207 protein-coding genes, 2 tRNA genes, 1 pseudogene and 1 riboswitch (1 of these 211 only partly in view) are annotated in these 229,827 nt (G+C 70.2%); of the genes and pseudogenes, 94 read left to right on the top strand and 116 right to left on the bottom strand.

The genetic code is table 11. The features are described 5' to 3' along the window. The 17 genes from HJC40_RS18065 to HJC40_RS17985 form a co-directional block, all read left to right on the top strand. Nucleotides 1–100, top strand: the 3' portion of a protein-coding gene (locus HJC40_RS18065) for a phage tail protein (RefSeq protein ID WP_250002276.1). It extends 362 nt beyond the left edge of the window; 100 of the gene's 462 nt are visible here — the last part of the coding sequence; its start codon lies off the left edge, out of view; it ends in the stop codon at nt 98–100. Further along, entirely contained in the window at nt 73–2,100 is a 2,028-nt protein-coding gene (locus HJC40_RS18060) for a phage tail sheath subtilisin-like domain-containing protein (protein WP_250002275.1), read from the top strand. The genes HJC40_RS18065 and HJC40_RS18060 overlap by 28 nt, the downstream gene beginning before the upstream one ends. A 1-nt stretch (nt 2,101) precedes the next feature. Next, nucleotides 2,102–3,574, top strand: a complete 1,473-nt coding sequence (locus tag HJC40_RS18055) for a DUF4157 domain-containing protein (RefSeq protein ID WP_250002274.1) — start codon at nt 2,102–2,104, stop codon at nt 3,572–3,574. Next, nucleotides 3,571–4,140, top strand: a complete 570-nt coding sequence (locus HJC40_RS18050) for a HEAT repeat domain-containing protein (RefSeq protein WP_250002273.1) — start codon at nt 3,571–3,573, stop codon at nt 4,138–4,140. Before HJC40_RS18055 ends, HJC40_RS18050 begins: the two co-directional genes overlap by 4 nt. Nucleotides 4,141–4,175: 35 nt before the next feature. Next, nucleotides 4,176–4,658: a phage tail protein gene (locus tag HJC40_RS18045; RefSeq protein WP_250002272.1), complete on the top strand. Its 483-nt coding sequence runs from the start codon at nt 4,176–4,178 to the stop codon at nt 4,656–4,658. Further along, complete coding sequence (locus HJC40_RS18040) at nt 4,655–5,917, top strand: hypothetical protein (RefSeq protein ID WP_250002271.1); 1,263 nt, start codon at nt 4,655–4,657, stop codon at nt 5,915–5,917. The genes HJC40_RS18045 and HJC40_RS18040 overlap by 4 nt, the downstream gene beginning before the upstream one ends. Next, the gene (locus HJC40_RS18035; protein ID WP_250002270.1) at nt 5,914–6,081 is read left to right on the top strand and encodes a hypothetical protein; all 168 of its coding nucleotides are present in this window, start codon (nt 5,914–5,916) and stop codon (nt 6,079–6,081) included. The genes HJC40_RS18040 and HJC40_RS18035 overlap by 4 nt, the downstream gene beginning before the upstream one ends. Continuing rightward, nucleotides 6,074–7,162, top strand: coding sequence for a phage late control D family protein (locus HJC40_RS18030; RefSeq protein WP_250002269.1), 1,089 nt, complete (start codon nt 6,074–6,076; stop codon nt 7,160–7,162). The genes HJC40_RS18035 and HJC40_RS18030 overlap by 8 nt, the downstream gene beginning before the upstream one ends. A gap of 28 nt (nt 7,163–7,190) precedes the next feature. Next, the gene (locus HJC40_RS18025; protein WP_250002268.1) at nt 7,191–7,892 is read left to right on the top strand and encodes a phage baseplate assembly protein V; all 702 of its coding nucleotides are present in this window, start codon (nt 7,191–7,193) and stop codon (nt 7,890–7,892) included. Further along, complete coding sequence (locus HJC40_RS18020) at nt 7,889–9,565, top strand: hypothetical protein (protein ID WP_250002267.1); 1,677 nt, start codon at nt 7,889–7,891, stop codon at nt 9,563–9,565. Before HJC40_RS18025 ends, HJC40_RS18020 begins: the two co-directional genes overlap by 4 nt. Beyond that, nucleotides 9,562–9,966, top strand: a complete 405-nt coding sequence (locus HJC40_RS18015) for a GPW/gp25 family protein (RefSeq protein WP_250002266.1) — start codon at nt 9,562–9,564, stop codon at nt 9,964–9,966. Before HJC40_RS18020 ends, HJC40_RS18015 begins: the two co-directional genes overlap by 4 nt. Before the next feature lie 4 nt (nt 9,967–9,970). Next, on the top strand, nt 9,971–12,163 hold the full coding sequence (locus tag HJC40_RS18010; RefSeq protein ID WP_250002265.1) for a putative baseplate assembly protein: 2,193 nt from the start codon (nt 9,971–9,973) through the stop codon (nt 12,161–12,163). Further along, nucleotides 12,163–14,394 carry a phage tail protein gene (locus HJC40_RS18005; RefSeq protein ID WP_250002264.1) on the top strand — a complete coding sequence of 744 codons (2,232 nt, stop codon included), beginning with the start codon at nt 12,163–12,165 and terminating at the stop codon, nt 14,392–14,394. The genes HJC40_RS18010 and HJC40_RS18005 overlap by 1 nt, the downstream gene beginning before the upstream one ends. 11 nt (nt 14,395–14,405) lie before the next feature. Further along, the gene (locus HJC40_RS18000) at nt 14,406–15,965 is read left to right on the top strand and encodes a hypothetical protein (protein ID WP_250002263.1); all 1,560 of its coding nucleotides are present in this window, start codon (nt 14,406–14,408) and stop codon (nt 15,963–15,965) included. Nucleotides 15,966–15,981: 16 nt separating this feature from the next. Beyond that, nucleotides 15,982–17,418, top strand: a complete 1,437-nt coding sequence (locus HJC40_RS17995) for a hypothetical protein (RefSeq protein ID WP_250002262.1) — start codon at nt 15,982–15,984, stop codon at nt 17,416–17,418. Nucleotides 17,419–17,494: 76 nt separating this feature from the next. Then, nucleotides 17,495–18,766, top strand: coding sequence for a hypothetical protein (locus HJC40_RS17990; protein WP_250002261.1), 1,272 nt, complete (start codon nt 17,495–17,497; stop codon nt 18,764–18,766). A 4-nt stretch (nt 18,767–18,770) separates the two neighbouring features. Further along, nucleotides 18,771–21,962 carry a hypothetical protein gene (locus HJC40_RS17985; protein WP_250002260.1) on the top strand — a complete coding sequence of 1,064 codons (3,192 nt, stop codon included), beginning with the start codon at nt 18,771–18,773 and terminating at the stop codon, nt 21,960–21,962. Here HJC40_RS17985 and HJC40_RS17980 read toward each other — a convergent pair whose 3' ends face one another. Together HJC40_RS17980 and HJC40_RS17975 are read right to left on the bottom strand one after the other, a co-directional pair. Beyond that, nucleotides 21,963–22,892 carry a hypothetical protein gene (locus tag HJC40_RS17980; protein ID WP_250002259.1) on the bottom strand — a complete coding sequence of 310 codons (930 nt, stop codon included), beginning with the start codon at nt 22,890–22,892 and terminating at the stop codon, nt 21,963–21,965. Then, entirely contained in the window at nt 22,889–25,636 is a 2,748-nt protein-coding gene (locus HJC40_RS17975; protein WP_250002258.1) for a DUF4157 domain-containing protein, read from the bottom strand. Before HJC40_RS17975 ends, HJC40_RS17980 begins: the two co-directional genes overlap by 4 nt. 114 nt (nt 25,637–25,750) lie before the next feature. Between HJC40_RS17975 and HJC40_RS17970 the strand changes: the two genes are divergently transcribed. After that, nucleotides 25,751–26,953, top strand: a complete 1,203-nt coding sequence (locus HJC40_RS17970) for a prolipoprotein diacylglyceryl transferase family protein (RefSeq protein ID WP_250002257.1) — start codon at nt 25,751–25,753, stop codon at nt 26,951–26,953. On the opposite strand, the gene HJC40_RS17965 is transcribed toward HJC40_RS17970, so the two are convergent. The 3 genes from HJC40_RS17965 to HJC40_RS17955 form a co-directional block, all read right to left on the bottom strand. Then, on the bottom strand, nt 26,934–28,850 hold the full coding sequence (locus tag HJC40_RS17965) for an ATP-binding protein (protein WP_250002256.1): 1,917 nt from the start codon (nt 28,848–28,850) through the stop codon (nt 26,934–26,936). The two genes, HJC40_RS17970 and HJC40_RS17965, sit on opposite strands and share 20 nt — an antisense overlap. After that, complete coding sequence (locus tag HJC40_RS17960; protein ID WP_250002255.1) at nt 28,843–29,073, bottom strand: hypothetical protein; 231 nt, start codon at nt 29,071–29,073, stop codon at nt 28,843–28,845. Before HJC40_RS17960 ends, HJC40_RS17965 begins: the two co-directional genes overlap by 8 nt. 303 nt (nt 29,074–29,376) lie before the next feature. Beyond that, nucleotides 29,377–29,453, bottom strand: a tRNA-Thr gene (locus tag HJC40_RS17955). 172 nt (nt 29,454–29,625) lie between these two features. Here HJC40_RS17955 and HJC40_RS17950 point away from each other — a divergent pair. Together HJC40_RS17950 and HJC40_RS17945 are read left to right on the top strand one after the other, a co-directional pair. Next, nucleotides 29,626–31,287 carry a metallophosphoesterase gene (locus HJC40_RS17950; protein WP_250002498.1) on the top strand — a complete coding sequence of 554 codons (1,662 nt, stop codon included), beginning with the start codon at nt 29,626–29,628 and terminating at the stop codon, nt 31,285–31,287. 279 nt (nt 31,288–31,566) lie between these two features. Continuing rightward, complete coding sequence (locus HJC40_RS17945; protein WP_250002254.1) at nt 31,567–33,153, top strand: recombinase family protein; 1,587 nt, start codon at nt 31,567–31,569, stop codon at nt 33,151–33,153. Here the strand turns inward: HJC40_RS17945 and HJC40_RS17940 are convergent. Beyond that, the gene (locus HJC40_RS17940; protein ID WP_250002253.1) at nt 33,105–33,968 is read right to left on the bottom strand and encodes a regulatory iron-sulfur-containing complex subunit RicT; all 864 of its coding nucleotides are present in this window, start codon (nt 33,966–33,968) and stop codon (nt 33,105–33,107) included. The genes HJC40_RS17945 and HJC40_RS17940 overlap by 49 nt on opposite strands. Before the next feature lie 158 nt (nt 33,969–34,126). On the opposite strand from HJC40_RS17940, the gene HJC40_RS17935 reads away from it, so the two are divergent. Continuing rightward, complete coding sequence (locus HJC40_RS17935; protein WP_250002252.1) at nt 34,127–35,959, top strand: hypothetical protein; 1,833 nt, start codon at nt 34,127–34,129, stop codon at nt 35,957–35,959. Nucleotides 35,960–36,623: 664 nt separating this feature from the next. On the opposite strand, the gene HJC40_RS17930 is transcribed toward HJC40_RS17935, so the two are convergent. The 3 genes from HJC40_RS17930 to HJC40_RS17920 are packed head-to-tail and all read right to left on the bottom strand — an operon-like array spanning nt 36,624 to nt 37,910. Further along, entirely contained in the window at nt 36,624–37,235 is a 612-nt protein-coding gene (locus HJC40_RS17930) for a hypothetical protein (RefSeq protein WP_250002251.1), read from the bottom strand. Beyond that, nucleotides 37,235–37,582 (bottom strand): hypothetical protein, encoded by a 348-nt coding sequence (locus tag HJC40_RS17925; RefSeq protein ID WP_250002250.1) that lies wholly within the window; start codon nt 37,580–37,582, stop codon nt 37,235–37,237. The genes HJC40_RS17930 and HJC40_RS17925 overlap by 1 nt, the downstream gene beginning before the upstream one ends. A 1-nt stretch (nt 37,583) precedes the next feature. Further along, nucleotides 37,584–37,910, bottom strand: a complete 327-nt coding sequence (locus tag HJC40_RS17920; RefSeq protein WP_250002249.1) for a YbaB/EbfC family nucleoid-associated protein — start codon at nt 37,908–37,910, stop codon at nt 37,584–37,586. 164 nt (nt 37,911–38,074) lie between these two features. Between HJC40_RS17920 and HJC40_RS17915 the strand changes: the two genes are divergently transcribed. Beyond that, nucleotides 38,075–39,268 (top strand): DNA polymerase III subunit delta', encoded by a 1,194-nt coding sequence (locus HJC40_RS17915; RefSeq protein WP_250002248.1) that lies wholly within the window; start codon nt 38,075–38,077, stop codon nt 39,266–39,268. Nucleotides 39,269–39,846: 578 nt separating this feature from the next. Here HJC40_RS17915 and tmk read toward each other — a convergent pair. Then, nucleotides 39,847–41,931, bottom strand: a pseudogene (gene tmk / locus HJC40_RS17910) (dTMP kinase); the annotation flags it as partial. 229 nt (nt 41,932–42,160) lie between these two features. Here tmk and HJC40_RS17905 point away from each other — a divergent pair. Continuing rightward, entirely contained in the window at nt 42,161–43,375 is a 1,215-nt protein-coding gene (locus tag HJC40_RS17905) for an amino acid deaminase/aldolase (protein ID WP_250002496.1), read from the top strand. Between the two features lie 22 nt (nt 43,376–43,397). On the opposite strand, the gene HJC40_RS17900 is transcribed toward HJC40_RS17905, so the two are convergent. Further along, nucleotides 43,398–44,027: a TetR/AcrR family transcriptional regulator gene (locus tag HJC40_RS17900; RefSeq protein ID WP_250002247.1), complete on the bottom strand. Its 630-nt coding sequence runs from the start codon at nt 44,025–44,027 to the stop codon at nt 43,398–43,400. A gap of 137 nt (nt 44,028–44,164) precedes the next feature. On the opposite strand from HJC40_RS17900, the gene HJC40_RS17895 reads away from it, so the two are divergent. After that, a complete protein-coding gene (locus tag HJC40_RS17895; RefSeq protein WP_250002246.1) occupies nt 44,165–45,466 on the top strand; it encodes a D-arabinono-1,4-lactone oxidase in 1,302 nt (433 codons plus the stop codon). Between the two features lies 1 nt (nt 45,467). Here the strand turns inward: HJC40_RS17895 and topA are convergent, their stop codons facing one another. The 6 genes from topA to HJC40_RS17860 all read right to left on the bottom strand — a co-directional run bounded on the left by topA (nt 45,468) and on the right by HJC40_RS17860 (nt 53,559). Further along, nucleotides 45,468–48,293 (bottom strand): type I DNA topoisomerase, encoded by a 2,826-nt coding sequence (topA, locus tag HJC40_RS17890; RefSeq protein WP_250002245.1) that lies wholly within the window; start codon nt 48,291–48,293, stop codon nt 45,468–45,470. Nucleotides 48,294–48,492: 199 nt separating this feature from the next. Then, complete coding sequence (locus HJC40_RS17885) at nt 48,493–49,497, bottom strand: hypothetical protein (RefSeq protein WP_374272071.1); 1,005 nt, start codon at nt 49,495–49,497, stop codon at nt 48,493–48,495. Nucleotide 49,498: 1 nt separating this feature from the next. Next, on the bottom strand, nt 49,499–50,029 hold the full coding sequence (locus HJC40_RS17875) for a hypothetical protein (RefSeq protein WP_250002244.1): 531 nt from the start codon (nt 50,027–50,029) through the stop codon (nt 49,499–49,501). 93 nt (nt 50,030–50,122) lie between these two features. After that, nucleotides 50,123–52,456 carry a sodium-translocating pyrophosphatase gene (locus HJC40_RS17870; protein ID WP_250002243.1) on the bottom strand — a complete coding sequence of 778 codons (2,334 nt, stop codon included), beginning with the start codon at nt 52,454–52,456 and terminating at the stop codon, nt 50,123–50,125. Nucleotides 52,457–52,765: 309 nt separating this feature from the next. Continuing rightward, on the bottom strand, nt 52,766–53,206 hold the full coding sequence (locus HJC40_RS17865) for an ATP-binding protein (RefSeq protein WP_250002242.1): 441 nt from the start codon (nt 53,204–53,206) through the stop codon (nt 52,766–52,768). Next, nucleotides 53,203–53,559 carry an STAS domain-containing protein gene (locus tag HJC40_RS17860; protein ID WP_250002241.1) on the bottom strand — a complete coding sequence of 119 codons (357 nt, stop codon included), beginning with the start codon at nt 53,557–53,559 and terminating at the stop codon, nt 53,203–53,205. Before HJC40_RS17860 ends, HJC40_RS17865 begins: the two co-directional genes overlap by 4 nt. Before the next feature lie 177 nt (nt 53,560–53,736). Here HJC40_RS17860 and HJC40_RS17855 point away from each other — a divergent pair, with 177 nt between their 5' ends. Continuing rightward, a complete protein-coding gene (locus HJC40_RS17855) occupies nt 53,737–56,088 on the top strand; it encodes a DEAD/DEAH box helicase (protein WP_374272069.1) in 2,352 nt (783 codons plus the stop codon). Between the two features lie 139 nt (nt 56,089–56,227). Here HJC40_RS17855 and HJC40_RS17850 read toward each other — a convergent pair whose 3' ends face one another. The 8 genes from HJC40_RS17850 to ssd form a co-directional block, all read right to left on the bottom strand. Next, on the bottom strand, nt 56,228–56,581 hold the full coding sequence (locus tag HJC40_RS17850; protein WP_250002239.1) for an Rv3654c family TadE-like protein: 354 nt from the start codon (nt 56,579–56,581) through the stop codon (nt 56,228–56,230). Beyond that, complete coding sequence (locus HJC40_RS17845) at nt 56,578–56,937, bottom strand: TadE family type IV pilus minor pilin (RefSeq protein ID WP_374272067.1); 360 nt, start codon at nt 56,935–56,937, stop codon at nt 56,578–56,580. The genes HJC40_RS17850 and HJC40_RS17845 overlap by 4 nt, the downstream gene beginning before the upstream one ends. Beyond that, nucleotides 56,934–57,062, bottom strand: coding sequence for a DUF4244 domain-containing protein (locus tag HJC40_RS17840; RefSeq protein ID WP_250002493.1), 129 nt, complete (start codon nt 57,060–57,062; stop codon nt 56,934–56,936). Before HJC40_RS17840 ends, HJC40_RS17845 begins: the two co-directional genes overlap by 4 nt. A 187-nt stretch (nt 57,063–57,249) precedes the next feature. Beyond that, nucleotides 57,250–57,981, bottom strand: a complete 732-nt coding sequence (locus tag HJC40_RS17835; RefSeq protein WP_374272065.1) for a type II secretion system F family protein — start codon at nt 57,979–57,981, stop codon at nt 57,250–57,252. Further along, nucleotides 57,978–58,157: a hypothetical protein gene (locus HJC40_RS17830; RefSeq protein ID WP_250002238.1), complete on the bottom strand. Its 180-nt coding sequence runs from the start codon at nt 58,155–58,157 to the stop codon at nt 57,978–57,980. The genes HJC40_RS17835 and HJC40_RS17830 overlap by 4 nt, the downstream gene beginning before the upstream one ends. Continuing rightward, nucleotides 58,154–58,864, bottom strand: a complete 711-nt coding sequence (locus HJC40_RS17825; RefSeq protein ID WP_250002237.1) for a hypothetical protein — start codon at nt 58,862–58,864, stop codon at nt 58,154–58,156. Before HJC40_RS17825 ends, HJC40_RS17830 begins: the two co-directional genes overlap by 4 nt. Continuing rightward, entirely contained in the window at nt 58,861–60,084 is a 1,224-nt protein-coding gene (locus HJC40_RS17820; protein WP_250002236.1) for a TadA family conjugal transfer-associated ATPase, read from the bottom strand. The genes HJC40_RS17825 and HJC40_RS17820 overlap by 4 nt, the downstream gene beginning before the upstream one ends. Next, nucleotides 60,081–61,154: a septum site-determining protein Ssd gene (gene ssd / locus HJC40_RS17815; protein ID WP_250002235.1), complete on the bottom strand. Its 1,074-nt coding sequence runs from the start codon at nt 61,152–61,154 to the stop codon at nt 60,081–60,083. Before ssd ends, HJC40_RS17820 begins: the two co-directional genes overlap by 4 nt. A gap of 216 nt (nt 61,155–61,370) precedes the next feature. Between ssd and HJC40_RS17810 the strand changes: the two genes are divergently transcribed. After that, complete coding sequence (locus tag HJC40_RS17810) at nt 61,371–61,733, top strand: STAS domain-containing protein (RefSeq protein ID WP_250002234.1); 363 nt, start codon at nt 61,371–61,373, stop codon at nt 61,731–61,733. 340 nt (nt 61,734–62,073) lie between these two features. Beyond that, complete coding sequence (locus HJC40_RS17805) at nt 62,074–62,871, top strand: HAD-IB family hydrolase (protein WP_250002233.1); 798 nt, start codon at nt 62,074–62,076, stop codon at nt 62,869–62,871. A 443-nt stretch (nt 62,872–63,314) separates the two neighbouring features. Here the strand turns inward: HJC40_RS17805 and HJC40_RS17800 are convergent, their stop codons facing one another. Both HJC40_RS17800 and HJC40_RS17795 read right to left on the bottom strand, forming a co-directional pair. Next, on the bottom strand, nt 63,315–63,794 hold the full coding sequence (locus tag HJC40_RS17800) for a PH domain-containing protein (RefSeq protein WP_250002232.1): 480 nt from the start codon (nt 63,792–63,794) through the stop codon (nt 63,315–63,317). 67 nt (nt 63,795–63,861) lie between these two features. After that, complete coding sequence (locus HJC40_RS17795; RefSeq protein ID WP_250002231.1) at nt 63,862–64,593, bottom strand: oxidoreductase; 732 nt, start codon at nt 64,591–64,593, stop codon at nt 63,862–63,864. Between the two features lie 214 nt (nt 64,594–64,807). Here HJC40_RS17795 and acs point away from each other — a divergent pair, with 214 nt between their 5' ends. From acs to HJC40_RS17780, 3 genes are all read left to right on the top strand, one after another. Then, the gene (gene acs / locus HJC40_RS17790) at nt 64,808–66,793 is read left to right on the top strand and encodes an acetate--CoA ligase (protein ID WP_250002230.1); all 1,986 of its coding nucleotides are present in this window, start codon (nt 64,808–64,810) and stop codon (nt 66,791–66,793) included. 125 nt (nt 66,794–66,918) lie between these two features. Beyond that, nucleotides 66,919–67,425, top strand: coding sequence for a hypothetical protein (locus HJC40_RS17785; protein WP_250002229.1), 507 nt, complete (start codon nt 66,919–66,921; stop codon nt 67,423–67,425). A 57-nt stretch (nt 67,426–67,482) separates the two neighbouring features. After that, entirely contained in the window at nt 67,483–68,406 is a 924-nt protein-coding gene (locus HJC40_RS17780) for an alpha/beta fold hydrolase (RefSeq protein ID WP_250002228.1), read from the top strand. Here the strand turns inward: HJC40_RS17780 and HJC40_RS17775 are convergent. The 4 genes from HJC40_RS17775 to HJC40_RS17760 form a co-directional block, all read right to left on the bottom strand. After that, the gene (locus HJC40_RS17775; protein WP_250002227.1) at nt 68,403–68,768 is read right to left on the bottom strand and encodes a hypothetical protein; all 366 of its coding nucleotides are present in this window, start codon (nt 68,766–68,768) and stop codon (nt 68,403–68,405) included. The two genes, HJC40_RS17780 and HJC40_RS17775, sit on opposite strands and share 4 nt — an antisense overlap. Then, a complete protein-coding gene (locus HJC40_RS17770; RefSeq protein ID WP_250002226.1) occupies nt 68,765–72,061 on the bottom strand; it encodes an SseB family protein in 3,297 nt (1,098 codons plus the stop codon). The genes HJC40_RS17775 and HJC40_RS17770 overlap by 4 nt, the downstream gene beginning before the upstream one ends. 349 nt (nt 72,062–72,410) lie before the next feature. Further along, nucleotides 72,411–72,707, bottom strand: coding sequence for a WXG100 family type VII secretion target (locus tag HJC40_RS17765; RefSeq protein ID WP_250002225.1), 297 nt, complete (start codon nt 72,705–72,707; stop codon nt 72,411–72,413). Between the two features lie 17 nt (nt 72,708–72,724). Continuing rightward, nucleotides 72,725–73,042: a WXG100 family type VII secretion target gene (locus HJC40_RS17760; RefSeq protein ID WP_308200917.1), complete on the bottom strand. Its 318-nt coding sequence runs from the start codon at nt 73,040–73,042 to the stop codon at nt 72,725–72,727. A 319-nt stretch (nt 73,043–73,361) separates the two neighbouring features. Between HJC40_RS17760 and HJC40_RS17755 the strand changes: the two genes are divergently transcribed. From HJC40_RS17755 to rarD, 4 genes are all read left to right on the top strand, one after another. Continuing rightward, nucleotides 73,362–75,218 (top strand): type VII secretion protein EccE, encoded by a 1,857-nt coding sequence (locus HJC40_RS17755; RefSeq protein WP_250002223.1) that lies wholly within the window; start codon nt 73,362–73,364, stop codon nt 75,216–75,218. Nucleotides 75,219–75,343: 125 nt separating this feature from the next. After that, on the top strand, nt 75,344–75,724 hold the full coding sequence (locus HJC40_RS17750) for a phage holin family protein (protein ID WP_250002222.1): 381 nt from the start codon (nt 75,344–75,346) through the stop codon (nt 75,722–75,724). A gap of 86 nt (nt 75,725–75,810) precedes the next feature. Next, nucleotides 75,811–76,272 carry a GNAT family N-acetyltransferase gene (locus tag HJC40_RS17745; protein WP_250002221.1) on the top strand — a complete coding sequence of 154 codons (462 nt, stop codon included), beginning with the start codon at nt 75,811–75,813 and terminating at the stop codon, nt 76,270–76,272. A 129-nt stretch (nt 76,273–76,401) separates the two neighbouring features. Then, complete coding sequence (rarD, locus tag HJC40_RS17740) at nt 76,402–77,343, top strand: EamA family transporter RarD (RefSeq protein WP_250002220.1); 942 nt, start codon at nt 76,402–76,404, stop codon at nt 77,341–77,343. A 15-nt stretch (nt 77,344–77,358) separates the two neighbouring features. Here rarD and HJC40_RS17735 read toward each other — a convergent pair whose 3' ends face one another. Both HJC40_RS17735 and HJC40_RS17730 read right to left on the bottom strand, forming a co-directional pair. After that, nucleotides 77,359–78,072, bottom strand: a complete 714-nt coding sequence (locus tag HJC40_RS17735; protein WP_250002219.1) for a zf-HC2 domain-containing protein — start codon at nt 78,070–78,072, stop codon at nt 77,359–77,361. Between the two features lie 88 nt (nt 78,073–78,160). Next, nucleotides 78,161–78,955, bottom strand: a complete 795-nt coding sequence (locus HJC40_RS17730; RefSeq protein WP_250002218.1) for an IclR family transcriptional regulator C-terminal domain-containing protein — start codon at nt 78,953–78,955, stop codon at nt 78,161–78,163. Between the two features lie 152 nt (nt 78,956–79,107). On the opposite strand from HJC40_RS17730, the gene HJC40_RS17725 reads away from it, so the two are divergent. Beyond that, nucleotides 79,108–80,292 (top strand): MFS transporter, encoded by a 1,185-nt coding sequence (locus tag HJC40_RS17725; RefSeq protein WP_250002217.1) that lies wholly within the window; start codon nt 79,108–79,110, stop codon nt 80,290–80,292. A gap of 273 nt (nt 80,293–80,565) precedes the next feature. Then, the gene (locus HJC40_RS17720) at nt 80,566–81,600 is read left to right on the top strand and encodes a polyprenyl synthetase family protein (protein ID WP_374272056.1); all 1,035 of its coding nucleotides are present in this window, start codon (nt 80,566–80,568) and stop codon (nt 81,598–81,600) included. Nucleotides 81,601–81,850: 250 nt separating this feature from the next. On the opposite strand, the gene nuoN is transcribed toward HJC40_RS17720, so the two are convergent. The 18 genes from nuoN to mqnC form a co-directional block, all read right to left on the bottom strand. Next, on the bottom strand, nt 81,851–83,383 hold the full coding sequence (gene nuoN, locus HJC40_RS17715; protein WP_250002216.1) for an NADH-quinone oxidoreductase subunit NuoN: 1,533 nt from the start codon (nt 83,381–83,383) through the stop codon (nt 81,851–81,853). A 2-nt stretch (nt 83,384–83,385) separates the two neighbouring features. Continuing rightward, nucleotides 83,386–84,927 carry an NADH-quinone oxidoreductase subunit M gene (locus tag HJC40_RS17710; protein ID WP_250002215.1) on the bottom strand — a complete coding sequence of 514 codons (1,542 nt, stop codon included), beginning with the start codon at nt 84,925–84,927 and terminating at the stop codon, nt 83,386–83,388. Continuing rightward, entirely contained in the window at nt 84,924–86,849 is a 1,926-nt protein-coding gene (gene nuoL / locus HJC40_RS17705; RefSeq protein ID WP_250002214.1) for an NADH-quinone oxidoreductase subunit L, read from the bottom strand. Before nuoL ends, HJC40_RS17710 begins: the two co-directional genes overlap by 4 nt. Before the next feature lie 12 nt (nt 86,850–86,861). Continuing rightward, on the bottom strand, nt 86,862–87,161 hold the full coding sequence (nuoK, locus tag HJC40_RS17700) for an NADH-quinone oxidoreductase subunit NuoK (RefSeq protein WP_023357573.1): 300 nt from the start codon (nt 87,159–87,161) through the stop codon (nt 86,862–86,864). After that, complete coding sequence (locus HJC40_RS17695) at nt 87,158–87,901, bottom strand: NADH-quinone oxidoreductase subunit J (protein WP_250002490.1); 744 nt, start codon at nt 87,899–87,901, stop codon at nt 87,158–87,160. The genes nuoK and HJC40_RS17695 overlap by 4 nt, the downstream gene beginning before the upstream one ends. Beyond that, the gene (nuoI, locus tag HJC40_RS17690; RefSeq protein ID WP_250002213.1) at nt 87,901–88,548 is read right to left on the bottom strand and encodes an NADH-quinone oxidoreductase subunit NuoI; all 648 of its coding nucleotides are present in this window, start codon (nt 88,546–88,548) and stop codon (nt 87,901–87,903) included. The genes HJC40_RS17695 and nuoI overlap by 1 nt, the downstream gene beginning before the upstream one ends. Before the next feature lies 1 nt (nt 88,549). After that, a complete protein-coding gene (gene nuoH, locus HJC40_RS17685; protein WP_250002212.1) occupies nt 88,550–89,929 on the bottom strand; it encodes an NADH-quinone oxidoreductase subunit NuoH in 1,380 nt (459 codons plus the stop codon). Then, a complete protein-coding gene (locus HJC40_RS17680; RefSeq protein WP_250002211.1) occupies nt 89,926–92,403 on the bottom strand; it encodes an NADH-quinone oxidoreductase subunit G in 2,478 nt (825 codons plus the stop codon). Before HJC40_RS17680 ends, nuoH begins: the two co-directional genes overlap by 4 nt. Continuing rightward, a complete protein-coding gene (nuoF, locus tag HJC40_RS17675; protein WP_250002210.1) occupies nt 92,404–93,720 on the bottom strand; it encodes an NADH-quinone oxidoreductase subunit NuoF in 1,317 nt (438 codons plus the stop codon). Next, nucleotides 93,717–94,892: an NADH-quinone oxidoreductase subunit NuoE gene (nuoE, locus tag HJC40_RS17670; RefSeq protein ID WP_250002209.1), complete on the bottom strand. Its 1,176-nt coding sequence runs from the start codon at nt 94,890–94,892 to the stop codon at nt 93,717–93,719. The genes nuoF and nuoE overlap by 4 nt, the downstream gene beginning before the upstream one ends. After that, nucleotides 94,893–96,218, bottom strand: a complete 1,326-nt coding sequence (locus HJC40_RS17665) for an NADH-quinone oxidoreductase subunit D (protein ID WP_250002208.1) — start codon at nt 96,216–96,218, stop codon at nt 94,893–94,895. Continuing rightward, complete coding sequence (locus HJC40_RS17660) at nt 96,215–96,940, bottom strand: NADH-quinone oxidoreductase subunit C (protein ID WP_250002207.1); 726 nt, start codon at nt 96,938–96,940, stop codon at nt 96,215–96,217. The genes HJC40_RS17665 and HJC40_RS17660 overlap by 4 nt, the downstream gene beginning before the upstream one ends. Then, the gene (locus HJC40_RS17655) at nt 96,937–97,605 is read right to left on the bottom strand and encodes an NADH-quinone oxidoreductase subunit B family protein (RefSeq protein ID WP_250002206.1); all 669 of its coding nucleotides are present in this window, start codon (nt 97,603–97,605) and stop codon (nt 96,937–96,939) included. Before HJC40_RS17655 ends, HJC40_RS17660 begins: the two co-directional genes overlap by 4 nt. Nucleotides 97,606–97,611: 6 nt before the next feature. Further along, the gene (locus HJC40_RS17650) at nt 97,612–97,977 is read right to left on the bottom strand and encodes an NADH-quinone oxidoreductase subunit A (RefSeq protein ID WP_250002205.1); all 366 of its coding nucleotides are present in this window, start codon (nt 97,975–97,977) and stop codon (nt 97,612–97,614) included. 106 nt (nt 97,978–98,083) lie between these two features. After that, nucleotides 98,084–99,379 carry a geranylgeranyl reductase family protein gene (locus HJC40_RS17645; RefSeq protein ID WP_250002204.1) on the bottom strand — a complete coding sequence of 432 codons (1,296 nt, stop codon included), beginning with the start codon at nt 99,377–99,379 and terminating at the stop codon, nt 98,084–98,086. A 97-nt stretch (nt 99,380–99,476) separates the two neighbouring features. Further along, the gene (locus HJC40_RS17640; RefSeq protein WP_250002203.1) at nt 99,477–99,746 is read right to left on the bottom strand and encodes a hypothetical protein; all 270 of its coding nucleotides are present in this window, start codon (nt 99,744–99,746) and stop codon (nt 99,477–99,479) included. A 75-nt stretch (nt 99,747–99,821) separates the two neighbouring features. Beyond that, a complete protein-coding gene (locus HJC40_RS17635) occupies nt 99,822–100,523 on the bottom strand; it encodes a demethylmenaquinone methyltransferase (protein ID WP_308200912.1) in 702 nt (233 codons plus the stop codon). Nucleotides 100,524–100,799: 276 nt separating this feature from the next. Continuing rightward, a complete protein-coding gene (mqnC, locus tag HJC40_RS17630) occupies nt 100,800–102,041 on the bottom strand; it encodes a cyclic dehypoxanthinyl futalosine synthase (RefSeq protein WP_250002202.1) in 1,242 nt (413 codons plus the stop codon). Nucleotides 102,042–102,183: 142 nt separating this feature from the next. Between mqnC and HJC40_RS17625 the strand changes: the two genes are divergently transcribed. Continuing rightward, nucleotides 102,184–105,300 carry a DEAD/DEAH box helicase gene (locus HJC40_RS17625; protein ID WP_250002201.1) on the top strand — a complete coding sequence of 1,039 codons (3,117 nt, stop codon included), beginning with the start codon at nt 102,184–102,186 and terminating at the stop codon, nt 105,298–105,300. A gap of 1 nt (nt 105,301) precedes the next feature. Continuing rightward, nucleotides 105,302–106,132 carry an SWIM zinc finger family protein gene (locus HJC40_RS17620; RefSeq protein WP_250002200.1) on the top strand — a complete coding sequence of 277 codons (831 nt, stop codon included), beginning with the start codon at nt 105,302–105,304 and terminating at the stop codon, nt 106,130–106,132. Here HJC40_RS17620 and HJC40_RS17615 read toward each other — a convergent pair. From HJC40_RS17615 to HJC40_RS17610, 3 genes are all read right to left on the bottom strand, one after another. Beyond that, nucleotides 106,099–106,395 carry a hypothetical protein gene (locus tag HJC40_RS17615; RefSeq protein ID WP_250002199.1) on the bottom strand — a complete coding sequence of 99 codons (297 nt, stop codon included), beginning with the start codon at nt 106,393–106,395 and terminating at the stop codon, nt 106,099–106,101. The genes HJC40_RS17620 and HJC40_RS17615 overlap by 34 nt on opposite strands. After that, the gene (locus HJC40_RS45300) at nt 106,374–106,508 is read right to left on the bottom strand and encodes a hypothetical protein (protein WP_284043324.1); all 135 of its coding nucleotides are present in this window, start codon (nt 106,506–106,508) and stop codon (nt 106,374–106,376) included. The genes HJC40_RS17615 and HJC40_RS45300 overlap by 22 nt, the downstream gene beginning before the upstream one ends. A 61-nt stretch (nt 106,509–106,569) precedes the next feature. Continuing rightward, on the bottom strand, nt 106,570–108,159 hold the full coding sequence (locus HJC40_RS17610) for a beta-1,3-glucanase family protein (RefSeq protein WP_250002198.1): 1,590 nt from the start codon (nt 108,157–108,159) through the stop codon (nt 106,570–106,572). A 164-nt stretch (nt 108,160–108,323) separates the two neighbouring features. Between HJC40_RS17610 and HJC40_RS17605 the strand changes: the two genes are divergently transcribed. Beyond that, on the top strand, nt 108,324–109,271 hold the full coding sequence (locus HJC40_RS17605; RefSeq protein ID WP_250002488.1) for an aldo/keto reductase: 948 nt from the start codon (nt 108,324–108,326) through the stop codon (nt 109,269–109,271). Here the strand turns inward: HJC40_RS17605 and HJC40_RS17600 are convergent. Then, on the bottom strand, nt 109,268–110,041 hold the full coding sequence (locus tag HJC40_RS17600; protein ID WP_250002197.1) for an SDR family NAD(P)-dependent oxidoreductase: 774 nt from the start codon (nt 110,039–110,041) through the stop codon (nt 109,268–109,270). The two genes, HJC40_RS17605 and HJC40_RS17600, sit on opposite strands and share 4 nt — an antisense overlap. A 110-nt stretch (nt 110,042–110,151) precedes the next feature. Here HJC40_RS17600 and HJC40_RS17595 point away from each other — a divergent pair, with 110 nt between their 5' ends. Beyond that, nucleotides 110,152–111,042, top strand: coding sequence for an AraC family transcriptional regulator (locus HJC40_RS17595; protein ID WP_250002196.1), 891 nt, complete (start codon nt 110,152–110,154; stop codon nt 111,040–111,042). Here the strand turns inward: HJC40_RS17595 and HJC40_RS17590 are convergent. The 6 genes from HJC40_RS17590 to HJC40_RS17565 form a co-directional block, all read right to left on the bottom strand. Beyond that, on the bottom strand, nt 111,031–111,846 hold the full coding sequence (locus HJC40_RS17590; protein WP_250002195.1) for a class I SAM-dependent methyltransferase: 816 nt from the start codon (nt 111,844–111,846) through the stop codon (nt 111,031–111,033). The two genes, HJC40_RS17595 and HJC40_RS17590, sit on opposite strands and share 12 nt — an antisense overlap. A 95-nt stretch (nt 111,847–111,941) precedes the next feature. Further along, nucleotides 111,942–113,426 carry an LPXTG cell wall anchor domain-containing protein gene (locus HJC40_RS17585; RefSeq protein ID WP_250002194.1) on the bottom strand — a complete coding sequence of 495 codons (1,485 nt, stop codon included), beginning with the start codon at nt 113,424–113,426 and terminating at the stop codon, nt 111,942–111,944. A 65-nt stretch (nt 113,427–113,491) separates the two neighbouring features. Beyond that, nucleotides 113,492–114,343 (bottom strand): menaquinone biosynthetic enzyme MqnA/MqnD family protein, encoded by an 852-nt coding sequence (locus HJC40_RS17580; RefSeq protein WP_250002193.1) that lies wholly within the window; start codon nt 114,341–114,343, stop codon nt 113,492–113,494. After that, nucleotides 114,340–115,131 (bottom strand): MFS transporter, encoded by a 792-nt coding sequence (locus tag HJC40_RS17575; RefSeq protein WP_250002192.1) that lies wholly within the window; start codon nt 115,129–115,131, stop codon nt 114,340–114,342. The genes HJC40_RS17580 and HJC40_RS17575 overlap by 4 nt, the downstream gene beginning before the upstream one ends. A gap of 155 nt (nt 115,132–115,286) precedes the next feature. Continuing rightward, nucleotides 115,287–115,610: a helix-turn-helix domain-containing protein gene (locus HJC40_RS17570; protein ID WP_374272043.1), complete on the bottom strand. Its 324-nt coding sequence runs from the start codon at nt 115,608–115,610 to the stop codon at nt 115,287–115,289. Next, nucleotides 115,594–115,839, bottom strand: coding sequence for a type II toxin-antitoxin system RelE/ParE family toxin (locus HJC40_RS17565; RefSeq protein ID WP_374272041.1), 246 nt, complete (start codon nt 115,837–115,839; stop codon nt 115,594–115,596). Before HJC40_RS17565 ends, HJC40_RS17570 begins: the two co-directional genes overlap by 17 nt. A 182-nt stretch (nt 115,840–116,021) precedes the next feature. Between HJC40_RS17565 and HJC40_RS17560 the strand changes: the two genes are divergently transcribed. The 6 genes from HJC40_RS17560 to HJC40_RS17535 are packed head-to-tail and all read left to right on the top strand — an operon-like array spanning nt 116,022 to nt 121,449. Next, nucleotides 116,022–118,016 (top strand): AAA family ATPase, encoded by a 1,995-nt coding sequence (locus tag HJC40_RS17560; protein WP_250002191.1) that lies wholly within the window; start codon nt 116,022–116,024, stop codon nt 118,014–118,016. Nucleotides 118,017–118,067: 51 nt separating this feature from the next. Next, entirely contained in the window at nt 118,068–118,700 is a 633-nt protein-coding gene (locus HJC40_RS17555; protein ID WP_250002190.1) for a transporter, read from the top strand. Next, nucleotides 118,697–119,020 carry a transcriptional regulator gene (locus HJC40_RS17550; protein WP_250002189.1) on the top strand — a complete coding sequence of 108 codons (324 nt, stop codon included), beginning with the start codon at nt 118,697–118,699 and terminating at the stop codon, nt 119,018–119,020. The genes HJC40_RS17555 and HJC40_RS17550 overlap by 4 nt, the downstream gene beginning before the upstream one ends. Then, complete coding sequence (locus HJC40_RS17545; RefSeq protein ID WP_250002188.1) at nt 119,017–119,895, top strand: ABC transporter ATP-binding protein; 879 nt, start codon at nt 119,017–119,019, stop codon at nt 119,893–119,895. Before HJC40_RS17550 ends, HJC40_RS17545 begins: the two co-directional genes overlap by 4 nt. A gap of 13 nt (nt 119,896–119,908) precedes the next feature. Continuing rightward, nucleotides 119,909–120,649, top strand: coding sequence for an ABC transporter permease (locus HJC40_RS17540; RefSeq protein WP_250002187.1), 741 nt, complete (start codon nt 119,909–119,911; stop codon nt 120,647–120,649). Between the two features lie 50 nt (nt 120,650–120,699). Beyond that, entirely contained in the window at nt 120,700–121,449 is a 750-nt protein-coding gene (locus tag HJC40_RS17535; RefSeq protein WP_250002186.1) for a VOC family protein, read from the top strand. 44 nt (nt 121,450–121,493) lie between these two features. On the opposite strand, the gene HJC40_RS17530 is transcribed toward HJC40_RS17535, so the two are convergent. From HJC40_RS17530 to HJC40_RS17505, 6 genes are all read right to left on the bottom strand, one after another. After that, the gene (locus tag HJC40_RS17530) at nt 121,494–122,270 is read right to left on the bottom strand and encodes an ABC transporter ATP-binding protein (protein WP_250002185.1); all 777 of its coding nucleotides are present in this window, start codon (nt 122,268–122,270) and stop codon (nt 121,494–121,496) included. Further along, entirely contained in the window at nt 122,267–123,331 is a 1,065-nt protein-coding gene (locus HJC40_RS17525) for an iron ABC transporter permease (protein ID WP_250002184.1), read from the bottom strand. The genes HJC40_RS17530 and HJC40_RS17525 overlap by 4 nt, the downstream gene beginning before the upstream one ends. Nucleotides 123,332–123,365: 34 nt before the next feature. After that, entirely contained in the window at nt 123,366–124,301 is a 936-nt protein-coding gene (locus tag HJC40_RS17520) for an ABC transporter substrate-binding protein (RefSeq protein WP_250002183.1), read from the bottom strand. Nucleotides 124,302–124,433: 132 nt separating this feature from the next. Then, nucleotides 124,434–124,499: riboswitch (cobalamin riboswitch) on the bottom strand. Nucleotides 124,500–124,545: 46 nt separating this feature from the next. Beyond that, nucleotides 124,546–124,845 carry a DUF4229 domain-containing protein gene (locus HJC40_RS17515; protein ID WP_250002182.1) on the bottom strand — a complete coding sequence of 100 codons (300 nt, stop codon included), beginning with the start codon at nt 124,843–124,845 and terminating at the stop codon, nt 124,546–124,548. A 12-nt stretch (nt 124,846–124,857) separates the two neighbouring features. Beyond that, entirely contained in the window at nt 124,858–125,286 is a 429-nt protein-coding gene (locus tag HJC40_RS17510; protein WP_250002181.1) for a hypothetical protein, read from the bottom strand. A 26-nt stretch (nt 125,287–125,312) separates the two neighbouring features. After that, nucleotides 125,313–125,966 (bottom strand): hypothetical protein, encoded by a 654-nt coding sequence (locus HJC40_RS17505; RefSeq protein ID WP_250002180.1) that lies wholly within the window; start codon nt 125,964–125,966, stop codon nt 125,313–125,315. A 287-nt stretch (nt 125,967–126,253) separates the two neighbouring features. On the opposite strand from HJC40_RS17505, the gene HJC40_RS17500 reads away from it, so the two are divergent. From HJC40_RS17500 to HJC40_RS17485, 4 genes are all read left to right on the top strand, one after another. After that, a complete protein-coding gene (locus HJC40_RS17500) occupies nt 126,254–128,089 on the top strand; it encodes a C40 family peptidase (protein ID WP_250002179.1) in 1,836 nt (611 codons plus the stop codon). Between the two features lie 210 nt (nt 128,090–128,299). Next, complete coding sequence (locus HJC40_RS17495; protein ID WP_250002513.1) at nt 128,300–130,483, top strand: hypothetical protein; 2,184 nt, start codon at nt 128,300–128,302, stop codon at nt 130,481–130,483. A gap of 582 nt (nt 130,484–131,065) precedes the next feature. Further along, the gene (locus HJC40_RS17490) at nt 131,066–132,877 is read left to right on the top strand and encodes a DEAD/DEAH box helicase (protein WP_250002486.1); all 1,812 of its coding nucleotides are present in this window, start codon (nt 131,066–131,068) and stop codon (nt 132,875–132,877) included. 182 nt (nt 132,878–133,059) lie between these two features. Beyond that, complete coding sequence (locus HJC40_RS17485; RefSeq protein ID WP_250002178.1) at nt 133,060–133,716, top strand: putative glycolipid-binding domain-containing protein; 657 nt, start codon at nt 133,060–133,062, stop codon at nt 133,714–133,716. 294 nt (nt 133,717–134,010) lie between these two features. Here HJC40_RS17485 and HJC40_RS17480 read toward each other — a convergent pair whose 3' ends face one another. Then, nucleotides 134,011–134,460 carry an Lrp/AsnC family transcriptional regulator gene (locus HJC40_RS17480; protein ID WP_250002177.1) on the bottom strand — a complete coding sequence of 150 codons (450 nt, stop codon included), beginning with the start codon at nt 134,458–134,460 and terminating at the stop codon, nt 134,011–134,013. Between the two features lie 213 nt (nt 134,461–134,673). Between HJC40_RS17480 and HJC40_RS17475 the strand changes: the two genes are divergently transcribed. After that, nucleotides 134,674–134,949: a BldC family transcriptional regulator gene (locus HJC40_RS17475; protein WP_026206443.1), complete on the top strand. Its 276-nt coding sequence runs from the start codon at nt 134,674–134,676 to the stop codon at nt 134,947–134,949. Here HJC40_RS17475 and HJC40_RS17470 read toward each other — a convergent pair. From HJC40_RS17470 to HJC40_RS17450, 5 genes are all read right to left on the bottom strand, one after another. Further along, nucleotides 134,922–135,560, bottom strand: a complete 639-nt coding sequence (locus HJC40_RS17470; RefSeq protein ID WP_250002176.1) for a UbiX family flavin prenyltransferase — start codon at nt 135,558–135,560, stop codon at nt 134,922–134,924. The genes HJC40_RS17475 and HJC40_RS17470 overlap by 28 nt on opposite strands. Before the next feature lie 16 nt (nt 135,561–135,576). Beyond that, complete coding sequence (locus HJC40_RS17465; RefSeq protein ID WP_250002175.1) at nt 135,577–136,584, bottom strand: hypothetical protein; 1,008 nt, start codon at nt 136,582–136,584, stop codon at nt 135,577–135,579. 106 nt (nt 136,585–136,690) lie between these two features. Beyond that, entirely contained in the window at nt 136,691–137,215 is a 525-nt protein-coding gene (locus tag HJC40_RS17460) for a SigE family RNA polymerase sigma factor (RefSeq protein WP_250002174.1), read from the bottom strand. A 31-nt stretch (nt 137,216–137,246) separates the two neighbouring features. Then, nucleotides 137,247–138,143: a menaquinone biosynthesis prenyltransferase MqnP gene (gene mqnP, locus HJC40_RS17455; protein WP_250002173.1), complete on the bottom strand. Its 897-nt coding sequence runs from the start codon at nt 138,141–138,143 to the stop codon at nt 137,247–137,249. Beyond that, nucleotides 138,140–139,600, bottom strand: a complete 1,461-nt coding sequence (locus HJC40_RS17450) for a menaquinone biosynthesis decarboxylase (RefSeq protein ID WP_250002172.1) — start codon at nt 139,598–139,600, stop codon at nt 138,140–138,142. Before HJC40_RS17450 ends, mqnP begins: the two co-directional genes overlap by 4 nt. Before the next feature lie 113 nt (nt 139,601–139,713). Here HJC40_RS17450 and HJC40_RS17445 point away from each other — a divergent pair, with 113 nt between their 5' ends. Beyond that, complete coding sequence (locus HJC40_RS17445) at nt 139,714–140,622, top strand: hypothetical protein (RefSeq protein ID WP_250002171.1); 909 nt, start codon at nt 139,714–139,716, stop codon at nt 140,620–140,622. 12 nt (nt 140,623–140,634) lie between these two features. Here the strand turns inward: HJC40_RS17445 and ccsB are convergent, their stop codons facing one another. Genes ccsB through hemL form a run of 6 tightly spaced genes read right to left on the bottom strand, consistent with a single transcriptional unit; the run spans nt 140,635 to nt 146,623 of the window. Next, a complete protein-coding gene (gene ccsB, locus HJC40_RS17440) occupies nt 140,635–141,636 on the bottom strand; it encodes a c-type cytochrome biogenesis protein CcsB (protein ID WP_250002170.1) in 1,002 nt (333 codons plus the stop codon). After that, complete coding sequence (locus HJC40_RS17435; RefSeq protein WP_250002169.1) at nt 141,636–143,258, bottom strand: cytochrome c biogenesis protein ResB; 1,623 nt, start codon at nt 143,256–143,258, stop codon at nt 141,636–141,638. The genes ccsB and HJC40_RS17435 overlap by 1 nt, the downstream gene beginning before the upstream one ends. Continuing rightward, the gene (locus HJC40_RS17430; protein WP_250002168.1) at nt 143,255–144,067 is read right to left on the bottom strand and encodes a cytochrome c biogenesis CcdA family protein; all 813 of its coding nucleotides are present in this window, start codon (nt 144,065–144,067) and stop codon (nt 143,255–143,257) included. The genes HJC40_RS17435 and HJC40_RS17430 overlap by 4 nt, the downstream gene beginning before the upstream one ends. Then, nucleotides 144,067–144,630, bottom strand: a complete 564-nt coding sequence (locus tag HJC40_RS17425; protein WP_374272029.1) for a TlpA disulfide reductase family protein — start codon at nt 144,628–144,630, stop codon at nt 144,067–144,069. Before HJC40_RS17425 ends, HJC40_RS17430 begins: the two co-directional genes overlap by 1 nt. Beyond that, nucleotides 144,627–145,250, bottom strand: coding sequence for a histidine phosphatase family protein (locus tag HJC40_RS17420; protein ID WP_250002485.1), 624 nt, complete (start codon nt 145,248–145,250; stop codon nt 144,627–144,629). Before HJC40_RS17420 ends, HJC40_RS17425 begins: the two co-directional genes overlap by 4 nt. Nucleotides 145,251–145,279: 29 nt before the next feature. Further along, nucleotides 145,280–146,623 (bottom strand): glutamate-1-semialdehyde 2,1-aminomutase, encoded by a 1,344-nt coding sequence (gene hemL, locus HJC40_RS17415; protein ID WP_250002166.1) that lies wholly within the window; start codon nt 146,621–146,623, stop codon nt 145,280–145,282. Nucleotides 146,624–146,769: 146 nt separating this feature from the next. Here hemL and HJC40_RS17410 point away from each other — a divergent pair, with 146 nt between their 5' ends. The 3 genes from HJC40_RS17410 to HJC40_RS17400 all read left to right on the top strand — a co-directional run bounded on the left by HJC40_RS17410 (nt 146,770) and on the right by HJC40_RS17400 (nt 147,892). Further along, on the top strand, nt 146,770–147,096 hold the full coding sequence (locus HJC40_RS17410; protein WP_250002165.1) for an STAS domain-containing protein: 327 nt from the start codon (nt 146,770–146,772) through the stop codon (nt 147,094–147,096). A gap of 86 nt (nt 147,097–147,182) precedes the next feature. Beyond that, nucleotides 147,183–147,572 carry a MerR family transcriptional regulator gene (locus tag HJC40_RS17405; RefSeq protein ID WP_250002164.1) on the top strand — a complete coding sequence of 130 codons (390 nt, stop codon included), beginning with the start codon at nt 147,183–147,185 and terminating at the stop codon, nt 147,570–147,572. Then, nucleotides 147,545–147,892 carry a co-chaperone YbbN gene (locus HJC40_RS17400; RefSeq protein WP_250002163.1) on the top strand — a complete coding sequence of 116 codons (348 nt, stop codon included), beginning with the start codon at nt 147,545–147,547 and terminating at the stop codon, nt 147,890–147,892. The genes HJC40_RS17405 and HJC40_RS17400 overlap by 28 nt, the downstream gene beginning before the upstream one ends. A gap of 3 nt (nt 147,893–147,895) precedes the next feature. On the opposite strand, the gene HJC40_RS17395 is transcribed toward HJC40_RS17400, so the two are convergent. Together HJC40_RS17395 and HJC40_RS17390 are read right to left on the bottom strand one after the other, a co-directional pair. After that, nucleotides 147,896–148,444: a two-component system response regulator gene (locus HJC40_RS17395; protein WP_250002162.1), complete on the bottom strand. Its 549-nt coding sequence runs from the start codon at nt 148,442–148,444 to the stop codon at nt 147,896–147,898. A 58-nt stretch (nt 148,445–148,502) separates the two neighbouring features. Continuing rightward, nucleotides 148,503–152,909 carry a HAMP domain-containing protein gene (locus HJC40_RS17390; protein ID WP_250002161.1) on the bottom strand — a complete coding sequence of 1,469 codons (4,407 nt, stop codon included), beginning with the start codon at nt 152,907–152,909 and terminating at the stop codon, nt 148,503–148,505. 113 nt (nt 152,910–153,022) lie between these two features. Here HJC40_RS17390 and HJC40_RS17385 point away from each other — a divergent pair, with 113 nt between their 5' ends. Both HJC40_RS17385 and HJC40_RS17380 read left to right on the top strand, forming a co-directional pair. Further along, nucleotides 153,023–155,062, top strand: a complete 2,040-nt coding sequence (locus HJC40_RS17385; protein WP_250002160.1) for a SpoIIE family protein phosphatase — start codon at nt 153,023–153,025, stop codon at nt 155,060–155,062. Between the two features lie 50 nt (nt 155,063–155,112). Beyond that, nucleotides 155,113–155,721 carry a dihydrofolate reductase family protein gene (locus HJC40_RS17380; RefSeq protein ID WP_250002159.1) on the top strand — a complete coding sequence of 203 codons (609 nt, stop codon included), beginning with the start codon at nt 155,113–155,115 and terminating at the stop codon, nt 155,719–155,721. Between the two features lie 89 nt (nt 155,722–155,810). On the opposite strand, the gene HJC40_RS17375 is transcribed toward HJC40_RS17380, so the two are convergent. Beyond that, complete coding sequence (locus HJC40_RS17375; protein WP_250002158.1) at nt 155,811–156,977, bottom strand: FAD-binding oxidoreductase; 1,167 nt, start codon at nt 156,975–156,977, stop codon at nt 155,811–155,813. A gap of 153 nt (nt 156,978–157,130) precedes the next feature. Here HJC40_RS17375 and HJC40_RS17370 point away from each other — a divergent pair, with 153 nt between their 5' ends. Next, nucleotides 157,131–159,206, top strand: coding sequence for a S9 family peptidase (locus HJC40_RS17370; RefSeq protein WP_374272173.1), 2,076 nt, complete (start codon nt 157,131–157,133; stop codon nt 159,204–159,206). A gap of 4 nt (nt 159,207–159,210) precedes the next feature. Here the strand turns inward: HJC40_RS17370 and HJC40_RS17365 are convergent, their stop codons facing one another. The 6 genes from HJC40_RS17365 to HJC40_RS17340 are packed head-to-tail and all read right to left on the bottom strand — an operon-like array spanning nt 159,211 to nt 164,808. Beyond that, a complete protein-coding gene (locus HJC40_RS17365; RefSeq protein ID WP_250002156.1) occupies nt 159,211–160,746 on the bottom strand; it encodes a SpoIIE family protein phosphatase in 1,536 nt (511 codons plus the stop codon). Continuing rightward, nucleotides 160,743–162,062 (bottom strand): sensor histidine kinase, encoded by a 1,320-nt coding sequence (locus HJC40_RS17360; protein ID WP_250002484.1) that lies wholly within the window; start codon nt 162,060–162,062, stop codon nt 160,743–160,745. The genes HJC40_RS17365 and HJC40_RS17360 overlap by 4 nt, the downstream gene beginning before the upstream one ends. Nucleotides 162,063–162,100: 38 nt before the next feature. Further along, nucleotides 162,101–163,132, bottom strand: coding sequence for a SpoIIE family protein phosphatase (locus tag HJC40_RS17355; RefSeq protein WP_250002155.1), 1,032 nt, complete (start codon nt 163,130–163,132; stop codon nt 162,101–162,103). Continuing rightward, on the bottom strand, nt 163,129–163,533 hold the full coding sequence (locus HJC40_RS17350) for an anti-sigma regulatory factor (RefSeq protein ID WP_250002154.1): 405 nt from the start codon (nt 163,531–163,533) through the stop codon (nt 163,129–163,131). Before HJC40_RS17350 ends, HJC40_RS17355 begins: the two co-directional genes overlap by 4 nt. After that, nucleotides 163,530–163,955, bottom strand: a complete 426-nt coding sequence (locus HJC40_RS17345) for an STAS domain-containing protein (RefSeq protein WP_250002153.1) — start codon at nt 163,953–163,955, stop codon at nt 163,530–163,532. Before HJC40_RS17345 ends, HJC40_RS17350 begins: the two co-directional genes overlap by 4 nt. Nucleotide 163,956: 1 nt before the next feature. Next, nucleotides 163,957–164,808 (bottom strand): STAS domain-containing protein, encoded by an 852-nt coding sequence (locus HJC40_RS17340; RefSeq protein ID WP_250002152.1) that lies wholly within the window; start codon nt 164,806–164,808, stop codon nt 163,957–163,959. Nucleotides 164,809–164,988: 180 nt separating this feature from the next. Between HJC40_RS17340 and HJC40_RS17335 the strand changes: the two genes are divergently transcribed. From HJC40_RS17335 to HJC40_RS17325, 3 genes are all read left to right on the top strand, one after another. Further along, nucleotides 164,989–165,342: an STAS domain-containing protein gene (locus HJC40_RS17335; protein WP_127500198.1), complete on the top strand. Its 354-nt coding sequence runs from the start codon at nt 164,989–164,991 to the stop codon at nt 165,340–165,342. 108 nt (nt 165,343–165,450) lie between these two features. Beyond that, on the top strand, nt 165,451–165,882 hold the full coding sequence (gene mscL / locus HJC40_RS17330; RefSeq protein WP_250002483.1) for a large conductance mechanosensitive channel protein MscL: 432 nt from the start codon (nt 165,451–165,453) through the stop codon (nt 165,880–165,882). 62 nt (nt 165,883–165,944) lie between these two features. After that, the gene (locus tag HJC40_RS17325) at nt 165,945–166,178 is read left to right on the top strand and encodes a hypothetical protein (protein WP_250002151.1); all 234 of its coding nucleotides are present in this window, start codon (nt 165,945–165,947) and stop codon (nt 166,176–166,178) included. 271 nt (nt 166,179–166,449) lie between these two features. Here HJC40_RS17325 and HJC40_RS17320 read toward each other — a convergent pair whose 3' ends face one another. The 3 genes from HJC40_RS17320 to sthA form a co-directional block, all read right to left on the bottom strand. Then, entirely contained in the window at nt 166,450–167,352 is a 903-nt protein-coding gene (locus HJC40_RS17320; RefSeq protein WP_250002150.1) for a zf-HC2 domain-containing protein, read from the bottom strand. 325 nt (nt 167,353–167,677) lie between these two features. Continuing rightward, nucleotides 167,678–168,316 (bottom strand): CGNR zinc finger domain-containing protein, encoded by a 639-nt coding sequence (locus HJC40_RS17315; RefSeq protein ID WP_250002149.1) that lies wholly within the window; start codon nt 168,314–168,316, stop codon nt 167,678–167,680. A gap of 175 nt (nt 168,317–168,491) precedes the next feature. Then, a complete protein-coding gene (gene sthA / locus HJC40_RS17310; RefSeq protein WP_250002148.1) occupies nt 168,492–169,898 on the bottom strand; it encodes a Si-specific NAD(P)(+) transhydrogenase in 1,407 nt (468 codons plus the stop codon). Nucleotides 169,899–170,101: 203 nt separating this feature from the next. Here sthA and HJC40_RS17305 point away from each other — a divergent pair, with 203 nt between their 5' ends. From HJC40_RS17305 to HJC40_RS17290, 4 genes are all read left to right on the top strand, one after another. Then, nucleotides 170,102–170,926: a helix-turn-helix transcriptional regulator gene (locus tag HJC40_RS17305; protein WP_250002147.1), complete on the top strand. Its 825-nt coding sequence runs from the start codon at nt 170,102–170,104 to the stop codon at nt 170,924–170,926. Between the two features lie 91 nt (nt 170,927–171,017). After that, nucleotides 171,018–171,479 (top strand): nuclear transport factor 2 family protein, encoded by a 462-nt coding sequence (locus HJC40_RS17300; RefSeq protein ID WP_250002146.1) that lies wholly within the window; start codon nt 171,018–171,020, stop codon nt 171,477–171,479. A 65-nt stretch (nt 171,480–171,544) separates the two neighbouring features. Further along, on the top strand, nt 171,545–172,093 hold the full coding sequence (locus tag HJC40_RS17295; RefSeq protein ID WP_250002145.1) for a SigE family RNA polymerase sigma factor: 549 nt from the start codon (nt 171,545–171,547) through the stop codon (nt 172,091–172,093). Then, on the top strand, nt 172,090–172,827 hold the full coding sequence (locus tag HJC40_RS17290) for a hypothetical protein (RefSeq protein ID WP_250002144.1): 738 nt from the start codon (nt 172,090–172,092) through the stop codon (nt 172,825–172,827). The genes HJC40_RS17295 and HJC40_RS17290 overlap by 4 nt, the downstream gene beginning before the upstream one ends. Before the next feature lie 91 nt (nt 172,828–172,918). Here HJC40_RS17290 and HJC40_RS17285 read toward each other — a convergent pair whose 3' ends face one another. Continuing rightward, nucleotides 172,919–173,773 (bottom strand): alpha/beta fold hydrolase, encoded by an 855-nt coding sequence (locus HJC40_RS17285; RefSeq protein ID WP_250002143.1) that lies wholly within the window; start codon nt 173,771–173,773, stop codon nt 172,919–172,921. A gap of 169 nt (nt 173,774–173,942) precedes the next feature. On the opposite strand from HJC40_RS17285, the gene HJC40_RS17280 reads away from it, so the two are divergent. The 3 genes from HJC40_RS17280 (at nt 173,943) to HJC40_RS17270 (ending at nt 175,791) form a co-directional block, all read left to right on the top strand. Next, nucleotides 173,943–174,251, top strand: a complete 309-nt coding sequence (locus tag HJC40_RS17280; RefSeq protein WP_250002142.1) for a hypothetical protein — start codon at nt 173,943–173,945, stop codon at nt 174,249–174,251. A 105-nt stretch (nt 174,252–174,356) separates the two neighbouring features. Beyond that, on the top strand, nt 174,357–175,109 hold the full coding sequence (locus HJC40_RS17275; RefSeq protein WP_250002141.1) for a hypothetical protein: 753 nt from the start codon (nt 174,357–174,359) through the stop codon (nt 175,107–175,109). 412 nt (nt 175,110–175,521) lie between these two features. Continuing rightward, nucleotides 175,522–175,791, top strand: a complete 270-nt coding sequence (locus tag HJC40_RS17270) for a hypothetical protein (RefSeq protein ID WP_250002140.1) — start codon at nt 175,522–175,524, stop codon at nt 175,789–175,791. Between the two features lie 102 nt (nt 175,792–175,893). Here the strand turns inward: HJC40_RS17270 and HJC40_RS17265 are convergent, their stop codons facing one another. Further along, nucleotides 175,894–176,226 (bottom strand): CU044_2847 family protein, encoded by a 333-nt coding sequence (locus HJC40_RS17265; RefSeq protein WP_250002139.1) that lies wholly within the window; start codon nt 176,224–176,226, stop codon nt 175,894–175,896. A gap of 161 nt (nt 176,227–176,387) precedes the next feature. Here HJC40_RS17265 and HJC40_RS17260 point away from each other — a divergent pair, with 161 nt between their 5' ends. Next, entirely contained in the window at nt 176,388–179,405 is a 3,018-nt protein-coding gene (locus tag HJC40_RS17260) for a tetratricopeptide repeat protein (protein WP_250002138.1), read from the top strand. A 4-nt stretch (nt 179,406–179,409) separates the two neighbouring features. Here HJC40_RS17260 and HJC40_RS17255 read toward each other — a convergent pair whose 3' ends face one another. Next, on the bottom strand, nt 179,410–180,765 hold the full coding sequence (locus HJC40_RS17255; protein ID WP_250002137.1) for a hypothetical protein: 1,356 nt from the start codon (nt 180,763–180,765) through the stop codon (nt 179,410–179,412). A 141-nt stretch (nt 180,766–180,906) separates the two neighbouring features. On the opposite strand from HJC40_RS17255, the gene HJC40_RS17250 reads away from it, so the two are divergent. Further along, on the top strand, nt 180,907–181,587 hold the full coding sequence (locus HJC40_RS17250; protein WP_250002136.1) for a hypothetical protein: 681 nt from the start codon (nt 180,907–180,909) through the stop codon (nt 181,585–181,587). A 686-nt stretch (nt 181,588–182,273) separates the two neighbouring features. After that, complete coding sequence (locus HJC40_RS17245; RefSeq protein ID WP_250002135.1) at nt 182,274–182,468, top strand: hypothetical protein; 195 nt, start codon at nt 182,274–182,276, stop codon at nt 182,466–182,468. A gap of 399 nt (nt 182,469–182,867) precedes the next feature. On the opposite strand, the gene HJC40_RS17240 is transcribed toward HJC40_RS17245, so the two are convergent. After that, nucleotides 182,868–184,160, bottom strand: a complete 1,293-nt coding sequence (locus HJC40_RS17240; protein WP_250002134.1) for a hypothetical protein — start codon at nt 184,158–184,160, stop codon at nt 182,868–182,870. 432 nt (nt 184,161–184,592) lie between these two features. On the opposite strand from HJC40_RS17240, the gene HJC40_RS17235 reads away from it, so the two are divergent. Beyond that, nucleotides 184,593–185,135: a hypothetical protein gene (locus HJC40_RS17235; protein ID WP_250002133.1), complete on the top strand. Its 543-nt coding sequence runs from the start codon at nt 184,593–184,595 to the stop codon at nt 185,133–185,135. 790 nt (nt 185,136–185,925) lie between these two features. On the opposite strand, the gene HJC40_RS17230 is transcribed toward HJC40_RS17235, so the two are convergent. Beyond that, the gene (locus HJC40_RS17230; RefSeq protein WP_250002132.1) at nt 185,926–187,896 is read right to left on the bottom strand and encodes a DUF6183 family protein; all 1,971 of its coding nucleotides are present in this window, start codon (nt 187,894–187,896) and stop codon (nt 185,926–185,928) included. Between the two features lie 468 nt (nt 187,897–188,364). Between HJC40_RS17230 and HJC40_RS17225 the strand changes: the two genes are divergently transcribed. Next, nucleotides 188,365–188,559, top strand: coding sequence for a hypothetical protein (locus HJC40_RS17225; protein ID WP_250002131.1), 195 nt, complete (start codon nt 188,365–188,367; stop codon nt 188,557–188,559). 203 nt (nt 188,560–188,762) lie between these two features. On the opposite strand, the gene HJC40_RS17220 is transcribed toward HJC40_RS17225, so the two are convergent. Continuing rightward, nucleotides 188,763–189,365 (bottom strand): DUF1877 family protein, encoded by a 603-nt coding sequence (locus HJC40_RS17220; protein ID WP_250002130.1) that lies wholly within the window; start codon nt 189,363–189,365, stop codon nt 188,763–188,765. 495 nt (nt 189,366–189,860) lie between these two features. Between HJC40_RS17220 and HJC40_RS17215 the strand changes: the two genes are divergently transcribed. Further along, nucleotides 189,861–190,361, top strand: coding sequence for a hypothetical protein (locus tag HJC40_RS17215; protein ID WP_250002129.1), 501 nt, complete (start codon nt 189,861–189,863; stop codon nt 190,359–190,361). A 304-nt stretch (nt 190,362–190,665) separates the two neighbouring features. Here HJC40_RS17215 and HJC40_RS17205 read toward each other — a convergent pair whose 3' ends face one another. The 7 genes from HJC40_RS17205 to HJC40_RS17175 form a co-directional block, all read right to left on the bottom strand. Beyond that, nucleotides 190,666–190,932 (bottom strand): hypothetical protein, encoded by a 267-nt coding sequence (locus tag HJC40_RS17205; RefSeq protein WP_250002512.1) that lies wholly within the window; start codon nt 190,930–190,932, stop codon nt 190,666–190,668. Nucleotides 190,933–191,132: 200 nt separating this feature from the next. Then, complete coding sequence (locus HJC40_RS17200) at nt 191,133–191,357, bottom strand: hypothetical protein (protein WP_250002127.1); 225 nt, start codon at nt 191,355–191,357, stop codon at nt 191,133–191,135. A 596-nt stretch (nt 191,358–191,953) separates the two neighbouring features. Continuing rightward, nucleotides 191,954–192,583, bottom strand: a complete 630-nt coding sequence (locus HJC40_RS17195; protein ID WP_250002126.1) for a hypothetical protein — start codon at nt 192,581–192,583, stop codon at nt 191,954–191,956. Nucleotides 192,584–193,105: 522 nt separating this feature from the next. After that, nucleotides 193,106–194,599: an APC family permease gene (locus HJC40_RS17190; RefSeq protein ID WP_250002125.1), complete on the bottom strand. Its 1,494-nt coding sequence runs from the start codon at nt 194,597–194,599 to the stop codon at nt 193,106–193,108. Between the two features lie 116 nt (nt 194,600–194,715). After that, nucleotides 194,716–195,486, bottom strand: coding sequence for a hypothetical protein (locus tag HJC40_RS17185; protein ID WP_250002124.1), 771 nt, complete (start codon nt 195,484–195,486; stop codon nt 194,716–194,718). A gap of 72 nt (nt 195,487–195,558) precedes the next feature. Next, nucleotides 195,559–196,335: an SAM-dependent methyltransferase gene (locus tag HJC40_RS17180; RefSeq protein ID WP_250002123.1), complete on the bottom strand. Its 777-nt coding sequence runs from the start codon at nt 196,333–196,335 to the stop codon at nt 195,559–195,561. Between the two features lie 466 nt (nt 196,336–196,801). Then, on the bottom strand, nt 196,802–197,611 hold the full coding sequence (locus tag HJC40_RS17175; RefSeq protein WP_250002122.1) for a hypothetical protein: 810 nt from the start codon (nt 197,609–197,611) through the stop codon (nt 196,802–196,804). Between the two features lie 601 nt (nt 197,612–198,212). Between HJC40_RS17175 and HJC40_RS17170 the strand changes: the two genes are divergently transcribed. From HJC40_RS17170 to HJC40_RS17160, 3 genes are all read left to right on the top strand, one after another. After that, nucleotides 198,213–199,406 (top strand): helix-turn-helix domain-containing protein, encoded by a 1,194-nt coding sequence (locus tag HJC40_RS17170; protein ID WP_374272171.1) that lies wholly within the window; start codon nt 198,213–198,215, stop codon nt 199,404–199,406. Nucleotides 199,407–199,415: 9 nt separating this feature from the next. Further along, nucleotides 199,416–199,958: a GNAT family N-acetyltransferase gene (locus HJC40_RS17165; RefSeq protein WP_250002120.1), complete on the top strand. Its 543-nt coding sequence runs from the start codon at nt 199,416–199,418 to the stop codon at nt 199,956–199,958. 454 nt (nt 199,959–200,412) lie between these two features. Then, on the top strand, nt 200,413–201,096 hold the full coding sequence (locus HJC40_RS17160; protein ID WP_250002119.1) for a hypothetical protein: 684 nt from the start codon (nt 200,413–200,415) through the stop codon (nt 201,094–201,096). Between the two features lie 284 nt (nt 201,097–201,380). On the opposite strand, the gene HJC40_RS17155 is transcribed toward HJC40_RS17160, so the two are convergent. Then, a complete protein-coding gene (locus tag HJC40_RS17155; protein WP_250002118.1) occupies nt 201,381–202,232 on the bottom strand; it encodes an ATP-grasp domain-containing protein in 852 nt (283 codons plus the stop codon). A gap of 1,258 nt (nt 202,233–203,490) precedes the next feature. Here HJC40_RS17155 and HJC40_RS17150 point away from each other — a divergent pair. Continuing rightward, the gene (locus HJC40_RS17150; RefSeq protein WP_250002117.1) at nt 203,491–205,488 is read left to right on the top strand and encodes a lipopolysaccharide assembly protein LapB; all 1,998 of its coding nucleotides are present in this window, start codon (nt 203,491–203,493) and stop codon (nt 205,486–205,488) included. Between the two features lie 842 nt (nt 205,489–206,330). Next, complete coding sequence (locus HJC40_RS17145; RefSeq protein WP_250002116.1) at nt 206,331–206,843, top strand: hypothetical protein; 513 nt, start codon at nt 206,331–206,333, stop codon at nt 206,841–206,843. An 893-nt stretch (nt 206,844–207,736) separates the two neighbouring features. Here the strand turns inward: HJC40_RS17145 and HJC40_RS17140 are convergent. Together HJC40_RS17140 and HJC40_RS17135 are read right to left on the bottom strand one after the other, a co-directional pair. Beyond that, the gene (locus HJC40_RS17140) at nt 207,737–208,309 is read right to left on the bottom strand and encodes a hypothetical protein (RefSeq protein ID WP_250002115.1); all 573 of its coding nucleotides are present in this window, start codon (nt 208,307–208,309) and stop codon (nt 207,737–207,739) included. Nucleotides 208,310–208,470: 161 nt separating this feature from the next. Then, entirely contained in the window at nt 208,471–209,211 is a 741-nt protein-coding gene (locus HJC40_RS17135) for an HD domain-containing protein (protein WP_250002114.1), read from the bottom strand. Nucleotides 209,212–209,280: 69 nt separating this feature from the next. Here HJC40_RS17135 and HJC40_RS17130 point away from each other — a divergent pair, with 69 nt between their 5' ends. The 7 genes from HJC40_RS17130 to HJC40_RS17100 all read left to right on the top strand — a co-directional run bounded on the left by HJC40_RS17130 (nt 209,281) and on the right by HJC40_RS17100 (nt 214,286). Continuing rightward, the gene (locus tag HJC40_RS17130) at nt 209,281–210,189 is read left to right on the top strand and encodes a LysR family transcriptional regulator (protein WP_250002113.1); all 909 of its coding nucleotides are present in this window, start codon (nt 209,281–209,283) and stop codon (nt 210,187–210,189) included. Nucleotides 210,190–210,522: 333 nt separating this feature from the next. Next, the gene (locus tag HJC40_RS17125) at nt 210,523–211,476 is read left to right on the top strand and encodes a hypothetical protein (protein WP_250002112.1); all 954 of its coding nucleotides are present in this window, start codon (nt 210,523–210,525) and stop codon (nt 211,474–211,476) included. Between the two features lie 221 nt (nt 211,477–211,697). After that, nucleotides 211,698–211,940: a hypothetical protein gene (locus tag HJC40_RS17120; protein WP_250002111.1), complete on the top strand. Its 243-nt coding sequence runs from the start codon at nt 211,698–211,700 to the stop codon at nt 211,938–211,940. A gap of 204 nt (nt 211,941–212,144) precedes the next feature. Beyond that, a complete protein-coding gene (locus tag HJC40_RS17115; protein ID WP_250002110.1) occupies nt 212,145–212,711 on the top strand; it encodes a hypothetical protein in 567 nt (188 codons plus the stop codon). 61 nt (nt 212,712–212,772) lie between these two features. Next, on the top strand, nt 212,773–213,207 hold the full coding sequence (locus HJC40_RS17110; protein WP_250002109.1) for a hypothetical protein: 435 nt from the start codon (nt 212,773–212,775) through the stop codon (nt 213,205–213,207). Then, nucleotides 213,200–213,631, top strand: a complete 432-nt coding sequence (locus HJC40_RS17105; RefSeq protein ID WP_250002108.1) for a hypothetical protein — start codon at nt 213,200–213,202, stop codon at nt 213,629–213,631. The genes HJC40_RS17110 and HJC40_RS17105 overlap by 8 nt, the downstream gene beginning before the upstream one ends. Then, nucleotides 213,624–214,286, top strand: coding sequence for a hypothetical protein (locus HJC40_RS17100; RefSeq protein ID WP_250002107.1), 663 nt, complete (start codon nt 213,624–213,626; stop codon nt 214,284–214,286). The genes HJC40_RS17105 and HJC40_RS17100 overlap by 8 nt, the downstream gene beginning before the upstream one ends. 320 nt (nt 214,287–214,606) lie before the next feature. Here the strand turns inward: HJC40_RS17100 and HJC40_RS17095 are convergent, their stop codons facing one another. The 6 genes from HJC40_RS17095 to HJC40_RS17080 all read right to left on the bottom strand — a co-directional run bounded on the left by HJC40_RS17095 (nt 214,607) and on the right by HJC40_RS17080 (nt 220,654). Continuing rightward, the gene (locus tag HJC40_RS17095; protein WP_250002106.1) at nt 214,607–214,951 is read right to left on the bottom strand and encodes an Lsr2 family protein; all 345 of its coding nucleotides are present in this window, start codon (nt 214,949–214,951) and stop codon (nt 214,607–214,609) included. A gap of 281 nt (nt 214,952–215,232) precedes the next feature. Continuing rightward, entirely contained in the window at nt 215,233–215,355 is a 123-nt protein-coding gene (locus HJC40_RS45295) for a hypothetical protein (RefSeq protein WP_284043321.1), read from the bottom strand. 27 nt (nt 215,356–215,382) lie between these two features. Then, nucleotides 215,383–215,754, bottom strand: a complete 372-nt coding sequence (locus HJC40_RS17090) for a hypothetical protein (protein ID WP_250002105.1) — start codon at nt 215,752–215,754, stop codon at nt 215,383–215,385. Nucleotides 215,755–215,852: 98 nt separating this feature from the next. Continuing rightward, nucleotides 215,853–215,981: a CPCC family cysteine-rich protein gene (locus HJC40_RS46615; protein WP_374272169.1), complete on the bottom strand. Its 129-nt coding sequence runs from the start codon at nt 215,979–215,981 to the stop codon at nt 215,853–215,855. A 30-nt stretch (nt 215,982–216,011) separates the two neighbouring features. Further along, the gene (locus tag HJC40_RS17085; RefSeq protein WP_250002104.1) at nt 216,012–218,630 is read right to left on the bottom strand and encodes a calcium-binding protein; all 2,619 of its coding nucleotides are present in this window, start codon (nt 218,628–218,630) and stop codon (nt 216,012–216,014) included. 407 nt (nt 218,631–219,037) lie between these two features. Further along, nucleotides 219,038–220,654 carry a hypothetical protein gene (locus tag HJC40_RS17080; protein WP_250002103.1) on the bottom strand — a complete coding sequence of 539 codons (1,617 nt, stop codon included), beginning with the start codon at nt 220,652–220,654 and terminating at the stop codon, nt 219,038–219,040. A 957-nt stretch (nt 220,655–221,611) separates the two neighbouring features. On the opposite strand from HJC40_RS17080, the gene HJC40_RS17075 reads away from it, so the two are divergent. Next, entirely contained in the window at nt 221,612–221,830 is a 219-nt protein-coding gene (locus HJC40_RS17075) for a hypothetical protein (RefSeq protein WP_250002102.1), read from the top strand. A gap of 444 nt (nt 221,831–222,274) precedes the next feature. On the opposite strand, the gene HJC40_RS17070 is transcribed toward HJC40_RS17075, so the two are convergent. Next, the gene (locus HJC40_RS17070; protein ID WP_250002101.1) at nt 222,275–222,583 is read right to left on the bottom strand and encodes a hypothetical protein; all 309 of its coding nucleotides are present in this window, start codon (nt 222,581–222,583) and stop codon (nt 222,275–222,277) included. A gap of 478 nt (nt 222,584–223,061) precedes the next feature. Between HJC40_RS17070 and HJC40_RS17065 the strand changes: the two genes are divergently transcribed. The 6 genes from HJC40_RS17065 to HJC40_RS17040 all read left to right on the top strand — a co-directional run bounded on the left by HJC40_RS17065 (nt 223,062) and on the right by HJC40_RS17040 (nt 226,328). Next, nucleotides 223,062–223,292, top strand: coding sequence for a hypothetical protein (locus HJC40_RS17065; RefSeq protein WP_250002100.1), 231 nt, complete (start codon nt 223,062–223,064; stop codon nt 223,290–223,292). Nucleotides 223,293–223,404: 112 nt separating this feature from the next. After that, nucleotides 223,405–223,476, top strand: a tRNA-Lys gene (locus HJC40_RS17060). Between the two features lie 251 nt (nt 223,477–223,727). Then, a complete protein-coding gene (locus tag HJC40_RS17055; protein ID WP_250002099.1) occupies nt 223,728–224,063 on the top strand; it encodes an SAV_915 family protein in 336 nt (111 codons plus the stop codon). Beyond that, a complete protein-coding gene (locus HJC40_RS17050) occupies nt 224,063–224,344 on the top strand; it encodes a hypothetical protein (protein WP_250002098.1) in 282 nt (93 codons plus the stop codon). Before HJC40_RS17055 ends, HJC40_RS17050 begins: the two co-directional genes overlap by 1 nt. Further along, nucleotides 224,344–225,501: a WXG100 family type VII secretion target gene (locus HJC40_RS17045; RefSeq protein ID WP_250002097.1), complete on the top strand. Its 1,158-nt coding sequence runs from the start codon at nt 224,344–224,346 to the stop codon at nt 225,499–225,501. Before HJC40_RS17050 ends, HJC40_RS17045 begins: the two co-directional genes overlap by 1 nt. Nucleotides 225,502–225,524: 23 nt before the next feature. After that, nucleotides 225,525–226,328: a hypothetical protein gene (locus HJC40_RS17040; protein WP_250002096.1), complete on the top strand. Its 804-nt coding sequence runs from the start codon at nt 225,525–225,527 to the stop codon at nt 226,326–226,328. Between the two features lie 861 nt (nt 226,329–227,189). Here the strand turns inward: HJC40_RS17040 and HJC40_RS17035 are convergent. After that, nucleotides 227,190–228,662: a site-specific integrase gene (locus HJC40_RS17035; RefSeq protein WP_250002095.1), complete on the bottom strand. Its 1,473-nt coding sequence runs from the start codon at nt 228,660–228,662 to the stop codon at nt 227,190–227,192. A 13-nt stretch (nt 228,663–228,675) separates the two neighbouring features. Then, entirely contained in the window at nt 228,676–229,047 is a 372-nt protein-coding gene (locus HJC40_RS17030; protein WP_250002094.1) for an AlpA family transcriptional regulator, read from the bottom strand. Between the two features lie 302 nt (nt 229,048–229,349). Between HJC40_RS17030 and HJC40_RS17025 the strand changes: the two genes are divergently transcribed. Further along, entirely contained in the window at nt 229,350–229,748 is a 399-nt protein-coding gene (locus HJC40_RS17025; RefSeq protein WP_250002093.1) for a hypothetical protein, read from the top strand. The last annotated feature ends 79 nt before the right edge of the window (nt 229,749–229,827 follow it).

Below are 229,827 nucleotides of genomic sequence, written 5' to 3'. Positions count from 1 at the left end.
GCCCAAGAAATGGACCGGCCCGACGCTGTCCGGCAAGGGCGGCACCGAGGTCGCTATGGAAGAGCTCGTGCTGTGCTGTCAGCAGATCCAGTTCGTCTGAGCAGCGGCTTCGTTCCCGGCGCGCCGGGTGTCTTCGCGGTCGTGCCGAGCGCGCCCGACGACCTTCGCGCCGTGCGGCGGGACGTGGCCGCGTTCGCCGGGATCAGCCCGCGCGGGCCCGCGCGGCTGCCGCCGGGCCGGCCGGACGACGACGTGGACGTCGCCACCTGGCTGGCGGTCACCGCGGCGGCCCGATCGGTCCCGCTCGCGGTGGGCAGCTGGGACGAGTACCGGGTGGCCTTCGGCGGGTTCGAGGGACCGGGGCGGCTGCCGTACGCGGTGCGCACGTTCTTCGCCCAGGGCGGCGCCCGGGCGTACGTTGTCCGGATCGTGCACGACGAGCCCGAACCCGCCGACGTACGGCAGGGCCGGGCCTCGGGCCCGCTCGGGCTCGCCACGGGCGGTGGCCCGGCGTACCTGTTCGCCCGGTCCGAAGGCAGCTGGGGCAACCGGCTGCGGGTGGTGCTGAACGCCGTCGCCCGGCCGCTCGCGACCGACGGGACGACCACCGCGGAGGTGATCCTGCGCGGCCCCGGCAGCGCCGCGCTGACCGCCGGCGCGCTGCTGCGCCTGACCCTTCCCGGCGGCGCCCAGGTGCTCCGGTTCGCCGAGCGGGCCGAGCTGAGGCCGGACCCGGCCGGTCCCGGGCAACGCCTGCACCTGTTGTTCCAGACGGCCGTGGCGCAGGCGCCGAGCCAGGTGGAGCTGGTCGACGTCGGCCTCGACGTGGTGGACGCCGACCCGGCGCTGCCGCGCCTGGAGACGTTCGCCGGCCTCGGCCTGCGCCCGGACCACCCCCGCTGGCTGGCCCGCGTGCTGATCGCCGAGTCGGCGCTGCTGTGGCCGGATCCGGCCTGGGCCGCTCAGACGTTGTCCCTGCCCGACGCCGCGCTGCCGCCGATCCGGTCGGCGTCCTTCACCGGCGGCGCCGACCGCTGGGCCGACGTCGTCCCCGAGGATTTCTGGGATCCGTCCTGGATTCCGGGCGACGAACGGATCGGCGCCGGAGTGCACTGCCTGGCCGAGGTCGACGACGTGGGACTGCTGATGGCGCCCGACCTGTACGACCCCGCGCCGCTCACCGCGGATCCGGACGTCCTCGACCAGGTCTCGACGGCCGGGCCCGAGTTCCAGCCCTGCCTGCGGCCGGATCCGCCCGATCCGGCCACGCCGCGGATACCGGGCCTGGACGGGCTGCGGCTCGATCCGCTGATGCCGGACGAGCTCGACCGGATCGTCGCCGCCCAGCGGGAACTCGTCGCGTTCGCCGATCGGCGGCGTGAGTTCACCGTGCTGCTCGACGCGCCGCTCGGCCTGCCGCCGGCCCGGATCCTGCGGTGGCGCACCGCATTCGCCTCGCCGTACGCCGCCGCGTACCACCCGTGGCTGGACGTCGCCGCGCCGGACGACGACCGGGAGGCTCTGATCCGGCTCAACCCGGCGGCCTTCGCGGCCGGCATCATCGCCGCCCGTGAGCAGCGGCTGGGGATCCCGCGGGGGCCGGCGAACGAGATCGCCGTCGGCGCGGTCCGGGCGGCCACCGACGTGCCCGGCGCCGTGCACGACGAGCTGCATCTGGCCGGGATCAACGTTTTCCGCGGCGAGCGGGACGGCATCCGGCTCACCGCCGCCCGCACACTGAGCCTCGATCCGCGGCTGCGCCAGCTCTCCGTCGCCCGGCTGATGACCGTGTTGCGCCTTACCCTGGAGCGTCAGCTCGCGTGGGTGGTGTTCGAGCCCAACGGCCCGGATCTCTGGGCCCGGATCCGTCGGGTGCTCACCGGCCTGCTCACCCGGTTCTTCGAGGCCGGCGCCTTCGCCGGGGCCGGCACCCGGGAGGCGTTCTTCGTGCGCTGCGACCGTGGCACGATGACCGGCGCCGACCTGGACAGCGGCCGCCTGCTGTGCCTGGTCGGGGTGGCGCCGGCCGAGCCGCTGGAGTACATCGTGGTCCGGATCGCCCGCGAGCCCGACGCGTCGCTGCGGATCGAGACCCGCTGACATGGGCTTCGACCGCAGGCGCTGGGAGGCCGGCTTCGGGCAGGACCTGTCCCGGGTCGTCGTGCACGACGACCAGCACTCGGCCGCCCTGGCCGCGTCCCACGACGCGCACGCGGTCGCCCGGGAGGGCGAGCTCTTCCTCGGCCGGGCGCACGTCGCCGGTGAGCTCGCCGAGGACATGGTGACCGCGCACGAGCTGGCGCACGCCCTCGGCGCGCGGGACGAGCGGGCCGCGGACCAGGCCGGCGCCACCGCACGGGCCCGGATGCGCGGCTGGCCCGGCCCGGCGCCTCAGGTCCGGGGCCAGGGCTCCGGCGGAGCGGGCCTGCGGTCGTGCGCCCGCGGGCCCTCGGCCGCTCAGAAGGCGCTGGACGGCAAGCTCGCCTTCACCCCGGCGCTGGCCCGCGACGCCCTGATCGAGTACCGCGCGCTCTCCGGCGCCGACCGGCAGAGCGCGGTGGACAAGTACTACCCGAGCGGCGGCCTGCAGCGTCTGCTCGCCGCCCTGCCACCGGCCGACGCGTCCGGGCCGTTCAACGACGTCGTCCAGGACGTCCTGCAGCGGGTGCAGCGCTCGGCCACGCTCACCTCCGCGGCCGGCTCGGGCATGGCGAACGAGAACGCCATGGTGGTCGCCCAGTCCGCACACATGCAGGCCGAGAACCTCGCGCTGGCCCAGGCGACCACCGGCGTGGCCGCTCCGACACCGGTACAGGTGCAGGCCGAGCAGCGCAATCAGGTCGCCGCCACCTCGGTCCCACCGTCCGTGCCGGTCATGACACCCGCCCAGGAGGCGGCATACACCACCGCCGCCACCACGGCCGTGGCTGCGTTCGTGGCCTGGGCCACCGCGAACAATCCCGGCCTGGGCCTGGCCGTTGCCGACTTCTCGGTGCAGGTCCGGGCCGTGGAGGCGCGTGGCCTCAACGTGATCGCGAAGGGCGGAACGGTCGGGGGCCGCCGGGTGGCCGTGGTCGGCCGGACCTTCACGCGGTACGTCCAGGCCGACCCCGCGTACGCTCTCAGCGTGGTGATGCACGAGCTGCACGGCCACCCGGAGTACGGGCCGTACGGCACGCCCGGCAGCGAGTACGGCCTGACCCTGTACGACAAGGCGGCCGCGATGGCGCCGGGCTACGTGCAGCCGGTCGGCACCGACCGGACCAGCGAGATGGACGCGTACGGCTACCAGGAGACCGAGATCTACTCCTTGCTCCGGTCGTTGCCCTTCCACAAGCCGCTGGCCCCCGCGCACGCCGCGCTGCAGCCCTACTACCTCGAACCGGAGCCCAACGTGGTCCGCCGCCTGCAGCTCATGCGCGATCAGTGGGCGGCGGGCGTCGCCAAGGCGCTGGTCCGCGGCATGTATGAGCGATTTCGGCTGGATCCGCGCCTGACACCGGCGGCGATGAGCGCCTTCCGCCGTTCCGTGAACACCGTCTTCGCCGCCGACGCCAAGGACATCCTGAAATGAGCGGGCCGGAGCCGGACTACGCGGCGTTGCTCGCCGCCCTCCTCACCCCGTACGGGCATCCCGTGGCCCGGCGCGAACGCGAGCGGGCGCTGACCCTGTTGATGAGGGACCACGCCGGCCGGGCCCGGTCCGAGCTGCTGGAGGCGGTGCGGTCGCGGCCGGCCTCGCCGCAGGTCCCCGGCATCCTGGAGGTGCTGCCGTTCTTCGGCGGCGACGAGCAGGTGCCGGTGCTGGAATCGTTGCTCGCCGGCGAGGACCCGGACATCGCCGGCTACGCGGGAACAGCGCTCGGCCGTCTGCCGGGGCCGGCCGCCGAGACGGCGCTGCGGCAGGCCCTCGCCTCGCCGTCGGCGCGGGTCGCCGCAGCGGCCGCCGACGGGGCTGGGGTACGCGCCGACACCGGGCTGTGCGAGCCGTTGCGGGCCCGACTGGCCGACTCCGACCCGGAACTGCGCTACCACGTGGTGCACGCCCTGCTCGCCCTCGGCTGCCTGGACCGGGCGCAGCGCGAGAGCCTCGCCGCCACCGAGCCCGATCCCGGTGTCCGCGACCTGCTCGGGTGGTGACGCTCGTGTGACGACGGCCGGGAACGCTGGCCGCCATGACCGACCTGCTGCTCACCACGTTCCGGTTCGAGCTGGAGTTCACGCGGGTCAGCGGCGACGGCCCGCAGAGCCTGGGTGACGGCGGCTTTCAGGAGATCAGCGGCCTCGAGGTCGAGATGGACGTCAAGGATCTCGACGTCGGCGGCCGCAACGCCGGCACGGTCCGGCGGATCGGCCGGGCCAAGTACTCCCGGCTGGTGTGCAAGCGGGGCATGTTCGGGCCGGCCGGTGGCAACGCCGAGCCCGAGCTGTGGCAATGGTTCCAGGACGTGGTGAGCGGCGTGCGCCCGGTGCGGCGCTACGACGGCAGCGTCACCGTGCAGGATCAGCTCCGGCGGCCGATGGCCGTGTGGCAGTTCGTCCGGGCCGTCCCGGTCAAGTTGGTCGGACCGCAGCTGAACGCCCGGACCGGTGAGGTCGCGATCGAGGAGCTGCATCTCGCGCACGAGGGCCTGCTGCTGGAAGGCACCGCCCCGTGACCGCCCCGGCCGAGAACGTCGGCGCGAAGGGCGCGGTCCTGGAGGTGCTCAGCACCAAGGGCAAGGTCACCGACACCATCCCGGTGCAGTTCAACCCGGCCACGTTGCGGCTGACCATGGCGAACAACGTGGACGGCGGTGTCGCCCGCGGGCGGCCGGCGCAGCAGTACAACGGCGGCTCCAGCACGTCGTTGCACGTCGAGCTGGAGTTCGACACCGCCGACGAGGGCACCACGGAGAATCCGGTCGACGTACGCACCCACACCGCGCGGATCGCCCAGTTCGTGCTGCCCGGCGGGGAGGGCTCGAAGCAGGCGCCGCCGCGGGTGCAGTTCCGCTGGGGCTCGATCGCCGTGCCCGGCGTGATGACCGGACTGGTGGAGGAGCTCGACTTCTTCTCGGCCGAGGGCGTGCCGCTGCACGCCAAGGCGACGATCGACATCAAGGAGCAGGATCCCCGGTTCGCCGCGCTGGAGAGCGGGGCGGGCGCCAACCCGGACACCGGGGCCGCACCGGCCGGCGAGTCGCCCGCGGGCGGCGCCAACGGGCCGGGCACCTCGGCCGGCCCACCGCCCGACGGGCCTGACGCGCGTACGGCGGAGGCCCTGGACGGCGAGAGCGCCGCCGACTTCCTGGCCCGCAACGACCAGCCGCCGGAGGCGTGGCGAGCGGTCGCCGGTCTGGTCGGCGACGCCCTGGCCCTGGCGGCCGGCACGTCGATCGACTTCTCGGCGTCGCTCTCGGCGAGCATCGGCGCCGGCATCGGCGTGTCGGCGGGGTTCGAGGCCGGTCTCGACGTGTCGCTGGGCGCACGGCTCGGCCTGGCCGAGCCGGCGGGGGCGGCGGGCGCGGTGGCGGGGACGGCCACGACGGCGACCACCACGGCGACCACCACGGCGACCCGGCCGGCCGGCTTCGCGCTGGCGGCCGCCGGTGGCCTGAGCGCCGCCATCGAACAGACCGCGATCGCCGAGGCCGCCGTGGGCGCGAACGCCGGCCGGGCCGGCTTCGGCGTGCCCACCGCCCCGATCCTGCTCCAGCAGGCCGGTCCGGCCGGGGCGCCGCGGCCCCTGCCCCCGCGCTCCGATCCACGGGCCACCGGATACGGCCGCGGGGTGCCGCTGCGGGACCGGGTGACGCCCGGCTCCGGCCTGCCCGGCGGCGCCGGGTGGGTGCTGATCGCGCCGTTGCACCTTCCGGCCCCGGCGTATCCGGCCGTCGCCGGCCGTGGCTGTGGCTGCGGGGGTGGGTGCCGATGAGCGTGCACATCGGCGAGGTGACCTCCGAGGTCACCGCGACCACCGCGGAACCGTACCCGTCCCCCGAGCCGGCGCCGAGCGTCTGGCACGAGCGGGCGCGGACGGAGGCCATGCTGGAGCGCATCGCCCGGGACCGCCTGCGGACGGCGACCGGCGATGACTGACCTGGCCAACCTGTACTCCTCGCCGGCCCCGGTGTTCAGCGTCGCCGGCCGCGCCGAGGGACGGCTCGGCCGCGACCTGCTGCGGCTCGACATCGCCGAGGGTGTCCTGGGCCTGCGCACGATGGTGGCGCACTTCGGCGCCGTCGCCGCGGACACCGACGGATCCGACCGGTACCTGTCGTACCTCGACGGAAGGATCCTGGACCTGGGCACCGGGATCGGGGTGACGATCGGGCCGCCGGACGGCGAACGCAAGATCTTCACCGGGGTCGTCTCCGCGCTCGAGGTGTGCTTCGAGGAGGGCCAGGTGCCGTACGTGTCGGTGTTCGCCGAGGACGCGCTGATGCGCCTGCGGATGACCACCCGGACGGCGACCTGGACCGATCACAGCGACGCCGACGTGGTCACCGCGATCGCCGGTGAGCACGGTCTCGGCGCGCAGACCGACGTGGACGGGCCGTCCTACCCGGTCATCCAGCAGTGGGAGCAGTCCGATCTGGCCTTCCTGCGCGACCGGGCCCAGCGGCTGGACGCGGAGCTCTGGGTGGACGCGGACGACGTGGTGCACCTGGCCGGCCGCGAGCGTCGGCCCGGACCGGAGATCCGGCTGGTGCAGGGCGGCGAGCTGATCGGGCTGACCGCCCGGGCCGACGTCGCGCACCAGCGGGCCACGGTCGAGCTGCGGGGCTGGGACCACCGCTCGGTCGAGGCGGTCAGCCACGTCGCCGGCGACGCGGTGGTGGCGGCCGAGGTCGGCTCCGGCCGCACCGGCGTGCAGGTGGCCGCCCAGCTCTTCCCGGGCAGCGGGATCCGCCGTTCCCGGCGCGACGTGCTGGACCGGGCCACCGCCGAGGCGTACGCGAACGCCGAGATGCTGCGCCGGGCCCGCGGGTTCGTGACGGTGGACGGCGTCACCTCCGGCACCCCCGACCTCATTCCGGGCGCGAAGCTGGACCTGCGCCGGGCGGGCCGCCCCTTCGAGGGCGCCGGATACCGGGTCGTGCACGCCCACCACAGCTACGACCTGACGATCGGCTACCGCACCCGCTTCCGGGCCGAGCGGCCGTCGGTGTCGGCATGAGCACCCGGATCCCCGAAGGAGAACGGCCATGACGCTGCCCGGTGAGCACAGCGGTGTCCGGCCGGACGGACCGCTGCTGCCCGGCCTCTATCCGGCGACGGTCACCGCGCTGGAAGGAGACCCGCTCGGTCTCCAGCGGGTCCAGGTCGCCCTCGACTGGCTGCTCCTCGACGACGACAGCGGGCCGCCACTGGCGTGGGCCGTCCCGGTCAGCCCGTACGCGGACTCCGGCCAGGGCGTGCAGTTGCTCCCGGAGATCGGCTCGACCGTGGTGGTCGGCTTCCTGGCCGGGCGCGCGGACTTTCCGTACCTGCTCGGGGGTGTCTGGAACGGCAAGGCCGGCATGCCGGAGAAGCCCACCGACGCGAACGACCTGCGGATCGTGCAGAGCCGCTCAGGCAGCCGGCTGGAGTTCGACGACACACCGGGCGCGGCCGCCGTCCGGCTCTCCGCGGCGGGTCCGCCCGGCCAGGCGGTGCACAGTCTCGTGCTGGACGACGCGGCGCGAACCGTGACCGTCCACTCGGCCAGTGGCGCCACGGTGACGCTGACCGCGACGGGCGGGGTGACCATCGAGGCCGCCGCCACGGTCGAGATCACCGCCGCCTCGGTGACGGTGAACGCCGCGACGAGCCAGTTCAACGGCGTGGTGACGTGCCAGACCCTGATCGCCACCGGTGGCGGCGTGGTCTCGCCCGCCTACACGCCCGGCGCGGGGAACGTCTGGTGAGCCCGGCGGCGTGCTGCTCGCACTCGCACAACTGGCGGCTGGTCGCGCCCTGGTACCGGTGGGCCCGGGTGGGTGAGACCGGATCGGGCCCGTCCGGTCGCGGCCTCCGGCCCGCCCTGCACAAGTACGGTGACACCGACTTCGTCGGCCGCTTCCTGGCCGATCCGCAGGTGTCGCTGGCCTTCGACGACGACACCGACCGGGTGCAGCAGCTCGAATCGCTGACCAGCACACCGCTTCCGGGAGACCTCCGCAAGCGCTTCCTGTCCACCCGGAGCTCGGTGCCCGGGCCCACCCGCAAGCTGTTCCAGCCGGCGCATCAGCGCTTCTACCTGGTCGCGGTGGGACTCAACTGCGATGTGCCGGGCTTTCCCCGGGTGGACCCGGCCGCGGTGCACGCGACCGGATTCGTGATCCGCCGGCACCGGGTCACCCTGCCCGAGGGGGAGAAGGCGACCGCCGCGAAGCTGCTGCGCGAGCTGGCCGAGGCGCGCGCGGTGGCACAGACCCAGCAGACGTACGACGTGGCCCGGGAACAACGCCGGCGGATGCACACGTTCCGGCCGGCCGGGGTCCGGGCCGGCGACGCCGCGATGGCCGCGACCCGCCGCCTCGAGGTGCTGCGGCGGGTCGAGACCGCCCGCCGCCGGCTGCGGGTCTGGGCCGGGCAGGCGGGCGTGGAACGGCGTACCGAGGGGTGGATCCCGAGCGGCGAGGGCCGCTTCGGGGCCTGGGTGCCGATCGAGGAGACACCGGAGGAGCTGGTGGAACGGAGCTATCCGCTGCGGCTGCTGTCGGCGCCGCCCGGCGACAGCGAGCATGCGGCCGCGCTCGGCACCCTCTACTGGGGACTGGTGCCGACGGCCGGCGACGAGGTCGCGGCCGACGGCGCGGCCCGGTTCGCCCCCGGCTACGAGTACGAGATCCGCGCCTGGACCCGCGAGGAGTGCGGCGGATGCCCGGGCCCGCTGGTCTGGTCCGAGCCCTCCGAGTCGTACGGCCTCGCGTCCTTCCACGACCCGGCCGGCTGCGCCCAGCGCCCGATCGAGATCACCCTGCCGGACCTCCGGGAGCTGGAGGGCTCGACGGCGACCCCGTCGGTCCGGGTCTCGTCCCCGCCGGGATCGGCCCTGTCGGTGCCACAAAGCTCCGATCTGCCCGAGGAGGGCAGCGGCACCGTCAATCCGAACGAGCAGATCTGCTACTTCTCCATCTCGCTCTTCACCATCGTGGCGTTCTTCCTGTTCAACCTGTTCCTGCCGATCCTGCTGCTCGCGTTCGGCCTGTGGTGGATGCTCAAGCTGAAGTTCTGCCTGCCGCCGAGCATCGAGCTGGAGGGCAAGCTCTCGGCCGAGCTCGACGTCGTCGAGGGTGGCATCTCCGCCTCGGCCGGCATCGACATCGACATCCTCCCCGGCCTCGACCAGAAGAAGATCACCGATTTCCTCCGGGCCGGTCTGAACGGCACCCTGGTCGTACCGCCGGCCCCGCCCGGCGGGCTGCCCGACGGCATGGACCTCGGGACCATCCTGACCACGCTCTACACCAACGACCCGATCCTCGAGCTGCTCGCCGAGCAGGGGTACGCCGAGCCGGTAGGCGCCGGACCGATCTTCAAGCCGTCGGCGGTCTACACCGTTCCGGTGGCCCGGGACCAGGTGATCCACCCATGACTGTCGTCTCCGTCGCCGCCGACCGGCTCGGCACCGGCTGGAAACTGCCACTGGCCCCGGATCCGGTCCGGGGCGCGCTCGGCTACCGCTCCGGTCCGGAGAAGGTGCAGCAGGCGATCCTGGTCATCCTGCTGACCGAGCCGGGCGAGCGGGTGATGCGCCCGGACTTCGGCTGCGGGCTGCGCCGGTTCCTGATGGAGCCGAACACGGTCGCCGTCCGCGCCTCGATCCAGCGCGCGGTGGCGGCGGCCATCGACGCCTGGGAGCCCCGGGTCCGCCTGCGGGAGGTCACCGTGACGCCCGGCGACGACCCCGCCCTGGCGATCATCACGATCCGCTACGAGCACCGCCGGGACGCCGCCCCGGGGACGGTCGTCCGCGCGCTGAGCCTGAGGGGGTGACGGGATGCCGCTGCGTACCCCGATCCTCGACGACCGATCGTTCGCCCAGTTGCGCGACGAGCTCATCGCCCGGATCCCGGTCTACACGCCGGAATGGACCGACCACAACGCCAGCGACCCCGGCATCACCCTGATCGAGCTGTTCGCCTTCCTCGGCGAGAACCTGCTGTTCCGGTTCAACCAGATCCCGGACACGACTCGGCTCGCGTTCCTCGACCTGCTGCAGATCCCGTTGCGCCCGGCCGCGGCGGCCGGCGCCCTGGTCACCTTCGGCACCGCCGAGGCGGACGGCGTGCCCGCACCGATCGGCAGCGGCCTGACCGCCGGGGACGTCGCGTTCACCACCCGCGACGAGGTCCGGGTCTGGCCGCTCACCGCACGGGCCGCCATCCGGGCCCGGACCGAGGAGCAGCTGGACGCCGACACCTTGGAGTACCTCGCCCGGTCCAGCGTGGCGCTCGGCTCGTCGGTGGACGACGCCCTGCGCTACCGCACGGCTTTCGGGGCCGGTGACCCGATGCGACCCGGCGGCGACCGTCTCGACCCGGCCGGGTCGGTGGACGGCCGCGTCTATCTGGCCCTGCTGGCCGGCGACACCACCATGGACCTCACCGCGTACGCCGGGCGCGAGCTCAGCATCGGAGTCGTCCCGTCCCAGGAACCCGCCGAGCTCGAGGACGCCGAGCCCTGCCCGGGGGAGGGCAGCGCGCCGCCGGGGCCGCCGATGCGCTGGCAGGTGTGCACGGTGGACCCGGTTCCCGGCGCCGACCACCCGGAGAGCGCCGACCCGGTCTGGATCGACCTCGCGGTCGCCGGCGACACCACCTCCGGCCTGCTCGCCACCGGCGTGGTGCGGCTGCGCTTCCCGGCCGATCCGGGCCGGATGGCCCGCATCGGCGACTACGTCCCGGCCGATCCGGACGCGCTCGGCGGTGGCGACCAGCCGCCTCTCGTCGAGGACGACGAGACGGCCGGGCGTCTGGTCGCCTGGCTGCGGGTGTTCCGCCCGGACGGCGGCGGCATCGGCGCGCTGGACTGGATCGGCGTCAATGCCGCGAGGGCGGAGCAGAGCCGGGCGGCCCGGGCCGAGTACCTCGGCAGCGGCACCGCGGAACCCGGGCAGACCCTGCGGCTGGTGCACGCGCAGGTGCTCGGCGAGGTCGGCCTCGACGTCGAGGAGCAGGGCGCCGGGCGGTGGGTGCCGTGGACCCAGGTGGAGGACTTCCGGGCCGCCGGGCCGGACGACCGGGTCTTCGTGGTCGACCGGGAGGCCGGCCAGGTCCGGTTCGGCGAGGTCCACCATGGCCGGGCGCCGCAGCTCGGCGAGCGGATCCGGGCCCGCGGCTACCGCTACGGCGGCGGCGCGGCCGGGAACGTGGGCGCGGGTGCCGTCAACAAGGCCACCGACGTGGTCAAGGTGACGGTCACCAACCCGATGCCGGCCACCGGCGGCGCGGTCGCGCAGAGCCTGACCGACGCGGTCGACCAGATCCCGGCCGAGCTGGCCCGCCGGGACCGGGCGGTGACCGTCTCCGACTTCCGCGAACTGGCCCGGATCACCCCGGGGGCGGGCATCGTCCGGGCCGAGACGCTGCGCCTGTTCAACCCGCATCAGCCCGGCCAGGAGTCACCGGGAGCGGTGAGCGTGGTCGTCTGGCCCGGCACGGACCGTCTGCACCCGGACGCGCCCCGGCCCACCCGCGACGTGGTCGCGCAGGTCTGCCGCTATCTCGACACCCGCCGCCTGATCACCACCGAGGTCTACGTCATCCCGCCCACCTACCGGCGGGTCGCGGTGTCGGTGGGCATCTCGGTGCGTCCCGGGTACGGCACCGAGGCGGTGCGGACCTGGGTGGAGACCGTGCTGCGCCAGTACCTCGCACCGATCCCGCCGTACGGGCCGGAGGGCAGTGGCTGGCCGCTCGGGCGACCGGTCTTCGGTCCCGAGCTCGAAGCGGCCGCGTTGCAGGTGGAAGGCCTGGAGTTCCTGACCGGCCTGCGGATCTCGGAGGAGGTCGAGGGCGAGTGGGTGGAGCGGGTCACCCCGGTGCGGGTCGCGCTCGAGGCCTGGGAGGTCCCGGAACTCGCCGCGGTCACGGTGGTGGCCGGCGAGCCGCCCGGGCCGGGCACGGTCGAGGCGCCGGCGCCGCCGTCCGGCCCGCCGGTCCCGGTGCGCACACCCCGCGAGGTGTGCTGATGCCCGAGCGCCCGGTCAGCGCCGTCCTCACCTGCGATCAGTGGGTGCGGGGCCGGCACGAGGACACCGCGGTCGAGGCGGTGCCGCCCGGTACGCCGTACCCCGTGGCCCTGACTTTGACCTGGCAGGACGCCGACCCGGCCCCCTGGTCCGAGGCGGGCGGCCCGGTCCCGCGCGGATCGGCCGTCGACCGGCTCTGCCGCGTGTACCGGCTGGACCGCCGGTCGGTCGCCCGCCTGGCCGTCGGCGACGTGCGCGACGGCCTGGACTACGCGCGGATGCCGGCCGAGGTCACGGTGATCGGCGCGGACCCCGGGCCGGCGCTCCCCGGCGCCGAGTTCTCGCCCCGCCCCGGCGTGCCGGTCATGGAGGGCGCCGGCATCGCGGTCGACGCCGACGACCGGTTGTTCCTGGCCGACGGGGGCCGGCGGGAGATCACCGTGCTGGACCTGTGGAGCCGGCGACTGCTGCGCCGGATCCCGGTCGCCTCGAGCGGCCACCCGGCCCGCACGCCGATCGGGCTCGCCGCCCGGAACCGCGACGTGGTCGCGGTGGTGGCCGGCCCGCCCGGCCTGCTGTCGGTGAGCGCCCGGCGCGAGCTCGCCGAGCTGCCGGCGCCGGACGGCGCGGCGGCACTGCCGGCCGGGGCCGCGCCGCGCCGGGTGGCGATCACTGTCTCCGGAGAGGTGGTCACCCTCTGGGCCGGCGCCGGAGGACAGGCGTGGCTGGTCGCGGGCGGACGAGCGCCGCTCGCCGTCGACGGCGCCCGCGATCTGGTCGTGAGCGACGACGAGGACCTCGTCGTGCTCGCCCCGGGCCGGGCCGACGACGGCGGGCAGGCGCCGCTGCACCGGGTGCTGGTCACCGCGACCGGCTGGGTGCGGACCCAGCCGCTGGACGCCCGCGGATACGACGGCCGTGGCCTCGTCGCCCTGGCCGGTGGCCGGATCGGTTACTGGAGCGCCTCCGGATTCCGTCTCGCGGTGGCCGGCCGGGTCCGCTACGCGCCGGCCGGAACCTGGCTCAGCTACCGCTTCGACAGCGGGGTGGCCGGGAACCGCTGGGGTCGCGTCTTCGTCGATGCCTGCGTCCCGGCCGGCACCGACCTCCGGGTCGCCACGATCACCACGGACGACGAGTACGAGACCGGGCTCGCGCCGCGGCCGCCCGATCCGGCGCACTGCCGGCCGGACCCCGCCACCGCCGGTCCGGCGCTGCCGCCGGCCGCCCTGACCGCGACCGGCCCGCTCCACCGCCGCGGTGACGAGCCCGCGCCGTGGTGGCGGCTGCCGCCCGGCACCGGAGTCCTGGAGGCGCCGGTCGCCGCGCCGCCGGGCCGGTATCTCTGGCTCGCGCTGAGGCTCACCGGAGACCACCGCCGCACCCCGTCGGTGCGCGCGCTGCGGATCGAACGGCAGGCGCACACCCTGTCCCGCCGGTTGCCGGCCGTAGTGGTCGGCGACGGTGAGCAGGCCGCATTCCTCGACCGCTTCCTGGGGCTGTTCGACGGGCTGCTGCAGGACCTGCAGGTGCGCTCCGAACGCCGCGATCTGCTGGTCGACCCGGCCGTCACCCCGGTCGAGGCGTTGCCGTGGCTGGCGTCCTTCCTCGGCCTGGTGCTGGACGACCGCTGGGCCGAGCCGGCCCGGCGGCGGCTCATCGCCGAGGTCAACGGTCTGTACCGGCGCCGCGGCACCCTCGGCGCGATCCGCCGGTACCTGGAGATCTACCTTGCCGGCGACCGGGCCCTGGACGATCGCGCCCGGACACCGGCGCCGGTGCTGGTCGAGCACTACCGGCTGCGGGGGCTGGGGCCGGACCTCGGCGCGGATCCGGTCGGCAGCGGGCGGTCCGTGCTCGGGGCCGGGCTGCGGGTCGGCGCGCCGTACCCGGACGGCGAGGTCGCGCGGCCGGGGCTGGACTCCAGCGCTCACCGGTTCACCGTGGTCGTCCCACGGCCGCTCAGCGCCGAGCAGACCGCCGTCGTCCGCCAGATCCTGGACACCGAGCGGCCCGCGCACACCGCGTACGAACTCTGCACCGTCGACTCCGGCATCCGGGTCGGGCGGGGTTTCCACCTCGATCTGACGAGCGTGATCGGGCCGACCGGCGGGCTGCGCCCGGCCGTTCTCGGCGCCGGCAACGCCGACCGGGACCTGCTGCTGGGCGGGCCGGCCACCGGGATCGCGGTCGAGGGCGCGCGGCTCGGCGCCGGCGCGCGGATCGGTTGAGGGGGGCGGCCGTGCGGCAGGAGGAGGTATCGGCGCTGCGGTGGCGGGTGTACGCGGACCGCGGGCCGACGGCACGGCGGGTGGCGAACGCCCTGAGCGACGGCCGGACCGCGGCGGATCTGCTGGGGAAGGGGCTGGAGGATCTGGCGCCGGACGTCGCGCACCTCTGTGTGCGCCGACTGCGGATCGACGTGCGGATGCGGGTGTCGCCGGACGAGGGCGATGGCCAGATTCGCCGCTTGTGGACGGAAGCGGCCCGGCCGGCGCTGCGGGAACAGCTGGCGGCGATGGCCGACGGTGACGTGGCTGTCTATCGGCGGCCGCAGGATGCTGCCGCCGATCTGGTGCGCAGCTTGGCGAAGGGGGACACACGCCGGGCGTGGGCGTGGCGGCAGTGCGGGCTGCTGCCCGGTCCGGCGCCGTCCACCGGGGCCGGGCGGAGCCGGGCGGTCGCGGCCGCGCTGCTCGTGCAGCCGGAGCTGGCGCCGGCCGTGCTCGCGGCGGTCGAGGCGCCGGTGGTCGTTCCGCTGGAACTTGCGGCGTGGCTTCGGGTCGCGCGGGTCTGGGCGGCGAGCGTCGCGTCTCCCGGCGAGCCCGTGCGGACGGTCGCCGGAGAGACGCCGGTCCGGCCGGGCACTGCGCCGGTCCCGCCCGGTGTGGCGCCGGTCCCGCCGGGCGTGGTGGCCGCGGCGCTGCGATCCGCGGCCGGTCGTGGTCTGATGCCGCATCGGGAAGGCGTTCGCCGGCTGGACGAGGACGCCCGCCTGGCGCTGGCCCGGCTGGTGATCGCCGGCAGTGTCCCGGAGCGCCTTCGTGATCCGCGGATCTGCGCGGCGGTCGTGGAGGCGCTGTGCGGCGATGGCCCGGCGCCGCCGCCGGCAACCGCAACTGCTCGGCCGGCGACGCCATCGCGGGCGGCTGCCGGGCGCGCGCCCGACTCCGAGCCCGAGTCCGCGCCCTTGTCCGAGCGCGACTCCGAGCCTTTCCCCGGGCCCTTCGCACCGCCGGAGTACGGCCGAGGGCAGGTCAGGAACGAGACGACCTCGACGGCTCCGGCCGACGATGACAGCGCCGCCCTTGCCGGCGCCGAGGCGGCGGAGCGCCTGTTCACCCGCAACGGCGGCCTGCTCTTCCTGGCCGGCCCGATCGGTCGGCTGATCGCCCCGGATCTCCGGCCGGAGGATCTGCCCGGGGCCGTCATCCGGCTCTGCCAGGGGCTGACCGACGTCGGCCCCGACGACCCCGTGCTGACCGCCCTGGCCGGCCCACCGCCGGGCCTCCCCCCGGCCGGCCTACCGCCGGACCCCGCCCGGGCCGGCCCGGACGACCACGAGCGCGTACGGCTGATCCGGTCCTGGCTGCTCGACCGGCTTCGGACCCCCGGCGACGGCGACGACGACAACCTCGACTGGCTGTGGCGGCGGCCGGCGCTGATCGAGGTGACCCCCGGCTGGATCGACGCCGAGTTCTCCCTGGACGACGTGGACCTGCGCATCCGCCGGGCCCAGCTCGACCTGGACCCGGGCTGGCTGTGGTGGCGCGGCGCGGTGATGCGGTTCCGCTATGTGTGAGCGATGAGGAGCTGAGATGGCACAGGATCTGAAAACCAGGGCCGAACGTCAGCTGGCCCTCAACGAGACGGCCGCGGGCGACGCCGTCGACGAGCTGATCGCGGCCCGCATGGAGCTGGACCGCCGGGTCGCGGATCCGTCGGCGATCACCCCCGAGCAGTGGGCGACCGGCGTCGGCGCCCGCCAGCACGGCGAGCTCGCCCGCGCCGCGGTGGCGGCCGAGCTGGCCGTCCAGGCCGGTGTCCGGCAGAAGCTGGCCCAGGTGAACAGCCCGGCCGACACCGCCACCTACCAGGCGCTGCTGCGTGCCTCGCTGATCGCGCTGGCCCGGCTGCGGGTGCTGCTGCGGCAGGGCCGGGAACGCGAGCAGATCGCGGCCGCCCGGGTCCGGGTGCTCAACGCGCTGGTGGACACCGCCACCGCCCGGGTCGGTGCCTCGCGGGCCGGGGTGGTGCAGGCGACCGCGGACCAGGCCGCCGTGACGGCGGCCCGGGACGCGCTCACCGAGCCGCCGTTGAAGACGCTGGTCGCCGACGCCACTGCGGCCCGGTCCGGCGCCACCTTCACCGCGGCCCGGGACCGGCTGTCCGAGGTGCTGCCGGACGCGCTGCGCGAGCGGGCACACCAGCGGTACGCGGAGTCGGCGAAGCTGGCCGACGACGCCCTGGAGCATCATGGCGTCGCGCTCGCCGGTGAGGACCGGCTGGGCGCCGAGGTGAGCCCGGCGAGCGCCGCGGTCGCCGCCGAGCGGGACTTCCGGGTGGCCCTCGCCGAGCTGTCCGGGTACGCCGCCGCGGCCGCCGCCGAGCTTGCCGCCACCACCTCGATGCTCCAGGCGGTGGCAGCGTTCCCGGATCTGTCGCCGGAGCAGGCCAAGGCTCTGGACCCGGCCGACCGGGCCGACGCGGTGGCCGCGGCCACCGCCGAGCAGACCCTGGCCGACGCCGTCGCCGAGGTGGCCATTCTGCAGCAGGCGGTGGACGACGCCCGGCTGTCGGCCCGGCTCGACGACCCGGACTCGGATCCGGAGACGAACGCCGACGTCATCGCCGCCCAGGAGGCGCTGAACGACGCGGCCGTCCAGGACGCGCTGACCACCGCGCGGGCCGGGTACGACCAGGACGCCCGGGATGCGCTGGACGCCTGGGAGGTCGAGGTGCCGCCGGAGCTGTGGGACGCGCTCACCCGGTTCGAGGCAGCCGCGGCCACCCTCGACCGGTTGGCGTCGGCTCCGGCCAGGGACGCCCTGACCACCGGTCTCGACACCGCGCAGGACCGCTGGGCCGACGCCCTCGACGAGGCCGACGTCCAGCTTCGGCGGCTGGTAGTGGCCCGGTTCGAGGCGGCCGCCCGCGGCGCTCGGGCGCACGCGCTGGCCGAGCTGTCCGCGGATCGCACCGCGCAGTATGCCCGCGGCGACGGGCCGGCCGGGCGCACCGCCGACCAGCTTTGATCACCGACGCTTTGATCACCGACGTTTTCGATCACCGACGCTTCGCTCATCCGAGAAAGGCACCGAGGAGCTCACCGTGGCCAGTCCCGACCTGATCGTCACCGCCCCGGCCTGCGACGGCGTGGCGCTGCCGGTCAACCCGTTCGTCTCCAACCGGTACCACTTCGGGATGCTGCTCGGCGTCGCCGATCTCGACACCGACCAGGGCTACCACCGCGGCAAGACGTGGCTGCACACCGCCTGGCTGCACGGCCACGGCACGGTGTGGGGCCTGCGGGCGGAGCTCCGGGCGAGCAGCAACGAGCTGGCGGTCGCGGCCGGGCTGGCGATCGACCGTCGCGGCCGGGAGCTGAGCGTGGCCGAGATCCTCTGCGTCGACCTCGGGCTCTGGTACGCGCAGAAGCGGCCGGACGACCTCGAGGTGACCGACGACGGGGCCGGCGGCGTGCTCTTCGATCTGGATCTGGTGCTGTGTGCCCGGCAGTGCCTGGACCGTCCGGTGCCCTCGATCGCCGACGGCTGCGAGGGGTCGGGCTCGGACACCGCCTATTCCCGCGCGGTCGAGCAGGGGCTGCCGGTCCTACAGCCGCGTCCCGCAGCGGCCGCCGTGGCCGATCCGTACGACCGGGTCCGGCAGTTGATGGGCCTGGCCGATCCGGTCGATCCGCTGGTCATCCAGGCGCTGGACGACATCGCGGCCGCGGATTCGGGTGATCGGCTCGCGCTGGCCCGGGAGCGACTGGCCCGGGTGCTCGCAGCCGACGCCATGGCCCGCGGGCCGGCCGACCTCTTTCCCGAGCCCGAGCCCGGATGCGTCCTGCTGGCCGCCGTGCGGGTGCACCTGGCGCCCCAGGGGGAGGGCTGGCGCGTCGTGCAGGACGGCGCCGATCCGACCACGGTGGACAACCTGGCCCGCCCGGCGCTGGCCCCCACCGGGTTGCTGCAGGATCTGCTGGTGCCGCCGGCCGGCCTTGCCGACGGCGGGGCCCGGCAGGCCGCGCCCGGCAGGGGCGGGAGCGGCAGTGGTGGGGCCGGGCCGGTGGCCGAGGCCGCCTCGCTGGAGGGCGCCACCCTGACCCTGCGTTTCAGCGCTCCGCTCAACCCGGCCACCGTGCAGCCCGACGCCTTCACCGCGACCGCCCTGCGGCCCGGCGGCTGGCAGTCGCTGAAGATCAACCGCGCCCGGCTGGCCGACCCGACCACCGTGTCGCTCACCCTCGCCTCCGCGGTCCGCAGCCGGCCGGTCCGGGTGCTCGCACACGGGGCCGGGCCGAGGCCGTTGCTCGGCGAGGACGACAGCCTGCTCGAAGGTGGCCGCGACGCCGCCCTGATGATCCGCGAGGAGTGACCCGATGACCGTGCAGAGTTCCGTGTCCCTGGACCCGGCCGCCACCGTCCAGGACGGCCTGAGCGTCGTGGATCCGGGCGGGCCGCTGGCTCGTACCTGGTACTTCGACGGCCGGTTCCTGCGGGCCGACGGGTTCCGGGCGGATCAGGCGTACGAGCGTGCCCTGGCCGGTTTCGTCGCCCGCGGCGCCGGACCCGGGGTGGTGCACGGCTTCGAGGTCGGCCCGGCCTCCGGTGACGCCCTGAACGTCAACGCCGGTCTGGCGTTCGCCCCGTCCGGGCGGGTGGTCCTGCTGACCGGCCCGGTCGACCTGCCCACCGCGACGCTGATCGCCCGGGCGCGGGGCACCCTCGACCCGGGCGAGCCCCCGTCCACCGGCCACAACGACTTCGCGCCCTGCGCCCCGGCGTCGCCGGCCGGCGACGTGCCGGTGCTGCCGGACCCGACCCTCTGGGTGCTGACCGCGGCGGCCACCGAGACGTTGTGCGGTGAAGAAGAGCGCTTCGGGCAGCTGTGCGCCGACGCGTGCGCGACCGAGACCGACCGGTCCCAGGCGGTCGAGGGCGTGTTGTTCCGGCTGCGCCCGGTGACGTTGGCGCTGCCGGCGCCGGCCGGCGCCACGATGGCCGCGGCGCATCTGCGCTCCCGGGTGGCGGCCGCGTGGTTCGCGGCCGAACGGCAGGCGACCGGGCCGCTGATCTCGGCCGCGGGGCAGCGGAGTCCCCTGTGGTGCCGGGGCGCGCAGGCCGCCAACGGCGAGGAGGTGCCGATCGCCGTCCTGCACCGCGACGGAAGCACCACCACCTGGGTAGACGCGTGGACGGCGCGCCGCGAGGTCGTCGAGTCGATTCCGGGCCGGTACTGGGAGGCGCGTACCGCCCGCCGCCCGCGCAGTGTGGCCGCCGCCCAGCTGTCGCAGTTCCAGTGCCAGCTGGCGGATCTCGAGCTACCCGCGGTGTCGAAGGTGTCCGGCAGCACCCTGCTCGACGCGGGCCTGGTGGAACTGCCGTCCGCCGGCTACCTGGCGGTCGATCCGGGTGGTGACGTCGAGGCCCAGTTGCGGGCGAAGTTCGGGCCGGGCGTCGACCTGCGCCTGTGCGTCGGCCGGGCGGACATCGTCCCGGAACTGCTGGACGCCGCCCGGCACCGGGACCGGATCAGCCTCACCGCCGGCCTGGGCGATCCGGGCGCGACCGAGCACGTCGACGTCCTGGTGCCCGACGGCCGTCTCCAGCAGACGACGGTGGCCGCCGATGCCCTGGTCGGCGTGGCGAAGCTGCTGCCCGCGGTCCGCGACGGCGAGACCGGCTCAGCGTCGTCGATCAGGACGATGGCCCGTGACGGCGGCGGCACCGGATGGTCCTGGGCGGCGGTCGGCACCGGCCCGCTCGCCGCCCCCAACCTCCCCGAACCGGTGGTCCGGCTGCTCCGGGGGCAGAAGTTGCGGCGGCGGCGCTCGGTGGCCGTCGACGCCGCCCTGCAGCGCCTGATCCGCCCCGACCGGGCGGGCGCACCCGGCGACGGCACGATCACGGTGTGGGCGCAGATCGTCACCTCGGCCCGGATCGAGGACATGCGGGTGGGCGACGTCGCCGACGTCCGCTGCCGGACCTCGCTCGTCGCCACCGTCGACGACGTCTCCCTGCTCGACTCCCGGCTGACCGGTGAGGTGCGTGTCGTCGAACGCATCGTCTCCGGGACCTCCGCGCAGCCGGCTGTGCAGATCAACACGGTTCTGGACGGGTTCGTCGACAAGTTCACCGTCGATGACGGCGCCCAGCAATCCAAGGTCATCCCGATCCAGGCGATGACGCTGCGGTGGCTGTTCGCCACCGACGCGGACGGCGTCGAGCGGATGGCCGTCGTCCTGCTGACCCCCGACTCGGATCTCAACGGCGTAGCGCTGGTAGGCACCCGCACCGGTGGCCCCGAGACGATCAGCGTCGTGCTGGGCCGGATCGGACTGCGGCGCGACGCTCTCGACCTGGTCACCGGTCCGGCCGAGAACGCGGGCTGGACCTCCGGACTGACCGGCCGGTTCGCCCGGCTCCTGCAGCGCGCCGGCGCCTCCGGTCTCGCCGCGTTGATCGGGCCGATCGGCCCGATCGGGCCGTTGCCCGGCCTGACGCCGGTCGCGACCGCGGAGTTCACCATGACGACGGGGGCCGCCTCGCCGGGATCGCCGGCCCGCACCGAGGCGGACACCGGCATCGAGGTGATCGCGGCGTCGCTCGCGGCACAGGGCCGTGACCCGGCCTTCGCCGTCGGCGCCCGGAACCTGCTCTACGGCAAGCCGGTGACGGCCACCTCGGCCGTGCAGGCCACCCGCGACTGGGTCCTGTTCCACCGTCGCCGCGAGATCATCTGCCCGGGCGACGCGGTCGCCGAGCCGGGCACCAGCACCATCCGGCTGTCGCACCGCACCGTCGACAGCGCCGAGGAGCTGAAGCAGCTGATCACTGCGCTGCAGAACCGGCAGCCGTTGGGCGACCACGTGTTCACCCCGGTCATCGACCTCGAGTTCCGTGCGAACACCGCACAGATCGCCTCGTCCACCGCCGCCCTGCGCCAGGCCTGGCAGTCGGCCGCCCGCCCCGGCAAGCTCGCGCTGCTGGCCGCGGCGGGCGGCAACGAGGGGTCCACGGTGGCGCTCGCCCGGATCGAGTCGCTGCGCGCGGCGCTGGCCGGCGTGGTCGACACGGGTGGGGCGGAAACCGGGTTCCTGCCGGACATCCCGCCCGAGCTCACCGCCCTGGGTGTCGACGGCGTCCTGCTCAGCGCGGGTCTGCGGCCGGTGGAGCCGGAGGTCACGACCTGCGTGCGGCTGCTGCGGCTGAGCCGGACGAACGCGGCGACCCTGATGAACGCGCTGCAGGCCCTGGACGGGGATCCGGGCCTGTCGCTGGAGGAGTTCATGGCCGGGCTGCCGGTCCCGGTGGACGCCGTCAGCGCGACCTTCGCCGACGACGTCCTCAAGAACCGGGATCAGCTCACGGCGTGGTGGCAAAATCCCCGGGTCCTTCAGGTCCGGGCGCTGACGCCGCTCGACCTCGGTGACGGCAGCGACCCGCTGGACGCCCGCCTGGCCCGCGCCAAGGAGGCCGCGGGCGCCGTCGGCATGGAGATCTCGGCTCAGGTGGAGGTGCGGACCCCGATGCCGCCGTGCGGGGTCGTGGTGCTGCTGACGGTCGTGTGATCAGGCCGGGCTCGGCCGGCCGTCGTCGTCGACGTACCAGACCCGTACGCCGAGAGCGCCGAAGGCGGCGGCATGGGCCCGCGCCGCCTCGGGCGTGCTGAACAGGACGTGCACCTTGGAGACGGGCGGATCGCCGCGCCCGGCCAGCGCGGCGATGCCGGCCACCCGGGCGGCCGGGAGACGCTTGCCCTCCGGCACGTGCAGGTTCACCCAGAAGGACAGGTCGCCCGGATCGCGGATGCCGTTCACGCCGTCGATGCGTGCCGGCTCGGGCTCCAGCGACGGCTCGGCGGGTGGCGGGACCGGCGGCAGGGCGGCGGTGGCGTCGAGCAGTTGCTGCCGGCCGGCGGCCGTCTTGTCGTCGCCGGGGCCGCCCACCCGGACGAAGAGCGCGTCGTCGTACGCCCGGGTCTCGGCGTACGGGTTGGCGCGCAGCGCCGTCATCCCGCCCTGCCGGGCCAGCTCGCCCGGGCCGAACCAGTTCAGCCAGTAGAGGCCGTCGGCGCGGAAGGTCCGCCCGGCCTGGGAATAGTGGTCGTCGTGCAGGCTCGTGCCCTCGGCGACCAGATGGGCCCGCCCGTAGTCGGCGTCCAGCGCTCGGCACAGGTCGGTGAAGAGATCGGCGATCTCGCCGGCCGGGATGCCGGCCTCGGGCCGCCAGTAGAGCGACCAGATCAGCTCGTCACCGGCCAGCCGGTCGGCGCGCAGCCCGGGACCGGTCATGATGGTGTCGGGCGTGCCCAGCCGGAGCGCCGCGGCCAGCCGCGGATCGGACCACCCGCTCACCTTGCGGGTGCGACCGGCCGGCTCGACGGTCACCGGGCCGGGCAGCGGGGACCGCGCCAGCCGGGCGAGAACGGCCTCGTCGGGCCCGGACGGCTCGGCGCCCGTGTCGCGGACGATCCGGATCCAGAGCACGTCCTCGCTCATGGGAGGGCGCCGATGTATCGCACCTTGGCCCCGGCGTCGTCGAGGAAGAAGACCGCGGCCCTGTCGCCCAGCTTCGCGAGCACGGCTGGGCCGTTTTTCTCCGCCCCGGCTCTCGTGCCGAACAGGTACTCCACCTTCGTGAAGGTATCACCGCCGCGGCTCGCGGCCTTGATCCTGATCAGCTCGGCGTAATTGTGGAGCTGGGCGAGCTCTTCCTCGCTGAAGGCGTGCCCGGTCTGCGAGCTCTTGCAGTCGACGAGGGTGGCCTCGCCCGCCTCGTGCAGCGTGTGGTCGGACTCGATCTCGGCCTTCGTGCCCTTGAAGGCCGGTTTCCGGTCGGCGAACTGCCTCTCCAGGACGGCCTTTTCCGCGCCGAAGCGTTCTGCGACCGGCGCCTTGTAGACGTTCTTGGTGGCCCATTTCTCGAAGATGATGCCGCTCTGGTTCGGGTGCAGCCCGGCGGCGATCGCGCGGTACTTCTTGATGCCTTCGGCCCCGGCCGGCAGCCGCTGAGCGATGCGGTCGATGGCCCCGGTCGCGAAACGCCGGCCGATCTGGACGGTGGACCGCGACTTGCCCAGACCGGCGGCGATGATCTTGATGTCGTCGGCGTCGAGGCCGACCTGGGCCATCGCGCGCAGGATGTTGGGCGCCCCCTCGCTGCGGGTGATCATGTACTTCCCGATGACGGCGGTGAACTGAGGGTCGCTCAGGCCCTCGCTCATCAGTTTGATGAGCCCGGCGGTCTCGGGAGCCTCGTCGAGGAGCGTGCCCAGCCGGGCCAGCACCTCCGGCCGCTTGGCGAAGGCGGTCAGCAACTTCGCCCGGGAGGCGGCCTCGACGCGCAGCAGACCGGACGTCGCCTCGTCGGTCGCGACCACCGCGCTCAGGGACTTGACCGCGCCCGGCTCGGCCTTCTTGGCGGCCGCGATCACCTCACGGCGGCTGAGCTGCTTTTCGATCGCGTGCTCGGCGACCGCGCCGATCTTCTCCGCGTCGGCGGCCAGCTCCGGCTCCGACTTCGCGAAGGTGACCGCCTCGGCCTTGAACGTCTCGACCGTCTTCGTGCCGACCTGGACCGCCGTGGCACCGGACTTCAGCTCCGCGAACACCTTCGCCGCCATGCCGAGGTCGAGGATCGCCGCCGCGATGTCGACGGCCAGCCAGAACCAGCTCGGTTCCTGCGACGACAACGCCTTGGCCCGGTCGAGGGCGGAGCCGGCCGCGGCCGATTCGCGCAGGTACTTCTGGACGTGCACGTACGCGGAGCCGGTGCTGAGCGCGGCGCCACCGACCGCGCCGAGCACCGCCACCGTCCCGCCGCCGAAGCTGAGCAGACCCAGGCCGATCGCCAGGGCGCCGACCAGCAGGTTGGTGAAAAGCTCCTCCCGCTGCCGTTCGGCGATCCGGTCCTTGATGATCAGGTCGAAGACGGAGCCGTCCGGAATCTGCAGCGACCGCCGCGCCGCGGCGACGGCGTTGTCGAAGTCCCAGATCCGGCTGTGGTCGTCCTTGAGCGCTCCACGGGTCTTGCGGACGTCGTCGAGACGGTTGGACGTGACCCGCAGCAGGGCGGTCTGCAGCTCGGCCGGTGAGGTGGTCAGGTCTCCGGCCCGGACCTGCGGATCGGCCAGGACCGGGAAGCGGGCGACCAGGGCGGTGCGCACCCGGTCCTCGACCGCCGCCGCCCCGGCCAGCTTCTGCGCGGCGTCCGGCGGCGTCTTGGTGATCGTGACACCGCGTCCACCGCCGTAGTTCGTGGTGGTGCCGGCGGCGTACTTCTGGTCGGCCGCGGCCTGGCGGAGAGCGGCCTGGTGCGGGGCCAGCGCGGCGGCCAGATCGGCCGTGCCGCCCGTGGCCGGATCACCGGCGTACCGGTCGGCCTCGCCCTGGATGAGTTCCTCGTTGGTCTGCAGGATCGAGTACGCCAGGTTGACCGCGTGGTCCTCGAAGAGCTGGGCGAAGCCGGCCGCCTTCTGCGACACCTCCATCACGGAGGTGTCCTCGACCTTGGCCGCGGCCTCGGCCTGCTCGTAGAAGGTTTCCTGAGCCGAGCTGCCCAGCACGGCCACGCCGAGGTCGCCGCCGAGCGCGACAGCCGTTCCGGCCGCGTCGCGGACCTTCCGCCACTCCTGAATGGCCTCGTACGGCGTCTCGAGCCCTTCCAGGCTGTCCATCAACTCCTGCTGCTCGGCGGTGATGCCGGTGTCCACGGTGACGTCGCTCATCCGCGCCGGCTCGGTGCAGCTGACGCAGGCCTGCACCCGGGGCGGCCCGGCGGTGGTCCGCGGACGGACGGCGGCGCCGAGGGCGTCGGCCGCCGCCTCGTGACCACGGGACCGCAGCAGGAGACCGGCGGCGGCGCGGTCGGCGCCGTGTTCCTCGGCCGCCGGGCCGGACGGGAGGTCCACCTCGCCGGTCGCGGTGGTCCCGCGCTGCTGCACCACGTGGGCCAGCTCGTGGGCCAGCACGGCATCGCCGCGCAGGGTTCCGGGCCGGTAACTGCCGTCGGCGAACGCGATCCGCGTGCCGACCGTGGCTGCGACACCGCCCTGCCGGCGGGCGAATCCGGCGGCGTCGGCTCCGGTGTGCACGGTGACGTCGCCCAGGCCGGCGCCGTAGGACCGCTCGGCGGCCAGGCGCAGCGCCGGGTCGACCGAACGGGCGGGACCGAGGTCGACGCCGGCGGGCTTCTTCTCCGGCGTGTCCGGCCGCCCTGCGGGCTCCGGGCTCAGGTCGTGCATGCGGAAGCCTTCCGTGACAGCGCCCATCCGACCCCAGCGCCGTCACCGGGCCGTCAATCCGCAGATGGCAGCGGCGTTGACGCTGCGGTGACAGCGCGGCCGGACACTGCCGGGATGCCGGTGCTGCAGCAGGCCTGGGACCTGATTCCCCGCACCACGATCGGCCGTCACGGCCGATCGCCGTACGCGGTCGCGGCCGCTTACGGCGCGGCGGTCGCGATGGTGGCCGGCCTGGTGCTGGGGGCCGTCACCGGTGTGCCGGCGCTGACCGTGCTGGCCATGGGCGGCGCGGCGTCGGCCGGCGTCGCCGGCGCGTCCGGGCTGCGCCGGCTGCTGACCGGCCGCCACGAGCAGGTGGCGCTGGAGCAGCTGGCCGGCGGCCTCGTGCTGACGGCCGCGCTGCTGGCGCTGACCGGGCAGCCGGTCCTGGCCGGGCTCGACGTGGCCGCGGTGTGCTGTGCCCTGGCCCAGGCGGTGGGACGGCTCGGCTGCGCGGCCTCCGGATGCTGTTTCGGCCGCCCGGCGCGGGCCGGGATCGTCTATCCGGCCGGGCATGCGGCGCTCGGCGTGCCCTCGGTGGTGCTCGGCGTGCCCACGGTGCCGGTGGCTCTGATCGAGGCGGTGGGCCTGGCCGGCGTGGGCGCGGTGTCCGCGGTCTGCGCCGTGGCCGGCCGGGCGGGGGCCGGGCTGATCGCGTACCTGCTTCTGGCCGGTCCGCTGCGAGCCGTGGCCGAGGGATGGCGTGGTGATCCCCGCCCCGAGCTGCGGGGAGTGAGCCTGCCCCGGCTGATGGCCGGGGCCGAGGTCCTGCTCGGGCTCGGGCTCGCGCTGTGGCTGCCCGGCCGCCCGGCCGCGCAGCCGGCCGTGCTGGCGTGCGTCGCGATATCCGGCGGGCTGATCGCGGTGGTGACGGCGCGCCTGCTGATCGGCGACGCGCGCCCGCTGCGGCCCCGCGACATCCGGGAAGCCATCGCCGCGGTGCGGGATCTGGTTCCCGCGGCCGGCGACGAGCCGCAGGCGGCCCGTTTGAGCAGCGGCCTGGCCGTGGTCGTCAGCCGGGAGCAGATCGACGTGCACCTGTCGTACTCGTATCCGGGCGCGCCGCCCGGCGTCCTCGCCGAATGCGCGGCCCGCACCATGGGCGGACTGCTCGTCGTCGACGCCCGGATCTCGGCCGCCGGCATCCTGCACGTCCTCGCCCGGTCCGGCCCGCCCCGGCCGCGGCCGGTGGGATGGCGCCGACTGGAGCTGGACGTGGCGCTGGCCAGACCCGCGCCCGTCCGCGATCCGGGCTATTTCACGGCCGGGCGCCGTTGACGCCCGACTGCTGACCGGCCGGCCGGCGGCGCGGCGGGCCGGGGAACGACCGGCCGGCCTTGTCGTACTCCCGGCGGACGGCGAGGACGAGATGGCCCTGGGTGACCCGGCCGCCGTCGGCCGCGGCCAGGAACGCGGCCGCCACCGCGGCGTTGCGGATGACCGCGCCGGTGATCGGATACAGCCGGGCCAGCTCGCCCAGCTCGACGTCTGGCGCCAGCGGCAGCGTGGCCGGCAGATGGGCGCGCCAGATCCGTTCCCGCTCCGGGGACTCGGGCTCGTTGAACTCCACCACGAACTCGAGCCGGCGCACCACCGCGTCGTCGATGTTGGCGCGCAGGTTGGTCGCCAGGATCGCGACGCCCTCCAGCCGCTCCAGCCGGTCGAGCAGATAGGCGGTCTCCAGGTTCGCCCACCGGTCGTGGGCGTCCCCCACGCTCGTCCGCCGGGCGAACAGCGCGTCCGCCTCGTCGAAGAAGAGCACGGCCTGGGCCCGTTCGGCGGCGTCGAACACCGCGGCGATGTGCTTCTCGGTCTCCCCGAGCCACCGGCTCACGAGCGCGGACAGGTCGACGACCAGAAGCTCCAGGCCGAGCTCGGCGGCGATCAGCTCGGCGGCCAGCGTCTTGCCGGTGCCGGGCGCCCCGGCGAACAGCAGCCGTACGCCGCAGACCCCGCTGCGCCCGCCCGCGAGACCCCACTCGTTGAGCACCCGGGCCTGCCCGTGGGCACGCCCGACCGCCGCCGACAGCAGCTCGCGCTGCGGCCGCGGAAGCACGACGTCGGCCCAGCCGGCGCTCGGGTGGACCAGCCGGGCCGCGGCGGGCAGCGCGACCACGGCCCGCCGGCGCAGGCTGTGGGCGATCCCCGCCCGGTCCGGTGACCGGCCGGCGACGGCGGCGGCCGCGGCGGCATCGGCATGCGCGCGCCCGGCCAGGACCGGGCCCACCCGATGCTGCACGGCCAGCTCCCAGGCGGCGGCCTCCTGCCCGGGCAGCAGCGCCTGCCACGTCGCGTGCCGCTCGGCCAGGGCCGGTGCGGAGAGCGGGACGGTGAACAGGATCCGCGCGCCGGCGTCCACCGCCGCGGTGGCCGGGGCGACGATCACGGCCGGCCCGCGCAACCCGGCCAGCCAGCCCAGATCGACGGCGCCGGCCGGGACCGTGACCCGGGGCACCTCGCCGCGGACGGTGCACAGCAGGGCGGATACCGGCGACGCCTCCCGGACCGGGTACGGCGTGCGGCCGCTCGACCTGATCAGCGCGTCGGCGTCGGCCTCGACCTCGACCGGGTCGTCGGACGTGAGCAGGATCGTGACGTCGTCGCGATCGAGAAGGGCCTTGGCCAGCTCGAGCTCGGGGGTCCGCAGCACCGCCGGCGCCGGAGGCGCGGCGGCGGCCGGGGAATCGCCGCCGAAGCCGCGCAGCGTCTCCCACAAGCCCGCGGGCAGCGTGAAGCCGCGCTGGGCGTACGGCGCCTCGTCGGCCTGCAGCACGCCGCCGCTCATGAGGGGCCCGTCCAGCAACGCCTCGTCGAGATGGACGCGACCGGCCGCGCCGTCCAGTAAGGACCGTGCCGCCAGGCCGGCCGACAGCACGGGAAGCCGGCGCGGATGCAGCCGGGCGAACAGCGGCCCGAACACCTCGTGGGCGCTGGGCAGCGCGGCGAGCGCGAACAGATCCATCTCGAAATCGGACAGCCGGTAGCGTTCCTGCAACCGAACCCAGCGGCGGCGGGCCGCCCGGTCGTGGACCGGAAGGGCCGGCGTGCCCCGGCGCAGATCGAGAAGCGCGACCGACGGATCGTCGGCCGGATCGAGCGCGACGCCGGTCAGCGCCGCGGCCAGCCGCGCAGCGACCGACAGGCACGCCGACGAGACGTCGGCGTACTCAGACACGGCAGGCCTTCACGCCCCCAGCCGACGCCACCGTCGTCACGACCGCGTCACCGGTGGTGCGGGCCTCGGCCTGAGCGGCGGCCGGGGAGACCTGGTGGTCGCCGACCGTGCCCCGCACTTGACGGGCGATACGGGCGTCCTGCTCGGAGGTGTGATCGGTGACCTGGGTGACCGCGAACGCCGGCGCCCGGCGGCCGAGGGCGGCGAACGCGTCGTCGCGCATGCGCAGGACGCGGCCGGTCAGGCTCTGCTCGCTCGCGACGGTGAACTCCCACGGGCGGGGCGAGCTGATCGGCGCCCCGGTGCGGTCACGCAGGTCGCGGAGGACGACAACCTTAGACAGCGGCCCGCCTGGTTCGGAACCGGCGCAAGCGGCGCGTAGAGGGCCGCCGGTGCCGGTGTCAGGCCGTCGGGCGAATCTAATCGCCCCAGGACGTTACCGGGGGATTTTCGGGGGGCGGTTCACGTTTGCATCGATAAACGTAAGGCCCTGGTCAGCGTTTCCGCTGGTCAGGGCCTTACGCCATGGAGCCGCCTGACGGAATCGAACCGTCGACCTACGCATTACGAGTGCGTCGCTCTAGCCGACTGAGCTAAGGCGGCAACGAGTAATCAGTGTACGGCACGCGACCCAGGCGCCTCAGCGGGGTTCCCCCCACCGCCGCGGGAATCGGACACCTTTCTGTCGGAGGGCGGTACTACTGTGCCTGGCGTGACCGTCGATCACCCCCCACCTCCCCCCACGAACCCGGACGTTCCCCGCCGGCCCGCGAGCATGGACCCGCACGAGCTGGGTTTCACGCCGCAGCGCCCGGTCGGCTGGCTCGCCCCGCTCCTGCTGCTGAGCACCGGCTTGCGGGCGCTGCTGGCCGTCCTCTTCGGGGCATACCTCGACAAGCGCGAGCTGCAGAACGCGCTGGACGGCGACTGGTTCGACCACTCCCGCACCGAGGACGGCGAGCTCTGGCTCGACTACGTCGCCGACCTGGGCGACGGCTTCGACGCCACCTACTCGGTGGCATACCTGCTGGCCCAGCCCAGCCTCCAGGTCGGGGACACCACGCTCCCGCGGGGACGGCTGCTGCTCATGGGCGGCGACCAGGTCTACCCCCTGGCCAGCGGCGACGGTTACGAGAGCCGGATGAAGGGCCCCTACCGGGCTGCCCTGCCCGAGCCGCCGCTCGACTCGCCACAGCCCACGCTGTTCGCGCTGCCCGGCAACCACGACTGGTACGACGGCCTGACCGCCTTCCTCCGGCTGTTCGCCCGGCGTCAGGACGGCCACATCGGCGGCTGGCGCACCGACCAGCGGCGTTCCTACTTCGCGGTCAAACTCCCGGCCGACTGGTGGCTGTTCGCGGTCGACGAGCAGTTCGGGGCCTACATCGACGACCCCCAGCTCGGCTATTTCGAGCAGGCCGCCCGGCACGTCGGCCCCCAGGATCGCGTCATCCTCATGACCCCCTCGCCGAAATGGGTCAAGTCCGTCGACAAGCCGGAGGAGTACGACGCGATCGACTACTTCATCCGCAAGACGCTCGAGCCGACCGGGGCCTCGACACGGCTGCTCGTCTCCGGCGACCTGCACCACTACGCGCGCTACAGCGACCCGGAACGCGAGCTCATCACGTGCGGCGGCGGTGGCGCCTACCTGGTGGGCACCCAGCAGTTGCCCCCCGAGCTGGTCGTGCCCCAGCCCGGCACCCTGACCCGCAGCCGCAGCGTCAGCAAGCCGTACGAGTTCCGCGCGTCCTATCCCGACGCGGCGGCCTCCAAGCGCATGGCCTGGGGCGTGTTCCGCCGGGTGCCGACGCGCAACCCCGGCTTCGTCACCATGCTCGGCATCCTCCACGTGCTGACCATGCTGGCGATGGCCGGCGCGGCCTCCGGCAACGCGAACATCGTGCAGCGCCTGTTCAGCATCCCCCTCACCGTCATGATCGTGCTCATCCTCGCGGGCTCGGTGGCGTTCGCCCAGCCCCCCAAGGCCGACAGACCCAAACACGCGCGCCACTGGACAGCCGGTCTGCTGCACGCCTTCGCCCACATCGCACTCGCCGCCGGCGGCACCTGGCTGTGGCTGAGACTGCCCTTCCACGATTGGGACTGGCCCAGCCCGCTGGTCGTGGCCGCCGTCGTCTACGGCCCCGTCATCGGAGTCCTGGCCACCCAGCTGACGGCGCTCTATCTGCTGATCGCCTCCACGGTCGGTGTCAACATCAACGAGCTCTACGCGGGCCAGGGCATCGAGGACGCCAAGAGCTTCCTGCGCCTGCACATAGCCGCCGACGGCTCCCTCACGATCCACCCCATCGGCATAGACAAGATCTGCCACAACTGGTCCCCCGACCCAGCCGGCCCCACCGACGCCTCCTGGCTACGCCCCCGCGACCCCCTGATCCCGCACCGCATCGAGGCCCCCATCACGATCCGCTGACCTCGATCTCCGGCGGGCGGCGGGCGGCGGGCGGCCCGGTTGTGACGTGGACGGGCGTCAGTTGAATTGCTCATCGTGGGCCTGGGCGGGGCGCAGACGCGGGCTTGGCTGCCGAGCAGTGAGAACAGGCGGCGTATATGCGGACATGTCCTCGGAATGCTGTGAGTCACCACCCGGCCGCCGCCTTCGGAAGTCGTCGCACGACTGTCGGTTGTAAAGGTTGGAACATTGGCACATTGAGCGCGCCCGTAGCCGCACCACTTCTTCTACTCTAGTCGCATGACAGGACTGTCGCGCGTCAAGAGTGCGGCCAGGCGCCGCGCCATTGAGGCCGCCACCCCAAGAGCATCAGCGTTGCGAGCCGTGCTGTACCTGCGCATGAGCATGGACCGGACCGGAGCAAGTGCCGGCCTGGAGCGTCAGGAACAGGCCTGCAGAGGGCTCGCGTTGGCCCGCGGCTGGGAGGTAGTCGAAGTCGTCGACGACACAATTTCAGCCACTAGCAGCCGCCTTACGGACCGCCCTGGCTGGCAGCGCGTGGTTCGGATGGTCGAGACCGACCAGGCTGACCTTATCGTCGCCTGGCATTTGGATCGGGTGACCCGATCGATCAAGGATCTGGAGTTTCTGATCGATCTGGCGCTGGAACGGGGCATCGGTCTCGCCACCGCTACTGGTGATATCGACCTGACCACCGACGTAGGCCGTATGGTTGCCCGAATTCTGGCAGCTGTCGCATCTGCGGAGGTCGAGCGAAAGGCCGAGCGGCAGATCTTGGCGAACGATCTGCGAGTAGCGAACGGTACACCCCAGTGGATTCGCCGCCCGTTCGGCTACGAAATGGACGGCACACTGCGGGAAGCAGAGGCGGCGGCCGTGCTGAGGGCGTACCACGACGTGCTCGCCGGCAAGGCGCTGACAACGGTAGCCCGGGAGTGGAACGAGGCTGGCTTCAGAACGTCCGCGCCGGAGGCAGCAACCGTCAGACCACGGGCGCCACGTAAAAACAACTATGCCCCCTCGGGTCGATGGAACAACGTCGCAGTCCGGTTTGTCCTCCGGGCTCCCCGCAATATCGCGAAGGCAACCCTGTATGGGGAAATCATGGGAGACGGAGACTGGACGCCCATTGTGGACGAGCCCACCTGGCGTGCGGTGAGTCGTTTTCTAGCCGACCGCGAACGGCCGGACAGTACGGTCGGCAAGCTGGCCAACCTGCTGTCCCGGATCGCCACCTGCACGGTATGCGGCGGGAAGATGGGGGCCAGCAAGCGCGGCAATGCACCGATCTACGTGTGCCAAGGCCCGGAAGACGAAAGCACCGGTCGTGGGCATTGCCAGCTTCCGCTCGGCTTTGCTGACGAAGTGGTGGTTTCCCGACTGATTCAGCAGATGGAACCCACAGGTCGGGCAACGTTTCGACCGCAGCCCTCACCGGTCGACACGGACCTGCTCGAGGGGCGGGTGGCGGAGATCGAAATGCTGATGGCCGAACTGGTGGAAGATCGGACCGCAGGCCTGATCGACCGGGCCGCTCTACTCGCAGGCACGGCAACACTTCGCCAAGAACTAGCCGATATTCGGGACTCCCTTACCGAAGCCGGGGGGCATGTCGCCGACAGAATGATCAACGTCAAGGCGGAACTTGAGGAGTTCAATCGACTGAGCCTGGGAGAACAACGTGCCGTTCTCCGTGAAGCATTCGCCTTCATCCGGGTGGTCCCGCGCGGCAAAGGGAGGCCTCGGGCGGGGGAGCCGATCTGGCGGCCGGAACTCATCAAAACCGAATTCACGCCTGCCTGGTCGAGAAAACCCACCTACGCGGGACCAGCGCCGTCGCCTACTTCCGATCCTCGACCTTCGTAAGCCTGTCTCGGACCACATACCGAAGCACGCGAGCAAGAGCAACGGGATCCGTCCGAATCCATGCGAACGACGACTGAGTCTTTAGGAACGCTGTGGGCCACCACCCGCCCGTCGCCCTGAGGTGTTGTCACACGACTGCCAACAGATGGCGCGGACTCCGCAAAACGGGCGTAAAGAGGATGTTCGTATTTGAGACAGCACATCAGGCGGCCGCACGCGCCGGAGATGCGCAGGGGGTTCAGGGGCAGGTCCTGGTCTTTGGCCATGCGGATGGTGACCGGCTCGAAGTCGGTCAGGAACGTGGCGCAGCACAGGTCGCGGCCGCAGGAGCCGATGCCGCCCTGGACGCGGGCGGAGTCGCGCGCCGAGAGCTGACGCAGCTCGACCCGGCAGTGCAGGGTGGCCCCGAGATCGCGTACGAGGGATCGGAAATCGACCCGGTGCGGGGCGGTGAAGTAGATCGTGGTGCGGGCGCTGCCGGTGCCGGTCTGGTCGAGTACGTGGTCGACGGCGACGACCTTCATGGGCAGCTCGTGGGTCTTGATCAGCTTTTTCGCGGCGACCTTGGCCTCGGCCTTGCGTTTGCGCAGCAACTCGTCGCGCCGCAGATCGTCGTCGCCGGCCAGTCCGGCGACCTTGGGGAAGCCGGAAGTCTCCTCGCTCACCCACTGCGCCGCCCAGACGCACTCCGCCACCTCGGGGCCGTCGTCCGTGGGCACCAGCACACGGTCGCCGACCTGGGGCGAGAACTCGCCCGGGTCGAGGTAGTAGAGGCGGCCGTACCGGTTGAAGCTGACCGCGCACAGCATGCCCATGCCCACCACCCTACGACGCCGGATAGCCCGCACCAAATGCCTGTTTTGGGTTACCCGCCGGGGTTGTCGCATAGATGTTCCGCAACCACCCAGATCGACTTTCGTTGGCAGACCCGTAGACGCCGCCCCGGGTGGCAATCCATCGGAAGGGAACTGCCATGACGCCCGCCAGGTCGCTGGCCGCAAGTGTCGTCGCGCTGGGTTTCGCCGGCGCACTCACCGCACCGCAACCAGCCCTCGCGGCACCGGCATCCTGTGAGCAGGCCGAGAACTTCGCCGCGCAGTCCGGCGCCGAGCTGCTGCGGATCGACAAGCTCGAACTGCGCGCGCCGGCCGTCGACCGGCCGCGGGTAAAGCCCGACCGGACCGAGAGAGGCACCGTCGGGGACGCGACCCGCCGGGTGCTGAGCAGCGACGACGGCGTCATCCCGGACCCGGCGGACAGCGACACCATCAGCGAGGGCCTCGGCATGACCGCGACCGGGGCGCTCGGCTACCTGGGGCTCTTCCCGCAGCCGGAGCCTCCGCCGGCGCCGAAAGCCGGCGGGCGCGCGACTCCGGCGGGCCGGGGTGGCCTGCTCGACCGGACTGCCGAGCGGGGCGGTGCGGCGGCGGACGACCCATCCGACGGCCCGGCCGGGGCCACGAGTTCGGCGGGAGCGGGCGGCGGGGAGCCGGTCGACGGCGAGCAGTCGCCGGCTCCCGACACGGAGCCGGACCGGACGGGCGAGGGCGACGACTCGGCGGGGCAGACCGGACGGCGGACAGCTCCCGGCGGCCAGGCGACCGACGATGACACCGACTCGGCGGTCGAGCCGGATTCGGGTACCGGGAAAGAGCGGACGTCGACCGCGTCGCTGGGCGAGGTCCGGCTGGGCGAGGCCCGTACGGCAATGGTCGCCGAGGCCGGCATCGCGAGCGCCGCCTATGCCCGGATGCTCGACGGCTACCCGGGGGACAAGGGTTCCGGGGCGTACGCGGCGATGGTGAAGCCGCTGCTCCAGGAGGCGCCGCCCACCCAGGCCAAGGCGTCCCGGCGATCGACCCCGGCAGGGGAGGCGGGTCCGCTGCGCCTGGGCCGCGGTGAGTTGAGCACGCGCGCCCGGTGGGAGCCCGGCATGGCGTGCGGCCAGGTCGTGGGCGAGACCGGCCGGGCCGACACCTCGGTGACCAGCATGAGCCTGCTGAAGAGCGAACGGGGCGCGCTGGTCCGCGTTCCCGGCTCGATGACCAGCCGGGGGACGACCGCGCTGGAGCAGGACGGCGATGTGCCACGGACGGTCGCGCGGTCGACCGTCACCGCTGGTCGCATCGAGCTGGCCGGCGGCCGGGTGCACCTGCGCGTACTGCAGGCGCCGGTCCTGGAGGCAACCATGTCCACCGGGTCGGGCGGCAAGGTCAGCTACCGCCCCGCGATCGTCGAAGTCTCGGGTGACGACATCGCGACCAAGCGCCTCACCGTGGCCGGCGACCACGTCGACGTCGCGTTGACCCCGCAGTACCGCGAGATGGAGTCGGCCACGCTGCGCAGCCTCACCGAGCTGGGCGGCCTGCGGAAGGCCGAGCCGCTGCCCGTGCCCGCGGTGCCCGGTCTGCCTCCGGTGGCCGCTCCGCCGGTCGAGTCGGCTCCCGCCGCCGACAATGGGCTCAAGCTCCGGGTCGCCCTGGGCGACGTCCGTCACGCCATCCGGGACCAGGCCATCGCGGCCCGGGTCTCGGCGATCAAGGTCTCGCTGATCGAATCGACCAGCTCCCAGGGGCGGGGCAAGAACGGCTACGAAACCAGGACCGGTGTCTCGCTGTCCATGTCCTTGGGGGTGCTGGAGGCCGCCGCGGTCTCTCCGGGAGCGCGCGAGATCACCCCGTCGGGCGCGGGTGGCGGGCTGCCGGTGACCGGCGCCAACGTGACCCGGGTGGCTCTCGCCGGCGGCGTGCTTTTGCTGGTGGGAACCGCGGCCATCCTCCTGACGCGGCTCCGCCGCCGCTCCTAGTCCTGATACGAGTTCATAGTTCACCGGGCGGTCTTCCAAGGAGGACCGCCCGGCCCCTTCGGCGCTTGGGTCACTGATACCGGAACCGGTCACCCGGATGGAGACATGTCGATCTCCTGACGGATGAATCGGATCGGACGGTCGTTCCTTCCTGCTCCACCGAGCGGTCCGAAGCCGGCGCAACTCGGAGACAAGCATCGATTCGTAGCGTTGAGTGATCCCTACACCTGCGGGGGGTGCAGGAGGTCGCGGCGTCGCACTCGGGAGCTTTCGGTCCGGTTGTGGCGCCGCGCCCATGCCTCCCACTCCGGCCCGGCGGCCGTTTCAACGGTTCGAGCGGCGCTCACACATCAGGGCGTCCCCGGCGCGAGGTGACTTCCGCTGCGGTGAGTCTCGGTGGTCTGCCGCATGCGCGAGACAACGCCGCGTGCAGATCGACCAGGTCGTCGGCATCACCAGCGCCAGCGCGTCGGCCCTGGCCAGCCCGGCGTCGCGGAAGGTCAGCTGTGGTGGAGACGTGGCCGTGCCACTGGGCCCGCTGGGCGAGCGGCGCGAGTGCCGGTCCGCGCCTGATGCTGCCTGGCGTGGTTCCGTCGAACGGCCCGCGCCGTCACTGCCCGGTCGCACGGCGGTGAACTGCCGGCCGGCGGCACTCACGCACCTTTCAGAGCGGGACAGGGATGGCGAGCTCCTGGGAGCCGCGGAGGAGATCCTCGGCTTCGGCGTAGCCGGTGGCCACGACGCCGAGGATGTGGGCCGCGAGGTCGGCCGCCGCCCTTGCCTCGGCAACCGACGGCAGGTGACTCGCGGGCGCGGCGAGAGTGATCGCTTCGGCCGAGGTCAGAGCCTCAGCCAGCGCCGAGGCAAGTTCGTCCCGAGTACGGGTCATCCAGTCCCCCAGGGCTGCGGCCAGATCGGCGGTCGCCTCGAAGCGCTCGTCCAGACTCTCCCCGGTGCCCGACAAGTGGCCGCCGACCCGGCGGCGCTGATCGTCGTAGGCGTCGGCGGCATCGCCCTCCCAGTCGCCCGGCGCGGGGAGAGAAGCCGCGACCTCGGCGCAGACGCGGGCACCGGCCCGAAGCTCGACGTCCGCCCCTGCCAGCGCCGTGGGTCGCAGACCGGCGACGGCTTGAGCAGCGTCGGCGGGCATCAGACCCACCTGCCGGAGGTGACCCCACAGCGGGTGATCGACCGGCGCCCCGGCCGCGCCGATGATCGCCTCCGCTCGTCGCAGGAGGGGTGTTGCAGTGTCGAGCACGTGGTCGAGCCGATCCATCACAACTCCTGCTTGAAGCGGCGCTCGGCCGTCTCGTCGGTTGCGGCATAGTGCTGCCGGGTCACCCGCACCGACCGCGCGATCTCCCCCAGGCGGACGGCGGTGACGGACGCCTCACGGGCTCGCGCCTCGAGCACCGCGTCCCAGTGATCGTGCAGGGCACGGCCGACAAGATCCGGCAGCGCGGAACCCGCAGGGACGGCGCCGGGCCCGGGCCGGGCGGCGGCCGGGATCAGAGCAGGGCGGGCGGCGAACGCGCCGGGGACCACGGCCAGCGTCGGAACGTCCCGCGACAGGGCGGTCAAGGCGTCGGAGGCCTGGTCGAGACGGTCGGCCACATCGTCCATGTCAGGCCTCGCCCAGGGAACGCAGCTCGCCGAAGATCTCGTCGTGCAGTTTCTCGCGGGCCCAGCGGGCCGCATCGGTCGCGTTGGTGACTGTGGCCTGCAGCTCGCGGGAGAACTCGACCGGCTGGCGATGGTGCAAGCCGCCATGGATCTGGATGTCCGTTATGCGGCCGGAGGCGGTCACGGTGACCTCGATGGAGTCGTCGGGAGAGTGGACGGAAACGTGATGGGACTCGACGGCGCGGTCGTAGTCGCCTCGGAGCTGCTCGACACGTCGATGTCTTTCGATCGCCTCGCTGATCCACGCCTCGTCGATCTCCCGCGCCATACCGAGGCTCCTCACCGTGGGTCAGTGCGCCGTCGCGTACCGGGACCAGACCGTACCCGGAAGAGTGACGCCTTCGCTACGGCAGGTTTTCCACTGTGGATAACGGGGGGCCGGTATCCACAGGGGCGGGCTTTCTGTCGGGGGCGCGCAATACCATCGGTGCCGTGAGTGACGTCTTCGCTGATCTGGTGGGTCAGGACGAGCCGGTCGCCACGCTGCGGCAGGCAGCCGCGGCGGCGAGCCGGGTGGTGGCCGGCGAGCAGGTGGCCGCCGGCGCGATGACCCATGCCTGGATCTTCACGGGCCCACCCGGCAGCGGCCGGTCGGTGGCTGCGCGCGCCTTCGCGGCCGCGCTCGAGTGCCGGCGTGACGGGGTGGGCTGCGGCGAGTGCCACGGCTGCCACACCACGCTGGGGAAAACCCATGCCGACGTCCGTTTCGTCGTGCCCGAGGGCTTGTCGATCGGCGTCAACGACATGAGGGCGCTGGTGCTGCGCGCGGCGAGCGCGCCGTCGGGCGGGCGGTGGCAGGTCGTCGTGATCGAGGATGCCGACCGCCTCACCGAGCAGGCCGGCAACGCCCTGCTCAAGGCGATCGAGGAGCCACCGCCGCGCACGGTGTTCCTGCTGTGCACGCCGTCGACCCATCCCGACGACATCTCGGTGACCATCCGGTCCCGCTGTCGGGTGGTGGCGCTGCGGCAGCCGCCGGCCGACGCGGTGGCCGAGGTTCTGGTGCGCCGCGACGGCATCGCTCCTGACGTGGCTGTCTGGGCCGCGGCGGCTGCTCAGGGGCATGTCGGGCGGGCCAAGCGGCTGGCCAACGACTCCGAGGCCCGCGGCCGGCGCGAGGCTGTGCTGTCGGTTCCGCGCCGGCTGACCGGGGTGGGCGCCTGTTTCGAGGCGGCGAGCGCGCTGATCAAGGCGGCCGAGGCCGAGGCGGCGGGCCAGCTCGTCGAGACCGACGCGACCGAGCGCGCCTCGCTGGAGCAGGCCCTCGGCGCCGGCGGCACGGGTCGCGGCGCCGCCGGGGCGATGCGTGGCTCGGCCGGTCAGCTCAAGGAGCTCGAGCGGCGTCAGAAATCCCGGGCGACCCGGTCGAAACGCGATGCGCTCGACCGTGCGCTGGTCGACCTGGCGGGTTTCTACCGCGATGTCCTGATCACCAACTTGCGGGCTCCCGTCGGCGTCGTGCACACCGACGTGGCGGCGCAGTCGGAGGCCGCGGCCGGCAAGTGGTCGCCCGAGAGCGCCCTGCGCCGGCTGGAAGCGGTGCTGTCCTGCCGCCAGGCCATCGACGAGAACGTCAAACCCGAGATCGCCGTCGAAGCAATGATGCTGAATCTCTGGCGCGGCTGATCCCGGCCCGCCGCGCCGGCCGGGCGGCGCTCAACCGCCGCCTCGATCGGCCGAGCTCAACTCGCCGGGCCGATCAACAACGCTCGACCTGCCACGTCGGTCAACCACATCCAACCCGCCAGGCCGTGCCGATCAACAGCGCTTGACCCGCCGTGCCGGTCAACGACGTTCGGCCCGCCGCACGGACTGGGTAGCGGTCAGCGGCGGCTGTAGTGGCTGGGACCGTCCGGTGTTTCGTCGTCGTTGATGCCGAGCAGCTCAGCCATGTCTTCGAGCGGCGGCTGCTCGTCGTGCTCGTTCGCAGACCGGCTCCGCTCGCCGTCGGCCTCGGCCCGACCGTCGCGCCCCAGGGACGAACGACCGCTCTCGACGTCGGCCTCGGCCCGACCGTCGCGCCCGAGCGACGAACGACTGCTCTCAACGTCGACCTCGGCCCGACCGTCGCGCCCGAGCGACGAACGACCGCTCTCGACGTCCGCCTCCGGCCGACCGCCCGGGTCGCCGCCCGCCATCTCGCCGACCGGCTTTCCGGCTGGCTCGGACTGGACCGATCCGGCCGTGCCGTCGGCCCGCTGGGCGGAAGCACCCGAGTGGGCCGCGGTAGCCCCGTCGCCGACGGGTGTGGGGTCGGCCAGCAGGTCGGGGGCTTGCAGGTCGGGGCCCGGTGGGACGGCTGTCGACGCGGGGGCCGGATGGGCCGGGTCGGTTGCGCCGAGCAGGCCGGTGAGGCGGCCGTTGACCGCGGCGGTGATCTCGTCGATGGGGCGGGCCGCGTCGAGCACCAGGTAGCGCTTCGGGTCGGCCGCGGCCAGGTCGAGGAACGCGTACCGGACCCGCTCGTGGAAGGAACGGGACTCGCTCTCCAGACGGTCGGTGCCTTCGCCGCGGGAGTCGACACGGTTGAGGCCGACACCGGGGTCCACGTCGAGCAGGACGACCAGGTCGGGCTTGAGGCCGCCGGTCGCCCAGGAGGACAGCCAGGAGATCTCGGCGACCGGCAGGGTGCGGCCGGCCCCCTGGTAGGCCAGGGACGAGTCGACGTACCTGTCGCTGATCACCACGGCGCCGCGGGCGAGGGCGGGGCGGACGACGGTGGCGACGTGGTGGGCGCGGTCGGCCGCGTACAGGAGGGCCTCGGCCCGGGCTGACGGGGTCTCGCTCTTGTCGAGCACCAGGTGGCGGATGCGGGCGCCCACGTCGGTCGCACCGGGCTCGCGGGTCACCACCACGTCGCGGCCCTGGGCGCGCAGGGCGTCGGCCAGGCGGGTGACCTGGGTCGACTTGCCGGCGCCCTCGCCACCCTCGAAGACCACGAAGACGCCGCTGCGGACGAACTGCTCGGCGGGGGACAGCGGACGGCCGCGGATGGAGCCCCACAGGTCGGCCAGCACCGGTACGCCGCGCTTGTCGTCCATCTGGCGGAACGAGCTGATCCCGACGAAGACGCCGAGCGCGCCCGCCACCAGCAGCAGGACGCGGGTGAAGGAGAGGTCGAAGCTGAGCGCGCCCAGGTCGACGCGGCGGGAGCTGCCCAGGCCGACGAGGAAGCCGGAGAGCGTGATGGCGAGCAGCAGCACCATCCGCACGCCGATCTGGACGACGGCGAAGACCCGGCCGCGTACGGCGTCGTCGACCTCGCCGTAGAGCAGGGTCGTGCCGGCCAGGAAGGCCATGCCCGCTCCCGCGCCGACCAGCAGCGCGCCGACCAGCGCCATGGAGAGGTGGAACGCGAGACCCAGGAACATCACCGAGCCGCTGGCCAGGACGATGCTCATGCCGAACCAGCGCCGCCGGGACAGCTCACGGATGATCATCGGGCCGAGGCCGATGCCGAGCGCCAGGCCCATGAAGATGGTGCCGAAGAGCAGGTAGAACGCGGCTTCACCGGCGCCCAGCGACGTGGCGAACGTCTTGGCCGCGCCGATGACCACGCCGCCGGCTGCGAACGCGCCGAAGATGCCGAGCACGAGACCGCGGACCAGCGGGGTGGTGCCGATGTACTTCCAGCCGTCGAGGAACTGCCGGGTCATGCTCTGCTGCTGGGCGTCCTGCTGCCGCTGCTGGCTCTTGCCGCCGATCTCCTTGATGCCGAAGAAGACGGTGATCGCGGTGACGAGCCGGGAGATCGCGTTGAGGTAGAGCGCGATCTGCACCGGTTGAGCCCAGTCGGGCAGCGACGCGCCGGACTGCTGGATGCCCGCGGTGAGGGCGGAGAGGGCCAGCGCGGCCAGGATCGGCGTGATGCCGTACGTGGTGACGAGCGTCAGCTGGTTGGAGACCTCGATCCGCGATTTCGGGATGAGGTTGGGCACCGCGGCTTCCTTGGCCGGGATCCAGATCAGCGTGATCGTCTCGCCGATGAACGTGGCGATGGTCGCCCAGGCCACGGTGACCCCGGGCGACCCGCCGAACAGCGGGACGAGCGGGATGGAGCCGTAGAAGACGAACCGGAGGAGGTCGGTGATGACCATCGTGTAGCGGCGGTCGAACCGGTCGGCGAAGACACCGGCGATCGGGCCGAGCAGCAGGGCCGGCAGCAGGCGGACGGCGATGGTGCCGCCGAACGCCGCGCCCTGGCCGGCGCTGCTCTGGAACTGGGCCGCGGCGAAGATGCCGGTGGCGAGCAGGCCGATCCAGTCGCCGAAGGAGGCGAGGCCGAGCACGAGCCAGAGACGGCGGAACGGCCGGATGCGCAGCACCGAGCGCAGCGCCGCCGCGCCGGACAGGTCCACCGGTCCGGAGTCCCGCTTTTCGCTGTCGATGGCCGTACCTCCCGTGATTGTGCAGGTGCACTCTATCGGGCGGTCTCCCGTGGCCAGGGGACCCTCGTTCGGGTATCGAAGAAGTGAACCGGTTTCGCATTGCCGGTAACGGCGATACCGTGCTGACGTGATCGCCGACCGCACAGCCGACCGCACTGCCCTGAAGGAGCGGCTCGACCGGGCCACCGGACACCTCGAGACGCCCGTCGCCGCCGTCGACCTGGCGGCCTTCGACGACAACGCCGATCAGTTGGCCGCGCGGTCGCAGGGCAAGCCGCTGCGGGTCGCCAGCAAGTCGGTGCGCTGCCGCACGCTGCTGGAACGTGTGCTGGCCAAGCCCGGCTGGCGCGGCGTCATGGCGTACACGGTGCCCGAGGCGATCTGGCTGGTGCGCTCCGGCGTCAGCGATGACGTCCTGGTGGCGTACCCGTCGGCCGATCGCACCGGCCTGCGCGAGCTGACCGCCGATGCCGGGCTGGCCGCGGCGATCACGATCATGGTGGATCACCCGTCGCACCTCGATCTGGTCGATCAGGTGACCCCTCCGGGTGACCGTCCGGCGGTGCGTCTCTGTCTGGATCTCGACTCGTCGTGGCGTCCCGCCGGTCCGCTGCATCTGGGCGTACGCCGCTCCCCCGTGCACTCGGCCGGCCAGGCCGCCTCGCTGGCTCGCCGGCTGGTCGCGCGGCCCGGCTTCACGCTGGTCGGGATGATGTCGTACGAGGCCCAGATCGCCGGACTGGGTGACCTGCCGCCCGGCCGGGCGCTGCGCGGCCGCGCGATCCGCCTCATGCAGTCGCGTTCGTTCCCGGAGATCCTGCGCCGGCGCGCCGAAGCCGTGGCCGCCGTCCGCGAGGTGGCCGACCTCGAGTTCGTCAACGCCGGGGGCACCGGGAGCGTGGCCGTGAGCGGCGCGGACCCGGTGGTCACCGAGGTCACCGCCGGTTCCGGCCTGTACGGCCCGACGTTGTTCGACGCCTACTCGGCGTGGCGCCCGACCCCGGCCGCGTTCTTCGCGCTCAGTGTCGTACGCCGCCCGGCGCCGCGGATCGCCACCGTGCTCGGCGGCGGCTGGATCGCCTCGGGACCGGCCGAGACGTCCCGGCAACCGACGCCCTACCTGCCCGCGGGCCTGAGGTTCAAGCCGGACGAGGGCCCCGGCGAGGTGCAGACGCCGCTGGTCGGCGCGGTGGCCGACACGCTGCGCCCGGGCGACCGGGTCTGGTTCCGTCACGCCAAGGCCGGCGAGCTGTGCGAGCACGTCAACCAGGTGCACCTGATCGACGGCGAGTCAGCGACGCCGGCCCCGACGTACCGGGGGGAAGGACATGCTTTCCTCGGTTGACCGCTCCGACTGTCCGAAGGGGTCAGGCAGTCACGTGGCGGTGCAGGTATTCCCGGATCAGCGCCTTGGCCTCGGTCAGCACGGCCTCGTCACCGCGCTGGTCGCGCCGGAACGCCAGCTTGATCAGCGCGTCCGCCGCCTCGACCGAGATCTCCAGCGAGAAGCGCAGCTGGGCCCGGTCGATCAGTTGGAACTGGTCGACCAGCAGCTCGGCCAGGCGCTCGGCGATGACCGCGTTGTTGTCGCGTTCGACGTCGAGCAGGTGCACGTCGACCACGTCGCCGAAGTGCAGCGTGCGGAAGCCGGCCACCGTACGGTGCATCTGGATGAAGATGTCGATCGCCGCGTCGACGCCGTCCCACCAGTGGGTGAACGTCTCCCGGCCGAACCGGTCGGACAGCCCCTGCAGGTAAGCGTCCATGTTGCGCATCGCGAGCGCCTGGACGATCGCCCGCTTGTCGGGGAAGAACTGGTAGACCGAGCCGATGGCGACCTCGGCTCGCTCGGCGAGAAGCGTAGTGGTCAGCCCCTCATAGCCGACCTCGTCGACGAGCTCGGCGCAGGCGTCGAGCATGCGCTGGACCCGGGCAACGCTTCTGCCCTGCACCGGGACTCGCCGCAGCGGCCCGGTGGTGACGGTTGGTGTCGACACGCGTCGCCACTCCCTCTCAGCAGTGATAATCGGAACGTTACTCGGATCAACGAGCGAGACGCATCGACGGGACGCGCGGGATGCTGCGCATTACCGGTTTTGTGCGACTGTCCGCTCGTACGGAGGACAAGGCTCAGATGACGATCCCCCGGAACGCTCGTCGCTGGATCAACTGGGGCGGCAACCAGCAGTCACTGGCCGCCGACGTTCTGACCCCTGGCACTGTCGACGAGGTCGTGGCCCACGTCAAGGAGGCGTCGGGAACCGGACGCCGCGTCAAGGCCCTGGGCAGCGGCCACTCGTTCACGGCGATCGCCGTCGCCGACGACCAGCGCCTGCTGCTCGACCGGATGACCGACCTGGTGGCCGTCGACGGTTCCCTGGTCACGGTGCAGGCGGGGATGCCACTGTGGAAGCTCAACGAGACGCTCGCCCGGTATGGCTTGGCGATGCCCAACCTGGGTGACATCGACGCGCAGACGGTCGCCGGCGCGGTCTCCACCGGCACGCACGGCACCGGCATCACGCACACCACGCTGGCCGCCTGCGTCGAGGGCGTCACCATCGTCACGGGCAGTGGCGAGGTGCTGTCCGCGGTCAAGGGCGACGATCTCTTCCCGGCCGTTCAGCTGGGGCTCGGCGCGCTCGGCATCCTGGTCGAGGTGACGCTGCGCTGTGTTCCGGCGTTCACGCTGCTGGCCGACGAACGGCCGATGGCACTGGCCGACGTCCTGGCCGGACTCGACGAGTGGATCCCCGGCAACGAGCACGTCGAGTTCTACTGGTACCCGTACACCGATCGGGCGCAGCTCAAGCGCAACAACAAGGTCGCCGACAACGACCGTCCGCTGTCACCGTTCCGCGGCTGGCTGGATGACGACTTCCTCTCCAACACCGTCTGGGAGCGCGTCTGCCGTTTCGGCCGCGCCGTGCCGGCCGTCGTGCCGACCATCCAGTCGGTCGCCGCGCGGGCGCTCACGGCGCGCACGTACACCGAGCGCTCGGACCGGGTCTTCTGCACGCCGCGGCGGGTCCGGTTCACCGAGATGGAGTACGAGATCCCGCGCGAGGCTCTGCCCGAGGCGCTCGGCGCGCTACCGAAGATCATCGACGGGCTGCCGTTCAAGGTGCAGTTCCCGGTCGAGGTGCGGTTCACCGGCCCGGACGACGTCTGGCTGAGCCACGGGTACGGGCGTGAGTCGGCGTATGTCGCCGTGCACCAGTTCGCCGGGGCGCGCTACGAGCCCTATTTTCGGGCCTTCGAGGCGGTCTGCCGGCCCCTGGGCGGGCGGCCGCATTGGGGTAAATTGCACTACCGTACGGCGGACGACCTGCGCCCGGTCTACCCGAAGTTCGACGACTTCGTGGCCGTGCGCGACCGCCTCGACCCGGCCCGGGTCTTCACCAATGCCTACCTGGACCGGGTTCTCGGCGTCTGAGCTACTCGGCGCCGGCGGTCGCCTTGGCCGGGGCCGCCTTCTTCGCCGCGGCCTTCTTGGCCGGGGCCGCCTTCTTCGCCGCGGCCTTCTTGGCCGGCGTGGCCTTCTTGGTCGCCGCCTTCTTGGCCGGCGTGGCCTTCTTCGCCGGGGTGTCGGCCGACTTGGCCGGAGCCTTCTTGGCCGCGCGCTTCTTGGGCGCCGGACCCTTGGCCCGCTTCTCGGCCAGCATCTCGGACGCCTGCTCGATCGTCAGGTTCTCCGGGGTCTGATCGCCGCGCAGCGAGGCGTTGTATTCGCCGTCGGTCACGTACGGCCCGAACCGGCCGTCCTTGATGACCATCGGCTTCTCGGTCACCGGGTCGGGACCCATCTCGCGCAGCGGCGGCTTGGCCGCTCCCCGCCCGCGGGTCTTGGGCGCGGCCAGCAGCGCCAGCGCCTCGTCCAGCGTGACGGTGAAGAGCTGCTCCTCGTTGGCCAGCGAGCGCGAGTCGGTGCCGCGCTGCACGTACGGGCCGTACCGGCCGTTCTTGGCCACGATCTCGTTGCCCTCGGGGTCGTTGCCGATCACCCGGGGCAGCGAGAGCAGCTGGATCGCCTGCTCGAGCGTGAGCGTGTTGGGCGTCTGCGAGCGGAACAGCGAGCCCCGCCGTTCGCCGCTCTCGACGTACGGCCCGAACCGCCCGGACTTGAGCACGACCGCCTCGCCCGTCCGCGGGTCGTCACCGAGGCTGCGCTCGCCGCTGCCCCCGAGGAAGAGCTCCTCGACCTTTTCCGGCGTCAGCTCGTCCGGCGCGACCCCTTCGGGGATCGAGACCCGGTTGCTCGGGTCGTTCGTCTGCTCCTCGGGCGCGTCGGGAACCTGACGCTGCAGGTAGGGCCCGTAGCGGCCGACCCGCACGACGATGTGCCGGCCCTCGTCGTCGTCGAAGAGGGGGATCGAGTTGATCAGCCGGGCGTCGATCGCGGTGAGGTTCTCGGTGACCATCTTGCGCAGGCCGCCGGCCTTGGCGATCTCGTCGTCCTCGCCGGCCTTCTGGCTGCCGAAATAGAACGCGGTGAGGAAGTCGAGCGAGGCGTGGTCGCCGCCGGCGATGCCGTCGAGGTCGTTCTCCATCGCGGCGGTGAAGCCGTAGTCGACCAGGCGCGGATAGTGCGTCTCCATCAGGTTCACCACGGCGAACGCGATGAACGTGGGGATCAGCGCCTGGCCGCGCTTCTCCACGTAGCCACGGTCCTGGATCGTCTGCATGATCGACGAGTACGTCGAGGGGCGGCCGATGCCCAGCTCTTCCATGGCCTTGACCAGCGACGCCTCGGTGTAGCGGGCCGGCGGGCTGGTGTGGTGGCCGGCCGCGTTCAGCTCGTCGGCGGTCAGCGGCTGGTCCTTGACCAGGTTGGGCAGGCGGCGCTCGGCATCCTCGGCGTCGGCGTTCTCGTCGTCGGACGACTCCACGTAAGCCCGGAGGAAACCGGGATCCGTGATGGTCTTGCCGGTGGCGCCGAAGTCCACCTCTTCCTGCGCGGTGGAGATGGCCCGGATGCGCACGGAGATCGAGTTACCGACCGCGTCGGTCATCTGCGAGGCCACCGTACGCCGCCAGATGAGCTCGTAGAGGCGGAACTCGTCACCGGACAGCTCACCGGCCAGCTCACCGGGCGCCCGGAACGAGTCACCGGCGGGCCGGATCGCCTCGTGCGCCTCCTGAGCGTTCTTGACCTTGCCGGTGTAGCGGCGCGGCTCCGGCGGGACGGACCGCTCGCCGTACAGCTCGGCGATCTGCCGGCGGGCGGCCGTGATGGCCGTCTCCGACAGGTTCACCGAGTCGGTACGCATATAAGTAATGTGGCCGTTCTCGTACAGGCGCTGCGCGGTGCGCATCGTCTGGGCCGACGACATGCGCAGCTTGCGCGCGGCCTCCTGCTGCAGCGTCGAGGTGATGAAGGGCGCGTACGGCCGGCGACGGTACGGCTTCTCCTCGACCCGGGTGACGGCGAACGACTGGCCTTCGAGCCGGGCGGCCAGACCGCGGGCGCCGGCCTCGTCGAGCTGCACGACGGCCGCGCCCGGCTTGAGACGGCCGGTGGTCGCCTCGAAGTCCTTGCCGGTGGCGATGCGGTCGCCGTTGAGCGCGATCAGGGTCGCGCCGAACTGACGCGGGCCCTCGACCTGGCCCTGGACGGCCAGCAGAGCGCTGATGTCCCAGTACTCGGCGGTGCGGAAGGCCATGCGCTGCCGCTCGCGCTCGACCACGATGCGGGTGGCCACGGACTGGACCCGGCCGGCCGAGAGCTTCGGCATGACCTTTTTCCACAGGACCGGGCTGACCTCGTAGCCGTAGAGACGGTCGAGGATGCGGCGGGCCTCCTGCGCGTCGACCAGGTTCTTGTCGATCTGACGCGGGTTGGCCACGGCGGCCTGGATCGCGGGCCGGGTGATCTCGTGGAAGACCATCCGGTGGACCGGGACCTTGGGCTTGATCGTCTCGAGCAGGTGCCAGGCGATGGCCTCGCCCTCGCGGTCCTCATCGGTGGCGAGGAAGATCTCGTCGACTTCCTTGGCCAGCTTCTTGAGCTTGGCGATCTGCTGCTTGCGGTCGGCCGAGATCACATAGAGCGGGTGGAAGCCGTTGTCGACGTCGACACCCAGCCGCGCCCACGACTCGCCCTTGTACTGCTCGGGCACCTCGTCGGCGTTCTTGGGCAGGTCACGGACATGGCCGATGGAGGCCTCGACCAGATAGTCAGGGCCCAGATAACCGGCGATCGTCTTGGCCTTCGACGGGGACTCGACGATGACCAAACGGGTCGTCCTGGCGTCACTCGGCACGGCACTCCCAAACTTCGCTCACAACTCGGCGTTCCGCCATCGGACCGGCGGTACACAGACTTTCAACGTAACGCGCCGGACGAGAACACATTCCCCGGCCACCCCGGAGCCGGATGGTAACGGTCCGGCCACCGTATGCCTCCAACGGCGACACCGTACACCGGGAGCATGCTGTCGTGTCGCACACAATCCAGGAAGATCATGCAGCCGCGCCGCCGGGCCACAGCTCGGCGGGCGCCGCGTCGGGCCGCTCGCCGACCAGCTCAGCGAGTCGCGCGACCCGCCGCTTGCCCATGATCGAATACTGTCGTCCGTCGCTCGACAGCCGGCCCGCGAGACCGGCCCGCACCAGCGCCGCGTCGATCTCTGCCGGGTCCTTGGCCGGATCCAGGCCGAGCGCGTAACCACCGGGCAGCGGCTCGCCGGCCGCGGCCACCCAGAGGCGCAGCCGGGGGCCGCTGAGAAAAAGCTGGGCGGCGGCCCGTGGCCAGGCTTGAGCTAGACCGTTCAATCTCCGGGAGTACGCCGTCGAGACCTCGAAGCGGGGCGGCCCTGGGGGCTTCTCCGCGTCGGGAGCCCTCAACTCCGACGATTCGGACGAGTCGGTTGCCGATTCCGACTCCGACTCCGACTCCGACTCCGACTCCGACTCCGACTCCGATCCGGGCTCCGGCGGCTGCGGCCGGGGGCGCGGCGTCTCGGCGGCTGAACGCCGCTGAGAAAGCGGCGTGTCGTCGTCTCCCGAGGTCTCGTCCGGGTCGATCGGCGTGGGCTCCTCGTCGGGTACCTCTTCTTCTTGGTAGTCGCCCGGGGCTTCGTCCTGAGGGCTGCTCGAGGCTTCTTCCTGGTCGCTGCTCGAGGCTTCCTGATGGTCGCTCGGGGCTTCCTCCGGCTCGTCGGCCGGGCGCCAATGCACCACCAGGCCGCGGACGACGAGCTCGGCGACCAGGACGTGGACGCGCCACGCGCCGTCGACGACGACCGAGACCCGGGCCGTGCCGCCCATGCGTCCGAGCCGGCCGGGGCCGGCCAGCAGGCCGGCGAGGTCGGCGGGGGACGGCTCGGTGGTCTCGGCGCCGAAGAAGGGAAGCTGGCGACCGGCGTCGGGCGGCTGCGCCGGACGCGGGTGGGTGGCTCGTTTGGCCGCCGGAACCGGCGCGGGCAGGACCTCGCGCGGGATCAGCGGCCACCCCGTCTCGGTCATCTCACCGGCACTCGGACACTTCGTCGAACGCCGACTTGAGCTCGACGGAATGGAGATTGCCGGTGTCGAGACTGCTCGCCTGGTAGTCGGTCTGCAGCTGCTCGACGACCTTGGCGACCTGCTGGTAGAAGGTCTCGGCGGGGGCGGTCGCGAGGCCCTCGACGCCGCTCCTGGCCCGGGCGTAGGCGTCGCGCGTGGCGGCCAGCGAATTGGTGAAGCCCTCGGCGATCTGAGCGCCGTCGTCCACGTCGGGCACGCCGGCCTTGACGACCCCCGCACGGGCCCGCTCACTCGCGTCCTCGGCCCCGCCGAACAGCCGCATCAGGTTTTCCTTGGCCTGACGGGGAGTGGTCGCCGTCTCCATCTGCTGCTGGGTGCGTTTGGTCAGCGAGCCGATCTCGGTGCGCCAGGGCGCGAGAGTGGTGCACACCGAGGAGGCCCACGCCCGGGCGTTGGGCGCGCCGGAGCAACCGGTGAGTGACGTCACGAGAGCGAGCAGAACCAGCAATGCGAGGGGGCGGGCCGGGCGCATGGCATGCAGCGTACGGGCAAGGTCCGACAACCTCATCTATGGTGCGGGGCACCCGGCAATTGCCGGGTGCCCCCGCGGGGTTCACTGCGGTTGTCAGGCGGTGACCTTGGTGGTCGGCGTGGACGAGCTCGACGGAGCGTCGTCGCCCATGGAGATCGGCTTGCGCTTGCTCCACACGACCGCGCCCGCGATGATCAGCGCGGCCGCGACCGCGATGGTGATCCGCAACGCGTCGTTCTGGTTGTTGCCGATGCTCCAGGCCACGACGGCCGGGGCGATCAGCAGCGACACCAGGTTCATCACCTTGATCAGCGGGTTGATGGCCGGGCCCGCGGTGTCCTTGAACGGGTCGCCGACGGTGTCGCCGATGATCGTCGCCTCGTGCGCGTCGGAGCCCTTGCCGCCGAAGTTGCCGTCCTCGACCAGCTTCTTGGCGTTGTCCCAGGCTCCACCGGAGTTGGACAGGAAGACCGCCATCAGCGTGCCGGTGCCGATCGCACCGGCCAGGTAGGACGCCAGCGCGCCGGCGCCCAGGCCGAAGCCGACCGCGATCGGCGCCAGGATGGCCAGCAGACCGGGGGTGAGCAGCTCGCGCTGCGCGTCCCGGGTGCAGATGTCGACCACCCGGCCGTACTCGGGCCGCTGGGTGCCGTCCATGATGCCGGGGAACTCGCGGAACTGCCGGCGGACCTCCATGACGACCGCGCCCGCCGAGCGGGACACGGCGTTGATGGCCAGGCCGGAGAAGAGGAACACCACGGCCGCGCCGATCAGCAGGCCGACCAGGTTGCGGGGGTTCGCGATGTTCAGCAGGCCGAGGATCTCGTTGCCGACCTGGCCGGCGTCGATGCCGGCGTCGGCCAGCGAGGTGGCCAGGCTGTTGGTGTAGGAGCCGAACAGCGCGGTCGCCGCGAGCACGGCCGTCGCGATCGCGATGCCCTTGGTGATCGCCTTGGTGGTGTTGCCGACGGCGTCGAGCTCGGTGAGGATCTGCGCGCCCTTCTCGTCGACGTCACCGGACATCTCGGCGATGCCCTGCGCGTTGTCCGAGATCGGGCCGAAGGTGTCCATGGCGACGATGACGCCGACGGTGGTCAGCAGGCCGGTGCCGGCGAGCGCCACCGCGAACAGCGACAGGGTGAGCGACGATCCACCCAGCAGGAACGCGCCGTAGACACCGGCGCCGAGCAGCAGCGCCGAGTAGACCGCGGACTCCAGGCCGACGCTGATGCCGGCCAGCACGACGGTGGCCGCGCCGGTCTGCGACGACTTGCCGATGTCCTGCACCGGGCGCCGGTTGGTCTCGGTGAAGTAGCCGGTCAGCGCCTGGATGGCGGCGGCCAGCACGATGCCGATGACGACCGCGCCGACGGCGAGCCAGCGCGGGTCGCGGCCGCTGGCCAGGACGCCCGCGTCGATGTTCTCGTCGTTGAAGCCGGCGAACGTGGACGGCAAGTAGATGAAGCTGACCACGGCGACGACGATCGCCGAGATGACGGCGGAGATGTAGAACGCCCGGTTGATGGCGGTCAGACCGTTGCGGTCGCTCGGCCGCAGCCGGGTGATGAACACACCGATGATGGCGATCACGACACCGACCGTGGAGACGATCAGCGGGAAGATCAGACCGTCCTGACCGAACGCGACCTGACCCAGGATCAGGGCGGCCACCAGGGTCACCGCGTACGACTCGAAGAGGTCGGCCGCCATGCCGGCGCAGTCGCCGACGTTGTCGCCCACGTTGTCGGCGATCGTCGCGGCGTTACGCGGGTCGTCCTCGGGGATGCCCTGCTCGACCTTGCCGACCAGGTCGGCGCCGACGTCGGCGGCCTTGGTGAAGATGCCGCCGCCGACCCGCATGAACATGGCGAGCAGCGCGGCGCCGAAGCCGAAGCCCTCGAGCACGGTGGGAGCGTCGCTGCGGAACAGCAGCACGACGAGCGCGCCACCGAACAGGCCGAGACCGACGGTGAGGAAGCCGACCACACCACCGGTGCGGAAGGCGATGCCCATCGCGGTCTCCCGGCCGCCGTTCTCGCTCGCCGCCGCGGCCACCCGCAGGTTGGCCCGGGTGGCCAGCGCCATGCCCGCGCCACCGATGAACGAGCTGAACACGGCACCGACGATGAAGAACAGCGAGCGGCCGATCTTGACCCAAACCTCGTTGTCGGTGTCGTGCACCGGCAGGAGGAAGAGCAGGATGACCGCGATCACTACAAAGATGGCAAGCGTCTTGAACTGGCGGAACAGGTAAGCCGACGCGCCTTCTTGGACGGCTCCGGCGATCTCCTGCATTTTCTTGGTGCCCCGGCCGGCCTTGAGAACCGACTGGACGAACATCGCCGCGAAGCCCAGCGCGATGAGCGCGAAGACCAGGGCGACGATGACAAACGTGACGTTAGAACCACTTAATGAGGTCCCGGACATCAATGTCCTCCTGTACACCGACCGCGCCCGGAGCAAACTGGACGAGAACGTCCGGGCGCATCCCCGTCCAAGGGGAGACGACAACTGGGCCCCGCGGCCGCGGGACCAGGGAGCAGTAGCTGATAACTCGCGTACTGTATCGGCCGACCGTGGTCCTGGTCACACCTGACTGCAGCCGTGTCGTGGTGATGTTTGCCGCTGTGTTAGCAGGCGGATGACGGGGTATGGACGCAGGTTGATATCGTCCGGGATTTGTCCAGTTTGTTGATGACTGCTCAGCGTTGAAGACTGCTCAGCGTTGAAAACTGCTCAGCGACGCTGGACCGGCCAGACCATCCGGACCTCGGTGCCCGGACCGTCCTCCACCGGGCGTACCTGCAGGTCATCGACAAAACCGGCGAGCAGGGCGAAACCTACGCCGGTGGTCAGTGCCTCGTCGGTCAGCGACTCGTCGGCCAGCTCGTCCGGCGGCAGCTTGGTCAGGCCGACGCTCGCCTCGATCGGGGCGTGATCGATGACCCGGACGGCATATGCCTCCGAATCAGACATCTCGACCGTCACCAGGTCGGCCAGGCCGTACTGGTTGTGCAGGGCGACCGCTCGGGTGCACGCCTCACCGATCGCCAGCCGGACCTCGTCCAGCAGTTCCTCGGCCACACCGGCCCGCCGGGCCACCGCGACGCCGACCAGCCGGGCCGTGCGGACGTGCACGGGTGCCGGGGAAAAGGACAGCCGAACCGTCGCCATCACGAAGTCGCGCTGCCGTCGCTGTCCCGGGTCGCCGCCTCGATCGTGGGGAAGATCGGGAACACCTGGTCGAGCGCCGTGATCCGGAAGATCTTGAGAAGGGCCTCCTTGGAGCAGACCAGGCTGAACCGCCCGTTCGCCACCCGCAGCCGCTTCATCGCGCCGACCAGCACACCCAGGCCCGTGGAGTCGAGGAACTCGACGCCGCCGAGGTCGACGACGACGTTGCGCACCCCCGAGTCGACCAGCTCGACGAGGCGCTCGCGCAACCTCGGAGCCGTATAGACGTCGACCTCGCCGCCGACCTCGAGCACCGTGTGCTCGTCGACGGTGCGGGTCGCAAGGGACAGCTCCATCGCTCCTCCTCCCTGCCGGGGGCACACTCATGCGCGTAACCGACCTGTGCACGTAGCGGCACTGCCGGCAGCCGATCTCCCCTGCGAATCTAACCACCGCCCGGTAATGGCCCGCCGTCCGGCTCCACCGTCGTACCCGTTTGAGGTTCGCGCCATTCCGGTGTCACAGTGCTGGACGTGACGTCGACCGCCCAGAGCCCCGCCGAGCTGCTCCACCGGCTGAGGGCGCGCACGTCGGCTTCCCCGGTCACCCACGTCGAGCAGATCCCGGCCCGTGCGGGCCGCACGGCCCCGTGGCCCGAGTGGGCGGCTCCCGACGTGATCGCCGCGCTCGGCGCGCACGGGATCGCCCAGCCCTGGGAACACCAGGCCGTCGCCGCATCGCTCGCCGCCGGCGGAACGCACGTCGTGGTCGCCACCGGCACGGCCTCGGGCAAGTCGCTGGCGTACCAGCTGCCGGTGCTGTCCCGGCTGACCGACGACCCGCGGGCGACGGCGCTCTACCTCTCGCCGACCAAGGCGCTGGCCGCCGACCAGTTACGGGCGGTGGCCAAGCTCGGGCTCGACAGCGTCCGGCCGGCCACATACGACGGTGACACCTCGCGGGAGGAGCGGGAGTGGATCCGGCAGCACTCCCGGCTGGTGCTGACCAACCCCGACATGCTCCACCACGGCCTGTTGCCGGGCCACTCACGCTGGGGCGCCTTCCTGCGCCGGCTCTCGTACGTGGTGGTCGACGAGTGCCACGCCTACCGCGGGGTGTTCGGCTCGCACGTCTCGCACGTGCTGCGCCGGCTGCGGCGGTTGTCCGCCCGGTATGGCGGTTCGCCCACGTTCGTCCTGGCCTCGGCGACGTCGGGCGACCCGGCCGACGCCGCGTCCCGCCTGACCGGGCTGCCCGTGACCGCCGTGACCACGGACACGTCCCCACGGGGAGCGACGACGTTCGCCCTGTGGGAGCCGCCGCTGCTGCCCCCGTCGCCGGACAACCCGGACGTCCCGCCGGAGCGCCGGTCCGCGCTCAGCGAGACGGCCGACCTGCTCGCCGACGCGGTGGTGGCCGGCACCCGGACACTCGCGTTCGTCCGCTCGCGGCGCGGGGCCGAGGTGGTCGCCACGATGACCCGGCGGTCGCTGGACGAGGCGGTGCCCGGCCTCGGCGACCGGGTGGCGGCGTACCGGGCCGGGTATCTCAAGGAGGACCGCCGCCGGATCGAGCGCGCGCTGATGTCGGGCGAGCTGCTCGCGCTGGCCTCGACCAACGCGCTCGAGCTGGGCGTCGACCTGGTCGGGCTCGACGCGGTGCTGATCTGCGGCTACCCGGGCACGCGGGCGTCGCTGTGGCAGCAGGCCGGCCGGGCGGGCCGGGCCGGCGGCGAGGCCCTGGCGGTGCTGATCGCCCGGGACGATCCGCTGGACACCTACCTGGTGCATCACCCGTCGGCGCTGTTCGGGCGGCCGGTCGAGGCGACCGTGCTCGACCCGGCCAATCCGTACGTGCTGGGCCCGCAACTGTGCTGCGCGGCCTCCGAGGCGCCGCTCAAGGCCGAGGATCTCGAGCTCTTCGGCGGCGACGCGGCCCGGACGGCGGTCGACGGGCTGACCGCGTCCGGGGCGCTGCGCAAGAGGCCGTCGGGCTGGTACTGGACCCATCCCGGCCGGCCCGACGTCGACCTGCGCGGGGCCGGCGGCGCCCCCGTCTCAGTGGTGGAGTCGTCGACCGGCCGGCTGCTCGGCACGGTCGACCAGACGTCGTCGCACGTCATGCTCCACACCGGAGCGGCCTACCTGCATCAGGGCGTGACCTACCTGGTGGACGAGCTGGATCTGGACGACGCGGTGGCGCTGGTGCACCACGAGGAACCGGACTGGTCGACCCACGCCCGGGACGTCACGGACGTGTCGGTGCTCGGCGTCCGTTCGTCGGTGAACGCCGGCCCCGTCGGCCTCCATCTGGGCGAGGTCGAGGTGACCAGCCAGGTCGTCTCGTACCAGCGCCGCCGGCTCGGCTCGGGCGAGGTGATCGACACCAGGCCGCTGGATCTGCCGGTGCGCGAGCTGCGCACGGTCGCCGTCTGGTTCACCATCTCGCCCCGGGCGCTGGACATCGCCGGGGTGGAACCGCCGGACGTTCCCGGCGCGCTGCACGCTGCCGAACACGCCGCGATCGGCCTGCTGCCCCTGATGGCGACGTGCGACCGCTGGGACATCGGTGGCCTGTCCACGGCCAACCACGTCGACACCGAAGCGCCCACGGTCTTCGTCTACGACGGCCATCCCGGCGGCGCGGGCTTCGCCGAACGCGCCTACGCCACCGCCGCCGCCTGGCTCTCCGCGACCCGCGAGGCGATCGCCGCCTGCGCCTGTGAGGCCGGCTGCCCCTCTTGCGTCCAGTCCCCCAAGTGCGGCAACGGCAACAACCCGCTGCACAAGCCGGGCGCCGTCCAGGTGCTCGACATCGTGCTCACCGCCCTGGCGACCGCCGACAACCCGACCCCAACGCCTGCGCCCCGCCGGCCCGAAGGCTGACAGCCGCGGTCGCCCCCGTTCCGACTTCCCGGGCCCGCCCCCGCGCATCGCGCCTGTCACGGCGGCGGATCAGGCCCCGACCCCCATCGCATCGCCCCCATCGCATCGCGCGGGCCCGATATCCAGCGCCTCGTGGCTGTCAAGGCGGCGGCGCGGAGACCGGACCGGCCCGGGCCGTGGCGACGGCCCGGCGATCCAGACCGGGGACGGCCCGGACGACGACCTCGGCGCGCACGGTGATCTCGAGGCCGTCGACCGCGCACGCCGTCATGCGCCCGGCGTTGGCGGTGACCAACTGCTCCGCCCGGGCACAGGCGAGCTCCGGACCGAAGACCGCTTGCGCCGCCCCGGCCAGTGCGCCCAGGTCGGCCGCCGTGCGGGCGGCGTGCCGCCCCACACGAGCCGCTCCCACGGCGGCCGCGGCCACCCCGGCCATCGTCAGGAACAGCCCGAAGGCCAGGACGAGGATCGTCGCCGCGCCCCGGTCCCTCAAGGCACGGGCTCCGGTTCTCGCGCGGCCGTCGCCGTGCCTTCGACGGTGATCGCCGGGAGGTTGGCCCCGAGCACCCGCAGACGAGCCCGGACCCGGGCCGTCACGAGGTCGGCGTCGCCGCCGATGTCGACCTCGGCGCCGGTCTGGGCGACCCGGGCGCCGGCGGCCGCGCCCGAGTCGCCGCGGGCTTCGGCCAGGGCCGCCTCGCGGGCAGCGTCCAGGCACTGGCCCTTGGCCGCCACCGCCGAGACCGCGGTGAGACCGGCCAGGAGCAGCAGCATGAGCGCCGGCAGCCCGGCCGCGAGCTCGGCGGTGAACGCTCCCCGGTCGCGACCGGGCCACCGGCGCCCGATCACTTCAGGGCCCGATCGATGACCGCGTCCAGCGCGCCCGCGACGCCCGTGCTGGTCACGACCTTGTAGAGCACTCCGGCGAAGGCGACGGCCGCGAGAGTGCCGACGGCGTACTCGGCTGTGTTCATGCCGGCGTCGGCCGCCTCGGCCCGCAGCCGGGCGAAGTTCGCGATGAGATTGCGCACGTGGTTCTCCTTCAGTTGCGGTGACGACTTCAGTTGCGGTGACGACTTCAGTTGCGGTGACGACTTCAGTTGCCGTGACGACTTCAGTTGCGGTGACGACCGGCTCGAGGCCGGCCCTCGATGGCGTCGGTCAGAGGACGTCGCCGAGGACGGCGATCAGCACCGGGACAAGGCCGGCCAGCAGGAAGGCGGGCAGGAAACACAGGCCGAGTGGCAGCACGATCAGCACGCCGGCCCGCTGCGCCGCCGCCTCGATCGCGACCCCGCGGTCGGCCCGCAGGTCGTCCGCGAGCCGGCCGAGGGCGCCGGCCAGCGCGCCGCCGCTCGCGCTGGTGCGCACGGCCGCGGCGATCAGCCGGTCGGCTCCCGGAATGCCGGCGAGGTGAGCCCACGCCTCGGCCGGTGCGGCGCCGAGCGCCAGCGACCGGGCGGTGCGGCGCAAGCGCGTGCCGAGCGGGCCGTCGAGCGCGTCGGCGACCGCGGCCGCCGCGCCGTCGACCGGGACGCCGGCCCGCAACGCCGCCGCCAGCAGGTCGGCACCGAGGGGCAGATCGGCCGCGGCGGCGCGGCGCTCCTGCCGTACCGAGGTGGGTTCGCGCCGCCTCAGAAAACGCTCGGCCCCGAGCCCGCCGGCCGCGCCGAGCACGACGCCCCACCAGGTGCCGAAGAACCCGGCCACCGCCAGCCCGGCCGCGACCGCCAGCACGATCCGTGTCCGGCGCGGGTCCGCTGCTCCGGACGCGGCCGAGCGGGACGACAGGACGCCCCGCAGCCGGGCCAGCCGGCGTCGCACCGCTCGGCCGCCGACCACCGGCGCGACGACCAGCGCGAGAGCCGCCGCCCCGATCAGCAGGGCCGTCACGAGGCCACCGGCTGGTCGGCGACAGCCACCCGCTCCTCGACCGTCGGCCTCCCGGCCGGCCGTGACGGGCACCCGCGACCGCCGGCCACCAGCGCCGCCACGCAGCACGACCGCAGCGGCATCCGCCCGGGCCGCCCGGCTCGGAGATATTCGGCCAGCACGCACCGGGCGCTCACCGCGTCACCCCGCCCACCAGGCGCTCGGACCAGAGCAGCCCGGCCGTCTGAAGGACGACCGCGACGAGCCCGCAGGCGGCGCCCAGCGGCGTCCGCAGCAGCACGTGGAACGGGTCGCCGCCCATGGCCACGCCGAGCCCGAGACCGGCCAACGGCAGCGCCGCCAGCATCATCGACGTGGCCTGGGCGCCCGCGGCCTGGGCGGTGGCCGACGCTGCGGCCCGGTCGGCCGCGCGGGCGTCGGCCTCCACCCGTTCGACCAGGTCGGCGGCGGGTGCGCCGGTGCGCTCGGCCAGTCGCCACACCGACGTCGTGAGCCGCCGCAGGCGATCGCCGGAGTCGGAGTCGGCTCGGGCCTCGGCCGGCGGCAGTCCGGCCCGCAGGTCCGCGGCCAGCGCCGCCAGGGCGTCGAGGGCCGCGGAGCGTTCGACGGCCGCCCGCCGCCGGGCGGCCCGGCGCAGCAACGCCCGGCCGCCGAGCACCGCGTAGGCGCCCGCGATCACCGCCGCCACCGGTCCTCCGGTGAGCAGGCCGAGCAGCGAGGTCACCGCGACCGCACCGGTCATCGCCGACCGAGGCGTCGCCACGGCGACGGCGACGACCCGCTTGCCGAGCACCGCGAACGACATCCGGGGCCGCCGGAGCGAGCCGCCGGGCAGGACGACCGCCAACGCGCCGGCCACGAGGAGCAGGGGTCCCCAGATCACGGCTTCACCACCGGCGGCTCGAGGACCGCGGGCACGGCCACGCCGCGGGCGAGCAGCAGGCGGGCCAGGGCCGTCGCGCCCGGCCCGGCTCCGTGCAGACGCCGCCAGGCCGGGACCACGGTCGCGAGCCTCGCCTCGCCGGACGGCAGCAGCACACTCACCGACTCGAGGACGCGCCCCCGGTCCGTACGCCGCACCTGGAGCACTACCTGCAGCGCCGCGACCACCTGGGCGTGCAGTGCCGCCCGGGGCAACCCGCCGAGCATCCCCAGCGCCTCGAGCCGGGCCGGCACATCGGCCGGGGTGTTGGCATGCAACGTCCCGGCGCCCCCGTCGTGCCCGGTGTTGAGCGCGCCCAGCAGATCGACGACCTCGGCGCCCCGGCACTCCCCCACGACGAGACGGTCGGGTCGCATCCGCAACGCCTGCCGCACCAGGTCGGCCAGTCCGATCGCGCCCGCCCCCTCGACGTTCGCGGTACGGGCCTGGAGCGCGACCACGTGCGGGTGAGCCGGCCGCAGCTCGGCCGCGTCCTCGACCAGGACGATGCGCTCGGTCGGCGGCACCATGCCGAGCAGGGTCGCCAGCAACGTCGTCTTGCCGCTGCCGGTGCCGCCGGTAACGAGGTAGGCCAGCCGGGCTGCGACGATCGCCGCCAGCACCGGGGCGATCGTGGGCGGGACCGTGCCCCGCTCGATCAGCTCGTCGAGCCGGAAGGGCCGGTGCCGAAAGGTGCGCAGCGACAGGTAAGGCCCGTCGGCTGCCACCGGGGGCAGCACGGCGTGCAGCCGGGTGCCGTCGGGCAGCCGGGCATCGGCGTACGGCTGGCCGTCGTCGAGCCGGCGCCCGCACGCCGCCGCCAGACGCTGGGCCAGGCGGCGCACCTCTTCCCGATCGCCGAGCACGACCGGCGCCCGCTGCAGGCCCGCGCCCCGGTCGACCCAGACCGCCAGCCCGTTGACCAGCACATCGGTGACGTCCGGGTCGGCCAGCAGCGGGGCCAGCGGTCCGGCCCCGACCAGTTGGTCGTGGACCCGGTCGGCCAGCCGCAGCACCGTCGTGTCGCCCAGCACCGCGACGTCGGCTTCGCCGCGAACGGCCCGCACCACGGCGGCCGGGGTCGCCGGCACGCCGTCGACCGCGAACCGGTGGCGCACCCGGTCGGCCACGACCGGGGCGGTGGCGGCGAGCCGGCTGCCGAGGCCGGAGTACGCCGTCATGCCGCCACCGCCACGGCCGCGTCCCGCAGGAGGTCGGCGAGCATCCGCCGGCACAGCCGCGCGAGCGGCCCCTTGCCGTCGGCCGCCGGGGGCAGGCCGTGCTCGATCCGCTGGGAAATCGCCGGTTCGGGCCGCAGCGTGCCGATCAGCGGCAGCCCGAGCGCCGAGGCGATGTCGCGGGCCCGCAGCCGTCCCGGCGCCGGCCCGCGGACCACCAGGGACAGGTCACGGCGGTGCGCCCGCACCATCCCGGCGACCCGGGCCGCGGCCGCCGACGCCCGCACCTCGGCCGGCACGATCAGCACGACCTGGTCGGCGCACTCGAGCGCGAGCGCGCCGGCGTCGTCGAGCCGGCGCGGCAGATCGACCACGATCACGTCGCGGGCACGGCGGCCGGCGTCGATGGTGGCCGCCATCGCTTCGGCGGGCAGCGACGGTGAGGCGTCCCGGTCGAACGAGAGCAGCACCAGGTCGCCGTCGCAGGGCAGCGCGCCGAGCAGGCTGGGCGGGTCGACCCGGCCGCCCGCCTCGGCCAGCGCGGACCAGCGCAGGCCGTCCTTGCGCTCCCAGCCGAACATCATGTCGAGGCCGCCACCGAGCGCGTCGGCGTCGAGGAGAAGGGTGCGCCGACGGTCCCGCGTCGCTGTCATCGCCAGACCGGCAGCCAGGGTGCTCGCGCCGGCGCCACCGCGCCCGCCGATGACCGCCAGCACCCGGCCGACCGGCTGATCGAGCTGCTCGGCGAAGCGGTCCACCACCCAGGACTCGGCGGTGGGCAGCTCGGCGATGTGCTCCACGCCATGGGCGTTCGCGGCCTCCCACATCGGCTCGGCGATCTCGCCGTGGCCGACGACGGCGACCCGGGAACGGCGCGGCAGCCGGGCGCGCAGGCAGGCCTCGAGCTGGTCGGCGCCGATGATCACGAGCGAGGCGGCGCCGTATTTCGGGCGGGCGGCGGCCGGGTCGGCCGCCACATCGACCTTGGTGCCGCCGGCGGCGGCGAGGCGCAGCAGGTCGTCGAGCAGGTCGGGGTCGGCGGTGACGACGAGGGGCAGGCGGGCAGCGGGCATCGGTGGTCTCCAGCGCGGGGCGGAAGCGGATGAGGCGCCCACCTTCGCGGGATGCCGATCCGGTAGCCACCGACGATCGTTCGCCTTGTGGACAAGGCGACGGCCTGTGGAAATCGCGTGCCCGCCCGGCCGATCTGCTATGGGAGTCGAGCCCGCCACAGAGTGGAAGCGGCACCCATTGGGTATGTTGTGCCGACACGGACCAGTGGGGTTGGCATGGAAACTTCGATCACCCGTTCGCTCGACGACGACGGTTGCGTCGTCGTGGCCGTCGCCGGCGAGATCGATTTTTCGAACGCGGATGATCTGGCCACCTGTGTCCGTCAGGCCGTCGCCGAGTGGTCCCCCACGGTCGTGCGGGTCGATCTGCGCGCCGCGGCCTTCATCGACTCCACCGGTCTGGGCGCGTTGATCGAGGGCTACCGGGCCACCACCGAGATCGGGTCCCGTTTCCTGGTGGTCGACCCGACTCCGTCGTTCCGTCGTGTACTCGACGTGACCGGCCTCTGCGAATTCTTCGGGCTCGGTGACACCGTGGAGGCCGTCGCGACCGAGCCGAGCCAGGCCGCCGGCGCCTGAGTTGTCCGGCGGGCGCCCGCCGGAAAGGGAACGACCCCCGTCGGGGGAGACGGGGGCCGTCCTGGGATTCGGCTCCGGGGGGGTCGAGCCGAATCGACTCGGTGATCGCGGGGGGCGCAATCACCGAGGGTTCTGAAGTAACAGAACGCGTCGGGTCGCAACATGAATCCCGATCGCAACAGCACAAGCATGCCTCACGGAAGCAGCACAGTCGAGTACCGATTGTCGCCCGGTGCGATGCTGCTGCCCGTCTGCCCGATTTCACAGCCTGTTACGACGGGCCCGAATCGACGCGCCGCGGACAACGGTGATGAACCACTTGCGACTACACTTGCCGCCCGTGGGCCCGAGCGCCGCGTTTTTCGACCTCGACAAGACCGTCATCGCCAAGTCCAGCGCGTTGGCCTTCGGACGGCCGTTCTATCGCGACGGCCTGATCAGCCGTCGCGACATGGTCCAGTCCGCTTACGCACAGCTGATGTTCCGGCTGGGCGGTGGCTCCGACGAGCAGGCCATGGCCCGCACCCGCGACTATCTGGCCGCGCTCTGCAAGGGCTGGCGGGTCGAGCAGGTGCAGCAGATCGTCGCCGAGACCCTGGACGAGCTGATTAACCCGTACGTCTACGCCGAGGCGGCCACGCTGATCGCCGAGCACCAGGCCGCCGGACGCGACGTCGTGCTGGTCTCCGCCTCGGGCGATGAGATGGTCCGGCCGATCGGCGCGCTGCTCGGCATCACCGACATCATCGCGACGCGCATGAGCATCGTCGACGGTCGCTACAGCGGTGAGGTCGAGTTCTACGCGGCCGGCCCGAGCAAGGTCGTCGGGGTGCGTGAGCTGGCCGCCGAGCGGGGCTACAACCTGGCCGACTGCTATGCCTACTCCGACTCCAGCAGCGACCTCCCGCTGCTCGAGTCGGTCGGGCATCCCAGCGCGGTCAACCCGGATCGGGCGCTGCGCCGCGCCGCGGTCGAGAACGGGTGGCCCGTCCTGGAGTTCCGCCACCCGATTCCGCTGGGCCGGCGGCTGCGCGATCGGCCGGCCGTGCCGGTCGCCGCCGCCCTGGGCGTCGGCGTGGGGGCCGCCATCGGCCTGGCCATCTACGCCCGCCACCGTCGCGCCCGCACGCCCGCCTGATTTCACGATCAAGGACTTACGGCGTACGGCGTACGGCTCCGAGGCGCGTTCCAGAAGTGCAGCCCGGCCCGGCCGGCCCAGCCGCCGCCAAGGGCCCCGGAGGGCAGTGAGCAGCACGAATGGCTTTGGTCTGACTAATGTGGAAAGCGAGATTCGGGTAGCCGAAGCCCTGGCGATCATGCCAGGACGGGCGTAGAAAGAAATGGCGAGGATCGCACCGAATCAGCCGGGATTGCCCGGCGAATCGGCCACGAGATTCGTGCACGGCCACCGGGAACCCACGCGCGATCAGCCACGGCAGGCACGTTGCGACGGGACCGCGGCCCCCCAGGCTCCATTTGAGGAGCCGTGAGGCGGCGGACTGCCGACAACGACCCAGGTGCACGCTTGTTAACCCGGTTCGGACGCGCAGCAGCCGGCGCCCCCGTCGAGGGACGCCGGCTCTAAATTTTCCCGCCCGCCGCGGCCAGGTGGCGGGTGCGCAGTTCGTGATAGACAGCGCGGAAGAGCTTGGGCCGGGAGTGGAAGTCGACGCCCTGCGCCCACAGCTCCGTGTTGACCGTCGTGCCGTCGCGGCACTCGATCAGCACGGTGAGACCGCTCGGGACGTGCAGCCGGCCGATCCGGTGCCCCGCCTCGTGCAGGTGCACATGGGCGATCTCTGCCCAGGCCAGCGTGCGCGAGCGCAGCAGGCCGTGGATGCGCAGACCGTCGACACCGACGTAGGCGCCCATCTGCAGGATGCGGTGCGTTCCGAAGACCCAGATGGCGGCGAGCGCACACGCCAGCAGGCGCAGACCGCGGTCGTTCAGCTCGAACGTCTCGATCGACGTCCAGCCCAGCAGGGCCAGCGCGAACGCCTCCCAGCCGATGATCAGCCAGCGTCCGGGGCCGGGTGTGTACGGGCGCTTCCAGGACTCCACCCCTGAAGTCTAGGAACCACCGATCACCGTGGGTGCTGTTCGCACATACGCACAGTCCGACAGCGGATCAGGCCGATGCCAGAACGTTGTCGCCGATCGTGGTGATCTCGTCGGCGGCCACCGTCACCGCGGCGGCGTAGTGGCGCAACCAGGATCGGACTCCGTCGGTCGTGCCGGTGGCGTAGGCGCCCGCCGCACCCACGTACTCGGGCTCCCGGGCCTGATGCCCGACCTCGACCGCGACCAGCCCGCGCGGATCGAAGCCGCGGTTGATCATAGTCAGACGCGCGGCGGCGCGGGCGACGACACCGGCCGGGCCGGCGAACGGGCGCAACGTGAGCAGTTCGGCGTGGACGACCGCGGCGAGCAGCAGCGGAGGCGTCCGGTCGTTGCCCGCCACCAGACCGGCGAGCAGGTCGACGCGGTCGGCCGAACCGGTGAGCCGGCCCAGGTCGGCGGCCGGAACGACTCCCCGGGCGGCGAGGACGTGCAGCTTGGCCAGCACTTGACGGGGCGCGCGGGGCCAGAGGTCGACGAGCCCGCCCAGTCCCTCGGCGACGCGCAGCGCGCCCTGCAGGACGGGATCGGTGACGGTGCCCCCGCGGACGTCGTCGAGGTCGTAGGCGTTGCCCTCCAGCGCGGCGCTGGCCACGGCGGCACGCAGGCTCGCCTCGGCCGCGACCTGACCGCCGTGCCGCCGCAGCGCGCGATGACGGAGGGCAGCGTCGACCCGCTCACGGGCCTCGGCCAGGGCGGGCGCGACGTCGGCAAGGTCGAGAAGCGGGGCTAGCGGATCCACGCCGAATACCGTAGCCGGTAAGCCCGACGAAACATGGGATGCGCAAACAGGCTCACAACTGGCAAGATTCGCGCAGCACCAAGCATCTGATGGTCATCCGGCGCGGCCACGACGCCATCTGGCGCGCTGTTATCCACAGGTGTCGCCGGTACCCACCGGCGCAACTAGTGTGCAACGAAGAAGCCCGGGTCAGCAGTGAAGAGGAGCCGCCCTCATGAGCGAGACATTGGCGAACCTGTCATCGGAGAGCCGACAGTTCCCGCCGCCCGAAGCACTGGCCGCCGCCGCCAATGTGAAGGCGGAGGCGTACGAGGAGGCGGCCGGCGACCGCCTGGCCTTCTGGGCGAAACAGGCCGACCGGCTCACCTGGGCCAAGAAGTGGGACCAGGTCCTCGACTGGTCCAACCCGCCGTTCGCGAAGTGGTTCGTCGGCGGCGAGCTCAACATCGCCTACAACTGCGTCGACCGGCACGTCGAGGCCGGCCGCGGTGACAAGGTCGCCATCCACTGGGAGGGCGAGCCCGGCGACACCCGCACCATCACGTACGCCGAGCTGCTCAAGCTGGTCAGCCAGGCCGCCAACACGCTGACCGACCTGGGTGTCGGCGCGGGCGACCGGGTGGCCATCTATCTGCCGATGATCCCCGAGGCCGCGGTCGCGATGCTGGCCTGCGCCCGCATCGGCGCCACCCACAGCGTCGTCTTCGGCGGCTTCTCGGTCGAGGCGCTGGCCACCCGCATCGCGGACGCCGACGCCAAGCTGGTCATCACCGCCGACGGCGGATACCGGCGCGGCAAGCCGTCGGCGCTCAAGCCCACCGTCGACGAGGCCGTCGCGAAGTCTCCGAGCATCGAGAACGTGCTCGTCGTGCGCCGCACCGGCCAGGAGGTCGCGTGGACCGACAAGGACAAGTGGTGGCACGAGACCGTCGAGCAGGCCAGCCCCGAGCACAAGGCGCAGCCGTTCGACGCCGAGCACCCGCTGTTCATCCTCTACACCTCGGGCACGACCGGTAAGCCCAAGGGCATCCTGCACACCACCGGCGGCTACCTGACCCAGGTGTCGTACACGCATGACGCGGTCTTCGACCTCAAGGCCGACACCGACGTCTACTGGTGCACGGCCGACATCGGCTGGGTCACCGGGCACTCCTACATCGTCTACGGCCCGCTCTCCAACGGCGCCACCCAGGTGATGTACGAGGGAACGCCGGACACCCCGGGCCGCGACCGGTTCTGGCAGCTCGTCGACAAGTACAAGGTGTCGATCCTCTACACCGCCCCGACGCTCATCCGCACGATGATGAAGTGGGGCGACGACATCCCGGCCGGCTACGACCTGTCGTCGCTGCGCATCCTGGGCAGCGTCGGCGAGCCGATCAACCCCGAGGCGTGGATGTGGTACCGGAAGAACATCGGCCGCGACCGGTGCCCCATTGTGGACACCTGGTGGCAGACCGAGACCGGTGGCGTCATGATCTCGCCTCTGCCCGGCGTGACCGCGACCAAGCCCGGCTCGGCGATGACCCCGCTGCCCGGCATCACCGCCGACGTGGTCGACGATCAGGCCCAGTCGGTGCCCAACGGCGGCGGCGGCTTCCTGGTGCTGCGCGACCCGTGGCCCTCGATGCTGCGGACGATCTGGGGTGACGACAAGCGCTTCCTCGACACGTACTGGTCCCGGTTCGGGGCGGGCGCCGGTCAGGGCGACGAGTGGATCTACTTCGCCGGTGACGGCGCCAAGAAGGACGAGGACGGCGCGCTCTGGCTGCTCGGCCGGGTCGACGACGTCATGCTGGTCTCGGGCCACAACATCTCGACCACCGAGGTCGAGTCGGCGCTGGTCTCGCACCCGTCGGTGGCCGAGGCCGCGGTGGTCGGCGCGACCGACCCGACCACCGGCCAGGCGATCGTGGCCTTCGTGATCCCGCGGGGCAACGTGGACATCGAGGGCGACGTGGGCGACCAGCTCAACGCCGAACTGCGCAACCACGTGTCCAAGACCCTCGGCCCCATCGCCAAGCCCCGTCAGATCATGTTGGTGGCCGAACTGCCGAAGACCCGCTCCGGCAAGATCATGCGGCGGTTGCTCAAGGACGTGGCCGAGCGCCGCTCGCTGGGTGACGTGACCACGCTGCAGGATTCCGCGGTGATGGATCTGATCTCGGCCGGGATGAAGACGAGCAAGTCCGAGGACTGACGCGGTCGACGCGGCGTCCGGCGAGGTTGTCCGGACGCCGCACCCCCACGGGAAAGGTGAAACCGCTACGCTTTGGCGCCGCGGTCCCGCACGACCGTGAGGTCCGGTCACGGGGGTGCAGGGTCATGCTCAGATCCATCACGGGTACGGCGGGAACGCTGACACTGGTGCTGCTGCTGACCGCCGGCTGTTCGGGCGACGACGAGCCCGTGGCGGCCGGCGCTCCGGCGCCGGTTGCCGCCGAGGCATCGGCCGCCGCCCCGGCCCCGTCGGAAGCCGCGTCCCCCGCTCCCGCTCCGTCCGGGACGGCCGCTCCGACCGACAGCCGCGGGTTGCCGCTGAGCAGCGACGGCTCGCCTCCGCCACCGCCCAGCCGACCGGCGGGCCACAAGTTTCCCGACGCCGGCTCGCTGCGGGTCGGCTGGGTCGACGCGACCGTCCTCGACGGCGGCGGCAACTGTTACAGCCTGAAGGACGCCGACGGGGACACGTGGGCCGTCTACTCGAAGAAGGACGTACCGGTCGACAAGGGCGACAAAGTGCGCGCCCGGATCACCCCCGGCAAGACGCCGGTCGACTGCGGCAGCGGCAAGCCCGCGACCCTCGTCCGCGTCCTCATCGGCGCCGAGTAGGGCCCGCGCGACCGGCGCGTTCGTCCCGGCTCGCTCCCAGCGCCTACCCTGGTAGTCATGGGCGGTCGGGTTGATGAGTCGTGCGTGCTGGTGGACGGGCCGTGGACTCATCGTTTCGTCGGCGCCAACGGCAGTCGGTTCCACGTCGTCGAGGCCGGCACCGGACCGCTTGTCCTGTTCTTGCACGGCTTCCCCGAGTTCTGGTGGGCGTGGCACGACATGCTGCCCCGCATCGCGGACGCGGGTTTCCGGGCCGTCGCGATCGACCTGCGCGGCTACGGGGCCAGCGACAAACCACCGCGCGGCTACGACGGCTACACCATGGCGGCCGATGTCACCGGGCTGATCCGGGCGCTCGGCGAGCGGAACGCGACGATCGTCGGCGCGGGAGCCGGCGGCATGATCGGCTGGGCGGCCGCCGCCTTCCACCCCAAGCTGGTCAACCGGTTGGTCGTGCTGGGGGCGGCCCACCCGCTGCGGCTGCGGGCGGCCCTCTTCGCCGACCCGCGCGGCCAGTTCGCGGCCTCCTCCAGCGCGCTGCGTTTCCAGGTGCCGCGATACGAACACGTGCTGACCCGGGACGACGCCGCGCTGGTGGGCGAGCTGATGACCCGGTGGACGAGTCCTCAGTGGAGAGAGACTCCCGAGTTCGACGACTATGTGGCCCGCTGCCGTGAGGCCATGCAGATCCCGCAGGCGGCGTTCTGCGCGCTGGAGGCGTACCGCTGGGTGTTCCGCAGTGCCCTCCGGCTGCAGGGATACCGGTTCGTGAAGCTCATGCAGAGCCCGCTCGTGACACCCACCCTGCAACTGCACGGCGAGCTCGACACGGCCACGCTGCCACGCACAGCTCAGGGCTCAGGACGTTACGTGCTCGCGCCGTACGAGTGGCGGCTGATCCCGGAGGTCGGGCACTTCCTGCACCAGGAGGCCACCGACGTGGTGACCGGCGAAGTGCTGCGCTGGCTGAAGACGCCTTAGATCCGCTGCTCGTTGAGGTCGGCGACCTCGTGCAGCGGGGCCCAGCCCTGATAGACGCCGAAGTCGAACTCCTCCAAGCCGAGCTGACGCGCCACCGGGGCGCGGCCGCCCGCATACTCCACCCGGAGCCAGGAATTCGCCTCGGCCAGCACGATGAACGGCGCCCCCCGCCACGTGCAGGTGGTGCGCACGTAGATGAGTTCGTCGTACTCCTGAGGGGTCAGCACCCGGACATAGCGACCCGGACGCACCTCGTCGAAGCCGTCGGCCGGTTCGGCCCGGTAGATGCGCACGTTGTCACCGTCGGGCGAGGCGTCGTACTCACGTCCCTGCCAGGCCACCACGTATCCGTCGCGCATCACTGCTCACCCACCCGGCGCCAGACCGGACCGTCGTTGTCGAAGATCGCGACCATGCGCTCGCTGCCGTCCGTGTCGATGCGCCACAGCTGAGCTCCGTGCGGCAGCCGCACACTGTCCACCTTGAACTCGGCGACCACATCGCGGCCCTCGCCCGGCGCGAACCCGTTGCCCCGGAACGGCGGACGCTCGATGACCCAGCCGTCCATGGCCCGCAGAGCCTGCTCGTTCTGCCCGCCGTAGGGGATGCGGTAGAGGCTCGGACGGTACGCCGGCCAGCGCAGGACGTACGCCTCCTTGACGTCGACCTGGTGCGGCGAGCCCTCATAGCTCAGCCCGAGCGCGCCGAAGAGCTCGGCCGGCGTACGCAGATGTTCCACCTCGGTCGCCCGGTGCACGAAGCCGGCCACCCGGTCGTACCCGCGCTCGAGGTAGTAGTCGACCTGATCCGGCGGGATCGTCTTCTGCATGACCGTGGCGTGCTGGGCGTCGTCGCTCGCGGGCTCCGGCGGCGGCACCGGGGCGGCCTCCTCGGCCGCACCCTCCGGGTCGAGCCCCAGACCGGACTCCGCGGCCCAGCTGGCCAGGGCGATCACCTGAGGACCGGGGTATTTCGCGCCGATCGGCCCGTCCGGGTTCACGGCGAACGACCAGGCCGGGTCGGGCCAGTTGCGAATCAGCTCGTAGAACCGCACGCCGACCGTGCGGGTGGGCTCCGAGTAGTGCTCGACCAGCCTGTCCTTGCTGGTGAAGACAACCAGAAACGTCTCGCCGTCGGCCTGCTCGGTGCGGAAGGCGAAGCCCGACTCGCCGGGCGCGCTGCCGGGACGCGAGTGGTTGGCCACCGGGACGAGCACGTCCGCGAGCAGCAGCGTGGAGAGGAAGGCGTCGGTGCTGTGACCGCCGGCGGCCTCGAAGAGGTCGCGCTCGACGTCATTGGCCGGCACGAACGTCGCGGCGGCCGGGGGCGGCAGGGCGGGCCGGGTCTCCGCCTGCGGCCGCGCCGCCTCGTACCCGGGCTGGGCGCCCAGACGGGCCGGGCGGTCGCTGCCGGGAGCACCGGGGATGACCGGCGGGGACATCGGCTGTTGCGGGGCCTCGGACTTGGTCTGGAAGGCCGGGAACGACGTGATGCCGGGCCGTTCGGACGGCGAGGTCGCCTGCCGGCGTGGCAGCGGGGTGCCGAAGCCGGGGCTCGGCTCGGCCGGCCGGGCCGGCGGGGTGGCCGCGGGCGGAGCCGGGGGCGCCGAGATGGGGGCCATCGCTCCGGGCGGCGTGCGCCGGGATGCGGCGGCCTGCGGCGAAGCAGGTCCCTGCGGGAAGCCGGCCTCCGGACCCTGACGGTCCTGAGCGGGCCGGCGCCCGTCGTTGGGCCGGCCATCCCCGGCGTTGAGCCGGCGATCCTCGGTGGGCTGGCGGCTCTCGGTGGGCTGGCGGCTCTCGGTCGGCTGGCGGCGGGGCAGGGCGCCGAGTGCGCCGGACGGTGCACCGGTCGCGCCCGACCAGTTCGGGTTGAACGGGGTCTCGTCGGGGTTGTGCGGCGCGATGTGGTCGGGCACCGGGGGTGTCTGCGCCATCGGGGTGCGGACGGGTAGCGGGGAAGCCCCGTCCGGCGAAGAGCCACGCGCGTCGCTGCCACGGCCGGTCGCCGGACGGCTGCTCGACGGCGGCGCGGACACCGGCGGCGCGGACATCGGCCGCGCCGACATCGGCGACGCTGACGTCGGCGGCACGGCCGGGGACTGGTAGGCGGAAGGCACCGGCGGCAGGGACGGCGACTGGTAGGCGGACGGCACCGCGGTGGGTGACGCGGCGGGCGTCGGCGACGCGGGGCCGGACACGGGGGCCGCGCTCGGGGTACGAACTGGCAGACCGTTGGGCAGAACGGTGCCCGGCGTACGCAGCGGCAGCCCGCCGGGACCGGTCGGCTCCGGCCTGGGCGTCGCCGTCTCGGGGGTTGCCGGCGCCGCCTGCGGCTGACCGGGACCGCCCGGACGAAGCAGGGCATCGCCCCCGGCCGGGCTGGTCGGCCGACCGTACGCGGGAGGCGCGCTCTCCGGACGCCCCTGAGACACACTCGAAGGCTGCCCGTAAGCAGGCGGAACGCTCGCGGGCTGCCCGTAAGCAGGGGGAACAGTCGCAGGCTGCCCGTAAGCAGGGGGAACAGTCGCAGGCTGCCCGTAAGCAGGGGGAACAGTCGCAGGCTGCCCGTAAGCAGGAGGTCCGCTCGCGGGTCGCCCGTACGCAGCCGGCGCGCTCGGGGAGCGGCCGTACGTCCCCGGCGTCGGGCTCGCGGGCGGCGCACTCACCGGCGGGGCGGCTTGAGGTGCGCCCGTCGCGGCGGACTGGCCGTAGGTGGCCGTCGGCGCGCGGACCGGCAGACCGTTCGGCACCGAGGGCGTACGAGAAGGGGGGTTGCCGGGGGTAGGCGGCGTCCGCGTCGGCAGACCGCCGGCGGCGGACGGCGCAGCAGCCGGCGCGCCCGCTGTGGTCGGCGGTGTGCGCATCGGCAGGCTGTCGGTGGCCGACGGACCACGGGCCGGAAGACTTTCGGCGGTCGACGGACCACGGGCCGGCGGGCTGTCGCCGACCGACGGGGTGCGCGTGGGCAGCGTGTCGGCCGGCGGCTGGCCGGGCTGCTGGGCGTAGGCGCCGCCGTACGTGTTGGCCGCGGACTGCCCGTACGCCGCGGGAGCAGCCGAGGTCTGCTGGCCGTAGGTCCCCGAGGGGTATTGCGGGTAGGCGCCGCTGGCCGCCGTGAGCGGGGCGTCCTCGCGCGTCGGACCGCCGGGGCGACCGGCCTCCTCCTGGCGAGTGTTCTCGGCGTTGGCGGCCACGGCGGCGGCGTGCAGATCCTGGATCTTGCCGCTGCCGGCCTTGGCATCGGCTCGCCCGGGACCGCGGGTGGGGAGCCTCAGGTCGCCGCGGGAAAGCTGAGCCACGAACCAGGCGGGCAGATAACCCTCGATCGGCAGGCCGGGGTTGACCGCCAGCCACCACTCGAGGTTGGGCCAGGTCTCGGCGAGCTCGGCGTAGGGAACACGACGGGCCGAGCCTGCGTAGTCCGCCAGGCAGGTCTGAAGAGCCGCGGTCGACGTGAAGGCCAGCACGTGGGTGCGGCCGCCCGTGCTCCAGGTGCCCCAGCCGAGCGGCGCCAGACCGGCCAGCGCGTCGGCGGAGACCGGTAGGAGCAGGTCAACGCCGGAGAGAATGCGGAAGTAGGATTCCTGGTCGTCGGTGCGCAACGCATCGCGCATCGCCACCTCGGCGTCCGTAGCCGGTTCCCACTCGGACACGTCCACCTCTCCCCACCGCGCGACGAGGCCATCTCAACGCGTACAACCTACAAGGTCAGCCCCCGATCACAATGGGCGGCGGTAGGCAGACAGGTAAGTCGTACGCGAGAGTCTCTCAGAACGCGCCTGGAAGCTCTCCGGAGCGCCACATAATTCGCGTCAAGCGATCGGACAACAACCGATCGTAGCGATACCGGCCATTCGGTCCAGTACGCGTTCGAGCGACAACAAGCTTCGCGATAACGGACCAATCCGCCTAAAGGCCTTTATTCACTCGATCGCGCACAAGCGAAACGGCCGGGACAGTCGCGAGACTGTTCCGGCCGTTCTGGTGCGGCAAGGCCGCGCGTCACTGGAAGCGCGCGGTGGCCTGCTTCTCGGTGCTGACGTAGTCGTCGACCGACTGGTCGACGGCGCCTCGGATGTTCTGCAGGATGGTCGTCAGGTCGCTCGAAGCGGCGCGCCACGTCGCCTGCCGCTGCTGGTAGGCCTGCTGCGCGTCGCCGTCCCAGGTGTCGACCAGCGGGGCGGCGTCGCGCTCGAGCTGGTCGAGCTGCGACTGAAGCGCGCTGACCGCCTTCTGGATGTCGGCGCTCGCCTGCTGCAAGGCGCCGAAGTTGACGAGAAGCACTCCGTCGTTAGGCATGTCTTGTCCTCCCCCGATCAGAGCGGCAGCTTGAAGGTGCCGCCGGTGCCGGCCACCCGGCTGGCGGCCTCGGTGTCGGTCGCGTCGTAACTCGTGCCCGACTGCCGGATGGAGTCGGCCGTCTGCGCGAGAGCCGCGTTGAGGCTTTTCAGGTCCTGCTCGTACTGAACCTTGACCTGCTCGAACGCCGCCGCGCCGAGACCCTTCCACGTGCTGCTCAGCATGGAGAGCTCGGACATGAGCGTGCTCAGCATCGTCTGGAGCTGATCGTTGGCCTGATCGAACTTGGTGGCGGTACTCGCCATGACCTGGGATTCAGCTTGTGTCTGGGCCACCCCGGATGTCACCCCGCTTCCTCGTTTGGGTCGCCGACCATGCCTTGATCCGTTATGGACGGACGGTGATCAACCGTCCTCGACATATCGACGTTGGCCACCAGGCTAACCCCTGTCCACAAGCCACGGGGGGCGTGCCGTGAGCGACCGATTACTCTTTCCTGATGTCGCCGACAGTAGCGAAAGCCGTCAAGCGGCGGTGGCTCGACATCGGAGGCTGTGGATAACTCCGGGTTGTCCACAGGGCGCCCCGGGGAGTGACCGGAGCCCCTACGATGGGCCCCGCACGAGGACGAATGCGGGTGAAGGGCGGTGTGCCGTGACGGTTGACGTGACCGGCGACCGGGATCACCGCGACCTCTCCGGTCCGGCCCGGCCGTCACTCAAGGTCAACTCCGGTCCGCTCCGACGTGGACGGTTGTTCGGTGTGCGGGCCGGCCAACTGGTCGCCACCCAGGTCGCCGCGGTCGCGGTGATTCTGGGCGCCGCCAACGGTCCGATCGGCGTGTTCGCGGGTGGCCTGCTCGCGCTGGCCGTCCTGCTTCTCACCTGGCTGCGGGTTCGCGGCCGCTGGGCGTTCGAGTGGCTGGGCATCGGCCTCCGCTTCGGTGGCCGGCGCCATACCGTTCCGCTCGGCGGCGACCCGGCGGCGCTGCTGCGGTTCGTCTCGCCCGGCGCCCGCGTCGAGCAGACCGACCTGGCCGGCGATCCCGCCGCGATCATCGTCGACGGCCACGGTCTCACCGCGATCCTCGAGCTGGGCGACCCGGCGGGCCTGCTCGCCGAGGACACGCCGGACCTGCCTTCGCCGGCCACCCTGTTGCCGTCGGCCGAGGCCGAGGTGCCCCCGGTGTTGATTCAGCTGCTGTTGACCGGGGCGCCCGCGCCTTCGCTGCGAGCCGGCGCCGGCACCCCGGCCACCTCCTATCGTCAGCTCACGGAGGGCCGCCTGCTCGGTCACAGCCGGGCGCTCCTTTCGGTACGGGTGCTGCGGTCCGAGGGCTGGTCCGAGGAGGAATCGCGGCGCGCGCTGTCCGGTCTGGCGCGCAAGCTGGTACGACGACTGTCGTCGGTGCCGGCCCGGCCGCTGGGTGAAGCGGCCGCCCTGCGGGTCATCGCCGAACTGGCGCACGACGACGGCGCCGCCGGGTCGGCCCAGGAGACGTGGCCCGGCGTACGCGTCGGTGGACTGGCGCAGACCACGTTCCGGCTGTGGCGCCGGCCCGATCTGCGGGTCGAGACGTCCCGGCGACTGGTGACCCGCATGCTCACACTGCCGGCCGCCGCGACGACGGTGTCGCTGACCGCCGGCCCGCAGGCGGCCCACGGCAGCACGCCCATGGACGTCACCGTCCGCCTGGCCGCGCCCGAGGCGGGCACCCTGAGCGTCGCCTCCGAGGCGCTGCGAAAGCTGTTGTCGGCCGAGCAGGCCGGGGCTCGCCGACTCGACGGTGAGCATGTTCAAGGGCTCTTCGAAACGCTGCCCTTCGGCGGCCGGCCCAGCGTGATCCCCGGTCTCGTTCCCGACGGGGTGCAGCCGGCCGAGCATCTCGAGGGTCTGCATCTCCAGATCGGCCCGTCCGGCCTCATGCTCGGGCGCAACCGTCACGGCAGCCCGGTGGTGGCCCGGCTGTTCCGGCCGGAGCAGACCCGGGCCCTCGTGGTCGGCGGCGTCCGGTGCGCCCAGTTGGTCGCCTTGCGCGCCATGGCCCTCGGCGCACGAGTGGTCGTGCAGACGGCGCGGCCACAGGCCTGGGAGCCGTTCGTCCGGGGCGCGGCCATGCCCGGCGAGTCGATCGCGGTGGTGCCACCCGGGCGGCCCATAGAGATTGCTCCCGGTTCGGCCCTGCACCCGCTTCTGATCGTGGTCGACATCGGTCCGGTGGGCGCCGACAACCGTCCCGGCGACGGCTGGCAGGCCACGCTGGTGGTCCGGGACGAGTTCTCCGCGGTCGACGTCGACGTGGCCTCCCGCGCCGACCTGCTCATCCTTCAGCCGCTGCGCCCCGAGGAAGCCACCCTGGTCGGCGGCGCGCTGGGGCTCGGCGAGGTCGCGCAGTGGATGACCAGGATCCGTCCGGACATGGTCGGCGTGGTCAATCGCCGAGCGGTCCGCTGGGCGGTCCTGGCCCACACCCCGATCGAGAAACAGCTGATCGGCCCACCCGGCCGCTGAAGCGCGGCCGCTCACGCGCGGCCGCTGACGGGCGCTGCCGGCGGATAGCTGCGCCATCGACGTCGACAAGATCAGGGAGTGTCGTCGCGGCCTGCGGTTGCCTGGTCGTGGCACCATTCGTGACCATGGGCCTCATCATCCGGCTTCTGATCACTGCGTTCTCGTTGTGGCTGGCCACCGTGCTGATCGACGGGATCGAGCTGACCACCGACGCCGTGTCGGAGCAGATCATCACGCTGCTGATCGTCGCCGTCATCTTCGGCGTGATCAATGCGATCCTGCGACCGATCATCAAGGTCGTGGGATGCGGCTTCTACGTGTTCACACTCGGCCTGATCGCGCTCGTCGTCAACGGCGCGCTCTTCCTGCTCACCAGCTATATCGCTGGTCGGCTCGACCTGCCGTTCCACGTCGACGACTTCTGGCCGAGCGCCGTCCTGGGCGCCCTCCTGGTCGGTGTCGTGAGCTGGCTGCTCAACATGCTCGTCCCCGACGGCGACGACTGACCCGCGATCGACGACCACGGCCGGGGGCTGCCCCGGCCGTGAAAATGTGCTGGCGTCGCAATGATCTCGGGGCTTGACTCGGTGGCGTGCTGAACGATCGTCGGGATGACGGATACACCCTGAGCTCCGAGCGGGAGCGCATCGACCTCGACCGGGTGCACCAGTGGCTGTCCACGGATGCCTACTGGGCTCTGGGCCGGCCACTCGACCAGATGCGGGCCGCCGTCGCCGGGTCAGAGCCCTTCGGGGTCTATGACGGCGACGGTGAGCAGGTGGCGTTCGCGCGGGTCGTCACGGACGGAGCCGTCTTCGCTTATCTCTGCGATGTCTACGTCGATCCGGCGCACCGCGGCCGCGGTCTGGGTGGGTGGCTTGTGCGGCATCTCCGCGACCACTACGCCGCCCGCGGATTGAGCCGCTTCGTTCTGGTCACCCGGGACGCCCACGCCGTCTACGCCCGCCACGGTTTCACCGACGTCGAGCCCGGCCGGTGGATGGAGTGCGACCTGCGCGCCGCCACCCCATCCCGCACAAACGGCGCGACGTGAACTGAACTGCACGCGTCGGCACGTGACGGGCCGTCAAGCCGGCTAGCCGGGCCGTCGAGCCGGCCAGGCGGGCCGTGAAGTGAGCCATAGGCAAGGACCAGATCAGCCACCGGCCCTTACGGTGGGGGCATGAGCGACGAACGGCGCGGATATCTCTACGGCCTCGCGGCGTACGTGATGTGGGGCTTCTTCCCGATCTACTTCAAGCACCTGCAGCCCGCGTCACCGTTCGAGATTCTCGCCCACCGGGTCATCTGGTCGGTCGTCTTCATCAGCCTGCTGCTCGCCGTGATGCGCAACTGGCGGTTCTTGCAGCGCCTGGCCCGCAGCCCCAAGCTGCTCCTCGGCATCTCGCTGGCCGCGGTGCTGATCGCGATCAACTGGGGCACCTACATCTACGGCGTGAACTCGTCGCGGGTCGTCGAGACGGCGCTCGGCTACTTCATCACGCCGCTCGTCCTCGTGCTGCTCGGCGTGACAGTGCAGCGGGAACGCCTTCGTACCCTGCAGTGGGTCGCCGTCGGCGTCGGCACGATCGCCGTGGTGGTCCTGACCATCGACTACGGTCACCTGCCGTACATCGCTCTGATCCTGGCCGCCAGCTTCGGCAGCTACAGCCTGGTGAAGAAGCGCATGTCGCTCCCGCCGGCCGAGGGCCTCTTCGTCGAGTCGGCGGTGCTGGCGCTGCCCGCTCTGGTCTTCGTCGGCTGGCTCACCACGACCGGCGACGCCAAGTTCGGGAACGTCTCGACCACCCACACCGTGCTCATGATCTTTTCCGGGCTGGCCACCGCCCTGCCGCTGCTGCTGTTCGCCGCCGCCGCCAACCGGGTGCCGATGGTGGGCATCGGCATCCTGCAGTACGTCGCGCCGATCCTGCAGCTGGCCGTCGGTCTGCTCATCTACCACGAGCCGATGCCACCGGCCCGCCTGGCCGGCTTCGCCCTCGTCTGGGTGGCGCTGATCATCTTCACGATCGACGCGCTCGGCCGCCGTGCGCGAAGGGATAAGACGGCGGCCGGCCCGACGGCCGCCACCGTCGAACCGGCCACCACCCTGCCACCCCACTGACCCGGAATCAGAGGATCAGGGGACGTCGTAGGCGAGCAGCGCCTTCCCGTCGTACTGCACCAGCTCGAGCCGGGACAGGCTGTCCCGGCCGAAGTGGGTGACGCCGGGCATCGTGAACTCCGCGCCGGGCACCGCCTGCCACGAGCCGAGCTGTTCCTTCTGCTCGTCGGGGCCATAGGCGATCAGGCGGAACGTGTAGGGCCGCGAGGCCGTCTCGCTGTAGGAGCAGACCAGATCGATCTTGGTGCCGCCCGAGGTGCTGGTGAGCCGCACGGACGCCGAGACGGGCGAGCCATCCCGTACGGCGGTCATCGCGATGGCCGGACCGGCCGGCGGGGCCGCCGGCGCGGCGTTGTCGCGCGTCCAGGCGAACACGCCGACGGCGATCAGCGCCACCAGCACGGCCGCGGCGGCGCTGCTCACCACCCGTACGCTGAAGGTCTTGCGACGTCGTTTGGCCTCGGGGGCGAGGGTGGCCCACTCGCTGGTCGCCCAGTCGCGCAACGAGGCGCCGGGGTGGCTCTGACCACCGCTCAGGGTCGGGTCGAGCAGCTTGGCGAACTCTTTGGCATCCAGCCGGGACAGCACGTCGGGAAGGGCCGAGATGTCGGCGACCGCCTCCCGGCAGAACGAACACGTCGCCAGGTGGCTCTCGTAGGCCGTCCGCTCCGCCGGCGACAAGGCGCCCAGCACATAGGCACCGTCCTCGTGCTCGTGCTCGCAGTGCACCCCGTCACCACCCTCCGCTGATCTCCGGCTGCACCCTGTCTTACGGGCGACGGGAACGAGAGGTTCAACGGAGTCTTAGGTGCCCTTGTCAGGCCGTCGCCGACTCCCCCGCCGACAGGGCTTCGGCGACGTTGCGGGCGGCCGCCGTGAGCTTGGCCCGCACGACACGCGCCGAGGTGAGCATCTCGGCGGCGGGCAGGGCACAGGCGAGCACCAGTCGGCGTTCGATGTCGCGATCGGAGATGACGAGCACCGAGGCGCAGGCCAGTCCCTGGCGGAACTGCCCCATCTCGAGCTGCATGCCGCGTCGTTCCCCGGCGGCGAGGTCGGCCTCGAGCGTCTCGGGGGTCGTGAGCGTCGCCGGGGTGAACTGGCGCATGCCGTAGTCACGCAGGTAGCGCGCTCGCTGGTCGGGCGTGAGCGTGGCCAGCAGGGCCTTGCCGAGCGCGGTGGCGTGGCCGCCCTCGTCGAAGCCGGGCGACATGTCGTCGATGAACGGCGAGCGGGCGCCCTCGGCCGAAGCCGTCACCGCTATCCGCCCGCCGACGAAACGGCCCAGGTAGTGGCTGTAACCGCTGTCGAGCGCGGCCCGCCGCAGCGCCTCACCGACCGCCGGCGGCCCGCGGAAGGCGGAGACCAGCTCGCGGTACCGGTCCGCGATCTCCAGACCCACGATGTACGTCCCGTCCTCGCGGCGGATCACATAGCCCTCGTAGGCGAGGGTGCGCACAAGGTGATAGGTCGTCGCGACGGTCAACTCGCACCGTCGCGCTATCTGCTTCACGGTGAGTCCGCGGGGCGCGCGGCCGACCGACTCGAGCACGCGCAACGCGCGTGACACGCTCCGAATCAGGTCGGACGGCTCCGCCAGGGGGTCGCGCACAGCTACCTCCGACGCCAGGGACTTACACCATATGAATAATCTTCCTCGGAGGGAATGCCAAAAGCATGTGGATCACGGTCGATTTACACGACCCGTGTGGTCATTAGCACTCAGCGCGCTCGGATGCATTCTGCTCGCCTAGTCTGCGGATGATGGCGAAGCGCACGATCCTTCTCCGGCCGAGCGGGCCCACCAGCGCGTTCCGGGCGTCGGCGGGCGCATTGACGACCACCATCGCCGTCAGCGTCCCGGTCTTCCTCGTCGGCGGGCTCGCCGTGCAGATCGGCGACGAGCTCCACTTCTCGCCGGCCGGGCTCGGGCTCGCGGTGTCGGCGTACTTCGGCGCCAGCGCGCTCGCCTCCGTCCCGGCCGGCCACCTGGTCGAGCGCTTCGGCGCCACCCGGGTGTCCCGCGCCGGAATCCTGCTCGCGGTGGCCTCGTTGCTGGGCGTGGCCGCCTTCGCCCGGACACTGTGGAGTCTCATCCTCATCCTGGCGCTCGGCGCCGGTGCCAACGCGATGGGACAGCTGGCCAGCAACACGGCCCTGTCCCGGCACGTGCCCCCGAGGCGGCAGGGCCTGTCCTTCGGCATCAAGCAGGCCGCCATCCCGGTGGCGACGCTTCTCTCCGGGGCCGCCGTTCCCGTGGTCGCGCTGACCCTGGGCTGGCGGTGGGCCTTCGTCTTCGTCGCCGGGCTCGCGGCGTCGGCTCTGCTGCTGGTCCCGAACGATCCCGAGGTCGCCACCGTACGCTCGAAGAACCGCGCGAAGCGGGCAACCAGGGCACTCGTCGTGGTCGGTGTGGGCGCCACCCTGGCGGCCGGCTCAGCCAACGCGCTCGGCACGTTCCTGGTCGACTCGGCGGTGGCTCAGGGTATTTCCCCGGGACCGGCCGGCCTGGCCCTCACGCTCGGTGGCGCGGTCTGCGCGACGTCGCGTGTCCTCGGCGGCTGGCTCGCCGACCGGTGGCCGGACCGTTCGATCTCCGTCATCTCGGCCCTCCTGCTGGCCGGGGCTCTCGGGCTGGCGCTGATGGCCGTCCCGGGCGGCCTGCCGCTCATCGCCGGCGTGGTGCTCGGCTTCGGCTTCGGCTGGGCCTGGCCCGGCCTCATGAACTTCGCGGTGGTGCGGCTGCACCCCCAGGCGCCGGCCGCCGCCACGTCGATCACCCAGACCGGCGTGTACGCGGGTGGCTGCCTCGGCCCGCTCGGTCTGGGCACCCTGGCCACCACGACGAGCTACCCGACGATGTGGGTGGTCGCCGCGATCGCGATGCTCGGCGCCGCGGCCGCCATGCTCCTCGGCAGCCACCTCCTGCGCCGGCACACCGCCGCGTAGCGCAGCCCAACTCCTGCGCCACACCACCGCGTAGCGCAGCCCAACTCCTGCGCCACACCACCGCGTAGCGCAGCCCAACTCCTGCGCCAGCACACCGCCGCGCGACCCAGCAACGCTGACGCCGGCACGCCGCCGCGTGAGGCAGCAACCTGGGCGACAGCAGGCCGCCACGTGGGGCAGGAACGCGGGCGACAGCACGCCGCCACGAAAGCGTGTGCTAGATCCTCTTTTGATCTTGCCCCCGACACCCCTGGGGCCATGGTCGCCGGACCCATGTGGCATCGTGAAAGCGTGGTGAGCACCGGTGACCTGACGCTGTCGTCGCTCGGCCTCGACATCGATCCCGCGGTCGATGCGTCGGTGTCGGCGACGCTGGCCGCTGTGGAGGAGTCGCTGCGGGCCAACGTGGCCAGCGCCGACCCGTTGGTCGCGGAAGCCGCGCGGCATCTCGCCGATGCGGGCGGCAAGCGGTTCCGCCCGATTCTGGTCGCTCTCGGGGCCCAGTTCGGCGACCCGACCCGGCCCGAGATCGTCGCGGCGGCCAATGTCGTCGAGCTGACCCACCTCGCGACGCTCTACCACGACGACGTCATGGACGAGGCGCCCGTGCGGCGGGGCGCCCCCAGCGCCAACTCCCGCTGGGGCAACTCGGTGGCGATCCTCGTCGGCGACTACCTGTTCGCCCAGGCGGCCGATCTGGCCGCCTCGCTCGGCCCCGAGGCGGTCCATCTGCAGGCGCGCACGTTCGCGCGGCTGGTGCACGGTCAGATCGCCGAGACGGTGGGCCCGCGCGGCAGCGACCCGATCGAGCACTATCTGCATGTCCTCAAGGAGAAGACGGCGTCGCTGATCGCGACCTCGGCCCGCTTCGGTGGCATGTTCTCCGGCGCGCCGGCCGACATCGTCGAGGCCCTGGCGAGCTACGGCGAGATCATCGGCATCCCGTTCCAGCTGTCCGACGACCTGCTCGACATCTCCTCCGAGTCGGTGCAGTCGGGCAAGACGCCCGGCACCGACCTGCGCGAGGGCGTGCAGACGCTGCCCGTGCTCTACGCGCTGGCCGGCGACGACACCGACGCCTCCGCCGTGCGGCTTCGCGAGTTGCTGGCCGGCGGCCCGATCACCGACGACGAACTGCACGCTGAGGCCCTCGGGTTGCTGCGTGAGTCGGCCGCGATGAAGAAGGCCCGCGAGACCGTCCGCACCTACGCCGAGGAGGCGCGCGCCGCCCTGCGGCCGCTGCCCGAGGGCGACGCCAAGCGCGGTCTCGAGGCGCTCTGCGACTTCATCGCCGACCGCACCAGCTGAGCCCACCGCACCAGCCGAGCCGACCGCCAGCCGAGCCGACCGCGCCAGCTAAGCCGACCGCCAGCCGAGCCGACCGCGCCAGCTAAGCCGACCGCCAGCCGAGCCGACCGCGCCAGCTAAGCCGACCGCCAGCCGAGCCGACCGCGCCAGCCGATCTGGCCGCCAGCTGACCGGGAAGCGCGCCCCCGCAACCAGACGAAGAACGAAAAGAGCCCCGAGCCGAAGCCCGGGGCTCTTTCGCGTCAGGAGATCAGCGGACGAACTGCGCCGCGTCCCGGCTCAGATCGATCAGCGGGGCCGGGACGACGCCGAGGGCGAGCGTCGCGACCACGCCGATGACCAGCGCCGCCGACGTCAGGAAGCCCGGGATCGACACCGTCGGCGTCGACTCGTTGGGCTCCGAGAGCCACAGCAGCACGACCACCCGCAGGTACGGGAAGGCCAGCAGCATGCTGGTGATCACTCCGAACACGACCAGCCAAGTCTGGCCACCCTCGATCGCCGCTCCGAAGACCGCGAACTTGCTGGTGAAGCCGCTGGTCAGCGGGATACCGGCGAAGGCCAGCAAGATGAACGTGAAGGCCGCGGCGAACAGCGGGCTCTTGCGTCCCAGACCGGCCCACCGCGCGAGGTGGGTGGCCTCCCCGTCGGCGTCGCGCACCAGGGTGACGATGCCGAACGCGGCGAGGACCGAGAAGCCGTACGCCACCAGGTAGAACATCGTGCTGCTGAGGCCCTCCTCGTTGAGCGCGAGGACACCGACCAGCAGGTAGCCGGCGTTGGCGATCGACGAGTAGGCCAGCAGGCGCTTCATGTCGGTCTGGGTGATCGCGAGGACCGCGCCGACGAACATGGTGAGCACCGCGATCGTGCCCAGCACCGGCTGGTAGTCCCAGCGCACGCCGTCGAAGGCCACGTAGAGGACCCGCAGCAGCGCGCCGAACGCGGCGACCTTGGTGCAGGCCGCCATCAGCGCGGTGACCGGCGTCGGCGCGCCCTGGTACACGTCCGGCGTCCAGACGTGGAACGGGGCGAGCGCGGCCTTGAACAGCAGGCCCATCGCGATCAGCGCCATGCCGCCGTAGAGCAGCACCTGGCTGCGCTGCGGGTCGGCCACCGCGTCGTGCACCTGGGACAGCGAGATGCCGCCGGCGAAGCCGTAGATGAGGGCCACGCCGAACAGGAAGAACGCCGAGGCGTACGAACCGAGCAGGAAGTACTTCAGCGCGGCCTCCTGGCTGAGCAGGCGACGCCGGCGGGCGAGCGCGCACAGCAGGTACAGCGGCAGCGAGAAGACCTCGAGCGCGATGAACATGGTGAGCAGGTCGTTCGCGGCGACGAAGAGCAGCATGCCGCCGAGCGCGAAGATCGTGAGCGGGTAGACCTCGGTGGCGCCGGGCTGGTCGCCCGCCTGCTTGAGGTCCTTCTGCGAGCCCACGGTGATCGCCGCCTGCGAGACGAACGGGCCGCCCCGCTCGATCGACCGCTCGCCGATCAGCATCAGCGAGACCAGGCCGAGCGCCAGGATCGAGCCCTGCAGGAACAGCGTGGGGCCGTCGACGGCGACCGCGCCGCCGATCGTGATCTTCCGGGTGTTGTGCTGGACGACCACCGCGACGAACGAGGCCACCACGGCCAGGAACGCGAAGCTCAGCTGGATCACGTGGCGCGACCGGCGGGGTACGAACACCTCGATCAGGATGCCGACGCAGGCCGCCCCGAAGAGGATCAACATCGGCATCAGCGCGCCGTAGTCGATGCCGGGCAGTTTCAGGTCTCCCATGGCTAGCGCGCCACCCTTTCGTTAGCGACGACCGCTGTCGGCCCCGGATCCTGGACCCCGACGTCCTGCATGGTCGCCTCCACCGCCGGATTGATCACGTCGATGACCGGCTTGGGATAGAAGCCGAGCAGGACGATGAGCAGAATCAGCGGCGCCACCACGACCTTTTCGCGGAGCGTGATGTCCTTGCGCATCTCCGGCACCTCGGCGAGGGCCGGGTTGAGGTTGCCCTGCGTGGTGCGCTGCACCATCCACAGGACGTAGGCGGCGGCCAGGATGATGCCGACCGTCGCCACCACCGCGTACGCCGGGTGCACGGTGAACGTGCCGATCAGCACGAGGAACTCGCTGATGAACGGCGCCGTGCCGGGCAGCGCGAGCGAGGCCAGACCGGCGAAGAAGAACACCCCGGCCAGGACCGGTACGAGCTTGCCGGCCCCACCGAAGTCGCTGATCAGGTTGGAGCCGCGGCGGGCGACGAACATGCCGACCACGATGAACAGCAGGCCGGTGGCCAGGCCGTGGTTGACCATGTAGAGCACCGAGCCGGTGCCGGCCTGACTGGTGAAGGCGAAGATGCCGATGCCGATGAAGCCGAAGTGGGCGATCGACGTGTACGACACCAGGCGCTTCAGATCGTTCTGCCCGACCGCCAGCAGCGCGGCGTAGATGATGCCGATGACGCCCAGCACCAGCGCGGCCGGAGCGAACCAGCGCGACGCCTCCGGGAACAGCGGGAGGCAGTAGCGCAGGATGCCGAACGTGCCGACCTTGTCCATGACGCCGACGAGCAGCGCCGCGGCGCCGGCCGGGGCCGCACCACCGGCGTCCGGCAGCCAGGTGTGGAACGGGAAGAACGGCGCCTTGATCGCGAACGCCACGAAGAAGCCTAGGAACAGCCAGCGGGCGGTGTTCTGATCGATCGAGCCGGCGATCTCGGTCAGTCGGCCGAAGTCGAAGGTGTTGCCGCCGACCACCCACAGGCCGATCACCGCGGCCAGCATGAACAGACCGCCGACCAGGCTGTAGAGGAAGAACTTGACCGCCGCGTACTGCCGTCGCTGCCCGCCGAACGACCCGATGATGAAGTACATCGGGATGAGCATGATCTCGAAGAACACGTAGAACAGGAAGATGTCGGCGGCCGCGAAGACGCCGATCATCGTGAACTCGAAGACCAGCAGCAGCGAGAAGTAGATCGGCGCCGAGCGGTTGCTCTTCTCGACGTCGTGCCAGGACGCCAGGATCACGACCGGGAACAGGATCGCGATCAGCATGAGCATGACCAGCGCGATGCCGTCGGCCGCGAACGTGAAGCGGGCGTCCCAGGACGGGATCCAGGCGTACGACTCACGGAACTGGAAGCGATCGCCGCCGACCTTGAAGGCGATCCACATGACGATGCTGAGCGCGAGCACGAGCAGCGACCATCCGAGGGCGACGGTCTTGGCCAGTTCGGCCTTCTGCCGCGGGATCAGCGCCACGACGACCGCGCCGACGAGCGGCAGCAACGTCAGGATGGACAGGAACGGAAAGTCGGTCACGCCAACCACCCAAGCTGGATCGCGAGGAAGGCGCCGACGACAAGAACGGCACCGGTGAGCATCGAGAGGGCGTACGAGCGGACGAAGCCGGTCTGCATCCGGCGGAGCCGGCCGGACGTGCCGCCGATGCCGGCCGCGATGCCGTTGACCAGCCCGTCGATGCCCTTGTTGTCGAGGAAGACCAGCGCCCGGGTGAGGTAGATGCCGGGTCGCTCGAACACCGCCTCGTTGATCGCGTCGGTGTAGAGGTTGCGGCGGGCCGCGGTCACCACGACACCGGCCGGCTGCGGCGCGAGGGCCGTGCCGTTGCGGAACAGAGCCCAGGCCAGACCCGCGCCGAGCACGGTGACGACGAGGCTGAGGATGGTGATCAGCGTGTGCGACAGGACCGCCTCGTGCGGCGCCTCCTCCGCGCCGAAGACCGGCTCGAGCCAGCCCGGCACCGAGGTCGACATCAGCCAGCCGGCGCCGATCGAGCCGAGCGCCAGCAGCATCAGCGGCACGGTCATGATGAACGGCGACTCGTGCGGATGCTTGTTGTCGTCGGTGTACCGCTCGGGCCCGTGGAAGGTCAGCACGAACAGCCGCGTCATGTAGAACGCGGTCAGCCCGGCGCCGAGCAGGGCCGCCATGCCGTACAGCCAGGACGTCCAGTCACCGCGCTCGAACGCGGCCGCGATGATCGGCTCCTTGGAGAAGAAGCCGGACAGCGGCGGGATGCCGATGATCGCCAGCCAGCCCATCATGAAGGTGAGCCAGGTCCACTTCATGTATTTGCGCAGGCCGCCGAAGCGCCGGATGTCCACCTGGTCGTGCATGCCGTGCATGACCGAGCCGGCCCCGAGGAACATGTTGGCCTTGAAGAAGCCGTGGGCCAGCAGGTGGATGATCGCCAGGGCGTACGCCCCGCCGCCCAGGCCGACGCCGAGGAACATGTAACCGATCTGGCTCACCGTCGACCAGGCGAGCACCCGCTTGATGTCGTCCTTGGCCGCGCCGATGATGCAGCCCATCAGCAGGGTGAGCGCGCCGACGCTGACCACGACCGTCTGCAGGACCGTGTTCGCGGTGAAGATGGCGTGCGAGCGGGCGATCAGGTAGACGCCCGCGGTGACCATCGTGGCCGCGTGGATGAGGGCGGAGACCGGGGTCGGGCCCTCCATCGCGTCGGGCAACCAGGCGTGCAGCGGGAACTGGCCGGACTTGCCGGCCGCGCCGATCAGGAGCAGCAGGCCGAGGATCAGCACGGTGGTCGAGGTGAGCGCGCTGACGTTGCCGAAGACCTCGTCGTACTGGGTGGTGCCCAGCGTCGCGAACATCACGAAGATGCCGATGGCCAGGCCGGCGTCGCCGACCCGGTTCATCAGGAACGCCTTCTTGCCCGCGGTGGCCGCGGACGGGCGGTTGTACCAGAACGAGATCAGCAGGTAGGACGCGAGACCGACGCCCTCCCAGCCGAAGTAGAGCATCACGTAGTTGTTGCCGAGGACCAGCAGCAACATCGCCGCGACGAAGAGGTTGAAGTAGCCGAAGAACTTACGCCGGCCGGGGTCGTGCTCCATGTAGCCGACCGCGTACAGGTGGATCAGCGAGCCGACGCCCGTGATCAGCAGGACGAAGACGCCGGACAGCGGGTCGAACAACAGCCCGAAGTCGACGTGCAGGTTCCCGACGGCGATGAAATCCCACAGGCTCAGCTCGGCCGACCGCGCCTCCGCGTCGAGGCCGCGCAGGCTGAAGAAGAAGACCAACCCGAGCACGAAGGAGGCAGCCACCGCGACGACACCGAGCCAGTGCCCCCACTTGTCGGCCCGCTTGCCGAGGAGCAGCAGGATCGCGGCGCTGGCGAGCGGAATGGCCACCAACAGCCAGATCCCGCTCAGCGCCCCCGTCGCGTGGGCGTACTCCACTGTCTGTTCCACGTGAAGGCCCCTTTAGTACTTCAGAAGGTTCGCGTCGTCGACGCTCGCCGAGCGTCGCGTACGGAAGATCGACATGATGATCGCCAGTCCCACCACGACTTCGGCGGCCGCGACGACCATCACGAAGAACGAGATGATCTGGCCGTCCAGGGTGCCGTTGATGCGGCTGAAGGTGACCAGCGCGAGGTTCGCGGCGTTCAGCATGAGCTCGATGCACATGAACAGCACGATCGCGTTGCGGCGGACGAGCACCCCGGCGGCGCCGATGGTGAACAGGATCGCCGCGAGCACCAGGTAGTAGTCGGGGGTCATTTGTCCGTTCCCTTCGGAGCCGCCTCATCGGCTGTCAGCTCACGGATGGGCAGGATCGGGGAGATGCTGCGCTCGGCGCTGTTGCCGTCGGGCAGCCGCGCGGGGGCGGCGACCGACATGGTCGTGGCGTAGACGCCGGGGCCGGCCTTGGGACCGGGGTAGTTGCCCGGCCGGAACCGCTCCTTCATCCGGGTCACCTGGTTGTCGACGTCGCCCTTGGCCCGCTCGACGTGGGCCAGGATCATCGCGCCGACCGCCGCGGTGATCAGCAGCGCGGAGGTGACCTCGAAGGCGAACACGTACCGGGTGAACAGCAGCGACGCGAGTCCCTGGACGTTGCCGCCGGCGTTGGCGTCGGTCAGCCCGACGGCGGTGGCGTCGCCGAGCGACCGGGCCACCCCGGTGCCGACCAGCGCGGCGAAGCCGACGCCGAGCAGGATCGCGGCGATCCGCTGACCGCGCAGGGTCTCGATCAGCGAGTCGGAGGCATCCCGGCCGACCAGCATGAGCACGAAGAGGAACAGCATCATGATCGCGCCGGTGTAGACGATGATCTGCACGGCGCCGAGGAACGGCGCCGCGTTGACCACGTACAGGAAGCCCAGGCAGAGCATCGTCACGACGAGCCAGAGCGCGGAGTGGACCGCGTTGCGGGCCAGCACCATGCCCAGCGCGCCGATGACGGCGATCGAGCCGAGGATCCAGAAGGCCACGGCTTCACCGGTGGACACCTGGTCCATCACACCGCCTCCTTCGTGGACTGGCCGGGGCGGCGCAGCGTGCCCGCCGTCTCGGGCCGGGCGTCGGTGTCGGCGGCGGTCGCCGCGTCCTCGGTGCCCGTCTCCGACCAGGGAGCCCGCTCGGCGCCGACCGAGGTGCCCGGGTTGGTGAGCGCGCCGATGTAGTAGTCCTTGTCGGTCTCGCCCAGGCGCATCGGGTGCGGCGGCTGCTCCATGCCCGGCAGCAGCGGGGCCAGCAGTTCCTTCTTGGTGAAGATGAGGTCCTGGCGGCTGTCGCGGGCCAGCTCGTACTCGTTGCTCATGGTGAGCGAGCGGGTCGGGCAGGCCTCGATGCAGAGCCCGCAGAAGATGCAGCGGGCGTAGTTGATCTGGTAGATGCCGGCGTAGCGCTCACCCGGCGAGTACCGCTCTTCGTCGGTGTTGTTGGCGCCCTCGACATAGATCGCGTCCGCCGGGCAGGCCCAGGCGCACAGCTCGCAGCCGATGCACTTCTCCAGGCCGTCCGGGTGCCGGTTGAGGATGTGCCGGCCGTGATAGCGCGGCGCCGGCGTCGGCGGCGTGAACGGGTAGTCGGTGGTGATGACCTTGCGGAACATGTGCGCGAAGGTCACGCCGAAGCCCTTGAACGAGCCCGTGAAAGTCCCCACGTCACACCTCCTTGTCTTCGGGAGCGGGCGAGGAGTCGCCGCCGACCGTGGCCGGGGCGCGTTCGGCCACGGCACGCCGGGCCCGCGGACTGGGAGGAACCTGGAGATCCATCGGTGGCACCGGGAAGCTTCCCGGTGGCCGGGCGGCCAGCTCCTCCTCGATGGAGAGCTGCCGTGGCTTGCGGGCGGCCGGCCAGAGCATGGCGACCAGCAGGATCACCACCACGATGCCGACGATCGAGAACCACTTGGCCTGCTGGGAGAGCTCGTTGTTGGCGACCTTGACGTAGCTCAGGAACAGGATCCACACCAGGTTGACCGGGATGAGGACCTTCCAGCCGAACCGCATGAACTGGTCGTAGCGCATGCGGGGCAGCGTCGCCCGCAGCCAGATGAAGCCGAAGAGCAGGATCAGCACCTTGGCGAAGAACCAGATCACCCCGAAGTAGCCGGAGTTCGCGCCCTCCCAGAACCAGGTGATCGGCCACGGAGCCCGCCAGCCGCCGAGGAACAGCGTGGTCGCGAAGGCCGAGACGGTGATCATGTTGATGTACTCGGCCAGGAAGAACAGCGCGAACTTGAACGACGAGTACTCGGTGTGGAAGCCACCGACCAGCTCGGACTCGGCCTCGGGCAGGTCGAACGGGGCCCGGTTGGTCTCACCGACCGCCGCGATGCAGTAGATGATGAAGCTGGGCAGCAGGAGAACGGCGTACCAGCTCGGGGTCGTCGCCTCCCAGCCGAAGATGGTGACCGGGTTGCCGTGCGCCTGGGCCGCCACGATCTGCGAGGTGCTCATCGAGCCGGCCGTCATGAAGACCGCCACGATCGACAGGCCCATCGCGACCTCGTACGAGATCATCTGCGCACTCGACCGCAGACCACCCAGCAGCGGGTAGGTCGAGCCGGACGCCCAGCCGGCCAGCACCACGCCGTAGACCGCCATCGACGAGCAGGCCAGCAGCACGAGCACCGAGACCGGCACGTCGGTGAGCTGCAGCGCGGTCTGCTGACCGAACATGTTGACCACGCCGCCGAACGGGATCACCGAGAACGCGGTGAAGGCCACCGTCGCCGAGATCACCGGGGCGATGAAGTAGACCACCTTGTCGGCGGTCTTCGGGATGATCTCCTCCTTGAACGGCAGCTTCACACCGTCCGTGAGGCTCTGCAGCCATCCCTTGGGACCGACCTGGTTGGGGCCGGGCCGGACGGCCATCCGGGCCACGACCTTGCGCTCGTAGACGATCGTGAAGAGCGTCAGCAGAAGCAGCAGGACGAAGACGCCGAGCAGCTTGATCAGCGAGATCCACCAGATGTCGTTCTCGAACGTCTGGAGCGTCGGGTCCACGGCGTGGGCCGCGAGAATCGACGTGTTCATGCGGAGACCTCCGACGAGGCGAGGACCGGGCCAGGCCGGCCGGCCGACAGCCGGACGACCGCACCCGCGGTGACACCCAGGCTGCGACGCAGGGTCGAGCCGGGCGAGTTGGTGGGCAGCCACACCACGCGCGGCGCCAGGTCGGTGACCTCGGCCGGCAGGGTGATCGCGCCCCGGTCGGTGCCGACGGTGACCGCGTCGCCGTCGACCACCCCGAGCGCCTCGGCCAGGTCCTTGCCGATCCGCGCGACCGGCGGCCGGGCGGTGCCGGCGAGCACGGCGTCGCCGTCGAGCAGCGAGCCCTGGTCGATCAGGTGGTGCCAGCTGGCCAGCACCGCCTCGTGCGCACCGGTCTCGGACCGGGTCGCCGGGGCGACGGACGGCGCGGACGGCCGGGTCGCCTTGCTGACCGGCATCGCCCCCAGCTCGCGGCGGATCGTCATCACGTCCCCGGTGCCCAGGGTGACGTCCATGAGCGCGGCGACGGCCTCGAGCACCCGGCCGTCGGTCATCGCCGTGGTCGGCAGCACCGTGCCGAAGGACCGCAGCCGGCCCTCCCAGTCGAGGTACGTGCCGGACTTCTCGGCCGCCGGGGCGACCGGGAAGACCACGTCGGCACGGCGGGTGACCGCGCTGTGCCGCAGCTCGAGGCTGACCACGAAGCCGGCCTGGTCGAGCGCCTGCTCGGCCAGTCGCGGGTCGGCCAGGTCGCCCGGGTCCACGCCGGCGACCAGCAGGCCGCCGAGCTGACCGGCGGCGGCCGCCGCGACGATCGCGTCGGTGTCGCGGCCGGTCGTGCCGGGGACCGCGCCGGTCTCGACCTTCCAGGCCAGCGAGATCTCGGCGCGGGCGGCCGGGTCGGTCACCGGGCGGCCGCCGGGCAGCAGGTTGGGCAGGCAGCCGGCGTCGATGGCGCCGCGGTCGCCGGCCCGGCGGGGCACCCACGCGAGGCGGGCGCCCGTGCGGGCGGCCAGCGCGGCGGCGGCCGACAGACCGCCGGGCACGGTGGCCAGGCGCTCGCCGACGAACAGCAGGGCGCCGGGCGTCGCGAGCGCGGCGGCGATCGCCGGGTCGTCGGCCAGCAGCCGGGCCTCGTCGCCGGGCACCGCCTTGACCAGGGCCGCGCCGAGCTTCTCGAAGCCCCGCGAGAGGAACGGAGCCACGGCCGTGACCTGGAGCTTCTTGCGACTGTGTCCCTTGCGCAGGCGCAGGAACAGGATCGGGCACTCCTCCTCGGGCTCGAGGCCGACGATCACGGCCGAGGGCGCGTTCTCGACGTCCTCGTAGGTCACGTCGGTCACCCCGGCGACCGAGGAGGCGAGGAAGTCGGCCTCCTCGGCGCTCAGCGGGCGCGACCGGAAGTCGATGTCGTTGGTGCCGAGAGCGACCCGGGCGAACTTCGCGTACGCGTACGCGTCCTCGACCGTGAGCCGGCCACCGGTCAGCACGCCGACGCCGGCGCCCTTCGCGGCCTTGAGCCCCTCGGCCGCCGCCAGCAGGGCCTCGCTCCAGGACACCTCGCGCAGCTCACCGGTCTTGGCGTCGCGCAGCAGCGGCGCCGTGATCCGGTCGTTGGCCACCTGGTACTGGAAGCCCCACCGGCCCTTGTCGCAGTTCCACTCCTCGTTCACCGCCGGGTCGTCGCCGGCCAGACGGCGCAGGACCTTGCCACGGCGGTGGTCGGCCCGCATCGAGCAGCCGGCCGCGCAGTGCTCACACGCGGTCGGCGTCGAGACGAGGTCGAACGGACGGGCCCGGAACCGGTACTGCTCGCCGGTGAGCGCGCCCACCGGGCAGATCTGGATCGTGTTGCCCGAGAAGTACGAGTTGAAGGGGATGTCCCCCTCGCCCTCGCCGGCCTGGCCGTCGCCCGTGCCGGTGCCACCGAAGAAGTCGTCGCGGTAGACGTTGATCTGCTCGCCGGACGAGCGGTCCATCAGGTCGATGAACTTGTCGCCGGCGATCTCCTCGGAGAACCGGGTGCAGCGCTGGCACAGGATGCAGCGCTCACGGTCGAGCAGCACCTGGCTGGAGATGTGGATCGGCTTCTCGTACTCGCGCTTGTGCTCTTTGAAGCGCGAGTCGGACCGCCCGTTGGTCATCGCCTGGTTCTGCAGCGGGCACTCGCCGCCCTTGTCGCAGGTCGGGCAGTCCAGCGGGTGGTTGGCCAGCAGCAGCTCCATCACGCCGCCCTGCGCCTTGGCGGCGACCGGCGAGGTGAGCTGGGTCTTGACGACCATGCCCTCGGCCACCGTCTGGGTGCACGAGGCGACCGGCTTGCGCTGGCCCTCGATGTCGACCAGGCACTGGCGGCACGCGCCGGCCGGGGCCAGCAGCGGGTGGTCGCAGAACCGGGGGATCGCGATGCCCATCCGCTCGGCCACCCGGATGACGAGCTCGCCCTTCTCGGCGACGACCTCGATACCGTCGATGGTGAGCGTGACGGTGTCGGTCTTCTTGGCGACGTCGGTCATTTAGTGAGCTCCAACCAGAGCCTTGGCGGACAGCCGCGGAGCTGTCCGGCCCTCGATGTAGTCCAGGTAGTCCTGGCGGAAGAACTTGAGCGTGGACATCACCGGGGTCGCGGCGCCGTCGCCGAGACCGCAGAACGACCGGCCGAAGATGTTGTCGGCGGTGTCCTGGAGCGTGTCCAGGTCGGCGTGCGTGCCCTCGCCGGAGAGGATCCGGCGGTAGGTGCGCACCATCCAGTAGTTGCCCTCGCGGCACGGGGTGCACTTGCCGCACGACTCGTGGTGGTAGAACTCGAGCCACCGCCAGGTCGCGTAGACCGGGCAGTCCTGGTCGCTGAAGATCTGCATCGCGGTGGTGCCCAGGATCGAGCCGGCCGCCGCGACGCCCTCGAAGTCCATCGCCGTGTCGATGTGCTCGGCCGTGAGCAGCGGCGTCGACGAGCCGCCGGGCGTCCAGAACTTCAGGGTGTGCCCGGGCTGCATGCCGCCGGCCAGCTCGATGAGCTCCCGCAGCGTGATGCCGAGGCCGCACTCGTACTGGCCGGGGTTGACGACGCGGCCGGAGAGCGAATAGATCATCGGGCCGGACGACTTCTCCGTGCCCATGCTCTTCCACCAGTCGGCCCCGCCGAGCACGATGTACGGCACGCTGGCGATGGTGCCGACGTTGTTGACCACCGTCGGGCTGGCGTACAGACCCGCGATCGCCGGGAACGGCGGGCGCAGCCGGGGCTGGCCACGGAAGCCCTCGAGCGAGTCGAGCAGCGCCGTCTCCTCGCCGCAGATGTAGGCGCCGGCGCCGCTGTGCACGACCAGTTCGAGGTCGAAGCCCGAGCCCAGGATGTTCGTGCCGAGGTAGCCCTTGGCCTTCGCCTCGGCCACGGCGTTGCGCAGCCGGCGGGCCGCGTGGACGGCCTCGCCGCGGATGTAGATGAAGGCCCGGTTGGCCCGGATCGCGTACGCCGCGATGATCGCCCCTTCGACCAGCGAGTGCGGGTCGTAGGTCATCAGCGGCAGGTCCTTGCAGGTGCCCGGCTCGCCCTCGTCGGCGTTGATGACGAGGTAGTGCGGCTTGCCGTCGCCCTGCGGGATGAAGCCCCACTTGAGGCCGGTCGGGAAGCCCGCGCCGCCGCGGCCGCGCAGGCCCGAGTCCTTGATCAGCTGGATCAGGTCGTCGGGGTGGACGTCGAGGGCCTTGCGGAGGGCCGCGTAGCCGTCGAGCCGCTCGTAGACGTCCATGGTCCAGGCGTCCGGCGACAGCCAGCGCTTGGTCAGGACGGGGGTCAGCTTCTGGAGAACCTCACGCCGCGGCTGAGTCACTTCTCCTCCTCAGTGGTGCGCTGGGCACCGGTCCAGCCCGGGTTCGCCTCGGCGGTCGGGTGGTCCGCCGACGTGCGGTCGCTCTCGACGCCGCGAGCGGTGTCCCCGGCGGGCTTGCCGTCGCCGGCCGGAGCGTTCTGGGCGACACCGGCCGCCTCGGCCGGGTTGGTGGGCACGGGCTCGCCGGCCTGCGCGTCACCGGTCTTGTCGGGCGTGCTCATGGTGGGGTTGCGCTGCTCGGCCGTACGGGTCTCGGGGTCCTTGACGTCCTCGGCCCGGACCGTCTTGCCGGCGTTGCTGGTGGCCTGCTTGCCGGCGTTGCTCGTGGCCTGCTTGGCCGAGCGCCGCTCGCCGACCTTCTCCTCGACCTTGTCGGCCACGGCCTTGACCGCGTGGGTCGCCCGGTCGACAACCGTGGCGACCTTGCCGCGGTTCTCCTCGCGGGGCGAGGGCTTGGTCTTGGTGATCGGGGTGTCGGGGTTGAAGTCCGCCACCGCGACGCCGTGCTCCTGAGCCAGCGTCACGCCGCGCAGCGTCGGCGCCCCGGCCTGGCCGTCGGCCACCGCACCGTCGCGGATGTCGGAGAAGCCGGCCAGCTGGATCTGCATCTCCTTGAGCGTGCAGATGCGCGCGCCCCGGCTGGGCGTGGGCCGCTCGCCGTTGCGCAGCCGGTCGACCAGGCCGACCGCCGTGTCCGGCGTGGCCTGGTCGATGGCGAAGTCGTAGTTGACCGTCACGACCGGCGCGTAGTCGCACGCGGCCAGGCACTCGGCGTGCTCCAGCGTGATGCGGCCGTCGGCCGTCGTCTCGTCGTGCCCGACACCCAGGTGCTCGGACAGCTGGTCGTAGACCTCCTGGCCACCGAGCACGTTGCACAGCGTGTTGGTGCAGACGCTGACCAGGTAGTCGCCGGTCGGCCGCCGCTTGTACATCGTGTAGAACGTGGCCACCGCGCCGACCTGGGCCTTGTTGATGCCCAGCACCTCGGCGCAGAAGGCCACGCCGCTCGGGCTGACGAACCCTTCCTCGGTCTGCACGAGGTGCAGCAGGGGCAGCAGCGCGGATCGGCTGCGCCCCTCGGGGTAGCGGGCGATGATCTCGAGAGCCGCGGGCAGCAGTTCCTCGGCCAGCGGGGCGGCGGCGGGGGAGAATTCCACCGTGGAATCGGACATTTAGCGGTCACACCCACCCATCACGGGGTCCAGGGACGCTCCACCGGCGATCACGTCGGCCAGCAGCGCGCCTTCGGCCATCGCGGGGATGGCCTGGAGGTTCACGAAGCTCGGGTCCCGCATGTGGACCCGGTAAGGATGGGTGCCGCCGTCGGAGACGGCGTGCACGCCCAGCTCACCACGCGGGTGCTCGATCGCGACGTAGACCTGGCCCGGGGGCACCCGGAAGCCTTCGGTGACGAGCTTGAAGTGGTGGATGAGCGACTCCATCGACTGGCCCATGATCTTGGCCACGTGCTCGAGGGAGTTGCCCATGCCGTCGAGGCCGACGGCGAGTTGCGCGGGCCAGGCGATCTTCTTGTCGGAGACGAAGATCGGGCCGGGCCGGAGCCGGTCGAGCGCCTGCTCGACGATCTTGAGGGACTCCCGGATCTCGGCCAGCCGGACCTGGTAGCGACCCCAGACGTCGGCCGTCGTCGCGGTCGGGACGTCGAACTCGTAGTTCTCGTAACCGCAGTACGGCATCGTCTTGCGCAGGTCCCAGGCCAGGCCCGCGGAGCGCAGCACCGGGCCGGTGATGCCGAGCGCCACGCAGCCGGTCACGTCGAGGACGCCCACGCCCTGCGTGCGCTCCTGCCAGATCACCTGGCCGGAGAGCATGTCCTCGTATTCCTTGAGCTTCTTGGGCAGGTAGACCAGGAACTCGCGGATCTTCTTGATCGCCGAGTCCGGGACGTCCTGGGCGACCCCGCCGGGGCGGATGTACGCGTGGTTCATCCGCAGGCCGGTGGTCTCCTCGAAGATGTCGAGGATGTACTCACGCTCGCGGAAGCCGTAGAGCATCATCGAGATGGCGCCGAGCTCCATGCCCGTGGTGGCCAGCCAGACCAGGTGCGACGAGATCCGGTTGAGCTCCATGAAGAGCACCCGGATCGTGTTCGCCCGCTCGGTGATCTCGTCGGTGATGCCCAGCAGCTTCTCGACCGCGAGGCAGTACCCGGCCTCGTTGAACAGCGGCGCCAGGTAGTCCGCGCGGGTCACGAACGTCGTGCCCTGCGTCCAGTTGCGGTACTCCAGGTTCTTCTCGATGCCGGTGTGCAGGTAGCCGACCACCGGCCGGACCTCCTGCACCGTCTCGCCCTCGAGCTCGAGCACGAGCCGCAGCACGCCGTGCGTGGACGGGTGCTGCGGACCCATGTTGACGACGATCTTCTCGTTGCTCAGCGGGTCGACACTGCCGGTGACGGTGTCCCAGTCGCCGCCGGTGACCGTGAAGACGCGGCCCTCGGTGGTCTCTCGCTCGCTCGCGTATCCGGACTGTGTCATTGGTAGACCCTCCGCTGGTCAGGAGGCGGAATCTCGGCGCCCTTGTACTCGACGGGCACGCCGCCGAGCGGGTAGTCCTTGCGCTGCGGGTGACCCTCCCAGTCGTCCGGCATGAGCACCCGCGTCAGGTTCGGGTGACCGGTGAAGATCACGCCGAACATGTCGTACGTCTCCCGCTCCTGCCAGTCGGCAGTCGGGTAGACGCTGGTGACGCTCGGGACGGAACCGCCGGCCGGGATCGCGGCCTCGAGGCGCACCCGCCGGCGGTAGGTCATCGACGCCAAGTGGTAGATCACGTGCAGACGGCGCGCATCGCTGTTCAGGTAGTCGACACCCGACACCGACGAGCACAGCTCGAAGCGCAGCGACTCGTCATCGCGCATGATCTGCACGACCTCGAGGATGCGCTCGGGCTTGATGTGCAGGGTCAGCTCGCCCCGGTCGACGACGACCTTCTCGATGGCGTCGGAGAAGCCGGGGTACGCCTCCTCCAGCGCGTCGGTGACCTCGTCGAAGTACCCGCCGTAGGGCTTGGGCGTGCTGGTGATCTCGGGCTGCCGGCGCACCAGCCCACCGAAGCCGGAGACGTCCCCGGAGCCGGTGATGCCGAACATGCCCTTGTTCGGGCTGGGCCGCGTCTGGGCCGGCGCGTCGAAGTCGGCGCCGACCGGATCGGCGCTGACCGGCACGCCACCGGTGGGCTCGTTGGGCTCGATCGTCACTTGCCCTCCCGCATATGCGGCTGGAGCTTCATCCAGTTCTCGATGCGCAGCTGTTCCTCGCGGCCTTCCTTGACCGCCTGGGTCCACTCCGCGCGACGGGTCTTGTCGACCCGGTACGACGACGGCATCGCGCCCGGCGCGACCAGCGGCAGCTTGCCCTCGGCCTTGCGGGCCTCGAGCATCTTGCGGCCGTTCGGGCCGAGCGGCTGGGCCATGACCTTCTCGCGCATCTTGAGGATGGCGTCGATCAGCATCTCGGGCCGCGGCGGGCAGCCGGGCAGGTAGATGTCGACCGGCACGATGTGGTCGACGCCCTGCACGATCGCGTAGTTGTTGAACATGCCGCCGGACGAGGCGCACACGCCCATCGAGATCACCGAGCGGGGCTCGGGCATCTGGTCGTAGATCTGGCGGACGACCGGCGCCATCTTCTGGCTCACCCGGCCGGCGACGATCATCAGGTCGGCCTGGCGGGGCGAGGCCCGGAAGACCTCCATGCCCCAGCGGCCGAGGTCGTAGTGCGGTCCGCCGGCGGCCATCATCTCGATCGCACAGCAGGCCAGACCGAAGGTCGCACCCCAGAACGAGGACTTACGGGCCCAGTTCGAGAGCTTCTCGACGGAGGTCAGCAGAATGCCCGAAGGCAGTTTCTCTTCGATACCCATGACGCATCAGTCCCAGTTGAGTCCGCCGCGTCGCCACACATAGGTGTAGGCGATGAAGACGGTGACGATGAAGAGGACCATCTCGACGAACCCGAAGATGCCGAGCGCCCCGAAGGAGACGGCCCACGGGTACAGGAAGATGGTCTCGATGTCGAAGATGATGAAGAGCATCGCGGTCAGGTAGAACTTCACCGGGAACCGGCCGCCGCCGATCGGCTGCGGCGCCGGCTCGATGCCGCACTCGTACGCTTCGAGCTTGGCGCGGTTGTAGCGATGCGGGCCGACGATCGGCGCGATCGACACGGAGAACAACGCAAACAGCGCGCCAAGGATCAGTAACCCGACGATCGGGACATATGGGTTGACCGTCATGTTCTCTCCTGCTCGAGTTTCCGAACGGTTGTCGGGCGTTCCGCCGCGGGTAATCTCAGGCGTTTCACACTATTAGTCCGTTTTAACCACGAAGCGCGCGGGGTGTTCATACGGCCGGAGCCACCTTGGTCAAGCCGTTGATCACCCGGTCCATCGCGTCGCCGCCGCGCGGGTCGGTGAGGTTGGCCAGCAATTTCAGGACGAACCGCATGAGCGTCGGGTGCGGCATGCCGTGCTTGGTGGCGATCCGCATGATCTGAGGGTTGCCGATCAACTTCACGAACACGCCACCGAGACGGTAATAGCCGCCGAACCTCAGGCTGAGCTCGGCGGGATACGCCCGCAGAGCCCGCTCCCGATCCGGGCCGGCCGGTCGGGCCAGCGCCTGGACGGCGACCTCGGCCGCCAGCTCGCCGCTCTCCATGGCGTACGCGATGCCCTCGCCGTTCATCGGGTTGACCATGCCGCCCGAGTCGCCCACCAGCATCATGCCGCGGGTGTAGTGCGGAACCCGGTTGAAGCCCATCGGAAGGGCGGCGCCCAGGATCGGGCCGTCCGCGTTGGACTCGTCGCGCATTCCCCAGTCGGCCGGCGTCCCGGCCAGCCAGTCGGTGAGCATCGCGCGGTAGTTGGTCTTGCCGAACGCGCTCGAGGAGTTGAGGATCCCGAGGCCCACATTCACCCTGCCATCCCCCAGGCCGAAGATCCAGCCGTATCCGGGAAGCAGGCGGTTGGAGTCCTGGGCGCTGCGCAGCTCGAGCCAGGATTCGAGGTAGTCGTCGTCGGCGCGGACCGGCGAGTGGTAGTAGCGCCGGACGGCCACCCCGAGCGGGCGGTCGTCCCGCTTGGCCAGGCCCATCGCGATCGGGAGCTTGCCCGAGACGCCGTCCGCGGCGATCACCAGCGGAGCGCGGAACTCGACTGGCTCCTTGCCCGGGCCCACCTTGGCCTGGACGCCGATCGCGTGGCCGTCCTCGTCGAGTGCCGGGCCGGTGACGTTCACGCCGGTACGCAGCACGGCGCCCGCCTCCACCGCCCGGCGGGCGAGCAGGTCGTCGAAGTCCAGCCGGGTCCGCACCAGGCCGTAGCTGGGGAAGCTGGCCAGATCGGGCCAGTCGAGCTCGAGGCGGACACCGCCACCGATCACCCGCAGGCCCTTGTTCTGCAGCCAGCCGGCCTTTTCCGAGGTGTCCACACCCATCCGCACGAGCTGGCGGACGGCGCGCGGGGTCAACCCGTCGCCGCAGACCTTCTCGCGCGGGAATTCGGTTTTTTCGAGTAGCAGGACCCGGAGTCCGTGCCGTGCCATGTGATAGGCCGCCGCTGAGCCGCCCGGACCGGCCCCGACGACGATGACATCAGCCTCGTCGGCGATGAGTCCGGATGGTACTTGGTTGCGCACACCACACCTCCGTCTCGCAGCGGCTCGTGAAACAGTTCACAAGCGCGCCAAGTCGGAGTCTAGGACGGCCATCGAAGGTCGTTCCGGTAAGGGAACCCTAACTGTTTCCACTGGGTGACACGGTGTCCGCGAGCACCCGGTCGGCGGCCTCCCGGGCTTCCCCGTCGAGGTATTCGCGGAAGTTTCCCTCCATGGCCTTGTCGAGCGCGATGATCAAGCTGTTGACCAGCTCCTGGGCCAGGCCGGGGTCCTGCGCGGCGACCAGCCGGAGGCGCTCGGCCAGCTCCATGCCGCGGCGCTCGCCGGCGTCGCTCTCGTCGATCGCGATGTCGATGTCGGTGTCTTCGAGGTGCCCGAACGTCGTCATGAATCGAGCCAAACACCACTCGGCGCATTTCGGGCTTAAAGCCCGTTTTTCCCCTCTTTCGGCCTCAACGGCGCGTCAGACCGACGTCTTGGTGGCCCGGTGCAGCGCCACCACGCCGCCGGTGAGGTTGCGCCAGCCGACCCGGCTCCACGGCCCAGCCCCGGTCAGGCGGGCCGCGAGCCCCCGCTGGTCGGGCCAGGCGCGGATGGATTCCGCGAGATAGACGTACGCGTCGGGGTTGCTCGACACGCTGCGGGCCACCGCCGGCAACGAGCGCATGAGGTACTGCATGTAGACGGTGTGGAACGGCCCGTTGGTCGGGTGGCTGAACTCGCAGATGACCAGCCGCCCACCGGGCCGGGTGACCCGGCCGAGCTCCCGCAGGGCCCCGTCGACGTCCACCACGTTGCGCAGGGCGAACGAGATCGTGACCGCGTCGAACGTCTCGTCGGCGAACGGGAGCCGCAGCGCGTCCCCGGCGACCAGCGGCACCTCCGGCCGGGCTCGCCGACCGGCCCGCAGCATGCCGGTGGACAGGTCGGCGCCCACCGCGAACGCGCCCGAGCGGCCCAGCTCCTCGGTCGAGACGCCGGTGCCCGCGCCGACATCCAGCACGCGCTCCCCCGGCCGCAGGCTCAGCGCCGCGCGGGTCGCCCGCCGCCAGCCGCGGTCCTGCCCGAAGGAGAGCACCGTGTTGGTCAGGTCGTACCGCTCGGCCACGCCGTCGAACATCTCGGCGACCTCGTGCGGCTGCTTGTCCAGGTCTGCGCGCGTCACGATCCCACCTTCTCACTCCGGGAAAACAGAACGGGCGGGATGGTCACCCATCCCGCCCGTTCCTTGTGCGTTATATATACGACCGCCATCGGTCGGGTCCGCGACCATCACCGGGCTGATCAGATCCCGGGGATGAAGTTTTCGGTGTTACGCAGGCACGGTAACCAGGCCTGCGACACCGGCAACAGAGGTTCACGGCGCTCGTTACGAAGGAGCAACCCGGCCTCCCCGATTCGGGGAGGGGCACCTGACCGAACGGTCACCCGCGGCTGGACGTCAGGACGCCTCGACCAGCGGAAGCTGCGTGCGGCCGGCCCCGCCACCGGGCATGGCGATCGATGAGAAGTGCGAGACCACGCGCTCGTCGGTCGGGTCGTCGGCCGGCGTGTGGTGCACCGCCAGGTGGCGGTAGAGCGTGTCGCGCTGCGCCGGGATGCGGTCGGCGGTGCGGATCATCCAGATCAGCTCGTGCAGGTTGGACCGGTGCCGGGCGCCGGCCGAGGAGATCACGTTCTCCTCGAGCATGATCGAGCCGAGGTCGTCGACGCCGAGGTGCAGCGAGAGCTGGCCGACGTCCTTCCCGGTGGTCAGCCAGGACGCCTGCAGGTGCGACACGTTGTCGAAGAACAGCCGCGACATCGCCAGGAACCGCAGGTATTCCATCGTCGTGGCCTGGGTGCGGCCCTTCAGGTGGTTGTTCTCCGGCTGGTAGGTCCACGGGATGAAGGCCCGGAACCCGCCGACGTCCTGACCGGTCTCGACGGCGTCGTCGCGGTAGCCGTTGGCCACGGCGAGATCCTGCACGTCGCGGATCATGCGGATGTGCTCGATGCGCTCGGTGTGCGTCTCGCCGGTGCCCATCATCATCGTGGCCGTCGAGGAGAGGCCGTTGCGGTGGGCCACCGCCATCACCTCGAGCCAGCGGGCGCCGCTCTCCTTGAGCGGGGCGATGGCCTTGCGCGGGCGGTCGGGGAGCATCTCGGCCCCGGCCCCGGCGATCGAGTCGAGCCCGGCCGCCTTGATCCGCAGGACGGCGTCCTCGATCGAGACCCCGGAGACCTTGGCCATGTGCAGGATCTCGCTGGGCCCGATCGAGTGGATCACGAGCTGCGGGTAGGCCTGCTTGACCGACGAGAAGAGATTCTCGTAGTACTCCACGCCGAACTCGGGGTGGTGGCCGCCCTGCAGCATCACCTGGGTCGCGCCGAGATCGAGCGCCTCGCCGCAGCGGTGCAGGATCTCCTCCATCGGGTGGGCCCAGCCCTCGTTGTGCTTGGGCGCGCGGAAGAAGGCGCAGAACTTGCAGGCCGTCACACAGACGTTCGTGTAGTTGATGTTGCGGTCGATCAGGTAGGTGACGACACCCTCGGGGTGGCGCCGGCGACGGACGGCGTCGGCGGCCTCGCCCAGCGCGTGGAACGGGGCGTCCGTGTAGATGAGCAGCGCCTCCTCGGGCGTGATCCGCCCGCCGTCGGCGGCTCGCTGCAGGATGCTGTCGATCTCCGGGTTCGCCGTCACGTTGTCGAGGTTACGTCTCCGTACGCCCGGCCGTCAGTCGGCGGGTGGGGTGGCGATCAGCACTCCGGCGGGTCGGCCGCGTCGTGATTCGTCCCGGCGGTCCCGGCTCGTTAGTCTCGATGAGTTCTTTCTGGGGGTGGGTGTGCTCGTCGTGCATGGCGGCTGGGTGCCGGGCGCAGGCCGTCCGGGCCGGCTCGCGCTCTGGGCCGAGGACCCGGCTCTCCCCTTGACCACCGGGTCCCGCGCGCAGCGGCGGCCCCACCCGTTCGCGGTCGCGGCCGACGCGCTGCTCACGATCCTGACCGAGTCGTCCGGTGACGTCGCTGACGCGCTCGCCGGGGCCACGACCGGCTCGCTGACGCTGCGGCTGCCGGGCACCGCCCGCGGGCCGCTGCCCTCCCCCGACTCCGGGGCCGAGCCGGCCGGTCGCGGTGTCCGGCTGGGCGCGTGGGGGGTGCCGGTCGTGCTGGTGCCCGGCCAGGCCGCGCTGCCGGCGCTGAGTGCCCTGGCCGACCCCGGATCGGACGGGTCCTGGCTGGCCGGGTCCTCCCTGCGCTATCTCGGGGTCCTGGCCGGCCACGCCTGCGACCTGGCCCGGCGCGGCCGCCTGCTCCCCCAGCTGGTCACCGAGGACGAGGTGGCCGCCGCCCGCTGGCGTCCCGTGATCACCGGCGCCGACGCCGCCACCTACCGCGACTTCGCCACCGCGATGCCCGCCGTCGTGCGCGCCGCCGTCCCCGCGCCGGCCCTTCCCGCGCCGGCCCTCCGCGCGACCCCGGCCGGCTCACCAACCGCCGGTGGTGGGGTGGCCGGGACGCTGCGCGACGCGCTGGAGTCGCTGGTCGACGGGGCCGCGCGGACGGTCATGCCGGAGCGGATCCTGATCGGGCACCGGGCGGGGCCCAAGGCGCCGCTGCCCGACCGGTGGATCGCCGCGCTCACCGCGGCCGACCCGGCGCTGCCCGGCGCGCGGCCCGCCGAGGAGCGTGACCTGCGGGCGGCGCTCGAGGAGTGGCTGCGGGCGGCGCACGAGGCGAACGGCCCGATCCGGGTCAGCTTCCGGTTGGTCGAGCCGGCGCCCGAGACCGACCTGTGGGGTCTGGAGTTCGCCCTGCAGTCGGCCGAGGACCCCAGCCTCTATCTGCCCGCCGCCGACGTGTGGGCGGGCGGCCGGATCCCCGGGTTGCCGCCCCGGCCCGACGAGACACTGCTGGCCGGGCTCGGCCGGGCGGTGCGGTTGTTCCCGTTGCTGCATGTGGCGCTCCGTGACCAGGAACCCGCCGCCATGGAGCTCGACACCACCGAGGCGCACGAGTTCCTCCAGCACGCGGCTCCCCTGCTCCAGGCGGCCGGTTTCGGCGTGCAGCTGCCGGCCTGGGCCGGGCGCAAGGCCGTCGGTCTCAAGCTGACGACCCGGACGAAGTCGCGCACGAGCAGCGGCTCGCGGGCGGTGGCCGATTCCGGCTTCGGGCTCGACGAGCTGGTCGACTTCCGGATCGACCTGGTCATCGGCGAAGGCGCGGTGACCGCCGAGGAGCTCGCCGAACTGGCCCGCCTCAAGGTGCCGCTCGTGCGGGTGCGCGGTCAGTGGGTCGAGCTCGACGACCGGCAGCTGCGGGCAGCGCTCAAGGCCGTCGGCCGGCGGCGCGAGGGCGAGATCACCGCGGGTGAGGTGCTCCAGCAGGTCGCGGACGGCGGCGACGAGGACCTGCCGCTGGTCGAGGTCGACGCCGACGGCATGCTCGGCGACCTGCTCTCGGGTCAGGCCGCGGAGCGACTGGCGCCGGTGCCGACCCCGGCCACCTTCCAGGGCAGTCTGCGCCCCTACCAGGAGCGGGGTCTCTCCTGGCTGCACTTCCTCTCCCGGCTGGGGCTGGGCGGCATCCTGGCCGACGACATGGGCCTGGGCAAGACCGCCCAGACGCTGTCCCTGCTGCTGGCCGAGCGAGCCGGGGACGGGACCGGCACCCCGGCACCGCTCGTCGCGCCGACCCTGCTCGTCTGTCCTATGTCTCTGGTCAGCAACTGGCAGAAGGAAGCAGCCCGGTTCGCCCCCGGCCTGCGGGTGTACGTGCACCACGGCTCGACGAGGCAGCGCGGGCCCGACTTCGAGGCCGCGGTCGCTGATGCCGATCTGGTGCTGACGACCTACGGCACCGCGGTCCGTGATCTGGAAGCCCTGCGCGGTGTCCACTGGGGACGGCTGGCCTGCGACGAGGCGCAAGCGATCAAGAACAGCGGCACCCGGCAGGCCCAGGCAGTTCGCACCATCCCGGCCCGGACGAGACTGGCCCTCACCGGAACGCCGGTCGAGAACCACCTGGCCGAGCTGTGGTCCATCATGGACTTCTGCAACCCGGGTCTGCTCGGTCCGGCGAAGCGGTTCCGCCGCCGCTTCCAGGAACCGATCGAGGTACGCCAGGACGAGGACGCCGCCGCCGCGCTCAAGCGAGCCACCGGCCCGTTCGTGCTGCGGCGCCTCAAGACCGACAAGTCGATCATCTCGGACCTGCCCGAGAAGAACGAGATGAAGGTCTGGTGCACGCTCACGCCCGAGCAGGCGACGCTCTACCAGGCCGTCGTCGAGGACATGATGGAGGCCATCTCGGGCAGCGAGGGCATCCAGCGCCGGGGCAACGTGCTCGCCGCGATGACCAAGCTCAAGCAGGTCTGCAACCACCCGGCCCACCTGCTCAAGGACGGCTCGCGGCTGCCCGCCCGCTCGGGCAAGCTGGCCCGCCTCGAGGAGCTCGCCGAGGAGATCGTCGAGGACGGCGACAAGGCCCTGATCTTCACGCAGTACGCCGAGTGGGGCTCGCTGCTGCAGCCCTACCTCGCGGCCCACCTCGATCGCCCGGTGCTGTGGCTCCACGGTGGACTTTCGAAGGCCAAGCGGGACGAGCTGGTCGAGCGGTTCCAGACCGACGACGAGCCGATGCTGTTCCTGTTGTCCCTCAAGGCCGCCGGCACCGGCCTCAACCTGACCGCGGCCAACCATGTCGTCCACTTCGACCGGTGGTGGAACCCGGCGGTCGAGAACCAGGCCACCGACCGGGCGTTCCGCATCGGACAGTCGCGCAACGTGCAGGTACGCAAGTTCATCTGCACCGGGACGCTGGAGGAGAAGATCGACGCGATGATCGAGCGGAAGAAGGCGCTCGCGTCGTCGGTCGTCGGCACCGGCGAGGACTGGATCACCGACCTCAACACCGATCAGCTGCGCGAGCTGTTCGCGCTCGACGCCGGGGCGGTGCGCTGACATGCCGGTCGACCAGAATGGACGGTTCTTCGAGGGCGGCAAGCCGATCGAGGTCGAGGGCGGCATCGCCGTCCGAGCTAAACGCGGCAAGATCGGCGAGCAGTGGTGGTCGCGCCGGTTCGTCGACGTGCTCGAGCAGATCTGTGACGGCGGCCGCCTGGCCCGCGGCCGGGCCTACGCCCGCAAGGGTCAGGTGATGGACTTTGCGCTCACCTCGGGCGAGGTCACCGCCCGGGTGCAGGGTTCCCGCCCCCAGCCGTACGAGGTGACCATCGCCATCACGGCCTTCAAAGAAGCACAATGGACGGAGCTGACCGACGCCCTCGGGTCACAGGCCCTCTACCGCGCGGCCCTGCTCGCGGGCGAGATGCCGCACGAGATCGTCGACCTGTTCACCGCGCACGAGGCGCCGCTCTTCCCCGAGCGCCTGGACATCCGTTGCAGTTGTCCTGATTGGAGCGTGCCCTGCAAGCACGGCTCCGCGGTGCTGTACGTCCTGGCCGAAGCGTTCGACGACGACCCGTTCCTGGTCCTGGCCTGGCGTGGCCGCCCGCGCGAGGCTCTGCTCGACGCGCTGCGGGGGACGCCGGAGCCCACCCCGCCGGTCGACCCCCTGGCCGTCGAGGAGTCCTCTCTGGAGGATCATCTCGCCGACTTCTACACGCCCGCCATCAGCCTGAGCCGGCTGCGCGAACGCCCGTCCCGCGTCACCGCCCCACCCGAATTGCTGCTGCGGGCCCTCGACGCCCCGCCCGTCCGCGTGCGCCACATCCCGCTGACCGATCTGCTCCGCCCGGCCTACCGCGATCTGGCCGCCCCGCCGGGCTCCTGACGAAGCGCCCACGTCTCGCCGGCCGCGTGGACACTGCTCCCGGCGGGTGTAAAGACCTCGACGGGGGACGGTCCGGCGTTGCGAGCCCGGTCGCCGTCGACGACCACTCCGGCGGTCTCGGGGATCGCCAGGACGGTCACGTCGTGGTCGCGCGACCACCGGCGGGCGGTGGCTTCCTGGTCCGCGGTGTAGTGCGGGGAGACCACGCAGCCGGCCAGCAGGTCGGCGCCGGTGATGTCGGTCAGCCCGGCGTCGCCGGCCACTGCGAGTGGGGCATGGCGTGCGGCCAGACGGCGAGACGGGCGCCGGGCCGGAAGACCTCGTCCCACAGCCGGGCCTCGTCCTTCTCGCTGCCTCCACCGCCGAGGAAGATCATGCGGACAAGGTAGTGCTTCGTCGCGGACCGGTCGGGGCCGGTCCGCGACGGAGACGCGGGGTCAGCCCTTGCGCCACTTCTGGTTGGCCGCGCCGACGCAGTCCCACAGGTGCAGGCGGGCGCCGTCGTTGGAATTGACCGCGGCGATGTCGACACACCGGTTGGCCTGGGGGTTGACCAGATCGCCGGCGGCGTTCAGCACGAACTGCTGGGCCGCGGTGCCGTTGCAGGTGTAGAGCTGGATGGGCGTGCCGTTGCCGGTGCCCGCCGCCTGCGCGTCCATGCACTTGCCCCCGGCCTGCACGGTGCCGCCGGTGAAGGTCCACTTCTGGGCGTTGCTGTTGTTGCAGGTCCACATCTGCAGCAGCGTGCTGTCGGCGAAGGTGCCGTTGGGCACGTCGATGCACTTGTTGTTCAGCGAGCTGATCACCGGCACCCCGGTCGGCGCCGGGTTGGAGCCGCCGCCCCCGGTGAACGGGGTCAGGTGCAGACCGGCCGAGCGCGGGTCCCCGTCGTGCACCAGCGACTCGAAGGCGCCGACGTCGTCGAAGGCGAAGGCGTACGCCTTGCCGTCCTGCATGTTCTGGTGGATCACCTTGGCGTACACGTTGGTCGGGTTGTTCCGGTAGAAGTCGGCCGCGTTGGTGCTCGGCTGGGTGTCGATGGTCCCCAGCGTGCCGCGGTTGAGCGCGGCGCACAGGGTCCGCGAGATGGGCCCGACGACCTGGTCGTTGGGCGCGGGCAGGTCGCCGTCACAGCCCCACACCGACGCCGACGACGGCCGGTTGAACGACGCCACCTCCGCGCCGGCCGCGTTCGTGAAGCGCATGACGTTGCCCGACGTCCGGCCGAAGTAGCGGGTGTTGGGCTGGTCGCCGAACGGCACCACCGTCAGCGTCTTGCCGGTGTAGGCGTTCCACGCCGACGCGATGTACGGGTCGAGATACGTGCTGCTCATCAGGCCCGCACTGGCGGCCTTGCCGGGGGCGAGCACCCGCAGCACCGTCCCGTCCGAGCGGGCGTAGACCGTGTTGGCCAACCCGGACGTCCCGCGGATGGCATTGATGACGTTGTCCCGCCCGTTGGCGACCGGATCCCCGGTACGCCGGGTGGCCCCGGAGGCTCCGGTGACCGACACCGCGTGCGGCACCGCGAACATGTCGACCTGCGAGCTGTTGAGCCACAGCCCGGAGTCGTTGTAGGTGAACTCGCTCCAGTCGAACAGGATGTCCCGGTTGGCGTCCCCGCCCGCCCACGGAGCCGGCTGCACCAGGCCGTCCGGGGTGAGGAAGAACTTGAGCTTCTCGCCCAGCGAGAAGTACACCCGGCCGGAGAATCCGCGTGGGAACTGGATGGTCGTGGCGCCACCGTTGCCGGCGCCGGGAATGGAGACGTCGGGGGCGGGCGCCGGGGGCAGTGCCCCGCCGGTCCACGGGTTGAACGTCCCGGCCTGGTTGACGTAGCCCAGCCGGCCGGACGACAGCTGGATGCCGATGACGTACAGGTGGACCGCTTCGCCGCGGCCGGTGTTGTTGGTGACGGTGACGGGCAGCAGGTTGGGACCGATGGCTTGCGCCGCGGGCGGGGAGACCGCGGCCACGACCGGGACGGTCAGGGCCAGCGCGGCCAGGGTTCGCAGGAGGGTACGCACGGGGGACACCTTCCGCAGAGCTGTGCGATCAGAGGGGGGATGGAGAGCGCTCTCAGGAAAGAGTCCTTTTTGTTTCGGGCATGTGTCAATAGATGACGGCCGATGTCGCGGCGTCCCGGGCAAACGTCGGCCCGTTCGGGCATAGGGTCTGGTTCATGAGTGAGATGAGCTATCGCCGGCTGGGCACCTCGGGCCTGGTGGTCTCCGTCGTCGGCATCGGGTGCAACAACTTCGGCCGCAAACTGGACGCCGACGGCACCCGCGAGGTCGTCGACGCCGCCCTGGACGCCGGGATCACCCTGTTCGACACCGCCGACGTCTACGGGACCCCGCACGGCGCCTCCGAGGAGTGCCTCGGCGCCGCGCTCAAGGGCCGCCGGGACGAGGTGATCGTGGCGACCAAGTTCGGGCTGGACATGGAGGGGCTCAACGGCAACGACTTCGGCGCCCGCGGCTCCCGGCGATACATCATGCGCGCGGTCGAGGCGTCGCTGCGCCGGCTCGAGACCGACTACCTCGACCTGTACCAGCTGCACACCCCCGACCCGCAGACCCCGATCGAGGAGACGCTGTCCGCCCTCGACGACCTGGTCCGCTCGGGCAAGGTGCGCTACCTGGGCAACTCCAACTTCGCCGGCTGGCAGATCGCCGACGCCGACTGGACGGCGCGGGCCGGCAACCTGACCCCGTTCGTCAGCGCGCAGAACCAGTACAGCCTGCTCCACCGTGACGTGGAGACCGAGGTCGTGCCCGCCTGCGAGCAGTTCGGGCTCGGGCTGCTGCCGTTCTTCCCGCTCGACTCGGGCCTGCTCACCGGCAAGTACAGCCGCGACCAGCAGCCGGCCGCGGGCACCCGGCTCTCCCTCCCCCGCTACCAGCGCTGGGTCGACGGCGCCGACTGGGACACCATCGAGGCGCTCAAGGCGTTCGGCGCCGACCGGGGGCACAGCCTGCTCGAGGTCGCCATCGCCGGTCTCGCCGCGCGGCCGGCCGTGAGCAGCGTGATCGCCGGCGCCACGACCGCCGAGCAGGTGCACGCCAACGCGTCGGCGGCGGCCTGGCAGCTGACCGCCGAGGACGTCACCGCCCTCGACGAGCTGCTCAACCGCTAGAGGTCGAAGCCGCCGGAGACCTCGACGTTCTGCGCGGTGATCCACCGGCTCTCGTCGGAGAGCAGGCTCGCGATCGCCGCGCCGACGTCGTCCGGCTCGCCGAGGCGCCCCAGCGCGGTCTGGGCGGCCAGCATCGGGATGACCTCCGGGTACGCCTCGAAGCCGACCACGCCGGACGGGTCCGCGAGTCGCGTGCGCGTCGGGCCGGGCGAGACCGCGTTGACCCGGATGCCGCGCGGCGCGAGCTCCTTGGCCAGGAACCGGGTGAGCGTGTTCAAGCCGCCCTTCATCGTGGCGTAGGCGGAGTAACCCGCGTCGACCCGGCCGGTGGGCAGGGACGAGGAGCTGCTGACGTTGACGATCGCGCCGCCGTCGGCGAGCAGCGGCAACAGCGTCTGGGTCAGGAAGTACGGCCCCTTGAGCAGCACGTCGAAGAACCGGTCGAACAGCTCCTCGGTGGTGTCGGGGAACAGCGCGCTGCCCCCGAAGCCGGCGTTGTTGACCAGGTAGTCGAAGGTGTCCCGCTGCCAGGTGTCCCGCAGCGTGGCCGCGATCTCGTCCCGGAAACCCGCGAAGCCTTCGGTGCGGCCGATGTCGAGACGGAGGGCGACCGCCGTGCCGCCTTCCTTCTCGACCAGGTCCACAGTGTCCCGCACGCCGGCCGGGTTCCCGCGATAGGTCACGATGACGCCGGCCCCGCGCCGGGCCAGCTCGACGGCCGTGGCCTGCCCGATCCCGGAACTGCCCCCGAGCACGATCCCGACTCGCATCATTGCGCTCCTCATTTCGTACGGTGGAAATCTCTCCTCTCCATGGCACCAGCTCACGAGCCCCGTCAGTAGAACGAGCCTCCTCGATCCTTGCCCATTACTCTTGGGGCGTGTCCCTCGACGAACTGCGTACGCTCCTCGACCGCCACGCCCGGCCCGGCGTCACCACCGCCCTCGACGGCGTCCTGATCGGCAAGGCGACCCGCGCGTACGAGTCGTCGACCTCGATGTCGGGCACCGTCCTCGCCCTCATCGCCCAGGGGGCCAAGACGCTCGCGCTCGGCGACCGCGTCTACGAGTACGGCGCCGGTCAGTACCTGGTGACCTCGGTCGACCTGCCCGTGACCGGCCACTACACCGAGGCGCCGGCGATCGGCTTCGGGCTGGTGCTCGACCCGGCCGAGATCGCCGCGCTGCTGGTGGAGGCGCCGCCCGGATCGCTGCCGCAGCACGGCGGTTCCCCGTCGGCCATCGCGGTGAGTGACGCCCCGGCCGAGCTGATCGATGCCGCCGTACGGATGCTGCGCCTGCTCGAGACCCCGCGGGACCTCCCGGTCCTGGCGCCGCTGATCCGCCGCGAGATCCTGTGGCGCCTGGTCACCGGGGAGCAGGGCGCCGCCGTACGCCAGCTCGGCCTGGCCGGCAGCAGCCTCACCCACATCTCCCGGGCGGTCGGCTGGATCCGCGCCCACTACCGGGAGCCGTTCCGCGTCGAGGAGCTCGCCCGGCTCTCCGGGATGAGCGTCTCCGCGTTCCATCGCCACTTCCAGGCGGTCACCGCGATGAGCCCGATCCAGTTCCAGAAGAGCATCCGCCTGCAGGAGGCGCGCCTGCTGCTCGCCGCCCACCCGAACGACGTCACGGGCGTCAGCCACCGCGTCGGCTACGACAGTCCCTCGCAGTTCAGCCGCGAATACCGTCGTCAGTTCGGCGAGCCGCCCAGCCGCGACGCCGCCCGGCTGCGGGCGGACTCCCCGTCGCCGGCCCTGTCAGTGCTTTAGACCGGCGCCCAGCAGGGCCGACGCGGGCAGGGCGAGCAGTCCGCGGTCGTCCCGGAACGGGGCGGTGACCTCGTCGAACGCGGCCCGGACCTCGGCCACGACCGACGGTGGCTGGTGGTCGAGGATGAGGCCGGCCGTCGAGAGGCCGGCGGCCGGACCGGCCCACCAGTCGTCCGGGTCGACGTGCAGCGTCCACGACACCGTGGTGCAGGTGACCTCGGTCAGGCCGGCGCGGCCGAGCAGATCGGCGACCCCCTCCTCCGTACGCGGGAAGTCGTTGACCGGGTCGAGCCGGGGCAGGCCACGGGGCCGTTCCGCTCCCGCCGCGTCGAAGATGTCGCCCCACAGCCGCTGGGCCAACGGCGGCGGGGACGGCCAGACGGTCAGCGCGACCCGCCCGCCCGGACGGGTCACGCGGGTCATCTCGGCGACGGCCGACGCGGGGTTGCCGACGTGGTTGACCACGAAGTTGCCGACCGTGGCGTCGAAGACCCGCGCCGGGAACGGCAGGACCGGCAGCGTGGCCAGCACGGTGGCGCCCCCGGGGAGGCGGGTCGCGGCGATGTCCAACATGGACGGCTCGGCGTCCACGGCCAGCACCGACGCACCCTGCGAGCAGGCCAGGGCGGCGACCGTGCCGGTGCCGGTGCCGACGTCGAGCAGGCGGTGCCCCTTGTCGACGCCGGCCGCCTCGAGCAGAGCGGCGGCCGGGTGCGCGCAGAGACGGGCGAAGCTGCGGTCGTAGGCGGCGGCACGGCCGGCCCAGCGTGCGCGCTCGTGCCCGTCGAACTCGGGACTCTTCATGATCCGTCGGATGCTAGCCGCCGCGGTCAACGGGTCAGGCGGCACTCACACATCAGGGCCGCCCCCGCTGAGGGACGGCCCTGATGTGAGGTGGCTCAGAGAGTGGTGACGATGCGACGGCGACGGAAGACGTACGCCGCCACGCCCCCCGCGAGCAGCAGCAGCGCACCGCCCAGCGCGACCCAGCCCGTGGGCGCGCCGGTGACCGGCAGGCCGCCGCCGCCCTCGCCGCCCTCGCCGCCCTGACCGGTCAGGGCCACGGTGATCGCGGCCTTGTCGTTCTTGGCGTTGGGGTCCTGGACGCCGCCGTCGACGACGACCGAGCCCGCGGTGGATTCGTCACCGGTCAGCGTGCCGGTGAAGGTGAACGACTCGAGCTTGCCGACACCGAGCCCCATCGGGGCGACGCACAGGTAGTCGCGGCCGTCGATCGAGCCCGGCTTCTTCACGTCCACACCCGAGCCCGGCATGCAGAAGGGGTCCACCTCGGTGAGCTTCAGGCCGGCCGGGATGGTGACCTGGACGCCGGGGAACCAGTCGACGTCGTCGGAGAAGGGGATCACCGTGGTCGGGCCGAGGTTGCGCACGCCCACCTTGATGGTCCTGGTGTCGCCGCCCTTGCCCGAGATGGTGGCGCCCACCGCGGCGCTGTCGGCGACCGACTTGCCCACGCTGACGCCGAACGTGGCGATGTTGTCCTCGATGTTGAGGTCGTCGGGCTCCTCGTCGAGGAGGCCGGAGGCCTTGCTGACCGCGTCCAGCGTCAGCACCTTGCCGGTCTTCTGCCGGGCCAGCAGCGCGGCGTCCTCGTCGTTCAGGCCGACGGCGATCGCGGCTCCGGAGTACGTGTACGGCCCGCCCGCGTCCTTGTTCACGCGGAGCTTGACGGGACTGTCCGCCGGGAGCCGGAAGGTCGCGCCGGGCGCGAACTCCTCGTCGAACAGGCAGACGATGCCGGCGGTGTCGTCGATCTCGTCCTCGACCTCGTCGAGGGGCAGGCAGTTGCGGTAGCTGCCGAGCGGGGTGAGGCCGTTCTCGGCCGCCACCACCAGGCCGACCGTGCTGACGGGCTCGCTGCCGGCGTTGTGCACGGTGATCGGCAGGGCGGCGGACTGACCACGCCCGATCTTCGGGTCGTCGATCGGCTCGAGCTCGAGGTCGATGCCGCCCTCGGAGCGCACCACGGTCACTTCCGAGGTGAGGCCGTCGACCCCGACCTGGAAGTTCGCGGCCAGCTTGTCGCCGGTCGACCCGATCGTGAAGGTGAGCACCTTGCGCCCGTTCGCGGCGATGTCGCCGACCGGGCACGACGTCGCGTCGCAGTTCGCCGGGAGGGTGAGCTTGAGGGACGGGTCGATGTCGGAGAAGTCCGCGACCACGTTCTCGGCCGGCTTCGAGCCGATGTTGAGCACCTCGGCGCGGACGGTCTTGGTCTTGCCGGCGATGACGGCGATCTGCTCCGGCAGGAGCACACCGACGAACTGCCCCTCGTCGTCCGGGGCGGCCTGCGCCGGGGCGGCGAGCGCCCCCAGGGCCACGGCGGCAACCGCCGCGGAGAGTGCGATCGGGCGCAGGCGCATGAGGACCCCGTTTTTCTAAGAACAAGCTGAGAGTGCGGGGAACGTAGCGCCTGATCGCGCGGAGATCAAACTTCGGCGAAAAGGGGTCCTTCTGCGGGCAACGGGGGCACCACGCCGCGAGCCGCCGCACGCCGGGCGAACTCACGGATCCCGGCGATCTGCCGCTCACCCAGCGAGAAGTCCAGAACCCGGAAGTAGTTCGCCAGGGTCGCGGCGTCGAACGGCTCCCACCGGGCGGCCGCGGTGGCGACCTCGTCCAGCTCGGTCAGGCTGAGATCGCGGGACCGCTGGAAGGCCTCGTGGACGTCCTTGACCACGCCGGGGTGGGCGGCGGCGAAGTCCTTGCGGACGGCCCAGACCGCGAAGACCATCGGCAGCCCGGTCCACTCCTTCCATGCCTCGGCCAGGTCGGTGACCTCCAGGCCGAGGCGCGGAGCCTCGTACATCGCCCGCAGCGCCGGGTCGCCGATCAGCACCCCGGCGTCGGCCTCGATCAGCATCTGGGTGAGCTCGGGCGGGCAGCGGAAGTATTCGGGCTCGGCGCCGTAGCGCTCGGCCAGCAGCATCTGGGCGAGCAGCACACCCGTCCGGGAGGTGGAGCCGAGCGCGACCGGCCGCCCGTTCAGCTCGGCCAGCGGCCGGGTGGAGATCAGGTTGACGCTCAGCACGGGGCCGTCGCTGCCGACCGCGAGGTTGGGCAGGAGCAGCAGGTCGTCGGCGTTGCGCAGATATTCGACCAGGGTGATGGGACCGATGTCGAGATGGCCGGCGACCAGGTCGGCGCTCAGCTTGTCCGGCGTGTCCTTGTGCAGGTCGACATCGAGCAGAGCGCCGGACCGCATGAGACCCCAGTAGATCGGGAGGCAGTTGAGGAACTGGATGTGCCCGACCCGGGGCCGACCGGCGCTGTCGCTCATGCTCCGACGCTATCCCGCACCGGCCGGGTAGTGCCCGTGACCGGATGCGAAGGTGGCTCACGTCGCACCACCGGCAGGGCCACCAGGGGCATGACCAGGCCGAACACGCCGACCACGACGACCAGCAGGCGTGGGTCGAACCGGTCGACCAGGGGCCCGGCGGCCAGCAGGCCGATCATCCCGGCGCCCTGGACGGCGGCGCCGAAGGAGGCGAAGGCGCGACCCCGGGCGGCGGGCGGGGTCCGCCCCGCCATGATCACCATGGTGAAGACGTTGATGCCACCGTTGCACACGCCTCCGGCGATCCAGAGCGGGACGATCCACCAGGGCCCTGGGACCGCGGCCGCCACCAGCACGGGGGCACTCGAGCCGGCCACCACCACCAGCAGAGCGGGCACGGTGATGCGGCCCGGCGGCACCCGGCTGAAGATCAGATTGCCGAGCAGCATGCCGGCCGTCCAGGAGGCCGCGACGATGCCGAAGACGGTGGTGGAGGCGCCCAGCGTGTCCCGGAGGAAGAACACCTCGATCACGCTGATCGCGCTGACCCCGGCGATCACCGTGGCCAGGACGGCGACCATGACGGTGAGCGTGCGGTCGTCGCGCAGCCGCCACGGCACGAGTCTCTCGTTCGTGGCGCCCAGACCCTTGCGCCGGGTACGCAGGGCGAGCGCGGCCCCGACCAGGGCCAGATAGCTGACGGCGTCGAGGAGCAGCGGGAGCCGGGCGCCGGTCAGCCCGACGAGCACGCCGGCCAGGGCGGGCGCGACCAGCCCGATGATCGCCACCGGGTGCTCGGTGAACGCCAGGGCCCTGTGGTGTTCAGAGCTCGACGATCAGGATTCGCGTCGGGTGCGCCAAGACCTGCATGAACTGCTGATCCGAAATCCGCACTTCACCCCGCTCACCCCCGTCACCCATGCCCCGTAATCCCCGGGAACGCTCATGCGACCTTGAGCTGCTCATCTCCGAAGTCGGCGATGAGCTTGAGGGTGCCGCCGAGCGCTGCGATGTAGCGCGCGAGCACCTCTTGAGTTGAGACGTCCCCGGCCTCGATCTGCGAGACCCGGGCGACCGAGATTCCCATGCGGGAGGCGACTTGCTCCTGCGTCAGATCTCGTCGCTTCCGCAGCTCGGCCAAGCGCCACCCGCGAGCCTCGTCGAGCATCTTGCCGAGACTCGCGTCGAAGGCTTCGAGACCTCCCGCGGTCTCGATCGCACGATCCAGGTGATTCGTGTCCCGCCAACGCCTAGTTCCGCTCATCATCCATCTCCCCTCGCCGCTCCTTGAGGTAGAGGGCGTAGAACTCCTCGGCCTCCGGGATGGCATTCCGGTACCACCGACTCCACTCCCCCGACTTGTCACCCGCGACCAGAAGAACCGCGGACCGCCACGGGTCGAAGACGAACAGGATCCGGATCTCTGTTCGCCCGCGGGAGGGCGGCCGAAGTTCTTCGAGGTTGGAGAGGTTAAGGATGTTCTCAACCTCGGACAAAGGCGATAGCTGGCGGCATCGTTAATTCGGTGGAGGTGGGGGCGGGCGGGGCGTAACGTGGACGGCCGCTTGACGGCCGTGGTGAACATGCACCGCAGCGGACGTCCCCCGCGCCGCAGGGCGACGACGGATACGCCCTCGGATACGCGAGCAGCCAGGAACACCCTGCCTGAGGATGCACCGTGCCCGCCTTCGATCTGGACACCGAACTCACCTCCGAACGGCGCCACCTCGCCGCGTCGCGGGCCGCGCTGGCCCGCATGCGAGGCCGTGCCGAGGCGCTCTTCTCCACCGGCGACAGAGTCGCCGGTGACGCCTACACCGCCGAGCAGCTCGGCCGGCACATGGCCCGTCGCGTCAAGGAGCTCGCCGACGACCCGGCCACCCCGCTCTTCTTCGGTCGCCTCGACATCGACGAGTCCGCCTACCACGTGGGTCGCCGGCACGTCACCGACGACACCGGCGAGCCGATGGTGCTCGACTGGCGCGCCCCGCTCTCCCGCTCCTTCTACCGGGCCAGCGTGCGCGACCCGCAGGGCGTCGCCACCCGCCGCCGGTTCGGCTTCGTCAAGGGCGACCTGACCAGCTTCGAGGACGAGCACCTCGACCGGGGCGAGGAGCTGGGCACCAGCAGCCGCATCCTGACCGCCGAGATCGAACGCCCGAGGGTCGGCCCGATGCGCGACATCGTGGCGACGATCCAGCCCGAGCAGGACGAGCTCGTCCGCGCCGACATCGGGGACTCGATCTGTGTGCAGGGCGCCCCGGGCACCGGCAAGACCGCCGTCGGGCTGCACCGCGCCGCGTACCTCCTCTATCTGCACCGCGAACGGCTGCGGCGCTCCGGGGTGCTGATCGTCGGTCCCAACACGGCCTTCCTCTCCTACATCTCGGCTGTCCTGCCTGCGCTGGGCGAGGTCGAGGTGCAGCAGGCGACCGTGGAGGAGCTGGCCGGCCGGGCGCCGGCGCGCGCGACCGACACCCCGGAAGCCGCCCTGATCAAGCACGACGCGCGGATGGCCGAGGTTCTGCGCGAGGCCCTCTGGCGCCGGCTGGCCCGGCCGACCGAGCCGATCATGGTGTCGGACGGTTCGTACCGATGGCGCATCGACGCGGAACCGCTGCGCCGGATCGTCGACGAGGCGCGACGCGAGGGTCTGCCCTACGCGGTGGGCCGCGAGCGGGTGCGGGCGCGCGTGGTCGGCCTGCTGCAGCGCCAGTCGGAATACCGCACCGGCAACTCACCGGGTGAGGGCTGGCTGCGCAAGATGAGCAAGGTGGCCCCGGTGACCGCGTTCCTCGAGTCGTCGTGGCCCGCGGTGACCCCGGAGGCCCTGGTGGCCGAGGTGCTCACCGATCCGCCCGCAGGCCTGCTGTCCGATGAGGAGAGAGACGCGATCCGCTGGGCCCGGCCGCCCCGGACGGTCAAGTCGGCGAAGTTCAGCGCGGCCGACCTGCTGCTGGTCGACGAGGCCGCGGGCCTGCTGGAGCGTACGGCGAGCTTCGGGCACGTCGTCGTCGACGAGGCACAGGACCTCTCGCCCATGCAGGCGCGCGCGATCGCCCGGCGCAGCGAGCACGGATCCATCACGGTGCTCGGCGACCTGGCCCAGGGCACGGCGCCGTGGGCCGCCACCGAGTGGCGCGAGACGCTCGGGCATCTGGGCAAGCCGGAAGCCGCAGTCGTGCCCCTGACGATCGGGTTCCGCGTCCCCGCCTCGGTGTTGACCCTGGCCAACCGCCTGCTGCCGGCGCTGGGGGTCGACGTGCCGGAGGCGGTCTCGCTGCGTCGCGACGGCGAGCTGGCGGTGGTGCCGGTGGCCGATCCGTCCGATCTGGACGCGCAGACGATGACCGAGGTGACGGCAGCCCTGGCCCACGAGGGCTCGGTCGCGCTGATCGCGGCCGACGCGGCGGTCGAGCGGCTGCGTGGGCACCTCACGGCGGCGGGCCTCGAAAACGCGGCCGCCGACGACGTCGAGGCCGGGGCGCGCGTCACGGTGGTGCCGGCCACTCTGGTCAAGGGCCTCGAGTACGACCATGTGGTCGTCCACGAGCCGGCCGACATCGTCGCCGCCGAGCCCAAGGGTCTCAACCGGCTGTACGTGGTGCTGACCCGCGCGGTCTCGCGGCTCTCGGTCGTGCACGCCAAGCCGCTGCCCGGCCCCCTGGGCTGAGCCAGCTTTATGGCACAAACCTCTTTGACTTTGTGCGGTAAAGTTCTTTGCATGACCCCGATCGATGACGACGCCCCTCCGCTCGACCCGGCCGAGTCGCTCGCCCTGATCGAGCGCGAGCGGGCCAAGCTCGGCCGCGACCTCGCGCCCGACCCCCGCGTGATGTTCTGGCCCTGGGGCATCGCCTGGCTCGTCGGCTTCACCTTTCTGTTCCTGCGGTTCGGCCCCGACGGCCGGGTCTACGTCGACATGCCCGCGTGGCTGCCGCTGGCCGTCCTCCCGCTGCTCATGATCGCGGCCGGCATCCTCACCGGCATCGCCGGCGGCCGGGCCGGCAGCCGGATCTCCGGGCCCAGCACCCGTCAGGGCGTGATGTACGGCGTGAGCTGGTCGGTCGCGTTCACCGGCTTCTCGATCCTCTTCGCGCAGTTCAGCGACATCCTGTCGGAGGATCGGGCCGGCCTGTTGTGGGCCGGTGGCATGGTCGCGCTGACCGGCGTGCTGCACATGGCCGGCGGCGCGGTGTGGAACGATCGCGACCTGTTCGTCCTCGGCGCCTGGACCAGCCTGATCAACATCGTGGGCATCCTGATCGGCCCCGGCTGGCACTCGCTGATCGTCGCGGTGGCCGGGGGCGGCGGCATGATCGCGGCCGGTCTGATCGGCTGGCTCAAGCTGCGATGAGCGAATCCGACCCGCTGGTCACCGAGCTCGACCCGGTGATCCACGCCCAGGCCCGGCTCCGCGTCGTGTCGGCCCTCTCGGTGCTGCGCGACGACGACCGCCTCGCCTTTCCCCAGCTGCAGCAGTCGCTCAACATGACTGCCGGCAACCTGTCGGTCCACCTGCGCAAGCTCGAGGACGCCAAGTACGTCGAGGTCACCAAGACCCACCACGGGCGCACGCCCACCACCCTGGTCCGCCTCACCCGCCGCGGCCGGCTCGCCTTCGACGACTACACCGCGGCGCTGCGCGCGTTGCTCAAGCCTCAGGAGGGGCAGTGACCTTGGCCCGGGCCATCGACGTGACCCGCCGCTACGGCGACAAGCTCGCACTCGACCGGATCAACTTCGAGGTCGGGGCCGGTGAGCTGGTCGGCCTGCTCGGCCCCAACGGCGCCGGCAAGAGCACGCTGGTCAACCTGCTCATCGGCATCCGGCGGCCGACCTCCGGCCGGGTCGAGCTGTGCGGCGGCGACCCGCTGCAACCGGCCAACCGGCGTGCCCTCGGCGTCACTCCACAGGAGACCGGGCTGCCGGCCTCGCTCCGCGTCGGCGAGGTCGTCGACTTCGTCTCCGCCCACTACGACAAGCCGCTGCCCAGGGCCGAGCTGCTCGACCGCTTCGGGCTGACCGATCTCGTACGCCGGCAGACCGGCGGCCTGTCCGGCGGTGAGAAGCGCCGGGTGGCGGTCGCGCTCGCGTTCGTCGGCCGGCCACGGATCGTCTTCCTGGACGAGCCCACCACCGGTCTCGACGTGCAGGCCCGGCGGCTGCTCTGGGACGGCATCCGCTCCTTCCAGGCCGAGGGCGGCACGGTCGTGCTGACCAGCCACTACCTGGAGGAGATCGAGGCGCTGGCCCGGCGGGTGGTGGTGATCGGGGGAGGTCGCGTCATCGCCGACGACACCGTCACGGCCGTCCGCGGCCTGGTCGCCACCCGCCGGGTCAGCCTCACCGTCGGCGAGCCCCTGCCCGACCTGGCCGGCGTCTCCGGGGTCGAGCGCGACGGCGACCGGCTGCACCTGCTGACCGCCGACGCCGACCGCCTGGTGCGCGACCTGGTGGCGCACGACGTCGCCTTCACGGATCTGGAGGTGCGCCCGACCTCGCTCGAAGAGGCGTTCCTGGCCCTCACCCACGAACCCGCGAACACCTGAGGAGAGCACCCCCATGTCGTCGCTCGCGCTGACCCACGCACGGTTCCAGCTCCTCGAGACCTTTCGCATCCCGATCGCCCTGTTCGGCAGCGCGTTCTTCCCGTCCGCGGCGATGCTGGCCTTCGTCGTGCCGTTCGTCGGCAGCAACGCCGAGTACGCCACCACCGCCACCGCCTCGATGATCACCTTTTCGGTGATGTCGACCAACCTCTTCCAGTACGGCGTGGGGGTCGCGGAGGACCGGTCGCAACCCTGGGACCCGTACGTCCGCACTCTCCCGGCCGGCGCCCTGCCCCGTTTCGCCGGCCGGGTGCTCGCCGGGTTGTGCCTGATGGCGATCTCGCTCGTACCGGTCGTGCTGATCGCGGCCTTCCTGACCGAGGCCACGGTGACCTCGATGCAGTTCCTCGTCACCGCCCTGACGACCGCGGTCATCTCCATCCCGTTCATCCTGATGGGACTGGCGATCGGCTACTCCATGCCGCAGAAGGCGGCGGTCGTGGTGGCCCAGGTGCTGTTCTTCCCGCTGGCCTTCCTGGGCGGGCTGATGACCGGCCCCGGCATGGCGCCCGGCATCGTGGAGGATCTGGCGCCCTATCTGCCCACCGGTGGTGCTGCTCGGCTGATGTGGGCAGCCGTGGGCGATTTCCCCTACGATTTCCGTTCCATCGCCGCCCTCGTCGGCTGGACCGCCACCCTCGGTGGGGTGGCTGTATGGGCCTATCGACGCGATGAGGGTCGGCGGTTCAGCTAGAACAACGACACTTAAGCCTGTCCAAAGGTGCGCGGTGCGACGATGCGGCCATGACCCCATCGACGCCCGGATCCCCCGCCTGGGTCGATCTCGGCACCGCCGACCTCGCCGACGCGGGACGGTTCTACACCGCGCTGTTCGGCTGGTCGGCGGAGGTCGGGGGACAATACGTGACCTTCGGGCTGAACGGCCTTCCGGCAGCGGGCGCCGGTCCCCTCTACGGCGTCGGCCAGCCGACCGCCTGGAGCACCTACATCGGCACCGACGACGCCGACGACATCGCCGCCCGGGTGGCCGCGAACGGCGGCAAGGTGCTGGTCCCGCCGTTCGACGTGGAGGATCAGGGCCGGATGGCCGCCTTCCTCGACCCCGGCGGCGCGCCGTTCAGCGTGTGGCAGCCCGGCACGATGCGCGGCGCCGAGGTCTTCGACGTGCCCGGCGCGCTCACCTGGAACGAGCTCAACACCCGCGACCTGGACGGCTCGATGGCGTTCTACCACGCGGTGTTCGGCTGGCAGTTCCGCAACAGCTCGATGTCCGGCGTCCCGTACGTGGTGGCCAAGGTGCACGAGACTCCGGTCTGCGGGCTCCAGCCGATGGCGCCCGGCAGCTGGCCGGACGACGTCAGTCCGCATTGGATGGTGTATTTCGCGGTCCACGACTGCGACATCGCGGCCGAGCACGCGCGGGCGCTCGGTGGTGGCGTGGTGCAGCCGCCGACGACCCTGCCGATCGGCCGGTACGCCGTTCTCGCCGACCCCCAGGGCGGCCTCTTCTCGGTGCTCGCCGGGGCACGCTGATGGCCTCCGCGCAGACTCAGCCACACAGACTCAGCCGCGCAGACTCAGCCACGCACCGGCACGACCAGCGGCCCGTGTTCGCCCTCGATGACACGCACACGCACCCGGTAGTGCCTGGCCAGGTTCTCCTCGGTCAGCACCTCGCGCGCCGGGCCGGCCGCGACCACCGCGCCCTCGGCCAGCAGCACCAGGCGGTCGGCGTACTCGCCGGCGGTGGTCAGGTCGTGCATCGTCATCAGGACGGTCAGCGACCGCTCGGCCCGCAGCCGGTCGATCAGCTCGAGCACCTCCTGCTGGTGGCCGATGTCGAGCGCGCTGGTCGGCTCGTCGAGCAGCAGGATGCCGGCGCCCTGAGCGAGCGCGCGGGCCAGGAAGACGCGCTGCCGCTCACCGCCCGACAAGGTCTCGAGCCGCCGCGCGGCGAAGCGGGTGACGTCGAGCGAATCCAGCACATCCTCGACAGCGGCCAGGTCGGCGGCGGACTCGCGACCGAGCGGGGGGATGTAGGGGGTACGCCCGAGGAGCGCGTAGTCGAACACGCGCATGCCCGGCGGCACGGCCGGCGACTGGCTCACCGTCGCGACTGTCTTGGCCCGCTCCCGGCGGTGCAGCCGCTCGACGGGGGTGCCGTTGAGCTCGACCGTGCCGGTGTACGGCAGCAGTCCGCCGATCGCGCGCAGGGCGGTGGACTTGCCCGCGCCGTTGGGCCCGATCACCGTGACCCATTCGCCGCGGGCCGCGTCCAGCCCGGCACCGTCGACGATCAAGGTCCCGTCGAGGCGTACGCGCAGGTCTCGGACCCGGATGGCGCGGTCGCTCACGACGCTCCCCGGCTGCGGCGCAGCACCACGATGAAGAACGGCGCGCCGAAGAACGCGGTGACCACGCCGATCGGGATCTCGGCCTGACCCCCGGCCGTCCGGGCGAGGAGGTCGGCCAGGGCCAGGAAGGCGCCGCCGAAGAGCACCGACAGGGGCAGGATCGAGCGGTAGCTCGGGCCGGCCAGCAGCCGCATCGTGTGCGGGATGATGATCCCGACGAACCCGATCAGCCCGGACACCGACACCGCCGCCGCCGTCCCCAGCGAAGCGGCGATGATCAGCAGGTAGCGGCTGCGCTGCGGGTGCAGCCCGAGACCGGTCGCCTCCTCGTCACCGACAGTGAGCACGTCCAGTTCCCGCCGCTGAGCCAGCACGATGACGGCGGTCACCACGGCGTACGGCAGCACGATGAGCACGTCGTGCCAGCCCGCGGTGGCCAGCCGCCCCAGCAGCCACGAATAGATCTCGCGCAGCGTCTCGACGTGCTGCTGCATGAGATAGGTCTGCCCAGCCGCGAGGAACGACGAGACCGCGACCCCGGCCAGGATGAGCGTCGCAGGTGACCGGTCACGCCCCCCGGCCGCACCGAGCAGCCAGGTCAGGGCCACCGCGCCGAGGGCGCCGACGAAGGCGGCCAGCGGCACGCCCACCGGAAGGTTCGCGGTGGCGTCGCCGGTGGCGCCGGCCCGCAGCGAGATCACGGCGGTCACGCCGAGGCCCGCGCCGGCCGCGACCCCGAGCAGGTGCGGGTCGGCCAGGGGATTGCGGAAGACCCCCTGATAGGCGGCCCCGGCCAACGCGAGCAGCCCGCCGACGAGCAGCCCGAGCACCACCCGGGGCAGCCGCAGCTCGGTGAGGATCGCCACCTCACGTGGCGTCAGCCCGCTGTGCAGCCGCACGCCGGGCACGAGATTGAGCAGTTCGAGAGCGACACCGCCCGGTGGCAGCGGGACCGAGCCGAAGGCCAGCCCCGCGATCAGCGCCACCAGCACCGCGACGACGCCACCGGCCAGCCAGCCGGCCCGGAGGCCGGCCGGTCTCACGCCGAGCCGGCCGGGCATGCCCCGGCCTCACGCCGGGGCCCGGCGCGGTCGATCATGCCGGGACCTTGGCCACCGCGTCGGCCACGGCCTTCACGAGATCCACCGTGCGCGGGCCCCAGCGGGAGGCGATGTCGTCGTCGAGCGGGTAGATCTGCTTGGTCTTAACCGCGGTGACCGTGCCCCAGCCCTTGCGAGCCGTGACGGTCTGGGCCGACTGCGCGCAGCAGTTCGTGTCGGCCAGGAAGATCGTGTCCGGGTTGGCCTTGACCAGCGCCTCCGGGGAGAGCTGGGGATAGCCGCCCCGGGCCCCGTCCGCGTCGGCCGGGTCGGCCACATTGGTCATGCCGAAGAGCGAGAAGATCGAGCCCACGAACGTCTTGGACGTGACCGTGTAGAGCGTCGGGTCGAGCTCGTAGTAGTAGCTGAGCGGCTTGTCGCGAGCCGGGACGTCCTTGACGATCTTGTCGATGTCGGCCTTCATCCGGGTGCTCACCGCGTTCGCCTCGGCCTGGTGCCCGGTGAGCGTGCCGAGCTCGCCGATCTGCTGGTACGTGCCGTCGAGGTCGGTGGCCGCCTCGACCAGGAACACCGGGATCTTCAGCTGGTCGAGCTGCGCGACGATCTTGTCGATGTCGTTCGAGATGACCACGAGATCGGGGTCCTTGGCCGCGATCGCCTCGGCGTTCGGCTTGAGGCCGGAGAGGTCGGTCTTGGGCGCGTCGGCCGGGAAGTCCGACTGGTCGTCGACCGCCGTCACCTGCGGCCCGGCTCCGACGGCGAACAGCATCTCGGTGGCGGTCGCGCTCAGCGAGACGATTTTTTCGGGCCGCTTGTCCAGCGTGAGGTCGCCGACGGTCACCGGGTAGGCCGCGGCTCCGGCGCTCGACGGTGTACCGCCCGAGGGCTCGGTGGTGTCGTCGTTGCTACCGCAGGCGCCGGCGAGCAGCAGGGTGGACGCCGCGAGCGCGGCAGTGAGAAGGCGTTTCATAAGGTCCTCCGGTCGGCCGGGTGGTTCGCCGACGGGCGTCGGCCGGGTGCTTCGCCGACAGGGCCTCGGGGGTGGTCTGTCCGCGGGGCGCCCCTCCCCGGGAGCGCTTCTTCGCGACCGGCGTCCAGGCGACCTGGCTCGGCCCACCCCGACCGGGTGGACCACACAGTTGCGGGACAGCGCCGGTTTCCCACCGGCTTCGCTGAACGCGGTCCCTGACGACGCTATCCCACGCGGACCGGGATCAACGGGGCGGTTCGGGGGTCTTCTCCGTGGCGCGGTCGCCCTCGGCCGCGGCCTCCTCGTCGCCGGCCAGCGCGGCCCGCAGCCGCTGCTTCTCGGCCGAGCGCCGGCCCGCGACGCCGACGAGCTGCTCGTTCATCTGGTTGCGCCACTTGGCCAGCAGGAAGAACGACGCGACGGCGGACACCACGATCGCGATCATCCCCGACACGAGGATGTTCAGCGGGAGGGGTGAGAGCAGCGCGAGGACCACCACGAACAGGCCGACGCGACCGAGCGTGTACTTGATGGCGGGGCTCATGTCTCCCTCTCGTCAGCCCACGCGGTGGCTCAGCCACCGAAGGCCGTAGAACCAGATCAGGCAATAGACCACAGTGAAGCTCGCTGCCCCGGCCAGCCCGCTGACCAGCGTGGGGAACTGGCTCGCGGCAAAGCCGGCGATCGTCATGCCGACAGCGACGCCGAACCCGGTGGCCAGCATCGCGACCACCACGCGGGAGGCGCCGTAGCCCTCGGCCCGGAACTCCTCGACGAACAGCCACACCGGCAGGATGATCGCGAGCCAGCCGCTGGTGGCGCCGAACTCCGACACCCGGGTCAGCGACAGGATCGCCTCGAGGATCAGCAGCAGGACAGCGCCGATCACCAGCCCGCCCAGCGCGGTGCCGACAAGGTCACCGATGGTCGCCAGGCGTCCACTGGGGTCACGGCGCGGCCGGCGCGCGCTCTTGGTGTCCGTCATGACAAACCTGAGGGTACGCGCCCGGCTCAGGCCCACACGTTCTGCGGCTCGCTGCGGCGCCCGGCCAGCGACGGCGCCCGGTCGTGCTCGCGCACCACCTGGTGGCCGGCGTCGCGCTCGACCGGCTGGAAACCCGCGTCCCAGATGAGCTCGAGGAGTTCGTCCCGGCCGGGCGCGGTGGCGGAACCGTCCAGGTCGTCGGCCCCGAAGTTCAGAGCGAGCTGGGCGATCGACAGAGTGTGGGCGTCCCAGGAGCAGGTCACGTGGGGCACGTTGTCGAGCAGCAGGCGGGACACGGCGAACACCTTGAGCGACTCGGCCGGCGCGACCACGGTGGCCCGGTCCTCGGGGTCGGCCTGATCGCGCAGCGGGACGAACGACGTGAAACCGCCCGTCTCGTCCTGAACGTCACGGAACCGGAGCACCTGGTCGATACGCCGGCCGGGCTCGTCGTGCGGGCCGTACGTCATCGTGGCCGCTCCCCCGGGGGCGTCACCGCCGGCCGGCGGCTCGGCGGGGAACGTCACCCGATCGCCGTGGAGCCGGGTGCGCCGATGGTGGGCCAGCCGGCCGAGCCACGCCAGGTCGTCGCTCGCGTACAGCGCCTCACCGTCGGCCCGGGTCAGCCGCTCACCGGCGTAGACCTTGGCTTCCAGCTCACGTTTGCGTCCGGCATCCATGTGGTGCGCCCCTCTCGACAACTGCCGTCGAGAGTACGTCCGCCCTCCGACAACCATCCGTCCCCGGTGGCCGCTCGGCTCCCGTGACGTGCCGTTCGTCGGATTCCCAGCCTTCTTTCATCTCCGATCAATCGACAGGCATGCGAGCCGTGATGTAAGTCTTTAGGGGAACGACACGCGGCGCCCCCACGCCGCGACGGGACGGGGAGCAGATGGCGACAGCACGACTTGGTGTCCGGCGATCACGCAACGCACGCCCATGGTGGCGCCCCGTTGCGTTTTCCGCCGTGGCCGCCACCATCGCCGCCCTGTTCCAGCCGGTGCCCGCGCTGGCCGACCCGGCCGCCGCCCCGCAGGACACGTTCAACCTCGCCGTGCCCGACGTCGGCTCCCGCCCGATGGCGCTCGGCTCCCTGACTCTGCCCGGCCAGAAGGCCGCCTCCGCGAGCCCGATCGCGCTGCCCGGCGCCGCCACCAACCCGGCGCTGCAGCAGATCGAAAAGGGCCGCAACGACATCACCGCCCTCGGCGACAAGCTGATCCAGGCCGAGCAGGAACGCGAGCTCGCGAAGAATCAGGCGGAGGCCGCCCGGCTGAAGTACGAGGCCGCCTCGGCCAACCTCCAGCAGGCCCAGTCGGCCGCGGCCGACGCCGCCGCGCAGGCCGTGATCGACGCCGCCGCGATGCCGCCCGGCAGCGTCGCCGGCCTCGGGGGCCTCGGCGACCTGGCCCGTCTGCAGCGCGGCGACGGCACCGCGCAGGCCATCGCCCGCCAGATCGAGCTGGCCCAGATCACGGCGCAGCTCGCGCTCGACGAGCAGGCGCTCAGCACCGAGCGGCACACCACGTTCGCGGCCACCTACAAGACCCTGCAGTCCCAGCTGACCCAGAAGCAGGCCGCGCAGCAGCGCCTCGAGGTGACGCACGCCCCCGAGCTGGCCGCCGCCGAGGCGACCCAGGCCGGCGTCGACAGCGCACTCGGGGCGGGCTTCCTGGGCGGGCCCGAGGTGGGACGCGGCGCCGACGCGCGCGCGATCGGAGCTCTCCAGTTCGCCCTCGCCCAGCGCGGCGACCCGTATGTCTGGTCCGAGGAGGGTCCCGACGAGTACGACTGCTCGGGTCTTATGTGGGCGGCCTACAAGTCGGTGGGCTTCCAGCTCAACCGCGTCTCCCGCGACCAGTACTGGCAGACCCGCAACAAGGTCGTGTCGCGGTATTCGCTGCTCCCCGGCGACCTGCTCTTCTTCAGCCACTCGAACAGCTGGCGCGGCATTCACCACGTCGCCATGTACGCCGGCGACGGCATGATGGTCGAGGCCCCGCGCACCGGTCTCAACGTGCGGCTCGTTCCGGTCCGCTGGTCACGTCTTTTCCAGGCCACCCGCGTGTTCGGCTCGATCGAGGGTGTCGTGCCCGGTCCCGTGCTCGGCGCCCCCGACTCCGAGCCGCCGACCACGCCCGACAACCCGGCGCCGATCACCCGCCCGACGACGCCGATCACGCCGCCGGGCAGCACCAGGCCGCCGGGCAGCCCGTCGACGCCTCCGGGCACCTCCAAGCCGCCGACCAACCCGTCGACGCCTCCGGGCAGCTCCACGCCGCCCAGCAACCCGTCGACGCCCCCGAGCAGCCCGTCGACGCCGCCCAGCAGCCCGTCGACGCCGCCCGACTCGGATCCGCCGTCGTCCAACCCGACGACGCCGCCCACCACTGAGCCGACGACCAACCCGCCTCCGACCACCCCGCCGGCGACCACGGCGCCCCCGACGAGCGGCGGGTCCAGCCCCACCGGCGGCTCCAGCTCCGGCGGCGGCTCCAGCCCCACAGGCGGGTCCAGCTCGGGCGGCGGGTCCAGCTCGGGTACGACCAGCCCGTCGGGTGGCGGCTCGAGTCCGAGCGGCGGGCAGTCCAACTCCGGATCGTCCTCGGCCGCCTCGACTCCGAGCGGCACCTCGAAGGCCACCAGCACCTCGAAGGCCACCAGCACGTCCAAGGCCACCAGCACGTCGAAGGCGACCAGCTCCTCCAAGGCCACGAGCTCGGCCAAGGCCACCGAGTCGAGTTCGGCGAAAGCGACCGAGTCGTCCGCGAGTTCGACCGCAAAGCCCTCTTCGGGGTCGTGACAGCGTCAGGGGCGATGTGTCCGCTTCGGTCTGCCAAGGCCCAGCCGCTCAGCGCCACGACGTGCTTGAATGTCGCCTTTCCGGTGGCCGGTGAACAGTCCGGGACACGGTCCGGTTGATGCCGGGTGTGCTGACGCGCACGGATATGGCACGGTTATGTGGAGCGCCCGACGACCGAACCCCGTCGGCACGTGGCGGTCGGGAGGACCCATGGACGAGCGGCAGGCGAAACCGGACAGCGACGGTGTGAGGCCGCCGGCTGCGCGGACGCCGGTGGTCGACGACCAGGACGGGTACGCTCCCCCACCCCCGCCGGCGGCGGGAGCTCTGTGGGGCAGCGGCAAGCAGCCGGGCGAAAGCTCCGGCAGCGGCTCCGTCCGAGCGACCGCCCAGGTTTCCGCGGCTCCCGCCTCGGACGCCTCCGACGGTCCCGCTTCCGAGCGTCCGGCCTCGGGCAGCTCGGTCTCCACCGGGTCGGCCTCCAACGGCTCGGCCGCCGACAGCTCAGCGCTCAACGGCTCAGCTTCCAACGGTTCGGCCACCGACAGCTCAGCGCTCAACGGCTCAGCTTCCAACGGCTCGGCCGCCGACAGCTCTGCCTCCGGCGGCTCGGCCTCCAACGGCTCAGCTCCCGGCGGCTTGGGCTCCAACGGCTCGGCCTCCGGCGGCTCCGGCTCCAACGGCTCGGCCTCCGGCGGCTCCGGCTCCAACGGCTCGGCTTCCGGCCACTCGGCGTTCGGCAGCTCCGCACGGGAGAGTTCGGTCACCGGCGGCTTGACCTCGGCGAGCTCCGACGGCGGCAGCAAGGCCGTCGGCTCGGCACGGCCGGTCAGTCCGGGCGACCCCGAGTTCGTGCCCGAGCGGATCGACGGCTCCAGCCGGCGACTGCCGACGGCCCTGGGGTCCGGTGCCGCCCGCGCCAGCGTGCCCGGTTCCATCAGCCCCGAGTCGGCCGGCGCAGCGCGCGCGGCCGGCTGGAGCACCGGCGAGTCCAAGGTCTACGGCAAGAGCACCGGCAGCTCAGCAGAGGCCGAGAGCGCGGGCGCCAAGGTCGTCACCCCGACCGTGGTCGCCTCAGCGCCGGTCTCCGCGACCCCTGCCGCGCCGATCGTGGCCTCGGCGCCCCCGGTTGCTTCCGCTCCCACCGAGACCTCCGCAGCCGGGTCGAAGTCGGACGCTTCGGCGTTCGCATCGCCTGACGCGGGCCAGGGAAGCCGGTCGGTGGTGGCGCGGGCCAAGGTCACGCCGCCGCCCGCCAGGGCCGTCGAGCCTTCCGAGCCCCAGCCGGGCGACCCCCAGCCGAACGGCCCCCAGCCGAACGAGCCTCAACCGGGCGACCCGCGGCCCGGTGACCCGGAGCCCGGTGGGCCGCAGCCGGGCGAGCCCCAGCCGGAGCGACCCACCCCGGTGCCCTCGCCGCCGCCGTCACGCCCCGAGCCCACCAAGCCGGAACCCCCCGCGCCCGGCCGCCCGGAGCCGATCCAGCCCGAGCCGTTCCCGTCGCCGACGCCACCCGGCCCGTTCCCGGCGCCTGCCCCGGGTCCGTTCCCCGGCCCTTCGCCGACCCCGCAGCCCACCCCGCAGCCGAGCCCCACGCCGCCCGGTCCCGTTCCGCCCGGTCCAGGTCCGTCGCCCGTGCCGCCCGGTCCGGGACCGTCGCCGGCGCCGCCCGGTCCCGGCCCGTCTCCGGTGCCGCCGGGTCCCTCGCCGAGCCCCGTGCCGCCGTCGCCCGGTCCGAGCCCGGTGCCCGGTCCGCCGCAACCGATCGTTCCGCCACCGCCGATGATCTCGTCGGCGGGCAGTGGCCTGCCGGCGTACACGGTGCCGCCGGCAACTTCGGGGCGGCCCGGACCGATGGGTTCGGCCCGTCCGGCGAGTTCCTTGGATCGGCCCGAGCCGACCGGTTCGGCGCGATCGACATCCGCCGACGCCCCGTTCGGGGTCGGTGAGCCGCACCGGAACCAGTCGCCGTTCGGAGCGACTTACCCTCAGCCGTTCGGCGCTTCGGCACCGGCCGAGCCCACGCAGGTGGTGCCGACCGCCGCCTCCCGGCGGACCGACGTGCCGGCCTACCCGCCGGGCTTCGACCCGGAGCCCACGATCGCCGTTCAGCCACAGCGCCCCGACGCCGGCACCGTCTACGGCACCGGTGGATACGAGACGATCGACACAACGATGCCCGTCTCGATCAACCCGGTGGAGAATTCCGGGTCGTTGACCGGACACATCCTGGCCCAGGGCTGGCGCGACGAGATCACCGATCGCCGGCGCGGAAACGTCAAGGTCGCGGTGGCCATGCTGGTGGTGTTGGGCCTGCTGGTGACGGTGAGCGTCGTCTTCCTGCTGACCGCCGGCAGCTCGTTCAGCGACTGGCTCGGAGGCGTCTTCTCCTGACCCGGCGGCCGGACGGACCGGCGGGTGGATTTGGCGTAACGCCGCCCATGACCCTAAGCTTGCTTGGTTTTGTGTGCTGGGTTTACTGCGCATCGTGCGTGCCGGGCTCGAGTTGACGGGCCGGGGTGAGCCTGCCCACTACCAGCACGGAATGCGGTCGGCGTGTCAAACGTTGAGCCGTACACTTATGACAGTTATAGATCGGCGTGCCCCCCTGGCGCGCCACGGGCGTTCTTGCGGGCATTTCAGCGGTCGGCTCCTAGCAGCCACGGCGGGCCATTCGCGAGCATGCGCCCCCGTAGAGAGGTTCTCTTGACCACTTTCGTTGATCCCAGCACGTTCCCTTCCGTCTTCGAGACCCGTTCCACCGAGTCCGGCGCCATCGAGTCCACTGAGACCACCTCCGTGGAGACCCCGGCCGCCGAGACCGCGTCTGCGGAGACCGCAGCCGTCGAGTCCCCGGCCGCCACCGAGCAGGCCACCCCCGAGACCACCGAGAGTGTGGTCGTCGTGGCGCCGGTCGACACGACTCCCGTCGCGGACGCGATCGCCGACGAGCCGGCCGAGGCCGCCGACGAGCCGATCGAGATCATCGAGGAGCCGGCGGTAGTGCTCCCGACCTTCGCCGAGCTGGGCGTTCCGGCCGAGCTCGTGCGCGTCCTCAGCCGTGAGGGCATCACCACCCCGTTCGAGATCCAGGCCGCCACCATGCCCGACGCGCTGGCCGGCCGGGACGTTCTCGGTCGCGGTCAGACCGGCTCCGGCAAGACGCTGGCGTTCGGCCTGCCGCTGCTGGCCCGGGTCGCCCAGGGTGGCCGGGCCCGGCCTCACCACCCCAAGGCCCTGATCCTGGTGCCCACGCGCGAGCTGGCGATGCAGGTCGCCGACGCGCTGATGCCGCTGGGCCGTTCGGTCGGCGTCTTCCTCAAGACCGCCGTCGGCGGGGTTCCCTACGACCGTCAGATGGACGCGCTGCGCCGCGGCGTCGAGGTCATGGTCGCCACCCCGGGCCGCCTCGGCGACCTGATCGAGCGGGGCGCCTGCAAGCTCGACGACATCGAGATCACGGTGCTCGACGAGGCCGACCAGATGGCCGACATGGGCTTCCTGCCCGAGGTCACCGAGCTGCTGGCCAAGACTCCCGAGCACGCGCAGCGTCTGCTGTTCTCGGCCACGCTCGACGGTGACGTCGACACGCTGGTCAAGCGCTTCATGCACGACCCGGTCACGCACTCGACCGCCCCGGCCGAGGCCAGCGTGTCCACCATGGATCACCACCTGCTGCTGATCCCGCCGCACGACAAGTTCCCGATCGCGGCGTCGATCGCCAACCGGGAGGGCAAGACGATCGTCTTCGCCCGCACCCAGATGGGCGTCGACCGGCTGGTCGAGCAGCTGCGGCAGGTCGGCGTCCGCGCCGGCGGGCTGCACGGCGGCAAGACCCAGCGGGTACGTACGCGTACGCTCGCCGAGTTCAAGGAGGGCCGCAACAACGTCCTCGTGGCGACGGACGTGGCCGCCCGCGGCATCCACGTCGACGGCATCTCGATGGTCATGCACGTGGACCCGCCGAAGGACCCGAAGGACTACCTGCACCGCGCGGGTCGCACCGCCCGGGCCGGCGAGTCCGGCGCCGTGGTCACGCTGGTCCTGCCCAAGCAGCGTCGCAGCACCCAGGCGATGATGAGCAAGGCCGGCGTCGCACCGGACGAGACCCGCGTGCGTCTGGGCGACGAGAAGCTGATCGCGATCACCGGGGCCCGCGAGCCCAGCGGCGTGCCCGTGATCGAGGAGCCGGAGCCCCGCCGTGAGCGTGGCGACCGTCCGCGTGGCCGCTTCGGCGACCGCCCGCGCGGCTCGTTCGGCGACCGCCCCCGTGGTGACCGTCCGCAGCGTTCGTATGGTGACCGTCCGCAACGTTCGTACGACGACCGGCCCGCCGGTGACCGTCCGCAACGTTCCTACGGTGACCGGCCGGCCGGCGAGCGTGGATCGTTCGGCGACCGCCCCCGCGGCGACCGTCCCCAGCGTTCGTACGGCGACCGCCCCGAGCGGAGCAGCTTCGGCGGCGAGCGCTCCGGCGGCGACCGCGGCACCTCCGGCGGCTACAGCGGCGGCGACCGCGGCGGCGACCGCAGCACCTCCGGCGGCGACCGGGGCGGCTACAGCAGCACCTCCGGCGGCGACCGGGGTAGCTACAGCGGTGGCGACCGCGGCACTGCCGGTGGCGACCGCGGAGGCTTCAGCGGCGGTGACCGTCCGCGTGGCGACCGTGGCTTCGGCCGCAACGGCGAGCGCACCGGTGGCTTCCGGCGCGACAGCAACCAGCGCAACGACCGCCGCGAGGGCCCCGCGGACCGTTTCGGCACGCCCCGCCCGGCCCGCAGCTACTGAGCGAGCCGCAGGCAGTTCCAGCACTCGGGCTACCGATCGAGTTCTGAATTGCGCGGTTATTGAGGCTCGCGGCTTTCGAGCGAGCTGAAAACGAACCGAAAAAGCACCATCCGAGACGCCCGGCACGCGACGTGCCGGGCGTCCGGCTTTTCCCGGGCGGCTCGGCCGGGTACACAGAAGACATGTCGCTGCTGCCCGCTTCCCTGTTCTGGCAACGCAAGGACACGGCCGGATCCGAGCACACCGTGCTCGACGCCTCCAACGGGTTGTACGCCCGGGGCACGGCGCTCGCCGTCGATCCCATCCCGTACAGCTGCCGCTACGAGCTCCGTACGGATCCCGGCTGGGTCACGGCGCACTTCGACGTGGCCACCGAGGGCGCCGGCTGGGCCCGCACCCTCCGCCTCGAGCTGGCCGCCGGCACCTGGCGGGCCACCACCGCCGAGCAGGGCAACCTCGACGCGGTGCTGTCGGCCGCCGGGCACGCCGGCGCGGGGCTGCCCGGCCTCGAGGATCCCGATCTGCTGTACGGCGCGTTCGACGTCGATCTGACCGGCTCGCCGCTCACCAACACGCTGCCCATCCGCCGGCTCGATCTGCACCGGCCCGCGGCCGACGGCGTCGGTGTCGCGCACCGGCTCAGCGTGGCCTGGGTGCTGCTGCCCAGTCTCGAGGTCGTGCAGGCCGACCAGATCTACACCGCCCTGGGCGAGGGCCGGGTGCGGTTCGCGAACGAGACGTTCAGCGCCGATCTGACCATCGACGAGGACGGCTTCGTCGTGGACTATCCGGGCCTGGCCGACCGGGCCGGTGACCCGCACCGCAAGCGAGCCTCCTGACGCCGTAGGGGCCGCCTGAGAGGCCGCGGCGGGGTAAGCGGCCGCTCCGACGAAGGCCGCGTAACCGAGGCGGCGCGGTGGGCGGCCGCTCCGACGAAGGCCGCGTAACCGAGGCGGCGCGGTGGGCGGCCGCTCCGGCGAAGGCCGCGTAACCGAGGCGGCGCGGTGGGCGGCCGCTCCGGCGAAGGCCGCGTAACTGAAGCGGCGGGGTGAAGGGCCGCTCCGGCGAAGGCCGCGTAGCCGAAGCGCGAGCGGTGCGGGCCGGCGGGCGGGCAACGGGTCGAGGGCGCGGGGTCAGCCGAGGTGGGGCTGCGGTCTGTTCTCCCACTTGGTGGAGAGCGCGATCGCCGTCCGCGTCGACGCCACGCCGGGCGTGCGGTTGATCCGCACGATGAGCTGCTCGAGCTCGGCGATGGTGCCGACCCGTACGGTGAGCTGATAGGACTCCACCCCGGCCATGAAATAGCAGCTTTCCACCTCGGGCATGGCCCGCAGCGCGGCCAGCACGTCGTCGGTGTCGGCCCCGGAGTCCTCGATGATCCCGATCAGCGCGGCGACGCCCAGGCCCAGCGCCTCGTAGTCGACCTCGGCCCGGTAGCCGCGGATCGTTCCGGCCGCCTCGAGCTTGCCGACCCGTTCGTGCACGGCCGGCGCGGAGAGCCCGACCTTGCGGGCCAGTTCGGCGTACGACGAGCGGGCGTTCTCCCGTAGCAGCTCGATCAGCCGGAGGTCGATGGAGTCCATGGTGAAGACCCTAAACGGGTGGCAGATCGTCACACACGTCCGGTAGCAGCGCAAACGGCGGCAGGATAACGATCACTGTCGCAATTAGGGCTTTTTCCGCATTCCAGGGACTCGGTTCCGGGGCAATGCTCTAATGGCTTTACGTCCCGATCGAGCACGCCGACACTCACCGTGATCACGGCCGCTCCAAAAGACCGACGCGAGGAGGGGGCTGTGGACACTGGAGATCGTCTGCTCACACCAGGCGAGGTGGCCGCGCTGTTCCGCGTCGACCCGAAAACGGTGACCCGTTGGGCCGCCGCAGGGCGCATCGGCAGCATTCGTACTCCCGGCGGCCACCGCCGATTCCGTGAATCCGAGGTCCGCGCGCTGCTCGAAGGCGATGGCGTGGTCGAGGAAATGCGGGAGGACGATGCCGCCAATCGACCCCGTAACGCAGGCCCGAGCAATCCGGGCATGGGTTACGGACCGCCCAACGGGTTGCGCTGAGCGTTCAATTCACCCTTCCACCGGGTCAAGAGCGTGTGGGGTACGCCGAGGGCGTCCAGCGCCTTGCCCGCTACGAAATCGACGAGTTGTTGTGCGGTTGCCTGCGCCCCGGCGCCATAAAAGCCCGGGCTCGCAGGCAGAACGACCGCCCCGGCGTCGTGCAGCGCGATGAGGTGCTCGAGGTGACTGCGCGTCACCGGAGTCTCTCGAGGGACGATCACTGTCCGTCGCCGTTCCTTGAGGTTCACCTCGGCCGCCCGCTGCAGCAGATCCTTGGACAGCCCAATCGCGATGCCCGCGCACGCGGCCGTGCTGGCCGGCACCACGATCATGCCTTTGGCCGGGTAGGACCCGCTGCTCGGACCGGCCGCCAGATTACCGGCGGCCCAGTAGGACAGGTCGCCGAGATCGCGCCCCAGCCACGCGCCGACGTCGTCCTTCCAGTGCGCGTCGCGTACGGTCGCCCCGGTCTCGTCGAGGATCGTCAGCCGCGCGGCCTTCGAGATGACAAGGTCCACGGACTCCCCCGCGTCGAGCAGCGCTGAGAGCACCGCCCGGGCGTAGGGCGTTCCCGAGGCACCTGAAACCCCCACGACCCACGGTTCACGCATGCCTCAAGTGTGCCCGCTAGTCCCGCGACACTTGGGCCGAAGTGGGAAAGGACTCCTGCGTGGTCGGCCACGTGCCGGGATTGTCGACAGCCCCGACGATCCGGCCCGCCGCGGCCACCCTCTGGAGGTCGGCCTCCGGCACGTCATGCCCGGCCCGGGCCACCAGGTTGCTCGTAGCGTCGGGCGCCGCCTGGCATTGCCTAACGTTGCGCTGCCCAGCCCAAGTCGCGCACTTCGGCGTCGGCCCGGTCCCGGGCATGAAGCTCCGCTGCACGCCGATCACGATGCCGCCTCCTGGCACCGGCGCATTTCCCGGCGTGGTTCGCGGAAATGACAAATCGCCCGGTAGCCGCATCGAGTCCGAGACCGGTCGGGACCAGGAACTGACGAACTGCGGCTGCTCGTAAGCCGGGTCGAGTTCGAAACCGATGCGGTCCGGGCCGGGCAGCAGAACGGCCGTCGTGGCTCTCGGCCGGCTGACGTCGATCGCGGCCAGTCGCATGGTGGGTGGCACCCAGGTGATGGCGAACGGCAGGCGGGCCGGACGCGGCGGGGACACGCGGAAGGCGGAGGCCAGTCGCATCATCTCCGTCCGGCTGAGACGGTTCTCGTACGACGCCAGCACGCCCGTCGAACTGTCGGAGTTCTGCCAGGTGAGCAGGCTGTCGGCCGTGCTGACCGCATGGGGGAGCACCTCGATGAACCAGGCCTCGCGACCGTTGATCGCCCCGCCGGACTCCCTCGGGCCATCCATCCTGAACGTGTGCGGGACGGATCCGGTGGGATACAGGGCGAGCCGGCCGACGGACCGGTACACGCCCGGCGACAGCTCCCGGCCGATCGACGCCAGTTGGTTTTCGATGCTCACCCATTCCGGATCGCCGACCCGAAGGTCGCCGCTTCGATAACCCGAAAAGCGCAGGTCGAGAAGTCCGGCCTTCGGTGGGGTGACCGGCGGAACCGAGGGTCGGGCCACGAGCTGCGGCACACCGATCGCGGCGATCACCGCCAGCAGAGCCGCCACCGCCCATCCCGTGTTTCGCCGCCGCTTGCGTCGGCGGCCCGCCGCGACGACGTCGTCGACGGTGATCCGAGCGGCCGGCGCCTCTTCGCGGGCGGCCAGCAGCAGTTCAGACAGCTTCATGACGGGCCTCCACGCGCTCGTCGATGCTCAGGTCGGCGCCGAGGATCCGTCGCAGGGCGTCGAGGCCCCGGGACGTGTACGCCTTCACCGTGCCCTCGGGGCAGCGCAGCGCCGCCGCCGTCTGCGGCACGCTGAGTCCTTCGAGAAAGCGCAGCACCAGCACCGCCCGGTGCTTGACCGGCACCTGCAGCAACGCCTGCCGCAGCTGCACCCGGTCGTCGATGGTCAGGATCTCGTCGGGCGCCACCACCTCGGGCAGGGCGTCGCCGTGCGACTGCTCACGCCGCCACCACGGTCTTCGCGTCTCGTCGATGGCGGCCCGCACGACGGCGGTGCGCGCGTACGCCTGGGGGTTCTCGACCCGCCCCCACTTCACGTAGAGGCGGGCCAGAGCGCCGAGCACCGCGTCCTCGGCCACCTGCCAGTCGCCGCAGGTGAGGTAGGCGAGCCCCCGCAGCGCCTCCATCTGCGCGCCGACGAACTCGCGGAACTCGGCCTCGTGGTCGCTCACGCGTATTGGACGGAGGGCGCCGGGTGAACGGTTACAGCAGGAGCAGGTCGAGGAGGGCGAAGAGGAACAGCGCGATGCCGACGAAGCCGTTGGCCGTGAAGAACGCCCGGTTGACCTTCGACAGGTCGGTCGGCGTGACGACGATGTGCTGGTAGGCGAAGGCGGCCGCGGTCAGGGCCAGGCCGATCCACCAGAGCCAGCCGAGGCCGACGACCTGGCCGAACCAGACGAACAGCGCGAACGTCACGACGTGGGTGACGGTCGAGATGTGCAGCGCCGTGCGCACGCCGAAGCGCGCGGGGGTCGAGTGCACGCCGATCTGGCGGTCGATCTCGACGTCCTGGCAGGCGTAGATGATGTCGAAGCCGCCGATCCACAGGCCCACCGCGAGGCCGAGCAGCCAGGCCGGGCCCGAGCCGTCGAAGGTGCCGGTGATGCCGAGCCAGGCGCCGACCGGGGCGACCGCCTGGGCCAGCGCGAGCACGTAGTGCGGGAAGTTGGTGAACCTCTTGGCGTACGGATAGACGACCAGCGGGATCACGGCGAGCGGGAACAGCAGCAGGCACAGCCAGTTGAGCAGTCCCGCGGCGAGGGCCATGACCACCAGCGAGACGGCGGCGCCGGTCCACGCCGTCCGCGGGCTGACCGCGCCGGTGACCAGTTCGCGGTTCTTGGTGCGGGGGTTGAGGGCGTCGATCCGGCGGTCGAGGATGCGGTTGGCCGCCATGGCGAACGTGCGACCGGACACCATCGCGATGGTGATCAGCAGCAGATCGAGCCAGTGGACGCCGGTGCCGAGGCGGTCGAGGGCGACGGCGGCCGACAGATAGGCGAACGGGAGCGCGAAGACCGAGTGCTCGATCGCGACCAGGCGCAGGAACGCCTTGACCTTGCCGGGCTTTTCCGGGACCGCCGCGACCGCCGTCATATGCCGTACTCCTTCCAGCGCTTGTCCACCAGGCTGGTCACCTCGGCAGGCATCGCCATCTCCTCGGGCCAGCCTCGTGAGTAGCCCTCGGAAGGCAGCTTACGGGTGGCGTCGATGCCCGCCTTGCCGCCCCAGAACTGCTGGTAGGAGGCGTGGTCGAGGTGGTCGACCGGGCCCTCGGTGAGCAGCAGGTCGCGGCTGTAGTCGACGTTGCCGAACGCGCGGAAGGCGACCTCGTTGTAGTCGTGGACGTCGCAGTCCTCGTCGACGATCACGACCAGCTTGGTCATCGCCAGCGAGTGGGCGCCCCAGACCGCGTTCATGATCTTTTGCGCGTGTTTGGGGTACCGCTTGCGGATCGACACGATCGCGCAGTTGTGGAAGACGCCGGCCGACGGCAGGTCGTAGTCGACGATGTCGGGGATCAGCATCTTGAGCAGGGGCAGGAAGATGCGCTCGGTGGCCTTGCCCAGGCCGTGGTCCTCCTGCGGCGGCTTCGACGTGATGATCGAGTGGTAGATCGGCTTTTTGCGCATGGTCATGCACTCGATGTGGAGCACCGGGAACGGCTCGACCGGGGTGTAGAACCCGGTGTGGTCGCCGAACGGGCCCTCGGGCAACCGCTCGCCGGGCTCGAGATAGCCCTCGAGGATGATCTGGGCCTGGGCCGGCACCTGGAGCGGGACGGTGAGGCAGTCGACCATCTCGACCCGCTCGCCCCGGAGGAAGCCCGCGAACAGGTACTCGTCGATGTCGGAGGGCAGCGGGGCGGAGGCGGAGTAGCTGACCACCGGGTCGCAGCCGATCGCGATCGCGACCGGCAGACGCTGCCCGAGCCGCTCGGCCACCGCGTGGTGGGCGGTCGAGTCCTTGTGGATCTGCCAGTGCATGCCGAGCGTGTTCTTGGAGTGCTGCTGCAGGCGGTAGAGGCCCAGGTTGCGTTTGCCGGTCTCGGGGTGCTTGGTGTGGGTGAGCCCGAAGTTGTGGTAGATGCCGCCGTCGCCGGGCCAGATCTGCAGCCCGGGCAGCAGACCGAGATCGACCTCGTCGCCCTTGAGCACGACCTCCTGGCAGGGCGCGGTCTTGACCTTGCGCGGCGGCAGCGACTTGAGCTGCAGCACCTTGCCGATGCCCTCGCGGATGCCGGACCAGCCGACCGGGAGCTCGGGCTTGATCATCGACCCGATCCGGTCGCCCACCTCGTCGAGACTGTCGACGCCGAGCGCCATCGCCATGCGTTTCTCGGTGCCGAACAGGTTGATCGCCAACGGCATCGAGCCGCGGGTGGGCCGCTCGAACAGCAGCGCCGGCCCGCCGGCCCGCACGGTGCGCGTGACCACCTCGCTGATCTCCAGCGTCGGGTCGGCCGGGACGGTCACCCGCCGCAGCTCACCCGCCGCCTCGAGGGCGGTGAGGAAGCTCTGCAGATCTTCATAGGGAAATCCACGAGGCGCCATGACATCCAGTCTCGCGCACGGGTCCGACAGTTCCGCGCGCGGGCGATCACCGTCACTCGTGATGTCCGATTCGCGTTGAGTTAACGATATCCCGATGCGCAGGCGAGGTGCTGGTGAAGGTCCGTGACGTGGCGCTGTGGTGCGCGATGGCGGGCCTGGTCGCCGCGCCGGCAGGTCCGGCTCCGGCTGTTTCTGCAGCTCAGAGCTCCTCTTCCGCGGTCGGCAGCAGGACGGCGCTGCCGGCCTGCCCACCCGCCCGGGCGTCGCAGCGGCCGCCGGCCCAGCCGGCCGGCCCGGCCACTCCCGGGGCCTGTCGTGCCGCGGGTCACATCCGCGAGTCCGGGGTGCGTCTGCCCCGGCCGGGCCAGGCCGGCTTCACGCCGAGCGGCTACCACCACCTGGGCGCCAACACCGGCGGGGAGTGGGCCGGGGTGTCGGGCCGCATGTCGGTGGTCGACGGGGCGATCCGCACCCGCTCGTACGACTTCGTGGCCGCCCGGTTCATGGCCAAGCGCAACCTGGGCCGGGGCACCATCGCCTGGCTGGAGGCCGGCTGGGCCGAAACGGGCTGGGCCGGGGCCGGCAAGCAGCAGGTCTACACCTTCAACACCAACACGAAGACCTGGCAGTTCTACGAGCAGTACACGCTGCGCCCGGGTGACAAGATCTGGATCGACCTGCACGCGGGCAAGAACGGCGTGTGGAGTGCCTGGCTGTGGTGGGGCGAACGGTGGAATCTGCTCACCACCCAGCTCCTACCGATCGGCCCCACCTCGACCGTCGAGCAGTATGTGGAGGTGCACGTCGACGGGAAGAGGCCCGGGCTGATCGACGTGCCGCCCGTGACGGTGGACAACGTCCGGCTGCGGCCCACCGACGGCGAGCCGCGATTCTGGCGCGAGGACGTGCCCACCCGGACCGGCACCGATCCCACCCAGCGCCGGCTCAAGGGCGGCTTCTGCCTGGACTGGCTCACCCGCTACGACACGTGGACGGCCGGCGGCTGCGGCGACCGGCCGTGAGCCACCGGGGCGTCAGCCCGCGTTGGCGTACGAGTGCAGGCCCTCGAAGAACAGGTTGACGCCGAACAGGTTCATCAACATGGTCACGAAGCCCAGCAGCGCGATCCAGGTGGCCACCGTGCGCTTCACGCTGGGCGTGGCCCGGGCGTGCAGGTAGCCGGCGTAGACGACCCAGGAGATGAACGCCCAGACCTCCTTGGGGTCCCAGCCCCAGTAGCGGCCCCAGGACGCCTCGGCCCAGATCGGCCCCGCGATCAGCGCGCCGAAGGTGAACAGCGGGAAGGCGAAGGCGTGCAAGCGGAACGTCAGCCGCTCGAGCGTCACGGCTGCGGGCACGTGCTTACCGAGCGTGTAGGGGAACTTGCGCTTGCCCTCGTCGTACCCGTTCCGGATGAGGAACATCGCGGCCGGCACGGCGCCGATCAGGAAGATGCCCGAGCCGATGATGATCGTCGACACGTGGATGATGAACCAGTACGAGTTGAGCGCGGGCACCAGCGGGCCGACCGGGGTGTACGCGATCATGGTGGCCGCGCCGAGCATGACGACCAGCGCGAGCGAGGCGAACAGGCCCAGGTGACGCACGGCCGGGCGGGCCAGCACGACCCCGATCCAGACCGCCGACGCGATGAACGTGGTCGACAGGATGTACTCGTACATGTTGCCCCACGGCATCCGGTCAGCCGCGACTCCGCGCGTGACCAGACCGCCGAGGTGCAGCAGCACGGCGAGGACGTTGACGCCGACGGCGATGCGGCCGACCAGCTCGCCGCGGTCACGCCCGGCCGGCGTCTCCGACGTCTCGACGACGACGGGCGGAACAGCGTCCGCCGGAACAGTGTCTGCCGGAACAGTGGCCCCCGCGCCGACGAGCTGCTTGGCCTCGACCGGCCGGATCGCCGCGCGGCCGATGCGGCTGCGCTTGCCGAACGCGTACTCGCCCGCGTAGCAGACCATCGCAATCAGATAGGCCAGGACGGCCGCCGCCATCAACTGGTTGGACAACTCCGCCATCAGGGCGTCCCTTCCTCGGCGGCCTTCACCACAGCCTTGAACTCGTCCGGAAAACCGGGATAGTCGGTGCGCGGCAGGCCACCGGCCGCCAACAACGTACCGCCGGAGCTCGCCGACGAACCTGTCAGGTCGGTATTTCTCCGCGCCCGGAACCACACCCGGCGCCGGTGGCCGCCGAGCGAGAGCATCAGCCCGATCAGGCCGAGCACCGCGCCGGCCAGCACCAGCCCCTGGGTCGGGTCGTGCCGGACGGACAGGGTGGCGAACGGCCGGGTGCCGACGAACTCGAGCTTGGTGCCGTCGTCCAGGGTCCAGGTGCCGCCCAGCTTGAGCGCGTGCGGACGTGTCCCGCTGACGTTCTTGAGCTCACCCGAGGCGAGCTGGCCCTGGTCGAGCGAATACACCGAGCCGGGCGTGCCGACGTCGAGGCCGAGGTCACCGCGGTAGGCCGTCAGGTAGAGCATCGGGTTGTCCTCGGCCGGGAACGCCGAGGTGGCCCGGCCGTCGGTGGGCGCGGTCGGCAGGTACCGGCCTTCGAAGCCCATCTGGAGTGTGGAGTCCCGCTTGTCGGTCTTCGGGTCGATGTTGACGTCGGGGAACTGGGCGACGCCCTCGCTGGTCTGCATGGCGTCGATCGGCAGGAACGGCACGACCTTGGTCTGCGAGACGCCGAAGCGGTCGGTGTACTTGAGGACCGGCGCGTAGCCGTGCCCGAGCAGATAGACGTTGGCGTCGCCCAGCCGCAGCGGGTCGTTCACCGTGAACTTCCGGGTCTCGGCCGGGCCGCCGTCCTGGGTCACCTGCACGGTGGCCAGGAAGGTCTTGGGCTGGCCGGTGCTCTGGAAGGTGGCGTCGAAGTCGGTCAGCTTGAGGCAGAAGTTCGGCAGGTCGGCCGGCTGCACCCGGGGGCCGAGCGTGGAGTCGTCGTACTGCGTGAGCGTGTTGCAGAAGCCCGAAGCGTTGCCACCGACCAGCAGCCGGTTGGCGTGCCAGCCGTACCAGTGCCCGAAGCCGACGCCGATCAGCACAGCCAGCAGGGCGAAGTGGAAGAGCAGGTTGCCGGACTCCTTGAGGTGGCCCTTCTCGGCCGAGACGGTCCAGCTGCCGTCCTCGGCCTCGCGCACCTTGGTGCGCCACCGGCGGCGGCGCAGGTCGCGGGCGACGCTCGCGGCGACCTCGGCCGGTTCGCCCGCGCGCGGGAACGGCTCGGCGTGCTCGGGCAGTCGTTCCAGACGCTTGGGCGCCTCGGGCGGCGCCATCCGCAGCGCGCGCACGTGGTCGAGCAGCCGGGGCACGACACAGCCGATCAGCGACGTGAAGAGCAGCAGGTAGATCGAGGCGAACCAGGGCGACGCGTAGACCTCGAAGCCGCCGAGACGCTCCAGCCACGGCGCCAGATCGGGATGCGCCTGGTAGTACTGCGTCACCCGCTCGGCGTTGACCGCGCGTTGCGGGAAGATCGAGCCCGGGATGGCGGCGATCGCCAGCAGGAAGAGCAGCACCAGAGCCGTACGCATGCTGGTGAGCTGCCGCCAGGAGTTGCGCAGCAGGGCCCACAGCCGGTTGGTGCGGCGCGGCGGCGGCGCAGCCGGGGCGGCCGGGCGTTGCTCGACAACGGTCACAGCACGGTCCCCCCGAAGTCGAAGGTGACCTTGAGCCACACCAGGAAGTGGTTCCAGCCACCGGTGACCAGGGCCAGCCCGACCAGGATGAGCAGCACGCCGCCGATCCGGGTGATCCAGCGGCTGTTGCGGCGGACGGCCCGGAAGACCCCGAGCAGCTTGCGGAAGAACAGACCGAAGAGCACGAACGGAATGCCCAGACCCAGGCTGTACGCCACGGCCAGGATCACCGCCCGGTCGGTCTGACCCGAGGTGGTGGCCAGCAGGATGACCGCGCCCAGGGTCGGGCCGACGCACGGGATCCAGGAGAAGGCGAAGATCGCGCCGAACACCGGGGCGCCGAGCAGCCCGGCGGCGGGCAGCCGGGTGATCCGGGCCTCCCGCTGCAGACCGGGGATCCAGCCCAGATAGGCGACCCCGAGCAGGATGATCAGAACGCCCAGGACGAGGTTGAGCGCGTCCTGGTGGCGCAGCAGGAAGCCCAGCTTGGCGGCCGCCGTGGTGAGCAGCGTGAACACGACCATGAAGCCCAGCACGAACAGGCTGGTGCCGGCCAGCACGCGACCGGTGCCCGCGGTCCGTACGGCCGGCTTGGTCAGCGTCCCCACCCCGCCGCCCTCGACCGGCTCCGGGCTCCGGGATCCGGCGTCCAGGTCGGAGCCGGCCAGACCGGTGACGTAGGACAGGTAGCCGGGCACGAGCGGCAGGACGCACGGCGACAGGATGCTGACCAGGCCGGCGATCACGGCGACCCCGATGGCCAGCAGCAGCGGACCGGTGCCGGCGATCGAGGCGAAGCTGTCGCTCATCAGCCGTTCCCCTCCGCGGCCACCTTTTCCACCAGCGGCTGCAGTTGAGTGATCGTGGTGGCCTGGCGCACCGCGGCGGCGATGCGGCCCTGCCGGTCGATGATCAGGGTGGCCGGGGTGCTGACCTGCGTGACATCGAACTGCAGGCCGACCTGGCCGTCGAAGTCGTAGAGGCTCGGATAGGTGACCCGGCCGCGCTCGAACTCACGGGCCGCGTCCCGGTCGTCCCGCGAGTTGACGCCGATGAACGTGACGTTCTTGGCCTTGGTCGCCTGGTACGTCTTTTCCAGGTCGTCGGCCTCGGCCCGGCAGGGCGCGCACCACGAGCCCCAGAAATTGACCACGACGACCTTGCCGAGATCCTGGCTCAGGTCGTACTTGCCGCCGTCGAGCAGCTCGCCGCTGACCGGCTTGACCGCGGTCCGCTGATCGGGTGCGCACTCGACCACGCCGTTGGCCGTCGTGCACTTCTCGGCCCAGTTGTCCTCCCCGCCGCATCCGGCGAGGACACCGGCCGTGAGCACGGCGGCGGCCAGGACAGCGGCGAGGCGGCGCATGGTCAAGCTCCCTTGGCGGTCTTGGCTGTCGCGGAGAGGGCCACCAGGTGGGCGGCGGGCTCGGCGTAGTCGATGCCGACGACCTTGGAGTCCTCGAAGCGGAACGACGTGATGCTGGCCAGCGCGCACTCCCGGCGACGGGGGTCGTGCCACAAACGCTTCTTCTCTATATAGCGCCGCAGCGTCCAGATCGGCAGCTGATGTGACACACAGACGGCCTCGTGACCCTCGGCGGCGACCCGGGCCGCCTGCACCGCGGCGAACATCCGCTGCGCGATGACCAGGTAGGCCTCGCCCCAGGACGGGGTGATCGGGTCGCGCAGCACCCACCAGTGCCGCGGATTGGTGAGCGCGCCGTCGCCGACCGAGACCTTCTTGCCCTCGAAGTAGTTCGAGCTCTCGATCAGCCGGACGTCGCTGGCGATCTTGAGGTCGAATTCCGCGGCGATCGGTACGGCGGTCTCCTGCGCGCGGTCGAGCGGGCTGGCCACCACGTGGGTGACGTCGCGCCCGGCCAGCGACTCGGCCGCCGCCACGGCCATCTGCTTGCCGAGCTCAGACAGGTGGAAGTCGGGCAGGCGCCCGTACAGGACCTGGTCGGGGTTGAAGACCTCGCCGTGCCGCATCACGTGGACGGTGGTTCTCGTCGGCTCGCTCACAGTTCTCCCCCCGCCGCGGCGCGCGCCGCGTAAGGCAACGCCGACGCGATCTGTTCCAGCGCTTCCTCGTCGATCGCGGTCGAGACGAACCACGACTCGAAGGCGCTCGGCGGCAGGTAGACGCCGCGGGCCAGCATCGCGTGGAAGAACGCCTTGAACGCGCCCGCGTCCTGGGTCCGGGCCGACTCGTAGTCGACCACCTCGGACTCCGTGAAGAAGATCGAGAACATGTTGCCGGCGAACGAGAGCCGGTGCGGCACGCCCGCGGTGGTCAGCGCGTCGGCGGCGAGCGCGCCGACGGTCGCGGACAGCTCGTCGAGGCGCTTGTAGACGGCCTCGTCGGCGAGCCGCAGCGAGGCCAGCCCGGCCGCACAGGCCAGCGGGTTGCCCGAGAGAGTGCCGGCCTGATAGACGGGACCGGCCGGGGCCAGCCGCGACATGATCTCGCGACGGCCGCCGAACGCCGCCGCCGGCAGGCCGCCGCCCATCACCTTGCCGAAGGTGAACAGGTCGGCGTCGACCGGGTCGAGCCCGGCCCAGCCGCCCGCCGAGACACGGAAGCCGGTCATCACCTCGTCGACGATGAGCAGGGCGCCGGCCGCGTGGGCGATCTCGGCCAGCCGCTGGTTGAACCCGTCGAGCGGGGCGATCACGCCCATGTTGCCGGCCGCGGCCTCGGTGATGATCGCCGCGATCTCGCCGCCGTCGCGCCGGAAGGCCTCCTCGACCGCGGCGACGTCGTTGTAGGGCAGCACGATCGTCTCGCTCGCGGCGGCGCCGGTGACGCCGGGCGAGTCGGGCAGGCCGAGCGTGGCGACGCCGGAGCCGGCCGCGGCCAGCAGCGCGTCGACGTGCCCGTGGTAGCAACCGGCGAACTTCACGATCTTGGAACGCCCGGTGAAGCCCCGGGCCAGGCGGATCGCCGACATGGTGGCCTCGGTGCCCGAGTTGACCAGGCGGACCTCGTCGACGGGCGTACGCCGGACGATCTCCTCGGCCAGGTCGACCTCGCCCGCCGTCGGGGTGCCGAAGCTGGTGCCCCGGGTCGCGGCCGACTGGATCGCGGCGATGACCTCGAGATGGGCGTGACCGTGGATCAGCGGGCCCCACGAGTTGACGAGGTCGACATAGCGGCGGCCGTCGGCGTCGGTGAGCCACGCGCCGGAGCCGTGGGCCATGAAACGGGGCGTGCCACCGACCGCTCGGAACGCACGCACGGGTGAATTGACCCCGCCGGGCACAACAGCCTGGGCGCGGTCGAAAAGGGCCTGGGATGCCGGGGCGTCCTCCGGGTAGGGGAGGCCCTCGGGGCGGTATGAGGTGGTCACAGCAGCTCCCATTGTGTCAGCGCGGTCCGGCGGGAATCTCAAGAGGGTTCCTCACATCACCCGAGGATGACGCGAGGTGTCATCCGGCGATGTCGGGAACGCCCCGGTACGGTCGCGCCCAACAGGCCGAACAAGCGCACAGGCGATAGGCTGTCCCGGTGGAACGACCCGAGCTGTCGATCACGGTTGAGCAAGCACCCGACGAGGTCATCTTCCACCTCGCCGGGGAGATTGACGTGCTCACGGTCACGAACCTGTCGACGCTGGTCAACGAGACGCTGATCGAGCCGCCGGCCCGCATCGTGCTCGACATGGCCGGTGTCACCTTCTGTGATTCGCAAGGCCTCGGCACGCTCGTCGTACTCAGCCGCAAGGCGCAACATGCCCGTTCTGTCCTGTCGCTGACGAACGTCGGCGACTTCCTGCTGCGAGTGCTCGACATCACCGGTTTGCGCAGCGCGCTGATGATCAGCAGCACTGCCTGAGACCTCCGGCTGCTTCAGATCTGTGGCGGCCTTGCCTTGACGCCGGTGTCAAGGCCTAGCGTCGGCGACGACGAGGGGACACCGGGATGTTGATCGGTGAGCTGGCGACGCGGGCCGGGACGAGCCCGCGGACGCTGCGCTACTACGAGCAGCAGGGGCTCGTGCGGGCCGGCCGGGACGCGAACGGCTACCGGCAGTACGACGACGCCGAACTGCGCGTGGTGCGGGAGATCCGGTCGCTGCTGGCGGCCGGTTTCGGCATCGAGGACATCCGGCCCTTCGTCGCGTGTCTGCGGGCCGGGAACCAGTCGGGTCACGTCTGTCCCGACTCGGTGCTGGTGCTGCGCCGCAAGCTGGCCGAAGTGGACGGCTTTCTGGGGCAGCTCACCGACCTCCGGCAGCAGCTGCGCGCCCAGTTGGACGAGGCCGTCGCACTCCGGGAGTCGCCATGCCGCACACAGATCTGCCCGCCCTGACCGATGCCACCATCGCGTCGTCGCTCAGCGATGCCGGGATGCCGGTCGTCGTCGACGTCTGGGCCGAGTGGTGCCCGCCGTGCGGGCCGATGGCGCGCACGCTGGCCGAGCTGCAGCCCGAGTTCGCCGGACGGCTGCTCATCACCACGCTGAACGCCGACGAGAACCCCGGCACCGCCCGGGAGTACGGGATCATGTCGCTGCCGACACTGCTGATCTTCCAGAACGGCGTGGTGACGCGCCGGCTGGTCGGGGCGCGCCCGAAGTCGGTGCTCCGGCAGCTTCTCTCGGACGCGCTCACGCCGTACGCCAACGTCTGAGCCTCAGCTGCCCCAGCGGGCCTTCTCGAGCAGGGCGAGCGCCTCGGCGCCGGCCTCGTCGCCGCCGGCCCGCAGCACCCGGGCCGCCTCGTCGACCGTCTCGGTGAGCCGCTGCCACTGCGCCTCGCGCTCACGGGTCGCCTCGGCCTGGGCCTTGAGCTGCTGGGTCTTGTTCCAGAGCTCGACAAAGATATTGACCTTGGCCCGCAGCACCCACGGGTCGAACGGCTTGGTCAGGTAGTCCACCGCGCCGACCGCGTAGCCCCGCAGCGCGAGCTGGGCATCGCGGTCGGCGGCGGTGAGGAACAGGATCGGCACGTGCCGGGTGCGTTCGCGCCGCTTGATGTGGCTGGCCGTCTCGAAGCCGTCCATGTTGGGCATCTGCGCGTCGAGCAGGATCACCGCGAAATCGTCGGTGAGCAGCTGCTTGAGCGCGGCCTCGCCGCTCTCGACGGCCACCGCCGTCACCGGCAGGCCCTGCAGGATCGCCTCCAGCGCCAGCAGGTTGTCCCTGCGGTCGTCGACCAGCAGGGCCTTCGCGCGCTCAGCCACACCCCGTCCTTTCCGTCGGCTGTCTCGAACAGATCAGGTCCACCGGACCGGACCCGGCTCAGTCCCGGCCGGGCTCGATCGCCTTGTCCGCGTTCACCCAGCGGGCCATCAGCTCGATCAGCTCGTCCAGGTCGACGGGCTTGGTGATGTAGTCGCTGGCCCCGGCGGCCAGAGCCGATTCCCGGTCGCCGGGCATCGCCTTAGCCGTGAGGAAGACTACCGGCAGATCCTGGAAGCGCTGGTTGCGCCGGATGCCGCGAGTGGTCTCGTAGCCGTCCTGGTCGGGCATCATCGCGTCCATCAGCACGATGTCGACCTCGGGGTGCTCGCCCAGCAGGCGGACGCCGTCGACCCCGTTGTCGGAGTAGAGAACGTTGAGCCCGTGCATCTCGAGCGCGCTGGTCAGCGCGAAGACGTTGCGCACGTCGTCGTCGACGATCAGCACGGTGGCGCCGTCGAGCTGCCGGCTGGCCGGGCTGACCACGTGACCTTCCAGGTCGGCGTGGTGGTGCATGACCGGCAGCTCCATGAGCGGCATGTCGATGGGCGCGGCGGCCGGCTGCACGACCACCGTCGCCGACGGCAGCGTGGGCAGGCTCAGCGGCGAGATCGCCTCGGCACTCAGCGCGTCCGGCATGTAGAGCGTGAACGTCGACCCCTCGCCCGGCCGGGACGAGACCACGATCGTGCCGCCGAGCAGGGCGGCCAGGTCGCGGCTGATCGAGAGGCCCAGGCCGGTGCCCCCGTACTTGCGGGTGGTCGTGCCGTCGGCCTGCTGGAACGGCTCGAAGATGATCGCCAGTTTCTCGTCGCTGATGCCGATGCCCGTGTCGGTCACCGCGAACGCGATCACCTGACGGGCGCCGGCCAGCGCGGGCACGTCGAAGTCGGTCTCGGGCGGGGCGCCGAAGATGCTCAGCGTGACCGAGCCGCTGTCGGTGAACTTGACCGCGTTGGAGAGCAGGTTGCGCAGGATCTGCTGGAGGCGCTGCGGGTCGGTGAGGATCGACTCGGGCAGCCCCGGCTGCAGCCAGACCCGGAACTCCAGGTCCTTCTCGTTGGCCTGGGGCGCGAAGGCCTGCTCGACGTAGCTGCGGACGTCCTCGAACTCGACCTGGTCGGGCTCGACGTCCATCCGGCCCGCCTCGATCTTGGCCAGGTCGAGGATGTCGTCGATCAGCGAGAGCAGGTCGGAGCCGGCACTGTGGATCGTCCGGGCGAACTCGATCTGCTTGCCGGTCAGGTTGCTCTCGGGGTTGTCGGCCAGCAGCCGGGCCAGCAGGAGCAGCGAGTTCAGCGGCGTGCGGAGCTCGTGGCTCATGTTGGCCAGGAACTCCGACTTGTACGCGCTGGCCCGGCTGAGCTGCTGCGCCTTCTCCTCCAGGCCGCGCCGGGCCTGCTCGATCTCGCGGTTCTTGGTCTCGATGTTGGCCTTCTGCTCGCTCAGCAGCTGCGCCTTGTCCTCGAGCTCGGCGTTGGTGCGCTGCAGCTCGGCCGACTGGTCCTGCATCTCGCGGGCCAGCCGCTGCGACTGCGAGAGCAGTTCCTCCGTACGCCGGTTGGCCTGAATGGTGTTGAGGGCGACCCCGATCGTGGACACGAGCCGCTCGAGGAACGTCAGGTGCAGGCCCGAGAACGTGGCCACCGACGCGAACTCGATCACGCCGAGCATCTCGCCCTCGAACAGCACCGGCAGCACGACCAGGTCGTTGGGCGGCATCGACATGAGGCCGGAACGCATGGTCAGGATGCCGTCGTGGGTGGCCCGCACGCGGATCGTGCGGCGCGAGACGGCGGCCTGGCCGACCAGCCCCTCGCCCGGCCCGAAGGTCACCTCGTGGTTGCGGGCGACATAGCCGTACGAGGCGGCCAGGCGCAGCCGCATGACTGCCTGCTCATTGTCGACCAGGAAGAACGCGCCCAGCTGGGCGTCGACCAGCGGGGTCACCTCGGTCATGATCATGCGGCAGACCTCGCCGAGATCCCGCTGGCCCTGCAGCAGGCCGCCGATCCGGGCCAGGTTGGAGTCGAGCCAGCCCTGTTCGGCGTTGGCCTTGGTCGTCTCGCGCAGCGTGACGATCATCTGGTTGATGTTGTCCTTGAGCTCCGCAACCTCGCCCTGCGCCTCGACCGCGATGCTCTGGGTCAGGTCGCCCCGGGTCACAGCGGTGGACACCTCGGCGATCGCGCGCAGCTGGATGGTCAGCGTGGAGGCGAGCTGGTTGACGTTGTCGGTCAGGTCCTGCCACGTACCGGAAACGCCCTTGACCTGGGCCTGACCGCCGAGCTTGCCCTCGACGCCGACCTCGCGGCCGACCCGGGTGACCTCGGTGGCAAAGCTCGAGAGCTGGTCGACCATCGTGTTGACGGTGTCCTTGAGCTCGAGGATCTCGCCCCGGGCGTCGACCGTGATCTTCTGCGACAGGTCGCCCTTGGCCACGGCGGTGGTGACCGAGGCGATGTTGCGCACCTGCGCGGTCAGGTTGGACGCCATGTAGTTCACGTTGTCGGTCAGGTCGCGCCAGGTGCCGGCCACGCCGCGCACCTGGGCCTGACCGCCGAGCTTGCCCTCGGAGCCCACCTCGCGGGCCACCCGGGTCACCTCGTCGGCGAACGACGACAGCTGGTCGACCATCGTGTTCACGGTGTTCTTGAGCTCGAGGATCTCGCCCTGGGCGTCGACCGTGATCTTCTGCGACAGGTCACCCTTGGCCACGGCCGTCGAGACCTGGGCGATGTTGCGCACCTGGCCGGTCAGGTTGGAGGCCATCGAGTTGACGTTGTCGGTCAGGTCGCGCCAGGTGCCGGCCACGCCGCGCACCTGGGCCTGACCGCCGAGCTTGCCCTCGGTGCCCACCTCGCGGGCCACGCGGGTCACCTCGTCGGCGAACGAGGACAGCTGATCGACCATCGTGTTGACGGTCGACTTCAGCTCGAGGATCTCGCCGCGGGCGTCGACCGTGATCTTCTGCGACAGGTCGCCCTTGGCCACGGCCGTGGTGACCGAGGCGATGTTGCGTACCTGGCTGGTCAAGTTGGACGCCATGTAGTTCACGTTGTCGGTCAGGTCGCGCCACGTGCCCGAGACGCCCTGGACCTGGGCCTGACCGCCCAGCTTGCCCTCGGAGCCCACCTCGCGGGCCACCCGGGTCACCTCGTCGGCGAACGACGACAGCTGGTCGACCATCGTGTTCATGGTGCTCTTCAGCTCGAGGATCTCGCCCCGGGCGTCGACCGTGATCTTCTGCGACAGGTCACCCTTGGCCACGGCCGTGGAGACCTGCGAGATGTTCCGCACCTGGTCGGTCAGGTTGGCCGCGAGCTGGTTCACGTTCTCGGTGAGGTCGCGCCACGTGCCCGAGACCCCGCGGACCTGGGCCTGACCGCCCAGCCGGCCCTCGGTGCCCACCTCGCGAGCCACCCGGGTGACCTCGTCGGCGAACGACGACAGCTGGTCGACCATCGTGTTGACGGTGTCCTTGAGCTCCAGGATCTCGCCCTGCGCGGCCACCGTGATCTTCTGCGACAGGTCGCCCTTGGCCACCGCGGTCGAGACCTGGGCGATGTTGCGCACCTGGCTCGTCAGGTTGGACGCCATCGAGTTCACCGAGTCGGTGAGGTCCTTCCAGGTGCCGGCCACGTTGGGCACCTCGGCCTGGCCGCCCAGCTTGCCCTCGGTGCCCACCTCGCGGGCCACCCGGGTCACCTGCTCGGCGAAGAGCCGCAGCGTGTCGGTCACGCCGTTCATGGTGTCGGCCAGCTCGGCCACCTCACCGCGGGCGGAGACCGTGATCTTCTGCGACAGGTCGCCCCGGGCCATGGCCGTCGCCACCTGGGAGATCGAGCGCACCTGGTGGGTCAGGTTCGACGCCATCGTGTTGACCGAGTCGGTCAGGTCCTTCCAGGTGCCGGCCACGCCGCGGACGTCGGCCTGGCCGCCCAGCTCGCCCTCGGTGCCCACCTCACGGGCCACCCGGGTCACCTCGTCGGCGAACGACGACAGCTGGTCGACCATGGTGTTGACGGTGCGGCCGATGCGCAGGAATTCACCCCGCAGGGGTCGCCCGTCCATCTCCAGGGCCATGTGCTGCGACAGGTCACCCTCGGCGACGGCGACGATGACGCGGGAGATCTCCGTCGTCGGGCGGCCCAGGTCGTCGATCAGCGCGTTGACCGATCGCACGCTGTCGGCCCAGGCGCCGTCGAGACCCTCGTCGTCCAGGCGCTCGGTGAGCCGGCCGTCGCGGCCGACGATCCGGCTGATCCGCCTCAAGTCGAGATTCTGCCGCTCCTGCAGCGACACCACCTCGTTGAACGCGTCGGCGACCTCGCCGGGCAACCCGCTGCGGCGGGGCAGCCGCACCTTGAGGTCGCCACGGCGAACGCGCCGCAGGGCCTCGGCGAGCTCGCCGAGCACTGCGGTGTCGTCGGGCATGCCGACGCTGGCTTCTTTGGCCGCGGTCATGCTGTCCTCACTCGCTGTCCATCCTTGGTGGGCCCCCCATCCTCTCTCGCCCGACCGGGTCAATGCGAGAGACGACTTTGTGCACAGGCCCACCGACAGGAGAGGATGCATGCGTGTCAGTGGAGGCCGATGCGATCTCGGACACCCCGGCGGGTGGACTGCTCCGCCGCGTCCGGCTGCCCAACGACCGGCGCACCCCCGCGGCGGCGCGTGCCCTGGTGCGCTCCGTGCTCGAGGAGGCCGGGCTCGATTCCCTGCTCAACGAGGCGCTGCTCCTGACGACGGAGCTGTCGACCAACGCGGTGGTGCACGCGAACACCGAGCTCGACATCGAGGTGCGAGCCGACCCGAGCGGGCTCACCGTGACGGTCACCGACTTCGCGCCCGGCCCGGTCGAGCAGCTCGCCGTCGGCCCGCGCAACGAGAGCGTCGACATCGGCGAGGTCGCCGAGCGCGGGCGTGGCCTGCTGCTGGTCGATCATTTCGCCCGCCGGTGGGGCACGGTTCACGAGGGCACCGGCAAGGGGGTCTGGTTCCGGCTCGAGGGCGAATCCGCCGGGACGTCCTCGGCGGTCGTGCCGGCGGCGGTGAACGCGATCGAGACGGGCACCCCGAGCGTCGGCGCGCTCTCCACGCTGTTGCAGGTCACCCCCGAGCGGCAGTCCGAGGAGGGGGTGGCCGAGTTCGCCGCCGATCTGCTCGCCCAGCTGGCCCGGCTGACCGGCGCCGCCGGCGGGGTGATCCGGCTCGACCGCGGCGACGGCGGCGGCCGCCAGCTGCTGGCCCGCTACGGCCGGGCGCCGCGCGACGACGCCGACACGATCCGGGTGCCGCTGTCGATGCAGCGGCCCTACTCGGGCGAGCTCGAGCTCGACGCCTCCCCCATCGGCTACGCCCAGCCGCTGGCCACGCTGGTCGCCGAACGCTTCTCGCTGTATCTGGAGAACGACCGCCTGCGCCGCACCGATCTGCGCCGCCAGGCCTGGCTGACGTTCCTGGCCGAGGCGAGCGAGCTGCTCGCCCAGTCGCTCGACGTCAACCTCACGATGGCCCTGATCCCGCAGCTCGTGGTGCCGCGACTGGGCCAGTGGTGCGCGGTCCACACCACCGACGCGTGGGGCCGGCTGCAGCTCGCGGCGGCCACCCACGCCGACGAGGCCATGCTGCCCCAGCTGCACGAGACGCTGGCCGAGACCGGCCCCGACGCGATCCTGGCCCGGCTCGAGGAGGCGTCGCGCCTCGGCACCCAGGTGATGCTGGGCGCGCCGACCGAGGGCTTCGCGGTGCCGCTGGTCGCCCGGGGCACCCGGCTGGGCACGCTCGCCGTGGGCCGGCACCACCGCATCCGGCACGACGCCGACGAGGTGGCGGTGCTGGAGGACGTCGCCCGGCGCGCGGCCCTGGCGATCGACAACGCCCGCATCCACGACGAGCGGCACAAGGTCGCCCGGACGCTCCAGGCCTCGCTGCTGCCCCCGGCGCTGCCCAAGGTCGAGGGCATCGGCTTCGCCGCCGAGTACGTGCCGACGGGCTCCGAGGTCGGCGGTGACTTCTACGACGTCGTGCCCTCCGGGCCGGACACGTGGGTGGTCGTCGTCGGCGACGTCTCGGGCAAGGGGGTGCAGGCGGCCACGGTGACCGGTCTCGTACGCGACGTGATCCGCATCCTCGTCGACGACGGCAAGCCGATGACCGAGATCCTCTGCCGGGTCAACAAGACGCTGGTCCAGCGGGGCGGCGGGCGTTACTGCACGCTGGCGATGGCCGAGGTCAGCCGGGCGACGGACGGCGTACTCAAGGTCGGCCTGCACCTGGCCGGTCACGACCGCGCGGTCCTGGTGCACGCGGACGGCAAGACAGCCTTCGTCGGCGAGGGGGGCACGGCCCTCGGCCTGCTCGAGTCGATCACCTCGCCCGACGTCGAGGTGCGGCTGCAACCGGGCGACTCGCTCATCTTCTACACCGACGGCGTGACCGAGCGCCGGCGCGGGCGCGAGCTCTTCGGCACCGGCCGCCTGCGCGACGCGGCCGGGCCACTGGCCGGGTATCCGGCCGAGGTGATGGCCGCCCGGCTGCGCTCGACCACGATCAACTTCTCGGTCGAGGAACCTCGCGACGACATCGCGATCCTGGTGCTCCGCAACGACGCCTGACCCGGCAAATCGCCCCTTTCGCCCGACTATTTCGTGGCATGGTGTTTGTCATGGCGAAAACTCAGTACTACACGGCGACGAGCATCGACGGCTTCATCGCCGACGAGAACAACTCGCTGGAGTGGCTCTTCGACGTCGACGGGGGCAACGAGAACCCCTTCGGCGGCTTCTTCGCGGGGGTCGGCGCGTTCGCCATGGGCGCGAACACCTACGAATGGGTGCTGAAGAACGACAACGTGCTGGCCGAGCCGCAGAACTGGCACGACCTCTACGGCGACGCCCCGTGCTGGGTCTTCGCCAACCGTGAGCTGCCGCTGGTCCCCGACGCCAACATCTTCATGGTCAGCGGTGACGTGAAGCGCGTGCACGAGGCGATGCTGGTGGCCGCCAAGGGCAAGAACGTGTGGCTGGTGGGCGGTGGCGACCTGGTCGGACAGTTCGTCGACCAGGGCCTGCTCGACGAGATCATCCTCGGGATCGCGCCGGTCGTGCTGGGCGGCGGCGCCCCGCTGCTGCCCCGCCATCTGACGGCGCAGCACCTGGCTCTCACCGGCACCGCGCAGATCGGCCGCTTCGCCTACCTGACCTACGCCGTCGGCAACGAGCCCCTGCCCGGCCGGCACCCGGTGGCCGACCACCGCTACGCCGTCCTGCACTGACCCGGGCCGCCGGGCGGCACTGAACCGCCGCCCTGCCGACCGACGCGCCGCGAACCGACGCGCCCACGGACCGACGCCCGGCCGGCCGGTCAGAAGAAGTCGAGCCGGCCCGCCATCTCGATCTCGCGGGCCAGCTCGGGCGGAGCCGACACGACGACGGCACGGCCGCCCCGGGCCAGCAGCACGTGCCGCAAGCTGTCGATGATCGTGGTGACCCGGGCCGGCTCCACCCGGCCGGGAAGCACGGCGTGCACGCTGCCGAGCCCGGCCGACCCGCGCACCGGCACCGGGCCGCCGGCCGCGTCGCCCAGCGCGTAGAGCATCGCGGGCAGATCGGCGGCCGACACCGCGAGCCGCAGCGCCACGTCGTCGCGCCCGAACGGGTAGGTGCCCCACCACGGCGGCGCGATCGGCGTGACCACCGCCCCGGCGCCCCACACCAGGGCCAGCCGCTCGGCCCGCTCGACGGCCGACGCCTCGAGACCCTCGAAGAGCACGGCCAGGGTGCCGCCCCGGCCGCCGGCCGGCAGATCGACCTCGATCGCGCTGGGCTCGAGCTCGCCGGCCGGACCGGTCAGCTCGCCCAGCTGCAGCGGGGTGGGCAGCGTGATGCCGACCCAGCGCCGGGCCTGGGGCAGCGGCTCGAGGCGCAGCGCCGCCGCGGTGATCACGCCGTCGATCTCGGCCAGCCCGGGGCGCCCGTCCTCGCCGTCGGACTCGGCGATCCGACCGTCCCGATCCACGTAGGCCACGCTGGTCACCCACGCGGCCGGCGGGCCGGATCGATGGCGCAGCGGGCCCGACTCGTTCACCGCGAGCACGCCGCCGACGGTGGCCGTGCGGGACGGCGGATCGACCGGCAGCCGCTGCCCTTGCAGTGCCAGCGCGGCCTGCAGCGCCCGGACCGGTGTGCCGGTGGCCACCTCGACCGTGCCCCGGCCGACGTCGTGATTCCACAGACCATTCAGCCGGCCGGTGTCGATCAGCAGGTCGACAGGGTCGCCGGGCTTACCCCAGCCGAGCTTGGAGCCGCTGCCGCGCGTACGGGAACGGAGCCCCCGCTCGGCGGCCAGGCGCAGCGTGTCGGCGACGGCCGGCGGGGTGGCCGGCACCGCGACATGACCCACCCGACGGCCACCGACGGTGTCGATCGACCGGGCGACGCGCGCGTAGTCGGGCCCGCAGATGTCCACAAGCGCGCTGAGCACCTGATCGGTCCCGCCGCGAACACCATCAGTCCCGTCGCGATCACTCACGCCCTGCTCCACGTCGTCGAAGGTCGTGTCCGCCGAAGATCGTCCACTCTGGCATATCGTACACGTGTTCGAATAGCCGAGGTCCGGCCCGCAAGAAGTAAAGAAGTCGGGGAAACCGGACCGCCCGGTAACGTAGGGCCGGTGACAAACCCGATTGCCGACAGCCCACCCACCGCCGAGCAGGGCACCCACGAGCGCACCTTTCACGGCGACACCGTCACCGACGAGTACGCGTGGCTGATCGACAAGGACGACCCCCGGACGGTCGCCTACCTGGAGTCTGAGAACTCTTTCACCGACCGGGCGACGGCGCACCTCAGCGGGCTGCGGGACACGATCTTCAACGAGATCAAGAGCCGGACGCGGGAGACCGACCTCTCGGTGCCCAGCCGCAAGGGCGGGTACTGGTATTACACGCGCACCGAGGAGGGCAAGCAGTACGGCATCTCCTGCCGCGTGCCGGTCCGCCCGGGTGAGACCGACCCGCCCTCGATCGACGCCGGCGAGCCGGCCGGTGAGCAGGTGCTGCTCGACGGCAACGCGCTCGCCGAGGGCAAGGACTTCTTCGCGCTGGGCACCTTCGACCTGAGCGTCGACGGCAACTGGCTGGCCTACTCCACCGACTTCGCCGGCGACGAGCGGTTCACGCTGCGCGTCAAGGATCTGCGCACCGGCGAGGTGCTCGCCGACGAGGTGCCCGGCACGTCCTACGGCAGCGCCTGGTCGGCCGACGGCAGCGCGCTGTTCTACACCACGGTCGACGAGGCCTGGCGCCCCTACCGGGTGTGGCGCCACCGGATCGGCCGCCCGGCCGGCGAGGACGTGATCGTCTTCGAGGAGCCCGACGAGCGCTTCTGGGTCGGCGTGGGGCTCACCCGCAGCGAGAAGTTCCTCGTCATCGAGGCGTCGAGCAAGATCACCTCCGAGGTACGGGTCATTCCGGCCGAGACGCCCGAGGCCGAGCCCGTCGTGATCGCCCCGCGCGAGCACGGCGTCGAATACTCCATCGAGCACCACGGCCACCGCTTCCTCGTGCTGCACAACCGTGACGCCGAGGACTTCGCCCTGGCCTACACGTCGGCCGACGCTCCCGGCGACTGGATCGAGCTGATCCCGCACGAGCCGGGCACGCGCCTGGAGTCGGTCGACGCCTTCACGCGGCACCTGGTGATCTCGCAGCGGCGCGACGGCCTGACCGCGCTGCGGGTGATGGGCGACGGCAGCACCGACTCGTACGAGATGGAGTTCCCCGAGCCGATCTACAACGTCGGCCTGGCGGGCAACCCCGAGTACGACACCGCGACCGTGCGCATCAGCTACGCCTCGATGGTCACCCCCGATTCGGTCTACGACGTCGATCTGGTGACCCGTTCGATGGTGCTTCGCAAGCAGCGGCCGGTGCTGGGCGGCTACGAGCCCGGCGACTACGAGCAGTTCCGCGAGTGGGCGACGGCGCCGGACGGCACGCGGGTGCCGATCTCGGTCGTCGCGCGCAAGGACACGCCCCGCGACGGCACCGCCCCGGCGCTGCTCTACGGCTACGGCTCGTACGAGACCAGCATCGACCCGTACTTCTCGATCGCCCGCCTCTCGCTGCTCGACCGCGGTGTCGTCTATGCCATCGCGCACGTGCGCGGCGGCGGTGAGATGGGCCGGCGGTGGTACGAGGAGGGCAAGCTGCTGGCCAAGCGGAACACGTTCACCGACTTCGTGGCGTGCGCGCAGGCGCTCGTGCGCGAGGGCTGGACGTCGCCGCAGCGGCTGGTCGCCCGGGGCGGCTCGGCCGGTGGCCTGCTGATGGGCGCGGTTGCCAACCTCGCTCCGGAGGAGTTCGCCGGCATCGTCGCCGAGGTGCCGTTCGCCGACCCGCTCAACACCATCCTCGACCCGTCGCTGCCGCTCACGGTCACCGAGTGGGAGGAGTGGGGCAACCCGATCGAATCGGCCGACGTGTACGCGTACATGAAGTCGTACAGCCCGTACGAGAACGTCGCGAAGCTCCCCTACCCGCGCATCCTGGCCATGACCAGCCTGAACGACACCCGGGTGGGCTTCCACGAGCCGGCCAAGTGGGTCGCCCGCCTGCGGGCCGTGGCTCCCGACGGCGACTATCTGCTGAAGACCGAGATGGGCGCCGGCCACGCGGGCCCGAGCGGCCGCTACGACGCCTGGAAGGAAGAGGCCTTCGTCCTGGCCTGGACCCTCGACGTCGTCGGCCTGACGGCTTAGCGGCTCAGCCCGGGCAGCGGCGCAGGGCGACGATGGCGGTGTCGTCCGCCTGGTGCCCGGCGCCGCCGAGCTCGGTCATCAGCCGGCGGGTGAAGGCGTCCAGGTTGGACTCGACCGTCGAGGCCGCCTTGGCCAATGCGGCCAGGCCGACGTCGATGTCGGCGTCCCGGCGCTCGACCAGGCCGTCGGTGTAGAGCACGAGCGTCCCGCCCGGCGGCAGCACGAAGTCGAAGTCGCCGGGGCGGGGCGCGTTGATGCCGAGAAGCGGGCCGTGCGGCTCGATGTAGCGGACACCCTCGTCGGTGTGCAGCAGCGGCGGCAGGTGCCCGGCGCTGGCCATCCGCACCTCGCCGGTCGCCGGCTCCAGGGTGAGCAGGCAGATCGTGGCCGAGTCGGCCGGCAGCACGGTTCGCATGAAGTGGTTGACCAGCTTGAGCACGGTGCCCGGGGGATGGCCCTCCACCGCGTACGCCCGGACGGCGTGCCGCACCTCGGCCATCACCGTGGCGGCGTGCAACGAGTGGCCGGCGACGTCGCCGATCGCCACCAGCAGCCGGCCGTCGAGCATCGTGAGCTCGTAGAAGTCGCCGCCCACCTCGGTCTGCGCGCCCGCCGGCTCGTAGCGCATCGCGAGCTCGACCCCGGGCACCTCGGGCAGTCGCGACTGCAGCAGGCTGCGCTGCAGGGTGACCGCGATGCGGTGCTCCTCGTCGTACGAGCGTTGGGCCTCGACCGCTGCGGCCACCGTCTGGGAGAGCTGGCGCAGCACCGGGAAGCCCGGGTTCTGGCTGCTGGTGGGCACGGCGACATAGACCGGCGGCCGATCCGGGCGGAGCCTCGCGGCGGCGACCGTCACCGACTCGCCCTCGGGCCAGGTGACGACGTCCCAGTTGGCGGCGTCGTCGGTGCGCACCACCGAGCCGACCGCGACGCTTTCCGGCGGGAGGGCCCACGGGCGTACGGCCGGGGGTGAGCCCACCACGGCCACGCCCTCGCCTTCGGCCGTCTCGGTGAGCACCACGGCCGGACCGCCGAAGATCTGGTGCGCACCGGCCGCCGCCGCCTCGAGCAGACCGGTCAGCGTGGTCGAGGTGTTGATCGCGAGGGTCGCCTCGGCCAGCCGGACCATGCGCTCGGCCAGCGACTCGGCCCGCCGCCGGGCCGAGTAGTAGCGCAGCACGGCCTGGGCGGTGGCGATCAGCTCGTCGGGCTCGATCGGCTCCACGAGGTAGGCGTCGGCGCCCCGGTTCAGGCCCTGCGTACGGTCGACGACGTCGACGGCGTGGGCCGACACGTGAATGACGGGCAAGGACCCGTACACGGGATCGGTCTTGATCCTCTCGCAGACGTCGAAACCGCTCATGTCGGGCAGCTTGACGTCGAGGACCACGAGTTCGACGTCGGAGCCCGGCAGCACCCGCAACGCCTCGCCGCCGGTTTCGGCCTGATGCACCGTGAAGCCGGCCCGGGTCAGCCAGCTGACCAGCAGATAGCGCTTGGTCGCACTGTCGTCCACGACGAGGACGGTGGCCGCCTTCATGACGCCGGCAACCGTAAGGTGAAGGTGCTCCCCTCGCCCGGCGTGGAGTCGACCCGCAGGGCGCCACCGAGGATGGTGGCCAGCCGGCGCGCATAGGGCAGACCCAGACCGGTGCCCTTGCCGCTCAGCGACTTGCTGCCCGGCACCTGATAGAACTCCTCGAAGATGCGTTCGTGCAGTTCGGGCGAGATGCCGGTGCCGGTGTCCGAGACGATGAACTCGAGGTCGGTGCCGACCTCGCGCACGGTGAGCCGCACCTCGCCCTCGGCGGTGAATTTGAGCGCGTTGGTGAGCAGGTTGCGCAGCACCCGCGTGATCAGCACCTCGTCGGAGTGGATCGACGCCACGGCGGGCTCGTCGATCCGGAACTCGACCTCGGGCCGGGTGGCCAGCGGCCGCAGGGTGCCCCGCAACTGGCCGAACGTCGCCCGCAGATCGACCTCGGCCAAGGTCGGCTCGATCCGCCCGGCCTCGGCCTTGGCCAGGTCGAGCAGATCGTTGACCAGCGTGAGCAGGTCGCTCGCGGAACCCCGGATCAGCTCGACCTGGCGTTCCTGGTCGGTGGTGAGCGGGTCGGAGCCGTCGTCGGCCAGCAGGCGGCTGAGCCCGATGATCGCCGTGACCGGGGCGCGCAGCTCGTGGCTGACGTTGGCCAGGAACCGGCTTTTCGCCTCGCTGGCCGCGGCGAGCTGCACGGACTTGTCGTCGAGCTCGGCATAGAGCGCCACCACGCCGCGGTTCGTCTCCTCCAGCTCCTCGGAGAGCTGGTGGTAGAGCGCCATGACGCCGCGATTGGTCTCCTCGAGCTCGGCATTGAGCCGGGCCAGTTCGTCGCGCTGCGAGCGCACTTCGTCGAGAGCGGCGATGAGCTGCTGGTTCTGCACATGCAACTCGTCGATGGGGCTGCTGGGGACGTGCCGACTCAGCCCGGCACGGATCTCGTCCATCCGTTCCGGGGTCAGCGGCGGCGCGCCGGCCGGCAAACGTCGAGCCATCCACACGACCGTACCGGTCTCATCGCTCTCGACCTCCATCTTGTCCACTAAGCGGCCAACATGTGCGAGGTCTCCCCGCACCAGCTGCCCGTCCCCGGGGGACGACTGCTGGACTGTCACCCGGAGCGCCATGCGTACCCCTTCGGGGCGCACCGTGAACGTCACATCGGCATCGGAACCATCGGCCAGGACCACCCGGCTCACCTCGCTCAAAGCGGTCGCGAGCCGGGTCTGGTCCTGTTGCTCCAGGCCGACGTCCCGGGCCACTTCGCGACCGAGCTGGCGCGCCACGAAGATGTCCTGCTCCACGCGCAGCCGCATGCGCATCAGCGGCTCCGGTTCCGGTTCCGGTTCCGGGGTCATGGCAGCCGGGCCACGAGCACGCCCGCATCGTCGCGGCGCACCCCGGCGTCGCGCAGCACGGTCGCGGCGATCACCAGCGGCGAGTGGGTGAACAGGCCCGGATAGTCGGCCGGGGTCCACCGGTCGACCACGCCGTCGGAGTGCATGAGCACCACCGCGTCCGGAGTGATCGGATAGTCGTACTCGCGGATCTGGCGACGCTGGTGGCCGGCGATGCCGGGCAGCGAGACCATGCCCCGCCGCGGCCCGACCGGCGGGATCACGGTGCCGCTGATGTTGCCGAGACCGGCGTACCGCACCAGGCCCGCGTCCGGGTCGAGCTCGGCGACGGCCACGGCGGCGCCCCGCGTGTGGCTCATCCGGCGGTGCATCAGGTCGAGCACGGCGGCCGGCGAGCCGGGGGGCGCCTCCTGGAACGCGCGGACCGCCTCGTTCGCGGCCGCCGCGGCCAGTCCGCCGTGGCCCAGACCGTCACACATCATCACCTGGCGACGGCCCTCGGCGTCGCGAACGGCGTAGGCGTCACCGCTGACCGGCTCGCCGGTCAGCGGCCGGGTCACCCCGGCCGCCCAGGGGGCTGCCGGGGGCTCGGAGGGCCAGACCTGAGCAGCCAGGACGGTGCCCTTTCCCGGTACGGAGTACAGGTCGAACCGGGAGGCCTGGCGCACGATCGCACCCAGCCCGATGCCGAGGGTGCCGGCGGTCGAATGCCCGTCCCCCACCGAGTAGGCCGTGTCGGCCATGCCCGGCCCGCTGTCGACCGCGACGAGCTCGACGCCCGCCTGCTCGGCCGTCCGTACCGCCCGCAGCAGCAGAACGCCCTGATCGGCGTGCTTGGCCAGGTTTCCCGCCATCTCGGCCGCGACGATCGAGAGGTCGGCCGTGGGCCGCTCGGGCATGCCCAGCTCGACCGCGAGCCGCTCGGCGGTGCGGCGGACCGCCGAGGCGGTCGGCGCGGCCTCGACCCGGAACCAGACTCCCCCGTCGAGAAGTCCCTCGGGTAACGACGCCACCGCGCCTCCGCTCATCGGCACCACTTGGTCACGGTAATGGTCGTACCCTCGCCGACCGCGGTGACGATGTCGAACTCGTCGACGAGCCGCCGGGCGCCGCTCAGGCCGAGACCCAGCCCTCCGCCGGTGGTGTAGCCGTCGGTGAAGGCCAGGTCGAGATCCGCGATACCCGGGCCCTGGTCGGCGAAAACGATGCGGATGCCCTTGCGCCGGCCGTTGTCGACCGAAGTCGCCTCGACCCACCCGCCACCGCCGTAGACGAGCGTGTTGCGCGCCAGCTCACTGGCCGCCGTGACGATCTTGGTCTGGTCGACGAGCGACAGCTTGACCGCGACGGCGAGCGTACGGACGAGCTGACGGACCCGGACGACATCCTGGTCGGTGACGACCTCGATCCGCTGGCCCTGCTCGCTCACGAGGTGAATACCGCGGGCGTCTCGGCGCCGTCCTCGCCGTCCGCGTCCTCCTCCTCGTCGTCGTAGTCGGCGCGTTCCCGGGCCAGCAGCTCCATGCCGAGCTCGACGTTGAGCGCCGTGCGGATGCCGGGCAGCGACAGGCCCAGCTCGACGAGCGTGATCGCGACCGCGGGGCGCATGCCGACGACAACCGTGTCGGCGTCGAGCACCTTGGAGATCGCGGCGATCGTGGCGAGGGTGCGGCCGACGAAGGAGTCGACGATGTCCAGGGCGCTGATGTCGATGACCACGCCGTGGCAGCCGGTGGCGACGATCCGGTCGGCCAGGTCCTCCTGCAGCTGCAGGGCGACCTGGTCCTCCATGTCGATCTGGATCGAGACGAGGAGAATGTCGCCGATCTTGAGAACCGGAACGCGTTCCACGTCAGGGCTCCCGGCGCTTGGACTGCTTGGACTGCTTGTTCTGGCCCGCCTTGGCGAGCACGTAGCGCAGCGCGTCGGCCAGGGAGGACTTGGTGGCGATGTCGCCGAACTCGATGCCGAGCGCGACGATGGTCTGGGCGATCTGCGGGCGGATGCCGGAGATGATGCAGTCCGCGCCCATCAGCCGGGCGGCCACGACGGTCTTGAGGATGTGCTGCGCCACCTGGGTGTCGACGGCCGGCACACCGGTGATGTCGATGATCGCGTACGGCGAGCCGGTGTCCACCAGTGTCTGCAGCAGCCGCTCCATCACCACCTGGGCGCGGGCCGAGTCGAGCGTGCCCACCAGCGGGACGGCGACGACGCCCTCCCACAGCTTGACCACCGGGGTGGAGAGCTCGAGCAGCTGCTCGGCCTGGTCGGCGATCAGCTCCTCGCGGACCCGGACGTAGCTGTCGAAGGTGAACAGCGCCGCCTCGTCCACGAAAGAAGAGAAGGCCACGTAGTCGCGGACATTCACCCCGTCGAAGGCGTTCAGCACGGCGTCCTTGAAGGCGAAGATGCTGACGGCCGTCTCGGTGGCGCTGAAGCCCTGCCGGGCCCGCGTCGACGAGAGCTCGGCGAGCTGAGCGCGCAGCTCGGCCGCGGGCTCAGCCGCGAGGTCCTGGGCCGAGCCGGCCAGCGCCTGCTGAAAGCCGCGCCGAAGCTCACCGTTCTGCCGCTGGAGCTCCGCATGGCTCAGCCGGCCGCGCAACGTGGAGGCCACACGCTCGGTCCAGGCCGTCACCAGGGCTTCTTGGTGCTCGTCCACCAGAGCGGCGAAGCGGGCCGCCTCATCCGCACTCAGCGTCACCGCTGCCTCCCGACTATGGGTCTCGCTCTGCAACGGGCGGGACTTTACCATCGCCAGGTCGAATGCTTGCTGTGAGCCAAATACTGTGGGCTGTATAAGGACGGGGTCGCGGAGACACGCCCCGTTCTGCGCGCTGCCCGCCTCTTGGAGTACCGTTCTGCACATAACTGGAGGTCCTGAATGTCTCTGACGGTACAAACGGAACAGCGCGCCGACATGGTCGTCGTGTCGGTCGCGGGCGAGCTGGACATGGCCACCGCGCCCCAGCTTCAGGACCAGATCAGCGACCTGCTGGAGAAGGGGCGCACCCGTCTGGTCTTCGACCTGGCCGAGGTGTCTTTCTGCGACTCCACCGGGCTCTCGGTCTTCGTCCGGGCCAAGAACAGCACCGACGACGCCGGCGGCACCGTCCGCCTGGCCGCACCGCAGCGCGGCGTGCTGCGCATCCTCGAGGTGAGCGGTCTCGTCGAGGTGTTGCGCACCTACCCCACGGTCGACGAGGCGGTCACCGCGCAGGAGCCGGCGCTCGACTGATCCGCCCTTCCTGGATCGTCCCGGTCGGCGATAGTTTGTCGCCGACCGGTCGTGGGCACCTGCGGCCGGACTGATATTTCGGCGTGCGCGGGAGAGCTTGTGAACAAGATGTTGCAAGGCTTTAAAGACTTCATCATGCGGGGCAACGTCGTCGACCTCGCCGTCGGCGTCGTGATCGGTGCTGCCTTCACCGGGGTCGTCACCGGCTTCACCAACGGCTTCATCAAGCCGCTCATCCAGCTCCTGGGCGGCGGCACCGGGCTCGACGCCGGCAAGTTCAAGGTTCGCGGCGTCGATTTCGACTACGCCACGTTCCTGAACTCGCTGATCACCTTCCTGATCACCGCGGCGGTGCTCTACTTCTTCGTCGTCCTGCCCCTCAACATCCTGGCCGAGCGTCGCCGCCGCGGCGAGGAGCCGCCGCCGAAGGCCCCGGCCGAGGACATCGTCCTGCTCACCCAGATCCGCGACGCCCTCGTCTCCGGAACGCCCGGTCACCCCGACGCTCCGGGCCGTCACCAGCAGGAACCGCCCCGCTGACACGACCAAAAAGATCATCCCCACTCGGCGCGTCTCGAACAGATGTTCGATACGCTGCCGGGATGGAGCAGCGTAAGCACTGGTGGAACGGCAAGTGGGGCCGCGTCGCCCGCAAGGACGTCTACCTGCGGGTGAGCGGCGACCAGTGGTACGTGGAGCAGCGCGCGGGCGGCGCCGACGGCGTCTCCCACTTCTTCGAGTACGACTCCGAGGAAGCCGCACTCGACACGGTCCGCGCGCTGCTGGCCGCTCCCGGCGACTGGCGTGAGCTCTCCGTCCGCCCGCCGTCCCGCTGACGGGCGGGCTGAGCGCTCCCTACCACGCCGCGCCGCATCACCGGGCTTCGCCTCCATCCCACGCCAGACCGCGCAGGGCTCGAGCCGGCGCTGAGCGCCCGACCCGGTTTCGGGCCCTTCTTCGGTCAGGTCAGTTGCCCGTCCGGGCCGACCGCGGCCCGCGCAGGCCTTTCCCGCCCACCGACCGAGCCGTCGCCGTTGCCGCCAGGCGGGTTGGCGGTCGTTGCCGTCAGGCGGGTTGGCGGCCGTTGCCGCCAGGCGGTCGTTGGGGTCAGGCGGCTTGGCGCTCGTCCAGCTGGGCGGTCATCGGTCCCGGCGGTACCAGCCGCAGCCCCGGCCGGAACGGCTCAACCGGCTGCTCCTCGTCGTCCTCACCGAAACGCGCCCGCCAGGCGTCGCCGGCCGCCGTCCGCTCCCGCATGCCCGGCGGCGTGGTGACGAACCCGCCCGGGATGCGCGAAAGGGCAACGATCAGCAGATAGCCGAGGATCACGAAGCCGTGGCTGATCAGCCGGGCCAGGTCGACCCGGGCGGCGGTGAGGTCGTTGACCGAGAGCAGCAGCAGCATCCCGACGAAGGCCGTGAGCATCGGGATCAGCCCGGACGGCCGGGTCCGCCGCAGCGCGATGAAGAGATAGCCCGCGCCGACCGCCACATTCCAGGCCGCCGACTCGTGCCAGAGATGGCCCGGCGTCGCGTCGAGGCCGGTGTGCACGTGGGCGCCGACGACCCCGCCGCCAATCTGGTTGAGCCCGAGGATCAGCTGGACCGCCCCCACGGCCGCCAGCGCCACGATCAACACGGCGGCGAACGGGAAACGCCCCCAGCGCACCCGCCCGACCAGGGGCAGTTTCGCCAGGGAAAGCCGGCGCCTCCCCCGCTCGGGGACGGCTTCCGGAGCGCCGATGGCGTGGACGGCGGCCAGGCCAGGCGTGGACCCTACGGCTGGGCGATCGTCGCTCCGGCCCGGCAACGCAGCCAGGATGGCCGCGCTCAGGTCCGGTGGCGTGCCCATGCTGGTGCTGGTCAGGCGATTGACCGCCGCGGCCCGGTCGAGCCACTCCCGGCACCCGGCGCAGCCGGCCAGGTGCGCGTCGACCGCGCCCCGGTCGGCCGGATCGTCCTCGCCGTCCAGCTGCGCCGAAAGCATCTCGCGCCACCGCTCACAAGCCATACCCCCATAGTCGCCCCAGCCCGGCCCGAAGTTCCCCGCGAGACCCCTACATCGGGAACTTTCCGTCCCCCCGCCTGCGGCGACCTGGCCGCGACCGCGTCGCATACCGGCGGCACTCATACCGTTCCGCCTGCGGCCCGGCCCGGTTCGTCCTGCTCGGCGCGGTTCGTCCTGCTCGGCGCGGTTCGTCCTGCTCGGCGCGGTTCGTTCTACCCGGCGCGGCTCGGCCCGGCCCGGCTCGGTCTGGTTTGACCCGGCCTGCAACGTCGTCGCAGGAAGCGCCTCGAAGCCGGCCTTATCGCTCAGCAGGACCGGCCGCGCTTGATCAGATCAGGCTCGGCGGGCCCTGGACGGTGGGGCGCGGCGGCAGGGCGCCACTGCCGCCCAGCAGGCGGCGACGCTCGCGGAAGGCCCGCAGGTTGGCCGTGTTTCCGCAGGTGCTGACGTCGTGCCAGACCCCGCTGTTGTTACGGGACGTGTCGAAGAACGCCGCCCGGCACTCCAGGTTGTTGCAGAGCTTGAGCCGGGGCCACAACCCGCCCTGCTGGGAGAGCAGCGCCTCGGCCCACAGCGCGGACGCCAGCCATCGCGTGCCCCGGCCGGTGGGGACGATGCGCACCCAGCCATCGGCGTCGGGGACGAGACTGACCGGCACGTCGGCCGGCGGAAGGGAACCGTCGGGACCCCCGGTGCCGCCGGCCAGGATGACGTTCTCGAACGTGCTGCGGAGGCGGCGCAGGGAGCGCAGATCGGACGACGAGATCAGCAGGGTCGGCGCCGGCAGGCCGGAGACCCGGGACCAGGTGGCGAGCGCCTCGGTCAACCATCGCTGGGCGTCATCGGTCTCCACGAGCAGGTCGGTGCCGTACGACATGGGCGGACGAGTGTTGAGCAGCTCCTGCAGCAGCGCCAAGCCGCCGGGAGCCTCCCGGACCCCGTGCCGGGCGCTGGCCATCCATGACATAGCCGAAGCGTACTTGACTCTTTTTCATGGCCGCCTCTACCACGGTTTTAGTTCCCCTTAAGAGATCGGTTTTTTACCACCGGAGTGGTCCACTTGTACCGATTCGCCACATCGGCGAAGGTCGGCGCGGGGCACGTGACAAAACCTGCTCATAAGGAGAGCCGCGAAAAGGGGCTTATCCGTCGATCCGCGTGATGTTGCGAATCTTGTTCGAGGCGTCGAGAGCGGCGACCTTGTACGCCTCCGACAGCGTCGGGTAGTTGAAGACCGCGTCGACCAGATAGTCGACCGTGCCGCCGCAGCCCATCACCGCCTGGCCGATGTGGACGATGTCGGTGGCGCCGGTGCCGAAGACGTGGACGCCGAGCAGCTTGCCGTCGTCGGGGGCGACCAGGAGCTTGAGCATGCCGTAGGAGTCGCCGACGATCTGGCCGCGAGCCAGCTCGCGGTAGCGGGCGATGCCCACCTCGAACGGCGTGTTGGCGTCGGTCAGCTCGTCCTCGGTCTTCCCGACGAAGCTGATCTCGGGAATCGTGTAGATGCCGATCGGCTGGAGCTGGTGCATCTCGCGGGCCGGTTCGCCGCAGGCGTGGTGCGCGGCCAGGCGGCCCTGCTCCATCGAGGTGGAGGCCAGCGCCGGGAAGCCGATCACATCGCCGACGGCATAGATGTTGTCGGTCGCCGTACGGTAATTGACGTCGACCTCGATGCGGCCACGCCGGTCGGCTTCGAGCCCGGCCGCCTCGAGCGCCAGGTCCTCGGTCTGGCCCTGGCGTCCGGCCGAGTACATCACCGTGTCGGCGACGATCTTCTTACCGCTCTTGAGGATGCAGAGCGCGGCGGTCTGGTGGCGCTCGACCGCGGCCACCTCCTCGCCGAAGCGGAACGTCACGCTGAGGTCGCGCAGGTGGTATTTCAGCGACTCGATGATCTCGTCGTCGCAGAAGTCGAGCATCTTCTCGCGACGTTCGACCACGGTGACCTTGGTGCCGAGCGCGGCGAACATCGAGGCGTACTCCATGCCGATGACGCCGGCGCCGACCACGACCATGCTGCGCGGCACGGCCTGCAGATTGATCACGCCGTCCGAGTCGACGATCGTCCGGTCGTCGAAGTCGACGCTGCCGGGACGGGCGGGCCGGGTGCCCGCGGCGATGATGATCTTGTCGGCGCTGACCTTGCTCTCCCGGCCGCCGCTGCCGCCGTCGACCCAGATCGAGTGCGCGTCGGCGAACCGCCCGATGCCGGTGATCATGGTGATCTTGTTGCGGGCGAGCTGGTTGCGGATGACGTCGGTCTGCCGGGCGATCACGTGCTGGGTGCGGGCGGCGAGGTCACTCACGGTGATCTCGTCCTTGACCCGGTAGTTGCTGCCGTACAGGTCGCGCTGGCTGAGACCGGTCAGATAGAGCACGGCCTCACGCAGTGTCTTCGACGGCACGGTGCCCGTGTTGATGCAGACGCCGCCGATCATGTCCCGCCGGTCGACGATGCCGACCCGGCGGCCGAGCTTGGAGGCGGCGATGGCGGCCTTCTGACCACTGGGCCCGGAGCCCAGCACCAACACGTCGTAGTCATACACCTGCTCAGCGTCGCAGTGCCGGGGCCCCCGGTCCACCGAGTCCGACAGTTTTTCGTGATCTATTTACCGGGCGACACCCTTCGTACGCCGAGGGACCCCAGCCACCGGGCAGTCCGCATGACCCAGCAGCGCCTGCCTGGTGCTTGACGTCCACCGCGACGTTCGAGCCGGGGCCACGGCCGGGCCGCGCGTAGGGTGCTGGGGTGGCGACATTGCCCGGAAACTCGCTCGGCGCCTTCCTCCGGTCCCGGCGCGAGCGTCTCGACACCGCCGGGCTCGACCTGCCGGGATCCGCCCGCCGCCGCACGCCCGGGCTGCGGCGTGAGGAGGTCGCGCAACGGGCCGGTTTGAGCGTCGAGTGGTACACGCGACTGGAGCAGGGCCGCGGCGGGGCGCCGTCGGCCCAGGTGATCGACAGCGTGGCCGACGCGCTCCTGCTCAGCCCGGCCGAACGCGAGCACGTGTTCCTGCTCGCCCACGGCCGGCGACCCGCGGCGCCGGCCACCGCCGAGCCCGGCCTCGACCCCCGCTTCAGCCGGGTGCTCAGCGGGTTCCCGTACGGGCCGGCGTACATCAAGACCCCGGCCTGGGACATCATCGCCTGGAACCGGGCCGCCCAGCTGGTGCTCTCCGACTACGCGACGTTGCCGCCCGGGGAGCGCAATGTTCTGAGACTCCTGTTCTTCGACACCGCCGCGCGGACGTTGCTGACGAGGTGGGAAGACGAGGCCGGCCTGGCCGTGTCGACGTTCCGGCGCGAGCTCACCCGCTGGGGCGCCACCGAGCAGGCGACGAGGCTGGTCGAGGAACTGCGCAACCGCAGCGCGGATTTCGCCCGCATGTGGGAGGCCCACGATGTCGGCACGCTGGGTGAGGGCGTCAAGCACCTGGCTCATCCGGTCGCCGGCCACCTGGCCCTGTGGTATTCGTCGTTCGCGATCGACGACGAGCCCGGGCTCGGGCTGGTGCTCTACACCCCCGACACCGACGCCGACCTGAGCCGGATCCGGCGCCTGCTCGACGGCTGAGGGGTACCGGCCATACCCGGATGATCACGGCGTGGCCGGCCACCGCGCTCCGCGGAAGCATGAGTCCTCCAAGCTTCCGCGGGAGGGAACCATGAACACCACGCAGACCCTGGTCGAGCAGGACGTCCGTCAGCGCATGCAGGACTGGAAGGCGGCCTTCGAGGCCAAGGACGTCGACGGCATGATGTCCTTCTACGCCGACGGCGACGCCTTCAGCGCCTTCGATCTCATGCCGCCCATCGAATTCCGGGGCGGTCCAATGTGGCGTGACGGCTGGGTGGCGTTCTTCACCGCCTTCGAGGGACCGCTCACCCTCGAGTTCTCCGGGCTCGAGGTGTACGGGTCGGACGAGCTGGCCTTCGCCCGCCTCTTCATCCGCTTGGTGGGCGTCATGAACGGCCACGACACCGACATGTGGGTGCGGACGACCAACTGTTTCCGCCTCCTCGACGGTCAGTGGCTGATGATCCACGACCACGTCTCGGTGCCGCTCGACTTCGCCACCGGCCGGTCGCTGACGCACCTCACCCCGGAGAAGCCCTTCGGCGAGTGAGCTCAAGAAGTTCGAGCAATGTCTTCGCGAGGCAACCTGGCCGACGAAAAAGCCGTCTTCGAGTTGTGAGACTGCAAAGAGGCTCGGTCAGATCCGAGCAAGAGGACGACTTCCGGGACTTCGTGGCCGGTCGGCGGCTGGGCCTGCTGCGGACCGCCGCACTCCTGGCTGCCGGCGATACTCACCTGGCGGAGGATCTGGTTCAGGCGACGCTGATCAAGGTGTATGCCAACTGGGCGACGTTCCAGAAGGTCGGCAACCCGGAGTCCTATCTGCGCAGGGCTCTGGTCAACGCGCTGATCGACGAGCGCCGCCGGGTCTGGCGGCGCCGGGAACAGCCGGTGGCGGAGCTGCCCGATCAGGCGGCCACCACGGCGAGCAGCCCGGGCGGGGAGGCCGTCCGCCGCGCGTTGCGGGAATTGCCACCGCGCATGCGGGCGGCCGTGGTGTTCCGCTACTTCCACGGTCTCGACGTCGCCGAGACCGCGCACGCCCTCGAGTGTTCCGAGGGCACCGTCAAGAGCCAGACCGCACGCGGGCTCGAACGCCTTCGTGCAGTTCTCGACCAGCAGCAGCCCACCTTGTCCGTCCAGCCTCAGGGAGCTACGTCATGAACGACCTGCGAGAGTACTTCGACGAGATCGCCGACTCGGTGACCTCGACGGCGACCACCGACGTCGAAGCCGACGTCACGCGAGGCCGTCGCGCGGTGCGGCAGCGACGCACCGTACAGACGGTCGCCGGTTCGGTCTTCGGCATCGCCGCGCTCGTCGCCGCGTTCACCATCCCGTCCGCGGGCGTCGGGTCGGGCCCGTTCGGGCCGACGGCCGCGGCGCCACCCGCCATCAGCTCGGCCCTCGACCTGGTCGCCTATCAGGGCGCGCAGCCGAAGGGCTTCACTGTGGACAAGGTGCCGGCCGGCTGGTTCATCCAGGCCGACAACAACTACAACCTGCTGCTCGCCCCGAAAGGCGCCGGCAGCGCGGCCCCTAACGCCGACCCGAACGCCAACCCGTCCGCTGACCCACGCCTCGACCCGGCCAGCGCCGTCGGCAAGATCGCAATCTTCCTGGAGTCGAAGGATCAGAACGGACCGGCGCGCGACGGCATCGAGGTCAAGGTCGGTGATCGGGACGGCGTCCTGCTCAAGAGCCTGCCCGCGATGATCCCCGGCCAGACCCCGGCGCCCGCCGACAGCGACACCGGCTGGGAGATGTGGGTGGAACAGCCCTCCGGCGTCTACCTGATCGTCCAGTTCTGGGAGGGTCTCGGCCTGAGCCAGAAGCAGATGGTCGAGCTGACGGCCGGCGTGCACGTCGAGAAGGATGCTGTGCAGAGCGTCGGCTGACGCTGACCGGCTCGGCTGCCACCTGGCGGCCGAGCCGGTCGTTCCCGGCAGGCCGATCGCCTGGTCTCTCCCCAAGCCGCGGCAGCGTCGGTCAGGGCTGTCCGATCTCGGCGAGCCACCGGCCGATGGGGGCGGCCACCTCGGCCGGCGCCCGGCGGGCCCAGGAGAAGTGGTCCACCCGTACGTCGCCGGCTGTTCGAACCTGGACTCGTGCGGCATTGGCGGCCCGCTTGGCCAGCAGCGCCACCGCACGGGGATTGATCAAATGGTCGCCGTCGATGCCGAGCATCAACCGGGGCGTCCTCAGTCGCGACAGGGCGGCCTCGTAATCGAACGAGTCACGGTGCAGGCGGAACCGGCCGTGGCTGGCTTCGTACGCCCAGTCGCGCATGACCGTGCTGGGCTGCCGGCCGGCGAACCCGAACAGGTGGCCCGGCCAGTAGCCCACCGTGCGGGTGATCGTCCGGACCACGCGGATGCCGAAATAGCGCTGCACCCGGCGCAGGGCCCCGAATTCGGCACTGCACCAGCTCGTACCGGTGGCGATCGTGACCACAGCGTCCGGCGCGACCGTGCCCGCGGCCGTCGAGAGCAACGCCAACGCACCACCCATGCTGTGCCCGACCAGCACCACCTGCGAGGCGGCACGAACCTCGGGCAGCGCGAAGACAGCCGGCAGATCCTGCCGAATCATGTCGCTGTAGCCGAACCGCCCCCGCCGGATGCTGCGGATCGGGCTCAGCGGCTGCCCCCGGTGCTCCACACCGACCACCTGATGCCCATCGCCGGCCCAGACGTCGAACAACCGCGCGTAATACGACAGCGGCACACCCAGAGCGGGCAGGAAGACGATGGTGGCCGGCGCCGCCACCCCCGCCGGCTGCCGAATCTCGTACCCGATGGCGTGGCCGTCGCCGGCCATGACCGATGCTCGAGTCTGGCTCACGCGCGTGCTCGCCCCCTTGCTCAGGTCGGGGAAGCGTAAGACACCGCGCTGACAGCGGACAACCACCGAACGAACCGAGACACGTGACCGGCCCGGGGCCCGGCCTGGCCGACTCCGTCAGCGGCGTGGCGGTCATGTCCATGATCGACTGATCCTGTACATTTCGGGCATGGCAAACGGGACCCGGCGCGGTGTGGCGCGGGCGTTGCCTGTTCTTGTGGTCATGGTCCTGGCGCTGTTCGGCGTCTCGCAGGGCCTGGCCGTTCCTGGTGTCGCCGGATCCGCCCGCAGCTCCGTGGCCTCGGCCACGCATCACGCCGTAGCGTCGACTGCTACCGCGCCTGCGGACGTCGAGCCGGAACCGACCGCAACCTCCTGCCCTGCCGAGCCCGGTATCGCCGCGTGCTCACTGCCTCTGTCCGACCAGTTCGCCGCGGCCGCCCGCAGTTCTCGCGCCCCGCCCTTCGTCGTCGCCTGACCGCCGCCCGCGTACAGCGCCGCGGCAGTCGCAGCACGCCGTCCGGGCCCCCGCGACGGCGATCGACGACGCGGATGGACTGCTGTTGTGAACGTGGTTGCGGAAATGCTGCTGACCGAACCCACCCCGCTGGTGATCTGGGGAAGCTTGCTGGTCATGACCGTGCCGGCAGTGTTGTTGCTGGGCAGCCCTCATATCCTGCGTGAGCCGGGGCGCGCCCTGCGGCAGCTGTTCGCCGGATTGCGCCGCGGGAGGCCGGCCCGTCCCACGGCGCAGGAAGCCGCCGATGCCGTGCGGTTCGCGGCCGAGGTGCGGGTCGCGGCCGACCGGGCGACCGTCGCCGCCGGCCAGTGGCGGCAGCGGTGGGAGCACGCCGACGAGCAGCAGGCCACACAGTGGCAGGCGTGGATCGACGCCGACGCCAGACTGCGCGACAGCCTGGCCGCCGCCGCGTTCCGGTCGCCGTCGCCGGCGTCGACCTGCGAGGAGTACGCGGCCCGCGAGCGCTTCCTGCACCGGGCCGTGGCCGCCGCTGTGGACCGGGGCGACCTGCCCGCCACGGCGATGGCCGACGCCCTCGCCGGCCACCAAGGCTGGGACGCCCGGCTGCACCCGGTCGAACAGCAACTGGTCGTCAACCGCGCCGCCGCGGCCTACCGGCGCCTCCGCTACGAGCAGTCCGCCCAGGCCGAGCGAAACGCCTGGCGCGACGCGCAATCAGCCGACTGCGCTGCTCAAGCCCTCCGGCGTACGGCCGACGAAGCCGCCATCCGTGCCAACGGGTTCCGCTCCCCGCTCCCCACCGGAGCCACCGAACGTCGCCGTACCGCCCGGCTGGTCCCCGCACCGGCCATGTGACCCATCCGGACGACGGCTCGTCGCAGAAGTTTCGTAGGCGGGACCTGACCTGCACAAACACGGCGGAGCGGATACCCACCCGCGATGCTCTCATCGCACAGGTACTCTATGATCGCGGGCCGCTAGCTCAATGGCAGAGCTGTGGACTTTTAAAACGCAGCTATACGTAGTGATCCGCACACGAACCATCAGCGATATTAGTCCCAGGCTGTGCGGCTGTATCCGATGCGCTCTTGCCGCGTATCAACGGCTCAACCCGCCTACGTCGGCCGAGTAATCACTACGGGAGTCTTGATCAGGGCCCGTAATCCAGTTTTCGCTAGGCGTCTCCATCGGCGTGGTTAACGTCCGAGCACCCGGGGAGCATCCGGCCGGCCAAGCGACCGTGCCCATGTTTCCCGAAAAGTGCTTGATGTGGTTTACCAACTCGATTGGCATTGTCGGCGCCGCCGATTCTCTTCATCTCGGAGCTCGTCTCGACGTACGTCGGCGCGGCGTACAGACATTGCCGCCCGATCCGCATCTCAAGCGTTCTGGCGATCAATGGTTTTGGCTCGATGCGAAACCAGTGTTCACGAGCTTTCCCGGCTTGCTCCTTAGCAGCGCCAAAATTAACTGGGAAATTGGCAAGTCCAGATACATGAAGACGGCATTCGTCATGGCATTCCACCTACGAAAGTGAAGATGCCTGGATGAAATCTCCGGTGCAGCCACTTTACATGCCCGATACAATCCGGTCAGATGAAGCCCGCGAGCGCGGCACGAAAGTGGCTGAAGGGTAACGCTACTTGTTCCCACGCTCGAGTGTGACCGTCACTTCGAGTGACGCCTCGGTGGACGCCTTGGTGAGGATTACGCCTGCCTCGGCGACAAGTGCGATACCGAATGTCGCCTCAAGCGACGACACCCGCCATCCTTCCGCCGTGCCCGCAGCGGCGGCGGCGTTCGATTCTTGGAGCGCCGCTACGGCCTCGGCTACGGCTGCGGCGATATCCGCTCGTCGGTCACTAAGGCGTTCGGTCAGATTGCGCCTGCTGGAGATCTGGCGGCTATCTCGGTCGTCCGGATCCAAGACCCTGATGCGAACGACGGGTTGCGGTGTGGATTCGGAGTCCATCGAGCACTCGTCCTGTCGGTTGAGGTTTTGCGTGATGTTGCCACATGGGATAGTGGACGGCATCGGTTGTGCGGGCAGTCAAGCCGTCTCCATGGCTGGTGTGCGCCGGCTGCCCACCCGGCTAAGGTCTCCTTCATCTGGTGTTGCAGGGGACGGTGCGAATGCTGGAGAGAGATCGCGTCTGCGAGATCCAGTCCGGTCATGGACACGGCAGCGGCTATCGCATCACCGACAAGTTGATTCTTACCGCTGGCCACGTCGTCGAAGGCCAGTCCGATGCCCTGGTCTCCTTCTTGGACGACGGGTGGACGGCTGACAACCACGCAGAAGCGCGGATGGCTCGCACTGCGACGGTGGTGTGGCGGGCCGAAGGTGATCACTGGCGCGGAGCGGACGCGGCTCTTCTAAAACTCGTTGAGGACGACACGGCATCTTGTCTACCACCTCGATGGGGTGCACTGGTGAGTGGACGCCCTGAGGTGGGGTGTACGGCGGTCGGATTTCCGGACATGCAGGTGACGGAGTCGGATGCAGGGAGCGAGGTGCGGGAAGCGGAGCAACTTAGGGGAACGATCAATCCGCTTACCAAGACCAGGGCAGGACTGATCGACATTGATATCGAGTCGGCGACACCTGCGATCTGGGACACGGACCGGCCGCTCTCACGATGGCGAGGCATGTCGGGCGCAGCCGTGTTCTGCGACGATCTCTTGACAGGTGTAGTCATCTGGGATGATATCGAGAGGTTCGCAAGCCGGCGGCTCACCGCGCTGTCCATCGAGCATCTTTTGCAGGATTCGGGATTCTGCGATCATATCCGTGACGCGACTGGCCATGTTCCGTTCGCCGAACCGGTCGAGCTCGACGAAATGCAAGACGTCGTCGCCGACTTACAGTCGCCGGCCGGGCTGCTGCGTGCCGACGCGGAAACGGTGCGTTTCCGAGGCCGGGATGACCTCCTCGCGGAGTTGCGCGCCTGGTGTATGCGACCGGGGCTATTTGCTGTCCGGTTGTTGACTGGGGGCGGCGGGCAGGGAAAATCGCGGCTTGGGCGCGAGCTGGGTCGCCGAATGGCCCAAGGCCGCTGGGCGGTCCTCCATCTGGCTTCGTGGGAGCCAGACACGACCCGCGAGACCTACCGAATTATGCGAGAGCTAAATGTTCCTCTGCTGATCGTTGTTGACTACGCGGAGTCACGCACGGGCCAGCTGACTGCTCTGGCGCGATCGTTGGTGCGACACCGTACAGAAAAGGTGCGACTACTGCTCTTGGCCCGAACTAAGGGTGACTGGTTGGAAATTATTGCTGCGTCGGCACCCCACCTAGAGGTGTTCCAGCTCGCGACGATAGAGCACACCGAGTTGTCTGCGTTGAGTGGCTCGGACGGCGAACTCGGACCGGAGCAGGCATTCACAGACGCACTCCTTGGCCTCGCCGATCGGCTACCTAGGCTAGATGGGCACCGCCATGTCGACTGGTCAGCCGTTGTCCAACGAGTCGAGCGGCCTCGCATGTCCCCAGCTCGATACTCCAACATCCTCGAAGTACAGATGACCGCGCTCGCCCTACTCCTCGGCGCGGCCTATCCGAATATGGCGGCCGCGCGGCCGCACGTGCCCGGAGGAGCGGAGGATGTGCTGCTTCTGCACGAGCGGCGCTATTGGAGCAGCCTTGCCGGTACTCACAAACTCCAGCTGAACCCGTCTGCTTCGGCGGGTCTTGTGGCAATCGCAACACTGTGTACCGCAGCGGGACCCGAGGAGACCGGGCCCGTAAAGGCCGGTCTGCGGATACTTCATAAACGATCCTCCGCCAAGCTCGTAGATAGTGTCGTGCGCTGGCTACGCGACCTCTACCGAGACCGGCACATGTACTGGGGCAGCCTGCAACCCGACCGCCTATCCGAGCGTTTGGTGGGCCGCACCCTCACTGAGCGACCGGGTCACTTCGACGCCCCAGTGAGCGAATTGTCGCCCCGCCAGGCGCATGATGTTTTGACGGTCTTGTCTCGGGTGGCTGTTCGGTACCCCAAAGCCGACGAGGCAATCCGCCTCCTGATACCCACACACCCTGATCTGCTAGCTGTACCCGCCACGCTGGTGGCCATGGCCGCCGAGGACCCCGCGCCGTTAAACGCGGCTCTCGACGTTGTCGTGGAACGCTGCCGTGCCCAGGGCGACGGTACGGAACTGCTCGCTCAAATGGATGCGGTCATCCCGCCCGGCAGTCGCGTCCACCAACAACGGGCGGTCGCGATCACGAAACTCCTCGTCGAGCATCAACGGAATCTGGAGGGGCGCACGAGGGGCAGAACTCCGGGCCTAGCCGGGGCCCTAAACGATTTCGGGGTTCGGCTGTCCGCCGCCGGGGATCACGAGCGGGCGAAGGAGGCCATCGCAGAGGCTGTCGACCGTTACGCGCGACTCGACGATGGTCACTACGAGCGTCGCCGCGCTGCCGCTCTAACTAACTTGGCGGCGGTCTACTCCAAATTGGGCCGCCATGCAGAGGCTTTCCACGCCGGCGCAGAAGCGCTCGATCTGATGGAAGGGTTCGGTGCCAGGAGGGACGGGGTCGTCCTACCGGATATGGCACATGCGCGGAACAACTTGGGGATGATCCTGCGCGGGCTGGGCCGCCCCTCAGATGCCGCCGAGCAGCTGCAACACGCAACCCGCACGTACGAACAACTCGCCGTTCACGATCCGGAGACGTACCGGCCGTACCTGGCCCGGTCACTGCGAAATCTTGGCATGGTGAGGGCAGCGCCTGGCGATCGACTCGACGCAATCAGTCGTGCGGTGGAGTTGTATCGAGAGCTCGCCGAGGCTGTACCCGACAGTTACCTCGAGATCCTGGCCGCCGCGGCGGCAGACCTGCGGTCCGAGCTGACGAAAGAAGATCCGACGATGGCTGCCGCGAAAGCCGCGCGCACCGGGGTCGCTGCCCACGAGGTACTGGCCGAGCGCGATCCGCGGCAACTGCCAGAACTGGCGGTCGCGCTCCGGCTCATGGTCGACCTCATCATCGCCACTGGGGTCGACGACCCATCCGCTCCTGCCTACGCTCTGCGGGCGGTCGGCATTCTTCAACGGCTCACTGGTACGGACAGGCAGCGTTACGTAGAGGAGCTGAAACGCGCGAAGCGGACCGCGGCGCGCGCGTCCTTCGGGTCATGACCAATCAGGAAGTGGGCGCCACAACCGCCTCCCGATGTACCTCAATCGCGACTGGGATCGCGCCAGCGTGCGGTGCGCGGTGGGAACGATACGACGAGGATGCCTCTGGCATCATCGATTCCGGCCCAGGACCACCGGTGTCCTCGTACCCGCCCGGTGTAGTGGCCGTGCCAGCCACAAACATGGTTGACGGCTCCGATCCGCTGCCAGCGATATGAGTGATTGTCATCTGGTCAGGCAGGTGCTCGGGGACATTGCGCGTAAGGGTCTCGACATACGCGTGCTCAATATCGACGAGGCGTTCTGCCTGCTGACTCGATGGTTCACGACGCCATGCCCGCACCGCTGCGAGGTATTCGGCGTGGATGTCTTTCCGAACACCGAGCAGTCGGCGTGGATCCGCTTCCATCAGCGCATCCATGCTAGGAGCTGTCACCGTCCGCTCCAACCGGGGCCGTTCGCTCCGCGGCGTAGACCCAGCGCGGATAGCCTCGTCCGTCAACCGCCCGGCTGTTAAAACGACTTCCGCTGATTGATCGTACGCGGGGAAATCGGCCCGCGTGACCTGCTGCTGCGCCTGGTTGTACAAATAGCAGTTGTTCATGATGGTGCAAATCGTCTTCAGCGCGTTGACATCCTCCTCCGCCAGACCAAACGCTCTGGCCGCCTTATACAGATCACGAACATCGTCAACCGAGCCCTCGATTCCGACTGTTCTACCGATCTCCTTCATCAACGCCCCTCGCCGTAGGCCCGAGCCGCTCGCCGTCACGGCCCGCTGCAGGCAGTCGATGCGCCACTGCACACTTCGCCGCCACACGTCCTCGAGAAACGCCTTAGCCTTCCCACTTTCCACCGGCGGTGGTTCATCACCGGTCAGGCACGACTCAACGATCTCCTGATAATGCTCGGCCACCGAGGTCGGCGACTCGGACGGCCAGAACGCCGGCTGGTAATCGGCGGCGCGTTGAAGTGCTGCATCCAGGCGTCGGGCGATCTGATCCGGCTGATCGCCCGGCAGTAGACCGGCGATACCGGCCCTCCGGACAACCTGGAGGGAATCAACGAAGCTTGCTGTCTCCTGACTTCTGAAGGACGGCTGGACCATACCCATCTCCAACGCCGCCTCCAGCCGCGAAAAGGCGGCAGAATCTAGGTGGCTCTTCAATCGAGCTGAAATAAAGAAATAAATATCAGGGATGATCAGGCCGCCGTCGAGGAAAAGGAGTCCCTCGATCAAACTCGTGTCGAAACGGGCCTGCGTCAACAAACCTTCGATCTGGCGGTCGGCGGCGGAGAACAGAGTGCCACGGAGAGGACTTCGGGAAGTTTCGATATCCGCTGTGCCGGTACCCGCCATCGCAGCTCCTGACATCGGCCTATAGTCTCATTATCATGCCTGAGGTACACATCACCGGCAACTAGGTACCCGCCTCGTTCGATTGACCCGGCAGCTTCGAAACTTTCTGCGCAACGTCCGATTTGACCCACTTGGAGTGTTATGTCACGTGAGCTTGGGCTGGTCGCTCATTATGGAGCCAAGACGCCGACCTTTGAAGCCGCCCTGACGCCGCTTCAAAAATTCCTCTCTGATCGATTCACCGGCTCTTACACGCCGCGGGATTCGTTCCAAGTTCACGCGACGATCTTGTACCTTGGCAAAGCCGACGAGGTCGATCCGGAAGGCGTACGCTGCCTAGCACGAGAATGGCAGGCCTCGTTCATCCACCCTCTGCACATCCAGTTCGGCGGGATCGTCGTCGCGGCCGACCCCGGCATCGACGCGATGCGCACGTTCGACGTCGCCAGGAATTGGTGTCTAGTTCATGGGTGGCCGATCGAGCCTGCCACGAACGGCGTGTGGGCAAAAAACGATCTTGCGGCGTTGCGCCGCTCCGTGGAGCGATTTGGTTTTCGGCACCTATACCGGGATGTCACTCCATTTGGAGACCCAAACTGTTACACGAAGGTCGGCTATATGAACGGCGAGCCGTTGCTGGGAAGCGACTTAGCCGAAGTCCGTGGGTATCTCGCCGCCCGCCCATTCCACCTCGACATCGGTTACCAAGATCTCGTGGTTGTTGGGTACGAAGACGACACCTTGCCGCCGACGCGCACAGTCGCCGTCTCGTTGGCCGAGGTGGCCGCCGATGAACGCGCGTGGGACGCTTTGAGCCGCTGAAGTGCCTTGTAACATCTCATCGGCTGGCAAGGGTAAGATGGGTCTCGAATTAACCTGGCAGTTCGGGGTCCATGGCGTCGAGCCGATCAATGATTAACTTGGACGGCAAGATGAGGGGCGACCAGATTTCCGAACATCTGGCGCCGAAAGGACGCAATGAAGCCAATCCGAGAAGTCCGCCATGGAAGTTAGGACTTCCAACCGCCATCGCGAGATCCCCCGTCGTGGTCCTCCACGCTGGACGACGACGCGTAGAAGGGACTCCTGGCGGCTGGCGGCCACTCACGCCCGCCAAATCCGTTGCCTACAGCCCTACGCGCCGGCCGGGAGCGTGGCCGCCGCAATTGGCCCGGGTCACCGGAATCTCGAGCTCCTCGCCGACCGGGCGTGCAGACACTGGACGGGTACTCGCAGCGGTTGGAGGCCGGCTGCAGGGTTTGCCTCGGCGTAGCCGGTAGTCGGGCCTGCCAGCCGGCGGCGACCGGTGGGACACCACGACCGACGCGACTACCACCTCCGCCGACACCGGCACGACACCCACGCCAACGGCTACCGTCACCCCTTTCCTCATCTAATGTCAGATCTTGGCGAGGGGGTCAGGTGTGAGACGCTACCGAGGTTGAGTGACGGGCAGATGCTCATCGCCATCATCTCGATGATGGCGACCGACTCCAAGGGAGCGCGGCATGGCAAATCGAAAGATCACCATTGAGCTGGATGAGAAGGTCTCGAAGGATGCCTATGCGAAGCTCGCCAACGTCATTTGGGCAGTGGCATCAGTAGAAGATCACTTCGTACAAGTCAGCTTCGATAGCGGGACTACCGCCGGCTACCTCAATAATTGGTACGCCAAGAATGTCACACCAGCAGTCTGGAAGTAGCACGTCGCAGGGCGTGACTGCGCGTGACCACCCGCTACAGGTATGCCGCTGCCCGGCCATGCCGTGCCTTTGTCGGACGGGCGTCGAAGTTAGTGGCCACGTAATTCCATCGGCCATGAAACCGAGCCGGGTGACATATGGGCGGTTATCGGCCCGTAGACACCGGCCGGCCAGCGTTTCATCTCTCAGGCCGTCATGGGCAACCGAGGGACGGCCTGGAAGCACACGCGCTTGGACGCGTACTTCGGCGGTGTCAGGCCGCCGTTACGAGCAAAGACCCGCCCGCCTGGTCAGCCGCAGGTTCGAAGGGCCGGCCTCGAGTCTCTGATTACGGCTGGGTCCCGCCTGGCTGCGAGGACTTGCCCGGGCAACTCTCTCGGCGCTGGATCGGGATGAGCTTTACATCCCGGCACGGCAAGCAGCAAACCCGTTCGACTCAGGGGAAGACCGGTAAAACTGAGTGGTGGTCCGGCATGCCTCGATCGCCACACCGTTACTGTCGATGGCCTCTACCATTCCAAAACTTGGGAATCCTACAAATCGACGAGACTCGGTCGTTTTCGTCTTTTGCCGAGTTACGTATACGGACTCCGGCAGTCGAATTTCTACCGTTGTCGTGGCGCGTGCCGGCAACACCACAACCGCGTCGAACCCTAGAAGGAACTCGGCAGTCCCGCACTTCCGGCCACTGTACGATCCGTGCGCCGGGAGGCGGATACCATCACCAAAGTCGGACTCGGAATCGGCCGTGCCCGCCGCCAGCTCGGTAACTTCGCCGGAGAACGCTGTCCTGTCTCGATCGAGTGCGGTCATCGTCAGTGCCGTGGAAAGCTCGTAGACGAAGAACGGACCCGAGCTCCCGCACGCCGCTGGTGGGAAGATGGCCGAGATCTGAAAGCTTCTGATCGTTCGGTCGGCATCCGTGGTGTTCGCCAGTGCGAGGCGCAGGCGAACTTCGCCGAGCTCGCCGTCCGCAGCCCGCCGAGTGCCTTTGCCCACCACGAGCTGTTCGGCAACGACCGGATCAATCACCCGTCGTGAATGCTCAGGTAAGGCAGCGTTCAAAGCGCCGGCAACGAGCAGAGCAGCCGTGAGGCCGACCAGCCACGGGCGAACCGGAGTCGTCGCCCGGCTCGCGTCGGCCGCGGCCCACCGCCGGCGCCAGCGTTCATCGCCGAGCAACTCGCTGTCGAGGTGCAGATCTCGAGTTTCCGCGACGGCGATCAAAGCGCTGACAACGGCGCGCGTCGTGCGCCAATCGGCGCTGTCCCCTCGTAGAACGGCTTTATAGGTGCGGTTGCCCAGGCGCTCGAGCACTCTATCCACGTCTGCGTACGAGCTACTGACCCGCCGAAAGTCTGGGCGCCCCGCAGCAGAATGCAGGGCGGTCAGGCATCGGACCAAGTCAGCCCGTGCTTCTGATCGGCGGTTCGTGGCTCGCTCCTGCAACTGCAGGCGCAGCCCCACAGCTGTCAGGAGCAGCGCGGTGCACGCGACGACGAGCCCTGCCACGCTGGCGATCTTGTCGTTCGAGTCGAGATCGCCGGTCGCCATCTCACCGACCAACCACAACACGCCAACGAGCGCGGCCGCCGACACGCAGCACACGCCGATCGGGCCCGCGAGGGGGTGGCGGACGGTGTCCTGAAGCCGCTTCCCGTTGCGACTCGGGCGTCGCGCCTGCCTCGTCATCGCTCCATTGTGCGCGTGGAGGGGACGCCGTGCCGCCAGGTGAGGGCTCGATACCGCTGCTGTCGCATCGCCTGTCGGAGTGAAGGGCCGGCCGGCAAGCACGATCCACCGCTTGCCGGCCGGCGCTCGACGTGACTTGCCTACGGCGCGCTACGGGAAGACTCTTCCCCGAGCGCCCACCGGAGGCACGGGTGTTAGCGGGCCGCAGGCCGCCCCCGGCAGGGCCGCCGGAGGCACCGCTATCCAGGCGGCCTCTTGCTAGAGGCGGCTGGTTCCTGTGCCGGTGGTTCCTGTGCCGGGCGCGCCCGGCGGACCAGCAGGGCCCGGGAAAGGCTGTCGTCGCTCGTTCGAGTGAACGCAGTCGGGATCTTGAACCGGATACCGCTCGGGCACGTGTGAGCGTTACTTAGTGCCCAATGTAGGGAGCATGTCATGCGCAGTGTCCAGCGCCTCACGATCGCCACCGCAACGACCTTGGCCGCAGCTATCGGCGTGGTCGCTGCCTCAAGCCCTGCGTCCGCCGCTGACGCCTCCGATGTCGCAAACTGCTTCTACGGCGTCGGGATCTACGACACGAACCTCGGCATTCCGCGAGGAGTCACTGCCAGTGGGCCGGTAGGCCCCGGTCAGACGCTGCCCATCTCTACAGTAGTCGTGAACGGCAATATCGACGTGGCAGGCAACACCTCGTGCTCGGAAGCGAGCGTGCAATTCCGTTTGCAAACGAAGGAGTGCGGCACGTTTCGCTGCACCTGGCGGACCAAGGCGGAGGACGACACGGTACTCCTCCCAGTTGACGGCCGCGCCACAACCGAGCTGCGCACGGACTGCCGAATCGGGACGCACAGCTACCGCCTTCAGGCTGTCGTAACGCACGTCGAGCTGACCTTCGAAGACAATAACCGGAGGTGGTACCCGATGCAGAACACCATCACTAACACACACGAGGGCCTGTCCGACAAGATCTCCTGCTAACTAGCTAGGATCGATGGCTAGGAACTCGCCAATATAGTCCGCGGCTATTCGACCAAGCCCCGGTCGTCTCTCCAGACGATCCGGGGTTTTGTCGTGTCTGGCCTACTCTCGCGGTCTGCGCGGCCGGGTCGGCGCCGTCGCCGCAGGCGTAAGGCGCCCGATCCCGGGCTGCGCCTTGAAGACGTAGAGAAACTTCTCACCAAGAGCGGCACTAGCGGTTTTGATCCTCTTTGATGCGCTCCCGAGGAGAGCTGCTCCGATCGGTTCCGCCCCGGAAAGAATTTTCTACTCACCCGCAGGCATTAACCTGGGCGACGATTGCCCAACGAGAGGCCATTCTCAGGCGACTCAACGCGCTTTTCGCCGATTCATCCAAATGATAAGCAGTGCAAGAAGAAGTGCGACAGGCAAGAATCCGAGTAGCGTCTCGGCGAAGGATCGATCCTTTACTTGGCTGTACACCACAGATACCAATAGCCATGCTCTCAGCACGCCGATTGCTGAGCTGACTGCTTTGCGGCTCATACTAGCGATTTGCTCCACTGGCAGAAGGGGATTTGCTAGACCGTCACATGAAGTTCCCTAGCCCGAACGGTATGGGCGTCTTCGGCAGGCTGGCCACCGAACCACAGCACGTCTGGCTCACCCTGAACTCCGACACCCCGTACGCCCCCGCTCTGCTCGACCTGAGCGACGGCCCATGGTCATCGAGCTGCCGCTGGGCCTGCTCATATGCATCGCAATGAACCTCAACCAGCGATGGGTGCTCGACAGGGTCAGCCCGGACCGGTCAGTCGGCGTCGGTGGCCGCGAGCACGGCTAGGTGTCGGTGATCGGGGGATACCGCGATGACGGCGAGGTCCCATCCGGTCTGGTCGAACCAGCCGGTGGTGGGGTCGAGGGTGTACCAGCGGCACCGGCTGGCGAGTTCTTCCACTTCGGCGGTGTCGGCCTGCTCGGTGGCGCTGGTCAGGGCGGCGAGTGATCGCCACGCGGATATACGGCCCTGGGCGCCGCCTTCGCCGCGGGTGTAGGCGCCGCCGTTCGCGGCTGCGTTGAACAACGCCTGCCAGGCTTCGCCCGGGGAGGTTTCCCGGATGAGCAGGTCAGCGGCTGGTGTCGTACCCAGGCAATGCAGGCCGAGGGCGGCCAGGGTATCGGCCAAGGCGCCGTCGGTGAGCTCGCCGGTGAACTCGAAGGTACGGGCTTCGTAGTGGCCGTTCGACCATTGCGTCCAGGCGGCGACGGCGGTGCTGATCGCTGCCATCGTCACTGGTGTTGTCGTCTCCCGGGACGGCGGGATCTGTGCGCCGGGCAGCCGGTCGACGATGACGCCGGCGCTGTTGCTGCCGGATGTGGGGTAGCTGGTCGAGCGGAGTTGGAAGTGTGGCAGGGCCGGTCGGCCCTCGAGCGCGGTCAGTGTCCTGGGCAGCCGGTCGGACGGCTGGCCGGGACGCTGCGGTGAGGTTGCCCATTCGGCGATCGCCGGTACGTCTTCCACCTTGACGGCGCGCAGGATCAGCTCGTGCAGGACAAGAGCGCGAAGTTCCTCGGTCTGCGCTGCCGCCGGGATCGGGCCGGTGAACAGGCTGGTCAGCGCAGTAATGGGCTGGTAGGCGGTCAGCAGTTGCGCCGCGTATCGGCGTTGCGGGAGATCGCCCGCGGTGACGACTCGTACGGCCTGGTCCACCGACGACGCGCCGGCGGTCATGCACAACAGACGCAGCAGGTGGTCGAACACGCTGGTGTACTGCCAGGGCGGCGGCATGGACGTTCCGTGCTGGTGCCGCAGGGCGATCGCGAGATCGGCCACGAATATGGGCTCGCCGGCGGTCATGCGGGAGGCCGCGAGGTCCCAGATCCCCCGCAGCTCCCCTAGATCCGTGATGATGGTCGCGAGCTCCGTGAGGTAGCCGGTCGCCAGCGGTACGTCGGCGAGGTTGAACGGGGCCGGTTCGCTGTAGTGGTGGGGCCACACCCATTCGTCGTCACCCCAGTCGGTCATGGTGCTGCACCGGTGCCGCAGCAGGCTGATGTCGGTGTTGAACGGTGCTCCGCCGGGATGTTGTTCTGAGGGTTCCAGCGCGGCGTCGACGTTGTAGGCGAGGCGGTCGGGCAGCCAGTAGTCGCGGCGGAACCCGGTCCGCCATTGCGAGTTGGATCCCCAGCCGTGTGACAGGTCCGAGACCGGCCGGTGCCGGCGCCACCACGCCCAGTAGAGCGTCGACCCGGCGGCCACGGCCGCAGTGAGGTGATGGGAGCCGGCGCGGACGGTCACGCCCGCCCGCTGCAGCATCAGAGAGCCGATCATGCAGCCCGGCCACCACAGAGCGGCCAGGGCCGGAGGCGCGTCCGGGTCGTCGTCGGGGTGCACCGCGACGAGCTCATGCAGGAACGGATGAAACGAACCGGTGCGCGGGAACGTGCCGCCGATGGCGTGGATGAACTGCTCGTAGGCGCCGATCGGAAGCGTGTCCTCCTCGTAGTCGGGGCCAGCCGCTGGCGGCTGGTACGGCAGGATCAGCAGTTCGGCGACCCGGCTGAGCGCGTACAAAGTCCACCTGTCCTCGTTGCCGAGCACCGTCGCGGCCGCTTCCCAGCGTCCGGCCCGATGCAGCGCCCGGAGCAGGGGTTGGTGTGCCGCCAGCCACGGCTCGAGGACATCACCGGCCCAGTCGCCGCCGCTGTATCTCGCGGTCGGCTCGAACAACCCGTGCCGCACGTCATTGCTCGCGCCGTCCGGAAAAAGGATCCCCGTCATGGGCACGCAGTCTGCGGGCCTCCCGGGTCTCCCGTCGAGCACGCAACTGCTCACAAGCATGGCCCGGTAGCCGCGACCACGGAGCTCGGGCCGCGCGGGTGGCCACCAGGGACGGCGTCGTCCCGTTCGCCGCTGGGTCGAGCAGCGCTATGCATCTATGACACGTGGCCACACGAATACGACCGCTTTACCATGGTGATCTGTCCTGCTGAAGAAGCTGTGACCGTAGCCAGCTTCGGTTTGGCGATCGCTGTCGGCAACGAACAAAGCACTCGTCGGCGCCGTCCCTGAAATGGTCAACAACGTGCTTCTGCTGCTGGCCGACCTACTGGAAGACTCCTGCCTCCCCTTTGCTGGCCCATGTCAGGTCTTGGAGATGGTCAGGTGTGGGACGCTACCGAGGTTGACTGACGGGCAAATTCTCATCGCCATCATCTCGATGATGGCGATCGACTCCAAGGGAGCGGCATGGCAAATCGTAAGATCACCATTGAGCTGGATGAGAATGTCTCGAAGGATGACTATGCGAAGCTCGCCAACGTCATCTGGGCAGTGGCATCGGTAGAAGATCACTTCGTACAAGTCAGCTTCGACAGTGGGACCACTGCCGGCTACCTCAACAAGTGGTACGCCAAAAACGTCACACCAGCAGTCTGGAAGTAGCACGTCGCAGAGCGTGACTGCGCGTGACCGCCCGCTAGACGTGATGCCGCTACCTGGTCGTGCCATGCCCTCCTCGGACGTCGTCAGCGTTAGTAGCCACGACCTATGAGTCAATAGCGACTTTGGGTCGCCACGCGGCAGTGAAGGGCCACCCCAAAGGACGACGGCGCCTCGGGGCGGCTTGACATCAGCTGCAGTCACCCTCAGACGAGCTTGATGACGAGGTCGAGGCCTTGGTCGGCGACGCGGCGGCAGTGCTCGGCGAACTCGCGCAGGTTCGCGAGGATCTGTGCGAAGCGTTCGTCGTCGTGGCCCACGTCTTCGGGGTGCACCTTATAGACGCCTTGGTCGAGCATCTGCGCTACGGAGAAGTTGCGGCGAGCGGCAGCGACGCCCAAGGTGTCGATCCGCTGGGCTGTCGTGGCCAGCCAGGCCGACCGGGAGCATCGCCAGTTGCAGCGGCCCGGTTGCATGCCCTCGTGCGCGAACGGCTCCTGCCCGAAGATCATCTGGTAGGCGGTCGTGCGTTCGCGCTGTTCCCATGACGTTGTCTCCAGGTAGGTCACCGGGTCGAGCAGGTATTCGGCCTGCCGGAAGGAGCGGTCGCCGAAGTGCTCGATCCAGCCGTCGCCGATCGGCACCTCGTCCAGCAGCCGATAGCTGAACGCGGGAAAGGTCTCGTCGCCGAGCTGCGGCCCGAACGGCGGGTAGTCCTCGACGGCTGACCACAGCTCGACGTCGGCGCGGATCGCCCTAACGGAGTCGGCGTCCAGCGCGAGGATGAAGCTTCCGTAATCGAGGCCCATGTATCACAGCACAGCACAGAGCTGTTCGTGGCAGCTACGTAATACTGTGGTGTCTGACCAGCATCGGGACGTGGCGCCACGCCACTCCCGCTCCGGCCAGTTCGCGATCAGCGGGAGCTGTGCTGAATGGCGCCCGGGGCCGGTCGTGGTCCTCACGACAGGACGGTGAGGCGGGCCAGGCGGCACCTGTCGCTTGGGGAGAAGCCTCGCGATAGATCAGCCACCGCCTGGCACCCTGCGCAGCTTAAAGTAAGGCGAAGCTGCGACGGGCAATGCGGCGTACCGTCTTGACGCCCCGCAAGACGCCCGCCATCAGCGGTTCGTCGGAACACCGCCCGGCCTGGGCTCGGCGGACCCGCCCTGACCGGAGCGAGGATATCCTCGGCGTCCTCGAGGTCGCCGCGGGTCCGACCGCGCAGCGCTTCTGTAGTCGTCGCCGGAGGAACTCCAATGCCCCTACCATGTCGGGCTATCCGGCTGAAGGAGCGTGGCACTGTGGCAAGCTTCGATTGGTCATCGTTGCCCGCGGGGCAGGCGGCTGGCATCGACGCCGTGCCCGAGATGGTCGACCACGCGCTTCTGGTACTGGCCGACGTCCTGGAAGAGAAGTACCTTGCGTGCGAGTTCAGTCTCGACACCGGCCCGCTGATCGACGAGAACATCGAGGCGTCGGTGAACGCGCTGCTACCCGGCCGCTGCCGCGTCGCACGCATGGCGCCTGCGCCGCCCTGGCGGCCGCTGGTGCGCGAGGCGCTGCCCGCGATGTTCCTGCCATCGGGGCAGCCGGGCGTCTGGGATCAGGGCACGGCGCCGCGGTTTCTGGCCGAGTCCCTCGCGGACTGGGCGGTGGCCCTCCTGAGCCGGCTCTGGCCGGAGGATGCGGACTGCTGGACCCTGACCGTCGAGATCCGTGACCCGTATGCGCCGTCGTATTTCGACGTGGTGATCGAGTATCAGGAGCGGGTGTGGCTGCTGCATCTGGGGGTCACCGACTGACGCGCCCAAGGCGCTGGCGGGTCGATAACGCAGGCGTCCGTCAGCTATCAGAGAGCACAAGGAGCGCCGCTAATCATGGGCGTGGCTCGTTCCATAAGTTCCGGCGCCGATGTCTACGGGGTTCGCATCAAGGGCTTCGGCCAGTTCAATGCCGGTCGGGTTGAGCAGCGGTACCGGGTTGATGGGTCCAGCCGGATGCTCCGGTCTGCGGGGTGGGTGAGCAGGACGATGTCGAGGGCGATCACGTAGCCGATCTCGGCGGCGACCAGGGCGCCGAGGATGATGGCGTGGTGCCCAGTTTGAGCTAGGTCAGCGCGGCGATCCAGGCCCAGCCGGTCAGCGCCCACATCGGCCACCAGGTGGTACTACCGCCGGCCGGGTCGACGGCGCAGTCGGCGGCGGGTCCGAGGGCGCCGGACAGGCCGGCCAGGCTGGTGGTGTAGGCGGTCGGCGCGATGAGCACGACGACGGCGGTGGCGGCGGGTCGGCCGAGGCTGGCGGCGTAGTAGGAGTAGAACGCGCCGTTGTGGCGCAGGTGCCGGGCCTGTGGCGTCAGCTGGGTGCGCAACATCGTAAGACCCAGGGGCGCGCCAGGCAGCGCTCGGAGCAACTGACTTTTGTCGCTGGTAGTTCCGCTGGCCGATGTCGGCTTTGCTGACTCCAAGCTGTTGGCGTTGCTGTTCGTGGGTGCGGCGCCCGCCGGGTTTGACGGGCGCCGCTACACAAGCTGTGAGGTTTCCGCTGGGAAGACTCACGAGGCAAGTGGCGTGTCTACTTGGCGATGCCGGCGATCTCTACGATCGCGGTCGCCGCGCGTACGTACTTGTTGCTGGCAAGGTCGCCGATCGTCTTGATGTTGAAGGCCTTCTTCAACGCCTCGGCGTCGGCCTCGCTGACTCCGGCGAGCGCGGACACCGGCGCGTCGACGAGTTCGGCCAGCGTGCTGGACTCGTAGGCCTTGTCGAGGACCTTGTCGAGGTTCGCGGAGATAGCCATAGAGAGTGTGTTCCTTCCGTCGTCGGGATCTGACCTTGGAAGGTCAGCGTGGAGCCGAGGATTGCACATTGGCCGCCGTGGTCGATCATGCCGGTCGACCGCGCCGGGAAACGGTTGTGTACGGCTTCCGGAAACCACCATGGGCCTCCGCCATCGAGTTGGCGACCTCGCCGACAGCGAGCGCGCCGTCACTCATCTGCGACGCTTTCGCCCGGTACGCCTCAATCAGCCTCGGACCACCATCCGGAGATAGTTTGAGCGGACCCGGTCGCAGACGAACACGGCCGCCTCCTTGGTGCGCTCTTGCAGATTGCCTCAGGTCATCGTGTGGCCCTCTATCTCTTGCGGGTCTCCCACCAGCCAATCCAGCAGCGAGCACAGCGTCCGACGCGGTCCTGGCCCGAAGCTTCGGCTCGCACTGCACCGGCTCGCCCGGCCTTGGTATCGCCGCTGCGCTTGGCACGTCTTCTGTGCGCGGCCAACCTTGGAGCCGGCCCGCTGTGGGGCAGACTCATTTCTGTGCTGGGGCAGCATGGAAGACGAAGCGCCGCGCCGGCGGTCAAGCCTCATTTCGTCGGCGCGGCGCCTGTTGCCTGCTATGCGCGTAGCTTCGCCATGGTTGCGCGGACCGTTTCAATCATGGCTTGCTCGATCTTGCTCCCGGGTGTGGCGGCGGTGGTGCGGTCGTAGACCGTTACGGTCATGTAGAGGTTGCCGTCATAGGCAACGAGGTGGGGGCCGGTTGACTCGCCGTAGGAGTACGCGCCTTGTCCGAGTCCTGGCACGTCGGTCAGTTCGGCGGTTTGAGCTTTGACCTTGCGTACCCCGGTGAACATTGACTCCATCGGGATGCCGGCGTCACCGATTTGGAGTTCGATCGCCGTGCCGACCCGGGCACCGCCTCGCCCGAAGGGCCGGTCGCAATGCGTGACCGTCAACGGGCCGGCGTCCGGAGCCAGGCCACCTTTCTCGGTCTTGCCTCCCGGCCCGAGGACGGCGCTGAGCGCGGTGTCGTCGATGGCAGCGCACGGGTCGGCCGGCGTCTTGTAGGTGGTTGCCTCATCGTCGGCGTTCGGCTTTTTCGTTTGGTCGAGGGCGCGTTCCGCGGCCGGGGCGGGAGCCGCTGGATCGTCTGCCGCGGCGCGGGGGTCGCTCGACGTGCAGGCCGAGGTCAGAAACGCAACAGTCAGAGCGGCGGAAGCTACGGGCAATACACGGATCTTCATTGATCTCCATCGAGCAGTGTGGTGTTTGGACATGTAGGAACTGGTCGGCGAATCACCGGACGCCAGCAACTCCGGCCGCGAGCTCGCGCAGGGGCCGGCTGGCCCTTGCTGGGCAGCCAGGCAGGACGTTGCCATGGCATGACGAGCTCAGGACCCGGCTAGATCAGGCACCGTCTCCCGCACATTGGCGCGGAGGGCCGGGATATGACGCGGCCTGCTGGGCGTATCGATTGGCGGAGCCGGTGGAGCGCCGCGGCGTCGGGGGCCGGGCATCGGAACCCGGCCGGTCGTCGAGCTCGCCTCCTCGGGCCGCGCGAATCCGACGGGCGGATTTAACGGCATGCAGCAATGCTGTTTCTGCTACGCAGCCGTGCACACTTTGCGTTTACCGCTCGGTTGGCATGAAAGAACTCATGGTGAGGTGACGGTCTTACAGAACGTGACGCCGAGCCCTGCCAGAGTCGAGTTTCAAGGACCGATCAGTCCCAGTCGCCCCTTGCTGACCCGCCGTCAGCTCGGCGCCTACCTGAAGACCTCTGTTGGCTGGGTACCGGAGGCGGCCTGCGGCTGCGATTGCTGCGGGTCGCCGTTGCCGATGGCGTGCCAGGCCGTCGGATTGCGGGTACGGACTCGGTGGGCCCAGCCGATGCCGATCACAGCGATGAGTAGGTAGCCGGCTGGTGGGGTCCAGGCCTTGACCGGGTCGGTCGTGCCGACGAGATCGCCGAAGACGGCGATGCTGGGCACGGTGACGGCGGCCAGCAGGACGGCCGCCGCCAGCGGTGCCAGCCGGCGACGTGACCATGATTCCGGCTGGTCGCGATGGCGGTGGAAGTAGGTGACGACGGCGATCGCGGTGATGGTCATGCAGATCAGTACGCCGAGGCCGCCGGCGGTGGTGCCGTAGAAGAACAGGTCCATGGTGGGGTCGACGGCGGCCGCGCCGGCGACGGTCAGGGCGGTCAGGGTAATCGCTGATTGGGCGATGCCGGCGGTGACGGGGACTTCGTCGTCGCGGGTGATGGCCAGCCAGCTGGGCAGCAGGCCTTCGCGGGCCAGGGTGAGGGTGTAACGGGCGATGGTGGTGGCGATGGCGAGCATCGCGGCGAACAGGCTGGTCGCGTACAGCACCGTCCCCAGCTGAATCACCCACGCCGGGACCAGGGGCGCAGCGAGGTGGAAGAACAGGTCGGCGGGGTGCTGCTCGGCCACGGCGATGATCCGGTCGGGACCGGCGGTGATGCTCATGATCAGCCCGGTGCTGGCGTAGAGCAGGCCGGTGATGGCCAGGATGGCGCCGATCGCGCGGCGCACCGTGGTGCGCCGGTTGATCGCGACCAGGGCGAACGCGAGGGGGACTTCAAAGCCGATCAGCCCGGTGATCGCCCCGACCAGCGACGCCATCCCGGCCGGGTTCAGCAGTGGTGCCGGGTTGATCGCGTCGAAGCGGATGACCCCGTCGGCGGGGTGGGCGAGCAGGACCAGGTCGATGGCCAGAACGTAGCCGATCTCGGCCGCGACGAGGATGCCGAGGATGATCGCGTTGGTGCGCAGTTTGATCTGGCTCAGTACGGCGATCACCGCCCAGCCGGCCAGGGCCCACAGCGTCCACCACACGGTGCCGGTGCCGGCCGGGTTGACCGTCCGGTGCGCGGCCGGGCCGAACGCGCCGAACAGGCCCACCAGGATGGTCGTGTACGCGGTCAGGGCGATCAGGGCGACGGCGGTGGCGGCGGGTTTACCGAGGCCGGCGGCGACGTAGGAGTAGAAGGCGCCGCTGTTGGCCAGGTGCCGGGCCATGGTGGCCAACCCGGTGGCGAACACGGCCAGGATGGCCGCGGCTATGAGGTAGCCGGCGGGGGTGGCGATCTGGTGGAGCTGGCCGAACCCCAGGGGGATGGCGCCGATGATGATGGTCAGTGGGGTGACGGCGGCGACGCCGTAGAAGGTGAGCCGCAGTGCGCCGAGCCGGTGTTTCGCGGCTTGCTGGCGCAGGCGAGGTGGTCGAGACGGCACAGGTCTCCCATTTTCAGGGGCAGAAGCCAGACGGAAGCAAAAGGGGCAGAGCGAGGGGTTCGTCGGCTGCCGGCGCGCCACGAACGGGGTCGCTCAAGGGCGGCGGACCAGATGGGTCAGCGGGCCAGAGCCATGTGGTGCAGCAGGGTGACCGCGGTGTTCAACAGGGGTTGGTAGGCCGGGTGCAGGTCGGCGGGATCGCCGATGGCGTGGGTGACGGTGGCCGGCGGGAGATGGCCCAGGACCAGGGGGCCGAGGCTGCTCGCGGTGATCAGATGCGCCCAGAACCGTTGGCCGTGAGTCAACGGCCGCCGGTTGTAGATGTTGGCCAGCGGCGGTAACACGATCCACTGCTGACGGTGCGGGGCGACCGCGACGGTCACCGACCGGCGCCACCACAAACCCCGCACCGTGTGGGCCCGAGCGGCGCCGGTACGGATCAGCCGGTCGGTGACGCGGTGCCGGATACCGGCGGCCAGCCCCTCGATCACCTCACCCGGTCCCAGCTCCGGGTCCTGCAAGATCTGGTGCAGGATCTGCGCGCCGAGCGGGTCGACCCCCGGCCACTGTTGCCAGGTGCCGGCGTCGTCCACGGCGGGGCGCAGCGATCCGGGCCACCGGGCAGCGGTGAACCACGGCCGAAGATCACCGGGAATCGTGACGGCCGGGGCGCGCCCGCCGGTGAATCCGACCGGAACCGGCACTTGCTCACCGCAGGGCGGCGACAGCACCGCCGCCCGGGTGGCGGTCACGGCTAAGGCGTCGGCGGTGATCAGGTCAGCGAGGGCGGCCGCAGCAATGACCAGCCCCGCAGCATGCTCCGAGGTCAGCAACGCGCCGTGGCGATGGTCTTGCGTCGCCCACAACGCGCAATCAGCAAGCAGCACCGGTCGTCCTTCTTTCCGTCTGATGAGTCACCCGGGCAGGGCATGCGGCCGGCCGCCGCCGATGGACAGTGGTCAGGGCTTGCGGGCCAGGCCGCCGTAGATGCCGACCTGCGTGTCATCCAGCAGGGTGTCGGCGGGCCGACCGGCCCGCCACCGGTGCACCGCAACCAGACCGGGTGCGACCAGGTCCAGGCCGGGCAGGAACCCGGCGATGTCGTTGAGGGACCGCAACGTCACCGCAATCCCGGACCTTTCGATGGTGACGTGGGCGTGCGCGGCCTGGGCTTCGGTGAGCAGGTCCCCGCTGGCGTGGGTCAGGGCCAGCCAGCTCCCGGCCGGCAAGGCGTCGAGCAGGTGCTGGACGGCTTTGTGCGGGTGATCGCTGTCGTCGAGGTAGTGCAGGACCGCACCGAGCAGCACCCCGACCGGCCGGCCCAGGTCCAGAGTGTCGTGCAGGCCGGGATCGGCCAGCAGCGCCGCCGGGTCCCGCAGGTCCGCCGGCACCACCGCGGTCACCCCCAGCCGGGATAGCGGGACGAACAGGGCCCGGCCGTGGACCAGCACCAGCGGGTCGTTATCGGCGTACACCACCCGGGTGGCCGGGTTGATGCGCTGGGCGATCTGGTGGGTGTTGTGCAGCCCGGGCAGCCCGCACCCGATGTCCAAGAACTGGGTCACGCCGCGGCGGGCCATGAAGGTGACCGCCCGGCGCACGAACAACCGGTTCGCCAGCGCCGCCTGCCGCACCGCCGGGAACACCGCGGCCACCACATCCCCAGACGCCCGGTCAGCGGCGTAGTGATCCTTACCGCCGAGCCAATAGTTATAGCGGCGGGCGGCATTAGGCACGTTCACGTCATACGGCTGCAGGATCACGGCACCGCCCACCCGCCCGCACTCGAGGAAACCCCACGCCCGAGTCGCCGGCGGCAATCCGTAAACCGGGGATGCCGCAGCGCGCGACCGGCCAAGTCGGATGGCCACGGTGTCTCGACCGGGCAGAGGTAGCCGCCGGGGACTGGCGCCCACTCGCACGGAACCCGCCGGTAGCCGGCCGAGATGCACTCATCGGTCATCACCTGCTGAGCGGCGGTCAGCGTCGCCAGCACCGCCCCGCCGCTGCCCCGGCAGTCGGTGGCGAGCTGGCGGAGTTCCTCACAGCCCAACACGCAGCTGGCCTGGCGGTAGACGGCGACCGCAGGCAACGCGCGAGCGTTGAACCAATGGGCACCGTCGCCCAGCTGGTCAGCGAGCTGGCCGTACATGTCACACACGGCTGGTGCGCTCGGCTCCCCTATCCAGCACGGCTCGCCCATCACACGCCGCCCCGCCTGGCGACACCTGCAGTCTGCCCGGCGCCGCGGGGTGTCGCGGTGCAGCGGTCAAGGACAGCCAGCCAGTTGCCGGAATCGCCGCCGCGATCCTGCCCGCCGGGATTGTGGGGCTGGGTGCACCAGCGCGGATGGGTTCGCACCACGCTCGCCAGCCACCTCGCCGCCAACCTGCGGCACCGGGCATCCATCTGGGCGAGATACGCGCCGTCACGGGTCAGCGCCTGCACCGCCTGCCCGGTGCGGCCACACCCGGCATACACCCCGGCCGCGGCCAGCAGCACCATCTCCGCCTGCCCATAGCCCTGCGGGCTGGCATGCCACCGACGCAACACCCCCACAATCTGCTCGTCGGCCAGGTCACACTGCCCGTCACGGTGCAACGCCACCGCGAATCGGCACCGACTCGCCAGCGCCGTCCGCGGATCACCGGACTCCTCATCAGCTGCCAGCCGCTGCTCACAGACCCGCACCGCATCGAAGGTCAACGCCTGCTCGGTCAACACCCGCTGATACACCGACCCCGCCCGCACCGACACCGGATGCAACAGCCCCCACCGCCGCACCGCCGCCCGATACGCGAACCGACCCCACAACAACCTCGACTCCGCATCCGCGCCCGACTGCCGCGCACGGATGATCGCCGCCGCGATCACCTCCGGATCCGCCGGCGCCGTAATCGGATCCAAACCGGCCACCCCGGCCGGCGGACCCGTCGCGGCCCGCACCGACGACGCCACGGCGCGCGGCTCGACCAATCGCATAACCGATCGGAGCCAGCCGAGTGTGCTCATCGCGTTCCCCGACGGGCAGAACTCGAGTTGAAATGGATTCGCTGGGAGGTCCACATCAGCGAGATGTGTGGTGGTGCCGGGTACGCAGGAGCCGGACCTCGTTGTTCGGCACTGCTTACCCGGCTGTCCGGGACCGCACCTTCTGGGGGCCGGCCGATCCCCGACACCTTCTGATCGCCGGCGCCGGCAGGGAGGCTCCCCGTCATGCCTGCGCCGGTCAACGCCCTGCGACCAAACCTTCGAGCCGAGTGATGAGGCACGACGCCCCTGAGGGCCCGCTCCGTCGGATCTACGTGAGTCGACCTGGACACGGCCGAATGCGGGCGGCGGCACGCTACCGAGGTCCCGTCCAGGCACTCGGCGGGACTTGCTTTGGCACTACCCGATGGGTTATTCATCATCGATAAGCAGAGTTGAGAGGCTGCCATAAGAAGCCTCCTTTCAAGACGAGAACATGATCATGGGCTTAGCGCTGCCGACCGCTCGAAGATCGAACGGCACGGGTAGCGTCGCCCACGGTCCGACGAATGTGCGAGACGTACCGTGTCCGCAGACGCGTTTGCGTACACCCCCGGGAGGCGATGTGGACGGATTCGGTCCGATGCTGAGGCGCCATCGCGAGCTGAGCGGCTTTTCGTTACGGCGACTAGGGGCGATGACGCAATTCGGGTTCACGTTCTTGTCCCAAGTGGAACGGGGCGAACGGCGGGCAACGGAAAATCTTGCTCAACGCTGCGATGAGGCACTCAGGGCTGGCGGCGCTCTTATCGATGCCTACCGGAATGAAATCTCCAGTGGAGAGGACATGAAGAGACGCACTATCCTGCGGGCAATGGGCCCGCTTGCTGCAAGCCCGCTGCCCCTGGTCCAGTGGGAAGCCCTGAGGCAGGGCGTGACTGCTTCGCTCGACCTGGACACAGATCAGTGGGATCAGGCCGTCGCCGATTACGGAATCGCCTACTATCGTGTACCCGCAAGCCAGATGATGGACAATCTGCGGGCCGACATAACTGTCCTTCAGGCTTTGATTCCTGACACACTCGGAACGGCCAAGGGGCAACTACTCCGAACTGTCGCCCGGCTATCAGTGATAGTCGCGCTCAACATGGTCGCTGCAGGTCAGACGCTCACTGCTGCACGATGGTGGCGGGATTCCCAGAATTATGCCCGTGCATCAGGCGATGCCGACACGGTGGTGCTGACGAGAGCATGGGATGTGGTGAATGGCTGCTACGACGGTCGTCACCCGGCGTCGGTAGTCGCACTCGCAGATGATGTCCTGCCACTGATCGAGGGACGCGCGTCTGCGTCAGCGTGCGGGCTCTTGGCGGGCCGCGCACAAGCCCTGTCTCTGCTCGGTCGGCACTCCGAGGCCGTGACGACCGTGCGCCGCTTGGCCGACGTGACGGCGCAGTTGCCGCACGGTGTCACTGAAGAGGTCGATTCACTGTGGGGATGGCCCGAGCATCGTTTACGCCATACCGAGGCATGGGTGTATGCCCACGCTGGTGACTTATCCGCGGCGGTCCAGGCCCAGGAACGGGCTGTCGTGCTGTATCCGACTTCCCTTACACGGCTACGAACGCAGGTCCAGTTGCACCACGCGGCAGCTCTCATCCGCAACGGGCACGTGCCAGACGGCTTGAGACTTGCTGCCGACTTGCTGGAACAGCTTCCTCCCGAGCAGCACAACGAGCTCCTGCGGACTGTGGCCCGCCAAGTGATCGACGCGGTGCCTCACAAGGAACGACGCAGACCTATGTTCCGTGAGGTGACAGACCGTGTCGCCACCTAGCATTTCGACATGGTCACCTACCTGAGCCATGACGGCGCCTCCGCTGCGCCGCTGCTACAAGATCTCGTAGACCTCTACGCAGCGGTCTACTCCGAGCCGCCGTATCAAGAGGGCCCCGCCGAAGTGGAAAGATTCCGGACCACCTTGCCGGCCGAGCTCGACCGACCCGGCTTCCGCCTGATCAGCGCACACGACGATCAAGATCTAGTCGGAGCAGCATATGGCTGGACGATGACAGCCGGAACCTGGTGGTCGCGGGCCGACGAGTCCCCACCGGCCTCGCTTCGTGACGTCGACAAGCTAGCGGTCATGGAGTGGATCGTCCGTCCCAGCCATCGAGGGCAGGGCATCGGGAACAACCTCCTCGACCGACTCATAACCCAGCGACCGGAAGATTTCGCAACGCTGAACTCCGATCCCCGTTCCGTCGCGAGGAAAATCTACGAGCGATCCGGTTGGCGACAAGTTGCCCGATCGACATTGCCGTGGGGACCGCCGATGGACATTCTCGTGCTCGACATCGCCGACCGGCAGGGACGATTCCGACGCTGACCTAGATCGGCAGAGGTCCTTGACCACAACGGCGCTGATCTCTTCGCCGTGACGGCGCCGAATCTCTCGCGCCGATCCCCCGGCGTGAAGCGCGTGTTGGCGCTACACCGTGGTCAGCCCAACGTAGAGCTGCAAGGTCTGTCGCAGCCAGTAGCACCTGTCCTCCCGTTCGGGCATGGAGTGGCAGGTAAGCGTCAGCCATGTGCTCGACGGCTGTGGCGCCCACCACGCACCATCCGCAGCACCCGCCTGTTCGACCTGGTCAACCCTCTCGATCCCAAGCTCGTCGCCGCGCACTCGGCTTCGACCCGCAGGCCCCGCTCATCTACCTCGCCGACCGCATCGTCCCCTCCTTGCTAGCCGATTTCAGCGCAAGGCCGGGTGCGCCCGCTCGACCGCAGCAGTAAATACCTCTTCAAACGGCGCCGCGGAAGGAATGAGTAGGGTCCAACCGGTGAAGCTGAACCTCTTTCATCACGTTCCGGATGGGCTGACCCGGCGAGCCCGGTCGCTCGTCGTCGCCCACGGGGTTCAAGCCGACCTCCCAGACCTTGAGCAACACCGCTCCGCTTGGCTGGAATCGGGCATCCCGGCCGCCGAAATCGACCGCGCCGTGGCGTTCCAGCGCCGGTGGGGCGGCCTGGTCCTGCCACCGGCCCCGCAATACGACGGGGGCCCCCGATACTTCCAGGCCGACACCCCCGATAGCTCACCCACCGAAGCGGCCGACGGTTCCCCGGTTCCGGGATGGTGGTTCGAAGCCGGCCAGCAGAGGACAGCCGTTCCCTACTCGTTCATGATCGGACCGACCGGCGAGTTCGGCATCCACGATGGCCGACGGTGGGTGCCACTCCACGCCAGTATCGAAGGCTGGATCGAGTCACTCGCCCTAGCCCATCACGCCGCGAACTGGGCGAAGCAGATCACGAAGGTGACCGGCGAGGCGCTGGATCATCTGGAGTTGCGCGACTTCGAACCAGTGGCCGAAGTTCGAGGACTGGCCGACGTCTGGTGGCGGGGCACCGATTCGCTGATAGCCATCTATTCGGGCGAGTTCCGCTGCCTCGGCGCGCCGGTAAACCGCACCGGCCTGATCTACTCCGGGCTGGATGAATGGGGTCTAAGCGGAGGCGTATAACGGACCACCTCTGAAACTTGTGAGGGGTCCGATCGCCTCCAAACCTTGGCAGCGAAGTCGGCGGCAGGTTCTACGGCCTTTTGTCGTGCCGCCTGTTCAAGACGGCGGGGAACGGACCGTAGTACCGGCCGAACACGGACGTGTCCCATCCGATCTGGTAGGAGGCGAGACGGATCAGCGTGACCCGACTCCTCAGCGCTTCGACCTGGGCGGCATGCGCGAGGAGATGTTCGGGGCTGATCGGTGGCCCGGCTGTGGTCGACATCGTTGATGTACCGGCCGGCTCAGACCTCGCCGGAGTCAAGGACGGCGGCGATGAACGTGTCCGCCGAGGTGCTGCTAGGCCGGTCGCTGACCTGCCCGTCGCCCAGTTCGATCACGCGCCAGGTGCCGTCGTGCCGGCGGGCCAGATCCACGGTCACGAACGGCAACCGGAGCGCGGCGACGGCACGGTCGAGCCGCTCCGGCAGAACGAGATCGGCGGGGGGAAGGTGGTCGGGGGTGTCGGGGTGCGCGGTGATCAGCCGGCAGGTGCCGTCGATCCACCAGGTACGCGCTTCCGGGCCGGTGAAGGTCTCGAAGCGGCGCACCACGAAACCGCCGGTGAAGTCGGTGTCGCGGAGCTCAAGGAACCGTTGCGCCACCTTCCAGGCTGCGCCGGCGTCGCCGAGCTCGGGGATGTAGGCGGCTTCGTGCCAGTGGTGCTTCATCGACTTGGTGTAGTCGCGCAGCACCGCCGGTCCACGGCCAAGCACGGTGCGGGCGGTGTCGAACCCGGCTCGCTCACTGCCGGTCGTCCACGTGGTGGCGGGGGTGAACGGCTCGAGCGCGGCATACCAGCCGGGCAGCTCATGGCCGCGCCGATACTGCTCAGCGGTGGTGCGCAGCACGATGTCCTGCCGCGACAGTGCGGTGGCGAAACCGGTGTAGGCATCGGCGGTGAGCATCCACCCCCGGTAGACGGCCTGCCCGGTGCCAGCCAGACGGGCAATCCGGGTGGTGTCGCCGGCGGCGAGCGCGTCGTGGTCGACCAGCCCAACCTGGTGGCCGGCCGCGCGGGCGGCGTCGGCCTCGGCTCGGAAATGGTCGTCGACACGGCGGGGATTAAGGACGTCGCACGGGACGAGCAGCATCATGGTGAGCGGTAACGCCTTCCTTGTGGCATCGGCACAGTCCTGCGTTGGCGGATGTGACATTCAGCGTGGCGGCACCAGACCCGAACGATCCGGCTGTCCAGCGATGACACTCTGCAAGTCAGCCGCTGCGCTATCGTGGTGGCCGTCATCGATGATCAGCTTCGACGCCCGGCATCGATGATGACGGGTGATAGTGGTGCGCAACCACGAACACTTCTCGCGCCGCGGCCAGGATCACCTCCACGTACGGGCGTGGGGCTGTCCAGCCGACCGGTTGGTGCGACACTGGCCGCCGTGGCGGCTTTCCGGTTCGAGATAACCGCGGTCTTCACCGTCAGCGGACGAGCCAAGCCGATCGTCACCGGCCGGGCACTGCAGGGCGTTGTTCGGCTCGGCGCTGTGCTTCGCGACGAGGCCAGCGGAAAACGTTCGACCTGGACGGCACCGACCTTGCCAGCTCGCGCCCGCGTCGGCCCAACGCTAGATCGGGCTCCTGGTGTCCCGGGCGGCACAGAACCTCGCCGATACTGGATGGAGCTGGACCGCCGCCGACGGGAAACGTAGTAGCCCGCTACTACGTCGGCGGGTCGGCCTTCCGTCTTCACCGCAAGATCAAGCACCGCATGAGTCGGGCTCGATGCTGGCGTCGCACTGCGAGGCACAGACGAGCGTGACCAGTTCAGTCCTCAGGCAGAGGGCTTACCGGTCGGACGCGGCCCCTTCCAGGCGGCCCCAGTTGGCTCAACGTGCGGGACGGGTCGGCAGCTATCGGTCACAGACGGTTGCGACAGGCTCCCTTGCTTTACTCCCGCCAGCGCACTCAACTGCCGACTTGAGTGCGTGTGACCCACTGCTGCCCAAAAACAGGTGGAGAGCCCGGCGCTGCCTCTCAAGACGTCCGGCTCTCCGCCGGAGCTTGCCCGTCTAGCCCCTCTGACTAAGCTCGACATTCGCGAGGGATCGCATCGCGGGTAGCTAGTAGCCGGCGAGACCAGGGTAAAATCTGCCAGCGCTGGACGGCCGTTCGCCCAATGCCTGCACGGGCACCCGTTTCCGGGGTGTCCCTCTTCGCTACTCTGGTCTGGTGGTGCGATTCCGGTGGATCAGGGTTGCCTTAGTTGCAAGCACGGTATTCGCCGCGGGGACGGCACTCGCAGCTGGGCTGCGATTCGGGTGGTGGAGTGAACTAATCGCAACAGTGCCGGCTGCACGGTGGGGTTGGGTCGAGCGGCTGAGCTGGATCACTGGCATAACCAGTTTGCCGATTGCGGTGGTCTCACTGGTGGCCGCACTACGCTCCGTCCCGGCAAACCCTCAGCGTCCGACGCCGAAGCTGACCTTGATATCAGCGCTCGAGCCGAACGACATTGGCATCCATCGCGCTGCTCCCCTGCATGGCTTCATTGAGGAGTCGCTCACCCCTTACGTACCCCGTGACTCTGACGTCCTGCTCTGCTCCGAACTGGATCGTGCTTCGGCCCATGGCGGGATGGTCGTGGTAGTCGGCGACTCGGCCGCAGGAAAGTCGCGCAGCGTGTACGTGGCCCTGCGCGAGAGACTGTCCGGCTGGCGCCTTTTCATTCCTCGAGATGCCAGCGATGTTATGGCCGCGCCATTACCAGCGCGAACGGTTGTGTGGCTTGATGACACTCCGTCGCTGCGCTTCCTGACGCCGAGCGGTTTGACCGCCGCTGACTTGGCGCCGCTAATATCCGACCGAAACCGGCCTATCGTGGTCATTTGTATTCTCTGGCCATCAGCCTACGACGAAATCACCCGGCAACCTCCCGAAGACATCAAATTCAACGATCCAATGGTAGGCGCCAGAGACGCTCTGAAACTCACAGCCGGTTTGCCGGTGATGATCTCGTCCACGTTCAGCGAACCGGAACGGGTCCGAGCAGCCGAGGTTGCTGCCGCGTCGAGCGACCAACGCCTAGTTAGTGCTCTTGCTGATGACCGCTTCGGGGTGACCCAAAACATTGCTGGAGCGCCCCAGCTGGCCGAACATTGGAGACGTGCTGACGTCATACATCCAGCCGGTGCTGCACTACTTACTGCCGCGATCGACATTCGCCGTCTCGGCATCCGCCAGCCGTTGACCAGCAAGATGCTGCAGACCATCATTCCCTTCTATCTCAATTCTGCCCACCATGACGGATCCGCGCGCCAGTCGTTCCGCGACGCCCTTCGGTACGCCCGACGACCTCTTGTGGGCGGCGTCCGTGCGTTAACTCGTCTCCCCGGACCGCGGTCTGGCAAGTCCACGGCGTACGAGGTCCATGATTACCTGCTTCAGACCGGCGTGACCGACCGCCGCAGCGCGCCGGTCCCAAGCGAAGCTCTCGACATCCTCGTCTCCCGGATCACCGATCTGGATGAATTGGCCAGATTTGTGTTAGCGGCTGACTCGGCCGGGCTTGTCCGGCATGCGGAAGCCTTGATTCCCCGTCTCCGGTTGCACGACCCGCGGGCCAACTGGCGCCTCGTTGAGCTGTTGGTCTCCGACAGTGACGAGGCTCAATTACGCAAATATATCGGCGCCGGCATCTGCGAAGCCCGCCTCAGTCTCGCCGAGCTTCTCGTAGATCAGGACCGAATTGATGAGGCGGTTTCCGATTGGGGTCATCCCGACGTCGACGACACGCAATGGTGGGGCCTCGCCCAAAACTTTTATTTCGCTGGACATGACAATTTAATTCGCCGCCTCAACGCGGCCGGCGACGTGAACGGGCGCCTACTTTACCTGGAACTGCTGGAGAGGGACGGATGCGAAGATGAACTAGCCACCCTCGCTTCAGCTGACGATCTCGACGTTGCCGGCTGGGCGCAAACGCATCTCGCCAGGCTATACGTCACGCAAGGCCGCTTCGAAGAAGCCATTGAGGAGTATTTCGACCTCATGCAACGTGAAGACGGCGACTTCGCTGATGAAGCGACACGGGCATGGGCCTCCCTTATGGTTCAGCAAGACAACGAAGATGCCCTACGGGACTGGGCCGCAGATAATCCGGATTACGGATTGCCCAAGATGTTCCTTGCCGACTTGCTGGCGAAACACGAACGCCTCGACGAACTTCGAGAACTTGCCAACGGTCACGAAATCTCCGTCGAATTCCGCTATACCGCACTTCTTCGCAAGATGGGCCGCGTCGAAGAACTCCGCGAACTCGCCGCCACCGAGGACTGGTGGGCTGCGGAAGCAGATCTTGCAGCATTGTTGAAAGACGTGCAAGCTGAAGACGGCCTCCGGTAACTAGCCGTATCTGGCAGCACCTTGGGACGCGCACCTCATCAACTTTCTAGAATTTCTTGGACGAATGGAAGACCTGAATAGACGGGCGTTCTCCGGGCGCCAAAGAGGAAGAACGCGAGCAAGGGCCTCCGTGAATAGCCCTGCCCCTCCTGCCACTAATAGCAAATGACCGTACGAGCAGGCCGGCAAGCAGCTCAGACTTCGAGCGAGTCGGCGCACTCATTTGCCGCAAGGCGCGCGGGAAACGTTGCCTGGGAACTGTCAGGCAGGCGTAGCCAGAGTCATGGGACCCGCAGTTCCCGCACCGGCCTGTCGTCTGCATCGTGCGCGTAGCTGATCTCGATGTGGGCAGCTCGTAAGCGAGCTGCAGCCCGTCTTGCTTCCAGCGCCGCTCTTCCTCCGGGCTGGGGAAACTCGAACTCGGTCAAGGCTGTCCGTGGTACTGCTCGTTCCATGCCGGCAGCCGTTGGAGGAGTTCCGAGCTGACGCTCAGGTCGGCGAGGACGATCGGGCGGTAACGACCTGGGTCAGTGTCCTAAACACCGTCATCGCCAGCGTGCTCAGCCATGACCCGCGACGCGACGGGCCGATACCGTTCACCCACGTAACGAGGCTGCGGGTGGGTGTGCTCATCTCTCGCTCACCCCATTGCGCACGCATAAGAACCGCGTGAGAGTGCCACCGCTGCTTCGCCTCGCCCGACCTGAAGGGTCCGCCGAACGGCCAGCAGATGAAGGCCTGTCCGGCACCTGACGGTGGACCCAAGTTTGGTTACCAATGTGGGTCAAACCGGGTTTTACATGTCGCAAGGTGCTACGTATTTCGATACGAAAGGAATTGCGATGAACAAGCTCACCCGCGCCATCACCCTGGGAGGGTTCGGCGTGCTCACCGCCCTGACGGTCGGTATGGGCCCGGCGCAGGCGGCTCCGGCTGCGCCCGCGAGCATGGAGACCAAGACCACGGCCAGCCAGAACGTCTGGCGGGGCGAAAGTCAGGTTGTCGGATTCTACCGTTCGCTGCGTGCCTGCGAGATGGCCGGCCAGTACGGCGAGCGGGCCGGCGCCTGGGACGACCACGACTGCTCCATCGTGCGCGTCGGCCCACGTCGGGGTGCTTGGGCGCTGCAGGTTGCCGACTACGACAACTCGGGCCGGTTCGGTTTCGGCCGTCCGTTCCAGGTGGTCCGCGGCTTCCCGGTTCAGTTCCGTCCGGTGTGGGCGGGTCAGTTCCGGCCGGGTCACTTCAGCCACTTCCGGCACTTCCGCCCGGGCACGCACCGCAACGACTGGCTCCGTGACCGGGACCGCCGGCACGGCGGCTGGGACCACCACAACCGCGGTCACCGGCACTGATACAACGGCACGCCTGAGCCGTTCGGCCCGGCGAGTCGAGCGTTGGCCGAGCGGCATACAGCCTCACTGTAATAACTGTAGAGGACGTTTTATCGCACCAATCCTGTACTGAACAGTGTCTTACGAGGCCCTGGGCCGCCAGCAATTGTTGCCTGGCGGCCCAGGGCTGTCCGTAGCCATAAGGTGATCAGCCCTATGACGCTGGGCTGCCGAAGAGGGTAGCGACGGGGGTGAGCGCCTGCCCCATGCCGCACCGAGCACGGCACCAACCGCGACCAAGGCATCTCGGCTGAGCACACATAGCCACGGGAGACCGGTGTCCACCAGTGGTCCGAGTGCGCCAGCACCGCGCCGGCCTCCGGCGAAGTGCCACACGCTGTCCTAGCGGTTCCGTTCGCCGCGGCTAACCCGGCAGTGAACACTTCGTCCTCTTCCCCTGGCACCCCCAGTCCGTCGGCGTGGACCATGTGCGCCACAGCAGCATGTTCATCCATAAAGCGCAGTTCCTTATACAGAAAACGCCGCTCATCCAGAAAACGCGTCGCCGTGCGAGGCCTTATCAGAATTGTCTGCCGCAGCCGCTCGGATCGGGCTGACAGGCCCGCAGCCGCCCACCTGTTCGCGGTTGCCTTAGGCGCCCGGGTGGCTCATCGGTCCGCCTCACGCCGGCAAGCCTGCGCCGCCGTGTCAGGGTGCGCCGTAGAGGCGCAGCGTTCGAGGATCGACAGCCAGGACTCGCGGTGACTCTGCACGCTGCCCATCAACGGCGCCTGGGCGCTCGGATTGCTGCACCAGGCCGGGTGGGTCGTCGCGACCATCGGGTCACCTGGCTGAATCCGCAGGCGTACGACCAATGACTAGATTGGTACGAGACCCTCTCGGTCAGGGGCAATCTAGGTGTCCAGGCAGCGGCCGCTCGGAAGCGTCCCGGTGATGTCCGCCGGTCGGGCGCCGTTGCCGAGCTCAACGTCCGCGACGATGCAGATGTCACCGGGAAGGGTGACCGCATACATGACTGCACCCGCCGGTGCTGGGTCATCGGGGCGGGCCAGACGCACGACTGCATCGGGGAAGCCCTCGTCTCGCAATACACGGCGTATCCGTTCTACGTCCTGGTCCGTGGACGGGCGGCGGCTCGGGCAGGAATAGACGTCCGGCGCGCATGCGGCGTCGTTAACGGCACGCCAGACCCTTGAGGCGGTGGGGTCCATCATCGTTCGCGGCGGCAGCGGTCTGCGGGCGGCTTCGTCGCTGTCTCGCCGGCGGCAGAGAGCTTCAGCTTCAGCTTCCTCTTGCTCAGCCGCCTTGTTGATGAGGCAGATGGTTGCTCGGCCCGGGCTTTCCCTTGGTGGTCTGAAGACCCACCAAAGTGTGCCCGCGGCAGCCAAGACAAGCATGGTTAACACGAGGCCGAAGATTTGCCGCCGCCGCGAGGCGGGCGGCACCGGAGCGGCGTACACAGGCACAAGCATTACCTCTGACGGTTGCAAAACGAGCCGCCATGCCGGAACAGAAGATCACCCCCGCCAAGCCGGCAGATCCGGTGCAGGGATGCTCGGAGCCCGGGCCGGGCATCCCTGCTCGAGCCTCAAACGGGCGGCTGCAACGAACCGCATCCTGCGCTGTGTCAAACGGCGAGGATGGCGGTGAAGCGCTGCTGGGCCAGGTTGAGCTGGCGGCGGATGTGGTCTTTCACGTCGGCCTCCAAGGGTGTGTCGGTCCGGTCGAGCAGGTCCCGCAATACGGGCACGGCCGGGTCGTACTTGGCCGCGGACCGGGCGACCAGGGGGCCGACCGCATGGATGAGGCCGACGCCGTTGTCGGTGAAGTCGGACAGCTTGATCACCCGCGCCCACGGCCGGTCCTCGAGTGCCTCCTTGAGGTGGGTGACGTAGTGCCCGATCCGATCCACCCCGTCGGGGCGAGCCGGGGTGGTCACCGCGGCGACCAGGCCGGCCACCTGCAGGTTGTACCGGTCGGCGATCACGTCGAGGGCCTGGGTGCGCGGGGGCGGCCCGTGCTCGCGGATCCCGCAGACCTTCCACGGCTGGTCCTCGACCGTGTCGTGCAGCAGCCCGGCGACCAGCACATCTGGGTCGGTGACCCGGTAGTGGCACAGCATCCGCAACGTCACCCGCAACACGTGGTTGACGTACGGCTCCCGGGTACGGCGCTGCCCAGTGTGCAGAGCATTAGCCCACCGCGCCGCGTCCAGCACCGGCCGGCGGATGTCGTCGGGCAGCCGGTCGGCTTCCACGGTGAGGCGGCACCGTAGCCCGCGCGTGCCGTAGACCTCGGTGACGGCGTGCAACGGCATCACCCGCAGCTGCGCCGCCGATACATTCGCGTGGTTCCTGTTGATTGCCATGTATTGATGATCTCCGTTTCATTGCTGCGCCGGAACTATGGGCTCCCCGGGCGGCTATAGGGTTGTTCTATGACCGAGGTTCGAGTGTCTTCCGATGCACTCGCGGCGTTCGTGGTGTTCGCTGAGCAGCTGAACCTGACCCGGGCCGCGCAGTTGCTGCACATCAGCCAGCCGTCGCTGCACTCGAAACTGGGCACCCTGGCCCGTGAGCTCGGCTGCCCGCTTTACCAGCGGGCCGGTAACCGGCTGGAGTTGACCCCGGACGGGGAACGCGTCGCCCGGTACGCCCGCGACCATCAGCAACGCCTCGAGGGTTTCCTCGCCGAGTTGCGCGGGGTCCCGGCCACCAGTCCGCTGGTCATCGCGTCCGGGCACACCGCCTACCTGTACCTGCTCGGCAACACCATCCGCCGCACACTGGCGCAGCGGCCGGGGAGTCTGCGGCCGCTGCACACCAACCGGCAGCAGATGCAGACCGCCGTCCGGACCGGCCGGGCACACCTCGGCGTGTTCAGCCTCCACGTGCTCCCAGCCGACCTGATCACCACGGCGATCGCGACCTACCCGCAGGTGCTGCTCATGCCCGAACACCACCTCCTCGCCAGGAAGAAGACTCTGCGGCTGGTCGATCTGGCCGGTGCCGAGTTGATCGTGCCGCCCCCGGCGAGGCCGCACCGCATCAACCTCGAGCGGGCCCTGACCGACGCCGACGTCGGATGGACCATTGCGGTGGAAGCCGAAGGGCTACCGATGACCCTCGACTTCGCCGCCCTGGGCGTGGGCCTGGCCGTGGTCGCCGGCTGTGTCCAACCCGCGCCCGGCCTGACCGCCCGCCCGATCACCGACCTGCCCGCGGTCACCTTCCACGCCGTGCACCGCCCCGGCGCCCTCGACGACCCCCGCGTCGCCGGCCTGCTCGACGCGATCCGCGCCGACATCCCCACCACAGCCCGCCCCCACCTGGCCGGCAACCCGTAGCCAGTAGCACCGGCAGCCCCGTAGCCAGCCAAACAACAGCCAGACTCCTGTTGCGGCTGCCAGGACAGACCGCGCGGCGAGCCCTTCGACGTCCTCGCCCCCGTGGCGTTTCGGCGTTTGCTTCGGCTGCAATCCGGGACACGACAGCACCGGCCGCGTCTGCCCTTTCCGCAGCGGGGCTCGGCCTGGCTGGGAAAGTCCGAACGGTTCCGGCGAGGGGTGCGCGCACCGGCAGTGAGTAACTCGATCGGCATTTGCCTCTTTATCTGGAGGGCATCACGAATTTGTTGTGACAGCTGCCCCCTTCGCCGCGGCGTCAAAGGAGATCGACCGATGAGATCAGCCCGTGTGCCGGCACTTGCCACGACTGTGTTCGCCGCGGCCATGGTGACCGGCTGCGCCCAGCCCCCCACCCCGCCACCTGCCGCCCCCGCGGCCACGGCAACCGCCGCCCGCGTGACCGCCGTATCCGCGGGCGAAGGCCAGCAGGTGTACGACTCCCTGCTCGAGCAGATCTACGGCACCACCGGGCAGCGCATGGCAGCGAACGAACGGCAGCACTACGCCTGGCAGGCCGCGATGGGCGGCTGTATGACCGCCAAGGGCGCCACGTTCGAGACCCCCGCCTGGACGCCGGCGACGCCCTTGAAGCCGTCCCCGGGCGAACTGCTGGCGTTCTCGCCGGAACGTGAGACCTTCGGCATCGCCGGTCGTATCGTCGCGTACGCCAAGGAAGGCCAGCTGGACAACGGCGCAGCCCGCAAGCTCACCGGCGAGGCCCGCGCCCAGTGGCTCAAGATCCAGGCCCAGTGCAATCCAGCCACCAGCAAGACCGAAGATTCGCACCTGGCCGAGGGGATGCCCGCCCTCAGCCAGAAGTTCCTCGACCAGCTCTCCACTATTCAGAAAACGGTCGCGCCGACCCTGCCCGGCGACTGGGCCAAATGCATGCAGGCGGCGGGACTTAAGGGCGTGCAGGAATTCGAGGACGCCTACAGCGCGGCCAGCAACTTTCCGTATCAGGCTCTGGCCGGCGGGGTGAAGGACCCGGCAGCTGTCCCGGGCTTCGCCGAGGCAGCCGCAGCGGAGAAGAAGATCGCCGCTACGGACTGGAAGTGCCGCAGCGCCGACGCGAAGCGGGTGGTCGCGACCAGCGGTGAGCCGCTGACCGTATGGGCTGCGGCCAACCGGGCCGAGATCGACACGGTTGCCGCGAACTGGGCGAAGATGCCCGCCGCCCGCGACGCCGCCAAAGCCGCCGCCATGAAGATTTCCACCGCCAGGTAGCGCCCCGCACCACAGCGGCGGCCCGCCGGCGAATCCCGCCCGGCGAGCCCGTCCTGATTTCTGATCCCTCATCTCGCCACCGGTCCGCCACACCCGGCTGCTACGCGGCGCCGCGCCCCGCTGAAAAGAGCCTGTAGTTCACGGTCATACGCCCGGTTCCTGCCAGGGCTGGCCCCTTCACCCGACTTGCTGGGCTCGAACATGCGTACTAATTTTGGTTGATGGTGGATCGCGTCGAGCACTGGTTCAACCGCAAATACCGTGACGGCCGCCGCGACATCTATCTCGACCGCACCCGTACCGGCTGGCAGGTCGTCGGCCGTATCGGCGGCGCCGACGGCACCCACATCATCCACGACTTCGGCACCGAGTCCGATGCCCGCACCATGCTCGAGCGGATGCGCGAGTCCGCGCCAGACGGGGAGAACGGCTGGGCGCTGATGCCGAAGCCACCGAAACGATAACCACCCGGCCGGATCCCGCCCGCACCGGCAGCGGTCGTCTGTCGGCGCGCCGTCCGCCGGTCTCGGCCTACCGGACTGAACCCCTGCGGCCGATTGTCGCTAGATCACAGTCCGGCGGCCAAGAGGTGACCCGGCCGGCAGGAATCCGGCTTAGCTCACGATGGTTCGCGGCTGCGTACCTACATATCGGGCATCATCGACGCCATGCCGTGGTGGCCCTTCCCCGACGAACGGGCGTTCTGGCAGTGGGCGATGGACCCCTACGCCGAACTGATGGACCAAGACGAAGACCTGCTCCTGTACGACATTGCCGGCTTCAATCTGCTCATCGCGGCTGTCGGCTGGTCCGATTGCCCGAAAAGAGACGTGTGCCGGGTCGCCCTGGAAGACTTCACCCGGCTGATCGCTTGGCGGCGCAGTCCCGAGGAAATCGGCGCCCTGCGCGCGGCGGCCATCCGGGCAGCGCGGCAGCAACACCCGCTCGTCCTACGCTGGGCCACCTACGCGCAGCGACTGCTCAGCTATCAGCAATCGGTTGGGCCGGTGAACCGGTCGACGGCCACCACTATGGCCACTGAACTGTTGGCCACCCCGACCGCCCGGGAACGCGACGAGCCCGGCTGGCTCACCGTGCAGGCCATCGAGAAGGGCCGCCTGTGGCAATGCCATCGACGATTCGAGCCCTCCCACCTCTACATCAACCGGCGGACCGGCGCCTGGCGCATCTGTTCCCCACAGCTGGCCACCGCCCAGTTCTTCGCTGCGCTGTGACCTGCAGCCGCGGCAACGTCTACGACCGGCAGGCAACTCCGTCAGGCACCTTGGAGGCCCCGTGAGCGTCGCCCATTTCCGGATGCACCCTCAGTTTCACCTTCCCGTTTATCAGGTCGACGATCCGCAGTACGAGGTGCCCGCCGAGTGGATCATGGCCCTGGACAACGTCAAAGCCACCCTCACTGACGGCGTCTCGTCTGCGCTCAGCGACGTCGCCGAAGGCATCATCGTCTTCTGGACCGGCCTGATCATCGCCTTGGTCGCGCTGGTCGGCGGCATCATCGGTGCGCTGGCCTCCGCAACCGTCGTCGGTCTGCCGGCTGGGCCGTTCATCGCCGCCGGGGCGGCGCTGACCGCGTCGGCGGCCATGATCGCCGGGGGCGAGACGCTCAAGTCTGTCTGCGCGGCTGCCAACTCGACGCTGCGGCAGAAAATCGCTGACAACTCCGGCTTCCATCAGGGGCACTGGCCACCGGCAGCGACCGGTGTCTGACAGCCCCCGGGCCCGGCCAAATCCGGTGCTGGCGGCGCTGACCGCGCTACTGGTCCTTGCCGACGCCGGGCTCGTCGTGGTCGGGCTGCTGGTCTGGAACGCCTACCGGCGCGACGACCTCACCGGCTCCGAAGCGGCCACCTTCGTGCTGCTGGGCGCGTCCGCTGCGGTCGGCGTGCTGGTGCTGCTCACCGCCGCGCTCGGTTTCGCCCGCGGCGAGCACAGCGCGGCCCGGTGGGCGGGCGTGCTGGCCCGCCTGCGCGCCGGTGCGGTCGCCGTGGCACTGGTCGTCGTCGCCATCCAGCTCGGTGCGACCGCGCTGGCCGGGCTGCTCGAGACCACCGGAGCCATCGTCGCGGTCGTCGACGCCGCCGTCGCGCTGTGGGTCACCGGCGTTGCGGCACGCCGCACCCGCTGTGAGTGAACTGGTCGCCGTCATGGCCGGCGCCGTCTGCGTCGTGTTCGCGGCGATCATCGCCCTCAGCGCCGTCCACACCGCCCGCCGCAACCGCCGCGAGCACCAGGCGTTGCAGCAGTGGGCCGACCAGCACGGTTGGACGCTGACCCGGCAGCCCGACGTCGACTGGGGACGGCAGCTGCCCGGCGGCAACAACCACGGCGTCAGCCACTGCTTCTCCGCGGTCCTGTCCGGCCGGCCGGTCACCGTGGCCGCGTACTCGGTCACCGACGCCAGCGACGGCACCACCACCAACAACACGCATCAACACGTGGTCACCGTGGCGGCGCTGCGGCGGGCACTTCCCCCGGCCGCCGTCGAGCCGCGAGGACCGGTGTCGCGGCTGACCCGCGCCCTGTTCGGCGCCGGCGAGACCGCCACCGGCCACACCGACTTCGATCGGGCCTTCCGCATCCGCGCAGCCGCCGGCACACCGGCCGCGTGGGTCTCCCCTGAACTCGTCGCCGCGCACCTGGCCGGGCGGGTGCCCGCATCGTGGTCTGTGCGGGGAAACGAACTGCTGTGCCACCGCCCGGGGCACCTACAGCCGCACTACGTGCCCGGTCACGCGGCGGTGATCCTGTCGTTGGCGGACCTACTCGACGGCCGCATCGGGAGTTAGCCGAGCGGAGTAGCTCGGCAACCTGATGTTGGCTGAGAGAGCTTCGGCCTACTCCGCAGGCGAGTGCTGCTCGCCGCTTCCGCTCTGGCCGCGATGGTCACGTCACGCGGTATTTTCCATACCGCGGAGCACCGTCATGGTTGGGTACCGATAGCGAGCAATCCGGCCGGGACGCCGATGGGATGCTCACTCATTTGGCCGCTGTCCGGGGCCGCTGTTGGTGCTGGCTTGACAGAGAGCGCGGTCTCGTCAAACGGTTTGGTCGGGGCGGTGCGGGCCGGTTGCGGTATTCGCAGCGGCCCTTGGCGAAACGTTCGTGGTCAACGCTTGGCGTGGAAGGCCTCGACGATGGAGGACGGGATTCGTCCTCGTTCCGAGACCTCGTACCCGTTCTTGCTGGCCCATGCCCGGATGGCCTGATTTTGGTCCCGGTTCGCCCGGGCCGGTGCCGCCGCTGGGCGCGTGGCTGCGCGGCCGTTCCCGGCGGTGCGGGAGATTTTGGACGCGACCGTCAGGTAGGGGTCGAGCGCCTTGCGGAGCTTGCCGGCGTTCTTTTCCGAGAGGTCGATGGTGTAATTGACGCCGTCGAGTCCGAACTCGATCGTGTGGTCAGCGTCGCCTCCATCGAGGTCGTCGGTCAGCACTGTGATGGTTTGCTTAGCCATGCTTCCTACTCTCTGAAATGGTGGGATTACCAGGCGGTTGATGCGTCGCCACGGTCAAACATAGCCGCCGCATCTCATTCATGGCGAAAGGTATTGGCGGAAACATCGCACTGTTCTGCTCACACCCCAAAGGACCGGTTTTCGAGGTCTGCTGCCGAGGATCGAACCCAGGACGATGTCGAAGCCGTTCATCTCCCACGACGTGGGTTGAGGTAGTCCATGAACCCGAGGGCGTTCTGCGGGTTGTTTGGCTCCCGGGGGGGGTGCCGTCAACCGGTCAGTCACTTGACGAGGTCGCCGACCGTCACCGGCTTACAGACGATGGCGTTGAACTCGTACTCCGACGGCGTCGGGCAGTATCCCCCCGGCGGCAGGACTGCGACCAGCGTCGACTTCAATCGCACGTCAGCGCAGGTGGCGAAGCCCCCGGCTCAGAGCGGATGACCGCCCGCAAACGCGTGGTAGACGCCCGGTGCTACCTCGTTCGCGGTCAGCCATCCCATCAGGTAGGAGTCGCGGTCGAGTCCGGTCAAGATCTCTTCGTAAACGGTGACAGCCGCACCCGTCAACCGGCCCACCAGCGTCGCCCGGAATCGCTCCGTCGGCGGTGTCCATACCGACACCACGCCCGATCCGCCAAGCACGAACATGACCTCGGACTCAATCGGAAGCTGCCTATCCGGAGCCAACCTCCGCCGCATGGCGTTGAAACGACCGAACAGTTCGACGCAGGCCGGGTCCAAACTCACCTCCGCCTGCGGCACCTGCTCCGGGCGCAGCCGAGACTGCTTCAGACGGCGCATCTGCCGCCACCGCGGTCGTCGTCGATGAAAGTCCACGCTGGCATCGTGGCCCATCGAGCCAATCAGCCCAACCACCGTTAGTACGTGCCGCGGCTGGGTCAGTCCGGGCCTGGGCCGTCCATCACCTCGTCCGCATCCGAGTCATCCCGGCCATCATCCTCCCAAGAGCACACCGGGCAGATCTTGAATCCGCCGCGCTCGGCAAGCGCCTCTCGCGGCGGCCGGATCTATCGCCCTGACGTGTTGTGGTAGTTCGTTCAATTTTGGCCGCTCGCGCTCAGCACGGTGAACGTGGGCAGTGTTGCGATGCCGGATAGGCCTCGGTCGGCGGTTCTGTAGGAGCCGTCTGGCGCTATGTAGTAGATGCGCTGGCGGCCGATCTTGTCGGTGACATACAGGCTGTTCACTCGCCAGACACCGGGTGTCATGCCTTGACGCACCGTGCCTACGAGTTCCCAAAGGCCATCCGCTGTTGGCGGGGCGACGGGGTCAAGTCGGCTTTGCGCGCCGATAGTGCCACCACCGACGGTTCCGCCGGTGCGGATACCGGCCCAGACGTTGGCCACGCCACTGAGGTCATCGGCCGCGCGCACCCGCAGCCGGATGGTGCGGTCGGCGCTGTTGTCCACCGGAACGTAGTCCACGTATTCGCCGTATGTCGTGTCTACCGTCGGCAGCTGTTGGTCCGACTGCCCGGTGACGGTCAACGGCGGCAGCCAGGTCCCGCCGTCGGGTTGGACGGTACGTGTGTGGCCGACCCGGTCTGTGGCGTCGATGCGGCTGACGGTCCAGGTCCCGGCCGGTAGGTATGCCGGCAGCACACCGGTTAGCTGCCACAAACCATCGGTCGAGGTGCCGGAAATCGGCGTCCGTGAGCTCAGCGTGATCGTGGGCGCGTCGAGTCCCTCGCCGCGGAGGATGGCGCTGAGCTGGGTGGCACCGCTGAGGTCGTCGGTGACAGGCAGCCGCAGAGCCAGGGGTCGATCAGTGCTGTTGTTCAGCGTGGTCTCGGTCATCCAGACGCCGGCCGCGACGTCCACCACCGGGGCCTCGACGTCGGAGACACCGCTGACCAGCAGCGGTGGTAGCAGGACAGTGCCCGTTTCGGTGGTGCTGCCTTGGACGGTGTTCATCGTGGTGTAGGTGCCATTGGCCGCCACGGTATACCTGGTGTAGTGGCTGGCCCAGTCCTGCAGATAGATCTCCTGCAATGTCCAGAATCCGACGGCCGTGTGGGCGGGGACGGTCGCCCGCATCTCGAATATGCCGTCGTTGATGCGGCCGGTAACCAGCGGCGCGGTCAGCTGGCCGGGGGGCAGCCGGGCGCTGCTCCAGCCGACGGACAGAGCGGGGGCCTGGGGATCAGGGCTGCGTAGCTTCATGGTCACGTACATGAGTCCGCTGCGATCGTCAGTGACGTGGGCGCGAGCCCGAATCATGATGTCAGCGGCGTTGTTCACGGCCGGCTCGGTGATCCATTGCAGCGTCGAGAAGTCGATGGCCGGCGCTTCGTTGTCGGTGCAGAGGTCGACATCGGGGCTGGGGACGCAGGTATCCAAGACTGGGGTGGGCACTGTCGGGGGTTGCGTCGGCGCCGGAACCACGGTCGGCTCTACAGCCGGGCTAGACGGCAGCTCTGCCGGAGTGGGAGTGGGCGGCTCCGAGACCGGAGCTACGGACGGTATCGGCGAAGAGGCAGGTACAGGTTCAGACGTGAAGGTCGGCGCCACGTTCGAAGGCAGCGGAAGCGGCGAGGCAATGGGAAGGGGCTCAATCGGCGGCCCTGTCGGGGTGTCGACCGGCGTCGTGGCGACCGGCGTGGGCGTGGTGGCGACCGGCGTGGGCGTCGTGGCGACCGGCGCCGGCGTGGTGGCGACCGGCGCCGGCGTGGTGGCGACCGGCGCCGGCGTGGTGGCGACCGGCGCTGGCCAGCCGGCGCAGGTCCCACTGCAACTGTCGGACCCCCCTCCACCGACCATGCGGTCACTACCTCCACCGGGAAGAAGTTGGTCGTTTCCGGCCCCGCCGTTCAGCGTGTCGTTGCCGGGACCGCCGCTGAGCAGGTCTCCGCCGCCTCCGCCGTCAAGAGAGTCGTTACCCAGTCCACCGGCGAGCTTGTCGTTACCTGGCCCACCGGCCAGTCTGTCGTTGCCGGCTCCCCCGTCGACAGCGTCACTGCCGGCGCCGCCGCTCACCCGGTCGTCGCCGGACCCGCCGTTGACCACGTCGTTACCTGCTCCGCCAAGGATGACGTTGACAGAGACGGAGCCCAGCAGGATGTCGTGGCCAGCTCCGCCGGCGAGGTTCTCGACGCCGACACCGATCCGGTCGTTCTCGCCAGCGCTGCCGGCGGGCGTCTGCCCGGACAGGCTCACCTTCACCGCGAGAGCGTGGTCGGCGTAGGAGACGGTGTCGGTGCCGGATCCGCCGCTCATGAGATCCGCGCCGCGGCCGCCGACCATGATGTCGTTGCCGGCACCGCCGGTCAGGGTGTCGTTGCCGGTGCCACCGATCAGCGTGTCCGCCCCTCCGGCTCCGATGAGCTTGTCGGCACCGGATCCGCCGTCGAGGACGACATTGCCCGGCGAGCTGATGAGGATGTCGTTGCCGCCGAGACCGCAGACGACTTCTTGGGCGTGGGTGGCGCGGAGCCGGTCGTTGCCTTTTGTGCCGATGACGGTGCATGCCCGGCCGTTGGAAGCGGCAGGGGTGGCTGCTGTGGCAGCTGGTGCCCACAGCACCATGAGGCTGAGTACGACCACAGCTACCAGTCCGGCGTGCGCAACAGAAGAGCTCATTCTCGCCCTGCCGATGCCGGGTGTCTTCCCTGCAACATCGGTCGACCGGTCACCCGCCATCTGCGCCAACTGCTTCATACCGACAGAGTGCGTCAGCTTAGGCGACCGAGTCGGCGCAATAAGCAAACTAAGCCGAGCCTCGCCTCGGCCCCGTCGCTAGGCCCGATGACGCTCGGTGGGCCGTCATCCTCAGCGTCGACGCCCTCGGCGGCATCGCCTTGCGCGGCTGCGGCCACGCCGACTGCAAAGCGGCCCGGACCGTGCGCCGGCTCACCTGGTTATTTGCCGGCCATCGCCGCACCGACATGCCCGCGTGAAAGTCCCGCCGAATCGCTGCGAACAGGTCAAACTTCGACATCAGCAGGCATTTGGCGAACTCCCGAGTGAAGGCTCGTCGTCGGGCTGAGATCCCTGTCGATCGCCGCGCGTGGTCAGCCGGCGCGTCAAATCGTCGGGCTCCTCTTCCCGTACGGCCACTTCCCTGATCAGGCGTGGCCGACTTGGGGCCAGGGCCAGATGAACGTCTTGACGTGGGTGTCAGTGGCGGCGGTCTCGAAGGCGCCGGTGCCCACGTCGAGGCGAAAGACGCACGTCAGAAACTCGCCCCCGCCGTTGATGGTCAGGCCGGTCGTCAGCAACAGGTGATCCGGGTCTTCCCAGACCGGACGGACCCGGTGATCGACCACGCTGGGCTCGGGCGTCCGGTAGGTGCGGGACTCGCCGCTGTCCTGGACAGTGATGCGCTCCTGGGCAGAGAACGAGCGCCCGCAGTCATAGGCGGCATAGTGCCAGTGCGGTGGCGCCAGCGGACCCTCCCAGCCACTGACCGGCGCCCGCTCCCGAGCCGGCCGGGGCGCCGCATCCCCGGCCGTCCAGCACATCTCGTCCGGGTAGGCGACGTTTGGACGGAACCAGACGGTGTCCGTGCTTACCCCACTGATCCGCAGATCCACATTCGAGTCGATCGGGAGGGCGTGCCGGGTTCCGGTAGGGAGGTCGATCAGGTGCAGGCGGTTCACGCCGCGCCGCCCGCGACCGAGCTCGTGCGCAGCGAGCACCGTACCGTCCGGGCTGACCTTGAAGTCGGCCCGGAGCGGGCCTAACTCGACGACGCTGCCGTCCCATTTCACGTACGCGGCCCGTTCGTGCCGCGTGAGCTCGACGATGTGGTCACCCGCCACCACCACGCCGCCAGCTACTTCGCAGGCGGTGAACGGGTCGTTTATCGGGCAGGGGCTTACGGTGACGTACCGGTCGTCGCGCCACACCACGATGTCGGTGTTGACGTAACCTGGCCGGGGCGGCGCGCCTGCCGGGGGACGACGGCGTATTCCCGCCAGCCTTCGTTCCTCCTGGTGCCTCTCGATCACTGCGTGGAACTCGAGATCCTCCGCCGAGGGCTCCCTCGGCTCCGCCTCCACCGGCGCGTCCGGCTCCGGAAGCTCGTCGGAGACACCAGTCAGGATCACCATCTCGTTCGTGTGCTCCACCAGCAGGTGCTCACCGGGCAGAGCAGTCACGATCGCTGAGGCGCTCAGCTGCAACGCCTCGGCCAGCTCGTCCACGGTCGTCTCCAGGCGGCCGTCCGGCGTCCAGCTCACCACCGCGTACACGTCCTCGGCGACCTCCCCACCCCACTCGAGCGGACCGCGGATCAGCCATCGCGGCAGCCGTACGGCCTCGGGCCAGAACCGCGCCACCCAGATATCGCCCTCGTCGTCGGCCGGGCGCCGGCACACCCGCACCCGGTAGAAGCCCGGCGGGCCGAGCTCCAGCCCGCTGTACGGGCTGCCGTTGGTAGTCGTGGTCAGGCCGACCCTGCCCGACCCGCAGTGATACGGCATCTCGAACACGTCCCGCCACGGTTCAGGCTCCGGCGGCGGGGCGGCGTCGTGGGCCTCGAGCCGGACCCGGTGGAACCCGCTGAGAGCGTTGAGCTGGAGCCACCCATCGCCGGCCCGGCCAACCGTGCCCCACATCGGGCCGGCGTCCTCACCCAGCAACGGCGCCCGGATCAAATGCTCGGGCCCGTCAGTCACGGCGTCCCGAATGAGGATGCTGCTGAACTCGGGGCTGTACTCGTCCTCGTACAGTTCCCTCATCAATGCCACAAAACGACCTTAACGACCGTCCGGCGTCCGGCCCAGCCGATGCCGAAACTGGTCCTGGGTCAAGGCGTCCTCGCTTGGAGACCACCCGGCTCGGCGAAGAACCGGTGGTCGTGGCCGGGTCGGCGGGCGCCTCGGAGAGGCCGGCATAGCTTTCGACCAGGTCGCCGATGATCCAGTCGACCAGGCCGGCGTCGAGGGTTTCGTCGGCGCCGATCGCGCACCCAGGTCCCATGTGTGGATCACCGTCTCGGCGGTGCGCACTGCCAGCAGTTGCGCGCCGTCGACCGGGCCCAGCGAGTCGTCGACCGGCCGCCCGAGAGCACCGGCCTCGGCCAACACCGCTGCGCACGTGGTTGTCGAGCGGGTGAACGCGCCAACCGGGTCCGAGCCCAGCGCGTCCGCGTCGCGCAGCGTTAAGCACAGGCGGCAGCAACGGACAGCCATGTGATGCCATGCCAGTGATCGTCGTAGGACCATCTGGTCAAGAACACTGGAGGTAGTCATGCCGCGCCGGTCTCCATGAGAGATCGGGTCTTTGCTGCCTCGGCGACGCCGATACGGTCGACCGCCAGCGATCCGAGGATTGTCGGCGTCGGCCAACCGTCAAATCGCTGCGTTCGAGCAAGTCAACGGACTCTGCCCGGGCGAGGTGGCACACACGCGTTTCGTAGAAGCGATTCGGCACGGGTCGAACGAGGACCGTCACACGGCCTTCTCCTGGCGGGCTGGCCAGGTCCCGGCCGGTGGGTGCGCATGACCTTCAGTGACGCATTGCTACCATTGGCCGGGAACCCGTCCCCCTACCTCCACGCTGGCAACCAGCAGCTCAGCGGCAAGGCGATCATCCGAAGAACCAGCCTGTAGTTCACGGAGGTACGCCCGGCTCTTGCCTGGTCCAGCCTGTTCACCCGACTTGCTTGAATCGAACATACGTACTAAATTCGGTTGATGGTGGAACGCGTCGAGCACCGGTTCAACCGTAAATACCATGACGGCCGCCGCGACATCTACCTGCACCGCACCCGTACCGGCTGGCAAGTCGTCGGCCGGATCGGCGGCGCTGACGGCACTCACATCACCCATGACTTCGGCACCGAGGCCGATGCCCGCACCATGCTCGGGCGGATGCGCGAGTCCGCGCCGGACGGGAAGATGACTGGGCGCTGATGCCCACGCCACCAAGACGATGACCAGCCAACCAGATTCCGTCGCGTCAACAGCGCTTTGGACGTGCCACTCTCCGGTCGTCGACCTGCCGTGCTGAACCCCCTACGGCCGGCCGTCGCCAGGACACAGTCTGACGATCAGGAGCTGGCCAGGCCGGCAGGGATTCGGCGTAGGTCAGCGATGATTCGCGGCTACTTACCCTGCGCATCGGGCATCGTCAACACCGGCGAGACCAAACCCAATGACCTGTTACCGCTGCTGCTCGAATCTGCGAGAAGTTCTTCTCCCGCACCAGCGCGGCGACTCGCGAGAAAGTCGACGACCTTCTACTCGCCCGCCACATCACCGGCGGCACCCGCTGGCTCGTCGACATGCTCGCCCTGAGTCGTCTCCGCCTGCAAGACCCGCTTTCACCCAGCAATCCACCGCCAGCACCGAACGTGCTCACCAGCGAAATCGTGCCTCATCGCCGTCAATCCGCAGAAGAAACTCCGTGATCGCGGCACTCCCGTCGGCCGGCTCAAGAGCTAGCCCCGCAGCATGGACTGCTTCATCGGCTGCGATCGCAGCATCGGTATCACCGCTCAGCCAGGCAGCCCGTGATCGCTCAAACAGCGGCTTCATGTCTGCCCATCCCGACCCCGGCAGGAACCTGCAGTCAGACCAGAACATGTCCTGACTCTCGAAGACCAGGGTCCCAATCAGCCGGTCGCCTTGCTTCAACTCCCAGCTCTTCAGCGTCGCATCGCCCACGCCACACAGTATCTCCAGACGCCGATGACGCCGATTTCAGACCAGGGTCAACTTGCGGTCTCCAAGCCCATCAGCTCTGCAAGATCAGTCGTACTTGCCTCTGCACTTCGGCGAGTACCCCGACACCCTGCAAGGAAGCGAACTGCTCTGCCATCACCCTGGCCGCCTCGAACCGAACAACTTCCCGCGCATGTGGCCGCGATACTGCCCCTAGCGGACCTGCTCGACCGGCCCCACCCGGGATGAGCACGGAGCAACCCTGCGCCCCGCGAAGACCTCCCTGGCCCAGCGCCCGCCCTTCGCGGGCAGCAGTCACAGCCACGACGAGGTGCAGCACACGACATCCGGACCAAGGCGCCAGCTAACAACCCGCAGCCGAAGCATCCGGCACAACGGCATCTGAGGCCCTCAGCGAAAGCATCCCAAGGCCTCCGCTTGGCCGCCCCACTGACCGCACTGACAGGACTCACCTCCGGCGGTGCAACCATCGGCGCGATCGGGGTTCTGGAACGAATACACCGCCGAACGGGCCATCACCGCGTTCCTGTGCTTGGTCACTGGGCTCAGCCTCGGCATCAGCGTCTCCACCGCTCTCGACCGCCGCATCCACGACACCCCGTGGCTCAGACTCACCGCGGTCGCCGCCTTCCTTCTCCTCGCCTGTGGCATCACCATCGCCCGCCGCAACCTCGCCCTCGACGCCGCGTAGCGATACCGAACCCGGCACCCACACCAGCGCGCCAAGCCTCTGAGCTGCAATAACGCCTCAGGACCGTATACCTGTACATCAACGCCGGCCACCGCAGGTACTCTATGATCGCGGGCCGCTAGCTCAATGGCAGAGCTGTGGACTTTTAATCCATAGGTTCGGGGTTCGAGTCCCCGGCGGCCCACCTCCTGACCTGGATAAATAGCCGTACGTAACGGTGGATGTTCGCGCCATCTGTGTTGATGGAGCAACCACGAGCAACCACGAGCAACCACCGGCTGCTATCCAGGCAGGCCGCCGGAGGATGCCAGCTCCTGCCGGCTGAACGGCTGATTGAGCACTTTTCTTGTTCAACTGTGTCGGGCGCTTCTTGCGCCGTGGCATCGAGTTGATCGTGAGGCCACTCGCTGTGATGGCTGTCGTAGACTGCCGTCTATGGCAGCGGGGTACGGCGAGGCGACACAGGTTGACGGAGATGCCGAGGGTTTCCGGCCGGTTGCGTTTCCACCCGTCGTTTATGTGCCTTGCGCTCCGATTCGCGACGCGGACAGCGAGCTGGTGGTGGACCTGCGGCGCACCCGAGACGGACGGATGGCGCTGCTGGTGTATTCGGCTCTCGACCGTTTGGTGGGCTGCTGCGGGCCGGCGCAGCCGTGGACGTTGGTCGCCTCCACCAGTCTTGAGGAACTCCGGCTCGCCACCGGATTCGAGCTGGTATTGATGGACCTGGACATTCCTGACGAGTACCGGTACACCGGAGCGGCGGCCTGATGGCTGACGGTACCGACGTCAACCTCGACGTTCTGGCCGCACTCGCCACGCGGCTCGAGGCTGCCGGTGACGACCTCGACGTGGCCGGGAACGGTGCGCCGGGGGCGCCGGACGCGGGTGACTTCACAGCGGTGCTGGCCGACGTCGTGGCGCATCTGACCGACGGCGCGAGCACGGTGGTGCTCGGGCTAAAGGAGGCCGCAGCGCGGGTGGAGCAGTCCCGCGACGGGTACGCCAAGCAGGACGCCGCCGCAGCCGCCGATCTACAGGGACTGTTTTAATGATCGAGACGCGCCTCGACGGGGATCCGGGCAGCATCCGCGCCAGCGCCGACTGGCTCAAGGTTCAGCTTGCCGCTCGGCTCGACCGGTCGGTCACGGACATGTTCGCGGCCCGCGATGACGCCGGCAGCGGATGGCAAGGTGACGCCGGGCCCGGCTTCGCCGACCGGATGGACACCGCCGGGCGCAAGAGCGACAAGCTGCGCGCCGACGTCGAGACGGCGGCGCAGGGCCTGCACCGCTACGCCGACGATCTGACGACTGCGCAGGCCGGCATGGAACGCGCCCGCGCCATCGCCCGGGAAGGTGGCCTGCAACTGGCCGGCACCACCATCCTCGATCCAGGCCCGGCACCCGCCGTCGTCACACTGCCCACCGACGGTGTGCCGACACCGCAGATGGTGACCGCGCACAACGACTCGGTCGCCGCGCTGAACGACCACCAAGCCAAGGCCAACGCCTACCTGCTGGCCAAACAGGAAGCCGACCGGTCCAACGGCATCAAGGCCGCTGCTCAGGCCATCGCTAAGAACATGGTCGACGACGTCAAGAGCAAGCCGGTCCTGCTGTTCGGCGACTTCGTTAACGGGACGGCCGGCGCCGCGCTCGGCGCGCACACCAGCGTCCTCAAGAAGCACCACGCTGGGCTGATGGACGACGTCAAGCGACTCGAGCAGCATTACCTCAAGACTCCCGGCGGGACCAAGGCGTCCAAAGAGCTCATCGAGGCCGGTTACAAGCGGTTCCAGGACGCCGACGATGTCGCCCGCCGAACGTCGTCACTGACCCGCCGAGTAGGTAGCAAACTCCCCGTCATCGGCGCCGGCCTGACTGTGGCCGGCATTGGCTACGACATTCACAACGGGAAACCGCCCGGCAAGGCCATCATCAGCGGGGCGGGCGGCATGGGCGCGTCCATCGTGGCCGGCATGGCGATCGGCGCAGCCGGCGGACCCATCGGGATCGTGGGCGGCGCCCTGGTCGGCACCGCAGCTGGCCTCGTCGCCAGCGGCGCCCTCGACTGGGGCTACGACCAACTCCCGGACGGCGCAAAGAAGGCGATCGAGGACGGCGTCGCAGAAGTCGGCAATGCCGTCGGCGACGCCGGTGAGGCTGTCGGCGACAGCGCCAAGAAGGTTTGGAACTCCATCTTCTGACGGCTCTTTTCACGGACGGACGTATGCAGCCCAACCCGATTCACGCCCCGGCACCCGAAGGATGGCCACGCCCGAAGCGGTCCGCCCGCCTCGTGTTCGCGGTCGGCTACCTCGGCCTGTTCGCCCTCGGCATGTTCGCCGGCTCGGCCTGGGCCGTCTATACCGACCAGATCGGTGCCGCCGTCCTGCTCCTCTTCGGCGGGCTCGGATTCGGCCACCTCGCCGGACTCGCTGCCGGACAACTCCGCCTGCCTCAGGGCGAGGGACGCGCCACGACCGGCACCACCGACGACGGCGAGATCGGCTTGACCTACACCTACGCCCGCGCGCCGTATTACTGGTTGATCACCACTCTCGCCCTGGTCACGCTCGCCTCCCTCGGTGTGACCGCGCTGGGGCTCCTCGCAGCGGAGACGGCCGGCTGGGTCGTCGCTGCCATCGCTGCAGCCAGTGCAGGGTGGCTGCTCTGGCTCCTCATCCTCGTCGTCCGCCTGGCGCCGGGCCGTGTCGTCCTCACGCCGACCGGGGTCTATCACCGCTCCCTGACTTTCGAACACTTCGTCCCGTGGTGGGCCGTCACCGAAGTGGTGGCCGATCAAGAGGCCCACCCAGTGATCGCCGTCAAGGCGTACCCGTCGGAAGGCACACGACGATCCGGGCGCTTCGGTACCTACGAGGGCCGGTACCTGCCCATCATGGTGATCCGCTCCTATCGGCTCGGCGCCAACACCTTGCCCGCCTTCCAAGCCCTCCACCACTACTTCCACAACGCCGACCAGCGGGCACAGCTGTCCGCCCCGCCTCGTACATTTAACAATGAGGCGTGACAAAGGCACACGCGAATGCCTACCTTTCAGCTACGTGGCATTAACCGTCTTGGGTCCGCTCGCATGGACAACGCTGGCCTGGATACTCGCCGCAACGCTGCGTAGTACGTCTTTTTGCGGAGATTCGGGCAGGCAGTTGCCAGCGGCATGTGACGCTCCTATCCGCCGCCCTGCCCGAAACGGTGATTGCCGGCGCTTCGACGAACAGGACGGTCACGAGTCAGCTCCTACAGCGATCGCCAGGCCGACGAGCCCTAGAACGGTCAAGGTCACAGCCGCCAAGAGCAGCCAACGGATAAGGGTCGGATAGGGCCGACTGAAGTAGACGCCTGAACCGCAGACACCTCCGACTGCACACGCGAGCGTCGGTTCGAGCCGATCCCCGCCGGCTTGGCCCCAGACGATGAGCAGTACAGCGAAGATGCCGAGGAGGACACAGACGCTTGCAATCGTCGAGCGCAGGTTCCAATACGCAGTCCGCTGAAGCTCGCCGACAGCGTCTTGGTACTTCGCCGCCGTCGCCTCACGTCCCTGAGGGATGCCGCGTCGGACTTTGGACCTGCGCTTGCTCACCATGCCGAGCACGGTAGCGATCGACAGAGATCGTTTCTGCCCGGGCGACACCTTCCAGATGGGAAAGATTTCCCGGGCTCACGGAACCCACCAGCTACTCGCGGCCGAAGGTGCTGGACCGCGGCTGGCTCGGCGGCGCCGGAGCCCTTCGCCGGCTTCCTCTTCGTCCTTCCGTGCTTGGTGGTCCTTTTCTATCTCAGGGCGAGTTTCAGCAGCCGTAGCCAGCGCCGCCGGTGAACTGTCCTGCGCCTACGCCTTGACTGGTGGCCACCGATGTTCACCTTCGGCTCAGGCGGCGGGCAGCTGACGGCGGGGGACCAGGGCGGCCGCCGCCTCTGCCTTGTCGCGCTCGACTTCTAGTTCGGCGATGACCGAGGTGTAGATGTCCCCGGTGACCGTGATGGTGGAATGCCCGAGCAGGGCTTGGACGTCTTTGAGATCGGCGCCGGCGGCTTTAAGGAACGTCGCGGCGCAGTGCCGTAAGTCGTGCAGCCGGATCGGAGGTAGGTGGGAGTCGCGGACGAGTTTGTCGAAGCGTTTGGTGACGGCGTCGGGATGCCATTTCTGGCCGTCGGGGCGGACGAAGAAGAATCCGTGGTTCGGCCACTGGGGGCCGCTGACCAGTTGCCAGCTGGCCCGGCGGGCGAGGTAGGACCGCCAGGCGGTGACGGTGAAGCTGTCGAGGGCGAAGGTGCGGTTACCGGCTTCGGACTTGACTTTCTTGTCGACTGGTTTGTATCCGTCGGTGGTGCGTTGTAGGTCGACGGTGGCCACGGCGGTGTCGAGGTCGACGGTTGAGTCGCGCAGGCCGAGGGCTTCTCCGCGGCGCATACCGCGGTGCAGAATCCCGACGAACAATGGGTAGAGGACGATGTCGTGGGCTTCGGCGTAGTCGAGGAACGCCCCAGCCTGTGGGGGTGTCCACACCATGACGGGGCTGGGCTGTTCACCGGTGTCCCGCCAGCGTTGGACGGCCTTGTCGGTCCAGACGCGGGCTTTGGGCCGCGGTGCTGAGGGTAGTTCGACGTGGGCGGCGGGGTTGAAGTCGATCAGCCGGTTGTTGCTGGTGCGGATCGCATCGTTGAGGGCTTTGCGCAGCGTCGCTCGGATGCGTTGCATGGTGGCCGGGCTGGTGGTGCGGGCGGCTTTGACAGAGGCCTGGACGGCAGGGTCTGGGCTTTGCCGGGCCACTTCGACTCCGGTGTTGCGGTCGGCGATCGCGGTGAACATCGGGGCGATGTGCTCGACCCGCAGCCGGCTGAGTTTGATGTCGCCGAGGTGCGGGATCAGGTGGACGCGGATATGGGATCCGTAGCAGCGGATGGTGCCCGGTTCGATGGCCCGGCGGGAGAGCAGCCATTGGGTGAGGTAGTCACCGAGGGTCATGTCGGAGGTGGCGGGTACCCCGGCCCGGACACGTTTAGCGATGGTGTCGCGCTCGGGCAGCGGTCGACCGTACTTGACCTGCTGCAACAGGTCGGCGATTTCGACGGCAAGGCTGGTGTCGTCGCCGGCGAGGTTGAGCAGGGCTATGGCTTTGTCCCGCTCGCCGGCGGCGTCCTCACGGCGGACGAAGCCGCCGCGGCGTAGCTGGCGGCGGGCCCCGTCGGCGCGTGGGGGCAGCTCGAGCTGATAGGCCCACCAGCCGTGGGTCGGGCTCCAGGATCCGCTGGCGCGGCGCAGTTGAGGGCATCGGTTGGCGAGGCGCTTACCGCTGGTGTCGCGGCAGGTACAGCGTTTGAAAACGGATCCTTCCGCCATGATCGGTGACTCCTCAAGGCTGGCCGGGTGGGTACGGGCTGTGGATTTGGTGCGGTTGATCGACGCGTGCCTTCCCCGTGGTGGTCAAGTCCGTGCCGGCCCGTGCCCCGTCCGGGGTTTCCGGGTCGGCAGGCAGGTGGAGTGCTTGCAGAATGGCTGCGACCGGGATGCGGTAACGGCCTCCGAAGCGCAGTACGGGGATGGGGAACTTGTTTCGTTTGACCAGGTCGTAGGCGGTGGCTCGGGACAGCCCGAAGATGTGAGCCGCGGTGGGGATGTCGGTGACCGGGCCGAGGGCACGGATCTGTTCGGCCGTCCAGGGCTGGCCGGCAGGTCCGTCACCGGTGTGCCGTAGGGCTGTGTGAGCGGACGGGTGGAGGGTCATGACGTCAGTACCTTTCCAAGCGTTGCAGGGCGGTTGTGGTTCGCCGGGCGCTTGTGCGGTTTGCCGGGCAATCACGGATAAGGGCGTTGGCCATCGCAGTGCTCGTAGCCGGGTGTCGTTCGGCCGCTGGCGGTGGGCGAGGGGTGGCCGCGAATGGCGGGGCGATGAGCCAACCGGATTTCCGGTGTCGCGCGCTTCCACTTGACCTATACGACGGTCCGGCGGTTCATGGTGGAGCGCCGACAAACCGGTGCCGGCGGTGCATACCGATCGCGCCGTCGCCGTACGTAGATGGAGCAAATATGGACTTGTCGAACCCGCTACCGTCGCAGCCCGCCGACGAGCTGGCCGGGCAGGCGTCAATCACCAGGCCACCCACGCCCGACGTCGCAGACTCACCGATGGCTTCCACCACGTTGGCTGGACTTGCCGATGCGGCACAGCGCGCCGTACAGGCGGTGGAATCCAGTGGGGAATACACACCGCGGGAAGCTGTGATCGCGGTGGAGGCGACCACGGCTGCGCTTCACCGGCTCAGCACAAATTTCGTGCCGTACATCGGTGACTACTCGGCTTTTGGCGCGACAGCGATGGGCCAGGCCAGCGAGTTACTGGGCCGGGCGCGGACGATGCTCAGTGATGCACGGAACCACCTAGTATGGCAGCCGCCATTCGTGATCATGGCTGATTCTCGAGGCTGAGGCGGCGGGGGTAGCGGCTCATCTGGCCCTTGCCTAGTGACGGCGTCGCCGGTTTTACCAGCGCAAACGGTAGGTGATA

Source organism: Actinoplanes sp. M2I2 (assembly GCF_023544445.1).
Lineage (GTDB): Bacteria > Actinomycetota > Actinomycetes > Mycobacteriales > Micromonosporaceae > Actinoplanes.
The sequence above is the reverse complement of the archived record's forward strand: the minus strand, read 5'-3'. Positions and strand labels throughout refer to the sequence as shown.

Coding starts and splice junctions, on each gene's coding strand:
- HJC40_RS18055 (WP_250002274.1), top strand. CDS start 2,102: ATGGGCTTCGACCGCAGGCGCTGGGAGGCCGGCTTCGGGCAGGACCTG.
- HJC40_RS18050 (WP_250002273.1), top strand. CDS start 3,571: ATGAGCGGGCCGGAGCCGGACTACGCGGCGTTGCTCGCCGCCCTCCTC.
- HJC40_RS18045 (WP_250002272.1), top strand. CDS start 4,176: ATGACCGACCTGCTGCTCACCACGTTCCGGTTCGAGCTGGAGTTCACG.
- HJC40_RS18035 (WP_250002270.1), top strand. CDS start 5,914: ATGAGCGTGCACATCGGCGAGGTGACCTCCGAGGTCACCGCGACCACC.
- HJC40_RS18030 (WP_250002269.1), top strand. CDS start 6,074: ATGACTGACCTGGCCAACCTGTACTCCTCGCCGGCCCCGGTGTTCAGC.
- HJC40_RS18025 (WP_250002268.1), top strand. CDS start 7,191: ATGACGCTGCCCGGTGAGCACAGCGGTGTCCGGCCGGACGGACCGCTG.
- HJC40_RS18015 (WP_250002266.1), top strand. CDS start 9,562: ATGACTGTCGTCTCCGTCGCCGCCGACCGGCTCGGCACCGGCTGGAAA.
- HJC40_RS18010 (WP_250002265.1), top strand. CDS start 9,971: ATGCCGCTGCGTACCCCGATCCTCGACGACCGATCGTTCGCCCAGTTG.
- HJC40_RS18005 (WP_250002264.1), top strand. CDS start 12,163: ATGCCCGAGCGCCCGGTCAGCGCCGTCCTCACCTGCGATCAGTGGGTG.
- HJC40_RS17995 (WP_250002262.1), top strand. CDS start 15,982: ATGGCACAGGATCTGAAAACCAGGGCCGAACGTCAGCTGGCCCTCAAC.
- HJC40_RS17985 (WP_250002260.1), top strand. CDS start 18,771: ATGACCGTGCAGAGTTCCGTGTCCCTGGACCCGGCCGCCACCGTCCAG.
- HJC40_RS17980 (WP_250002259.1), bottom strand. CDS start 22,892: ATGAGCGAGGACGTGCTCTGGATCCGGATCGTCCGCGACACGGGCGCC.
- HJC40_RS17975 (WP_250002258.1), bottom strand. CDS start 25,636: ATGCACGACCTGAGCCCGGAGCCCGCAGGGCGGCCGGACACGCCGGAG.
- HJC40_RS17970 (WP_250002257.1), top strand. CDS start 25,751: ATGCCGGTGCTGCAGCAGGCCTGGGACCTGATTCCCCGCACCACGATC.
- HJC40_RS17960 (WP_250002255.1), bottom strand. CDS start 29,073: ATGCGCGACGACGCGTTCGCCGCCCTCGGCCGCCGGGCGCCGGCGTTC.
- HJC40_RS17950 (WP_250002498.1), top strand. CDS start 29,626: ATGGACCCGCACGAGCTGGGTTTCACGCCGCAGCGCCCGGTCGGCTGG.
- HJC40_RS17945 (WP_250002254.1), top strand. CDS start 31,567: ATGACAGGACTGTCGCGCGTCAAGAGTGCGGCCAGGCGCCGCGCCATT.
- HJC40_RS17940 (WP_250002253.1), bottom strand. CDS start 33,968: ATGGGCATGCTGTGCGCGGTCAGCTTCAACCGGTACGGCCGCCTCTAC.
- HJC40_RS17935 (WP_250002252.1), top strand. CDS start 34,127: ATGACGCCCGCCAGGTCGCTGGCCGCAAGTGTCGTCGCGCTGGGTTTC.
- HJC40_RS17930 (WP_250002251.1), bottom strand. CDS start 37,235: ATGGATCGGCTCGACCACGTGCTCGACACTGCAACACCCCTCCTGCGA.
- HJC40_RS17925 (WP_250002250.1), bottom strand. CDS start 37,582: ATGGACGATGTGGCCGACCGTCTCGACCAGGCCTCCGACGCCTTGACC.
- HJC40_RS17920 (WP_250002249.1), bottom strand. CDS start 37,910: ATGGCGCGGGAGATCGACGAGGCGTGGATCAGCGAGGCGATCGAAAGA.
- HJC40_RS17895 (WP_250002246.1), top strand. CDS start 44,165: ATGACGATCCCCCGGAACGCTCGTCGCTGGATCAACTGGGGCGGCAAC.
- HJC40_RS17885 (WP_374272071.1), bottom strand. CDS start 49,497: ATGACCGAGACGGGGTGGCCGCTGATCCCGCGCGAGGTCCTGCCCGCG.
- HJC40_RS17875 (WP_250002244.1), bottom strand. CDS start 50,029: ATGCGCCCGGCCCGCCCCCTCGCATTGCTGGTTCTGCTCGCTCTCGTG.
- HJC40_RS17870 (WP_250002243.1), bottom strand. CDS start 52,456: ATGTCCGGGACCTCATTAAGTGGTTCTAACGTCACGTTTGTCATCGTC.
- HJC40_RS17860 (WP_250002241.1), bottom strand. CDS start 53,559: ATGGAGCTGTCCCTTGCGACCCGCACCGTCGACGAGCACACGGTGCTC.
- HJC40_RS17840 (WP_250002493.1), bottom strand. CDS start 57,062: ATGAACACAGCCGAGTACGCCGTCGGCACTCTCGCGGCCGTCGCCTTC.
- HJC40_RS17820 (WP_250002236.1), bottom strand. CDS start 60,084: ATGACGGCGTACTCCGGCCTCGGCAGCCGGCTCGCCGCCACCGCCCCG.
- ssd (WP_250002235.1), bottom strand. CDS start 61,154: ATGCCCGCTGCCCGCCTGCCCCTCGTCGTCACCGCCGACCCCGACCTG.
- HJC40_RS17810 (WP_250002234.1), top strand. CDS start 61,371: ATGGAAACTTCGATCACCCGTTCGCTCGACGACGACGGTTGCGTCGTC.
- acs (WP_250002230.1), top strand. CDS start 64,808: ATGAGCGAGACATTGGCGAACCTGTCATCGGAGAGCCGACAGTTCCCG.
- HJC40_RS17785 (WP_250002229.1), top strand. CDS start 66,919: ATGCTCAGATCCATCACGGGTACGGCGGGAACGCTGACACTGGTGCTG.
- HJC40_RS17780 (WP_250002228.1), top strand. CDS start 67,483: ATGGGCGGTCGGGTTGATGAGTCGTGCGTGCTGGTGGACGGGCCGTGG.
- HJC40_RS17765 (WP_250002225.1), bottom strand. CDS start 72,707: ATGCCTAACGACGGAGTGCTTCTCGTCAACTTCGGCGCCTTGCAGCAG.
- HJC40_RS17750 (WP_250002222.1), top strand. CDS start 75,344: ATGGGCCTCATCATCCGGCTTCTGATCACTGCGTTCTCGTTGTGGCTG.
- rarD (WP_250002220.1), top strand. CDS start 76,402: ATGAGCGACGAACGGCGCGGATATCTCTACGGCCTCGCGGCGTACGTG.
- HJC40_RS17725 (WP_250002217.1), top strand. CDS start 79,108: ATGGCGAAGCGCACGATCCTTCTCCGGCCGAGCGGGCCCACCAGCGCG.
- HJC40_RS17720 (WP_374272056.1), top strand. CDS start 80,566: ATGTGGCATCGTGAAAGCGTGGTGAGCACCGGTGACCTGACGCTGTCG.
- nuoN (WP_250002216.1), bottom strand. CDS start 83,383: ATGGGAGACCTGAAACTGCCCGGCATCGACTACGGCGCGCTGATGCCG.
- nuoK (WP_023357573.1), bottom strand. CDS start 87,161: ATGACCCCCGACTACTACCTGGTGCTCGCGGCGATCCTGTTCACCATC.
- HJC40_RS17695 (WP_250002490.1), bottom strand. CDS start 87,901: ATGGACCAGGTGTCCACCGGTGAAGCCGTGGCCTTCTGGATCCTCGGC.
- nuoH (WP_250002212.1), bottom strand. CDS start 89,929: ATGAACACGTCGATTCTCGCGGCCCACGCCGTGGACCCGACGCTCCAG.
- HJC40_RS17680 (WP_250002211.1), bottom strand. CDS start 92,403: ATGACCGACGTCGCCAAGAAGACCGACACCGTCACGCTCACCATCGAC.
- nuoE (WP_250002209.1), bottom strand. CDS start 94,892: ATGTCCGATTCCACGGTGGAATTCTCCCCCGCCGCCGCCCCGCTGGCC.
- HJC40_RS17665 (WP_250002208.1), bottom strand. CDS start 96,218: ATGACACAGTCCGGATACGCGAGCGAGCGAGAGACCACCGAGGGCCGC.
- HJC40_RS17655 (WP_250002206.1), bottom strand. CDS start 97,605: ATGGGTATCGAAGAGAAACTGCCTTCGGGCATTCTGCTGACCTCCGTC.
- HJC40_RS17650 (WP_250002205.1), bottom strand. CDS start 97,977: ATGACGGTCAACCCATATGTCCCGATCGTCGGGTTACTGATCCTTGGC.
- HJC40_RS17640 (WP_250002203.1), bottom strand. CDS start 99,746: ATGACGACGTTCGGGCACCTCGAAGACACCGACATCGACATCGCGATC.
- HJC40_RS17620 (WP_250002200.1), top strand. CDS start 105,302: ATGCCGGTCGACCAGAATGGACGGTTCTTCGAGGGCGGCAAGCCGATC.
- HJC40_RS45300 (WP_284043324.1), bottom strand. CDS start 106,508: ATGATCTTCCTCGGCGGTGGAGGCAGCGAGAAGGACGAGGCCCGGCTG.
- HJC40_RS17605 (WP_250002488.1), top strand. CDS start 108,324: ATGAGCTATCGCCGGCTGGGCACCTCGGGCCTGGTGGTCTCCGTCGTC.
- HJC40_RS17600 (WP_250002197.1), bottom strand. CDS start 110,041: ATGCGAGTCGGGATCGTGCTCGGGGGCAGTTCCGGGATCGGGCAGGCC.
- HJC40_RS17590 (WP_250002195.1), bottom strand. CDS start 111,846: ATGAAGAGTCCCGAGTTCGACGGGCACGAGCGCGCACGCTGGGCCGGC.
- HJC40_RS17585 (WP_250002194.1), bottom strand. CDS start 113,426: ATGCGCCTGCGCCCGATCGCACTCTCCGCGGCGGTTGCCGCCGTGGCC.
- HJC40_RS17580 (WP_250002193.1), bottom strand. CDS start 114,343: ATGAGCGACAGCGCCGGTCGGCCCCGGGTCGGGCACATCCAGTTCCTC.
- HJC40_RS17570 (WP_374272043.1), bottom strand. CDS start 115,610: ATGATGAGCGGAACTAGGCGTTGGCGGGACACGAATCACCTGGATCGT.
- HJC40_RS17555 (WP_250002190.1), top strand. CDS start 118,068: ATGACCCCGATCGATGACGACGCCCCTCCGCTCGACCCGGCCGAGTCG.
- HJC40_RS17550 (WP_250002189.1), top strand. CDS start 118,697: ATGAGCGAATCCGACCCGCTGGTCACCGAGCTCGACCCGGTGATCCAC.
- HJC40_RS17540 (WP_250002187.1), top strand. CDS start 119,909: ATGTCGTCGCTCGCGCTGACCCACGCACGGTTCCAGCTCCTCGAGACC.
- HJC40_RS17535 (WP_250002186.1), top strand. CDS start 120,700: ATGACCCCATCGACGCCCGGATCCCCCGCCTGGGTCGATCTCGGCACC.
- HJC40_RS17525 (WP_250002184.1), bottom strand. CDS start 123,331: ATGCCCGGCCGGCTCGGCGTGAGACCGGCCGGCCTCCGGGCCGGCTGG.
- HJC40_RS17520 (WP_250002183.1), bottom strand. CDS start 124,301: ATGAAACGCCTTCTCACTGCCGCGCTCGCGGCGTCCACCCTGCTGCTC.
- HJC40_RS17515 (WP_250002182.1), bottom strand. CDS start 124,845: ATGAGCCCCGCCATCAAGTACACGCTCGGTCGCGTCGGCCTGTTCGTG.
- HJC40_RS17510 (WP_250002181.1), bottom strand. CDS start 125,286: ATGACGGACACCAAGAGCGCGCGCCGGCCGCGCCGTGACCCCAGTGGA.
- HJC40_RS17505 (WP_250002180.1), bottom strand. CDS start 125,966: ATGGATGCCGGACGCAAACGTGAGCTGGAAGCCAAGGTCTACGCCGGT.
- HJC40_RS17495 (WP_250002513.1), top strand. CDS start 128,300: ATGGACGAGCGGCAGGCGAAACCGGACAGCGACGGTGTGAGGCCGCCG.
- HJC40_RS17485 (WP_250002178.1), top strand. CDS start 133,060: ATGTCGCTGCTGCCCGCTTCCCTGTTCTGGCAACGCAAGGACACGGCC.
- HJC40_RS17480 (WP_250002177.1), bottom strand. CDS start 134,460: ATGGACTCCATCGACCTCCGGCTGATCGAGCTGCTACGGGAGAACGCC.
- HJC40_RS17470 (WP_250002176.1), bottom strand. CDS start 135,560: ATGCGTGAACCGTGGGTCGTGGGGGTTTCAGGTGCCTCGGGAACGCCC.
- mqnP (WP_250002173.1), bottom strand. CDS start 138,143: ATGACGGCGGTCGCGGCGGTCCCGGAAAAGCCCGGCAAGGTCAAGGCG.
- HJC40_RS17450 (WP_250002172.1), bottom strand. CDS start 139,600: ATGGCGCCTCGTGGATTTCCCTATGAAGATCTGCAGAGCTTCCTCACC.
- ccsB (WP_250002170.1), bottom strand. CDS start 141,636: ATGGCGGAGTTGTCCAACCAGTTGATGGCGGCGGCCGTCCTGGCCTAT.
- HJC40_RS17430 (WP_250002168.1), bottom strand. CDS start 144,067: ATGAGCGACAGCTTCGCCTCGATCGCCGGCACCGGTCCGCTGCTGCTG.
- HJC40_RS17420 (WP_250002485.1), bottom strand. CDS start 145,250: ATGCGGCACGGCGAGGTCTTCAACCCCGACCAGGTCCTGTACGGGCGC.
- hemL (WP_250002166.1), bottom strand. CDS start 146,623: ATGGGAGCTGCTGTGACCACCTCATACCGCCCCGAGGGCCTCCCCTAC.
- HJC40_RS17405 (WP_250002164.1), top strand. CDS start 147,183: ATGTTGATCGGTGAGCTGGCGACGCGGGCCGGGACGAGCCCGCGGACG.
- HJC40_RS17400 (WP_250002163.1), top strand. CDS start 147,545: ATGCCGCACACAGATCTGCCCGCCCTGACCGATGCCACCATCGCGTCG.
- HJC40_RS17390 (WP_250002161.1), bottom strand. CDS start 152,909: ATGACCGCGGCCAAAGAAGCCAGCGTCGGCATGCCCGACGACACCGCA.
- HJC40_RS17380 (WP_250002159.1), top strand. CDS start 155,113: ATGGCGAAAACTCAGTACTACACGGCGACGAGCATCGACGGCTTCATC.
- HJC40_RS17365 (WP_250002156.1), bottom strand. CDS start 160,746: ATGAAGGCGGCCACCGTCCTCGTCGTGGACGACAGTGCGACCAAGCGC.
- HJC40_RS17360 (WP_250002484.1), bottom strand. CDS start 162,062: ATGCGGCTGCGCGTGGAGCAGGACATCTTCGTGGCGCGCCAGCTCGGT.
- HJC40_RS17355 (WP_250002155.1), bottom strand. CDS start 163,132: ATGAGCGGAGGCGCGGTGGCGTCGTTACCCGAGGGACTTCTCGACGGG.
- HJC40_RS17335 (WP_127500198.1), top strand. CDS start 164,989: ATGTCTCTGACGGTACAAACGGAACAGCGCGCCGACATGGTCGTCGTG.
- mscL (WP_250002483.1), top strand. CDS start 165,451: ATGTTGCAAGGCTTTAAAGACTTCATCATGCGGGGCAACGTCGTCGAC.
- HJC40_RS17325 (WP_250002151.1), top strand. CDS start 165,945: ATGGAGCAGCGTAAGCACTGGTGGAACGGCAAGTGGGGCCGCGTCGCC.
- HJC40_RS17320 (WP_250002150.1), bottom strand. CDS start 167,352: ATGGCTTGTGAGCGGTGGCGCGAGATGCTTTCGGCGCAGCTGGACGGC.
- HJC40_RS17315 (WP_250002149.1), bottom strand. CDS start 168,316: ATGTCATGGATGGCCAGCGCCCGGCACGGGGTCCGGGAGGCTCCCGGC.
- HJC40_RS17300 (WP_250002146.1), top strand. CDS start 171,018: ATGAACACCACGCAGACCCTGGTCGAGCAGGACGTCCGTCAGCGCATG.
- HJC40_RS17290 (WP_250002144.1), top strand. CDS start 172,090: ATGAACGACCTGCGAGAGTACTTCGACGAGATCGCCGACTCGGTGACC.
- HJC40_RS17280 (WP_250002142.1), top strand. CDS start 173,943: ATGGCAAACGGGACCCGGCGCGGTGTGGCGCGGGCGTTGCCTGTTCTT.
- HJC40_RS17275 (WP_250002141.1), top strand. CDS start 174,357: ATGCTGCTGACCGAACCCACCCCGCTGGTGATCTGGGGAAGCTTGCTG.
- HJC40_RS17270 (WP_250002140.1), top strand. CDS start 175,522: ATGTGGTTTACCAACTCGATTGGCATTGTCGGCGCCGCCGATTCTCTT.
- HJC40_RS17265 (WP_250002139.1), bottom strand. CDS start 176,226: ATGGACTCCGAATCCACACCGCAACCCGTCGTTCGCATCAGGGTCTTG.
- HJC40_RS17260 (WP_250002138.1), top strand. CDS start 176,388: ATGCTGGAGAGAGATCGCGTCTGCGAGATCCAGTCCGGTCATGGACAC.
- HJC40_RS17255 (WP_250002137.1), bottom strand. CDS start 180,765: ATGGCGGGTACCGGCACAGCGGATATCGAAACTTCCCGAAGTCCTCTC.
- HJC40_RS17250 (WP_250002136.1), top strand. CDS start 180,907: ATGTCACGTGAGCTTGGGCTGGTCGCTCATTATGGAGCCAAGACGCCG.
- HJC40_RS17245 (WP_250002135.1), top strand. CDS start 182,274: ATGGCAAATCGAAAGATCACCATTGAGCTGGATGAGAAGGTCTCGAAG.
- HJC40_RS17240 (WP_250002134.1), bottom strand. CDS start 184,160: ATGACGAGGCAGGCGCGACGCCCGAGTCGCAACGGGAAGCGGCTTCAG.
- HJC40_RS17235 (WP_250002133.1), top strand. CDS start 184,593: ATGCGCAGTGTCCAGCGCCTCACGATCGCCACCGCAACGACCTTGGCC.
- HJC40_RS17230 (WP_250002132.1), bottom strand. CDS start 187,896: ATGACGGGGATCCTTTTTCCGGACGGCGCGAGCAATGACGTGCGGCAC.
- HJC40_RS17225 (WP_250002131.1), top strand. CDS start 188,365: ATGGCAAATCGTAAGATCACCATTGAGCTGGATGAGAATGTCTCGAAG.
- HJC40_RS17220 (WP_250002130.1), bottom strand. CDS start 189,365: ATGGGCCTCGATTACGGAAGCTTCATCCTCGCGCTGGACGCCGACTCC.
- HJC40_RS17205 (WP_250002512.1), bottom strand. CDS start 190,932: ATGTTGCGCACCCAGCTGACGCCACAGGCCCGGCACCTGCGCCACAAC.
- HJC40_RS17200 (WP_250002127.1), bottom strand. CDS start 191,357: ATGGCTATCTCCGCGAACCTCGACAAGGTCCTCGACAAGGCCTACGAG.
- HJC40_RS17195 (WP_250002126.1), bottom strand. CDS start 192,583: ATGAAGATCCGTGTATTGCCCGTAGCTTCCGCCGCTCTGACTGTTGCG.
- HJC40_RS17175 (WP_250002122.1), bottom strand. CDS start 197,611: ATGAGCACACTCGGCTGGCTCCGATCGGTTATGCGATTGGTCGAGCCG.
- HJC40_RS17170 (WP_374272171.1), top strand. CDS start 198,213: ATGCTGAGGCGCCATCGCGAGCTGAGCGGCTTTTCGTTACGGCGACTA.
- HJC40_RS17165 (WP_250002120.1), top strand. CDS start 199,416: ATGGTCACCTACCTGAGCCATGACGGCGCCTCCGCTGCGCCGCTGCTA.
- HJC40_RS17155 (WP_250002118.1), bottom strand. CDS start 202,232: ATGATGCTGCTCGTCCCGTGCGACGTCCTTAATCCCCGCCGTGTCGAC.
- HJC40_RS17145 (WP_250002116.1), top strand. CDS start 206,331: ATGAACAAGCTCACCCGCGCCATCACCCTGGGAGGGTTCGGCGTGCTC.
- HJC40_RS17135 (WP_250002114.1), bottom strand. CDS start 209,211: ATGGCAATCAACAGGAACCACGCGAATGTATCGGCGGCGCAGCTGCGG.
- HJC40_RS17130 (WP_250002113.1), top strand. CDS start 209,281: ATGACCGAGGTTCGAGTGTCTTCCGATGCACTCGCGGCGTTCGTGGTG.
- HJC40_RS17125 (WP_250002112.1), top strand. CDS start 210,523: ATGAGATCAGCCCGTGTGCCGGCACTTGCCACGACTGTGTTCGCCGCG.
- HJC40_RS17120 (WP_250002111.1), top strand. CDS start 211,698: ATGGTGGATCGCGTCGAGCACTGGTTCAACCGCAAATACCGTGACGGC.
- HJC40_RS17115 (WP_250002110.1), top strand. CDS start 212,145: ATGCCGTGGTGGCCCTTCCCCGACGAACGGGCGTTCTGGCAGTGGGCG.
- HJC40_RS17095 (WP_250002106.1), bottom strand. CDS start 214,951: ATGGCTAAGCAAACCATCACAGTGCTGACCGACGACCTCGATGGAGGC.
- HJC40_RS17090 (WP_250002105.1), bottom strand. CDS start 215,754: ATGCGCCGTCTGAAGCAGTCTCGGCTGCGCCCGGAGCAGGTGCCGCAG.
- HJC40_RS17085 (WP_250002104.1), bottom strand. CDS start 218,630: ATGAAGCAGTTGGCGCAGATGGCGGGTGACCGGTCGACCGATGTTGCA.
- HJC40_RS17080 (WP_250002103.1), bottom strand. CDS start 220,654: ATGAGGGAACTGTACGAGGACGAGTACAGCCCCGAGTTCAGCAGCATC.
- HJC40_RS17075 (WP_250002102.1), top strand. CDS start 221,612: ATGGTGGAACGCGTCGAGCACCGGTTCAACCGTAAATACCATGACGGC.
- HJC40_RS17055 (WP_250002099.1), top strand. CDS start 223,728: ATGGCAGCGGGGTACGGCGAGGCGACACAGGTTGACGGAGATGCCGAG.
- HJC40_RS17050 (WP_250002098.1), top strand. CDS start 224,063: ATGGCTGACGGTACCGACGTCAACCTCGACGTTCTGGCCGCACTCGCC.
- HJC40_RS17045 (WP_250002097.1), top strand. CDS start 224,344: ATGATCGAGACGCGCCTCGACGGGGATCCGGGCAGCATCCGCGCCAGC.
- HJC40_RS17040 (WP_250002096.1), top strand. CDS start 225,525: ATGCAGCCCAACCCGATTCACGCCCCGGCACCCGAAGGATGGCCACGC.
- HJC40_RS17035 (WP_250002095.1), bottom strand. CDS start 228,662: ATGGCGGAAGGATCCGTTTTCAAACGCTGTACCTGCCGCGACACCAGC.
- HJC40_RS17030 (WP_250002094.1), bottom strand. CDS start 229,047: ATGACCCTCCACCCGTCCGCTCACACAGCCCTACGGCACACCGGTGAC.
- HJC40_RS17025 (WP_250002093.1), top strand. CDS start 229,350: ATGGACTTGTCGAACCCGCTACCGTCGCAGCCCGCCGACGAGCTGGCC.